At 69.4% G+C, this 167092-nt stretch carries 172 protein-coding genes, 2 pseudogenes and 2 riboswitches; of the genes and pseudogenes, 56 read left to right on the forward strand and 118 right to left on the reverse strand.

Annotated features, from left to right (window positions below; all coding sequences use genetic code 11):
* The 9 genes from Aple_RS15725 to Aple_RS15765 all read right to left on the reverse strand — a co-directional run.
* Positions 1-3553: GTPase (locus tag Aple_RS15725; protein ID WP_170321492.1), on the reverse strand; the 3553-nt coding region annotated here is incomplete at its 3' end.
* 582 nt (positions 3554-4135) lie between these two features.
* A complete protein-coding gene (locus Aple_RS15730; protein WP_170321493.1) occupies positions 4136-4702 on the reverse strand; it encodes a DDE-type integrase/transposase/recombinase in 567 nt (188 codons plus the stop codon).
* A complete protein-coding gene (locus Aple_RS56245; RefSeq protein ID WP_155345501.1) occupies positions 4668-4958 on the reverse strand; it encodes a helix-turn-helix domain-containing protein in 291 nt (96 codons plus the stop codon). Before Aple_RS56245 ends, Aple_RS15730 begins: the two co-directional genes overlap by 35 nt.
* 82 nt (positions 4959-5040) lie before the next feature.
* Positions 5041-5208 carry a hypothetical protein gene (locus tag Aple_RS15740; RefSeq protein ID WP_155345349.1) on the reverse strand — a complete coding sequence of 56 codons (168 nt, stop codon included), beginning with the start codon at positions 5206-5208 and terminating at the stop codon, positions 5041-5043.
* Positions 5209-5362: 154 nt separating this feature from the next.
* On the reverse strand, positions 5363-5542 hold the full coding sequence (locus Aple_RS15745; RefSeq protein WP_155345350.1) for a hypothetical protein: 180 nt from the start codon (positions 5540-5542) through the stop codon (positions 5363-5365).
* A gap of 497 nt (positions 5543-6039) precedes the next feature.
* Complete coding sequence (locus tag Aple_RS15750; protein ID WP_155345351.1) at positions 6040-6261, reverse strand: hypothetical protein; 222 nt, start codon at positions 6259-6261, stop codon at positions 6040-6042.
* A 292-nt stretch (positions 6262-6553) separates the two neighbouring features.
* Positions 6554-6739 carry a hypothetical protein gene (locus Aple_RS15755; protein ID WP_155345352.1) on the reverse strand — a complete coding sequence of 62 codons (186 nt, stop codon included), beginning with the start codon at positions 6737-6739 and terminating at the stop codon, positions 6554-6556.
* Positions 6740-6747: 8 nt separating this feature from the next.
* Positions 6748-7614, reverse strand: a complete 867-nt coding sequence (locus Aple_RS15760) for a GTPase family protein (RefSeq protein WP_155345353.1) — start codon at positions 7612-7614, stop codon at positions 6748-6750.
* Between the two features lie 731 nt (positions 7615-8345).
* Positions 8346-8954 (reverse strand): TetR/AcrR family transcriptional regulator, encoded by a 609-nt coding sequence (locus Aple_RS15765; protein WP_218038342.1) that lies wholly within the window; start codon positions 8952-8954, stop codon positions 8346-8348.
* Between the two features lie 99 nt (positions 8955-9053).
* Between Aple_RS15765 and Aple_RS15770 the strand changes: the two genes are divergently transcribed.
* The 7 genes from Aple_RS15770 (at position 9054) to Aple_RS15800 (ending at position 14342) form a co-directional block, all read left to right on the forward strand.
* Complete coding sequence (locus Aple_RS15770; RefSeq protein WP_155345354.1) at positions 9054-11255, forward strand: MMPL family transporter; 2202 nt, start codon at positions 9054-9056, stop codon at positions 11253-11255.
* 71 nt (positions 11256-11326) lie between these two features.
* Positions 11327-11839, forward strand: coding sequence for a methylated-DNA--[protein]-cysteine S-methyltransferase (locus Aple_RS15775; RefSeq protein WP_155345355.1), 513 nt, complete (start codon positions 11327-11329; stop codon positions 11837-11839).
* 29 nt (positions 11840-11868) lie between these two features.
* Positions 11869-12360, forward strand: coding sequence for an RNA polymerase sigma factor (locus Aple_RS15780; RefSeq protein ID WP_155345356.1), 492 nt, complete (start codon positions 11869-11871; stop codon positions 12358-12360).
* Positions 12357-12971 (forward strand): methylated-DNA--[protein]-cysteine S-methyltransferase, encoded by a 615-nt coding sequence (locus Aple_RS15785; RefSeq protein ID WP_155345357.1) that lies wholly within the window; start codon positions 12357-12359, stop codon positions 12969-12971. The genes Aple_RS15780 and Aple_RS15785 overlap by 4 nt, the downstream gene beginning before the upstream one ends.
* Positions 12968-13681 carry a 2OG-Fe(II) oxygenase gene (locus tag Aple_RS15790; protein ID WP_155345358.1) on the forward strand — a complete coding sequence of 238 codons (714 nt, stop codon included), beginning with the start codon at positions 12968-12970 and terminating at the stop codon, positions 13679-13681. The genes Aple_RS15785 and Aple_RS15790 overlap by 4 nt, the downstream gene beginning before the upstream one ends.
* 2 nt (positions 13682-13683) lie before the next feature.
* Positions 13684-13965, forward strand: coding sequence for an Ada metal-binding domain-containing protein (locus Aple_RS15795; protein ID WP_155345503.1), 282 nt, complete (start codon positions 13684-13686; stop codon positions 13963-13965).
* 107 nt (positions 13966-14072) lie between these two features.
* Positions 14073-14342 (forward strand): SHOCT domain-containing protein, encoded by a 270-nt coding sequence (locus Aple_RS15800; RefSeq protein ID WP_218038343.1) that lies wholly within the window; start codon positions 14073-14075, stop codon positions 14340-14342.
* 131 nt (positions 14343-14473) lie between these two features.
* Here Aple_RS15800 and Aple_RS15805 read toward each other — a convergent pair whose 3' ends face one another.
* The gene (locus tag Aple_RS15805; RefSeq protein WP_155345359.1) at positions 14474-15436 is read right to left on the reverse strand and encodes a C40 family peptidase; all 963 of its coding nucleotides are present in this window, start codon (positions 15434-15436) and stop codon (positions 14474-14476) included.
* 270 nt (positions 15437-15706) lie between these two features.
* Entirely contained in the window at positions 15707-18082 is a 2376-nt protein-coding gene (locus Aple_RS15810) for a heavy metal translocating P-type ATPase (RefSeq protein ID WP_246264502.1), read from the reverse strand.
* 165 nt (positions 18083-18247) lie between these two features.
* Between Aple_RS15810 and Aple_RS15815 the strand changes: the two genes are divergently transcribed.
* Both Aple_RS15815 and Aple_RS15820 read left to right on the forward strand, forming a co-directional pair.
* The gene (locus Aple_RS15815; protein ID WP_155345361.1) at positions 18248-18655 is read left to right on the forward strand and encodes a DUF6153 family protein; all 408 of its coding nucleotides are present in this window, start codon (positions 18248-18250) and stop codon (positions 18653-18655) included.
* An 86-nt stretch (positions 18656-18741) separates the two neighbouring features.
* On the forward strand, positions 18742-19365 hold the full coding sequence (locus Aple_RS15820) for a DUF305 domain-containing protein (protein ID WP_155345362.1): 624 nt from the start codon (positions 18742-18744) through the stop codon (positions 19363-19365).
* A gap of 52 nt (positions 19366-19417) precedes the next feature.
* Here the strand turns inward: Aple_RS15820 and Aple_RS15825 are convergent, their stop codons facing one another.
* The 3 genes from Aple_RS15825 to Aple_RS15835 form a co-directional block, all read right to left on the reverse strand.
* Complete coding sequence (locus Aple_RS15825; protein WP_155345363.1) at positions 19418-20371, reverse strand: M56 family metallopeptidase; 954 nt, start codon at positions 20369-20371, stop codon at positions 19418-19420.
* Positions 20368-20739 carry a BlaI/MecI/CopY family transcriptional regulator gene (locus Aple_RS15830; RefSeq protein ID WP_155345364.1) on the reverse strand — a complete coding sequence of 124 codons (372 nt, stop codon included), beginning with the start codon at positions 20737-20739 and terminating at the stop codon, positions 20368-20370. The genes Aple_RS15825 and Aple_RS15830 overlap by 4 nt, the downstream gene beginning before the upstream one ends.
* 69 nt (positions 20740-20808) lie before the next feature.
* The gene (locus tag Aple_RS15835; protein WP_155345365.1) at positions 20809-21054 is read right to left on the reverse strand and encodes a hypothetical protein; all 246 of its coding nucleotides are present in this window, start codon (positions 21052-21054) and stop codon (positions 20809-20811) included.
* Positions 21055-21711: 657 nt separating this feature from the next.
* Between Aple_RS15835 and Aple_RS15840 the strand changes: the two genes are divergently transcribed.
* A complete protein-coding gene (locus tag Aple_RS15840) occupies positions 21712-22899 on the forward strand; it encodes a VanW family protein (RefSeq protein WP_155345366.1) in 1188 nt (395 codons plus the stop codon).
* 72 nt (positions 22900-22971) lie between these two features.
* Here the strand turns inward: Aple_RS15840 and Aple_RS15845 are convergent, their stop codons facing one another.
* Positions 22972-23889, reverse strand: coding sequence for a helix-turn-helix transcriptional regulator (locus Aple_RS15845; RefSeq protein WP_218038344.1), 918 nt, complete (start codon positions 23887-23889; stop codon positions 22972-22974).
* A gap of 178 nt (positions 23890-24067) precedes the next feature.
* Between Aple_RS15845 and Aple_RS15850 the strand changes: the two genes are divergently transcribed.
* A complete protein-coding gene (locus Aple_RS15850; RefSeq protein ID WP_155345368.1) occupies positions 24068-25090 on the forward strand; it encodes a zinc-dependent alcohol dehydrogenase family protein in 1023 nt (340 codons plus the stop codon).
* A gap of 18 nt (positions 25091-25108) precedes the next feature.
* On the opposite strand, the gene Aple_RS15855 is transcribed toward Aple_RS15850, so the two are convergent.
* From Aple_RS15855 to Aple_RS15880, 6 genes are all read right to left on the reverse strand, one after another.
* A complete protein-coding gene (locus Aple_RS15855) occupies positions 25109-27154 on the reverse strand; it encodes a bifunctional aldolase/short-chain dehydrogenase (protein WP_155345369.1) in 2046 nt (681 codons plus the stop codon).
* A 2-nt stretch (positions 27155-27156) separates the two neighbouring features.
* On the reverse strand, positions 27157-28314 hold the full coding sequence (gene rhaI, locus Aple_RS15860; RefSeq protein ID WP_155345370.1) for an L-rhamnose isomerase: 1158 nt from the start codon (positions 28312-28314) through the stop codon (positions 27157-27159).
* A 75-nt stretch (positions 28315-28389) separates the two neighbouring features.
* On the reverse strand, positions 28390-29373 hold the full coding sequence (locus Aple_RS15865) for a substrate-binding domain-containing protein (protein ID WP_155345371.1): 984 nt from the start codon (positions 29371-29373) through the stop codon (positions 28390-28392).
* A gap of 24 nt (positions 29374-29397) precedes the next feature.
* Positions 29398-30459: an ABC transporter permease gene (locus Aple_RS15870; RefSeq protein WP_155345372.1), complete on the reverse strand. Its 1062-nt coding sequence runs from the start codon at positions 30457-30459 to the stop codon at positions 29398-29400.
* A complete protein-coding gene (locus tag Aple_RS15875) occupies positions 30456-31442 on the reverse strand; it encodes an ABC transporter permease (protein ID WP_155345373.1) in 987 nt (328 codons plus the stop codon). The genes Aple_RS15870 and Aple_RS15875 overlap by 4 nt, the downstream gene beginning before the upstream one ends.
* Positions 31439-32968 carry a sugar ABC transporter ATP-binding protein gene (locus Aple_RS15880; protein ID WP_170321494.1) on the reverse strand — a complete coding sequence of 510 codons (1530 nt, stop codon included), beginning with the start codon at positions 32966-32968 and terminating at the stop codon, positions 31439-31441. Before Aple_RS15880 ends, Aple_RS15875 begins: the two co-directional genes overlap by 4 nt.
* 178 nt (positions 32969-33146) lie before the next feature.
* On the opposite strand from Aple_RS15880, the gene Aple_RS15885 reads away from it, so the two are divergent.
* The 3 genes from Aple_RS15885 to Aple_RS15895 all read left to right on the forward strand — a co-directional run bounded on the left by Aple_RS15885 (position 33147) and on the right by Aple_RS15895 (position 39169).
* Positions 33147-34169, forward strand: a complete 1023-nt coding sequence (locus Aple_RS15885; RefSeq protein ID WP_155345375.1) for a LacI family DNA-binding transcriptional regulator — start codon at positions 33147-33149, stop codon at positions 34167-34169.
* Complete coding sequence (locus Aple_RS15890) at positions 34166-35599, forward strand: rhamnulokinase (RefSeq protein ID WP_155345376.1); 1434 nt, start codon at positions 34166-34168, stop codon at positions 35597-35599. The genes Aple_RS15885 and Aple_RS15890 overlap by 4 nt, the downstream gene beginning before the upstream one ends.
* Before the next feature lie 369 nt (positions 35600-35968).
* Positions 35969-39169 (forward strand): alpha-L-rhamnosidase, encoded by a 3201-nt coding sequence (locus tag Aple_RS15895; RefSeq protein WP_170321495.1) that lies wholly within the window; start codon positions 35969-35971, stop codon positions 39167-39169.
* Positions 39170-39233: 64 nt separating this feature from the next.
* On the opposite strand, the gene Aple_RS15900 is transcribed toward Aple_RS15895, so the two are convergent.
* The 8 genes from Aple_RS15900 to Aple_RS15935 form a co-directional block, all read right to left on the reverse strand.
* Positions 39234-40268, reverse strand: coding sequence for a LacI family DNA-binding transcriptional regulator (locus tag Aple_RS15900; protein WP_155345377.1), 1035 nt, complete (start codon positions 40266-40268; stop codon positions 39234-39236).
* Between the two features lie 60 nt (positions 40269-40328).
* Positions 40329-41099, reverse strand: a complete 771-nt coding sequence (locus Aple_RS15905) for an alpha/beta hydrolase family protein (RefSeq protein WP_218038346.1) — start codon at positions 41097-41099, stop codon at positions 40329-40331.
* The gene (locus Aple_RS15910) at positions 41099-43660 is read right to left on the reverse strand and encodes a family 78 glycoside hydrolase catalytic domain (RefSeq protein WP_155345379.1); all 2562 of its coding nucleotides are present in this window, start codon (positions 43658-43660) and stop codon (positions 41099-41101) included. The genes Aple_RS15905 and Aple_RS15910 overlap by 1 nt, the downstream gene beginning before the upstream one ends.
* Position 43661: 1 nt before the next feature.
* Complete coding sequence (locus Aple_RS15915; RefSeq protein ID WP_155345380.1) at positions 43662-44489, reverse strand: carbohydrate ABC transporter permease; 828 nt, start codon at positions 44487-44489, stop codon at positions 43662-43664.
* The gene (locus Aple_RS15920; RefSeq protein WP_218038347.1) at positions 44486-45409 is read right to left on the reverse strand and encodes a carbohydrate ABC transporter permease; all 924 of its coding nucleotides are present in this window, start codon (positions 45407-45409) and stop codon (positions 44486-44488) included. The genes Aple_RS15915 and Aple_RS15920 overlap by 4 nt, the downstream gene beginning before the upstream one ends.
* The gene (locus Aple_RS15925; RefSeq protein WP_155345381.1) at positions 45403-46710 is read right to left on the reverse strand and encodes an ABC transporter substrate-binding protein; all 1308 of its coding nucleotides are present in this window, start codon (positions 46708-46710) and stop codon (positions 45403-45405) included. The genes Aple_RS15920 and Aple_RS15925 overlap by 7 nt, the downstream gene beginning before the upstream one ends.
* Before the next feature lie 186 nt (positions 46711-46896).
* On the reverse strand, positions 46897-48087 hold the full coding sequence (locus Aple_RS15930) for an MFS transporter (RefSeq protein ID WP_155345382.1): 1191 nt from the start codon (positions 48085-48087) through the stop codon (positions 46897-46899).
* A gap of 64 nt (positions 48088-48151) precedes the next feature.
* Complete coding sequence (locus Aple_RS15935; protein WP_155345383.1) at positions 48152-48631, reverse strand: GNAT family N-acetyltransferase; 480 nt, start codon at positions 48629-48631, stop codon at positions 48152-48154.
* A gap of 26 nt (positions 48632-48657) precedes the next feature.
* Between Aple_RS15935 and Aple_RS15940 the strand changes: the two genes are divergently transcribed.
* The gene (locus Aple_RS15940; protein ID WP_155345384.1) at positions 48658-49179 is read left to right on the forward strand and encodes a CGNR zinc finger domain-containing protein; all 522 of its coding nucleotides are present in this window, start codon (positions 48658-48660) and stop codon (positions 49177-49179) included.
* 5 nt (positions 49180-49184) lie between these two features.
* Here Aple_RS15940 and Aple_RS56715 read toward each other — a convergent pair whose 3' ends face one another.
* The 4 genes from Aple_RS56715 to Aple_RS15955 form a co-directional block, all read right to left on the reverse strand.
* Positions 49185-49286 carry a four-helix bundle copper-binding protein gene (locus tag Aple_RS56715; RefSeq protein ID WP_486303365.1) on the reverse strand — a complete coding sequence of 34 codons (102 nt, stop codon included), beginning with the start codon at positions 49284-49286 and terminating at the stop codon, positions 49185-49187.
* Positions 49287-49290: 4 nt separating this feature from the next.
* Complete coding sequence (locus Aple_RS15945; RefSeq protein ID WP_155345385.1) at positions 49291-49485, reverse strand: ferredoxin; 195 nt, start codon at positions 49483-49485, stop codon at positions 49291-49293.
* 38 nt (positions 49486-49523) lie between these two features.
* Positions 49524-50729, reverse strand: a complete 1206-nt coding sequence (locus tag Aple_RS15950; RefSeq protein ID WP_155345386.1) for a cytochrome P450 — start codon at positions 50727-50729, stop codon at positions 49524-49526.
* 145 nt (positions 50730-50874) lie between these two features.
* Positions 50875-51840 carry a ketopantoate reductase family protein gene (locus Aple_RS15955; RefSeq protein WP_155345387.1) on the reverse strand — a complete coding sequence of 322 codons (966 nt, stop codon included), beginning with the start codon at positions 51838-51840 and terminating at the stop codon, positions 50875-50877.
* 90 nt (positions 51841-51930) lie between these two features.
* On the opposite strand from Aple_RS15955, the gene Aple_RS15960 reads away from it, so the two are divergent.
* Positions 51931-52536 carry a TetR/AcrR family transcriptional regulator gene (locus tag Aple_RS15960; protein ID WP_155345388.1) on the forward strand — a complete coding sequence of 202 codons (606 nt, stop codon included), beginning with the start codon at positions 51931-51933 and terminating at the stop codon, positions 52534-52536.
* Positions 52534-52741: riboswitch (cobalamin riboswitch) on the forward strand. It overlaps the preceding gene by 3 nt.
* 100 nt (positions 52742-52841) lie before the next feature.
* Positions 52842-54995: a 5-methyltetrahydropteroyltriglutamate--homocysteine S-methyltransferase gene (metE, locus tag Aple_RS15965; RefSeq protein ID WP_155345389.1), complete on the forward strand. Its 2154-nt coding sequence runs from the start codon at positions 52842-52844 to the stop codon at positions 54993-54995.
* A gap of 83 nt (positions 54996-55078) precedes the next feature.
* Here metE and Aple_RS15970 read toward each other — a convergent pair whose 3' ends face one another.
* Positions 55079-55780: a (2Fe-2S)-binding protein gene (locus tag Aple_RS15970; RefSeq protein WP_155345390.1), complete on the reverse strand. Its 702-nt coding sequence runs from the start codon at positions 55778-55780 to the stop codon at positions 55079-55081.
* Between the two features lie 40 nt (positions 55781-55820).
* Positions 55821-55995: riboswitch (cobalamin riboswitch) on the reverse strand.
* A gap of 230 nt (positions 55996-56225) precedes the next feature.
* Between Aple_RS15970 and Aple_RS15975 the strand changes: the two genes are divergently transcribed.
* A complete protein-coding gene (locus Aple_RS15975; protein WP_155345391.1) occupies positions 56226-57158 on the forward strand; it encodes a PQQ-binding-like beta-propeller repeat protein in 933 nt (310 codons plus the stop codon).
* Positions 57159-57295: 137 nt separating this feature from the next.
* On the opposite strand, the gene Aple_RS53250 is transcribed toward Aple_RS15975, so the two are convergent.
* On the reverse strand, positions 57296-57484 hold the full coding sequence (locus Aple_RS53250) for a hypothetical protein (RefSeq protein ID WP_218038348.1): 189 nt from the start codon (positions 57482-57484) through the stop codon (positions 57296-57298).
* A 363-nt stretch (positions 57485-57847) separates the two neighbouring features.
* On the opposite strand from Aple_RS53250, the gene Aple_RS15985 reads away from it, so the two are divergent.
* The 3 genes from Aple_RS15985 to Aple_RS15995 all read left to right on the forward strand — a co-directional run bounded on the left by Aple_RS15985 (position 57848) and on the right by Aple_RS15995 (position 62794).
* On the forward strand, positions 57848-58846 hold the full coding sequence (locus Aple_RS15985; RefSeq protein ID WP_155345392.1) for an SDR family oxidoreductase: 999 nt from the start codon (positions 57848-57850) through the stop codon (positions 58844-58846).
* A 101-nt stretch (positions 58847-58947) separates the two neighbouring features.
* Positions 58948-61899 carry an FAD-binding and (Fe-S)-binding domain-containing protein gene (locus tag Aple_RS15990; protein WP_155345393.1) on the forward strand — a complete coding sequence of 984 codons (2952 nt, stop codon included), beginning with the start codon at positions 58948-58950 and terminating at the stop codon, positions 61897-61899.
* Positions 61900-62056: 157 nt separating this feature from the next.
* Complete coding sequence (locus Aple_RS15995) at positions 62057-62794, forward strand: SDR family NAD(P)-dependent oxidoreductase (protein ID WP_155345394.1); 738 nt, start codon at positions 62057-62059, stop codon at positions 62792-62794.
* 1 nt (position 62795) lies between these two features.
* On the opposite strand, the gene hpnH is transcribed toward Aple_RS15995, so the two are convergent.
* The 7 genes from hpnH to Aple_RS16030 all read right to left on the reverse strand — a co-directional run bounded on the left by hpnH (position 62796) and on the right by Aple_RS16030 (position 70349).
* Positions 62796-63800, reverse strand: a complete 1005-nt coding sequence (gene hpnH / locus Aple_RS16000) for an adenosyl-hopene transferase HpnH (protein ID WP_155345395.1) — start codon at positions 63798-63800, stop codon at positions 62796-62798.
* Positions 63797-64417, reverse strand: a complete 621-nt coding sequence (locus tag Aple_RS16005) for a phosphorylase family protein (RefSeq protein ID WP_155345396.1) — start codon at positions 64415-64417, stop codon at positions 63797-63799. Before Aple_RS16005 ends, hpnH begins: the two co-directional genes overlap by 4 nt.
* A complete protein-coding gene (gene shc, locus Aple_RS16010; protein WP_155345397.1) occupies positions 64414-66357 on the reverse strand; it encodes a squalene--hopene cyclase in 1944 nt (647 codons plus the stop codon). Before shc ends, Aple_RS16005 begins: the two co-directional genes overlap by 4 nt.
* Positions 66354-67691 (reverse strand): hydroxysqualene dehydroxylase HpnE, encoded by a 1338-nt coding sequence (hpnE, locus tag Aple_RS16015; protein WP_246264504.1) that lies wholly within the window; start codon positions 67689-67691, stop codon positions 66354-66356. Before hpnE ends, shc begins: the two co-directional genes overlap by 4 nt.
* Positions 67688-68545: a presqualene diphosphate synthase HpnD gene (gene hpnD / locus Aple_RS54410; protein WP_246264505.1), complete on the reverse strand. Its 858-nt coding sequence runs from the start codon at positions 68543-68545 to the stop codon at positions 67688-67690. The genes hpnE and hpnD overlap by 4 nt, the downstream gene beginning before the upstream one ends.
* Positions 68542-69399, reverse strand: coding sequence for a squalene synthase HpnC (gene hpnC / locus Aple_RS16025; RefSeq protein ID WP_170321496.1), 858 nt, complete (start codon positions 69397-69399; stop codon positions 68542-68544). Before hpnC ends, hpnD begins: the two co-directional genes overlap by 4 nt.
* Before the next feature lie 170 nt (positions 69400-69569).
* On the reverse strand, positions 69570-70349 hold the full coding sequence (locus tag Aple_RS16030; protein WP_246264509.1) for a polysaccharide deacetylase family protein: 780 nt from the start codon (positions 70347-70349) through the stop codon (positions 69570-69572).
* Between Aple_RS16030 and Aple_RS16035 the strand changes: the two genes are divergently transcribed.
* Entirely contained in the window at positions 70343-71422 is a 1080-nt protein-coding gene (locus Aple_RS16035; RefSeq protein ID WP_246264511.1) for an MGDG synthase family glycosyltransferase, read from the forward strand. The two genes, Aple_RS16030 and Aple_RS16035, sit on opposite strands and share 7 nt — an antisense overlap.
* On the opposite strand, the gene Aple_RS16040 is transcribed toward Aple_RS16035, so the two are convergent.
* Complete coding sequence (locus tag Aple_RS16040) at positions 71355-72203, reverse strand: DMT family transporter (protein WP_246264517.1); 849 nt, start codon at positions 72201-72203, stop codon at positions 71355-71357. The genes Aple_RS16035 and Aple_RS16040 overlap by 68 nt on opposite strands.
* 248 nt (positions 72204-72451) lie before the next feature.
* On the opposite strand from Aple_RS16040, the gene Aple_RS16045 reads away from it, so the two are divergent.
* The gene (locus Aple_RS16045) at positions 72452-73636 is read left to right on the forward strand and encodes an FAD-dependent monooxygenase (protein WP_155345401.1); all 1185 of its coding nucleotides are present in this window, start codon (positions 72452-72454) and stop codon (positions 73634-73636) included.
* Positions 73633-74538 (forward strand): hydroxyquinol 1,2-dioxygenase, encoded by a 906-nt coding sequence (locus Aple_RS16050; protein ID WP_246264512.1) that lies wholly within the window; start codon positions 73633-73635, stop codon positions 74536-74538. The genes Aple_RS16045 and Aple_RS16050 overlap by 4 nt, the downstream gene beginning before the upstream one ends.
* Positions 74539-74585: 47 nt before the next feature.
* Here Aple_RS16050 and Aple_RS16055 read toward each other — a convergent pair whose 3' ends face one another.
* A complete protein-coding gene (locus Aple_RS16055) occupies positions 74586-75143 on the reverse strand; it encodes an NADPH-dependent FMN reductase (protein ID WP_155345402.1) in 558 nt (185 codons plus the stop codon).
* 162 nt (positions 75144-75305) lie between these two features.
* Here Aple_RS16055 and Aple_RS55535 point away from each other — a divergent pair, with 162 nt between their 5' ends.
* Entirely contained in the window at positions 75306-75683 is a 378-nt protein-coding gene (locus Aple_RS55535; RefSeq protein ID WP_281361564.1) for a winged helix-turn-helix transcriptional regulator, read from the forward strand.
* Positions 75684-75689: 6 nt separating this feature from the next.
* On the opposite strand, the gene Aple_RS16065 is transcribed toward Aple_RS55535, so the two are convergent.
* The 4 genes from Aple_RS16065 to Aple_RS16080 are packed head-to-tail and all read right to left on the reverse strand — an operon-like array spanning position 75690 to position 79264.
* On the reverse strand, positions 75690-76610 hold the full coding sequence (locus Aple_RS16065) for an NADP-dependent oxidoreductase (protein ID WP_155345403.1): 921 nt from the start codon (positions 76608-76610) through the stop codon (positions 75690-75692).
* A 19-nt stretch (positions 76611-76629) separates the two neighbouring features.
* Positions 76630-77619 carry an ABC transporter substrate-binding protein gene (locus Aple_RS16070; protein WP_155345404.1) on the reverse strand — a complete coding sequence of 330 codons (990 nt, stop codon included), beginning with the start codon at positions 77617-77619 and terminating at the stop codon, positions 76630-76632.
* 14 nt (positions 77620-77633) lie between these two features.
* On the reverse strand, positions 77634-78386 hold the full coding sequence (locus tag Aple_RS16075) for an amino acid ABC transporter ATP-binding protein (RefSeq protein ID WP_155345512.1): 753 nt from the start codon (positions 78384-78386) through the stop codon (positions 77634-77636).
* A 5-nt stretch (positions 78387-78391) separates the two neighbouring features.
* Positions 78392-79264, reverse strand: coding sequence for an amino acid ABC transporter permease (locus Aple_RS16080; RefSeq protein WP_155345405.1), 873 nt, complete (start codon positions 79262-79264; stop codon positions 78392-78394).
* Between the two features lie 369 nt (positions 79265-79633).
* On the opposite strand from Aple_RS16080, the gene Aple_RS16085 reads away from it, so the two are divergent.
* The 13 genes from Aple_RS16085 to hypE all read left to right on the forward strand — a co-directional run bounded on the left by Aple_RS16085 (position 79634) and on the right by hypE (position 89470).
* On the forward strand, positions 79634-80233 hold the full coding sequence (locus Aple_RS16085) for an RDD family protein (protein WP_170321497.1): 600 nt from the start codon (positions 79634-79636) through the stop codon (positions 80231-80233).
* Positions 80234-81043: 810 nt separating this feature from the next.
* Positions 81044-82003 carry a hypothetical protein gene (locus Aple_RS16090; protein ID WP_246264513.1) on the forward strand — a complete coding sequence of 320 codons (960 nt, stop codon included), beginning with the start codon at positions 81044-81046 and terminating at the stop codon, positions 82001-82003.
* A complete protein-coding gene (locus Aple_RS16095) occupies positions 82000-82521 on the forward strand; it encodes a hydrogenase maturation protease (RefSeq protein WP_155345407.1) in 522 nt (173 codons plus the stop codon). The genes Aple_RS16090 and Aple_RS16095 overlap by 4 nt, the downstream gene beginning before the upstream one ends.
* Positions 82514-82888, forward strand: a complete 375-nt coding sequence (locus tag Aple_RS16100) for a hydrogenase/urease maturation nickel metallochaperone HypA (protein ID WP_155345408.1) — start codon at positions 82514-82516, stop codon at positions 82886-82888. Before Aple_RS16095 ends, Aple_RS16100 begins: the two co-directional genes overlap by 8 nt.
* Positions 82888-83919, forward strand: a complete 1032-nt coding sequence (locus Aple_RS16105) for an NADH-quinone oxidoreductase subunit B family protein (protein WP_155345409.1) — start codon at positions 82888-82890, stop codon at positions 83917-83919. Before Aple_RS16100 ends, Aple_RS16105 begins: the two co-directional genes overlap by 1 nt.
* A gap of 27 nt (positions 83920-83946) precedes the next feature.
* Entirely contained in the window at positions 83947-85737 is a 1791-nt protein-coding gene (locus Aple_RS16110) for a nickel-dependent hydrogenase large subunit (protein ID WP_155345410.1), read from the forward strand.
* Positions 85730-86029, forward strand: coding sequence for a NifU-related iron-sulfur-binding protein (locus Aple_RS16115; protein ID WP_155345411.1), 300 nt, complete (start codon positions 85730-85732; stop codon positions 86027-86029). The genes Aple_RS16110 and Aple_RS16115 overlap by 8 nt, the downstream gene beginning before the upstream one ends.
* Positions 86026-86643, forward strand: a complete 618-nt coding sequence (locus Aple_RS16120) for a DUF5947 family protein (protein WP_155345412.1) — start codon at positions 86026-86028, stop codon at positions 86641-86643. Before Aple_RS16115 ends, Aple_RS16120 begins: the two co-directional genes overlap by 4 nt.
* Positions 86615-86824 (forward strand): hypothetical protein, encoded by a 210-nt coding sequence (locus Aple_RS16125; RefSeq protein ID WP_155345413.1) that lies wholly within the window; start codon positions 86615-86617, stop codon positions 86822-86824. Before Aple_RS16120 ends, Aple_RS16125 begins: the two co-directional genes overlap by 29 nt.
* 25 nt (positions 86825-86849) lie before the next feature.
* Entirely contained in the window at positions 86850-86960 is a 111-nt protein-coding gene (locus Aple_RS56250) for a DUF6893 family small protein (protein ID WP_373869588.1), read from the forward strand.
* Between the two features lie 20 nt (positions 86961-86980).
* Entirely contained in the window at positions 86981-87253 is a 273-nt protein-coding gene (locus Aple_RS16130; protein ID WP_155345414.1) for a HypC/HybG/HupF family hydrogenase formation chaperone, read from the forward strand.
* A gap of 28 nt (positions 87254-87281) precedes the next feature.
* A complete protein-coding gene (gene hypD / locus Aple_RS16135) occupies positions 87282-88409 on the forward strand; it encodes a hydrogenase formation protein HypD (protein WP_155345415.1) in 1128 nt (375 codons plus the stop codon).
* Complete coding sequence (gene hypE, locus Aple_RS16140) at positions 88406-89470, forward strand: hydrogenase expression/formation protein HypE (protein WP_155345416.1); 1065 nt, start codon at positions 88406-88408, stop codon at positions 89468-89470. The genes hypD and hypE overlap by 4 nt, the downstream gene beginning before the upstream one ends.
* Here the strand turns inward: hypE and hypF are convergent.
* The 6 genes from hypF to Aple_RS51995 form a co-directional block, all read right to left on the reverse strand.
* Positions 89438-91711, reverse strand: coding sequence for a carbamoyltransferase HypF (hypF, locus tag Aple_RS16145; RefSeq protein ID WP_174889833.1), 2274 nt, complete (start codon positions 91709-91711; stop codon positions 89438-89440). The genes hypE and hypF overlap by 33 nt on opposite strands.
* Positions 91708-92346 carry a D-sedoheptulose-7-phosphate isomerase gene (locus tag Aple_RS16150; protein ID WP_155345417.1) on the reverse strand — a complete coding sequence of 213 codons (639 nt, stop codon included), beginning with the start codon at positions 92344-92346 and terminating at the stop codon, positions 91708-91710. Before Aple_RS16150 ends, hypF begins: the two co-directional genes overlap by 4 nt.
* Positions 92339-92569, reverse strand: coding sequence for a HypC/HybG/HupF family hydrogenase formation chaperone (locus Aple_RS16155; RefSeq protein WP_155345418.1), 231 nt, complete (start codon positions 92567-92569; stop codon positions 92339-92341). The genes Aple_RS16150 and Aple_RS16155 overlap by 8 nt, the downstream gene beginning before the upstream one ends.
* On the reverse strand, positions 92566-93141 hold the full coding sequence (locus Aple_RS16160; RefSeq protein WP_155345419.1) for a D-sedoheptulose-7-phosphate isomerase: 576 nt from the start codon (positions 93139-93141) through the stop codon (positions 92566-92568). Before Aple_RS16160 ends, Aple_RS16155 begins: the two co-directional genes overlap by 4 nt.
* A gap of 14 nt (positions 93142-93155) precedes the next feature.
* Positions 93156-93521 carry a PadR family transcriptional regulator gene (locus Aple_RS16165; protein WP_155345420.1) on the reverse strand — a complete coding sequence of 122 codons (366 nt, stop codon included), beginning with the start codon at positions 93519-93521 and terminating at the stop codon, positions 93156-93158.
* A 237-nt stretch (positions 93522-93758) separates the two neighbouring features.
* The gene (locus Aple_RS51995) at positions 93759-94091 is read right to left on the reverse strand and encodes a hypothetical protein (protein WP_170321491.1); all 333 of its coding nucleotides are present in this window, start codon (positions 94089-94091) and stop codon (positions 93759-93761) included.
* Positions 94092-94330: 239 nt separating this feature from the next.
* Here Aple_RS51995 and Aple_RS52780 point away from each other — a divergent pair, with 239 nt between their 5' ends.
* From Aple_RS52780 to Aple_RS16180, 3 genes are all read left to right on the forward strand, one after another.
* Positions 94331-94555 (forward strand): hypothetical protein, encoded by a 225-nt coding sequence (locus Aple_RS52780; protein WP_174889834.1) that lies wholly within the window; start codon positions 94331-94333, stop codon positions 94553-94555.
* 165 nt (positions 94556-94720) lie between these two features.
* Positions 94721-94876, forward strand: coding sequence for a hypothetical protein (locus Aple_RS16175; protein WP_155345421.1), 156 nt, complete (start codon positions 94721-94723; stop codon positions 94874-94876).
* Positions 94877-94988: 112 nt separating this feature from the next.
* A complete protein-coding gene (locus Aple_RS16180; RefSeq protein WP_174889835.1) occupies positions 94989-95186 on the forward strand; it encodes a hypothetical protein in 198 nt (65 codons plus the stop codon).
* A 9-nt stretch (positions 95187-95195) separates the two neighbouring features.
* On the opposite strand, the gene Aple_RS16185 is transcribed toward Aple_RS16180, so the two are convergent.
* Genes Aple_RS16185 through Aple_RS16205 form a run of 5 tightly spaced genes read right to left on the reverse strand, consistent with a single transcriptional unit; the run spans position 95196 to position 100096 of the window.
* Complete coding sequence (locus Aple_RS16185; protein WP_155345422.1) at positions 95196-95810, reverse strand: ABC transporter ATP-binding protein; 615 nt, start codon at positions 95808-95810, stop codon at positions 95196-95198.
* A complete protein-coding gene (locus Aple_RS16190; RefSeq protein WP_155345423.1) occupies positions 95798-96601 on the reverse strand; it encodes an ATP-binding cassette domain-containing protein in 804 nt (267 codons plus the stop codon). Before Aple_RS16190 ends, Aple_RS16185 begins: the two co-directional genes overlap by 13 nt.
* Positions 96602-96608: 7 nt before the next feature.
* Positions 96609-97448 (reverse strand): ABC transporter permease, encoded by an 840-nt coding sequence (locus Aple_RS16195; protein WP_155345424.1) that lies wholly within the window; start codon positions 97446-97448, stop codon positions 96609-96611.
* Positions 97445-98413 carry an ABC transporter permease gene (locus Aple_RS16200; RefSeq protein ID WP_155345425.1) on the reverse strand — a complete coding sequence of 323 codons (969 nt, stop codon included), beginning with the start codon at positions 98411-98413 and terminating at the stop codon, positions 97445-97447. The genes Aple_RS16195 and Aple_RS16200 overlap by 4 nt, the downstream gene beginning before the upstream one ends.
* 12 nt (positions 98414-98425) lie before the next feature.
* Positions 98426-100096 carry an ABC transporter substrate-binding protein gene (locus tag Aple_RS16205; protein ID WP_155345426.1) on the reverse strand — a complete coding sequence of 557 codons (1671 nt, stop codon included), beginning with the start codon at positions 100094-100096 and terminating at the stop codon, positions 98426-98428.
* Positions 100097-100271: 175 nt separating this feature from the next.
* On the opposite strand from Aple_RS16205, the gene Aple_RS16210 reads away from it, so the two are divergent.
* On the forward strand, positions 100272-101024 hold the full coding sequence (locus tag Aple_RS16210) for an SDR family NAD(P)-dependent oxidoreductase (protein WP_155345427.1): 753 nt from the start codon (positions 100272-100274) through the stop codon (positions 101022-101024).
* A 43-nt stretch (positions 101025-101067) separates the two neighbouring features.
* Here Aple_RS16210 and cydC read toward each other — a convergent pair whose 3' ends face one another.
* The 13 genes from cydC to Aple_RS16275 form a co-directional block, all read right to left on the reverse strand.
* Entirely contained in the window at positions 101068-102867 is a 1800-nt protein-coding gene (gene cydC / locus Aple_RS16215; protein ID WP_155345428.1) for a thiol reductant ABC exporter subunit CydC, read from the reverse strand.
* Positions 102864-104585: a thiol reductant ABC exporter subunit CydD gene (gene cydD / locus Aple_RS16220; protein ID WP_155345429.1), complete on the reverse strand. Its 1722-nt coding sequence runs from the start codon at positions 104583-104585 to the stop codon at positions 102864-102866. Before cydD ends, cydC begins: the two co-directional genes overlap by 4 nt.
* A 35-nt stretch (positions 104586-104620) precedes the next feature.
* Complete coding sequence (locus Aple_RS16225) at positions 104621-105013, reverse strand: VOC family protein (protein WP_155345430.1); 393 nt, start codon at positions 105011-105013, stop codon at positions 104621-104623.
* Entirely contained in the window at positions 105010-105168 is a 159-nt protein-coding gene (locus Aple_RS16230; protein ID WP_155345431.1) for a ribbon-helix-helix domain-containing protein, read from the reverse strand. Before Aple_RS16230 ends, Aple_RS16225 begins: the two co-directional genes overlap by 4 nt.
* Positions 105169-105182: 14 nt before the next feature.
* Positions 105183-105878 (reverse strand): ATP-binding cassette domain-containing protein, encoded by a 696-nt coding sequence (locus tag Aple_RS16235; protein ID WP_155345432.1) that lies wholly within the window; start codon positions 105876-105878, stop codon positions 105183-105185.
* Positions 105871-106788, reverse strand: coding sequence for an ABC transporter ATP-binding protein (locus Aple_RS16240; protein ID WP_155345433.1), 918 nt, complete (start codon positions 106786-106788; stop codon positions 105871-105873). The genes Aple_RS16235 and Aple_RS16240 overlap by 8 nt, the downstream gene beginning before the upstream one ends.
* Positions 106785-107669 carry an ABC transporter permease gene (locus Aple_RS16245; protein WP_218038349.1) on the reverse strand — a complete coding sequence of 295 codons (885 nt, stop codon included), beginning with the start codon at positions 107667-107669 and terminating at the stop codon, positions 106785-106787. Before Aple_RS16245 ends, Aple_RS16240 begins: the two co-directional genes overlap by 4 nt.
* The gene (locus Aple_RS16250) at positions 107666-108607 is read right to left on the reverse strand and encodes an ABC transporter permease (protein ID WP_155345434.1); all 942 of its coding nucleotides are present in this window, start codon (positions 108605-108607) and stop codon (positions 107666-107668) included. Before Aple_RS16250 ends, Aple_RS16245 begins: the two co-directional genes overlap by 4 nt.
* Complete coding sequence (locus tag Aple_RS16255; protein ID WP_155345435.1) at positions 108604-110193, reverse strand: ABC transporter substrate-binding protein; 1590 nt, start codon at positions 110191-110193, stop codon at positions 108604-108606. The genes Aple_RS16250 and Aple_RS16255 overlap by 4 nt, the downstream gene beginning before the upstream one ends.
* Positions 110194-110267: 74 nt before the next feature.
* Positions 110268-111338, reverse strand: coding sequence for a hypothetical protein (locus tag Aple_RS16260; RefSeq protein ID WP_155345436.1), 1071 nt, complete (start codon positions 111336-111338; stop codon positions 110268-110270).
* A complete protein-coding gene (locus Aple_RS16265; RefSeq protein ID WP_155345437.1) occupies positions 111335-113509 on the reverse strand; it encodes a YcaO-like family protein in 2175 nt (724 codons plus the stop codon). The genes Aple_RS16260 and Aple_RS16265 overlap by 4 nt, the downstream gene beginning before the upstream one ends.
* A 393-nt stretch (positions 113510-113902) precedes the next feature.
* Entirely contained in the window at positions 113903-114574 is a 672-nt protein-coding gene (locus Aple_RS54420) for a response regulator transcription factor (protein ID WP_155345438.1), read from the reverse strand.
* Between the two features lie 100 nt (positions 114575-114674).
* Positions 114675-115247 carry a sigma-70 family RNA polymerase sigma factor gene (locus tag Aple_RS16275; protein WP_218038350.1) on the reverse strand — a complete coding sequence of 191 codons (573 nt, stop codon included), beginning with the start codon at positions 115245-115247 and terminating at the stop codon, positions 114675-114677.
* Positions 115248-115352: 105 nt separating this feature from the next.
* Between Aple_RS16275 and Aple_RS16280 the strand changes: the two genes are divergently transcribed.
* Entirely contained in the window at positions 115353-116030 is a 678-nt protein-coding gene (locus tag Aple_RS16280; RefSeq protein WP_155345440.1) for a zf-HC2 domain-containing protein, read from the forward strand.
* A gap of 257 nt (positions 116031-116287) precedes the next feature.
* On the opposite strand, the gene rpmF is transcribed toward Aple_RS16280, so the two are convergent.
* Both rpmF and Aple_RS16290 read right to left on the reverse strand, forming a co-directional pair.
* A complete protein-coding gene (gene rpmF / locus Aple_RS16285; RefSeq protein ID WP_170321498.1) occupies positions 116288-116446 on the reverse strand; it encodes a 50S ribosomal protein L32 in 159 nt (52 codons plus the stop codon).
* Positions 116447-116448: 2 nt separating this feature from the next.
* Positions 116449-116589 carry an uS14 family ribosomal protein gene (locus Aple_RS16290; RefSeq protein ID WP_218038362.1) on the reverse strand — a complete coding sequence of 47 codons (141 nt, stop codon included), beginning with the start codon at positions 116587-116589 and terminating at the stop codon, positions 116449-116451.
* On the opposite strand from Aple_RS16290, the pseudogene Aple_RS56030 reads away from it, so the two are divergent.
* Positions 116582-116760, forward strand: a pseudogene (locus Aple_RS56030) (30S ribosomal protein S14); the annotation flags it as partial. The gene Aple_RS16290 and the pseudogene Aple_RS56030 sit on opposite strands and share 8 nt — an antisense overlap.
* Before the next feature lie 100 nt (positions 116761-116860).
* Here the strand turns inward: Aple_RS56030 and rpmB are convergent.
* From rpmB to rpmG, 3 genes and pseudogenes are all read right to left on the reverse strand, one after another.
* Positions 116861-116983 (reverse strand): annotated as a pseudogene (gene rpmB, locus Aple_RS56630) (50S ribosomal protein L28); the annotation flags it as partial.
* A complete protein-coding gene (locus tag Aple_RS16305) occupies positions 116983-117228 on the reverse strand; it encodes a type B 50S ribosomal protein L31 (protein WP_155345442.1) in 246 nt (81 codons plus the stop codon). The gene Aple_RS16305 and the pseudogene rpmB, both read right to left, overlap by 1 nt.
* A complete protein-coding gene (rpmG, locus tag Aple_RS16310; RefSeq protein WP_062437287.1) occupies positions 117225-117389 on the reverse strand; it encodes a 50S ribosomal protein L33 in 165 nt (54 codons plus the stop codon). Before rpmG ends, Aple_RS16305 begins: the two co-directional genes overlap by 4 nt.
* 75 nt (positions 117390-117464) lie before the next feature.
* Here rpmG and Aple_RS16315 point away from each other — a divergent pair, with 75 nt between their 5' ends.
* Positions 117465-118601, forward strand: coding sequence for a CobW family GTP-binding protein (locus Aple_RS16315; RefSeq protein WP_155345443.1), 1137 nt, complete (start codon positions 117465-117467; stop codon positions 118599-118601).
* Between the two features lie 95 nt (positions 118602-118696).
* On the opposite strand, the gene Aple_RS16320 is transcribed toward Aple_RS16315, so the two are convergent.
* The 6 genes from Aple_RS16320 to Aple_RS16345 all read right to left on the reverse strand — a co-directional run bounded on the left by Aple_RS16320 (position 118697) and on the right by Aple_RS16345 (position 124031).
* Positions 118697-120004: a YibE/F family protein gene (locus Aple_RS16320; protein WP_155345444.1), complete on the reverse strand. Its 1308-nt coding sequence runs from the start codon at positions 120002-120004 to the stop codon at positions 118697-118699.
* A gap of 4 nt (positions 120005-120008) precedes the next feature.
* Entirely contained in the window at positions 120009-120191 is a 183-nt protein-coding gene (locus tag Aple_RS16325) for a hypothetical protein (RefSeq protein ID WP_155345445.1), read from the reverse strand.
* A gap of 173 nt (positions 120192-120364) precedes the next feature.
* Positions 120365-120982, reverse strand: coding sequence for a DUF1775 domain-containing protein (locus Aple_RS16330; RefSeq protein WP_155345446.1), 618 nt, complete (start codon positions 120980-120982; stop codon positions 120365-120367).
* Positions 120979-122646, reverse strand: coding sequence for a copper resistance CopC/CopD family protein (locus Aple_RS16335; RefSeq protein ID WP_218038351.1), 1668 nt, complete (start codon positions 122644-122646; stop codon positions 120979-120981). The genes Aple_RS16330 and Aple_RS16335 overlap by 4 nt, the downstream gene beginning before the upstream one ends.
* Positions 122647-122666: 20 nt before the next feature.
* Positions 122667-123428 (reverse strand): YcnI family copper-binding membrane protein, encoded by a 762-nt coding sequence (locus Aple_RS16340; RefSeq protein ID WP_155345448.1) that lies wholly within the window; start codon positions 123426-123428, stop codon positions 122667-122669.
* A gap of 81 nt (positions 123429-123509) precedes the next feature.
* Complete coding sequence (locus tag Aple_RS16345; protein ID WP_155345449.1) at positions 123510-124031, reverse strand: hypothetical protein; 522 nt, start codon at positions 124029-124031, stop codon at positions 123510-123512.
* Positions 124032-124296: 265 nt separating this feature from the next.
* Here Aple_RS16345 and Aple_RS16350 point away from each other — a divergent pair, with 265 nt between their 5' ends.
* The 7 genes from Aple_RS16350 (at position 124297) to Aple_RS16380 (ending at position 127217) form a co-directional block, all read left to right on the forward strand.
* A complete protein-coding gene (locus Aple_RS16350) occupies positions 124297-124578 on the forward strand; it encodes an Lsr2 family DNA-binding protein (protein WP_218038352.1) in 282 nt (93 codons plus the stop codon).
* A 50-nt stretch (positions 124579-124628) separates the two neighbouring features.
* The gene (locus Aple_RS16355) at positions 124629-124943 is read left to right on the forward strand and encodes a hypothetical protein (protein ID WP_174889836.1); all 315 of its coding nucleotides are present in this window, start codon (positions 124629-124631) and stop codon (positions 124941-124943) included.
* A gap of 4 nt (positions 124944-124947) precedes the next feature.
* Entirely contained in the window at positions 124948-125163 is a 216-nt protein-coding gene (locus Aple_RS16360) for a hypothetical protein (protein ID WP_246264515.1), read from the forward strand.
* 63 nt (positions 125164-125226) lie between these two features.
* Positions 125227-125472, forward strand: coding sequence for a hypothetical protein (locus tag Aple_RS16365; protein WP_155340566.1), 246 nt, complete (start codon positions 125227-125229; stop codon positions 125470-125472).
* A complete protein-coding gene (locus tag Aple_RS16370; protein ID WP_155345450.1) occupies positions 125469-125858 on the forward strand; it encodes a type II toxin-antitoxin system VapC family toxin in 390 nt (129 codons plus the stop codon). Before Aple_RS16365 ends, Aple_RS16370 begins: the two co-directional genes overlap by 4 nt.
* A gap of 146 nt (positions 125859-126004) precedes the next feature.
* Entirely contained in the window at positions 126005-126550 is a 546-nt protein-coding gene (locus Aple_RS52785; RefSeq protein WP_174889837.1) for a hypothetical protein, read from the forward strand.
* Between the two features lie 145 nt (positions 126551-126695).
* Positions 126696-127217 (forward strand): hypothetical protein, encoded by a 522-nt coding sequence (locus tag Aple_RS16380; RefSeq protein WP_155345451.1) that lies wholly within the window; start codon positions 126696-126698, stop codon positions 127215-127217.
* Between the two features lie 56 nt (positions 127218-127273).
* On the opposite strand, the gene Aple_RS16385 is transcribed toward Aple_RS16380, so the two are convergent.
* The 5 genes from Aple_RS16385 to Aple_RS16405 form a co-directional block, all read right to left on the reverse strand.
* The gene (locus Aple_RS16385; protein ID WP_155345452.1) at positions 127274-127465 is read right to left on the reverse strand and encodes a hypothetical protein; all 192 of its coding nucleotides are present in this window, start codon (positions 127463-127465) and stop codon (positions 127274-127276) included.
* 115 nt (positions 127466-127580) lie between these two features.
* Positions 127581-128054 carry a hypothetical protein gene (locus Aple_RS16390; protein WP_155345453.1) on the reverse strand — a complete coding sequence of 158 codons (474 nt, stop codon included), beginning with the start codon at positions 128052-128054 and terminating at the stop codon, positions 127581-127583.
* A gap of 138 nt (positions 128055-128192) precedes the next feature.
* Positions 128193-128801 carry a peptide chain release factor H gene (prfH, locus tag Aple_RS16395; protein WP_155345454.1) on the reverse strand — a complete coding sequence of 203 codons (609 nt, stop codon included), beginning with the start codon at positions 128799-128801 and terminating at the stop codon, positions 128193-128195.
* Positions 128798-129946, reverse strand: coding sequence for an RNA ligase RtcB family protein (locus Aple_RS16400; protein ID WP_155345518.1), 1149 nt, complete (start codon positions 129944-129946; stop codon positions 128798-128800). Before Aple_RS16400 ends, prfH begins: the two co-directional genes overlap by 4 nt.
* A 194-nt stretch (positions 129947-130140) precedes the next feature.
* Positions 130141-130314, reverse strand: a complete 174-nt coding sequence (locus Aple_RS16405; protein WP_155345455.1) for a hypothetical protein — start codon at positions 130312-130314, stop codon at positions 130141-130143.
* A gap of 172 nt (positions 130315-130486) precedes the next feature.
* On the opposite strand from Aple_RS16405, the gene Aple_RS16410 reads away from it, so the two are divergent.
* Positions 130487-130984, forward strand: a complete 498-nt coding sequence (locus Aple_RS16410; protein ID WP_155345456.1) for a DinB family protein — start codon at positions 130487-130489, stop codon at positions 130982-130984.
* A 90-nt stretch (positions 130985-131074) separates the two neighbouring features.
* On the opposite strand, the gene Aple_RS16415 is transcribed toward Aple_RS16410, so the two are convergent.
* The 21 genes from Aple_RS16415 to Aple_RS16515 all read right to left on the reverse strand — a co-directional run bounded on the left by Aple_RS16415 (position 131075) and on the right by Aple_RS16515 (position 155182).
* On the reverse strand, positions 131075-132502 hold the full coding sequence (locus Aple_RS16415) for a hypothetical protein (RefSeq protein ID WP_155345457.1): 1428 nt from the start codon (positions 132500-132502) through the stop codon (positions 131075-131077).
* Positions 132489-132989 (reverse strand): SigE family RNA polymerase sigma factor, encoded by a 501-nt coding sequence (locus tag Aple_RS16420; protein ID WP_155345458.1) that lies wholly within the window; start codon positions 132987-132989, stop codon positions 132489-132491. Before Aple_RS16420 ends, Aple_RS16415 begins: the two co-directional genes overlap by 14 nt.
* A 116-nt stretch (positions 132990-133105) precedes the next feature.
* On the reverse strand, positions 133106-134305 hold the full coding sequence (locus Aple_RS16425) for a metal-dependent hydrolase family protein (protein WP_155345459.1): 1200 nt from the start codon (positions 134303-134305) through the stop codon (positions 133106-133108).
* Positions 134302-136023, reverse strand: a complete 1722-nt coding sequence (locus Aple_RS16430; RefSeq protein ID WP_155345460.1) for a hydantoinase B/oxoprolinase family protein — start codon at positions 136021-136023, stop codon at positions 134302-134304. The genes Aple_RS16425 and Aple_RS16430 overlap by 4 nt, the downstream gene beginning before the upstream one ends.
* Positions 136020-138077, reverse strand: a complete 2058-nt coding sequence (locus Aple_RS16435; protein WP_155345461.1) for a hydantoinase/oxoprolinase family protein — start codon at positions 138075-138077, stop codon at positions 136020-136022. Before Aple_RS16435 ends, Aple_RS16430 begins: the two co-directional genes overlap by 4 nt.
* Positions 138078-138107: 30 nt before the next feature.
* On the reverse strand, positions 138108-138986 hold the full coding sequence (locus tag Aple_RS16440; RefSeq protein ID WP_218038354.1) for an LLM class flavin-dependent oxidoreductase: 879 nt from the start codon (positions 138984-138986) through the stop codon (positions 138108-138110).
* Positions 138987-139076: 90 nt separating this feature from the next.
* Positions 139077-139760 (reverse strand): GntR family transcriptional regulator, encoded by a 684-nt coding sequence (locus Aple_RS16445; protein WP_155345463.1) that lies wholly within the window; start codon positions 139758-139760, stop codon positions 139077-139079.
* 52 nt (positions 139761-139812) lie between these two features.
* On the reverse strand, positions 139813-140709 hold the full coding sequence (locus Aple_RS16450) for a dihydrodipicolinate synthase family protein (protein WP_155345464.1): 897 nt from the start codon (positions 140707-140709) through the stop codon (positions 139813-139815).
* Between the two features lie 53 nt (positions 140710-140762).
* The gene (locus tag Aple_RS16455; RefSeq protein WP_218038355.1) at positions 140763-141719 is read right to left on the reverse strand and encodes an ABC transporter permease; all 957 of its coding nucleotides are present in this window, start codon (positions 141717-141719) and stop codon (positions 140763-140765) included.
* Between the two features lie 5 nt (positions 141720-141724).
* On the reverse strand, positions 141725-143275 hold the full coding sequence (locus tag Aple_RS16460; RefSeq protein ID WP_170321499.1) for a sugar ABC transporter ATP-binding protein: 1551 nt from the start codon (positions 143273-143275) through the stop codon (positions 141725-141727).
* A 34-nt stretch (positions 143276-143309) separates the two neighbouring features.
* A complete protein-coding gene (locus Aple_RS16465; RefSeq protein ID WP_170321500.1) occupies positions 143310-144374 on the reverse strand; it encodes a sugar ABC transporter substrate-binding protein in 1065 nt (354 codons plus the stop codon).
* Positions 144375-144633: 259 nt separating this feature from the next.
* Positions 144634-145557 carry an SMP-30/gluconolactonase/LRE family protein gene (locus Aple_RS16470; protein WP_155345468.1) on the reverse strand — a complete coding sequence of 308 codons (924 nt, stop codon included), beginning with the start codon at positions 145555-145557 and terminating at the stop codon, positions 144634-144636.
* A gap of 61 nt (positions 145558-145618) precedes the next feature.
* Positions 145619-146431, reverse strand: a complete 813-nt coding sequence (locus tag Aple_RS16475; protein WP_155345469.1) for an N-acyl homoserine lactonase family protein — start codon at positions 146429-146431, stop codon at positions 145619-145621.
* A gap of 15 nt (positions 146432-146446) precedes the next feature.
* A complete protein-coding gene (locus Aple_RS16480) occupies positions 146447-147373 on the reverse strand; it encodes an SDR family NAD(P)-dependent oxidoreductase (RefSeq protein ID WP_308805507.1) in 927 nt (308 codons plus the stop codon).
* Positions 147301-148827 carry an AMP-binding protein gene (locus tag Aple_RS16485; RefSeq protein ID WP_155345471.1) on the reverse strand — a complete coding sequence of 509 codons (1527 nt, stop codon included), beginning with the start codon at positions 148825-148827 and terminating at the stop codon, positions 147301-147303. The genes Aple_RS16480 and Aple_RS16485 overlap by 73 nt, the downstream gene beginning before the upstream one ends.
* Positions 148820-149242 (reverse strand): Zn-ribbon domain-containing OB-fold protein, encoded by a 423-nt coding sequence (locus tag Aple_RS16490; RefSeq protein ID WP_170321502.1) that lies wholly within the window; start codon positions 149240-149242, stop codon positions 148820-148822. Before Aple_RS16490 ends, Aple_RS16485 begins: the two co-directional genes overlap by 8 nt.
* Before the next feature lie 10 nt (positions 149243-149252).
* The gene (locus tag Aple_RS16495) at positions 149253-150371 is read right to left on the reverse strand and encodes a thiolase C-terminal domain-containing protein (protein WP_218038356.1); all 1119 of its coding nucleotides are present in this window, start codon (positions 150369-150371) and stop codon (positions 149253-149255) included.
* A 165-nt stretch (positions 150372-150536) separates the two neighbouring features.
* Positions 150537-151238, reverse strand: coding sequence for an ATP-binding cassette domain-containing protein (locus Aple_RS16500; RefSeq protein WP_155345474.1), 702 nt, complete (start codon positions 151236-151238; stop codon positions 150537-150539).
* Positions 151235-152938 (reverse strand): branched-chain amino acid ABC transporter ATP-binding protein/permease, encoded by a 1704-nt coding sequence (locus tag Aple_RS16505; protein WP_155345475.1) that lies wholly within the window; start codon positions 152936-152938, stop codon positions 151235-151237. Before Aple_RS16505 ends, Aple_RS16500 begins: the two co-directional genes overlap by 4 nt.
* Positions 152935-153858 carry a branched-chain amino acid ABC transporter permease gene (locus Aple_RS16510; RefSeq protein ID WP_155345476.1) on the reverse strand — a complete coding sequence of 308 codons (924 nt, stop codon included), beginning with the start codon at positions 153856-153858 and terminating at the stop codon, positions 152935-152937. Before Aple_RS16510 ends, Aple_RS16505 begins: the two co-directional genes overlap by 4 nt.
* Before the next feature lie 4 nt (positions 153859-153862).
* Entirely contained in the window at positions 153863-155182 is a 1320-nt protein-coding gene (locus Aple_RS16515; RefSeq protein ID WP_155345477.1) for an ABC transporter substrate-binding protein, read from the reverse strand.
* 204 nt (positions 155183-155386) lie between these two features.
* Here Aple_RS16515 and Aple_RS16520 point away from each other — a divergent pair, with 204 nt between their 5' ends.
* Positions 155387-156385 carry a LacI family DNA-binding transcriptional regulator gene (locus tag Aple_RS16520; protein ID WP_170321503.1) on the forward strand — a complete coding sequence of 333 codons (999 nt, stop codon included), beginning with the start codon at positions 155387-155389 and terminating at the stop codon, positions 156383-156385.
* A 12-nt stretch (positions 156386-156397) separates the two neighbouring features.
* Here the strand turns inward: Aple_RS16520 and Aple_RS16525 are convergent, their stop codons facing one another.
* From Aple_RS16525 to Aple_RS16545, 5 genes are read right to left on the reverse strand one after another with little or no spacing between them, the layout of a single operon-like run.
* Positions 156398-156586, reverse strand: coding sequence for a ferredoxin (locus tag Aple_RS16525; protein WP_155345479.1), 189 nt, complete (start codon positions 156584-156586; stop codon positions 156398-156400).
* Positions 156579-157829, reverse strand: a complete 1251-nt coding sequence (locus Aple_RS16530) for a cytochrome P450 (protein ID WP_155345480.1) — start codon at positions 157827-157829, stop codon at positions 156579-156581. The genes Aple_RS16525 and Aple_RS16530 overlap by 8 nt, the downstream gene beginning before the upstream one ends.
* Before the next feature lie 36 nt (positions 157830-157865).
* The gene (locus Aple_RS16535) at positions 157866-159854 is read right to left on the reverse strand and encodes an alpha-ketoacid dehydrogenase subunit alpha/beta (protein WP_155345481.1); all 1989 of its coding nucleotides are present in this window, start codon (positions 159852-159854) and stop codon (positions 157866-157868) included.
* On the reverse strand, positions 159851-160774 hold the full coding sequence (locus Aple_RS16540) for an alpha/beta hydrolase (protein WP_155345482.1): 924 nt from the start codon (positions 160772-160774) through the stop codon (positions 159851-159853). Before Aple_RS16540 ends, Aple_RS16535 begins: the two co-directional genes overlap by 4 nt.
* Positions 160775-160781: 7 nt before the next feature.
* Positions 160782-162425, reverse strand: coding sequence for a class I adenylate-forming enzyme family protein (locus Aple_RS16545; protein ID WP_155345483.1), 1644 nt, complete (start codon positions 162423-162425; stop codon positions 160782-160784).
* 270 nt (positions 162426-162695) lie between these two features.
* Between Aple_RS16545 and Aple_RS16550 the strand changes: the two genes are divergently transcribed.
* The gene (locus Aple_RS16550) at positions 162696-163877 is read left to right on the forward strand and encodes an NAD(P)/FAD-dependent oxidoreductase (RefSeq protein ID WP_170321505.1); all 1182 of its coding nucleotides are present in this window, start codon (positions 162696-162698) and stop codon (positions 163875-163877) included.
* Between the two features lie 29 nt (positions 163878-163906).
* Here the strand turns inward: Aple_RS16550 and Aple_RS52995 are convergent, their stop codons facing one another.
* The 3 genes from Aple_RS52995 to Aple_RS16565 all read right to left on the reverse strand — a co-directional run bounded on the left by Aple_RS52995 (position 163907) and on the right by Aple_RS16565 (position 165841).
* On the reverse strand, positions 163907-164575 hold the full coding sequence (locus tag Aple_RS52995) for an FAD/NAD(P)-binding protein (protein WP_218038358.1): 669 nt from the start codon (positions 164573-164575) through the stop codon (positions 163907-163909).
* An 85-nt stretch (positions 164576-164660) separates the two neighbouring features.
* Positions 164661-165122 (reverse strand): molybdopterin-binding protein, encoded by a 462-nt coding sequence (locus tag Aple_RS16560; protein WP_155345485.1) that lies wholly within the window; start codon positions 165120-165122, stop codon positions 164661-164663.
* Positions 165123-165322: 200 nt separating this feature from the next.
* A complete protein-coding gene (locus tag Aple_RS16565) occupies positions 165323-165841 on the reverse strand; it encodes a PadR family transcriptional regulator (RefSeq protein ID WP_155345486.1) in 519 nt (172 codons plus the stop codon).
* Positions 165842-165938: 97 nt separating this feature from the next.
* Here Aple_RS16565 and Aple_RS16570 point away from each other — a divergent pair, with 97 nt between their 5' ends.
* Complete coding sequence (locus tag Aple_RS16570; RefSeq protein WP_155345487.1) at positions 165939-166175, forward strand: hypothetical protein; 237 nt, start codon at positions 165939-165941, stop codon at positions 166173-166175.
* 57 nt (positions 166176-166232) lie between these two features.
* On the opposite strand, the gene Aple_RS16575 is transcribed toward Aple_RS16570, so the two are convergent.
* On the reverse strand, positions 166233-167092 hold an 860-nt coding region (locus Aple_RS16575; protein WP_170321506.1), incomplete at its 5' end, for a hypothetical protein.

Genomic DNA, 167092 nt, shown 5'->3' on the forward strand with positions numbered 1-167092 from the left:
AGGTCGCGGCCTGCGCCGCGAGTGTCTTCGCTCGGTCCTCCAGACCCGCGAGCTCGGTGGCCCTTTCCTGGGCGCTTTTAGAGAGGTCACTGCGGAGCCGACGCAGGGCCTTCAGGGTCTCGTCTGTGTCCAGGACCTGCTGCGCCCAAGCGTCTCCGTGGGCGTGCAGTTTGTGGAGGGCCTTGCGACGCGCCTCGTCGTTCTGCGCCCCGGAACGCAACTCCTTGATCAGGAGGTGGGCCGAGATGACGCCGCCGATGACGGTCGCTGCGGGTCCCGCCATCCGGATGGCCTTAACCAGCTTTCCGCCGCCGCTAGCGAACTTGTTCAGCCGCGCGAGGGCGGCACCTGCCTTTCCGGTCCAATTGGCGGCGTGAGTGGCAGGATCGACGTCTCCCTTGCCGAACACTCGGGCGTCGGAGAATCCATCTAGGTCGGGAAAGTCCTCACGGGGGACGGGGACCTCGAAGCCGACCGTCATCTGGTGCACGCACAACTCCAGGAAGGCCTTCACCCGTGCCGCGGTCTCTTCACTCCATTCGCGAATGAGTTGGCGGAACTGGGGGTCGTCGCCTAAGTCCATAAGACGTTTGACCAGGGCGTTGCGTCGTTTCTCCGACTTCGTCGCGAGCGCCTCCGAGAGGATGTCGTCGATTATCCGGCCCACTCTTCGGCGCAGATCCTCTTTGCGTTCGTGGAGCAGCGCACTGGACTCGTAGACCAGCCGCGCAACGTTCCGGTGCGCCGAGCGGGCGATCTCCACCCGGATCGCCAGCTCGGATTCCTCACGCAGGAGCACGCTCAGACGCTCGCCGAGCAGGATCTGCCCCCCGGTCAGCACCGCGACCTCGGCATGGTCAGCCCTGAGTCGATCCTGTAAAGCGGACAGTCCCGCGCCGAACTCGTGCAGGCCGTCCCAGGACTGCGTTTCGAAGAGGCCGAAGGGCGCGGCCGCCAGGCACACGCCGTGCCCCAGGCCCGGGACATCGCGGCGGATCTGCTCAAGCTTGCGGGCGAGCAGCACCGCGAACCCGGACGGGTCGTACTGTGGGTCCGTGCCGAAGGAGTCGGCCCTGTTGACCACGAACAGGCAATGCCGTATCCGTCCGGGCACATTCTTGCCGGCATCGCCGTGCAGAACGCGGAGCAGGTCGGCGGGGTCGCAGGACACCAGCCCGGGGGTGAAGACCAGGACGATAAGCGAGCCGCCGGCGACCTCCATGATCGTCTCGCGGTCGGTTTCCGCGCCATTCGCCTGAAATCCCGGGGTGTCAACCGCCACCCAGCCGTCCGAGTGCCGATATTGGGTGACCTTCGCAGTCTCCGGCACCGGGCTGACGGCAACCTCCACGTCTTCGCCGAGGAGGCGCTTGATCAAGGATGATTTTCCGCTGTCGTAGTCGCCGCAGAACACGATCGTCGGCCCATCCCGCTTGGCAAGCCGATCCAGTTCCCGGACGAGCTCGCCGTCGCCGAGCGAGGCCCGCACCTCCGCTGTCCAGCGGCGCGCGGCACCGGTCGTGATGGGTTTGGGGAAATTCGACCGGAAGGCGCGCATCGCCTCTCGTACGTCCGGCCGGTTGTGAAGCCCTTGCCGCGGGATTTTGCCTCCCGCTCTCCTCCTTCGTGCGCCGAGCCACAGCCCGTCCCGGATGCCGTCGGGCGCGCAACCCTGGACGGACGCTGCCAGCAGCAGTTCCGGGTTGTGCTGGGCCGGGGGTGTCAGGCACAGGATGTCCGCGAGCAAGGTGTTCGCCGCTAGGTACCGGTTACGCAGCCCACGCTGCTCGATCGCCTCGGTCAGTGGCCCAGAGAGACCCTCCATCAGTACGGTCCGCCTGAGGCGAGTGAACTCTAACTCGAGTTGGTCCGCCAGTCGCGCGAACGTGGTGCGAACGGAGGCAGCCGCTTGGGCGAGAGCGTCCGCCAGCGCCCTCTCCCGCTGTTGCTCTGCTCGGCGGCGGCCCAAGATGCCGCCGCCCTCCAGGAGGATCCCGGCCGTCACCGCGAGAAACGCGACTCCGGCGGCACCCCAACCGAACGGGTTCCAGATGTTCGCGGCGACGAAACCCGCGAAGATCACCGCGCCGGAGGTGCCGATACTCAGGACCGAACTGCCGATCGCAGCGCGGAACAGCCACTTTCCCTTTCCTGCGTGGATCTTGACCTGCGGTGCCTTGATTTCCCGGAACTTGCGGTAGACGTCCCGGACGACAAGATCGAAATTGCGGTCCAGGAACAGGTGATAGTCCCGCAGTGCCTGTTCGGCCGCGTTCTCCATCGCATCGTGGGCGAAGACGTGCTCCTCAAAGGCGCCCTCGGGGGGCACCCTCTGGGCGGCAATCGCATCGTGGATGAAGTGCCTCGCTCGTACGTCCGCCTCGTGCTGCAGCCGACCCAACCGGCCGACCAGCAGATCCTGGCCGAACGCGACGGCCTGGGAAACGTGGGGGATGACGAAGGGCTCGCCGCGCAACTCCTCCAGAGCGGCGATCGCGCTGAGGAGCATTTTGTACGCAAAGGTGTCGGGGGCGGGCCTGCCTAAGATGTCGAGATTGTAGGCGATTCCCAGCTCGTGCGCCTCGGCCAGATGCTGCGCCTCCCTGGCGGCCGCCTTCAGTCGTGCGGATGCCTGACCGACGGCCGCTGTGACGAACCGGTGCACGGAACCGAGCCGCAGCCCGGCCCCGCCCTGGCGGATCACCTCGGTGAGAAGTGAATCCAGGGCCTTGATGTTCGACAGCTCTTCCAGTCCACCCATGCCGAACAAGTTCAGATAGATCGAGCGCAGTTCGGGCTGGGGTCCACGGTATTCAGGCTGGGGGTCAGGGCAGTCGCGCAGGGCACGGGCGAACACCGCGTTCAGGGCGTGTAACGCGATGATCGGGGTGCGGCCAAGGCCAATCCGAGCGAGTTCCTCACGGACGTGCCGGGCGTGCCCCGCGACCTGGGCATCAAGATTCGCAACTCCTGGTTCATCCCAACGCCAGCGCTGATTCTTGACGTTGAGGACGGCCACGGCGACCTTCTGGTATTCGCCGATCCATTTGGCAATCGTCTGGAACTCGGCGAACCGCTGGTTGGAGTCGTCGAAGCAGAGAACGACGACATCGGCTGAGGCAGCAGCACGACGTGCGGCGTCCATCTGGGTCCGGATGATGTCCGGATCGAGCCCGCCGAAGCCCGGCGTGTCGTAGACCCGGACCGCTCCCCATTCTCGGTGTGACACCTCCTTCGTGTGGTCGGAGTCTCCCTTCAGGGAGGCCGTGCCGCCGTCACCGTAGGTAAGGGCCTCAATCATGCAACTCTTACCGGCACCGGTCTTGCCGAACAGCACGATGTTGAACGTATGCATATCGGTGAGCCGCTCATCGTTGATGCGGCGCAACTCGCCGACGATCCCGTCGATGAGGGCCCCGAAGGGACCGCCGTCCTCGGCAAGCAGATCGAGACTGCTCATCAGGCGCTTCAACCGTTCGCTGAGCCGTTTCGTCTGGAGCGCGGTCTCACGCATCGCCTCCTGGCAGATCCGGTGGAACTCACTTTCGCTCACTTGCCACCCCCGTCGGCCACGAGATCGGCGGTCTCGACTTTCGCAGTGCATAGACTCGGCGGACCTGGGCGAATGAGGCGCTGAGTACGTTCGCCGCGATAACTGGAGTCGCCCAGGCCACATGACCGCAGGATTGCCTTGAATCCCTTTGAAGAGCGATGCGGATAGACGAACTGGAGGCGTGTGCCACGGCCGGTGCCCTCGCGAACCCTTCGGCCTCGGCACTTGGCCGTTCTATCTCGGTCTTTATCAGTGGGATCGGTGCGAACGCAAGTCACCCGAAGGTTCCGACCTCCAGCTACAAGGCGATCGCCAATATCCACGCATTCCAGTAAACATCGATGCTCCACTGACCGGTCCTTCGTCTCGAGAATCTGTATCAACGTGTTATATAAGGAGCATCTATGGCCGATCCATTCATTAGTTCACCGATCAACGGAGAGGATTGCCGGTACACCTTACTTTCCCGCCACTGTGCAGGCACCCTCCGGGCCACCGCATCTCCAGCGGGGTAAATCCAGTGTGTGGGTGACAAGACGCGCGATCATGACGAGCAGTCCAAGAGCGGAACGGTTGGACGAGTCATAGGTGGCGGCGCCGGTGAGGTTCCCCTGTAGCACGGACACCGTCGGTGAGGTCACTCGGTGATGTCTGACGGCCGGTAGAGGCCTTCAAACGTGGCGGGGCTTTGCATTCCGATACTGGAACGGCGTCGGTATGGATTATACCAGCACTCGATTCATTCAAAAATGGCATTGGCAAGTTATTCCCGAGTTTTCCAGGCCCGGGGTGTCGAGAAGTTCGAGCCGCATCGTTTCCCCAGAACGATTCCTTCATTGCATTGTCGAGCCAATCGCCTACCGTTCCCATCGACCCGAGCAGCCTGGCTTCGCGTAACCGCTTCCCGAATGCCCACGACGTGTATTGTGCCACGTAGTCGGAATGCAGAATTTCGGACTGCCGGCCCGGGTTTCGCCGAGTCACCGCCATCGTGAGCGCGCCGACCACGAGATTCGTATCCTGAATGGTAGGCCGCGAGTAAGCGTCCATGATGGCTGCGCAGTACACTTTCCCCTCGCTGCTGGGGTTTTCGGTGATGTCGGTCAGCCACAGTTCATCGGGACCGGCGACGTCGAACCGGCGCTGCACCAGGTCCTCCTCGGTGGCCTGATCGACCAGGCTGCGGCGGCCCTTGCGCCGGTAGACGCCCTGTATGCAGCCAGGCGCATGAGCTGCACGACGCGTTGCGGTTGATTCTTTCGCCCTTGCCCAGCGTCAATTCGGCGTGGACGTGCGGCGATCCGTAACTGCCTCGGGATTCGGCGTGGATCTCTCGGATCGTCTTCGTCAGCTCTTTGTTGCGCAGTTCCCGCGGCGTTCTGGACGGCCGAGCCAGTCGTAATATCCCGAGATCGAGACGTTAGGGACTCGGCAGGCCACCGAGACCGGGATGTTGTCGTCGGCGAGTTCACGGACCAGCGAGTAGATTATTTTGGGAGGACGTTCTCCCGGGCGAAGTAGGCGGCCGCCCGCTTGAGAATATCGTTCTCCATCTCCAGCTGCCTATTACGCCGCCGGAATTCGGCCAGTTCTTTCTTTTCGGTGCTGGTCAGCCACTCGCCGCCGATGTTGTCATCGGCGTCGGCCTGCCTCATCCAGTTCTGCAGGCAGGACCGGCTGATGCCCAGATCTTTGGCGAGTTGGAGGAGGGGTTGTCACTCTGGCGCGCCAGCTCGACCGCGCGCTGCCGGAACTCGGGAGGGTGTGGTACGGGCATGGGGACGTCCTTCCTGACGATCAAGGGTGACCTCAGGTCAAGTGTCCGGAGAACGGGGGGAACCACGAGAGCGCAACAGCAGTCATCACCTTCATTTCAAGGCTTTCTGCGGTGTCGGGCCGGTGGCCGGCCTCTTGGTGACCGCGAGCCATGACCTGTTGCGCGGTGCGGGGCACCGGCTCGGCGTCGTAGACCACGGCCAACTCGGCCATCCGCTTACGGCTGCTCTTCTCCCCGGGCGACAGGCGGGTGGCCAGCTTGCGCCGCGCCTTGGCAGCGGCTTTGGTGGTCGCCTCCGCAACGCCTCCGGGCGCATCACCACGCCTTTGCCGTCGCAGGACAGCACCAGCAGCCGGTCGTTTCCGACGTGTTCGGGGCGGCGCGTGCGGTAGAACGCCTCGATGTCGGCTGCCGCATGCCGGACCAGCGCCAGGAGTTGCCGCTTGCCCACTCGCTGCCCACAGGCCCGTTCAATTGCTGCCTGCGCCGCCTCGAAACTGCCGCGCACCGCCTCGATCGCGGCCATCTTCCGCAGCGCGTGGGAGTGTTTGCCCGCCCGGGAGATTCAACCTGGCGGCCAGCGGATGGGCGTTGGCCGCTCCTGGCGCCCGGTAGGCCATCCTCGTCACGCTTACCTGCCCGAACACGGTGGCCACCTGCCGCGTATGACCGCGCTCGACTCTATGGCGGCTCACCCCGTCCGCGCCGGTCACCGCCTCCCGCCGCTCCTCGGCGGCGCCCAGCTGATCGAGCCGGTCCTGCTGCACCTGCGCATCACCTCCCGCGGCCGCTCTACCAGGAAGCACTCCAGCTCATCCAGGGACCGCGGGCCGGTGGCCGGATCACGCAGATCCTCCAGCAGTTCCACGAACCGTCCCATCGACGGTTCGAACCCCGCCACGGCATGCTGCGGGACGCCGTACTCTTGCACCCGGGCTCCTTCCCAACTGCTCATCTTTCGCAACTCGCCAACCTACGGGAGGAGCCCACTTCCCGCGAGAAACAGACAGAAAGACCCGACCGGGCTGCAACCATCCGCACGGCTTAACGCCTGTGCCGCAGATGCCCTGGGGCCCGGCGTATCTGTTGCCTAATCTGGCCATGCCCGCCTTGATCAATCACATTGTTGCACGTCAGAGCGCTGTCGACCTCCCCGTGAAGGAACTGCACCCGACTCGATTCAACCCGTCTCCGTAGGCCGGGAGGTGGTCACCTTATCCGGATCAACCACTGAAAAAATCGCCGATCGCATCCATGACGTCTGACAGATGATCCTTTGCCCACTGCCAGGCGTTCGGCAGAGCGTTCTGGATGAAGTTCAGGACAAGGTCACCACCCATCTTCTCGAGTTGTTCGTTCGTGAAAGCCTCACGAAGTGCGCGGATGATTGCGTCCAGGCCGTCGGCCATGGATCCTCCTATCGGTGGTCAGACTTGCTCAGCATCTGTGCGAGTCGCCGAGTTGCCCGGAAGACGAGCTTCTGCTGTGTTTCAGCGGGAATGAAGTCGAGATGGCTGAAGTTCTTCAAGCCAGCATAAATCCATCTCCTATTTTCCGGACAGGCGTCCAGCAGGGCCTTGAATAGATGCTCAAGGCGATAACCATAACGCGAGGAATAATATAGAAGAGCGGGCTTCCTCCCAATGGCCGAGGCCAAGTGCTCTAGGCGATCTTGGCTGATGGCCTTTATGTTTGCCTCTTGCTCCCGGGAGGGGATGTTGTAGCCCGTATGCCAGTCCATGGGTTCGACAAGATCAACCTGGTTGATACCGAAGACGATTTTGTCATAAAATCTGCTCAGTTTCTGGAGATACATCTGATCGAGCGCTATCGCGCGATTGCGCGCTGACATCACCCAGAGCACCACGTCGCAGCGTGGCAGATTCTCCAGATATTGCTCGAGATAACGATCGTCCAGGGCGAGATCCTCTCCGAGGCCCGGTGCGTCGACTACGCGCAGCAGCACTCGTGTCGGAGCATTCGTCTGAGGGGCGACCGGCGACTCCCCGGGACCGCTGGATTTCTCTGACGAGTCGGCAGCCAGCGGGGCATTGAACCGCACCGACAGGTCGACGTCCTCGAACTCCTTTGTTCTCGCAACCGTGCCACTTGTGGCAAGGCTTGTTCTGAAAAGGGAGTTGATCGTGGAGGACTTACCAACACCTGATACTCCGACCACCCCGATGGTCGGGGGGCGTTCCGCTATTTCACGTTCCAACATCGCGAGGATCTCACGAAGAGGATCTTGTGGATCCTTCTCTTTCTCCGGCATCGCTTCACTCAAGGGTTCCACCAAATCATCGACGCAAAGGTCGTATTCTACGAGACTCTAAGCGAGGTGAATATTACACAAATACTCCGGAAGGAGGCCTAACCAAAACGGAATAGTCACCTTACCCGGACACCGGGCCACCGTCCTTTAGTTAAGGGCGGTATGTGATAAGGGCTAATCCGTCGGTCGGGTGAGCGTGAACCGCTGCTGACGGGCAGCGGGGCGTATGCCGTGCCGGAACTCGCGCACCGGCCCCCACCTGGTGTTTCACAAGACCCCTAGGCTGCTCTCCGGTACTCGTTTATCAACCCTCCGACGGCCTGTCGGCGCTGGATCGGAGCGGTCAGGTTGATCACCAAACCGGCTTCATTCATCGATGGCTTCTGGTCCAGGGCTTGAGGAGGCCGGGCCATGTTGTAGTCCTGCAGGTCGCGCGTGAGCGTTCGATGTAGATGTCGCTAATTGAGGATGAACATGCGGTCGAGGAACTCGCGGCGTAGAGTGCCAATGATCTTTTCGCAGTGTGCGTTCGCTTCGGGGCCCGCGATGCCCCTTGGGGCCTTCAGCCGTCGAGAGGCACGAGATGCGGACATAGTCTGGAATATGGCGTTAGCCTTCTCTGTTGGCCGAGGACGAGTTTGTGGAGTACGAGCATTTCGGGGATCCGGACGCCGAGCCGGATCAGGTGCGCCTTATGCCGACATCGGCATAAGGCTCACCCGGCCCGACAACTTCTGGGCTGGTCAGTGGCCGTCCAGTTGGGCGAGGTAGCCGTGTAGCGCCTTCTTCAGCTCGGTGGTCAGCGCGTCCCGCTCGGCGCCCTGGGCGGCCACGATGGGCGGCATCATGGCCGCGACGATGCGGACCGTCACCATGGCGGCGCGGTTCCGTTCGGCGGCGGGTAGTCGGGGGGATCGGGCTCCGATCACCGCGCCCACCCTGCCGGCCACGGCCTCCTGCAGCGGACGCGCCGCCCCGAGTGCGGGCATGTCCGTGTTCCCGAACAGGGCTTTGACGCCGGGGTTGGCCACGTTGAACGTGATCAGCGGATCCAGCACCCTGTCGATCAGTTCGTCCAACGTCAGGCCGGGGACCTGCGTCAGCTCGAACGCCGAAGAGTGCGCCGCGCGCATCTGCTCCACCAGCCGGACGGACAACGCCTCCGCGATCGCGTTCTTGTTCGGGAAGAACTGGTACAACGAACCGGGAGAGATGCCGGCTCGGGCGGCGATGGCGTTGGTGCTGGTCACCTCGTAACCGGACTCGGCGAACAGGGCGAGCGCCGCGTCCAGGATGTCGGCGATCCGCTGCCGCCCACGCGCCTGCCGCTTGACCGGACGCGCCTCAGTCACCCGTAGCTCCTTCACGACACGTTTGACGAATACGAGTGGCCGCTCGTATTGTCAAAATACGGGCGATCGCTCGTGTTTTCACCGTAGCAGAGGACTCGCATGTCTGTACTGCACCGGCTGGGTACGTACGTCGCCCGCCGTGACCGGATCACGCTCGTCACCGGATTGATCCTGACCCTGGTGTTCGCCGCCGTCGGAGCCGGCGCCATGGGCGTCCTGGTGCTCAGCCGCTGGGAGGCGCCGGGCACCGAGTCGGTCCAAGTCCAGGAGCTGCTGCGACGTGACTTCGACACCGGTAACTCGAACCTGATTCTGCTGGTCACCGCCCGTACCGGCACCGTAGACGATCCAGCGGTCCGCGCCGCCGGGGAGCAACTGTCCGGCGACCTGCGGAGTCGGCCGCTCGTCGGGGACGTGTGGTCGTACTGGTCGGAGGCCGGTGACCGGATGTTGCGCGGCTCGGACGGTCGGCAGGCGCTGGTCCTGGCTCACGTCGAGGGCGACGCCACGACCGCACGGCAGGAGATCAGGGAACGGCTGCTGCCAGCGTTCACGCGCACCTCAGATGTGATCGAGGTGGAGGTGGCCGGCGCGGAGGCGGTGTCCGCCCAGATCAGTCGGCAGGCGACGGCGGACTTCATCCGCGCGGAGATACTGATCATTCCGCTGATGGTCGTCCTGCTCCTCGCGCTGTACCGGCGGGTGCGGCTGGCCCTGCTCACCCTCGGCATCGGGCTGTTCGCCGTGTTCGGCACCCTCGCCGGGCTCCGGCTGCTGGCCGGCGTCACCGAGGTGTCGTCGTTCGCGGCCAACATCACGCTGGTCATGGGGGTCGGTCTCGGTGTCGACTACAGCCTGTTCGTCATCGCACGGTTCCGCGAGGAGCTGACCGCAGGCGCCCGGGTGCCGGACGCGGTGGCGACGACGGTCCGCACCGCAGGCCGTACCGTCGTATTCAGCGGGCTCACGGTCGCCGCCTCCCTGTCGGTGCTGCTCGTGTTCCCGTACTCGTTCCTCCGCTCATTCGCCTATGCCGGCGTGCTGGTCGTCGCGATGGCCGTGCTCGGCTCGCTCACCCTGCTGCCCGCGGCCCTCGCCGCGCTCGGCCCCAGGGCGCTCCGCCGGGGAGGAACGCCGGACGGTGGGCAGCGCTGGTATCGCTTCGGGGCCCGGGTGATGCGTCGGCCGGTGCTGTTCGCCACCGCCGGGCTCTTCCTCGTCGCGGTGCTCGCCTCGCCGGCGCTGGGGTTGCGGATCGGCCTGCCCGACGACCGGGTGCTGCCGCCGTCGGCGTCGACCCGGCAGGCATACGACGAGCTAAGGGCCAACTTCGCGCAGGAGGCGAACGACGCCATCCACATCGTCGCCCCCGCCGGCCGCCCGAACGACGCCGCCGCGTACGCCGGACGGCTGTCCCGCATCGATGGCATCGCCCAGGTCAACTCGGCCGCCGGTGTCTTCGCCGATGGTGCGCTGGTGCGCCCGGCGCCCCATCCGGAGCGGTTGACGCGCGCGGCGGGCACCCGCCTGGAGGCGATCCCGACCCGCGAGGTGCTCGCCAGCACCGAGGTCGCCGAGCTTGTCGAGCGGGTACGGGCCGAGCCGGCGCCGTTCGAGCGGGTGCTGGTCGGCGGCTACCCGGCAGAGCTGACCGACTTCCGGTCCACCCTGATGGAGCGGGTGCCGCTGGTCGCCGCGCTGATCCTGGTGATCACGTTCGTGCTGCTGTTCCTGATCTCGGGCAGCCTGCTCATCCCGGTGAAGGCGACCGTGCTCAACCTTCTCAGCCTCTCCGTCATGTTCGGCGCGCTGGTGTTCGTCTTCCAGAACGGAGCGTTCTCTTCGCTGCTCGGCTTCACCCCGATCGGCACCCTGGACCCCGCGTTTCCGATCCTGATGTTCTGCGTCGCGTACGGACTATCGATGGACTACGAGATCTTCATGCTTTCGCGGATCAAGGAACGGTACGAGGCCACCGGCGACAACACGCGCGCGGTCCTGGAAGGGCTGCAACGAAGCGCTCCCCTGATCACTTCCGCGGCCGTCATCCTGGCGGCGTCGTTCTCCCTCTACGCCACCGGCAGCGTGATGTACCTCCAGATGATCGGTATCGGTGTCGCGATCGCGATCGTCGTCGACGCGACCGTCATCCGCTCCGTCCTGGTACCCGCTTTCATGCGCCTCGCCGGGCGGGCCAACTGGTGGAGCCCCGGTCCGCTGCGCCGGCTTCACCGCCGGATGGACCCGCACGCTTCCATCCCTCCGTCCACCCGAACAGGCGGTCGCACCATGAGCGGGTGAAATCTCCGGTGGACATCTCACGTTCGGCAGGCGCCCAACGTCTACCAAGCAAAGAAGGAAAGGACAGGCAGATGGACACTCGACACACCGTGGTCGACAGCGACTTCGGACCGGTCACCATCGTCGCGAGGGATGAGGCCGTCACCGGGTTGTACTTCCGCCACCACATCCGCCGCCCGGCTCAAGACACGTTCGGTCCCGAAGTGCCCGTGTCGGCCGACCGGGTGCTGAATGAGGCGGCCCACCAGTTGATCGACTATCTCGCCGGCCGGCGGCACGGGTTCGACCTGCTCCTGGCAGCCGACGGCGACGAGTTCCAGCACACTGTCTGGAACGTCGTGAAGGACATCCCGTACGGCGAGACGACCACCTACGGGCGCATCGCCGAGCAACTCGGAGATCGCACGCTCGCGCAGAAGGTCGGGCAGGCCGTCGGCGCCAACCCGCTGTGCATCTTCGTGCCCTGCCATCGCGTGGTCGGTTCCAACGGCTCCCTGACCGGCTACGCCGGCGGGCTGAAGCGCAAGAGAGCGCTGCTGGAGCTCGAGGAACCGGCCCAGGTCAGCGCCGGACGCTTGTTCTGACCGAAAACACTCACCACCACGAGATGGACATGAAACAACCGTTCGAGAAGGTCGTCGCGCAGCACGGCGCAACCGTGCTGCGCGTCTGCCGCGTCGTCCTCGGCTCACGTGACGCGGACGACGCCTGGTCGGAGACCTTCCTCTCCGCGATGCGGGCCTACCCAGACCTCCCGGACACGGCGAACGTGGAAGCGTGGCTGGTGACGATCGCGCACCGCAAGGCAATCGACGTGCTGCGGGCCGCGAAGCGCACCCCGTTGCCGGTGGAGGAGATGCCGGAGACGCCGACGGGACTGGGCGTACCCGGTTCCGGAGACCCGGATCTCTGGGTCGCGGTGCGCGAGCTGCCGAGCAAGCAGCGCCAAGCGATCGCCTACCACTACGTGGCGGGGCTGGCCTACGCCGAGATCGCCCAGATCCTCGGTGGCACCGTCGACGCGGCACGAAGAGCCGCCGCAGACGGGATCAAGAACCTCAGAAAGAAATATCCGGGCGCGAACACGAAAGGAGCACCATCATGAACGACATCCGAAGCGATGACGATGTCACCGCCCTGCTGTCGGCGCCCGTGGACGCCGAAACCCTCCTCCGGCTGCACCGCCGCCTCGAGCGGGAAGCCGAGCGGGCCGGCCTCGTCGACGTCGCCTACACCACCGTCGACTCGCCCCTCGGGAAGCTGCTGCTCGCGGCCACCCCGAAAGGCCTGGTCCGGGTGGCGTACGCCAGCGAGGACCACGACCGCGTGCTGGACACCCTCGGTCAGAAGCTCAGCCCGCGTATCCTGCGCGCGCCGAAGCGCCTGGACGACGCCGCACGCGAGCTCGACGAGTACTTCGCCAAGCGCCGCCAGGTCTTCGACCTGAAGCTGGACCTGTCCCTGTCCCGCGGATTCCGCCAGCTGGTGCAGGCGCACCTGCCGGAGATCGGCTACGGGCAGACCCGCAGCTACCGCCAAGTCGCCGAACTCGTCGGCAACCCGAAGGCCGTCCGCGCGGTCGGCACCGCCTGCGCGACCAACCCCCTGCCCGTCGTCGTCCCCTGCCACCGCGTGCTGCGCACCGACGGCACCCTCGGCGGCTACATCGGCGGCCTGGAAGCCAAGACCGCCCTGCTGAACCTGGAGGCTGCATGACAGACCGTTGGCGCGAACGAGTCGAGTCCGGCGACTGGGATGCGATCACCACCGAGGTCAACGAGTACGGCGGCGCCCTGCTGCCGCAACTGCTGACTCCCGAGGAGGCCGCGCAGATCCGGAAGCTCTACGACCAGGAGGACCTGTTCCGCAGCACCGTCACCATGGGCCGCCACCGTTTCGGCGAAGGCGAGTACCGATACTTCAACACGCCGTACCCGGAGCCGATCGAGCGGCTCAAGCAGGCGCTGTACCCGCGGCTCCTGCCTATCGCCCGCGACTGGTGGACCAAGCTCGCCCGGCCCGCTCCCTGGCCTGACACGCTCGACGAGTGGCTGAAGATGTGCCACGACGCCGGACAGGCGAAGTCGACCGCGATTCTCCTCAAGTACGGCGAGAAGGACTGGAACGCCTTGCACCGCGACCTGTACGGGGACCTCGTGTTCCCCCTCCAGGTCGTCATCAACCTCAACGACCCCGGAGTCGACCACACCGGTGGAGAGTTCCTCCTGCTCGAACAGCGTCCGCGGGCCCAGTCCCGCGGCACCGCGACACTCCTGCCGCACGGACACGGCTACGTGTTCACCACACGCGACCGCCCGGTCCAATCCGCGCGCGGCTGGTCCGCCGCGCCGGTCCGACACGGCGTCTCCGTGATCCGGTCAGGCGAACGGCACACCCTCGCCCTCGTCTTCCACAACGCCGCGTGACCATGAAAGTCGAGCGCCGCTACACGCTGCTCGGCCCCGACCGGAAGCCGTACAGATCAGCGATCCCCGGCACGCTCGGGGGACATCGCGCGGCCAAGATCTATGGCCGCCTCGACTGCCCCGCCGCGCTCCGCGCCATCACCAGGGGCGGCTACGTGAACAACCGCGTGTTCTTCGCGGACGAAGATGCGGCGATCGCGGCCGGATTCCGTCCGTGCGGAACCTGTCTGCCCGAGAAGTACCAAGCGTGGAAGAACCTGAAGCAGGTGTCCTCGACGGGCTGATGGGGCCACTCGACCATGAACTCTGTCACGGGCCGATGACCGGATGGACCTTTGACCGGCGTGTCATGACCTAAGCCCCTGCTTGACCGGTCCGCATACGCCGGAGGATGAGGTTGGTGGAGGTGGTCACGATGATGTACGGCTACGGTGCCGGCATGTGGTGGATGCTCATGATGAGCGTCATCTGGCTCGTGCTCATCGGTGTGATCGTCTGGGCGGCCGTCCGACTCGCGCAGGGCTGGGGAGGCAAGGACCGAGGGCAGGAGCCGCCGGAGACACCGGAGGACATCCTGGCCCGGCGGTTCGCCCGTGGCGAGATCGACGAGACGGCCTATGAGGCGGCTCGGGAACGGCTCGCGGCCCGTCGATCACGATAAGCACACCGCTGGCGGCGATGACGCCGCAAGTCGCCGAAATTCGGCGTACCCCCGGGACCTTGGGGATGCGCGCCCAGGCATGCCGCTATGCGCTCCCTGACCTCGGTCGCGATCGACCGTGGCAGAGGCGGTCAGGGGCGGACCGCGCCGAGGAGCCGGCCCCACCAGTAGTCGTCCAGTGCGACCTCCTTCACGACGTCGCCGGTCTGCGGGGCGTGCACCATATTGCCCTCGCCGGCGTAGATGCCCATGTGGCCCAGACCTTTGCTGAACAGCAGGTCCCCCGGCCGCAGCTCAGCCAGGTTCAGTGGCACCCTGCGGGTGGCGCCCCAGCTCCACTGTTCGTAGGTGGTACGTGGGATGGTGACCCCCGCGGCGCGCCAGGCCGCCTGGGACAGCCCGGAGCAATCGTAGGAACCGGGTCCTTCGCCGCCCCACTGATAAGGCTTGCCGATCTGCGCGTAGGCGAACTGCAGGACGAGGCGGGCGTTGCCCGAGGCGGGGCCGGTATAAGGCTTTCCTGTGCTGTTGGGATCGCCGGCGCGGAAGGCTCCCAGCCGACGCAGCAGCTTGGTCTGTTCGTCGATCAGTCGCTGAGTCTTGGTCTTCTGCCGGGCCAGCTTGTCGCGGGCGGTGTCGGTCGCGGCCAGCGCGTCTTTGGCTTTGTCGCGTTGCTCGCGCAATGTCCTTGTGGCGCTGTCGAAGGTGCGCAGCGCCTCAGCTTGGCCGGTCGACAGCTGGGTGACGGTGCTGATGCCGCTGAGCAGGACACGGGGGTCTTCGGCCAAGAACAGCCCCGGGCCGGTCAGCCCACCGAATTGGTAGCTGCTCACTGCCATGGTCACCAGGTTGCCGCGCAGCGCCTCGACGGTTTCGTACTGACGGTTGTAGGCGGCATTCAGCTGGTCGTGGCGTTTCTTGGCCTCCTTCCATCGCACATTGGCCAGGTTGTACTCATCGACCACCTTGCCGGCCTGGTCGTTGAGTTTCTTGAGCTTTGCCTTGGCCTCGGCGATGGTCGGCTGGGGTTCGGCGGACGCGGAGGCCCGGGGCACGAGCAGTGCGGTGATCGCGAGCCCTGTCGCCGGAACCATCCGTACGAACCGCGTAGCTATGCCCGACATGACCACCGCGCAGGACCTCCCTGTTGCCCAATCCAGGGCGAAACTGTACAGAAAGGTACCCTGCTATTCACGGAGATCTACGTATTTGATCGACGTACCAGGCTCAAGGCAAGTCCAGTCAGAGGCTATGTCTGTCGTCTTCCGGAAGAAAATGCCTGCTCAGCACGGCGTAATGGCCCTTTTCGCGGGGTTCTAGTTCGGGTCATCCCTCCCCGACGCATCACTAAGATCCATAGTAGATCAGTGATCAGGAGCCGGAAGCCGCAACCGTTTGAGGGTGAGCGCGTTGACCGCGACGATGAAGCTGGACCCGGACATCGACAGGGCGGCGAGCTCTGGACGCAGCACCAGGCCGAAGGCGGGTTCGAAGACACCGGCCGCGATCGGCAGCGCGATCGCGTTGTAGCCGACCGCCCAGCCCAGGTTCTGCCGCATCTTGCGCAACGTGCCACGGCCGATGGCCAGCGCGGTCGGCACATCCAGCGGGTCGGAACGCATCAGCACCACGTCGGCGGTCTCGATCGCCACGTCCGTACCGGCGCCGATGGCGATGCCCAGGTCGGCCTGGGCCAGCGCCGGGGCGTCGTTCACCCCGTCGCCGACCATCGCGACCTTCCGCCCGCCGCGCTGCAGCTCGACGATCTTCGATGCCTTTTCGCCGGGCAGCACCTCGGCGATGACCGCGTCGATGCCCAGTTTTTCGGCGATCCGCCGGGCAGTCGCCTCGTTGTCCCCCGTCAACATGATCACCTCGACCCCCGCCGCATGCAGCGCGGCCACCGCCGCCGCCGAGGTTTCGCGGGGGGCGTCGGCGATCCCGATCAGGCCTGCCGGCCGGCCGTCCACGGCGACGATCACCGCGGTGCGCCCGCTCGCCGCGAGCTCGTCACGGCGAGCCGCCAGGAGGCCAAGGTCGATGCCCTCGGCTTCCATCAGCCTGCGATTGCCGACGACCACACGGCGACCGTCCACCTCAGCCGTCGCACCGTGCCCCGGGACGTTCACGAATTTCACGGCTTGGGAGGTGCCGCTCCCGCGTGCTTCAGCGTGCCGGACGATGGCTTCGGCCAGCGGATGCTCCGACTCCCGTTCGACGGCGGCCACCAGCCGCAGCAACTCGTCCTCATCGACGCCATCGGCGATCAGGTCGGTGACCTCGGGCTCACCCTTGGTCAGGGTGCCGGTCTTGTCCATGACCACGGCCTGGACGCGGGCCGAGGTCTCCAGCGCCATGGCGTTCTTGAACAACACGCCACGCTTGGCGCCCAGACCGGTGCCCACCATGATCGCAGTCGGAGTGGCGAGACCGAGCGCGTCCGGGCAGGTCACCACCACCACGGTGATCGCGAACAGCACCGCCGTACCGGCGGCCGCCCCGGCCAGCAGCCAGACCGCCAGCGTCAGCCCGCCGCCGGCCAGCGCCACGAACACCAGCCAGAACGCCGCCCGGTCGGCCAGCCGCTGCCCGGGCGCCTTGGAGTTCTGGGCCTGCTGCACCAGCCGCACGATCTGCGCCAGCGCGGTGTCGGCGCCGACCTTGGTGGCCCGTACGCGCAGGGTGCCGTTCTTGTTGATGGTCGCCCCGATGACGGCGGAGCCGACGGCCTTGTGCACCGGCAGGCTCTCACCGGTGACCATCGACTCGTCCACCTCGCTCTCGCCGTCCTCGACCACCCCGTCGACCGCGATTTTCGCGCCGGGCCTGACCAGCAGCAGGTCACCGGTCAGCACCTCGGCGGTAGGCACCTCGACGGGCTCGCCGTCGCGTATCACCAGGGCCCTGGGCGGGGCCAGGTCGAGCAGCGCGCGAATCGCGTCGTTGGCGCCGCCCCTGGCGCGCATCTCGAACCAGTGGCCGAGCAGCACGAAGGCGGCCAGCACGGTGGCCGCCTCGTAGAACACCTCGCCACCGCCGGTCAGGGTGATGTACACCGAGTACAGCCAGCCCGCCCCGATCGCCACCGCGACCAGCACCATCATGTCCAGTGTCCGGGCCCGCAGCGCCCGTACCGCGCCGTCGAAGAAGATCCACGAGGAGTAGAAGATCACCGGGAGGCTGAGCAGCAGCGCCCACACATCCTCGCGCAGCGCGAACGGCACCGGCACGTCCAGGCCGAACACCGTGCGACCGATCGGCGACCAGACCAGGATCGGGACCGAAAGCACAGCGGCGACCAGGAACCGGTTGCGCATGTCGGCGACCATCGCCTCCATCGACATCCCCGCGTGCCCGCCATGCCCCATCGCCGGTGCGGGTTCGTGCCCGACCTGGATGTCCTGCCCGCCGGCTGACGGCTCGTGTACGGCTGTCGCCGTAGGGCGGTGCCCCTCGCCTGGTGGGTCAGGTTCCAGCATCGGATCGCAGATGTGTGAGGGCACGGACTGGCCCGAGCAGTGATAGCCGCACTCCTCCACCCAGCGGCGCAGCTCTGCCAGGGAGGTGATCCGGGGATCGAACACCACGGTGGCCGTCTGCGCGACCGGGTTGACCTCCACCTCCCGTACTCCCGGCCGTCGGCCCAGCACCGCGCGCACCACGTTCTGTTCCGAGGCCCACTGCAGTCCGCTCACGTCGAGAATCGCGGTACTGCGGTCCTTCAACCTCCCGGTCGACACGACTTCCTCCGTCCACTGATGGAACCCGCCCCAGGCGAGAACTGATCTATTACTAGCGATAGTAGTCATGGGACCATGTGCTGAACGGCGGCGTGCGGTTAAGGCCGTGGCTCGGGGTCTTGGCTATCTTGAAGACCAACATCGGTTGCGGAGCGGAGATCGACGATGAACGGCTCGGCTGACGGGCGCCCGCCAGGGTTGCCGCGTTGGCTGCTGCTCGTCGCCCTCGTTCTCGGCATCACCGGGATGCACACGCTCGGACACCTCGCCTCCGGTCATGGCGCCGACGACATGTCCGGCGTCTCCAGGCACGGCGCGCTTGCGCAGCCGCAGTTCGTCCATTCCGCTGATCCCGGAACCGACATCTCATCGAAGAATGGTGAACCGCAGGGCCTCGACCCGGCTTCTGTCTGCCTGGCCGTACTGACCGGGCTGCTGGTCCTGTCGCTGGCCAGCTGGTCGCGGCTGGGATGGGCGCCGCTTACGGGCGGTTCAGGCGTGTCGTATTCCCGTGTCACCAGGCCGCCGCCGCAGAGAACGGCCCTGGCCGGCCTTTCGGTTCTGCGCATATAGGCCGTCCGCACCGGCGGGCGGCCTCCGAGGCGTGCCCCCACACGACAGGCCTACAGACGCTACGAACCGATAGAGGTCAATCAACCATGTTCAACAGTCGACCCTCCCTGCGCAGGGCCGCTCTCACTGTCGCCGCCGGGGCGGGTGCCGTCGTACTGCTGGCCGCATGCGGCGGGGACGACTCCGTGTCGGGGCAGGACATGACCGGCGGCACCCCGGCTGCCGCCGCGGCCGGCGCCCAGCCTGGTGCGTCCTTCAATGACGCGGACGTGATGTTCGCCCAGATGATGATTCCGCACCACCAGCAGGCCGTGGAGATGGCGGAGCTGGCCGAGACCCGGGCCGGCGACGCCGAGGTCAGGGACCTGGCCGCGAAGATCAAGGCCGCGCAGGACCCGGAGATCGTCATGCTGCGGGGCCGGCTGACCGCCTGGGGCGAGCCCGAGGCTCCGGAGGGCGGGCACAGCGGGCACAGTATGCCCGGGATGATGCCCGAGGACGACATGAAGAAGCTGGAGGCGTCCACGGGCGCCGAGTTCGACAGGCTGTTCTCCCAGCTGATGATCGTCCACCACAACGGTGCGATCGAGATGGCCAGGACCGAGCAGGCTCAGGGGGCCGACCCCGAGGCCAAGGCGCTGGCCCGAACCATCGGAACCGCCCAGCGAGCTGAGGTTGAGCGGATGCAAAAGATCATCGACCGGCTCTGATCCGTCGCGGCCGCCCGGGCGCCGATGACGCCCGGGCGGCCGTCGGCCGGCATCAGCGGTGAGCGAGTGTGTGACAGTGATGCGCGATGAGCGCGCTCACCCCGGGGAGAGCGGCGACCGTGGCGGGACCCGCCAGCAGCACGCCGACCGCGACGATGCCGGCGAACTTCTCCCGGCGGCACAGTGGCGCCGCCGGGTGGAGCATGCGACGCACCCGAGCCAGCGCGGTCTCACCCCCGGCGGCGAGCGCGCCGGCGGGCGCGCGACCGGTGGCCAGGCTCACCAGCGCGGCGGCGATGTGGAGGCGCGGGTGGTGCCGGGCCGCGACGTCGTCGGCGTGCAACTCGACCAGGCGGACGATCTCGCTCCTGGCCTTGGCGAACAGCGGTAGTCCCGGGAACGCGCGGGCCAGGCCGTCGACCAGGCCGAGCACCAGGTGGTGCCTTCCCCGCAGGTGTGCCCGCTCGTGGGCGAGCACCGCCGTCAGGTGTTCGGGACGCAAGGCCCGCAGCGCGGCGGTAGTGATCACCGTCTTGGCCTGACGGCCAGGTAGGCAGTAGACCAGCGGCTCACCGTACTCCAGCACGATCGCGTCCAGATCGTGGTCGTGGCGGCCGAGGATGACCAGCATCTCGGCATGCTGCCGGCGCTCGCGCCAGGCAGTGAACAGCACCTTTCCCACGCTGTAGGCGGCGCGGACCGCGACCAGGCCGCCGGTGGCGAGGACGAGCCAGGCCGCAAGGGGCATCGCCGCGGGATCGAACCCGTGGTCGAGCAGCATGAAGCAGGCTTCGACCACGCTGGCCAGCGCATGCCCGATGGTGTCGGAAGGCACGGCGGTGGCCACAGTCGCCAGGATCGCCGAGGCTATCGCGGACGTGCACCCGGCCAGCCACAGGATGATCGCCAGTCGCGGGGCGCGGTCGGTCCACCGCGCCCGCGCCAGCAGCCGCGGCAGCAGCGTTGTCGCGAGGACCGCATACGCGGCCAGGGTCAGGGCGATCATGAACGGTTTCCCCGCGGCGGGAACACCCCGAGCGCCGCCTCCAACGCCGCCGACTCCTCCGGGTTCAGCCGCTCAAGGAAGTGCACCAGCGTCGCGGCCTGGTTGTCGCTCCTGGCGAGTGCCTCGCGCATCTGCTGAGCGGTGAACGCCTCCTTGGTGATCACTATCTCGTAGATGTAGGCCTTGCCCTGCGGATACCGCTTGAGCAGGCCCTTCTTGTGGAGCTTGTCCATCACGGTCATGACCGTGGTGTAAGCGATCTCCCGATCACGCTGGAGATCCTTCACCACGTCTCGCACGGACGCGGGACGGCGGTAGGACCACATGCGATCCATGATCGTGGATTCCAGGTCCCCCAAAGCGCGCATCCCGCGACCGCCCTTCCCACCTGCGATTCGCCCAATGTTATCGGCGATCCCGGCCCTCAGGTCCAGCGCCTACGACACAGCCGCACGCTGCCGATGACGTTGGTCTTGCTGTCTGCGCCAGCCGTACCGGGTCAGGCCCTTCGGTTTGTACGTGGAGAGGATCGTGGTGATGAGCAGCACCACGAGGCCGCCCACCGAGTGGGGCAGCGTGCTGGGCAACTCGCGGGGGTCGGCGGCCGAGGACGCTGCCCGTGCGAGGCCGCTGATGGTCTGGGTCTCTGCCACTAAAACGGCGGCGACGACGAGGGCGAGCATAAGCTTGTCATCTACTACTCTCCATAGTCAGACCGGCTGGCTGTGCTGATAGAGTTCGCGACACCCTGCGATCAGGCATACAGCCCAAACCAGATGTTTTCCGCACGAACTCGCCCGATCGGCGTTCCCCCTCAGTACGGTGACTCATGATGGCCCTGCGACCGAGCCACAGCGCCACGCCCGTCGGCGCGCCTCGTCGCCGGATCAGGATTCCTCTCATCCTGGCCGGTGCTCTGGCGCTTGCCCTACTCGCCCTGGTGGCCGTCCCCGCCGTTGTCATGGCCGGCGAGATTCCCCGCAACACCTGGGCGGCGGGGATCGAAATCGGAGGCCTCGATCCCGGCAGGGCCCAGCGGAAACTGAATTCAGAACTGGCCGCCCGGGCGGTCCGTCCCATCACGGTACGAGCGGGTGGCACGACGGTGCGGCTGATGCCGCAGGAGGCCGGGCTGACGCTGGACATCCCGGCAACCGTCGCCAATGCCCAAGGGGGATCGCTGACCTCGATCCGGTCGCTGTTCGGGCGTCGCGACGTCTCGCTACGGATCAAGGTCGACGACGCCCGCCTCGGTCGCCGACGTCGCCGAGGCGGTCGACATACCCGCGAAACAGGGCGGCATCCGCTACGTCAGCACCACGCCGCGCGTCATCCAGCCCGTGAGCGGACGCGCCGTCGACCAGGCCGCCTCCGCGCGGGCACTCCAGGAGGCGTACCTGACCGGTGGCCGGACTGTGACGTTCCCCACGCGGGTCGTGCCGCCGCCGGTGTCGGCCGCCGAGGTTCGCCGCGTCGCCTCGTCGACCGCCAAGGCGGCCGTAGCCGACCCGGTCACGCTCACCAATGGGAGCCGCACCGCCGTGCTGACCGCGGACGTCCTCGCCTCCGGGCTGCGGTTCGTTCCCGACGGGCAGGGCGGACTGCGCCCCCGGTTCGACGCGCGCAAGGCGATCGACGGCATCGAGAGCAAGCTGGTCGACGGGGCGCAGGCGCCCAGGGACGCCTCGTTCAAGGTGTCCAAGGGCCGACCCGTGATCGTCCCGGCCCGGGCTGGCCAGGGCGTGGACACCGCCGCGTTGCAGACCGCCGTGGAGAGGGTCGTGGCCGAGGGCGGAAGCCGCACCATCCCGGTCTCGCTCACTCGGGCCCAGCCGCGGCTCACCACAGCGAAGGCAGGCGCGCTCGGCATCAAGGAGAAGGTCTCCTCCTTCACCACCTACCACCCCTGCTGCGCGCCGCGGGTCACCAACATCCACCGCATCGCCGATATCCTCGACGGCCGCCTGGTCATGCCCGGGGAGACGTTCTCGCTCAACGGCGTGGTCGGCAAACGGGACACCGCCAGGGGCTTCGTCGAGGCCCCCATGATCCTGAATGGCCGTTTCGTGAACGACGTGGGCGGCGGCATCTCCCAGTTCGCCACCACCATGTTCAACGCGGTGTTCTTCGGGGGGTTCCAGGATGTGCAGCACACGCCGCACATCTTCTACATCTCCCGTTACCCCGCCGGCCGGGAGTCCACGGTTTCCTTCCCCCAGCCGGACTTCCGCTGGCGTAACGATTCCCCGTACGGCGTGCTGGTCACCACCTCCTACACGGCGACCTCGGTCACGGTGGACTTCTGGAGTACCAAACGCTTCGAAGTCGAGTCGGAGAGTTCCCCGCGCTACGACGTACGCCCCATCCAGACTCTCACCGACTCCGGCCCCGACTGCATCCCCATGGAGGGCGTGCAGGGGTTCTCGATCGACGTCACTCGCATCTTCAAGAGGAACGGCAAGGAAATCCGCCGCCAGAAGTTCCACACCGTATACGCCCCCGAACCCCGGCTGACCTGCCAGAGCTGATAGGCCGCTCGGTCATTCGCGCCACTCCCGATCGGGTGCTCGGAGGCGTGCTCCAGCGCTCCGTTTGGCGCGTCAGCCGCGCCTGATGTGCGGAGGCTCTGTGTCCTGGGGGCGTCCGGTCTGGTGGTGGGGCCGGTTGTCGGTCTGGGCGAGGGTGGCGGCCCAGCTGGCGAGGAGGCGCAGGGCGTCGTGTGAGGGGGTGTCGGGGGCGGCGATGTAGACGGTCAGGTTCAGGCCTCGGTCGGCTTGCAGGTCGATCGACTCGTAGTCGAGGGTGAGGTCGCCGATCGCGGGGTGATGATAGCTCTTGGTGCCGGTGTGATGGAGACGGACGTTATGCCGGGCCCAGCGGACGCGGAAGTCGGCGCTGCGGGTGGATAGTTCGCCGATCAGGTCGGTGAGGTCTTTGTTGTAGGGGTCGCGGCCGGCTTCGCTGCGCAGGAGTGCGACGGTGATGTCAGCGGAGGTGTTCCAGTCCGGGAAGAAGTCAGGGCCGGCCGGGTCGAGGAACTGAAAGCGCGCGATGTTGGTGCCAGTACGCGGAGCCTGGGTTTGGAAGACCGGCCAGTACATGGCGTGGCCGAGGTGGTTGGTGGCCAGGATGTCCAGGCGGCCGTTACGGATGATCGCGGGCGCGTTGGTCATGGTGTCCAGCATGTGCTGCAGTCCGGGCCGGACCGTGCGGGTGGGGCGGTGGGTGCGGGGTCCGGTGCCGGCGGTGTGGGCCAGGTCGAACAGGTGGGCGCGTTCGGCGGCGTCGAGGTGGAGGGCTCGGGCGACGGCGTTGAGGACGTCGTCGGAAACACCGGTGATGTGGCCCTTTTCTAGACGGGTGTACCACTCGGTGCTCACGTCGGCGAGGACGGCGACTTCCTCGCGGCGCAGTCCGGGTACCCGGCGGCGTCCGCCGGAGGACAGCCCGACCTGATCGGGGGTGATCTTGGCCCGCCGGCTGGTGAGGAAATCGCGGATCTCGTCTCGGTGGTTCACCCCTTCACTGTATGGATCGGACGAGGTGCAAAGGGGGTGGAGGTTGTCCCCCCTATAAACCGGACCTCCCCCCGCGCGCGATAGAACCGGTTTCCTGGCGTGAGGAGGGACAGCATGCCGCCGTCGCCCGGCAGGGAACACCTCTGTCAGTACGCCATTCGCACTAAGGAGATCCACTATGCGTGGAGCAGTTCTGTACGCCCCAGGTGACATCCGCGTCGAGCACCGCCCGGACCCGGCGATCATCGAGCCGACCGACGCGATCATCCGCCTGTCGGCGACGTGCATCTGCGGCTCGGACCTGTGGCCCTACCGTGGTGTGGAAAAGCACGACGGCCCTGCTCCGATGGGGCATGAGTACGTCGGGGTGGTGGAGGAGGTCGGCGGCCAGGTCGCCACCATCAAGCCGGGCCAGTTCGTGGTCGGCTCGTTCTTCGCCTCCGACAACACCTGCGAGATCTGCCGGTCGGGCTACCAGAGCTCGTGCGTCCACCGCGTGCCCATGGGCGCGATCGGAACCCAGGCTCAGCTGGCGCGGGTTCCACTCGCCGACGGCACCCTGGTCGCCACCCCCGAGCCGCCGCGGGCTGATCTGGTCCCGAGCCTGCTGGCCGCCTCCGACGTGCTCGGCACCGGCTGGTTCGGCGCCGTGGCGGCCGCGGTCGGCCCCGGCAAGACCGTCGCCGTGGTCGGTGACGGCGCGGTCGGCCTGTGCGCGGTGCTGGCCGCCAAGCGGCTCGGGGCTGAGCGGATCATCGCGATGAGCCGTCACGCGCCGCGGCAGGAACTCGCCCGCGAGTTCGGCGCCACGGACATCGTCACCGAGCGGGGCGATGAGGGCGTGACCGCGATCAAGGATATGACGGGCGGGCTGGGCGCCCACAGCGTCATCGAGGCGGTCGGCACCCAGGAGTCGATGACGCAGGCCATCCGCTCCACCCGCCCCGGTGGCCACGTCGGCTACGTCGGGGTCGCCCATGGTGTCGAGTTGCCCGGCGATGAGCTGTTCTTCTCCCATGTGCACCTGCACGGCGGCCCGGCCCCGGTGCGCCAGTACCTGCCGGAGCTGATCGGGTTGATCTGGAACCGCGACATCGACCCGGGCAGGGTCTTCGACCTCACCCTTCCCCTGGACCAGTCGGCTGAGGGGTACAAGGCCATGGATGAGCGCCGTGCCATCAAGGTCCTCCTCTCCCCCTGACCGCGAACGCGGCCACCGTTATCGCAGGAATGCCGCCGCGACTCCGGCGTCGACCGGGATGTGCAGGCCGGTGGTGTGGGTGAGGTCGCCGCCGGTCAGGGCGTACACCGCGTTGGCGACGTGCTCGGGCAGCACTTCGCGCTTGAGGAGGGTGCGCTGGGCGTAGAACTCGCCGAGCTTGTCCTCCTGGACGCCGTACACGGCGGCCCGGTTGGCGCCCCAGCCGGAGGCGAAGATGCCCGAGCCGCGGACGACGCCGTCGGGGTTGATCCCGTTGACGCGGATGCCGTGGCCGCCGAGTTCGGCCGCCAGCAAGCGGACCTGGTGGGCTTGATCGGCCTTGGCGGCGCTGTAGGCGATGTTGTCAGGGCCTGCGAACAGGGAGTTCTTGGAGGAGATGTAGACGATGTCTCCGCCCATGTTCTGCTCGATCATGATGCGGGCCGTTTCCCGGGAGACCAGGAACGAGCCGCGGGCCATGACGTCGTGCTGCAGGTCCCAGTCGGCGGCCGTGGTCTCCAGGAGGGGTTTGGACAGAGACAGGCCGGCATTGTTGACGACCAGGTCGACACCGCCGAAGGCCAGGACGGCCGCGGCCAGTCCGGCGCGGATGTCGTCCTCGCTGGTGACGTCGGCGGCGACGGCGATCGCGACGTCGGAGGCGCGCAGCGCGTTCGCTCCGAGTTCGCCGGCGATCTTCTGGGCCGCCCCGAGGTCGCGGTCGGCGATGACGACGCAGGCGCCTTCGGCCGCCAGGCGCCGGGCCGTGGCCGCCCCGATCCCCGAGCCGCCCCCGGTGACGAACGCGACCCGGGCGGCCAGCGGCTTGGGCTTGGGCATCCGCTGGAGCTTGGCCTCCTCCAGGGACCAGTACTCGATGCGGAACTTCTCGGCCTCCGGGATCGGCGCGTAGGCCGACACCGACTCGGCGCCGCGCATCACGTTGATCGCGTTGACGTAGAACTCGCCCGCCACCCGGGCGGTCTGCTTGTCGGCCCCGAAGGAGAACATGCCCACGCCCGGCACCAGAACGATCGCCGGGTCGGCGCCCCGCATCGCGGGCGACCCTTCCACCGCGTTGCGCTCGTAGTAGGCGGCGTAGTCGGCGCGGTAGGCCGCGTGCAGGTCCCGCAGCCGGTCCTTCACCTGGTCGAGCGGGGCGTCGGCGGGCAGGTCCAGCACGAGCGGTGAGATCTTGGTGCGCAGGAAGTGGTCGGGGCACGAGGTGCCCAGAGCCGCCAGACGCGGGTGCTCGGCGCGCGAGAGGAAGTCCAGCACGACGTCGGTGCCGGTGTAGTGGCCGACCTGCGGCCTGTCGGTCGAGGCGAGCCCGCGGATCAGCGGGAACAGCGCCGCCGCCCGGGCCTGCCGCCCGGAGGCCGGCAGCGCCTCGTACCCTGGCAGGACCGGCCCGAATGGTTCGGTTTTGCCGTGCGCGGCGAGGTAGGACTCCGCCAGCCTGATGATCTCCAGGGAGTTCGCCTGGCATTCGGCGGAGGTCTCGCCCCAGGCCGTGATCCCGTGGCCACCCAGGATCACGCCGATCGCCTGCGGGTTCTCCGTCTTGATCGCCGCGATGTCCAGCCCCAGCTGGAATCCGGGACGCCGCCACGGCACCCACGCCACCCGATCGCCGAAGATCGCCCGGGTCAGCTCCGCACCGTCGGCGGCGGTCGCGATCGCGATCCCGCTGTCGGGATGGAGATGGTCCACATGCGCGGCCTCGACCAGTCCGTGCATCGCCGTGTCGATCGAGGGTGCCGCACCCCCCTTGCCGTGGGCGCAGAAGTCGAACGCCGCGACCATCTCGTCCTCGCGCTCGACTCCCGGATACACGTTGATCAAGGCGCGGAGCCGGTCAAGGCGGAGTACGGCAAGGCCGGACGCGGTCAGCGTCCCGAGGTCCCCGCCGGAACCCTTGACCCACATCAGGTCAACGGGTTCGCCGGTGACAGGATCGGTCTGGCTGCCTTTGGCGGAGGCGTTGCCCCCGGCGTAGTTGGTGTTGCGGGGGTCCGCACCCAGTTCGTGGCAGCGCTTCAGCAGGTCGTCGACAACGGTCATGGTCAGGCTCCCCATCCGGCCTGGGTGCCGCCGACCCGTTCGGCGACGATCTTCTCGAAGTAACCCGACGCCTTGTAGGCGGCGATCGGGTCGCCGTCCAGCCCTCGGCTCTCCCGCCAGCCGGCCAGCAGCGGGCGGACATCGGTGTTGTACGCGTCCATCAGTACGGCATTCGCACCCAGCACGTCACCCTCGGCCTGGGCGGCCTTCAACGCCGCGGCATCCACCAGCAGCGCCTTGGCGGTGGCCTCCTGCGCGTTCATCACCGAGCGGATCTGGCCCTGGATCTTGGGTTCGATGTTGTGGCACTGGTCCAGCATGAAGGCGACGCCGGTCGCCGGGTCCAGGCCCCCGCCGGAGACAACCTCGAACATGATGCGGAAGAGCTGGAACGGGTCGGCCGCGCCCACCATCAGGTCGTCGTCGGCGTAGAAACGCGAATTGAAGTCGAAGGCGCCCAGACGTCCGGCGCGCAACAGCAGGGCCACGATGAACTCGATGTTGGTGCCGGGCGCGTGGTGGCCGGTGTCGACGCAGACGACGGCCTTGGGGCCGAGGGCGACGCAGTGCAGGAACGAGGTGCCCCAGTCCGGCACGTCGGTGGTGTAGAAGGCCGGCTCGAACAGCTTGTATTCCAGCAGGAGCCGCTGATCGTCTCCCAGCCGGGCGTACACCTCGGTGAGGGCCTCGGAGAGGCGGTCCTGGCGGGCGCGGATGTCGTCCTGGCCGGGGTAGTTGGTGCCGTCGGAGAACCACAGCTTCAGGTCGCGGGAGCCGGTGAGGTCCATGATGTCGACACATTCCAGCAGGTGGTCGACGGCCTTGCGGCGGACCTTCGGGTCGGGGTTGGTGACCGAGCCGAGCATGTAGTCGTCGTCCTGGAAGACGTTGGCGTTGATCGCGCCGAGCCGTACTCCGTGGTCGACGGCGTGGTCGGCCAGGGCCGCGTAGTCGGGGACCCGGTCCCAGGGGATGTGCAGCGCGACCGTCGGGGCGGCGCCGGTGAACGCGTGCACCTGGGCGGCGTCGGCCACCTTCTCGAAGGGGTCGCGCGGCACGCCCCGCTGGGCGAACACCTTGAACCGGGTGCCCGAGTTGCCGTAGGCCCAGGAGGGCGTCTCGATGGCCAGGTCGTCCAGGCCGGTGGTGAAGTCGGTCATGCTCTCAGATCCCCGCATTCCAAAGCTCTCGATGGGTCCGGGCAGGGCGGCCCGCGCCGCCCTGCCCGGGTGTGACTAGCCGACGGAGCCGACGTTGGTCTTGTCGATGAGGGCCACCGGGTTGAAGACCTCCCGCTCGGCCGCGTTGGAGAACGCGATGGGCTGCTTGTTGAGCGCCTGCTCGCCGAGCGTGACGGTGAGGCCGCCCATCGCGGCCGGGTCCTGGGCGACGGTCGCCGACAGCAGGTCGGCCTTGATCGCGGTCAGGGCCTCGGGGTCGGCGTTGAAGCCCACGGTGACGATGTCGGTGACGGGGCTCTTGCCCGCGTCCTTGATGGCGTTGCCGGCGGCCACGCCCATCGGGTCGTTGCACGAGAAGACACCGGCGACGTCCGGGTTCTTGGACAGAATGTCCTTCATGACCTTGTAGCCCTCTTCGGCCTTGGAGTTGCCGGACAACTCCGCCACGACCTTGTAGCCGCGGGCCTCGATCTCGGCCTTGAAACCGGCGTTGCGGCGGGCGGCGTAGGTCGCCGACGGCTCACAGGTGATGGAGGCGACGTTCTTGCTCTTGCTGCCGTTGGCCTGGATCTGCTTGTCCATGAACTCCGCGGCGAGCTTGCCGCCGCCGGCGTTGTCGGAGATGACGATCGCGTCGTACGGCGTTCCGCCGCCGCCGATGTCGTTCACGATGACGGGCACGTTCTTCGCCTTGGCCTTGGCGATGATCGGGCCGAGCGCGGTGGGCTTGAACGGGCTGATGATGAGCAGGTCGACCCCTTGGTCGATGAGCGCCGAGGCGCCGGTGACCATCTCGTTCTCGTCGCTCTTCTCGTCGTGGAGCTTGATCTCCCAGCCCTTGGCCGCCACGGCGTCCTGGGTGCCCTTGGCCATCTTCTGGAAGAACTCGTACTGCATGTCGTACACGGAGAAGCCGACGGTGATCTTCTTGTCGGCGGGGGCCGCCGAGCTGACGGCCGCGGTCTCGCTGGAGTCGGAACAGCCCGCGAGGACCAGCGCGCCGAGCAGGGCGAGCGGAAGGATCTTGTTAGTGCGCATGCGAAATCTCCTGTGGGGGGTGGGTCAGGGCGCGCTCTGCGTCGCCTTGCGGGGAATCAGGCCGCCCAGGGCTCTGCGGAGAGAGCCGGGGGCGGCGAAGCGGGTGCGCAGACCGTCGACGGTGAGCGCGACGATGAGGACGCAGCCGAGCACGATGCGCTGGTAGGCGGACTCGACGCCACGGCTGACCAGGACCTCGTTGAGGATGCTCACGAGGAACACGGCGGAGAAGGTGCCGACGAGGGTGCCCTTGCCGCCCTTGAGCGCGGTGCCGCCGAGCACGACGGCGGCGATCACCTTGAGTTCGAAGCCGTCCTGGGCCGAGCCGTCGGCGGTCCAGACGCGGGTGATGTAGGTCAGCGCCGCGATGCCGACGGTGAGCCCGACCAGGCAGAACACGAACAGCCGGACGCGGGTGTCGGAGATCCCGCAAAAGCGCGCGGCCGAGGGAGAGGAACCGTAGGCGAGGGTACGGCGGCCAATCGCGGTCCGCCGTAGCAGAATCCAGCCGCCCGCGAACACCGCCACCATGATCAGGAACGGCAGCGGCAGGCCCGCGATGTTGAGGCTGCCCAGCTTCGCGAACGGGGAGCCGATCTGGTCATAGGGCAGGGTCTGCGGGCCGTCCTGGGTGAGCAGGTAGGCGATGCCGCGGAAGACGAACAGCGAGCCGAGCGTGGCGACGAAGGGCGGCACCCTCAGCCCCGTGATGAGCCCGGCGTTGACCAAGCCGCACAGCAGCCCGGTGGTGAGCGCGGCGGCGATCGCCGCCGCGGTGCCGCCGCCGTTGAAGGCCATCAGGGTGACGACGCTGGTGAGGGCGAGCTGGCCGCCGACCGACAGGTCGAAGGCGCCGCTGGCGATGGCGAAGGTCATGCCGACCGCGACGATGCCGACGTAGGCGCTCTCTCGCAGCACCGACTGGAGGTTGTCGACCTCCAGGAAGCCGGGGGCGATCGCCGGGGTGCACAGCAGCAGCACGATCAGGATCGCGGTGATGCCCCAGGTGTCCCACAACCGGCCGAGCGAGACCGTGGAGAACGGGGAAGACAGGGAGAACCGGGAGGCTGCGGAGGTTCTGGTCATGCGGCGCTCTCCTGAGCCCTCGCGGGAATCCGGTTCGGCGTCGCGGCGGGGTCGCGGCGGCGCAGCGCCAGTAGCGCGAGGGCGGCGATCAGCAGCAGGCCGACGCCGATGCGCTGGTAGGCCGGTGGGGTGTTGAGGAGGTTGAGGCCGTTGCGGATCGTCTCGATCATCACCGCGCCGAGCACAGTGCCGATGATCGAGGCCCGCCCGCCGAGCAGGGCGGTGCCGCCCAGGACCACCACGGTGATGGCGTCGAGTTCGAAGCCGAGCCCGAGCTGGCCGTTGCCTTTCTGGAGCTGGCTGGAGATCAGCAGTCCCCACAGGCCGCCGGACAGGCCGACCAGGACGTACACGCTGACGCGGATGCGGTCGACCGGCAGGCCGGACATCAGCGCGGCGTCCCGGTTGGAGCCGATCGCGCAGACCCAGCGGCCGAAGCGGGTGCGGTTGACGGCCCACCAGGCCAGCGCCGACGCCACGACGGCCAGCACGATCGGCATCGGCACGCCTAGCGGACGGCCGCCGACCAGGTACTTCAGCCCGGCCGAGCTGACGATCTGGTCGTGGCCGTCGGTGTAGGCCAGGGAGGCGCCGCGGACGATCACCATGGTGGCCAGCGTGGCGATGAACGGGGTCACCCCCAGCTTGGTGATCACCAGCCCGTTGGCCAGGCCGATCAGCGCGCCCACGCCCAGCGCCAGCAGCAGGGCGAGCGGGAGCGGCTGGCCGGCGATCATCGCGCTGCAGCAGACGACGCCGGACAGGGAGACGGTGGAGCCGATGGACAGGTCGAACTCACCCATCGCCAGGCAGAAGGTCATCGCCAGCCCGGGCAGGGCCAGGATCGCCGCGGCCACCAGGACGTTCTCCAGGTTGCCCAGGGTCAGGAAGGTGTCGGTGGAGATCGCCAGGAACACCGCCACCAGGATCAGCGGCGCCAGCAGCGGCACCTTCCTGATCGCGTCATTTATCGCGTCGGTCATCGGGCGCTCAGCTCCTCGGAGAAGATGCGGCGGCCGGTGGTCGCGCAGGCCACGACGTTCTCCTCGGTCCGGTCGACGCCGGCCAGGTGGGCCACGATCTCGCCGCCGGCCAGCACGTAGACGCGGTCGCTGACGCCGAGCAGTTCGGGCAGGTCGCTGGAGACCATGAGCACGGCCGCGCCGTCGGCGGTGAGCGCGTTGATCAGGCGGTGGATCTCGGCTTTGGCGCCGATGTCCACCCCGCGGGTGGGTTCGTTGAGCAGCAGCAGCCGTCCGCCGGGGGCCAGGGCCCGGCCGAGGAGGACCTTCTGCTGGTTGCCTCCCGAGAGGGTGCCGATGAGCTGGTCGGGACCGGTCGCCTTGACGGTCAGCCGCCGGTGGTAGTCGGCGTAGACGTCGTTCTCCTTGGCCGGGGCCAGGAGCTTCAGGCCGGTCCTGATCCGGTCCAGGATGGAGATCGTCAGGTTGTGGCGGATCGACAGGTCCGGCAGGTTCCCGGCGGCCTTGCGGTCCTCGTGCAGGAAGCCGATGCCCCGGGCCATGGCGTCGCCGGGGTGGCGCGGCCGGAAGGGCCGGCCGTCCAGCGTCATGGTGCCGGAGTCGATCGGGAGCGCTCCAAAGATCACCTGGGACAGCTCGGGCTGGCCGGCTCCGGCGATGCCGCCGATGCCGACGACCTCCCCGGCGCGTACGGTGAGCGAGACGTCCCGCAACCGGCGGCCCGCGTTGACGCCCGCCAGTTCCAGGACGGTCGCGCCCTCGCCGACCTGGTCGCGGTGGAACACCGACTCGACGTCCCGGCCGACCATGAGGCGGACCAGGCCGTCCGGGTCGGTGCCGGCGATGTCGCAGGTGCGGATGTGCCGGCCGTCGCGCAGCACCGTCACGCGGTCGGCCAGGGCGAAGACCTCGTCGAGCCGGTGGCTGACGTAGATCACGCTGCGCCCCTCCTCACGCAGCCGTTTGACGACGTCCAGGAGCTGGGCGACCTCGTCGGCCGACAGGGCGGCGGTCGGTTCGTCCATGACGATGATGCGGCCGTCCACCGACAGGGCCTTGCAGATCTCGACGAGTTGCTGCTCGGAGACCGTCAGGCTGCCGACGGGCGCGGTCGGGTCGACGGTCACGCCCAGCACGGCGAACAGCTCGCTGGTACGGCGGTTGATCTCGGCGTAGCGGATGCCGCGCGAGGCCGCCGAGTAGGGCTCCCGGCCGGAGAAGACGTTCTCGGCCACCGTCAGGTCGGGATAGAGGTTGAACTCCTGGTAGATGACCGCGATGCCGGCCGCCAGGGCGTCGGCGGGACGCCGGGGGCGGTATCGCTCGCCGGCCAGCCGTACCTCGCCGGAGCTGGGGCGATGGACTCCGCCCAGCACCTTCAGCAGCGTCGACTTACCGGCGCCGTTCTCTCCGACGAGGGCGTGGACCTCGCCGGGAAGGACGTCGAACCGCACCGAGTCCAGCGCGCGGACACCGGGGAACTCGACCGTGAGGTCGTCCACCTCGAGCAGCGCATGTTCCGTCACATGCTCTCCGTATGTTGCGAAAAAACGTTTTAACAAACTGCGTCTGGAGGACCGTAGATGTAACACGTTCAACCCGTCAAGACCGAGGCTGTGGCCAGACCCTGGGTCTTGACACGTTTTAACAAGCCCGCCAGAGTGTGGCGAGCGTTACCCTCCATCCAGCTCTGCGAGGTCCTTCATGCCACGGTCGGAAGCCGGCTCTCGTGACCGGACGGTCGGCATCAAGCAGGTCGCCCTGCACGCGGGGGTTTCAGCCGGGACCGTGTCCAACGTGCTGAACCGGCCGGAACGGGTCGCGGCCGAGACCCGGGCCCGGGTCGAGCAAGTGATCAAGGAGCTGGGCTTCGTCCGGAACGGGTCGGCCGCCAGCCTGCGTTTCGGGCACGGCCGGACCATCGGCCTGATGATGCTCGACCTGGGCAACCCGTTCTTCACCGAGATGGCCCGCGGCGTCGAGGACCTCATGAGCGAGCGGGAGTACGGCGTGATCCTCTGCGGCTCGGCCGGCCAGGAACTGCGGGAGGAGCGCAACATGCGCATGCTCGCCGAACAGCAGGTCCGCGGTGTCCTGGTCACCCCGGTGAACGACAACCGCGACAGCCTGGCGCTGCTGCGCGAGCGCGGCATCCCCACCGTCATGCTCGACCACGCCGCCACCCGCGCCGACCAGTGCTCGGTCACCGTCGACGACGTGACCGGCGGGCATCTGGCCGCGTCGCACCTGCTGGAGCGCGGTGCCCGCGACATCGTCTTCGTCGGCGGCCCGCTCACCACCCGGCAGAACGCCGACCGCAGAGCCGGTGCGCTGCGGGCGCTGCGGGAGGCGGGACACGGCACGCTGCGCGAGATGATCGTCGAGGAGATGACCTCCCGGGCCGGCGACGAGGCCGCCGAACACCTGCTCGCCGAGCTGCCCGACGCGATCTTCTGCGCCAACGACCTGCTCGCCATGGGGGTGCTGCGGTTGCTGCTCCAGCAGGGGGTACGGGTCCCCGGGCGGGTCCTGCTCATCGGCTACGACGACATCGAGTACGCCCGCGCCTCGGCGATCCCGCTGACCTCCATTCGGCAGCCGCCGTACAAGCTGGGACAGATCGCCGCCGAGCTGCTGCTCGACGAGTGCGACCACCCCGGCTCGCACGTCCATCAGCAGATCATGTTCCAGCCCGAACTGATCGTCCGGGAGTCCACGAGCCGATGACCGCCACGATCGCCGCCATCGATCTCGGCGCCTCCAGCGGCCGCGTCATCACCGCCGAGGTGGGCCGGGACCGGCTGGAGCTCACCGAGGTCCACCGGTTCCCCAACCGGCCGGTCCGCGTGAACGGCACCCTGCACTGGGACATCCTCGGCCTCCACCGCGAGGTCCTGGACGGGTTGCGGCGGGTGGAGGCGATCGGCCTGGACTCGGTGGGCATCGACTCCTGGGCCGTCGACTACGGCCTGCTCGACAAGGAGGGCCGGCTGCTCGGCAACCCGGTGCACTACCGCGACGGCCGCACCGCCGAGATGATCGGCCAGGTGCACGACCGGGTCTCCCCGGGCCGCCTCTACGAGATCAACGGCCTGCAGTTCCTGCCCTTCAACACGCTCTACCAGCTCGCCGCCGAGCCTTTCCTGGGGCAGGCCGAGACCCTCCTGCTCATCCCCGACCTGATCTCCTACTGGCTGACCGGGCAACGCGCCGCGGAACGCACCAACGCCTCGACCACCGGCCTGTACGACGTCCGCCGCGGCACCTGGTCAGAGGAGCTCATCGACGCCCTGGCGCTGCCACGCGGGATCTTCCCCGGCCTCCGTTCGCCCGGCGCGCGGGCGGGCCGGATCCTGCCGGCGGCCGGAGCCTTCCCCGGGACGCCCGTCACCACCGTGGCCTCGCACGACACCGCCTCGGCCGTCGCCGCCGTCCCGGCCGCGGGTCCCGACGTCGCCTACATCTCCTGCGGCACATGGTCGCTGGCCGGGGTGGAGCTCACCGCGCCGATCCTCAGCGAAGAGGGCCGCGCGGCCAACTTCACCAACGAGGCCGGCGTCGACGGGACCGTCCGCTACCTGCGCAACGTCATGGGCCTGTGGTTGTTGTCGGAGTCGCTGAGCACCTGGCGTCTCACCCAGGCCGATCTCGGCCCCCTCCTGGACCGCGCCGCGGCGCTGCCCGCCCTGCGCAGCGTGATCGACCCCAACGACCCGGTCTTCCTGCCGGCCGGTGACATCCCGTCCCGGGTCGCCGCCTACTGCGCCGGGACCGGCCAGCCTGTGCCGGGCAGCCCGCCCGAGGTGGTGCGCTGCGTCGTGGACAGCCTCGCCCTCGGCCATCGCAGTGCCGTCCTGCGGGCGATGGAGCTGTCCGGGCGCCGGGTGGAGGTCGTGCACGTGGTCGGAGGGGGCGCTCGCAACGCGCTCCTGTGCCAGGCCACCGCCGACGCCATCGGTCTTCCCGTCCTGGCGGGACCCGTCGAGGCGACCGCTCTGGGCAATATCGGCATCCAGGCCCGAGCGCTCGGCCTCATCCCCAGTCTTTCCGCCCTGCGAGCCCTCATCGCCGAGACCCAGCCTCTTCGCCACTACGAACCCACCGGATCCGCCACGGCCTGGACGGACGCCGCCACCCGCCTCAGCGCACTGACCTGAATTCGGCGGGCGAGAACGCCGCCCATTCGATTCTCCGATTACGGAGTCGAATGGGCGCTCGGCATGCCCGAATTACGCCGACAATTTGTTTCGAGAATTCACTCTTGACGACCCCCAATGAAACACATAGGTTAATTATGGCGGTCGTTAAAACGTTTTAATTAACACGAAAGGAACGATGGGCGCAGCGGCATGGGTCCGGGCGGCGCAGACCGCCCGGCCGATGGCGCCCATATCGGGGATCGACCCATCGAGAGCCGGAGCCATTCGGCCCGACTTTCACGATCTCGATCTCAGACGGAACATCTGAACGCTGGCGTTGAACGGCCGGAACCGATGTTTCCCGTACTGAAGATGAAAGGAGCAGAAATGCCAGTGAACAAACCTTCCCGACGCGCGTTAACCGCGATGGGATTGGTTCTCGCCATGGTCGTGCCGTTCACCGCGACCGAGGCCAACGCGGTCGCCCCGGGCAACGTCGAGGTCAAGCGCCTCGGCGTGGACGGGCGCTACGACACACCGCTGGGCCTCGACGACGTGTTGCCGGTCCTGAGCTGGCAGGCCGCCGAGACCGGCCGGGCCCGGTCCCACCCGTGCTACCGGCCCGGCGCGGTGATCGCCTGCCCGGCCGACAAGCAGACGGCGTACGAGGTGCAGGCGGCCGAGTCAGAGGCGAAACTGGCGGCCGGTGACCTGATCTGGACGACGGGCCGGGTGGCGAGCTCCGACCAGCGGGTGACCTTCGGCGGGGCGCTCCGGTCCCGGCAGACGGTCGTCTGGCGGGTCCGGGTCTGGGACGCCGACGAGCAGGAGTCCGCCTGGTCGGCCCCCGCGAAGTGGACGGTCGGCCTGCTGGAGCAGAGCGACTGGGGCCAGGCCCGCTGGATCGACTACCCGGACCGGACCGAGAACCAGGCGCTGCCCCTCTTCGCCCGCCAGTTCACGGTGCCGGGCACCAAGCAGATCGCCGACGCGCGGCTCTACCTGTCGGGTGTCGGCCTGCACCACACCGTGATCAACCGCAAGGAGCTGACCGACGAGGTCCTGGCTCCGGGGTACTCCAACTACCAGCTCTCCAGCGAGTACCGCACCTACGACATCAAGCACGCCCTGCGAGCCGGTGACAACACCATCGGCGTGGAGATCGGCAACGGCCCCGCCTACGTGCGCCGCAGTGTGACCAACCCGGCGGTCGGCCGGACCTCGCCGTACTCCTGGTGGCAGAGCCAGCCCAAGGGCAACGGGACGCTGGCCGCCGCCGTCGCGGCCGGGGCGAGCAACGTCAAGGTCGACAACGTCGCCAACTACCACGTCGGCGGCACGATCAACGTCGACACCGGCCAGGGCGGCGACCGCCTCGAATCCCGGGTGATCACCCAGATCGGCACCGCGAGCGCCGCCGGGACCGGCATCGGCTTCAACCCGCCGCTGTCGGCCGGCCACGCCGTCGGGGCCAAGGTCACCGGCTCGGGCAACAACATCGCGGCCAGCGACGCCTCCGCCGGCGCCGCCGTGACGCCCAGGCTGATCGGCCGCATCGAGATCGACTACACGGACGGCAGCTCCGACACCATCGTCACCGACCGGTCCTGGCGCACCGCCCTCGGCCCGCTGGTCACCGACGCCTGGTACTCCGGATCGGACTACGACGCCCGCCGCGAGCAGGTCGGCTGGGACAAGCCCGGCTCGAACCTGACCGAGACCGCCAGGCGCCGCGACGGCTCCCTCACCGGATGGGTCAGCGCGGGCATCGCCCCGCCGCCGAACCTCGCGACCAAGCTGGTGGCCAGGACCGCCGAGCCGATCAGGGAGCAGGAACGTTTCCGGCCGGTCTCGGTGACCAACCCCGCCCCCGGCACGTGGGTCTTCGACTTCGGCCAGAACATCGTGGGCTGGCCCAAGCTCAACCTCGGCCAGGTGCCCGCCGGGACGACGGTCCGCATGTCCCCCGCCGAGTCCCTGAACGCCGACGGCACCGTGAACCAGGCCTCCCTCATGGGCGGCGGTGGCGGCCGCGGCACCAACCTCTTCAACACCTACACCGCCTACGGCAGCGCGGACGGGGAGGTCTGGAACCCGCAGTTCAACTACTTCGGCATGCAGTGGGTGCAGGTCACCGGCCTGCCGGAGGGGTACACGCCGACCGCCGACCTCGTCACCGGCATCCGCCTGCAGGGCGACACCCCGGTCGCCGGCGCGTTCACCAGCTCCAGCGCGCGGGTCAACCGCATCCACACGATGGCGCGCTACTCCTTCGCCGGGAACATCATGTCGGTCTTCACCGACTGCCCCGGCCGCGAGAAGCTGTCCTACCCGGCCGACTACACCATGCCGATGGGCTCCATCCACCGCAACTTCGAGCTCGACGCCTTCTTCCGCACGACGATGCGGCACCTCGTCGAGGGCCAGTCCGTCGCCGACACCTCCATGGCCGGCAACGTGGCCCTGAAGACGCCGGTCTACGACTGGGGCTACACCGGCCAGTTCGGCGACGAGATCAACTGGGGCAACGCGATCGTCCTGGTCCCGGCCATGTTGTACGAGCTGTACGGCGACACCCGCACCATGACCCGGTACTACGACCAGATGGTGAAGTTCGTCGACTACATTCAGCGCCAGAAGGTCGGCACCGGCGCGGACGCGCACATCGTCAACGCCGCCCTGTCGGACTGGGTCTCCGCCGAGCCGACCTCCGGCCGGATCACCGGCACCTGGGGCTACTACATCATGATCACCAAGATGGCGGAGATGGCCCGGCTCACCGGCCACACCGCGGACGCCGCGGAGTACGGCCAGCTCGCCACCCAGATCAAGGACGCGTTCAACCGGGCGTTCTTCAACGACGCCCTCGGCCGCTACACCGCCAACGGCAACGCCGGCACGACCGGCGGCTCCCAGGCCGCCCAGGCGCTCGCGCTCGACGCCGGACTGGTCCCGGCCGACAAGCGGCAGGGCGTCCTGAACGCGCTCGTCGACCTCATCTACGCCTTCCACCCCAACGGCGACGGCCCGCACTTCAGCGGCGGCACCATCGGCATGGCCCCGACGGTCCGCGCGCTGATGGACGGCAACCGCGACGACGTGATCTGGGACGTGCTCCAGGAGGACGACCAGCCCAGCTACGGCTTCTTCATGGCCGCCACCCCGGCCAACCCGGGCGGCATGACGACCATCGGGGAGAACTGGAGCCGGGGCAGCTCCAAGAACCACATGATCCTCGCCCAGATCGAGGAGTGGTTCCACGCCGGCCTGGCCGGCATCCGGTCGGCGCCCGGCTCGATCGCCTACGACAAGCTGGTCATCCAGCCCAAGTCCGTGGGTGACCTGACCAGCGCCGAGAGCAGCTACTCGACCCCGCAGGGGGTCGTCAAGAGCGGCTGGACCAAGGAGGGCAGCCGGTTCAAGCTGAAGGTCACGGTTCCGCCGAACACCACGGCGGAGGTCCGGGTCCCCACGACCGGCCAGCAGACGGTCATCGCTCCGGCGCGGGCGAGCTTCGTCCGGGCTGAGGGCGGCTACTCCGTCTACTCGGTCCCGTCGGGCAAGGACTACGTCTTCGTCACGCAGTAAACGCCGAACATGGGTGCCACCCTTCCGCGCGGAAGGGTGGCACCCATGTTGTGTTCCTGAGAGGTCAGGCGGGTGGCGGAGCGGTGGAACGGCGGGTGATGAGTTTGGGCGCGACCGAGAAACGCGCGGCCGACACGCGCCCCTCGATGCGTTCCAGCAGCAGCCGGCCCGCCATCCGGCCCATCGCGAAGCCGTCCTGGTCGACGCTGGTCAGCGAGATGTTGGGCAGGGCGGCCAGCAGGGTGTTGTCGTATCCGGCGATCGAGATGTCCTGCGGGATCCGCAGGCCGGCCTCGTGAACCGCCGCGAGGGCGCCGATCGCGGCCTGGTCGGCTCCGGCGAAGATGGCGGTGGGGCGGGGCGAGCGGGCCAGCAGTTCGCGGGCGCCGTCGTAGCCGCCCTGCTCGGTGTAGAAGGTGGTGGCGATGGCGATCTCGCCGCCGAGGCCGTGCTCATGCATGATCCGTTTGTACGTCTCGGCTCTGATGATGTGCAGCAGGTCGGCGGGCTGGGCGATGCTGTTGTCCTGGTGGGTGATGTGGGCGATCCGGCGGTGACCGAGTTCGATCAGGTGCCTGACGACCAGTTCGGCGCCCGCCTCGTCGTCGTCGTACACCGAGTCGTAGGCGGCCGACCTTTCGTGACGGGCCAGCACCACGAACGGCCGTTCCTTCGCCACTTCCTCCATTCGATTCTTCGAGGCGAGCGGCGCCACATTGATGATGCCGTCCACCTGCCGGTCCAGTAACGCGTCGACGGCCTGCCTTTCGGCTTTTCTGGTGTCACCGCCCTGAACCATGATGGCCTGGTATCCGGTATTGTCCAGCTGCCCGGAAAGGCCGTCGAGAATATCGGCGAAGAACAGGTTGCGGATATGCGGAAGCACCAGGCCGATCGTGAAAGTGCGCCCGCGCATTCCCCGGGCGGCGGCCTGCGGCCGGTAACCCAGCTCCGCGATGGACGCCTGGATCCGGCTCTTGGTGACCGCGCTGACGCCGGTGGCGTTGCGTATCACTTTCGACACCGCGGTGGTGGACACCTGAGCGTGGCTGGCCACATCGGCGATCGTCACCCGCCGCCGAGGATTACGCGTGGCCATCGAACTCCTCCCGAGGATGTTCCGCTGATTGTAACGACGGTGATTTCCTTGGTCTCCAGTTCATCCGTCTGGGCAGTCCAGATGGGCGCGAAGGAACCGTAGGGTGGACTGGTGCAGCCGGTGGCGGTGGGGCACGGTGGACCAGCCGTGGTCGGCCTCGCCGATGATCACCAGCTCGGCGTTGCCGTCGTAGTGGTCGGTGTAGCGCCGGGCGTACTCGATGGGGGCGATGGTGTCGCGGTCGCCGTGGAGGATGAGCACCGGGCCGGTGTAGGCCGCGGACCGGTCGTAGACCTTGAGGTTGGCGATGTCCTCGACTAAGGCGGCGCTCATCTGGTGGCCGTCGGCGTCGAAGTAGCCCTTCCTGGCGAGTTCGCCGGCGATGTGGCGGCCCTTGAGCCGGCCGGAGCCGACCTCGAAGGGCGCGACGGCGGCCGGGGACCACAGGCACAGGGCCCGGATGCCCGGTTCCTCGGCGGCGGCGATCCCGGCGACCACCGCGCCCATGCTCATGCCGACCAGCGCGATCCGGCCGGGGTCGGCGAAGTCGAGTTCGCGCACGGCCCGCAGGACCGCCTGGGTCTCGGCGATCTCCCCGGTGATGGTGACGCCGGAGAAGTCGCCGTCGCTCTCGCCGTGGCCGGAGAGGTCGAAACGTACCGACCCGATGCCGTTCTCCGCCAGCAGCCTGGCCATCAGGACGAAGGAGCGGTTCTCCATGCGGTTGTTGGCGAAGCCGTGCACGAAGACCACCACGGGTCCTCGTTCGACCGGAGTGTGCAGGGCGGCGCGGAGGGTCAGACCGTCGTGGTGGAAGTCGTGGTAGCGCATCACACGTCCTGGTGGAAGAGATGCCGGCCGGAGCCGACCTCGATGGGATGGTCAGGGCCGGCCGGCAGGTGAACCGCCGCCGTGGTGTTGGGCGGCACGACGACCTCGATGGTCAGCCGCGCGCCGGTGCGCTCCCAGCTCACCTCGGCCCGCCCGTACGGGGTGTCGTGGCAGGCCCGGGCGTGGGTGAGGCCGCCGCCGGGGCGGGGGCGTACGGTCAGGCGGCGGTAGCCGGGCTCGGCCGGGGCCAGTCCCGCGATCACGCGGTGCATCCAGTCGGCCACCGCGCCCAGGGCGTAGTGGTTGAAGGACGTCATCTCGCCGGGGTTGATCGTGCCGTCGGGCAGCAGGCTGTCCCAGCGTTCCCAGATGGTGGTGGCGCCCATGGTGACGGCGTACAACCATGACGGGCACTCGGTCTGGAGCAGCAGCCGGTAGGCGTCCTCGAGCGCGCCCGCGTCGGTGAGAGCGTCGCAGATCAGCGGGGTGCCGACGAATCCGGTGCCGATGCGGTGGCCGTTGGCATGGACCAGCTCGGCCAGGCGCTCCCCCGCGTGTTCGCGCCGCCGGTCGCCCTGGAGCAGGCCGAACCGCAGGGCCAGGGCGTAGGCGGTCTGCGAGTCACCGGTGACCTTGCCCTCGGCGGTGGCGTAGGCGGTGTCGAACGCGGCGGCCGCCCGGTCGGCCAGCGCGTGGTACCGCGCCGCGTCGCCGGGGCGGCCGAGCAGCGCCGCGCTCTCGGCGACCAGCCGGGCCGAGTGGGCCAGGTAGGCGGTGGCGACCAGTCCCGGATCGGTTTGCGCCTCGAAGGGCCGCTCGGGCGGGGCGGTGGGGTCGAGCCAGTCGCCGAGTTGGGGGCCGGTGTCCCACAGGTGGGAGTCCCCGGCCAGAGCGGTGATCTGGTCCACCCACGCGGTCATGCTCGGGTACTGCGCGCGCAGTAACCCCAGGTCGCCGGTGCGCCGATGGATCGTCCACGGCACCACGACCGCGGCGTCTCCCCAGGCGGCGGTCGGCAGCACGTCGCGGAACGGTTCGAGTTCGATCCACGGCACGAAGACCGGCACCGTGCCGAGTTCGGTCTGCTCGGCGGCCAGGTCGGCCAGCCAGGAGGTGAGGGGTCCGGCGCAGTCGTACAGGAAGGACGCGGCGGGGGCGAAGACCTGGATGTCGCCGGTCCAGCCGAGTCGTTCGTCGCGCTGCGGGCAGTCGGTGGGCAGGTCGACGAAGTTGCCGCGCATGCTCCAGACGACGTTGTCGTGCAGGCGGTTCAGGCCGGGGTCTGAGGAGGTGAAGTCGCCGGTACGGCGCATGTCGGTGTGGCAGACGACCGCGACCACGTCATCGAGGTTCAGGGATCCGGGCCAGCCGTCGACCTGGGCGTATCGGAAGCCGTGCACGGTGAAGCGGGGCTCCCATTCCTCGGGTTCGCCGCCTTTGAGGGTGTACGTGTCGTGGGCGGCGGCGTGGCGGAGCGGGCGCAGCGCCAGGGAGCCGTCGTCGTCGAGGACCTCGGCGTGGCGGAGTGAGACGGTGTGCCCGGCCGGGCCCTGGACGCGGATGCGCAGGCGGCCGGCGATGTTCTGGCCGAAGTCGAGGATGGTCTCCCCCGTGGGGCCGGTCAGCGCGGCCGCCGGCGCGAGGGTCTCCACCCGGCGGACGGGCGGGCCGGTGGGGGCGACCAGGAGTGCCGGGTCGTGGGAGAGCAGGTCGGCCGGTGCCCAGGCGGAGTCGTCGAAGCCGGGGGCCGACCAGCCGTCCGGGAGCAGGCGGGCGTCGTGGGTCTCGCCGTCGTACAGGCTCGCCGCGGTGACGGGGCCGGGGGCGCAGCGCCAGGCGTCGTCGGTGACGAGGGTCTCGGCCGTGCCGTCGGCGTAGGCGATCTCCAGCTGGGCGATCAGGGCGAGGCGGTCGCCGTAGACGCCGGACCGGCCGCCGTGGAAGCCGATCCGGCCCCGGTACCAGCCGTCGGCCAGGGTCGCGCCGATCGTGTTGGCGCCTTCGCGCAGCAGGCCGGTGACGTCGTGGGTGCGGTAGCGGAGGCGGTGGTGATAGCTGGTCCAGCCGGGGGCCAGCACGTCCTCGTCCACGGTCCGGCCGTTGAGCTCGATCTCGTACAGGCCGTGGGCGGTGACGTACAGGCGGGCGGAGGAGATCGGTGCCCGCGCGGTGAAGTCCCGGCGAAGCAGCGGGGCACCGCCCAGCAGGTCCGCTGGCGGCGCGGTGGCGCCTGCCCGCCAATCGGCCGGATGGAGCAGCCCGGTCTCCACCCACGACCAGGGACTCCAGTCGCTCGCCGAGCCGTCCCGCCCGTGGACGCGCACCCGCACGCCGCGGCGTTCGCGCGACCGCAGCGGCTCGCCCGGCCAGGGCACCAGCACTGACTCGCCGGACTCCACCCGCAGCGTGGTCCCGTCGCCGGTCTCGATCTCATAGGCCTGTTGCAGCCACCCCCGCAGATCGGTGCGCACCACCCACGACAGCCGGGGCGCGGGCTCGCCGATGCCGAGGGGATCGCGATGATGTTCGAAGGTGACCGGGTCGACGTTCGGAGAGGTCATGTCATCCCTTGATGGCGCCGGCGGTCATGCCAGCCACGATCTTGCGGTTGAAGAAGACGAAGAGCAGCAGGGGCGGGATGGTGATCAGGACGATGTCCATGAACAGCAGGTTCCACTGGGTGCCGTACTGGCTCTGGAAGTTGTAGAGGGTGACCTGCACGGTCGCGTTGTCGTCGCCCGGCAGGAAGTAGAGCGGGTTCACGAAATCGTTGAAGATCGCGACTGAGCTGGTCAGGATCACGGTGATCGTCACCGGCCGCAGCAACGGGAAGATCACCTTGAAGAACAGCGTCAGCCCGCCGCAGCCGTCGATCATGGCCGCCTGGTCCAGCTCGCGCGGAATGGCCGCGATGAACGCCCGGAACAACAACACCGCGTAGGCCAGGCCGAACGCCACCTCGACCAGGATCAGCCCCGGCAGCGTCTTGAACAGCCCGATCGCCTGCAGCAGCCAGATCGTCGGCACGATCGCCGGTGGGATGATCAGCCCGGCGAGCACGAGGAAGTTGACCACCGCCCCGATCCGTCCGGCCCGGCGTTGCAGTACGAACGCGGCCATCGCCGCCGCGATCACGATGAGCGCGACGGAGGCGACGGTGAGGATCGTGCTGTTCACGTACGCCCGGAGCAGGACGTAGTCGCGGGCTTGGATGACCTCGGCGAAGTTCCGCACGATCGGCCAGTTCGCCGGCCAGGCGAAGTCGAGGTCCGCCGACTGGATGTCGTCCTTGACCGCCGTCAGCAGCATGAACGAGAACGGCACCAGGAAGATCACGGTGGCCAGGAGCAGCGCGAGGCCCTCGGCCCCCGCCCGCTTGAACGATCTCATAGGGCGACCTGCCGCTTGCCGAGGACGTAGTTGAGCGGGACCACCAGCGCGGTGACGATGAGGAACAGCAGCACGTTGCCGGCCGTGGACAGGCCGAAGAACCCGGCCTGGTACTGCTTGTAGATGATCGAGGCGATGACGTCGCTGGTGAAGCCGGGCCCGCCCCGGGTCATCGTCCAGATGAGATCGAAGGACCTCAGCCCGCCGATGAACGACAGGATGATCACCGAGTAGGTGGCGGGCCAGCTCAGCGGCAACGTGACGTGCCGGAACCTGTGCCATGCGGTGCCGCCGTCGACGGCCACCGCCTGGTAGTAGTCCGGCGGGATCGACAGGATGCCGGCGATGTAGATGACGGTGGCCAGCCCCACGCCCTTCCACACGTCCACCAGGGCGACCGACAACAACGCGGTGGTGGCGTCGCCCAGCCAGTCCGGCCCGTCGACCCCGACCACCGCCAGGGCCCGGTTGACCAGGCCGGTGTCCGGCCGGAGCAGGGCGCTGAAGGTGATGCCGACCGCGACCGTGGACACCAGCACGGGGAAGAACACCACCGACCGCAGGAATCCGCGCAAGCGCAGCCTGCTGGTGAGCAGCACGCCGAGGGCCATGCCGAGCACGACCTTCAGGCCGCTGGTGACCACCGCGTAGACGAGCGTGTTCTGGAAACCGATGCGCAGGTTCTGCTCGGCCAGGAAGTCGCGGAAGTTGTCCAGGCCGACGAAGGTGCTGTCGAACAGCGTCCAGCGGGTCAGCGCGAAATAGAACGCCATCACCGTCGGCACCAGGAAGATCAGCAGGTAGACGACGGCGGCGGGCAGATACAGCGCGTACGGATAGGCGGAGCGCTGCTTCGCCGGTGGCCGCGCGTGCCGGACCGCGCCGGGCCCCGTGCGGGGCCCGGCGTCCTTCGTCACCACCCCGCGAGGCCCAGCTGCTTGGCCTGCTTCTCCACGTCCTTGTCGTACTGGGCGGCCGCCTCGGCGGGCGGGGTCAGCCCGGAGCCGACGGCGACGGTGATCTGCTCCAGTGACGGGCCCTTGATCGGCGACAGGAACTCCAGCGCCGGGGCGGTCGCGCCCTGGTCGATGTACACCTGGAGGTCCTTGGCGACCTGGAGCGCGTCCTCCGGCAGCTTGGCGCCCTTCACCCGGTACGGACCCGAGGGCCGCACAGCGGCGGTGACCGCGTCGGCTCCGGCCGGGGAGGCGACGAAGGCCAGGAACTTCTTGGCCGCCTCCAGGTTCTCGGTGGTCTTGGCGATGTAGATCGCCGCGGGCTCCCAGACGGTCGCGCCGTTCTTGGCCGCGTCGTCGCCGGGGACGCCGAAGAAGCCGACGTCGGTGGCGGTCTGCGGATAGGTGGCCAGCAGCGGCGGCAGCAGCCCGCTCAGCATCGGGTAGTGCGCGCCGGTCCCCTCGACGAGCATCTTCAGGCCCTGGTCGAGGGTAGCCGAGCCGAAGCCCTTGTTGGCGTAGCCCTTGGCGTGGACGTCGGCCAGATGCTGGAAGCCGCCGAGCGCCGCCGGGGTGGTGGCGAACTTGGCTTTGCCCGCCGTGTAGTCGGCGGCGAAGGTGGGCGCCGCGGCCTGCACGTTGAAGTAGTCGGCCAGGACGAAGAGCTGCGAGGTCCAGGTGTCCTTGAACGTGGTGATCACCGGGGTGATGTCCGCGGCCTTGATCTTGTCGTTGTTGGCCAGGAACTCCGCCCACGTCTTGGGCACCTGAAGGCCGAGCTTCTCGTAGACCTTGCGGTTGTAGAGGATGCCGCCGCCGGTCAGCGTGGTCGCCGGCACGCCGAACACCTTGCCGCCCTGGCTGACGACCGGCAGGTAGTCCGGCTGCACGTTGGCCAGGACCGGGTCGCCGGTCAGGTCGACCATCGTCTGGGCCGGGTTGAGCGCCTGGAGCAGCGAACCGGAGTTGTACCAGAACACATCGCTCATCTCGCCGGTCGACAGGCGGGTCTTGATGATGTTGTCGCCCTCGCTGCCACCCGGCTGGTTCTCGATCTCGATCTTGATGTCCGGGTTGGCCTTCGTGAAGGCGTCGGCCAGCGCCTTCGAGGTGTCCACCGTGGACTGGTCACTACCCGTGAGGAAGGAGAGGGTGACGGAGCCGCCGGTGGCCTGTTCGCCGCCGCCGCCCGCACCGCAGGAGGTCAGGGCCGCTATCGCGAGAACGGCGACGGCCGTTCCGAGCGCGCGGGGTGAGGTTTTCATGGTGCCCCTCCGGGGTGGCATTGAATCGTTTTAATCGACTCCCCGATGCGGTTAACGTAGGCGTTACATGGAGGGGCGTCAAGGATCGATTAGGTAACGGTACCCAGAGATTCAGCAGCTCACAGCGCTGTGTATGGGCACTTTGGGGCATCGATACCTGCTGGCCGCGCATCCTTGAGCGGGAGCTTACAGCCCAGAATCTGCCGATCTGCGGCCCGCGACCATCAAGGTAACGACGGTCATCACAGTGAGAAGGCCCCAGGCCGGTACGAAGCTGTCGGTTAGGTCCTTGAGTAGGCCGAGGACGGGGGGCGCCAGGATGACGGCGATCTGGTTGACGGCCATGGCCAGGCCGAGGGCGAATCCCGTCCTGCCTGGTGGCGCTGATTCGGCCGCGTAGGCGACCCATGGGCCGTACCAGCCGATGCCGAAGAAGCCGAGCCAGATGAACAGGAGGCAGGCTGCCGCGGGCGATTGCCCTAGGGGAGTCATCAGCGCTGTCATGCCTATGGTCACCGCGACCATGCAGGTCAGGACGGAGCTGTAGCGCCCGGATCTGCGGCGATCGCTCCAGGCTGCCAGGCAGATGCGGCCGGCGACGCCTGCTCCTTGGGTCGCCACGTAGATGAGGGCTGCCGTATCTGCCTCGACAGACGTCGTCTCGTGGAGATACAGGACGGTCAGGACGGCTACGCCGCTGTGTACCGAGACCATGCTCGTTCCGGACAGGATGATCTTTATCATGGACGGTTCACGGAGCATTCGCAGCCGCGCGCCGGACCTGTCCTGAGGGGCGCTGTCCTGAGGAGGGCTTTGGGCGGGCGGGCGGCGGTAGACGCACATGAAGACGACGGCGCCCAGGAGTGCGACGAGTCCGCCGGCCAGGAGTGTCGCCCGCCAGCCGAAGGCAGCTGCGAGGGCGGGCAACACGGCCGCGGCGAGTACGCCGCCCAGCGGGAGACCCGCCTGACGGATGCCCATCGCCAGCCCGCGCTGGGACGCGTCGAACCAGGACGCCACCGACTTGCTGCCGCCGGGCTGAACGGTGCTGTATCCCGCACCGACGATCAGCAGGACAAGGAGCAGGGACGCGTATCCCGGCGCCATGCTTCCCGCGCCCAGGCTCACCGCGATGACGCAGGCGCCTATCCCGATGATCCAGCGTTCGTTGTAGCGGTCCAGCAGTTCTCCGGCGACCAGCAACCCGACCAAGGGGACCAGCTGGGACGCTGAGAGCAGCAGGCCCAGCTGAGCGGTGCTCAGGTTCAGGTCACGTTGCAGGTGGATGCCCATCGCTCCGATGCCCTGCACGAAGAAGCCGGAGGCGGCCTGGGTGAAGGTGGCGACGCCGAGGACGATCCACCGGTATCGCCACATGTGAGGTGTGGATTCACTGACGCGTTCGGACGGCGTCACGGTCGATTGCCGGATAGGGCTTCCGTTACGGGCGCCAGCACAGTGCGGGGTCAGGGTGGTCGAAGAAGCCCAGTTCCCGGTAGAGGGGCTCGCCCTCACGAGAGGCGTACAGGTCGACGCGGACGGCGTCACGTTCCTGGAACCAGCCGAGCAGGCCCCGCATGATCGCGCGGCTGTGGCCACGTCGTCGATACGAGGGGTCGGTGACCACGCCTATCACGTGGCCGATTCGGCCGTTCCGTGAGTGCGGTCCGGGGAACCACTGCTCGATGGTGCCGATGCCGCAGGCGGCTAGGCCGTTGTCGCCGTCCACGACCAGGATCCGCGCGTCGTCCCTCGTCAGTTTCTCCTTCAGGACCGCGGCGAGGGCGTTCCGCCAGTCGTCGCCCGCTGATGAGGGGTTGAAGAAGTCGCCGCCGAGGTCTTCGAACAGCAGCGCGCGCAGGCGTACGAGCTCTGCGACGTCGTCCTCGACCGCCTGCCGCACATCGGTGTGGTGTGTCATGCGGAACAGACTGGTGTAATGGTCTTATGCATCTCAACCTTTACAGTGAAGATGCCGTGAACCTGGCCGCGGCCCTGGCCAACCGGCGTCCGGCGACCGTCGAGGAGCTCGCGGACCGCTGCCGCGCCGCCGGGCTCGTGCTGGAGCGGCCGGTCACGCCGGAGGACCTGGACCGTACCCTCGCCGTACTGAAGGAGTGGGAGAAGGTCGTCGACGCCGCCGACGAGCGCGAGCGCGCCGAACTGCTCAACCGCATGCTGGCGGACTCCGCGGCGTATCCGCGGTTGACCGATCACGCGGGCAGCGGCTGGCATCTGCACTTCCGCGACGACGGGCAGTCGCTCGGCCCCGTGCTGTTCGCCCTGTTCTCCGTGGGCACCGCGATGCACCTGGTGGGCCGGGGCATGCACCGGCTCAGGCGGTGCGAGGTGACCGAGTGCACCACGATCTTCGCCGACACCTCCCGCACCGGTCGGCAGCGCTACTGCTCCCGGCAATGCGCCAACCGCGACGCCGTACGCCGCCACCGCGCGAGCCGCGCGGGTTAGTGTGCCTACCTGTGCAGGGCTTCGAGCATCCGCCGGCACATGTCGGCGCAGCGGCGCGTGGCCTCCGCGCACATCTGGCAGTGGGCATGGCGGGCGGCGTGCTGGATTGACTCACGCCTCCAGCGAGAGGGCCTGGCTGGGGCACACGCGTGCCGCTTCCCGGGCCTTCTCGATCAGTTCGCCCTCCGGCGTCTCATTCAGCACGATGATCGTGCCGTCGTCCTCGCTCTGGTCGAACAGCGCGGGCTCAGTGAGCGCACACTGTCCGGCACCGACGCACTTGCCGGTGTCCGCGATGATCCTCATGGCCCTCTCCTCCTAAGGTGGGGATGGCTGTTCGTCCTCTACCAGGTCACCGGAAGCCGGTACAGGCCATAGATGTTCGCGTCGTCCTTGAACGGCAGCTCGTCGACATCCACCGCCAGCTCCAGCGTGGGGACGCGGCGGAACAGCGTGTCGAACACGATCTGTAGCTCCATCCGGGCCAAGTTCTGGCCCAGGCACTGGTGCGGCCCGAAACCGAACGCAACGTGGTGGCGCGCGCCGCGTTCGATGTCGAGCTCGTCCGGGTTCTCGAACGCCCGCGGGTCTCGGTTGGCCGAATAACCGAGCGCCAGCACGCCTTCGCCGGCCTTGATGAGCTGCCCGCCGACCTGGATGTCCTCGACGCACAGCCGGGCCGTCGCCGCGTCGATGATCGTGAAGTACCGGAGCATCTCCTCGACCGCGTTGAGTGTTTTGCCGGGGTCGCCCTGGATCATCGCGAGCTGCTCCGGGTTGCGCAGGAACGCCACGGTCGACAGCGAGATCATGTTCGCCGTCGTCTCGTGGCCGGCCACGAGCAGCAGGAAGCCCATTCCGGTCAGTGCCGTCCGCCGGTAGGTGCCGTCCTCGCGCAGCTTGACGATCTGCCGCCCGAGCAGGTCGTCCGGCGGGTTTTCCTCCTTCTCCGCGATGAGGTCGGCCATGTAGCCCTGGATGGCCTCGGTGGCCGCCCACCGCTCCTCGGGCGGTGTCGACTGCCTGATCACCTTCACCGTGTGCTCCTGGAAGAACTCGTGGTCGGCGTAGGGCACACCCAGCATCTCGCAGATCACCAGCGACGGGACCGGCAGCGACAGCGAGTCCACCAGGTCACCGGGCTGCGGCCCGGCCAGCAGCGCGTCGACCTGCCCGTCGACGATCTCCTGGATCCGCGGCCGCAGCGCCTCCAACCGACGCACTGTGAACTCGCCGAGCACGGCCTTGCGCGCCGGCCGGTGCTTGGGCGCGTCCATCGCGATCAGGGTGCGCTCCTCGTCCGGCCGCCGGGACGCTGCCTCGCCCTTGACCAGCTGCGGGAAGTCCGGATGCTGCCGGTCGGCGCTGAACCGCCGGTCGTTCAACACCGTTCGCACGCCTTCGTGGCGGCTGACCACCCAGGCTTGCCCGCCGTCGGGCAGCCGAACCCGCGAGACCGGCTCTTCTTCGCGGATCTCTTCGTACGCCGGCGGCGGCGCGAACGGGCACGTACGGGCCATGGGGAACTCGTGATTCTCGACGGTAGTCATGACTTTTCCTTTCACGACGTCACGGACAGGCGAGAGACAGCGAAAATGAACGGCAGTTGGTCGACCGGCGCGACCGGGTTTGGCGCTGGGATGCGGCGGACCAAGGAACCGCAATGGACCACCGGGACCGACAACATCGGTGGATTCAGACCCGACCCGTCCCCTCACGGGCGAAGTTCGGTTCCGCCGCTTCCAATCGCGGTACCGAGATGCCCAACCGTCGTGCTTCGGCCAGGGTGTCCCGGCAGACCTCACGCGGCTCCTCGGCGTCGGGGTCGGAGTGCGCCGCAAAACTCACGCGCACGGGCGCGACATGAGCAGTCAGCCAGGCGAGCACGGGGGCCGTCAGCCAGGTGGGCGCCCGGAACAGCAGCACACCGCCCCGGTGACGTCGCAGGTCAAGGCCGCGCGCCTCGAGGAGCGGCAGCAGCTCACGGCCAGCCAGCAGCCCCTCGCGCAGGTCGCCCGTTGCCCCGGCCAGCTTGGACAGGGAACCCAGCCGCAGGCCCTGCGAGAACAGGCCGGCATCCGACACGAAATGGACCCACAGCCAGCCGCGGAAGTCGGGCCGCTCCTTGAGCCGGAGCCCGGCCTCGCGAAACGCCTGGCGCACGGCCCGCTCCCGGTCGGTCGGGGGCTGGCCGAGGGTGCCGAAGATGACCGACGGCAGCAGCATCCCACGGAGCACGCCATCCGCGCCGAAACCGCCACCGGCCTGGGGAAAGCCCCACGCGACCTGGTCGACAGGGAGTGCGCCGATCGCGGACAGCGGCTCGGTCCAGACGTTGCCGAAGACCAGCACCGTGGCCTGGCCGACACGCGGGGCCAGGAAGGCCGCCGCCTCCGTGAGGCGGTGGTGCGGCACGCTGAGCACGATCAGGTCGAAGTCGTGGTCCGGCTCCAGCGCCTCGCGGTAGCGCACCGGCCACTTCTCGACGACGCGCTGCCCCCACACCCGGCGCCGCATATCGATCAGGTCGAGGTCCACCGCGTCCCCGTACGTCGCCGCGCGGCCCGGGCGGACGTAGAACTCGACGTCATGCCCGGCCCGTTCCAGGATCCAGCCATAGACGGTGGCGATCACGCCTCGGCCGAACATCAGGATCTTCACGCTGCACCTCGTGGAGTACGATCGATTTGGAGGCCATCTCCACTTCTCAAAATATGGAGGTCATCTCCACTTGTCAACAGGGGGTAGCGCATGACCGCCGACAAGCCGCTGCGTGCCGACGCCCAGCGCAAGCGCGAGGCCCTGCTCGCCACGGCCCGGGAGGTCTTCGACGCCGGCGACTTCTTCGACCTGCGCTTCGATGACTTCGCTCACCTGGCCGGGGTGGGCACGGGCACGCTGTACCGCCATTTCCCCACCCGGGAGGCGCTGGCCGAGGCGGTCTACCACGGCGAGGTCGCCACGCTGTGCGACCTCGCCCGCCGGCTACAGGCCACGCTGCCCGCGGCAGAGGCGTTGGCGGCCTTCCTACGCGGCATGGTCGACCACATTCACGCCCATAAGGGCCTCGCCCGGACGCTGGCCATGCTCATGGCCGACCGCTCGGGTGTCCTCGCCGAGGGTGGCCGGGCGCTGGAGCAGGCGGTCACCGACCTGGTGGCCACCGCCGTACAGGAGGGCGCTGTCCGCGACGATGTAGGCGCCGGCACCGTCATGATGGCGCTGCACGGCATCGGTGCGGCCCATGACCGCCCCGATTGGCGGGCCGAGGCCGACGGTGTCATCACTCTCGTCCTGGACGGGCTGCGCCGCCCAAGCTCAACCGCCGCTGAGCACCCCGACTGGCGGTCCAGGTAGGCTGAGCGCGTGGTTGGTTCGCCCGGGCCCGTCAGGGTTCGGGCGTCGTAAGAGGGAACCCGGTGCGAATCCGGGACTGCCCCGCAGCGGTGAGTGGGAACGAAAGCCGTCACACAGCACTGGGAGCCATCCCGGGAAGCGACGGCCGGTAGGCGCGACACGCACGCCCACGAGTCCGAAGACCTGCCTGCCGCCCGCGCGCCACCCGGCGTGCGGAGATCCATGGCCTCGCGGGAGGGCCGAGGGTTCCCCTTGGGCTGCCGCGCGCCGTGGACCGCACATGGCATGACCGAGGGAAGGACGCCATGAGGGTCACCACGACCGTCGCGGGATACCCCCGCATCGGCCCGAACCGCGAACTGAAGCGGGCCGTCGAAGACCACTGGGCCGGCCGGGGCGATCTCGAGAAGACCGCCGCCGCACTCCGCCGCGACACCTTCCGGGAGATGAACGGGCTGGACGTGATCCCGTCCAACACCTTCTCCCGCTACGACCATGTCCTGGACACCATCGTCATGACCGGAGCCGTCCCCGGCAGGTTCCGGCACCTCCAGGATCCGTACTTCACCATGGCCAGAGGCGCCGACGGCATCGCGCCCCTGGAGATGACCAAGTGGTTCGACACCAACTACCACTATCTCGTCCCGGAATTCACGCCGGGCATGCGCCTCACCCTGGACTGGCGCAAACCCCTCGCCGAGTACCGCGAAGCCCGCGAACTGGGCCTGGAAACCCGTCCCGTCCTGCTCGGCCCGCTGTCGTTCCAGCTCCTCGGCAAGGGCGGCTGGGTGCTCGACGGCCTCATCGAGGTGTACGCCGAGCTCCTGGAACGACTGGCCGCCGCCGGAGTCACCGAGGTCCAGCTCGACGAACCGGTCCTGGCCGCCGACCGTACCGAACCGGAACTGGCCGCCCTCCACCGCGTCTACGAGCGGCTCGGCGACCTGAACAGCCGTCCCCGTCTCCTCGTGTCGACGTACTTCGGCGAGATCGGCCCGGCGCTCGGCATCCTGGCCGGAACCCGGGTGGAGGCGATCGGCCTGGACTTCGTGGCGGGCCCCGGCAACCTCGACGCCCTCGCCGCCGTCGGCGGTCTTCGCGAGAAAGCGCTGGTCGCCGGTGTGGTGGACGGTCGCAACGTGTGGCGGACCGATATGGCCAAGGCGATGTCGACGTGCGCGGTCCTGCTGGGCCTGTGTGACCGGCTGGTCGTCTCCACCTCGTGCTCGCTGCTCCACGTCCCGCTCGACCTGGACCTGGAGACCGGTCTCGCGCCAGAGGTACGCTCCCGGCTGGCCTTCGCCAGGCAGAAGGTCGCCGAGGTCATCGCCATCGGCCACGCGCTGAACGGCGGCCCGGTCCCCGCCGGAGCGGCCATCGCCCCGGCGCACCCGAGGGAGGTGTCCCCGGCCTCCGCGCGTACCCCCTTCGAACAACGGGCGAAGGCCCAGCTCGACCTGCCGCCACTGGCCACCACGACAATCGGCTCATTCCCGCAGACCGCCGAGATCCGGCAGGCCAGAGCCGCGCTCCGCGCCGGAACCCTGAGCCCGGAGGAGTACGAGGCGCGCATGCGCGCCGAGATCGACCGGGTGATCGCCCTCCAGGAGGACATCGGCCTGGACGTGCTCGTCCACGGCGAGCCCGAGCGCAACGACATGGTCCAGTATTTCGCCGAGCTGCTCGACGGCTACGCCGCCACCGAGCACGGCTGGGTCCAGAGCTACGGCTCCCGCTGCGTGCGCCCGCCCATCCTGTACGGCGACATCACCCGCCCCCAGCCGATGACCGTCCCCTGGGCCGCCTACGCCCAGTCGCGCACCCGCAAGCCGGTCAAGGGCATGCTCACCGGCCCTGTCACGATGCTGGCCTGGTCGTTCGTCCGCGACGACCAGCCCCTGGCCGCCACCGCCCGCCAGGTCGCCCGCGCCCTCCGCGAGGAGATCGCCGACCTGGAGGCGGCCGGAATCCGCGTCATCCAGGTCGACGAACCCGCCCTCCGCGAACTCCTGCCGCTACGGGACGACGCCAAGGCCGAGTATCTGACCTGGGCGGTGGACGCCTTCCGCCTGGCCACCGGCGGAGCCGCCGACGGCACCCAGATCCACACCCACATGTGCTACTCGGAGTTCGGCGAGATCATCGACGCCATCGCCGACCTGGACGCCGACGTGACCAGCGTCGAAGCGGCCCGGTCCCGCATGGAACTACTCGACGAGCTGCGCGCCGCCGGATACCACCGGGGCATCGGCCCGGGCGTGTGGGACATCCACTCACCACGCGTCCCGTCGGCCGAGGAGCTCACCACGGCGTTGCGCCGCGCGGTCTCGTCGGTCGATCCGGCCCTGCTCTGGGTCAACCCGGACTGCGGCCTGAAGACCAGGGCGTACCCGGAGACCGAGGCAAGCCTGCGCAACATGGTCACGGCCGCCCAGCGGGTCCGCGCCGAGATCGCCTAACCTGCGGAGTGCCCGGTGCGACGGCCCCGTCGCACCGGGCTGTCGCGATAGGTGTCGGTGCGCGCTCGGCACGATGATCCTTTTCACTCGTTCCTTCCACGAGGCCGGTGGCGCAGCACGCAGTCGCCGCACATGCCGCCGCCGGGCACCCGGTAGTAGAGGCAACAGTTGCGTCGGACGTAGAACGGCTGCGCGGCGAACGTCCCCTGACCGCGAAGGCGCCCGATGGCGAGGAGTCGGCGGCCCAATGTCAAGGCGGCAGCGGCGCGCTGCGGCCGGTACTGGGCCAGGACGCGCACGCTCCCGGCGAGCGCCGAGGCGGCGTTGCCCCACAGGATCGCCGGCGCGATCGAGACGACGCGGCCGACCGTGTCCGCGAGCGGTTCCAGGAAGCCCGCCACGACCTCCTGGTACATCAGGTCGGCACCGTCGCCGCGTACGGGCAGGAAGGACCATTCCTCCAGTCGCAACGGCAGGGGCCCGTGCGGCACCGGGCGCCAATGCACCCGCGACGGATCGAAGCCTCCGCCGACACCGTGCAGCACCAGGAGGCCGAGCGGTGGCGACAGAAACCGCGCCGCCAGCCCCTGGAACAGGATGGACGCCGCCACCCGGCGCTCCTCGACACCGAGCCGCTCAGCGACGTCCGCGACGCGGGCCGCGATCAGATCGGCATCCTGAATCAGCTCACCGGCGGGCCGCCACCCATCCCCCAGAGGTCCCACCTCGACGGCGAAGAACTCCCCCATCGCGGCCAGTTCGCGCACGCGCGGGGAAACAGGCACGACGCCCGTCCTCTCTCGGGGAGATCCGCCCCGGCTGGTGAGGAGGCGACCGCGTGAGTCTCCTGGCTCTCGGGTCAACGCTCGTCCCGGCCTTCCCACCCCGCGGGGGCAGTGGCTGGTTCGGGAGTCGCTCACCGATCACAGTGGCGGGACCGCGCCGGAATCACACCGGCTTCCTCGTTCCGCCGTCGCCTTTCGGGCATCGTCTCATACCTGCCTGTACGGGAACATATGTCGCATAGCGTACGACGATCAGAGCAACCTGGCTGGATGACGCGGCCCGCGCCTGGGACCGGCCCGCACCGGTACCGCGCCGACGTGCCGCGATCCTGAAGTATCGGGTCGCGCTCGGCAGTGGTGAGCGGCTTGATCTCCAGGCTCGGGATGAGCGGCGGTCCGTTAACTGACACCACGCCCCGACGGCCGCGAAGCCGCCCGCTCAGCGGTGACGCGGCTGAGCACGGAATGGGAGCCGCGCCGCGATGTCCGGGCGGTGGAGCAGTTGCGGGACGGCAGGATTCTGGCGGCGCTGGACGGAGTGGGGCTGGAATCCTGGCTTCCGTCAGGAGAGCGGGAGTGGTCGGTCGCGGATGAGGAGGGCGGACGCGAGATCGCGGTCGCCGGGACCCAGCAGACGGCCTGGGTCTCACTGGTCCGACCAGATCGGTACGGCCCTCCCCAGTCCGTTGTCCAGCTCTCCCTCTCCGACGGCGGACAACTGGACCACGTGACCCCATCCGTCCCCGTCTCGCTCGTACGCTCCGCGGACGGCCGCCCGCTACTCGCGCCCAGCGGTGACCTTAGTTCTCGCACCGCCTTCCCCGTCCGGTCCGGCAGCCGTCTCTACGTACGGACTGCCTGGGTGCAGGACGAGTTGGGGGCCACACCCAAAGATCCGTGGGTCGCGGCCGTCGAACTGTCCGCGCTTGACGCGGAACGGCCGGGCGAACCGGCCGAAGCCGAGGTCCAGCCACTGTTCCCGCACTCCTGGATCCCCGGTGAGATCCACTTCGGCGGCCCCGGAGTGGAGACAACGGACGGCGACCTGGTGCACGCCGGGACGGTGTACGACGGGCGTGGGCTTCAGCCTGGCGGGTCCTTCGTCGTACGCCGGTCGGCGGCGAACGGGACGCCACGATGGATCTTCCGGACCGACAGACCCGCCACAGCGCTGGACGCCGACTCCCACACAGCCTATGTCGCCTACGACGACGGCGAGATCGTCAGTCTTGATCTCCACGATGGCAGGGTACGCTCGCGCGGGCATTTGACTGTGGGCGCGGTGACCGTCTTCCCCACGGCTCTGACCGTCACCGGCCCCGGGCGCCTTCTGATTGGCACGAGCGACGGACGCATCCTCGACTGCTCAGCCGCTTAGAGGGCTCCAGCGAGGCCGAAGCGGGTGTCCAGGGCGTGCGCCGATTCCGTAGGCGTTCTGCACGGAGACCACGGGTGCGATGCGCCGCGCCTCCGCCAGATGTTCGGCCGTGGCGTTGGAGATTCCCAGATGCCGGATCAGCCCCGCGTCCCCAACTCCACCGCCCGCCGAAGCACCGCGATGGCCTGTCCCCGATCCCGCGGCACACCATTCCCGAACGCCTGCCCAACCTGCGTCAGCCGCATCGCGCCAAACCCCATGCGATTGACGGTCAGGTCCCCCAGCCGCCAGGTCCCGGAAGCCGTCGCACTCACCTCAGAGCTCATGACCATATTCTCCCAACAGTTCGCAAAGAGCCCTTCAGCGGATCAGGTAAGCCCGCGATGGGGTAAAGGTCTGCAAATCAGTCGTACTCTCGCGAATGGGCGAAGCGATTGGGCGGCGCAGGTCGGGGCGTACGCTGGCAAGGAAGCCCGCGATGGGCTGACGGGGTGGCCGCGCAGCCTGTACGGAATCGGGTTGCCGATAGGGGCATCTTCGTCCTGACGTGGCTGGGGCAGTCGGGGGCGGGGACGGCCGCCGCTCTCGATCTTCCTGCGGTCGCCGCAGTTCAAACCGGGGTGCGCCGCATGGGACGACCGGTGAGGGGAACTGAAGTCCGAACGCTCTCCCAGGAAAGAAGGGTGGAGATGGCGAAGACTGTGGTCATCACTGGGGCCAGTGCGGGGGTTGGCCGGGCGGTGGCGCGGATGTTCGGGCGGCGTGGGGATTCGGTGGCGCTGGTGGCGCGGGGAGAGGTGGGGCTGGAGGCGGCTGCCGAGGAGGTTCGTGGCCTGGGCGGGCGGGCGCTGGTGCTGCCGGTGGATGTGGCCGATTCGGAGCAGGTTGAGGCGGCGGCCGAGCGGGTGGAGGCGGAGCTGGGGCCGATCGATGTGTGGGTGAATGTGGCGTTCGCGACCGTGTTCGCGCCGGTTACCGAGATCAGCGCGGCCGAGTATCGGCGGGTCACCGAGGTGAGTTATCTGGGGTTCGTGCATGGGACCCAGGCTGCCCTGGCCAGGATGCTCCCGCGCGGGAGTGGTGCGATCGTGCAGGTGGGGTCGGCGCTGGCGTATCGGGCGATACCGCTGCAGTCGGCGTACTGCGCGGCCAAGCACGCCATCAAGGCGTTCACCGAGTCGCTGCGGTGTGAGCTGCTGCATCAGAACAGTGGGGTCCGGGTGACGATGGTGCAGCTGCCGGCGCTCAACACGCCGCAGTTCGACTGGGTGATGTCGCGGCTGCCGAACCGGCCGCAGCCGGTGCCGCCGATCTACCAGCCGGAGGTGGCCGCGCGGGCCATCGTGTTCGCGGCCGACCATCCCGAGCGCAAGCAGTTCTGGGTGGGGGCGATGACGGTCGCCGCCCTGCTGGCCGACCGTGTCGCCCCGGCGCTGGTGGATCGGTATCTGGCGGCCACCGGGTACGCGTCCCAGCAGACCGACGAGAAGCGCGACCCGTACGCGCCGGTGAACCTGTGGGAGCCGGTGGACGGCGAGGGAGGCCATGACTTCGGCGCGCACGGGCGTTTCGACGCGCGGGCGCACAGTGCGAGCCCGCAGGTGTGGCTGTCGCGGCATCGCCGGCTGGTGGCCGCGGTGGCGGGGCTGGCGGGGGTGACCTGGCTGGTGCGCACTGTCACACGTTGATGTGAAGTAACCGACTGGCGGCGGCCTGCCAAAATCGGCTTTGTCGGCTTTTTGGTCTAACACCCTTTTTGTCATGTTCTGTCGGGGGAAGGGTGGGCAGCATGGCCATGCTGTTCGAGCGACTGGAACGTGACCTGCGGGCGCGTGTGGCGGGCGAGGTCCGGTTCGACACCGCCAGCCGGGCGATGTACGCGACCGACGCGTCCAACTACCGGCAGGTCCCGATCGGCGTGGTCGTGCCCAGGTCGGTGGCGGACGCGGTGGCGGCCGTGACGGTCTGCCGGGAGCATGACGTGCCGTTGCTGTCGCGCGGCGGCGGCACCAGCCTGGCGGGGCAGTGCTGCAACGCCGCCGTGGTCATCGACTGGTCCAAATACTGCGACACCGTCGGCTCGGTCAACGAACAGGATCACACGGTCGTCGTGGAACCGGGCATCGTCCTCGACCAGCTCAACGCCCGTACCCGGGAGCACGGCCTGATCTTCGGCCCCAAACCCGCCACCCACACCCACTGCACGCTCGGCGGCATGCTCGGCAACGACTCGTGCGGCTCGACCGCCCAGGCGTACGGCAAGACCAGCGACAACGTCGCCGACCTGGAGGTTCTGACCTACGACGGCCGCCGCTTCTGGACCAGCCGGCCGCCGCCCGGCCTGGCCCGCGAGCTGAGCACCCTGACCGACCGCCACGCCGACGAGATCCGCCGCCGATTCCCTGACATTCCACGCCGCGTCTCCGGCTACGGCCTGGACGCGCTGCTGCCGGAGAACGGCTTCGACCTCACCCGAGCCCTGGTCGGATCGGAATCGACCCTGGTCACCATCTTGCGGGCCCGGCTCAAGCTGATCCCGGAACCGCCCGGCCGCTGCCTGGCCGTCATCCCGTTCCCGACCGTTTTCGACGCCGCCGACGCCGCCGCCGAGGTCGGCCGCTACCAGCCGATCGCGCTGGAGGGGATCGACGACCGCCTCGTCGATTTCGAACGGGTCAAACACCTCAACGAGGACTTCCTCCGGCTGCTCCCCGACGGCGGCGGCTGGCTGATCGTGCGATTCGGCGCCGAGTCGGATGAGGCCGCCGACGCCCAAGCCCGTCGGATGGCCGCCGAGTTGGGTCTCCAGGCCACCTTCTTCGACGACCGGCGGCAGGCCGAGGAGGTCTGGGCGATCCGCGAGTCGGGGCTCGGCGCGACCGCCTGGGTGCCGATGGCGCCGGACGCCTGGCCCGGCTGGGAGGACTCCGCCGTGCCGCCCGACCAGCTCGGGCCGTACTTGCGCGACCTGCGCGACCTGCAGCACGAGCACGGCTACACGGCCTCGCTCTACGGCCATTTCGGCCACGGATGCGTGCACACCCGCATCCCGTTCGACCTGACCTCCAAGGCGGGCCTGGACACCTACCGCTCCTTCGTCGAGCAGGCCGCCGACCTGGTGGTCTCCTACGGCGGCTCGCTGTCGGGCGAGCACGGCGACGGCCTGGCCCGGGGCGAACTGTGGCCGCGCATGTTCGGCCCGGACCTGATGGCCGCCTTCGCCGAGTTCAAGGCCCTGTTCGACCCGCGCGGCCGGATGAGCCCCGGCAGGCTCATCCCCGCCGACCGCCTGGACGACCATCTCCGCCTGGGTACGGACTACCGTCCGCCGGACCCGCCGACCGTCTTCGCCTACCCCCAGGACGAGAACTCCTTCGCCCGGACGGCGCTGCGCTGCGTCGGCGTCGGGGAATGCCGCCGGGAGGAGGGCGGGGTCATGTGCCCCAGCTACCGGGTGACCCGGGAGGAGAAGCACTCCACCCGGGGCCGGGCCCGGCTGCTGTTCGAGATGCTGCGCGGGGATGTCGTCACCGGCGGCTGGCGATCGCCGGAGGTGCGGGACGCGCTCGATCTGTGCCTGGCCTGCAAGGGCTGCAAGAGCGACTGCCCGGTCGAGGTGGACATGGCCACCTACAAGGCCGAGTTCCTGTCCCACCACTACCGGGGCCGTCTGCGTCCGATGGCGCACTATTCGATGGGCTGGCTCCCGATCTGGGCGCGGCTGGCGAGCCTGCTGCCCGGCCTCGCCAACCGGCTCGCGGCATCGCGGCCGCTCAAACGGCTGGCCGGAATCGCGGCGGAACGACCCGCGCCCGCGTTCGCGAAGGCCAGGTTCAGCGACTCGTACGCCCGCCGGGGCCCGGCCGGTGACGGGTACCGGGGCGAGGTCGTCCTGTGGCCCGACACCTTCACCGACAACTTCCACCCCGCCGTCGCCGTCGCCGCCGTGCGCGTGCTGGAACGCGCCGGTTTCACGGTACGGCTGCCGCGCGCGCCGCTCTGCTGCGGCCTCACCTGGATCTCCACCGGCCAGCTGCACACCGCGAAACGGGTGATCCAGCGCACGGTCCGCGTGCTGCGCGAGGAGATCAGAGCCGGGCTGCCCGTGGTCGCCCTGGAGCCGTCCTGCACGGCCGTGCTCCGCGCCGACGCCGCCGAGCTCTTCCCGCACGACCTGGACATGGCTCGGCTGCGCGCCCAGACCGTCACCCTCGCCGAGCTGCTGGACCGCCACGGTGTGCGGCCGCCGCGCCTGGACCGGCCGGTGCTCCTCCAGCCGCACTGCCACCAGCACGCCGTCCTCGGCGCCGACGCCGACGCCCGCCTGCTGCGCGCCGCCGGCGCCGAGCTGACCGTCCTGGACGCCGGATGTTGCGGCCTGGCGGGAAACTTCGGCTTCGAACGGGGGCACTTCGCGCTCTCCATGGCCTGCGCCGAGTACGCCCTGCTGCCCGCCCTGCGTCAGGCCCCCGATGAGGCGCTGATCCTGGCCGACGGGTTCAGCTGCCGTACCCAGATCGAGCACGCGGGCATCGGCCGCCAGGCCCTGCACCTGGCCGAAGCGCTGAAGGCCGCCTGGCGGGACGCGCTGCCCGCCGCTTTCCCGGAGCGGGCCGCCCGGCGCCCCGCCCCGGCACGGCGGGCGAAGACCCCAGCGGCTCGCGAGCTCCGCACCCAGGCGATGGAAGCCGGAGGCGCCTCCGCGAGGCCGCCGGAACGGGTCGGCGCGGGCCACCGGTGATGACTCCGATCGACCGGGTCGAGGCCGCCGGCACGCTCGACTCTTGAGCAGAGGCCGGCCCCACATCGTCGTACACGACGAGCCAAATGATCGGAAAGGGAGAGCGCGCGCCCGCTCCAGGGGTACAGAACCCCTGATAGCCGCAGAGGAGAGCGATATGAGGCTTGCCGGGGCCCGCGTTCTGATTACCGGCGCGTCTTCGGGAGTTGGGGCGGCGACCGCGCGGGTGATGGCCGAGGCCGGCGCGCGGCTGGTGCTGGCGGGGCGGGACAAGGCGCGGCTGGAGGCGGTTGCCGCCGAGACCGGTGGATGTGTCGTGGTCTCGGATGTCATGGACGGCGTGGATGAGCTCGCCGAACGGGCGGGTGCCGTCGATGTGCTGGTCAACAACGCGGGAGTGGGGTGGGCGGGGCCTCTGGCGGGGATGCCGCAGCAGCGGGCCGACGAGTTGGTGGCGGTCAACATGGCCGCGCCGATTCAGCTGACCCGGCTGTTGCTGCCGGGGATGGTGGCAAAGGGTGAGGGACACATCGTCTTCGTCGCGTCGATCGCCGGTGCGATCGGGGTGGGGAACGAGGCGGTGTACTCGGCGACCAAGGCGGGCTTGCTGGTCTTCGCCGAGGCGCTCCACCACGAACTCCGCGGGTCCCGGCGGGTCGGCGTGTCGACGGTGCTGCCCGGCGTGGTGGACACACCCTTCTTCGACCGGCGCGGCGCCGGGTACGAGCGGCGCTGGCCCCGGCCGATCCCACCCGAGCGGGTGGCCCGCGCGATCGTGACGGCCATCCGCCGGGGCCGGGCCGAATCGTACGTGCCGGCGTGGCTTCGCCTGCCGGCCCGACTGCGGGGGGCGGCACCCGGACCGTTCCGCAGGCTCGCGCGGCCGCTCGGGTAGGTCAGCCGCTGCGGGCCGCGCGCAGGGACTCCTTCAGGGAGGCGAGAGTGGCGAAGACGGCGGTGGGTTCGTAGCCGCAGTGGGCCATGCAGTTGGCGCAGCGCGGGTCGCGTCCCCGGCCGTAGGAGTCCCAGTCCGTCTCCTCGATCAGCTCCCGGTACGTGCGGGCGTAGCCGTCCGCCATCAGATAGCACGGGCGTTGCCAGCCGAACAGCGAATAGGACGGGATCGCCCATGCCGTACAGGGGAAGTCGACCTTGCCTTCGAGGAAGTCGAGGAAGAGCGGAGAGTGGTTGAAGCGCCAGCGGCGGCGGTTGCCGTCGGCGAAGGCCTTGCGGAACAGCTCGCGGATCTGCCGCACCCCGAGGAAGTGCTCCTGGTCGGGCGCCTTCTCGTAGGCGTACGCCGGGGAGATCATCATCTGGTCCACGGACAGCTCGTCGTTGAGGTAGTTGAGCACCTCGATGACCGTCTGCGGCGTGTCGGTGCTGAAGAACGTGGTGTTCGTGGTGACCCGGAAGCCGCGCCGCCGGCACTCGCGGATGGCGGCGACCGCCTCGTCGAACACGCCGTCCTTGCGTACCGACGCGTCGTGGCGTTCCCGGAGGCCGTCGATGTGCACCGTCCACGCGAAGTACCGGGACGGCACGAACTGGTCGAGCTTCTTCGGGATGAGCAGGGCGTTGGTGCACAGGTAGACGTACTTGCGGCGGGCGGTGAGCTCCCTGACGATGTCCGCGATCTGGGGGTGCATGAGCGGTTCCCCGCCCGCGATCGACACCATGGGGGCGCCGCTCTCCTCGACCGCGGCGACGGCCTGGTCCACGGGCATGCGCTGTTTCAGCACGTCGGCGGGATGCTGGATCTTGCCGCAGCCCGCGCAGGCGAGGTTGCAGGCGAACAGCGGCTCCAGCTCGACCAGCAGCGGGAACTTCGCCCGCCGCCGGAGCTTCTGGCGGAGGATGTAGCCACCGATGCTGAGACTCTGGCGGATCGGGATCGTCATGGTCGCACTTCCTTGTGAAGGGTGGAGCGGACGGCTCGGGCAGGCGGCGGACCGGTGTCCGCGGCCCACCGCAGCAGGGCCGGGCCGATCCGGTGCAGCGCCCGGCGGGCCAGGTTGACGCGGCACGGCATGGCCGGGCTGAACAGCGACGCCCGGGGCGTGTCGACGATGACGCGCACCGCCGCCAGCGGATGGCCGGACGCCGCCGCTGCGAGCGGGCCGGTCTCCATGTCGACCGCGTGCGCTCCGCCCGCCGCGAGGCGCCGGCGCTCGGCCCCCACCACCACGTGGCCGCTGGTCAGCAGTGTGCCGGTCCGTACGGGCAGGCCCGCCCGGGCCAGTTCGGCGGCGAGCCGGGCCGCCGACGGGCAGGGGACCACCCGCCCGGCGAACCGGACCTCGTCCGCGACGAACACCTCCCCCGGGCGGAGGCTCGCGTCGAGCGCTCCCCCGAACCCGACGACGGCCAGCGCGTCGTACGGCGGCAGGGTCGCCGCGGCACGCCCGGCCCGGCGCGGCCCCGGCCCGGTACGGAGCACCCGTACGTCTGGGGAAAGGCCGCGCCTGACCGCCCACGCCTCGATCCCGAGTGCGGCGCAGACCAGCAGACCGGTCATGACGGCTCCCCCGAGCGCAGGTAGCGGCCAAGGGCGCTGATCGGGAAGACGAGCCGGTAGAGGTGGTAGTTGATATAGAAATCGCGGGGGAAGCCGGTCCCGGTGAAGTGCGGCTCGTCCCAGGTGCCGTCCGGTCGCTGCCGCTCGACCAGCCACCGTACGCCCCCTTCGACCGCCGCCGAGCGTTCCCCGGCGGCGAGCAACGCCAGCAGCGCCCACGCCGTCTGTGACGGCGTCGACTCCCCGCGGCCGACCCAGGCGGGATCGGCGTAGGAACGCAGGTCCTCGCCCCAGCCGCCGTCGTCGTTCTGGTGGCGCTCCAGCCAGGCGACCGCCCGGCGCACACAACGCGCCTGCGGGCGTACCCCTGCCGCGACCAGGGCGGGGACCGCTGCGCCGGTGCCGTAGACGTGGTTGGCGCCCCACCGGCCGAACCACGAGCCGTCCGCCTCCTGCGCCTTCAGCAGCCAGAGGACCCCGCGCCGCAGGGCCGGGTCGCCGGCCGGCCGCTCGTGGGCCAGCGCCTCGACGACGTGGGCGGTCACGTCGGCCGACGGCGGGTCGATGACCGCGCCGAAGTCGCAGAACGGCAGCTTGGCGCAGAGCGCGCGGGTGTTGTCGGCGTCGAAGGCCGCGAAGCCGCCGTCCCGCGAGGCCATGCCGGCCATCCATCGCAGGGCGCGGTCGATCGCCGGGCGGGCGCCGGGGCGGTGGGTCCGGCGCAGCGCGAGGACCACCTCCGCGGTGTCGTCGGTGTCGGGGTAGATGTCGTTGTCGAACTCGAACGCCCAGCCGCCGGGCGGCAGCGAGGGCCGCCGGACCGACCAGTCCCCCGGGGTGGTGATCTCCTGGGTCAGCAGCCAGTCGGCGCCCTCGGCGACGGCCGGATGGTCGGCGGCGACTCCCGCGTCCAGGAGGGCGTTGACGGCGAGCGCGGTGTCCCACACGGGCGACTGGCAGGCCTCCACCCGGCGGCCCTGGTGGTCCCGGATGGTGAACCGGTCGAGCCCGGCGAGGCCCCGGGCCATGACGGGATGGTCGAGGCGGTACCCGGACAGGCGCAGCGCGATGAGCGAGTACACCCAGGGGGGCTGGATGCCGCCCCAGGATCCGTCGAGCTCCTGCCGGGCGGCGATCCAGTTCACGGCGCGGCGGAGGGCCACTTCTCGGGGTGCCTTCAGCGGCTGCCGTTCATAACGGTGCAGAACGCGGTCGAGGCGGGCGAACGCGACCTCCCAGCCTGTCCGGGCGTGCTGCCGCGCCGGGCGGCCGGTGCGCAGTTCGGCCAGGTCGAACGGGAGCGGGCAGACCGGCCGGTGCGCGCTCACCACGGTGAGCGGGACGATCGTCTGGCGGGCCCAGCACGCCCAGTCGTAGATGTTCAGCGGGAACCAGGACGGCAGGAACATCAGCTCGGGCGGGAGGACCGGCAGGTCCGCCCACGACCACTGCCCGAACATGGCGAGCCAGATCCGGGTGAAGACCCGCGTCGCCTCGATGCCGCCCGACCGGCGGACGAATTCCGCGGCGGCGCGCAGGTGCGCGGCCTCGGCCGGGTCGCCGGCGAGCCGGAGCGCGACGTAGGCCTCGACGGTGGTGGACAGGTCGCCGGGGCCGCCGTGGAAATTGGCCCAGGTCCCGTCGTCCCGCTGCTGGGCGCGGATCCAGCGGGCCGCCTCGGCCGTGTCACGTTCGGTCCTGATGCCGAGGAACTCCCGGAGCAGCAGGTCCTCGGCGTCCATGGTCACGTTGGTCTGCAGTTCGCCCTTCCACCACCCTTCGCCGGAGCGCAGGGCGATCAGGTGGTCGCACGCCCGGTCGAGGGCGCGCGCGGTGGCCATGTCAGTGACCCCGGGATCCAGCCGAGCGACCGTCTCACGCAGGACCGGCTCGACCAGCTCCCTGGCGGCCGCCGGCTGCGGCGGAACGGGCGGGGTCATGTCGCCGCCACCCCCTGCCGCAGGTAACGCCTGGCCAGCCGGGCCGCTTGGAGTCCGCTGCGCACGGCGCCCTCCATCGTGTCGGGCCAGCCCGTGTCGGTCCACGCGCCGGCGAGGTACAGCCAGGGCAGCCGGGTGGCCGCCGGCGGCCGGAGCGCGCCGCTGCCCGGCCCTTGCCGGAAGGTGGCGCGCCGTTCCCTGGTCACGAAGAAGTCGGTGAGCGCCGCCCGCCGCGCCGCCGGGAACAGCAGCTCGAGCGCGGGCGCGAACTCGTTGCGGATCTTCGCGACCGGCAGGTCGATCCACCGGTCCGCGGCCGACACCGACACCGCGAGGTACTGGCCCGTGCCGAGCCCCGCGACCCGGGTCTTGTCGAAGACCCACTGCACGGGCGAGCCCACGACGGCGGCGAACGGCAGGCCGGTCACCCGGCGGTCGTAGACGGCGTGCACGTTGACGATCGGGCTCGCGGACAGGCCGCTCCACCGGTCCCGATCGGGCGCCGCCTCGGCGGGGACGAGCCGCGCGGCCTGGTCGTGCGGGGTCGCCACGATGACGGCGTCCGCCGGGACGCGCACGCCGTCCACGACGATCGCCGGTCCCGGCCCGACCGCCGTGACCTTGGCCGACAGGCGGACCTCGCCGCCGCCGCGCCGGATGGCGGCCTGGGCGGCGGTGCCGTGCAGCTCGCCGAGGGGTGCGGCGGGCACGCCGATGTCGGCGGCGCCGGCGCGGCCGAGCAGGGCGGTCTTGAACACCATCGCCGCCGCCCCGAGCGCCACCTCCGTGCTGCCCGCGTTCAGCGCCGCCACCGTGAACAGGTCCCAGAGGGCCTGCCGGGCGGGGTCGCGCTGGCCGCAGGCGGTGAGCCAGCTCGCCAGGTCGATCCGGTCGAGCGCCCGGTCCGCCGGGTCGAGCCTGGCCAGCGCGAGCGAGGCGCGCACCGCGCGGAGCCGGTCCGCCGGTGGCAGCAGGGAGTAGGTCGCGAGGGCGGGCATCAGATGGAGCGGCCCGGGGAGGGCGGCGCGGCGCAGGCGTCCGGTCCGCCCGTCCGGGGTGAGGACCCGGATGTCGAACCGGTCCTGCAGGCGCACCCGGTCCGCCACCCCGATCCGGTCGAGCAGCCCCCGGTAGGCCGTGCAGCAGCGCAGGAACACGTGCTGGCCGTTGTCCACCGACAGCCCGCCGCGGTCGAAGGAGTGCGTGGCGCCTCCCAGCCGGGGCCGCGCCTCGTACAGGGTGACCGCGTGGCCCGCCCGTACCAGGGCCACGGCGGCGGAGATGCCCGCCAGCCCGCCGCCCACGATCGCGACCTTCGCCGGGGGGCCGTTCACCGGCTGAGTCCGGCCAGCGCGGAGGCCGCGACGTACGCCTTGCGCCACGAGGGCACCGACGACGTCGCGGCGAGCGCCCGCAGGGGGTGGGCGGCGATGCGTTCGAGCAGGGACCGGTAGATGCCGGCCATCGCCGCCGCGCATGCGGTGCTCCGCCGGTCGAGCATGGGCATCAGGCGCCTGCCCTGCTCGTACCACTCACGGGCCCGGCCGGCCTCGAACCGGATGAGCGCGGCCAGCCGCGGCGGCGGATCGGTGAACCTGCCGGAGACGTCCATCTCCAGCGTGCAGCCGAAGCGTTTCAGGTCCTCCGCCGGGAGGTAGATCCGTCCGGCGAGCCTGTCCTCGCGCACGTCACGCAGGATGTTGGTCAGCTGCAACGCCAGGCCCAGGGCGTCGGCCAGCGGCGCGGCCGCAGCCAGGTCGGCGGCGCCGAAGACGCCGAGGGAGAGCCGCCCGGTCGATCCGGCGACGCACCGGCAGTAGTCCAGCAGGTCGTCGAAGCTGTCGTAGGTCACGCCGCGCACGTCCGCGACGCACCCGTCGATGAGCTCGTCGAACGCGGTCAGCGGGATGGGAAAGCGCCGGGCCGCGTCGGCCAGGGCGACCAGGACGAGGTCGCCGTCGTCCGGCGCCGATCGGCGGAGCGAGGCGCGCGCCTGCTCCAAGCGTGCCAGCCGCTCGCCGACGGGTCCGTCACCGTCGCCGATGTCGTCGATGCGGCGGGCGAAGGCGTACACGGCGCTGAGCGCCCGGCGTTTGGGCGCGGGCAGCAGCCGGATCCCGTAGGAGAAGTTCCGTGCCCGGGAGCGGACGATCTGCTCGCAACACCGGTACGCGTGGGATGTTGTCACCGGAACCTCTTCCTGGTCATGACAAGAAGGCGCAGCCACCCGGCCAGCCACCGGCCGCGACGGGGCCGGACGGTCCGCCCGAGAACGTCGTAGCGGGCTCCTTCGAGCGCGGACAGGGCGGCCTGGCCGCCCGCGACGTAGCCCGCGACGGCCACCCTGGCCGGACCGGTGAGGGCGGCGGCGAGCGGACGCCCGCGGGCCAGCAGCGCCGCGGCCCGCTCCGCCTGGATCGCCACCACCCGGCGCACCCGCACCGGCGTGGTACGGCCCGCGAGATCGTCCTCGGCGCAGCCGAACCGGCGCAGATCCTGGCCGGGCAGGTACACCCGCCCGCGGGCGTAGTCCTCCCTGGCGTCCTGGCAGTGCTCGATGATCTGCAGCGCGGAGCACACCCCGTCCGCCAGGCGCAGCCGCTGGGGATCCGCCGCGCCGAACACGTGCAGCACGATGTGCCCGACGGGGTTCGCCGACAGCGCGCAGTAGCCGAGCAGGTCGTCGAAGGTGGCGTACCGGGTGACCGACTGGTCGCGCCGGTTGGCCGCCACGAGCCGATGGAACGGCTCGGCCGGGATCGCGCACGCCTCCACCGTCCGGCGGAGCAGCCGGGTGGGCGCCAGCCGAGGGTCCGACCCGGCGTAGAGACGATCCAGGTCCGATTCGACGGCGTCGAGCAGGCGCGACCGGTCCCCCGGCTCGGCCTCGTCGCCGATGTCGTCCAGGAACCGGACGAACACGTACACCGCCGAGAGGTGATCACGGTAGCCGCGCGGCAGCAACCGCAAAGCGACGGGGAAATTTTCTGACCTGGCCTTTGCCAGAATTCCCCGAATGCTATTCAGCTGCGACGACGACACAGACTCTGGATTTCCCGGAAAAGACCGGATAAACAGCGGCCTGCTCCTATTACGCCCACCTGATAGGGAATTTACAAATCACCACGCGACCAGCGGGAATACGAAACGCGCCACGTCAAGAATTGACGGTCCAGCTGTTTCGGGGCATGCCCGGGTGGAAAAAACGGTGATCATCGCAACAAGGAGGACCCGTGGCCTTTGTCAGGGGAACCCGCGACGCCGTGGTCCCGCAGCGGCCCGACCCGCAGCCCCATCGCGTGGCAGCGGTCCACCAGCCGGGGCAGGGCGCCGAGCGCCGAACGCCAGCGTTCACCGGCCCCGCTGAGATCGCAGTCGTGGAGCAGCAGGGTCGCGCCGCCCCGCAGGCCCGGCGTCAGCGTGGCCAGCACCGAGTCGGGGGTCGCCGAATCCGTCCAGTCCTTGCCCCAAGCCGTCCACAGCACCGGCCGCAGGGCCAGCCGCCGGACCGCGACCAGGGTCTCCCAGGAGAGCACGCCGTACGGCGGCCGGTACCAGACGGGACGCGCCCCGGTCACCGACTCGACGAGGGCGGCGGCCCTGCCGATCTCCGCGGCCACCCGGCCCGGCCGGGTGGTCAGGGCGTTGTCGTGCCGCCAGCCGTGCACGGCCACCTCGTGCCCCTCCGCGACGATGGCACGTCCAAGGTCCGGATGGCGTTCGAGCGCCGTACCGAGGACGAAGAAGGTGGCCCGGCAGCCGAGCCGCCGCAACTCCGCCAGGAAACGCGGAGTCGACCGCGGATCCGGGCCGTCGTCGAAGGTCAGCGCCACATGGCCGGGATCGCCGACCCCGCTGAGACCGGGCAGCCGGCGCCGTACGGAGGGCAGCCAGGTCGCGGCCGGGCCCGCGTGCAGCAGCCCCAGCCCGGCCACCGCCATCGGCAGGGCGAACCGGTTCACTCCGATCGCCGGGTGGAGGAGCGGTGACACGGCGGCTGCTGATCCTGAGCGCGAGCATGGGCGCCGGTCATGACCAGGTCGCCGCGGAACTCGCGCGGCGGCTCGGCGCGGAAGGCGCCGACGTCGAGATCATCGATGTCCTCCACCTGCTCCCGTTCCGGCTGGGCGTCGCGCTGCGCCGGAGCTACCACTGGATGATCAAACGCGCGCCATGGCTCTACGAGGTCATCTACCAGGTCTTCTTCCTGGCCAAACGGGCGCCGTCGGTGTCGCCGCTGACCGGCCTGATGGCGGCCCGGCTGAGCCGCGAGCTCGCCCGCCGCCCGCCCGTGGAGGTCGTGTCCACGTTTCATCTGGCCGCCCAGGTCGCGGGGCGGTTGCGGCGGCGCGGCCGGTTGCGGGCGCCGAGCACGGTGCTGATCACCGACTTCGCGGTGCACCGGCTCTGGCTGCATCCGGGCAACGATCGGGTGCTCACCCTCAATCCCGCCGCACGCGCGTCCATCGCCGCCGCCACGGGCCTGCCCGCCTTCACCTGCGCGCCCGTCGTGGCACCCGCGTTCCGCGATCGGACGGCGGAACCCGGAGACCGGCTCGTGCTGGTGTCCTCCGGGTCGTGGGGGGTGGGCCGGCTGGCGGAGACCGCGCGCGTGCTGGCCGGATCCGGGTACACGCCGGTCGTGCTGTGCGGGCGTGACGCCCGGCTGCGCCGTACCTTGGCCGGTTCGGGCGCCGGGGTGGTGCTCGGGTGGCGGGACGACATGCCCGGCCTGATGGCGGCGGCCTGCGCGCTGGTCGACAACGGCGCCGGGCTGACCTGCGTGGAAGCGTTCGCCGCAGGCCTGCCCGTGATCATCTACCGGCCCATCGCGGGCCACGGCCGCGACTGCGCCCTCGCGATGGCCCGCGCGGGCGTCGCCGGGTACGCGCGCGACGCCGCGGCCCTGCTCGACGCGCTGGACCGCCTGCGGGACGAGCGGCCCCGGGTCGCCCTGGCCTCCGCCCTGTTCGCGTCGGCGCCGGCCGAGGCCGTGCTCATCTCCGCGCCGGGTGGGCGGCCCGCGCCGGAGGCGACCGCGCGAGCAGAAAGCTGCCCCGAATGATCAGGACGACGCCCAGCACCTCGGGCAGGATCCACGCCCCCGCCCGGATGTCCTCGCCGAACATCAGCGCGCCGTAGAGCATGCCGGCCACCGGGTCGCTGATGGTCAGCGCCGGCTGGGAGGCCACCAAGGGACCGCTCTGCAAGGCGTTCTCCAGCAGGAACACGCTGAACAGGCCGGCCGCCACCATCGCGTACGGCGGCCAGGACCTGGCCAGCGCGGACGGGTCCTGGCTGAGGATGGACGTGCTCTGCTTGATGAAGGCGGCGGTGAAGGCGAAGCCCATACCGGCGGCCACCCCCAGCGCGGCCGGCCGGGCCAGGCCGGTGGCGAGCCGGCCCGCCAGCACGAGCCCGGCGATGGCGCATCCCGTCACGATGGTGGCCAGCGCCCATTCCGACGCGGTGGGGACCCGATCCCCGGGGGTGGGCGCGGCACTGACCAGCAGAACCGTGATCCCCAGCATCATCGTCCCCACCGCCAGCCATGATCGCCGATCGAGCGCCACGCCGAACGCCCGCGACAGGATGAGCACCGTGATCGGCAGTTCGATGGTGAGCACGGGCTGGACGATCGCCAGCGCTCCCGTGGCGAGCGCGGCCGCCTGGAGAACGAACGCCGCGATCATCGCGGCGATGCCGCCGAGCCAGATCCGGTCGCGGACCAGAGCCAGGATGAGGGCGAACCGGAAGGCCTTCCGCGCGGGCACGGCTCGCGCCGCGCGACGCTGCAACACCGACGCGACAGCATTACTGACCGCGGCGAGCAACGCCAGCATCACGGAGATCAATACCCCTCCCAGGACGGCGACCGTCTACCGGGGGGTGCTGAATTAGCGTTCCCCACCACCAGGGAAGATCACGTTTGGGACACCATCCAGATTGCGAACCGATACCGTCGGACAAGTCGGGCTGAAACAATTAGTCGTAGCCCGACTGTTCATAGGATGACGAAATGTACGCTCTTGCCCCGCTTGCCGATGCAGTATGACGTGGTCGGCGTTCACAACTGAAGCGGAGTGCGAGGCGGATGGCTGTGCAATCACCTGACATCGCGATTCTGGGCGGTGGCATCGGCGGGCTCGCAACCGCCGCGTTCCTTCATCGCGCGGGCCTCTCGAGCACCGTGTACGAGCAGGCGCCAGAACTGAAGGAGCTGGGCGCCGGCATCATGGTGGCCCCCAACGCGGCTCGGCTGATCCGGCGGCTGGGCGTCATCGACGTCTTCCTGCGGCAGGCCGTGCGGCTCGACGTCGGCTGGGAGTTCCGGCGGTGGCAGGACGGGAGCGTCTTGTCAGCCGAGAACCTCACCACCGAATGCTCTCGGCTGTACGGCGAGCAGACGTACACCGCGCACCGCGCCGACCTGCTCGACGTCATCAAGGCGGCCGTGCCCGAAGGGACGATCAAGCTGGGCAGGCGCGGTGTCAAGCTGGACGACGGCGATCGCCCCGCGCTGCTCTTCGAGGACGGCGAACGCATCGAGCCTGACGTCCTGATCGGGGCTGACGGCGTTCATTCCGTGGTACGGCAGTCGCTGGCCGATGCGACGCCCGCAAGGTACTCCGGCATGTGTGCTTTCCGCGCGCTGGTCCCAGCCGACCAGGCCCCGCCGTTCGCCCGGCGGCCCGCGCAGACGCTGTGGATCGGCCCGGCCCGCCACCTGGTGCACTATCCCGTCTTGGGCGGCAGGTTCGTGAACCTGGTGGCGTGCGCCCCAGCGGGCGACTACTCGGTCGAGTCGTGGACCGCGACCGCCACCGTCGAGGAGTTCCGCGCGGAGTTCGAAGGATGGGATCCCCGCCTGCGGGACCTGATCAGGGCCGCTGGGACCCCGGGGCGCTGGGCGCTCTTGGACAGGCCCCCGTTACGTCGCTGGAGTCGCGGAACCGTCACGCTCCTCGGCGACGCCGCCCACCCCATGTTCCCCTTCTTCGGCCAGGGTGCCGCGCAAGCCATCGAAGACGCCGCCGTGCTGGCCGCCTGCCTTGCCGAGGACGGGACAGATCCTGCCCGCGCCCTGAGACGCTACGAGGCGCTGCGCATGCCTCGAACGAACCGCCTGCAGGAGGTGAGCCATGGGCGTTCGCACATCAATCACTTACCGGACGGACCCGAGCAGGAAGCCCGCGACAAGTCTTTCGCCGACTCGGACCCCCTGGTGGCGAACGGCTGGATCTACGGGTACGACCCCGATGTCGCAATGAGCGCATGACAAGGAAGGCCACCGCGATGACCACCGTGCCCGCGCAGCAGCAGGACCGCGAGGAAAGGTTGACCGAGCTCGTGGTGCGCTCGTTCGACGCGTGCGCCAACCCGCGGCTCCAGCGGCTCATGGTCGGACTCGTACGCCACCTGCACGCCTACATCCGCGAGGTCCGGCTGACCGAAGCGGAGTGGGCCGAGGCGATCGACTTCCTCACCCGATGCGGCCACATCACCACCGACAAGCGGCAGGAGTTCATCCTGCTGTCCGACACTCTGGGCGCCTCGATGCAGACCATCGCGGTCAACAACGAGGCCTACGGCGAGGCTACCGAAGCGAGCGTCGTGGGCCCGTTCTTCGTCGAGGGCTCGCCGGAGGTCCCGCTCGGCGGGGACATCTCCAACGGCGCGGCCGGCGAGGCGTGCTGGGTGGAAGGATCGGTCCGGGACACCGAAGGCAGACCGCTGCCCGGTGTCCTCATCGAGGTGTGGGAGGCCGACGAGGACGGCCGCTACGACGTCCAGTACGACGATGACCGAACCGCCGCCCGCGCCCACCTCTACACCGACGACGACGGAAACTACCGGTTCTGGGGCATCACGCCGACGCCGTATCCGATCCCCCACGACGGGCCGGTCGGGACAATGCTCGAAACGGTGGGACGATCCCCGCTGCGGGCCTCCCATCTTCATTTCATGGTCGTCCACGAGGGCTACCGCACCCTGGTGACGCACATCTTCGTCCAAGGAGACCCGCTACTCGACTCCGACGCCGTCTTCGGCGTCAAGGAGTCACTCGTCCAGCACTTCCAGCAGCAGCCGGACGGCACGCCGACCCCCGATGGGCGAAAGGTGGACGGCACCTGGTCGGCGGTCCGCTTCGACATCGTCCTCGCCCCCGCCAGGACATAGCCCGGTGGGCGAACAGGGCGGCGGCCTGGTCGGCCGCCGCCCCGCCTTCACTTGCGCAGGGGCGCGAGCGCCTCGGACCAGGCGACAACCTGGTCGAACGTCACGGCCAGCGCGTCGACCTGGTGCGCGCCCGGCGTCAGCGTGGTGAAGTTCTCGAAGTCGGTGTAGAAGGACAGCGCCACCTGGGATCTCGTCGTCGCGAGTTGCACCTCGGCGGCGACGAGCCGCAGGTGCTCCACGGCCCGGACGCCACCCGCGACGCCGTAGCTGACGAATCCGGCCGCCTTGTTGTTCCACTCCGCGTAGAGATAGTCGATGGCGTTCTTCAACACGCCGGTGGTCGAGTGGTTGTACTCGGGCGTGACGAACACGAACCCGTCGAACCCGTCGATGACCTGCGACCAGGCCTTGGTGTGCTCGTTGTCGTAGCGACCGCCGGAGGCGGGCGCCGGCTCGTCGAGATGGGGCAGCGGGTGGTCGATGAGGTCGACGATCGCGAACTCCGCGTCGTCCCGCCCGGCCGCCTGGGCGAGCACCCAGTCGGCCACCGTCCTGCTGTACCGGCCCGGCCGCACGCTCCCCACGATGATGGCGATCCTCGTCACGTCTTGACTCCTCAGGGTCGATGTCTGATGTCCTTGAACGGCCCTGGCAAAATGACCGTCCCGACCCCCTGAGCAGCCGCAGGGAAAGGTTGATTCCCACTAAAGGACATGCACTATTTAGTGCGATACGCACCTCAAAGTGCATATCGGAAAAGGAGCGAAATGATGATCCCAGACATTGCGAACGTCCCATCGGCCTGCGAAGATGACCAACTCAAATCACTCCTACGCGGCCTGCTCACCACCATCGGCGACAAGTGGACCCTCGTGGTCATCGCCTCCCTCACCGCGGGCGAGCAACGTTTCACCACACTCCTGCGCACCGTCGACGGCATCTCCCACCGCATGCTCACCAAGACCCTCCGCGACCTCGAACACGACGGCCTGGTCACCCGCAACGTCCACGCCGAGGTCCCACCCCGCGTCGAGTACGCCCTGACCCCCCTAGGCCGCACCCTCCTCGAGCCGATCAACGCCCTCACCCACTGGGTCGACACCCACGGCCACACCGTCCTGGAGAACCGCGCCTCGACATCGTGACCTCGCTCACCCAAGCACCTCGATCACGACCTTGCCCCGGGCATGGCCCTCCTCCACCGCCCGCAACGCCCGGCCGGCCTCGGCCAGCGGGAAGGTTCGCGTCACGTACGGATCCAGCACGCCCTCGGCCACCAGCCACGCCACCGCGTCCAGCACCTCGCGGGTGCGCGCCCGCTCCACCCCCACGCCGCCGAGCGCCGTCACCGTCGCCCGGTCCGCCGCCGTGACCAGCTTGGCGCGGTCGTCGAGCACCTCGGCCACCTCCTCCAGGGCGGCGCCGCCGACCAGGTCGACGATCGCGTCGACGCCGTCGGGCGCGGCGGCGCGCACCCGGTCGGCCGTCCCGGGTCCCGGCTCCACGTGCGTGACTCCCAGCGAGGCCACGAAATCCTTCTTCTCGGCGCTCGCCGTGCCGAGCACGCGCAGACCGGCGTGGCGGGCGATCTGCGCGGCGGCCACGCCCACCCCGCCGCCCACGCCGGTGATCAGCAACGTCGCCCCGGGCAGCAGGCGCACCTGCTGGACGGCGTCGTACGCGGTGGCCGCCGCGACCGGCAGCGTGGCCGCGGCCGGGAACGAGACGCCGGACGGTTTGCGCGCGGTGAGGTCGACGGGGAGCAGGGTGTACTCGGCGTAGCCGCCGGTGATCGGGTTGCCGAAGACCGCGTCGCCCGGCGCGAAGTCCGTGACGTTCGGGCCGACCGCGGCCACCAGGCCGGAGACCTCGCTGCCGAAGACGGCGGGCAGCGCCTCCGGGGCAGCGCCCGGCGGGGCGTATCCGGTCCTCCGCTTCCAGTCGATCGGGTTGACTCCGGCGGCCCTGACCGCCACCAGTACCTGCCCCGGCCCCGGGACCGGCCGGGGCAGGTCGGCCAGGTCCTCGACCTCAGGGCCGCCGTGCTCGCGGTAGACGTACGCTCTCGCCATCGAATTTCCTCTTTCCTGTTCAGGCGCCCTGCCTGGGGAGACCAGGCGGGTTGATCTGGGACTGCGGGATCGCTTCGTTGCTCAGCCCCCAGCGAGCCAGCACCTCCGCGTACTTGCCGTTGCCGATAACCGTAGTGAGTGCCTCGTTGACCGGTTTGACCAGGCCGTTGTCCTTCTTGGTCATGGCGGCGATGAGACCCTGGAGGTCAGGTCCTGCGCCGGAGGCGGTGCCGACGATGCGGGAGCCGCCGCTGACCGCGATGTTGTAGGCGATGGCCGGGTTCGGGCCGAAGTAGGCCTGGATGCGGCCCGACTTCAGGGCCAGCAGCGCGTCGCCGTACTTGTGGTAGTACTGGATCTCCGCCGGCTTCAGGCCCGCCTGCTTGTTCTGCTCGTCCCAGTCGAGCAGGATCTTCTCCTGGTTGGTCCCGGAGTCCACCGAGACGCGCAGGCCCGCGATGTCGGCCGGCTTGCCGATCTCCTTGATCGGGCTGGAGTCGATCACCTGCCAGCCGAGCTGGTCGATCCGGTAGGTGGCGAAGTCGTAGGTGTCCTTGCGCTCCTCGGTGACGGTGACGTTGTTGAAGACGACCTCGTACTTGCCGGATTTGGTGCCCAGGAAGAGGTTCTCCCACGAGCTGTTCTCCGGCGCGATCTCCAGGCCGAGCACGTCCGCCACCAGCTGGGCGAGGTCGGTCTCCACCCCGATCAGGGTGGTGTCGTCGGTGGCCGGGAAGACCAGCGGCGGCGAGCCCTCCCCGCTGAAGCCGACCGTCAGCTTGCCGTCCTCGGCGATGGCGGCGGGCACCTGGGCGGCGATGGCGTGCACTTTCCCGGCCCGCACCCGGTTCTGGTCCGGGCCGATGTTGATCGTCTGGCCGCCCACCGCGGGCGCGGCGGAGCTGGGCGCGTCAGCGGGGGTGAGCGTGGGTTCCTCGCCGCAGGCAGCGGCGGCGAGCAGCAGCAGGAAGGCGGGTACGGCGGCGGCCCGCCGCAGGGTGAGGCGCATCGGGGTTCCCTTGGTCAGAGGACTTTGCTGAGGAAAGCGCGGGTGCGTTCGTGCCGGGGATGGTCGAGAACCTGGGACGGCGGGCCCTGTTCGACGATCAGGCCCTCGTCCATGAACACGACGGTGTCGGCCACCTCGCGCGCGAAGCCGATCTCGTGGGTGACCACGAGCATGGTCGTGCCGCTGCGGGCCAGGTCCTTCATCACCTCCAGGACCTCGCCGACGAGTTCCGGGTCGAGCGCGGAGGTGGGCTCGTCGAACAGCACCACCTTGGGCTCCAGGGCGAGCGCGCGGGCGATGGCCACCCGCTGCTGCTGGCCGCCGGAGAGCGTGCGCGGGTAGGCGTCGGCCTTCTCGGCCAGGCCGACGCGGTCGAGCAGCCGGTCGGCGAGCGCGTCCACCTCGGCGCGCGGGCGCCGCTGCGCCGACCGGGGCGCCTCCGCGACGTTCTCCCGTACGGTGAGGTGCGGGAACAGGTTGAAGTTCTGGAAGACGAAGCCGATCCTGGTGCGCTGCCGGAGGACCTCCCGCTCGGGCAGCTCGTGCAGCCGGTCGCCGGAGCGGCGGTAGCCGAGCAGTTCCCCGTCCACTTCGACCGTGCCGGTCTGGACCTTCTCCAGGTGGTTGATCGTGCGCAACAGGGTGGACTTGCCGGAACCCGACGGGCCGAGGATCACGGCCACCTCGCCTTGCCGTACGCGGAGGCTGACGCCGCGCAGCACCTCCAGGGAGCCGAAGCTCTTGCGCACGTCGGTCAGCTCCACCATGACGCTCACGAGCGCCCCCTGCCGTAGTAGCGCTCGATGTAGTACTGGCCGATGGACAGGACGGTGGTCAGGATCAGGTACCAGATGGCCGCCACCAGCAGCAGGGCCATCACCCGGCCGTTCCGGTTGTAGATCACCTGGACCTGGTAGAACAGCTCGGGCAGGGCCATGATGTAGACGACCGAGGTGCCCTTGACCAGGCCGATGATCTCGTTGCCCGCGTTCGGCACGATGGTCCGCATGGCCTGCGGCAGGATGATCCGCAGCAGCCGCCGCGCCCGGGGAATGCCGAGCGCCGCGGCGGCCTCGCGCTGGCCGGGGTCCACCGACAGCAGGCCACCCCGGACGATCTCGGCGGCGTACGCGGCCTGGTGCAGGGCGAGGCCGAGCGCGGCGGCGGCGAGCGGGCTGATCAGGTCCATGGTGCCGACGTCGAAGAAGCCGGGCCCGAACGGGACGCCGAAGGAGAGGCGCGGATAGAGCAGCGCCAGGTTGTACCAGAACAGCAGCTGAAGGATGAGCGGCACCGACCGGAACAGCCAGACGTAGCCCCAGGCGACCGAGGACAGCAGCCGGTTGGCCGACAGGCGCATGAGGGCGAGCACGGTCCCGAGCGCGAACCCGAGCACGATGCCAAGCGCGGTCAACTCCATGGTGAGCAACACCGACCGCACCACCGAGGGCGCGAACAGGTACGCCCCGACGACGTCCCACTCCCAGGCCGAATTGGTGACCAGGGCATTGACCACCATGGCCAGCAGCACGACCACGACAAGGGCGGCCACCCAGCGCAACGGCCGGCGAGTCGTGACGACCTTCGGCGCGCTGCCACCGTCCTGCTTCAGCGGCGCGGTCCGGGTTTCGGGAACCGCCATCATCCGGCCTGGCGGGGACGGCGCGGAAGCTCCACGAGCATCGGGATGCGGCCTTTCCAAGCTTCGATCACACCCACAACCTCAGCACCGCACTCAATTTCCGTCAAGTCCTACTGGTTTAATAGGTTTTCCAACGAGGAAGGAACATCATGACCAACCCCAGCGAGAACAGCCTGATCGACCCGGCCCAGGCGGCCCGCAAGCGCGCGGACGGCGCACTCTTCGTGGACGTACGCCGCCCCGAGGCCCGGGTGGAGAACGGCGTGCCGCCGCAGTCGCTTTCCCATGACGATCTTGGGAAGGGGTCGTCGGGATGGGGGACCTGGCGGGACCCATTTCCAGCGTCAGATTCCTTCCGGCACACTGGCCCGCATGACAACCGCCCCCCTTCCACTAGCGGCGAAGCCTCTCGCCGCCAGGCGTCATCGATTTGCCGCTTGGTTCATTGACGGCCTGGTCTGTATCCTCGCTACCGCGCCGTTGACACTGTCGTTCTACAAAGAAACGTCAGCCTCGGGAGAATCGATCTTCAGCAGTTTTGTCAACCCCTATGCGGGGAACCCCGAGTGGCGGATCGAAGTTGTCGCCACGGTCTTTCTCGGCATCTATTTCTGGCTATTGCACGCCCGATGGGGTCAGACGCTTGGGAAGCGGCTCTGCCGTCTGAAAGTCGTGTCGAGCACGACTGGAGAAGTACCCAACATACGCGATTCCGGACTTCGTGCCCTTGTCCATCCCGTCCTGACAGCGATCCCATATCTCGGAGCGGTGCTCTATCTCGCCGACGCGCTGTGGATGTTCGCAGACCCTAAAAGGCGATGCCTCCACGATGTGATCGCCAAGACCGTCGTGATCGATCTACGGGACCCCGATCGGAGGGCCTCCGGCCGGTCGAGCCTACTCGTCGGGCTGGGCATCCTGTTCGCCCTGTGCATAGCCCTGGTACTGGTCTCCACACTCCTCGCGCGCTGATCCGAAGATCGGACAGTTCCAGCCCAGGCGCGTGTAACCAGCAGCCCGTGGTCAAGAACGCTCGGCTTCCGGACGTTCTCTGGCCGCCCCGCGCAGCATCTCGGCCCTGCTCCAATCCCCAGGCCGGGTGCGGGCGCTTGGTTAAAGGCCGGGGTAAATCCTGATGGGGCTTCATGGAGCGAGAGGTCTCGGTGGAGCGGGGGAATCGCGTGTAGCGCGTGTATTTGCGGTGGAGGGGGTGGATCTACCAGGGCTAGCTGTGGCTGTCACCTAAGTGTGGATTCCACTTACCTGGGGTGTTGCGGGGTCGTTATATCAGGAAGGGCCGCGTACGTCTGGTCTATGTGACGGGGGCGCGTAAGCACAGCCGGAGGGGGGAGGGCGGTCGTGGTTGTGGAATGTATTGACGCGGTCCCTGGGTTTCTGGCGGCGCAGGCGGTTGCGGATGCGGTTTTGTATGAGGGTTATCTGTTGTATCCGTATCGGCGGTCTTCGGCGAAGAATCGGGTTCGATGGCAGTTCGGGGTGCTTCTTCCGGAGTCTTGGGCGCGGGAGAACGGGCTGGCCGATGTGGGGACGGGTGTGGCGGGGTCGGCTGAGTCGTGGTGGCAGCGGACTGAGTGTTTGGTCAGGGCGTCGGAGGATGCGGTTGTGCACTGCCGTGTTCGGTTTCTGCATTTGCGGTGCCGGGCGGTGGAGGAGCGTCTTTCTGATGGGACGCATCGGGTGGCCGATCGGGTTGAGGCCGGGGCTGGGACGGCGCTGAGTTTTGACGAGGCTGTTCCCCGCGAAGTTGACATTCAGGTGTCCGTGGGTGAGTTGCTCGCCGGGGAGAGGCGGTTCGACGTCCGGGTGCCGGGGGGCGAGGAGGTCGAAACGCTCACCGATGCGCGGGGGCGTCCGGTGGGGCGGGTGCGGCGGGAAGGGTGGCCGCTGCGAGGGTCCCTCATTCTGTCGATGGTCGCCTGCGATGCTCCGCTGTTCAGGTTGTGTGCGCGGGTTGAGAACACCGGTGACGAGCTTGCGCCGGGGTCGAGTCGGGATGAGGCGCTTCGGCGCTCGCTGATCGCCTCCCATGTGCTGCTGGCCGTGCCGGGAGGGTGTTTCGTTTCGCTGCTCGAGCCTCCTGACTGGGCGGAGGCGGCCGCTCGCGGCTGCTCGAACGTGCGTACCTTTCCGGTGCTGGTGGGGGGCGAGGAGGCGAGTGAGCTGGTGCTGTCCTCGCCGATCCTGCTGTACGACCACCCGCGGGTCGCGCCCGAGAGTCCAGGTGACCTGCATGACTCGGCCGAGATCGACGAGATCCTGTCGCTGCGGACGTTGACGCTGACCGACGCCGAGAAGCGGGAGGCGCGGGCAACCGACCAGCGTGCCGCGGCGATCCTCGACCGCGTCGAGGCGATGACGCCGGAGACGCTGTCGCGTCTGCACGGGGTCGCTCGGCCGGGCCGTGCGGGGGTTGCTTGGTGGAGTCCGGAGGCGGATGCCGCTGTCGCTCCGGAGAGCAACAGTGTTCTGGTCGGCGGGACGTTGGTGCGGCGCGGGAGCCGGGTGCGCCTTCGGCCGCGCCTGCGGGGAAGCGACCCGCAGGACATGTTCTTGGACGGGAAGGCGGCCAGGGTCGAGGCGGTAATGCTCGATGTGGATGGGGCGTACCACCTCGCGGTGACTCTGGAGGACGACCCGGGGGCCGAGCTGCATCAGTGGTACGGGCGTTTTCGCTACTTCTCGCCGGATGAGGCCGAGCCGCTGAATGGGGGCGGGGAATGAGCGGCCGAGTGCTTGTGGCGGGTATCGGGAACGTCTTCCTGGGAGATGACGGGTTCGGCGTCGAAGTCGTCAACCGGCTCGATGTCTCCGTTCTGCCGGAGACCGTCGATGTCGTCGACTACGGCATTCGGGGCGTTCATCTGGCGTATGAGCTGCTCGCCGGGCGCCACCACACGTTGATCATGGTGGACGCGGTTCCCGTCGAGGGTCCGCCGGGGACGGTGGCGGTTCTCGAGGTCGATGACGAGGACCCGCTGGGTCCCGTGCCGGTGAACGGGCACGGGATGCATCCCCAAGCCGTGCTCGATCTGCTGCGCGCGCTGGGCGGCGGAGTGCCGCGGGTGCTGATCGTGGGCTGCCGGCCCGCGGTGATCGATGAACTCATGGGCCTGTCCGAACCGGTCGCCGCCGCCGTCGACGGCGCGGCCGCGCTGGTGGCGGAGCTGGCCCGGCAGGAGGCGGCGGACCTCGCCGCCCCGGTGATCCGACAAGCGGACGCGGAGTGTGCCGATGCATGAGACGGGGTTGTGCGATGCGATCGTCCTGGCGGTCCTGCGCCGGGCCGAGGGCCGGCGGGTGACCGCGGTCCGCGTCCGGGTCGGCGGGCACGCCGGCGGGCACGAAGTCGATCCGGCCGTCATCGATCAGGGTTTCCGGGTCGCGGCAGCCGGAACGGCGGCGCAGGACGCCGACGTCGACGTCGTCATAGAACCGCTGTCGGTGCGCTGCCGGGACTGCGACAGCCACGGGCCGGCCCTGGACGCGCCCGCGCTGGTCGCCTGTCCCCGGTGTGGCGGCGTCGACATCGAGGTGACGGGCGGCACCGACGTCCAGCTGGAGGCGATCACTTTCGAGCCGCTTCCGACGGGCGGAGGTGTGTTGTGATGACCACTGGATTCGACGAGATGCACATCCTGTGGATCTCGGAGGGCATGAGCTGCGACGGTGACACCGTCTCGGTGACCGCCGCCTCGCAGCCCGCGATCGAGGACGTGGTCAACGGCCTGATCCCCGGCCTGCCCAAGGTGCACCTGCACAACAAGGTGCTCTCCCCCGCCCTCGGCGGCGAGGACTTCCTGGCCCCGTTCCGGGCCGCCGCGCGGGGCGACCTCGCGCCCTTCCTCTTCGTCATGGAAGGCTCCATCCCCAACGAGAAGATCAACGGGGACGGCTACTGGACGTCGTTCGGCAACGACCCGCTCACCGGCGAGCCGATGACCGTCAACACCTGGATCGAGATGCTGGCGCCCAGAGCCTGGGCGGTGGTGGCCATCGGAACCTGCGCCACGTACGGCGGCATCCACGCCATGGCCGGCAACCCGACCGGCTGCATGGGCCTGGCCGACTACCTGGGCTGGGATTTCCGCTCAGCCGGTGGACTGCCCATCGTCAACGTCCCCGGCTGCCCGGTCCAGCCGGACAACTTCATGGAAACCCTGACATGGGTGCTCTACCACGCGGCGGGCAGCGCGCCCCCGCCGCCGCTGGACGAGATGCTGCGCCCGCAGTGGCTGTTCGGCCGCACCGTCCACGAAGGCTGCGACCGGGGCTCCTACTACGAGCAGGGCGACTTCGCGAAGGACTACAACTCCCCCAAGTGCCAGGTGCAGATCGGCTGCTGGGGCCCGGTCGTCAACTGCAACGTGCCCAAACGCGGCTGGATCGGCGGGGTCGGCGGCTGCCCGAACGTGGGCGGCATCTGCATCGCCTGCACCATGCCGGGCTTCCCCGACAAGTTCATGCCCTTCATGGACATGCCGCCGGGCGCCAGCGTCTCCTCCATGTTGATCAAGCCGTACGGCGCCTTCGTCCGGCGGATGCGCGGCATCACCAACCACACGGCCAACCGAGAGCCCCGATGGCGGCACAACCGTGACGCGCTGACCAGCGGATTCAACCCCCGCTGGCGTCCTTAGACCCGCGGAGCAAGGAGGAGTACGAGCATGGTCATGGAGCAGACCGAAGGCGCCGAAGAGGTCGGCCGGCTGGTCGAGATGTCGTGGGACCCGATCACCCGCATCATCGGCAACCTCGGCATCTATACGAAGATCGACTTCGCCAACCAGCGGGTCGTGGAGTGTCACAGCACCTCCTCGCTGTTCCGTGGCTATTCGGTGTTCATGAAGGGCAAGGATCCACGGGACGCGGGGTTCATCACCAGCCGCATCTGCGGCATCTGCGGCGACAACCACACCACATGCTCGGTGTACGCCCAGAACATGGCGTACGGCATCAAGACTCCCAAGCTCGCCGAGTGGATCATCAATCTCGGCGAGGCCGCCGAGTACATGTTCGACCACACCCTCTTCCAGGACAATCTCGTCTTCGTCGACTTCTGCGAGGCGATGGTCAAGGGCACCAACCCCGGCCTGCTGAAGCGGGCGAAGACCACCGAGGCGCCGAACGCCGCCATCCACGGCAAGCGCACCATCGCGGAGATCATGGAGGCGTTCAACCCGTTCGAGGGGGACGTGTACAAGGAGGCGCTGCGCGTCAGCCGTACCACGCGGGAGATGTTCTGCCTCATGGAGGGCAGGCATGTGCACGCGTCGACGGTCTATCCGGGCGGGGTCGGGACGATGCCGAGCCCGACGTTGTTCACCGACTACCTGTCCCGGCTGATCGGCATCGTGGACTTCATCAAGAAGTCCGTGGCGCTGAACGACGACGTCTTCAACTTCTTCTACGAGGCCCTGCCCGGCTACGAGGAGGTCGGCAGGCGCCGGATCCTGCTGGGCTGCTGGGGGGCGTTCCAGGATCCCGAAGTGGTCGACTACCGCTATGCGACGATGAACGAGTGGGGCAAGGCGATGTTCGTCACCCCCGGCGTGGTCGTCGACGGCGAGCTGATCACGACCAACCTGGTGGACATCAACCTGGGCATCCGCATCCTGCTGGGCAGCTCGTTCTACGACGACTGGGTGGCCGAGGAGCCGTTCGTCACCCGGGATCCGCTCGGCAATCCGATCGACATCCGGCATCCCTGGAACCAGACCACCCTGCCCGCGCCGCAGAAGCGTGACTTCAAGGGCAACTACAGCTGGGTGATGAGCCCGCGCTGGCTGGATCCGCGCACCGGCGACCACCTGCCGCTGGACACCGGCGGCGGCCCGTTCGCCCGGCTGTACACCACGGCCCTCGCCGGCCTGGTGGACACGCCGTACGTCAAGGCGACCGGTTCGTCGGTGCGGATCTCGCTGCCGAAGGGGAACGAACTGCCGGAGACGACGCTGGAGTGGCGGATCCCGCAGTGGTCGAACGCCATCGAGCGCAACCGGGCCCGGGTGTACTTCGTGGCGTACGCCGCGGCGATGGCCGTGCACTTCATCGAGCAGGCCCTGGGGCGGGTGCGCGGCGGCGACATGAAGGTCTTCCAGGACTTCGAGGTGCCGGACGAGGCGATCGGCGCGGGTTTCCACGAGGCGGTGCGCGGGGTGCTCTCGCATCACATGGTGATCCAGAAGGGCAAGATCGCCAACTACCATCCGTACCCGCCGACCCCGTGGAACGCCAGTCCGCGTGACGAGTTCGGCACGCCGGGGCCGTACGAGGACGCCGTCCAGGGCATGCCGATCTTCGAGGAGAACGGGCCGGACGACTTCAAGGGCGTGGACATCATGCGCGCGGTCCGCAGCTTCGATCCGTGCCTGCCCTGCGGCGTGCACATGTACCTCGGCAAGGGGCGCACGCTGAAGAAGCTGCACTCCCCCATGTTCGGGGCCGGCCATGGCTGAGCGTCTCGACGACCGGACCGTCGCCGGACGGCTGGAGGTGCTGGAGGAGCTGCTCGCCGAGCTGGAGGCGTCGGGCGCGGAGACGGCGCTCGACGCGATCGCCCTGCTCGCCGAGGTGTACGGCGAGGCGCTCGCCCGGGTCATGCGGCACGCTCCCGAGCTCCATACGGACCTGGCGAAGGACGTGCTGCTGGCGCACCTGCTCGCGCTCCACGGGCTCGGGCAGCAGGAGGAGAAGGCGTTCATACCGGTGGACGCGCTGCTGCGAAGACCGGCGGGGAGCACGCCGTGAGCGTGCTCGAACGGGTGATCAACAGGACGGTGCGCCGCGAGCGGCAGGCGCCCGAGCCGTGCGAGCTGTGCGGCGCTCCGCTGTCCGGCGCGCACGCCCACCTGCTGGAGGACCGGCACGAGCGGCTGCTGTGCGCCTGCCGGGCGTGCGCGCTGCTGTTCGAACGCGGCGCGGCCGGTCTGGGCCGGTTCCGGCTGGTGCCGGACCGCCGGGTCCGGATCACCGGGCCGCCCCCTGCCGACCTCGGCATCCCCGTGGGCCTGGCGTTCTTCGTGCTCAAGGCCGACGGCGTCGTGGTGGCGCACTATCCGAGCCCGGTCGGCGCCACGCGCTGGGACCTGGACCCCGGCGCCTGGGAGCGCGTCACCGGCCGGTACGAGCCGCTGGGCTCGATGCGGCCGGGCGTGGAGGCGTTCCTGGTGGCCGTCGTCCGCGGCATGGACGAGCGGTGGCTGGTGCCCATCGACGACTGCCACCGGCTGGTGGCGCTGGTCCGGGGGGAGTGGAAGGGCATGTCCGGCGGCACGGAGCTCTGGACGCGGCTGGAACAGTTCTTCGCCGAACTCGCGAGAAAGGGAGGACGACATGGCGCGGATCCGGGTGGGCAAGCCTGACGTGGCGCCCGACACGACCTCGCACGTCAAGGGCGTGCGGGAGGGCAACCAGGGGCGCGCGCGCCGGCAGCAGGCGGGACACCACCGGGACGGCAGCGCGGACGCGCGCCGGTCGACGGGGGTCCGGCCCAAGAAGGAGAACCCGATCCTGCCGGTCATGCCGAACCTGCCCCCGGGCTGACCGATTGGAGAGGAGGTGAGGTGACATGCGGAACCGCAAGAAGATGCTGGCTCTGCTCGTCGGAGGCGCGCTCCTGGCGCTGTTCTGGCGGGAGCTGCCCGCGCTGAAGCGCTACATCAAGATCGAACGAATGTAATCGAAAGGGCGGCACGGCTGATGTGCCTGGGCATTCCCGGCGAGATCGTCGAAATCATCTCCGGACAGACCGAGCTGGCCATGGTCGACGTCGTGGGCGTCCGGCGGGCCATCAACACCGGCCTGCTGGGGGAAGGGGAAGTCCGCCCAGGCGACTGGGTGCTGGTCCACGTGGGCTTCGCGATGTCCAAGATCGACGAAGCGGAGGCGGCGGCCACGCTCGCTCTGCTCAGCGGTCTTGGACAGGCCTACACCGATGAGCTCGAAGCGCTCGCAGAGTCAGATATCACCTGAAGCCTGAAAAGCCGGAAAGGCTACCGACGTGCGTTTCATCGACGAATATCGCGATGCGGGCAAGGCCCGGAGCCTGGCATCGCAGATCCGGGACCTCTGCGAGCCGGGCCGTAAGTACACGTTCATGGAGGTGTGCGGGGGCCACACGCACACCATCTACAAGCACGGGCTGGAGGACTACCTGCCGGAGGCCGTGACCCTGGTGCACGGCCCCGGCTGCCCGGTGTGCGTGATCCCGATGGGACGTATCGACGACGCCATCGCGATCGCCCGCCGGCCGGGGGTGATCATGACGTCGTTCGGCGACATGATGCGGGTGCCCGGCGGCCAGGGGTCGTTCCTGGACGCCAAGGCCGCCGGTGCGGACATCCGCATGGTGTACTCGCCGCTGGACGCTCTGAAGATCGCTCGTACGAATCCGGATCGCACGGTCGTCTTCATGGCCATCGGGTTCGAGACGACGGCGCCGTCCACGGCGATGACCGTGCTGCGGGCGGCCGCCGAGGGGATCTCCAACTTCTCCGTCTTCTGTAACCACGTGACTGTCATTCCGGCGATCAAGGCCATTCTGGATTCGCCGGACCAGCGGCTGGACGGGTTCATCGGGCCCGGCCACGTGTCGACCGTGATCGGTTGCCGGCCGTACGAGTTCATCGCCGGGGAGTATGGGAAGCCGCTTGTGTGTGCCGGGTTCGAGCCTTTGGACGTCCTGCAGTCGATCCACATGTTGCTCCGGCAACTCGCCGAAGATCGGTCCGAGGTGGAGAACCAGTACACCCGGGTGGTGCGGTGGGAGGGCAACCGCAAGGCCCTTGAGGTGATCTCCCAGGTGATGGAGCTCCGGCCGTACTTCGAGTGGCGGGGGCTGGGGTTCATCTCGCACTCCGCGCTGCGGATGCGGGAGGAGTACGCGGCGCATGACGCCGAAGGGCTCTTCGAGGTGCCCGGCGTGCGGGTGGCCGATCCCCAGGCGTGCCAGTGCGGGGAGGTGCTCAAGGGTGTGCTGAAGCCGTGGGAGTGCAAAGTCTTCGGCACCGCCTGCACGCCCGAGACGCCGATCGGCACCTGCATGGTCTCCTCGGAGGGGGCCTGCGCCGCGTACTACAACTTCGGCCGGTTCACCCGTACGCGCCTCAAGGAGACGAGCCACCGATGACCGAGGAACAGGTCCTGGAGCGGATCGAGCGCGCCCGCCGCCGCAAGCCCAAGGTCAAGGAGGAGCGGATCACGCTCGCCCACGGCGCGGGCGGCAAGGCGACGCGGACCCTGATCGAGGCGGTCTTCGTCGAGGCCTTCCGCAATCCCGTCCTGGAGCCGCTGGCGGACGGCGCCGTGCTCGACGTCGACGGCGGGCGGCTGGTCTTCACCACGGACTCCTTCGTGGTGTCCCCGCTGTTCTTCCCCGGCGGCGACATCGGCGACCTCGCGGTCAACGGAACCGTCAACGATCTGGCGGTCTGCGGCGCCCGGCCGCTGTACCTGTCGGCCGGGTTCATCCTGGAGGAGGGCTTCCCCGTCGCCGACCTGCGCCGGATCACCGGCTCCATGGCGGCCGCGGCCGCGCGTGCCGGGGTCCAGGTGGTGACCGGGGACACCAAGGTGGTGCAGCGGGGCAGGGGCGACGGCTGCTACGTGACCACGTCCGGGGTCGGAGTGCTGGAGCGGGATATCACGCTGGGCGATTCGATGGTACGGCCCGGCGACGCGGTGATCGTGTCCGGGCCGATCGGCGAGCACGGCGTCACGATCATGATCGCCCGGGGGGAACTGGACATCGAGGCGGACCTCGCCTCGGACACCGCGCCTGTGCACGAGCTGGTCGCGGCCCTGCTCGACGCCGTACCGGTGCGCATGGTGCGCGACGCCACGCGCGGCGGGGTGGCCACGGTCCTCAATGAGGTCGCCCAGGCCGCGAAGGTCGCGGTGGTGGTCGACGAGCCGGCGGTGCCGGTGCGTCCTGTCGTGAACGGGGCCTGCGAGTTGCTCGGGCTGGATCCGTTGTACGTGGCGTGCGAGGGCAGGTTCGTCGCGGTCGTGGACGGTGATCACGCGGATGCGGCGGTGGCCACGATGCGCCGGCATCCGCTCGGCGAGGGTGCCGCGGTCGTGGGCGTGGTCGAGGCCGACCCGCCGGGACTCGTGCTGCTCAGGACCGCGTTCGGTGGCACGAGGATCGTCGACCTGCTAGTCGGGGATCCGCTGCCGCGCATCTGCTGAGCGGTCGCGTGCGGCGGCGACCACCGCCTGCCCTAGCGATATGCCGCCGTCCCCCGGCGGCACCCGGGAGTGGACCAGGACGCGCATGCCGTCCTGTTCCAGCCCGGACACCATACGCTCCAGCAGGACCATGTTCTGGAAGACGCCGCCGGACAGCGCGACCGTCCGGAGGCCGGTCCGTTCGCGCAACGCGCGCACGGCCAGGACGGTGGCGGCGGCCAGGCCGTTGTGAAAACGGGCGGCGACGCGTTCCACCGGGACTCCGGACAGCACGTCCTCGGCCGCGCCCCTGACCAGATCGCTGCCCATGATGACCAGGCCATCGCTCAGCCGTGCCGGGTAGGCGCCCGGCTCGGCGGGGTCCACCCGTGCTTCCAGTTCGGCCGCCGCCTGGCCTTCGTAGCTGACGACGTCGCGGACACCGGCGACCGCGGAGACGGCGTCGAACAGCCGCCCGGCACTGGACGTGAGTGGAGAGTTCACGCCGGTTCGCGCCAGAGCGACGGCCGCCGCCCACCGGTCCCTCCGGACGATCGGCAGTTCCGGCACGGCGTCGCCGTAGATCCGGTCGAGGTAGGCCGCGGCCATTCGCCACGGCTGGCGGATCGCCGCCGTGCCGCCGGGCATGGGCACCGGTTCCAGATGTCCGGCCCGGTGGAAGCCCGCGAGGTCGGCGATGAGCAGTTCGCCGCCCCACAGCGTGCCGTCCTCGCCGTAGCCGAGGCCGTCGAACGCGACACCGATCACCGGTCCGCCGTATCCGTTGTCGGCGAGGCAGGAGGCGATGTGGGCGTGATGGTGCTGGACTCCCACCAGGTCGATGTCGTGCCTGTCCAGCGCGTACTTGGTGGAGAGGTACTCCGGATGCAGGTCGTGGGCGAGCACGGCCGGGCGGACGCCGAAGAGGCGGCAGAAGTGGTCGATGCCGTCGGTGAACGAGCGCAGGGTCTCGTAGTTCTCCAGGTCGCCGATGTGGTGGGACGGGAACGCCTGGACCCCTTCGGCCACGCAGAAGGTGTTCTTCAGCTCGGCTCCGCAGGCCAGCACCGGGCGGGGGAACGGCCACGGCACGGTGACCGGAGCCGGCACATAGCCACGGGAACGGCGGATGGGCAGCTCCCTGCCGCGGAAGACCCGGACCAGCGAGTCGTCGGCGCGGACGTGGATGGGCCGGTCGTGCAGCAGGAAACCGTCGGCGACGGCCGACAACCGCCGCAGGGCGTCCCCGTCCTCGAAGACGACGGGCTCGTCGGAGAGATTGCCGCTGGTCAGCACGAACGGCCGGGCCAGCCGATCGGCGAGCAGGTGGTGCAGCGGCGTGTACGGCAACATCACCCCCAGGTCGCGGCTGCCGGGCGCCACCGCCTCGGCCACGGGGGCGTCCGCGCGCCGGGGGGCCAGCACGATGGGGCGGCGGACGCCGGTGAGCAGGCGTTCCGCCTCGGGTTCGAGGTGGACCAGCGCGCCGGCCGCGGTCAGGTCGGGCGCCATCACGGCGAAGGGCCGGTCCTCCCGGCGCTTGCGGGCGCGCAGCGCGGCCACGGCCCTGGCGTGGCCGGCGAGGACGCCGAGGTGGTAGCCGCCGAGTCCTTTGATCGCCAGGATGCGGCCCTGCCGCAGCCATGCCGCCGCCGTGGTGATCGGGTCGCCCGGTACCGGCAGGCCGTCCGCGCCGAGCATGCGCAGGGCCGGTCCGCAGGCCGGGCAGCAGACCGGCTGCGCGTGGAAGCGCCGATCGCGGGGATCGTGGTACTCGCGTTCGCAGGCGGCACAAAGGGCGAAGCCCGCCATCGTGGTCGTGTGGCGGTCGTAGGGAACGCCGGTCACGATGGTGAAGCGCGGTCCGCAGTTCGTGCAGTTGGTGAACGGGTGGCGGTAGCGGCGGCAGGCAGGGTCGGCCAGTTCGGCCAGGCAGTCGGCGCAGGTCGCCGTGTCCGGGGCGACCAGCGCCTGGCGGGCGGCACCGCCCTCGCTGCGGACGATGCGGAACCCCGCCTCCCCGATCGGCTCCGCCGCCTCGACGGTGACCCGCTCGACCATCGCCAGGGGTGGCGCCTGGTGCCGCAGGGCGGCCAGGAAGCCGTCCAGCGCCGCGCGCAGGCCCTCCGCCTCGATGAACACTCCACCGGAGTCGTTGCCGACGAAGCCCGCCACGCCGTACTCACCGGCCAGGCCGCACACGAAGGGGCGGAATCCCACCCCTTGCACCAGCCCCTGGACGCGGACTCGGATGCGTCTCATCGGTTTAGCTGGGTCAGTTCCCACAGCACGTGGTGCAGCGTGATCTGGGCCTCCTGGATCCGGTGCACCGACGTGGATGGCACGACGAACAGATGGTCGAGACCGTCCTGTGCCATCTTGCCGCCGTCGTAGCCGGCGAATCCGACCGTGATCATGCCGCGTCGGCGCGCCTCGTCCAGCGCGTTGAGCACGTTGGCCGAGCCGCCGCTGGTCGACAGCCCGACCGCGATGTCCCCCGGGCGGCCGAGCGCGGCCAGTTGCCGGGCGAAGACCAGGTCGAAGCCGACGTCGTTGGAGAGTGCCGTGAGCACGGCCACGTCCTGGGCGAGGGCGATCGCGCCGACCGGACGGCCCGGCGGCGCGGGATGGGCGAACGTGTGCGCGAGGTCCTGGGCGTCCGTGCTGCTGCCGCCGTTGCCGAAGGCGAACAGCCGCGCGCCCTGGTCGAACGCCGCGGCCATCGCCTTGGCGCAGGTGAGGAGTTGCTTCCCGTGCAGGGCGGGGAGCGACTGGCGCAGGGTGACGATCTCGGCGATCTTCTCCTGGGTGGAGGCGCGGACCTGCGAGAGGAGGTCGTCGCGGGTGACGGTGTCGGTGTACAGGAAGGGATAGAGGGTCTCGAGGGGCTCACTCATCGGGTTCTCCGCAGGTTCGCGTGCCGGCGACGGCGATGGCCTCCTTGGCGTGGACGAGCACGATGTCACCGGGCCGGGCGTCCACCAGGGCCACGCTGATCTCCTCCGGTCCGGAGTCGGTGTCGACCATGGCGAGGCCGTCGTCCAGCAGCTGGAGCACCCTTTGCGGTACCGCGACGTCCGAACAGGTGACGCAGACCTCGGGGCGGTCCGCGCCGGTCATCGGGCGGCCTCCGGTTGCTCGTAGAAGACGTGGGCCAGCTCCCAGAGGAGGTGATAAATCGTCATATGGACCTCCTTGACGACGAGCGGATCCCTGGAGCGCACGACCAGTTGGTGGTCCACGGCGAGAGGGGCTTCGTGCCCGCCGACGAGAGCGACCGTGAGCAGCCCGAGTTCCCGGGCGGTGTCCAGGCCGCGCAGCACGTTGGGGCAGTCGCCGAAGCCCATGGCGATGTCATCCGGGGAGGCCAGCAGCCGGAGCTGGCCAGCGAAGACGTCGTCGAGGCCCTCCGTTCCGGCGATTCCCGTCACGAGCGCGACGTCGTTGGTCAGCGAGACGGCGGGGAAAGCCCGCTTGCCGACGATGACGGGATGGGCGAACTCGACGGCGACATGCTGGGCGTCGGTCGCCGATCCTCCGTTGCCGAACACGATCAGCTTTCCGCCCCGCCGGAAGCGCAGCGCCATGTCCTGGCACGTACGCAGGATGCGATCCGCGTCCTCGGACAGGGCGCCGCCCGGACCGACCCGCCGTTCGAAGGCGGCCGACACCGCGGTCATGTCTGGGTGCATCTGTCTCTCCGCGATCATGGCGTTGCGAGGAAGGGCTGGTACTCGGATGTGGGCGTGATCCGCCGCCACCGGGTCAGGCAGGTCTCCAGGACGTGGCCGAGCCGGGTCAGCCGGGGCATCCAGGTCTCCAGCGCGGCCATCCCGGTCGCGGTGAGCTCGTAGCGCCGGCGGGCGGGGCCCGTCGCCGAGGCGACCCAGGTGGAGGCCAGCAGACCCTGGCGTTCGAGGTTGCGCAGCAGCCGGTAGATCTGGCCGGGCTCCATGTCGTCCAGGCCGAGCAGGGAGAGGCGTTCGATCAGGTCGTATCCGTGGCCGGGGCGTTCGCAGATCAGGAGCAGCAGGCAGGGGTGGAGGAGGCTGCGGGTCTCGCTACCGGGCATGGTGTCCTCCTCGCGGGAACCCGTCTGATTGGGACGGTAGTGCGGGAGTTGCCGTAGCCTGCGGCTCGCGCGCGGCAGTTGTGGGAGTCATCGCCGGGCGAAGGGGCAGAAATTGGTCCTCCTATCGGCTCCTGGTGATCGGTGCACGCCCGGGTTGCCCTGCCATTGCCCGCCTTGTACGTACAGCCCTTGGTTGATCTTAAGAACGATCAACCAAGGGCTGTCCCGTAGATCAAGTCAGCGGACGATGCCTTGACTGTCCTTGCCGTCGCCGTCCCAGTCGCCGATCACGGGCAGATCGCCAGCGTCGCCGTAGGCCACGAGGTGGGTGGTCTCGGTGGCCGTGGTGACCGGGCTGGTACGCATGTAGAAGCCGTTGCCCATGCGAACGCCCATGTTGTCCTTGCCGTCGCCGTCCCAGTCGCCCACGAACGGGACCGCGTTGGGGTCGCCGTACAAGAAGGTGTACTGAGCCTGACCGCTAGCAGGGTTGTTGCTGATGAAGAAGCGGCCCGCGCCCGGGTCATAAGCGCTGACAGTGTCCCTGCCGTCGCCGTCCCAGTCACCCACGAACGGAACCGCGTTGGGGTCGCCGTACAAGAAGGTGTACTGAGCCTGACCGCTAGCAGGGTTGTTGCTGATGAAGAAACGGCCCGCGGTGGGATCGTAGGTGCTGACAGGTACGCCGCGCGCTGGTCCATCGAATCCGCGATCTTGGACGCCAAGCAGGTTTCGGCGTCGGCCAGGCCCGCAACCGCACCGCCCGCGCCGTCCAGCGCACCGTCCCCTTCGGCCTGGCCGCCCAGACGTTGACGATCTGCTGGTATGCCCTGCACGGCCGGCACGAGCGCGACCTGGCCGCCCATCGGGATGCCCGCCCCTGGTATGCCAGCAAGACCACCGTCTCCATCGCCGACGCCCACGCCGCCCTGCGCCGCACCCTCATCGCCACCAAATATCGAGCAGGTCACCCTGACCAGCTAAAACCCCAGGAAATCCTGGCCGACCTACTGGCCTGGGAAGACGTCGCGTGACTCCCATTCAGAACAGCGAAAGTCGAGAATAGAACCGTCCGTAGTAGTTGATCTAAGGCGATCATAGGTTTCTGCAATTTTGAAATTCGCTGACCTGCGGCAACACGGCTCTTCGAGTGCAGAAACCCGTGATCTTGTTAGATCCAGCCCCGCAACTGGGGCCGGATGGTCCGCGAGAACGCGGTCGGCGTCACGCTGAATCCCTGGCCGGTGATCGCTCCGGCGGCCCTGGTCGTGCTGCTCGCGGTGGCCTTCTCCATCGTGATCGACCGGCTGGCCGCCCGTACCGGAACCGGACTGCCCGAGGTCGTGACGGTGTGAACTCCCCGATCGTCGTCGAAGGGCTGAGCGTGAGTTCCGCCACCGCGACCGTCCTCGACCGGGTCAGCCTGCGGATCGGCGCCCGCTGACCCAGGCCGCCGTACAGTTGGCGATGAGCGCCCTGGTCCGCGGCCGGACCGTCGTCGTCATCGCCCACCGCCTGTCGACCGTCATCGGCGCCGACCAGATCCTCGTCATGGACCACGGCCGCGTCGCCGAACGCGGCACCCACCTGGACCTGCTGCGCGCCGGCGGCCGATACGCGCGGATGTGGGCGGCCCAGACGCTACCGGAAGGAGCCCGGCGATGATCCGGCAGCTCATCGGCATGCTGAAATGGTCTCCACCGCGACCTGTTCGTCGCAGATCCGGTCGAGCAGGGCCGACTCGTGGCTGATGACGACCATGCCGAGGCCACGCTCACGGACGATCTCCAGCAGCCGATGCCAGATCGCCGCCTGCGTGATCGCGTCGAACATGGCCGTCATCTCGTCGGCGACGAGATACCGGGTGGCGGGGTGGAGAGCGCGCGCGATACAAAAGCGCTGGAGTTCGCCACCCGACAGTTCGCCGGGCCGGCGGTCGGACCACTCCGGCTTGATGCCGAGCCGGTCGAGCGTCTCCTGCGGCACCTCGTGCGACTCCCCGAGCACCGAGCGCATCCGCCACGTGCGGTTGACAGCGCGTTCCGGATGTTGGTGGATCAGCTGGACCGGACGGAAGGCGCGGCGGGGCAGTGGGGTCCCGTCGACCATGATCCCGCCGGACCGGGGCCGGATGTCACCGGCCAGGAGCGCGCCGAACGTGGACTTGCCGGTGCCGCTGGGCCCGGTGATCCCGACCACCGAGCCGGCCTCCACCCGGAAAGTGGCGTCGTGGAACAACGGCCGTCCACCGGGGTAGGCGAAGCCGAGCCGGTCGACTACGAGTGCCATTCCGTGCCTCCTGGAGAGAATTGGTTCTGTGGTAGCGCACGCCACAGGTCGCGCGCGAAGGGATGGCGCAGGTCGGCGCCGTCGCCGGTGAAGGCGTCGGCGGTTTCCAGGGTCACCAGGCGGCCCTGGTTCATCACCGCCACCCGCCGGGCCACCGACACGGCCGAGCGGATGTCATGGGTGATCAGCAGTACGGCGACCCCGCTCGCCGCGAGTTCGCGGAGATGGCGGAGCACCTCCTCGACGGCTTCGGTGTGCAGGCCCGGCGTCGGCTCGTCGGCGATGATCAGGCGGACGGTGTCCCGGACGCTGGTCGCGAACAGGACCCGTCTGAGCATTCCGCCGGACAGTTGGTGCGGGTAGTGTCTGGCCACGTGGTGCTGCAGGTCGTAGCGGGCGAACAGCCGGCGCCGCTCGCGCTCGGCGATCGCCGGGTCCAGGCCGATCCGCACCTGGGCGCCGACCGGCATCAGCGGATCGAGGCTCGTCACCAACTGCGGGATGTAGGAGATCTCCCGGCCGAGCACGCGCCCGCGCCGGGCCGGGGTCAGCCGCGATCCCCGGAACAGGATCTCGCCGCCGGTCCGCGCGTTGTGCGGCAGGATGCCGAGGATGGCCTGGGCGAGCAGGGTCTTTCCCGATCCGCTCGCGCCGAGGACCGCGAGGATCTCCCCCTCGGCGACGTCGAGGTCCAGACCGGAGATGCCGGGGACCGTCCGGGTGCGCAGGCCTTTCGCGTACTGGACGAAGCTGACGTCGAGGCCGGAGACGGCCAGGACCGGTTCACTCATCGGGGTCTCATCCATGGGACGTGGCGGGGTCGAGCACGGTCCGGACGCGGTCGCCCAGGCGGGCGATGGCGAGCACGACCAGCAGGAGCGTGAGGCCGGGGAAGACCGCGAGCCACCACATCCCGCTGGATATGTGCGGCATGCCCTCCGACAGCAGGATGCCGATCGCCGGCGTCTGCGGGGAGAACCCGAATCCGAGGAAGGTGAGCGCGGCCTCGTGCAGGATCACGTGCGGGAACATGAGGACGAACCCCACCAGGAGCTGCGGCAGGATCAGCGGCGTCACGTGCCGCCAGGCGATGAACAACGGGGACCTCCCGAGTCCGCGCGACACGAGCATGAACTCCGCGCTCCTGATCTGCCGCACATCGGCTCTGACCAGCAACGCCAGTGACATCCAGTGGGTGAGAGCGATGCCCAGGACGATGCCGGGGACGCCGCCGCCGACCACGAAGGCCAGAAGGATCATGAAGATGAGGTGCGGAATGCCGATGGACAGGTCGATGACCCAGGAGACCAGGCCGTCCACCCATCTGCCGAAGAGCGCGGCGCAGATGCCGAGCACCGCCGAGATCACCGTGCTGATGGCTGCGGTGAGCATGCCGATGGCCAGTGAGAGCGCGAGCCCGTGCGCTGTTCTGGTGAACATGTCCCGGCCGAGATGGTCGGTCCCGAACAGGTGCCCGAGGCCGGGGGGCGACAACGGCGGGCCGGCGTTGGGCCGGATCTGGGCCGGGTCCAGGAGGAGACCTCCGGCGACGACGCAGGCGACCACGACGACCACGACGGCGAGCGAGGCCAGCAGGTCCCGCCGTGCACGTGGCCGTCGATCGGCGGATGTGGTCATGTCCGCCTCCGGACTCTCGGGTCGAGCGCGGCGTTGACGATGTCGGCGATCATGTTCCCGGCGAAGACGAACACCGCGCTGATCAGCACGATGCCGAGCAGCAGCGGGACGTCCCCGCCGAGCGCGGCCTCGGTCAGGGTCGAGCCGAGACCCGGATAGGAGAACACCGTCTCGGCCAGCACCGAACCTCCGAAGAGTTCTGAGAAGTACGCGAACTGAAGGGTCACCGCCGGTGCCGCCGAGTTGCGGAAGCCGTGATGGCGGAGGATCTGACCGGGACTCTCGCCTCGGGCGCGGGCGAAGGCGACGTAGTCGCTGTTCAGGACGTCGGTCATCTTCTCGCGCGTGTGCATGGCGATGTTCGCCACCCCGACCGCCGACAGGGTCAGCGCCGGCAGCACGAAGTGATGGACGCGCTCGGCGAAGGTGACCTCCTGCGCCGGGACTCCGTACGGCCCGGCAAGCCCCACCGGGAACCAGCCGAGCCAGACGGAGAACACGACCAGGAAGACGATGCCGAGCCAGAACGTGGGGGTCGAGGAGAGCGTGTAGCTATACCAGGAGACCGCACGGTCTACCAACCGTCCGCAGTGGGTGGCGGCCAGCACCCCCAGCGCGTAACCGAGGAGCCCGGACAGCAGCCAGGCCGCTCCCATGAGCGCCAGCGACGCGCCGAAGCGGGTGGCGATGACGTCGGCCACGGGGACCTTGTAGAGCGTCGAGACGCCGAGGTCCCCCTGGAGGATCGAGCCGGCCCAGGCCAGGTACTGCTCGACGGGCGGACGGTCGAGGCCCCAGTGTTCCCGGAGCCCGGCGTACTGCTCGTCGGTGAGGCCTACGTCCGCGCCGACATAGGCCTGGATCGGGTCGATCGGCGAGTTGCGGACGAGGGTGAAGGCCAGCGCCGACACCCCCGCCAGCAGGGTCGCCAGCCGGAGCAGGCGTAGAACGATCAGTTTCGGCATGTCACCGGGTGATCAGCTCGTCCAGTGCCACTGGACGAGGGTGTTGAACAGCGCCCACTCGTGCCCGTGGCCCTGGATCGGCTGGTCGCCGAGGTTCAGCCCGTCACGCACGAAGTAGAGGTGGTCGAGCCGCAGGAGCCAGATGATCGGAGTGTCGCCGTTCTCACCGGCGAAGCCGGTCTGGCCGTCCCACTGGGCCTGCTTCCAGAACTCGTTCGCCTTGTCCTGGGTGGTCGCCGACAGCGCCTGGTCGAGGTAGCCGTCGACCGTGGTGTTGGTGTACTGCGGCATGTTGTTGTAGCCGGAGTCGATGACCTTCGACGAGTACATCTCGTAGATCTGGTGGGGGTGATGGCGCCCGCCGCCCCAGGTCACGGCGTTGGCCTTGCCGTCGAGGTAGATGCCGTCCCAGGTGCTGCCCTTGGTCGTGATGGTGATGCCGAGAGCGCGCGCCTGCTCGGCAACCGCCAGCGCGAGGTCGCTGCGGAGCTGGTCGTCCGACGGGTAGAGCAGGGTGAACTCGGCCTTGCGCCCGTCCTTCTCGACGGTGCCGTCGCCGTCCGAGTCGCTCCACCCCGCGTCGGCGAGCACGCGCTTGGCGTCCTCGGTCCGGCCGTCCTCGAACACGACCTGGTCGTTGAACCAGGGCAGGCCGTCGACGAGGCTGTAGGCGGGCCGGCCATGGCCCTGGAGCACGATCTGGGCGATCTGGTCACGATCGAGACCGATGTTCAACGCCTTCCTGATCGCCGGATCGGCGGTCACGTCGTTGCCCACGGAGACGTCGTTCGTCCGGATCTTGCCCTTGCCGCCGGCGGGCAGAGTGGGCAGGGTCAGCGCCCGGGAGTCGACGGTCTCGAAGCTCTGCAGGGTCATGCCGTCGATGCGCTGTCCGGCGAAGGCCGGCGGGGCGTAGGCGATGTCGACGGTCCCGGCGCGGGCGGCGGCGAGCGCCGCGTCCTCGCCCAGGACGAGGAAGGTGAGCTTGGTGAACTGCGGCCGCTGGCCGTACCAGTGCGGGTTGGCCTCCAGGATGAGCTGCTGGCCCACCTGGTAGTCGGCGACGACGTAGGGTCCGGAGCCGATCGGGTTGGCGGAGTAGTCCGTGCCGTAGTGCTTGGCCGGCAGGATCGGGATGTCCGAGAGCTGGCTGACAAAGGTCGAGCGCGGCTCCTTCAGATGGAAGTCGACGCGGGAGTCGTCACGAGCCTCCATCCGGTCCAGGAACGTCAGGTCGAACCGGGTGCCGTCCTTCTTCAGCGTGTCGTAGGTGAAGATGACGTCCTGCGCGGTGACCGGCTCGCCGTTGGACCAGCGCGCGTTGTCGCGCAGCGTGAAGCTCCAGGTCAGAGCGTCGTCGCTGACGGAGTAGTCAGACGCGAGGTCGCCCACGAAGTCGATGTTCTTGTCGACGGTGAGCAGGGAGCTGTGGATGAGCCGGATCTGCGCGGGCCGGGAACCCCAGCCCTTCAGCGGATCGAATTCGCCGCCGGCGACGTCACCGACCGCGATGACGAGTTCGGTGCCCCGGTTTCGCGGGTGATCCGGGGACGGTGCGCCGTCGTCGGCCTGCCCCCGCCAGGTGACCGCACCGGCGACGACCGCGACGACCGCGACGACGGCCATGGCGACCGGCCAGGCGCGGCGGGGCTTTCTGGGGGAGATTTTGTCATCTTGAGGCATGGAGCACCTCTGTTTCTGAAAGTTCTGAGAGGGGTGTTACGCATACGTACACGAACATAGTAATGGTATTCATTTTCATAGTTACCCGGCCCCCTGCGCTAGGGCTCCACGAACAACGCGGTGGCGGGCAACACCTGTTGAAGACGATCGTGAACCCGCCGCCTACGGTCGAGTGATGGACATGGACCGCCCCGCAGCGCTGGTGACCGGCGCGTCGGCCAGCATCGGCGCAGCCTTCGCCCGTGAGCTGGCCACTCGCGGCCACGACCTGGTGCTGGTGGCCCGCCGAGCCGAACCACTCCACGCGCTGGCCGCGGAGCTGAAGGACCGGCACGGCACGGCGACCGAGGTGCTGGCCGCCGACCTCACCGACCGCGCCCAGGCCACCGCCGTCGAAGAGCGGCTGGCCGATGCCGGCCGCCCCATCGACCTGCTGGTCAACAGCGCGGGCGCGCTGAGCACGGGGCTGTTCCCGAAACTGCCGATCGAGGACGAGGTACGCCAGGTCGAGCTCAACGCGATCGTGCCGATGCGGCTGACGCACAGCGTGCTGTCGGTGATGCTCGACCGGGGCAAGGGCTCGATCATCAACGTGTCGTCGATCGCGGGGGTGGCGCCGACCCCCTTCAGCGCCACCTACTGCGGCGGGTATTCGTTCCTGACCACCTTCAGCCAGTCCGTCGACCTGGAGGTGTGCAGGTACGGCGTGACGGTGACGGCGGTGCTGCCGGGCTTCACCGCGGCCGAGGCCGATCCCGCGCGCCGCATCCAGGCGGCCGATCGGGTGGTGCGCGAGGCGCTGGCGGCGAACGCGGCCGGGCGCGCGGTGTGCGTGCCCGGCCTGCGCAACAAGAGGGCGGCGGCCTTCGCCCGGCTGGCCCCGCGCCGACTGGTGCGTTTCGTGATGCGGGCGGCCCAGGACTCCTGACGCCCGCCGATCACGGCCGGGGCCGGACCGGCGGGCGACCACCTCACACCGGACGGCCGGTGATCTCGTCCTCGTCTGATCCGTCCACCATGCCGCCCACCTGGCGGGCCAGCAGCCGCACGTAGGCGCCGCCCTCGGCCACGAGTTCGTCGTGGGAGCCCGTCTCGGCGACCCGGCCGCGATCGAGCACCACGATGCGGTCGGCCGAGCGGATGGTGGACAGCCGGTGGGCGATCAGCAGCGTGGTGCGGCCCTGCCGGACCGCCCGTACCGCCGCCTGGAGCGCCTCCTCGTTCTCCGCGTCGAGGTTGGAGACCGCCTCGTCGAGGATGAGGATCGGGCAGTCGCGCAGGAGCGCGCGGGCGATCGCGATGCGCTGGCGCTGCCCGCCTGACAGCTGCGCGCCCCGCTCGCCGCAGACCGTGTCGTAGCCGTCCGGCAGTTGGTCGGCGAACTCGTCCACGCGCGCCTGCCGGGCCGCCTCGACGACCTCGTCGTCGGTGGCGTCGGGGCGGCCGAGCCGGATGTTCTCCTTCACCGATCGGTTGAACAAGTAGACGTCCTGCGGCACGATCGCCACCATCTCGCGGATGTACTGCTGGGGCAGCGTGCGCAGGTCGCGCCCGCCGATCGTGACCGCGCCCGCCCCGGCGTCCCAGAAACGCAGCAGCAGGTGGGCGCAGGTGGACTTGCCGGCCCCCGAGTGCCCGACGAGGGCGACGGTCTCGCCGGGCCGTACCTCGAAGCGGGCGCCGTCGAGAGCGGGCGCGGCGTCCGGGGAGTAGGAGAACCGCACGTCCCTGAACTCCACGTGGGCGGTCAGCGGCTGCTCGGGGGCGCGGGCGTCGCCGTCGTCGACGATGGGCCGCTGCCTGCTGACCGCGAAGATGCGCCGGGAGGCCGCCCGGATCTGCCCCAGCGCCCGTGCGGTGCCGGTTACCTCGATGACCGGCCCGAACGCCGACACCGCGAGGATCACCACGGCAGGCAGCAGCGGCAGAGGCACGTCACCCGAGGCGACCAGGACCGCGGCCACCACGAGCACGGACGTGAAGCCACCCGCGACCAGCCCGTCGGTGACCGCCTGCTCGACCCCCGACCGGCGGCCGTAGGCGAGCTGGCTGGCCTGGAGGGTGCGGGTGCGTTCCCGCAGCCGCCGCGCGTAGTCCTCGCCGCGCCCGAAAGTGACGAGTTCGCGCATGCCCTGCACGCCGTCGACGACCTCGGCGCCCAGCACGCCGAGTTCCTCGCGCAGCTTCCGGCCCTGCTCGTCGGCCACCCTGGCCAGCCACACCGGCACGGTGGCCAGCAGGATCAGGAAGACGGCGACCACCAGCGCGGGCAGCGGGTGGAAGACGGCCAGCACGGCCGTGGAGATGACCGCGACCAGCGCGGCCACGGCGTAGTCGATGATCGTGTGAGCGTAGAACCACTCGGTGGTCTCCACGTCGGCCATGACGGTGCCCGCCAGGTCGCCGCTACGGCGGCCCAGGAGGTAACCGGGGGCGCGTCGTTCCAGTCCGTCGAAGAGCCGTACCCGCATGATCGCCAGCAACCGGTAGGCCAGGTCGTGCGCCACCCACATCTGCCACCATCGGGCCAGCGCGGCGGCGACGACCAGTACGACGAGCATCCAGAACGTCGTCGAAAGCGAGCCTGCGCCGGAGCCGGTGATCGCCGTGCCGACCATCCAGGCGCCCACGGCGGCGGCCGCGACGCCCAGGCCGTGCGACAGCAGGCCGGACAGCAGGGTCAGCGCGGCCAGCACCGGGCGGCCGAACACCATGGGGATCAGGGCCAGGATCGGCCGGGCCGGTACGACGTCGGTGGTCTGCGCGCTCATGCCGTCACCTCCTGGGCGGCCACGAGCCGGGCGTAGTCGCCGTCGAGTCTCATCAGTTCGCGGTGGTCGCCGATCTCGCGGACCTCGCCGTCGCGCATGAGCACGATCCGGTCGGCCTCGCGGACGGTGGACAGCCGGTGCGCGACCACGAGCGTGGTGCGCCCGGCGGTGACGCGGGCCAGCGCGTCCTGGATGAGGGCCTCCCCGGCCGCGTCCACGCTGGAGGTGGCCTCGTCCAGCACCAGGATCGGAGCGTCCTTGAGCAGGGCGCGGGCGATCGCGATGCGCTGGCGCTGGCCGCCCGAGAGGGTCAGCCCGCGCTCGCTCACCGCGGTGGCGTAGCCGTCGGGCAGGCCGGCGATGAAGTCGTGAATGCTGGCAGCCTTCGCGGCCGCCACGACCTCCTCGTCGGTGGCGCCGGGGCGGCCGAGGCGGATGTTGTCGGCGACGGTGCCGGTGAACAGGTAGGTGTCCTGGGCGACCACGGCCACCATCGCGCGCAGGTCGGCGAGCGCCGCCTCGCGCACGTCAACGCCGCCGATGCGCACGCTCCCCTCGGTGACGTCGAAGTAGCGCAGCAGCAGCGCGACGAGCGTCGTCTTGCCCGCGCCCGACGGCCCGACCACGGCGACGGTCTCGCCCGGCTCGATGTCCAGCGTGAAGGCACGCACCGCCGGGTGCTCGCGGCCCGGGTAGCGGAAGGTGACGTTGTCGAAGCTGACCCGCGCGTCGCCCAGCGGCCTCGGCCGGTCGGGCTCGGTCACCAACTGGTCGGCCCGCAGCAGTTCGTCGATCTGCTTGCTGGAGGAGATGCCGCTGTATCCGGCATGCCAGTACTTGGACAGGTCGCCCAGCGGGCGGAAGCACTCGCGGGCGAGCACCAGCACGATCAGCAGGGTGAGCACGTCGACCGAGCCCGCCGCCAGCCGCATCGCCCCCACGCCGACCGCCAGGGCCGGCCCGGCCAGCAGGCCGAACGTGGTCACGCCGCTGTCGACCAGGGAGACCCCGAGCTGGCGCATCGTGGCCTTGCGCAACTCCTCGGCGCGCTGCGACAAGGTTACCCGCTCCCTGGCCGAGGCGTTGAAGGCCTTGAGCGTGGCCATGCCCTGCATCACGTCGAGGTAGTCGGAGCTGAGCCGGCCGTAGGCCTGCCAGTTCTCGTCGCCCTTGCGGGCCAGCGCCTTGTCCAGCAGGCGCGGCCCGAGCAGGATCAGCACGATGCAGACCGCGATCAGCGCGACCGAGATCGGATCGCGGGTGGCCAGGTAGACCAGGATGCCGACCGGGCCGATCAGGCACAACGCCACGGTCGGCAGATAGCGGCTGTAGTAGGCCTCCAGCGCCTCGACCCCGTCGACGAGCACCGTGCGGACGTCACCGCTGCGCTTCAGGGTCAGGTAGCCGGGCCCGAGGAGCAGCAGCTTGTCGTAGAGCCTGCCGCGGACGCGCTCCTTCACGGCCTGGGCCGTGCGCTGCGCCGCGACCTCGGCCAGCACGAGCAGCGCCAGCCTGACGGCCACCGCCACGGCCAGCCAGACCAGGAGCCAGACGCCGGACTCCAGGCCCTGGCCGGTGAGAAGGCGGGCGAGCACCTGGGCCACGAGCAGGCCCTGGGCGATGTGGGTCGCGGTCACGGCCAGGCCCAGCAGGATGTTGACGGTCAGGGGGAAGCGGATGTCGCCTGCCAGCGCCAGCAGGCGGCCATGCACCATCATGTCGGTCTCCGTCTCCGGCGCCGTGGCGCCAGGGCTCAGGTGTAGAGCTCCTCGTCGTGTTCGTTGATCTGGATCAGCAGCCCGTCGGGATCGGCGAAGACGACCGAGCGGCCGAACGCCTCGTCGGAGACGCCGCGCACGGGTTCGACGCCCGCCTCCCCCATCCGCTCGACTAGATCGTCCAGCGGCGCCGGGCTGACCAGGCAGAGCGTCACCCCGCCGGCGGGCACGGCGGTGTCGGGCTCGGCCGGCTCCGCGCCGGGCGGGCCCGGGTGGGCGGCGTGCAGGGCGATGAGCCCTCCCCCGGGGGCGGCGAGCTCGGCCCATTTCCCGCTACGCCCCTTGGCCCGGACGGTCAGCCCGAGCGTCTGGTAGAAGCCCAGCGACCGTTCCACGTCCGAGGCGTAGACCACGGGCATCACGATCATGACTGCTCGTCCTCCGTCTCTCCGAGCCTGCTCAGGTGGTCGAGCAGGGCCTGCTCCACCAGCGCCGACAGGGTGACCCCGTGGTCGATGGCGGCGTGTTTGACCGCCCTGATCAGTTCGGGCGGGAGGTAGACGTTGAACTGCTGGCGTTTCATAGCTTGCTAGCATACTAGCATCCGCCTGGTTCGAGGACACCCGCCTTCATCGGCCGCACCCGATCGCAGAGCACCCGCAGCATGTTCTCGTCGTGGCTGACCAGCACCAGCGCGGTGCCACCCGCCGCCACCTGCTTGAACAGGCGCAGGATCCCGGCCACGGTGGTGACGTCCAGCGCGCTGGTCGGCTCGTCGGCGACGACTGCGGCCGGCGCGGCCGCCAGCGCCCTGGCGATCGCCACCCGCTGGCACTGCCCGATCGACAGCTCCGACGGCGTCGCCTCCAGGTCGAGTCCGCTCAGGCCGACCGCCGCCAGCCGCTCACCGGCCAGCGCGCGCCGCTCGGCCCCGGACGCTCGCCGGATGATCGCCACCGGCTCGGTGACGCTGCGCCAGATCGGCCAGCGCACGTCCAGGCTGCTGAACGGGTTCTGGAAGATCGGCATCACATAGCCGGGACGGGGCGGGCGGCGGTGCCGCATGCCATATCGGCGCACCCAGGCGGGGGCGCCGCCCAGCAGCACCTCGCCGGTGTCGGGCGGCTCGATCGCGGCGAGCAGGCGCAGCAGCGTGGACTTGCCCGAGCCGGAGGCCCCGTAGATGCCGACGATCTCGCCCTCGCGCACAATCAGGTGGGCCTCGCGGAGCGCCGCGGTGGTGGCGTAGCGGCGGCTGACCCCGACGGCCTCGATGACCGGCTGCTCAGCCATGGCTCACCGCCCAGCAGGCGACGCCGTCGCGCATCGGCGGGACCTCGTCGGCGCAGCGCTCCCGCACGACGGGGCAGCGGGCCGCGAACGGGCACCCGGGGATCGTCTCCGTGGGAGCGGGGGGCCGGCCGGGCAGCGGCTCCGGCAGCCCCGCGCCCGGCCTCGGCACCGAGGCGACCAGCGCCGCCGTGTAGGGATGGCGGGGCGCGGCCAGCACCCCGGCCGCGTCGCCCACCTCCACCAGGCGCCCGCCGTACAGCACCCCGACCCGATCGGCGTGCTCGGCGATCAGAGCCAGGTCGTGGCTGATCAGGAGCAGGCTCGGGCTCGCCGCCCGCAGCGTGGTCAGCACCGAACCGGCCAGATCGGCGTCAAGCGCGCTGGTGGGCTCGTCGGCCACAACCAGTCTGGGCCGGTGAGCGACGGCCGCGGCGATGGTGGCCCGCTGGAGCATGCCGCCGCTCCACTGGTGGGGCCAGTCGCGTAACCGGACGGCCGCGTCGGGGATGCCCATCTCGGCCACCAGCCGGGCCACCGCCCCCGGCGGCGGGGTCCGGCGGTGCGCCCGCCACGCCTGCGCGACGTGGTGGCCCACCCGGCGCAGCGGGTCGAAGGCGGTGACCGGGTCTTGCGGCACGTACCCCACCTCGATCCCGCGCACGGCCCGCAGGGTGCGCTTCGGCGCGCCGACGAGCTCGACCCCGCCGACCCGGATCGAGCCCGCGCACCGGGCGTCCGGCGGCAGCAGCCCGAGCACCGCCCGGGCCAGCGACGTCTTCCCACAGCCCGACTCGCCCGCGAGCGCGAACGACTCGCCCGGCGCCACGCTCAGGTCGACCCCGCGCACGGCGCGGCCGCCGCCCGGATACCGCACGTCCAGCCCTGAGATGGTCAGCGCCGCCTCGCTCATCGCGCCCTCCGGGGGTCGGATACCTCCGCGGCGGCCTCGCCCAGCAGGATCGCGGCCAGGATGACCAGGACGATCGCCGCGGACGGGGCGAGCAGCAGCCACGGCGCCTGGGTCAGGTAGAGCCGGGAGTCGGACAGCATGACCCCCCACTCGGCGTCGGGCGGCTGCGCGCCAAGGCCGAGGAAGGACAGCCCGGTCACCGCCATGATCGTGTGCCCGACGTCGAGGGCGGCGACCACCATCACGTGGGTGGCCGCGCCCGGCAGCAGGTGCGCCACGGCGGCCCGCGGCCAGCCCGCCCCGGCCAGCCTCGCGGTGACCACGTCGGGCCGCTCGCGGCCCGACCGCACGTAGCTGCGCGCCAGCCGGGCGTACGGCGGCCAGGCCGTCGCCGCCAGCGCGATCACCAGGTTGCCGAAGCCCGGCCCGAGCGCGCCGAGCAGGGCCAGGGTCAGCACCACGCCGGGCACGGCGAGCGCCATGTCCACCGCCCGCATCGCGACCACGTCGATGAGCCCGCCGGCGACCCCGGCCAGGGTGCCCACGATCAGCCCGGCGGCGACGCTGATCACCAGCACCAGCGCGGTCGCCAGCAGGGAACGGCTGCCGCCGTCGAGCAGGCGGGCGAGCTGGTCGCGGCCGAACTGGTCGGTGCCGAGCCAGTGGGCCGCGCTCGGGCCGCTCAGCACGTTGTCGAAGTCGGCCACGTCCGGCGCGTACGGCACCAGCGCCGGCCCGGCCAGGATGCCAAGCGCCCCCAGCACCAGGATGACCAGCGCGGCGCGGGCGTCGCGGCGTTTCAGCAGCCGGGCGAGCACCCCCCGGGCGGGCGGGGCGGTCGGCTCGGCCGGGGCCAGGCCGCGTCCGGTCAGGATGGTCATCGGCCGCTCCCCTCACGCAGTCTGGGATCGATCAGCGCGGTCGCCACGTCGGCGAGCAGGCTGATCGTGACCCAGGCCAGGCTCATTACCAGTGCGAAGCCTTGCACGACCGGCAGGTCTCTGGCCGTGACGGCCAGCACGATCTCGCGGCCCAGCCCCGGCCAGGAGAACACGTTCTCCACCACCGCCGCGCCGCCCAGCAGGAAACCAACCGTCATCGCCAGCACGGTGACGAACGGCACCGACGCGTTGGGCAGGGCGTGCACCACCAGCGCCCTGGCCCGGGAGGTGCCCCGCGCCGCGGCGACGGTGACGTGCTCGGACCGCAGCCCCTCCAGCAGGCCGCCACGCAGCAGCCGAGACCAGCGGGCGATCGGATACAGCGCCAGCGCGGCGGCGGGCAGCCACACCTGCGACCAGCTGCCGTCGCTGACCACGCTCCCCGCGCCCAGACGTACGATCACGAACTCGATCAGCAGCAGCCCCGCCACGAACGACGGCAGCGCGGCCCCCAGCAGCGCGATGTAACGTCCGGCCGCGTCCGGCCAGCGCCCGGGAGCCGCCGCACCCGCCAGCGCGAGCGGCAGCGAGACCACCAGGGCGAGCAGGACGGTGGCGAGCGTCAGCCGCAGCGTCGCCGGGGCGCGTTCGGCGATGACCCGCGTCACCGGCAGGTTCAGCCGGGTCGATTGGCCGAGGTCGCCCCGGACGACGCCGCCGAGCCAGCGCACGTACTGCTCGGGCAGCGGGCGGTCCAGGCCCAGGTCGGCGCGGGCCCGGGCGAGCTGTTCCTCCGTCGGCGCGGAAACGTGCCGCGCCTGGAGGTAACGCACGGCGGGGTCGCCGGGGGCGAGCGGGAGCAGGCCCCAGACCACCACGCTGGCCAGCAGCGCGGTGATCAGGGCCTGTCCGGTCCGTCTCGCCAGAGAAGGGATCACTGGCGTACGCTGAGCGCCGCATCGATGAAGACGAACCCGGCGTCGGGGACGAAGTCCGCGAAGGGCGCGCTGACCACGGCGTCGACCGCCTTGAAGCCCAGCACCGCCGCGTAGGCCTTCTCGGAGATCAGGGTCTGCGCCTTGCCCAGATCCGCGCCGGCCTCCTCAAGCGTGGTCGACTGGAGGGTGCCGATCAGCCCGTCGAGCTCGGGGTCCTTGACCCCGCCGAAGTTGGCGCCGCCCTGGCTGCCCAGCCAGGCGGCCATCGAGTCGACCAGGTTGGGGCCGTCGAGCAGCACGAACAGGGTGGTGATCGTCCACTCCGCGGGCCAGGCCTTGGAGTCGTAGGCGTCGTCGACGCGTGCCATGGCGAGGTCGATGCCGAGCGGGCGCATCTGCTCGCGCAGGGCGATGCCGAACGCCTCCAGTTCGCTGTCGCCCGACTGGAAGAGGTAGGTCACGCGCAGCGGCTTGCCGTCCTTGGCCCGGATGCCGTCGGCGCCCGCCTGCCAGCCCGCCTGGTCCAGCAGCGCCGCGGCGGCCGCCGGGTCGGTGCGCTGGGTCGTGACAGCGAACGGCAGCGCCCCCGGCGCCACCGAGCCGGCCTGCGCGTAGACGCCGCCTCCGGCCACCACCGCGGGCAGCTTGGCGTAGTCGACGCCGAGCATGAACGCCTGCCGTACCGCGAGGTCGTCGAAGGGCGGGCGGGCCAGGTTGAACTGGGCGAAGACGCCGCGGTTGGCGACGGTCGCCCGCTTGTAGGTGAACGGCCCGCCCTGGGTGGCCGTCCGGGCGGTCTCGGCGGGCGGGGTGATCGCGATGTCGGCCTCACCGCTGCGCACCGCCGACACACGGGCGGTGGCGTCGGGCATGGCGAGCACCTTCACCCCCGTCAAGGCCGGCTTGGTCCCCCAGTAGCCGGGGAAGGCCTCGGCCGAGATCGACTGCTGGTCGACGGCGACCGGCTTGAAGGGGCCGGTGTAGATCCCGGCGGCGAGCAACTTGGCGTTGTCGTCGCCGGCCTGCTCGGCGGCGGCCACGTCGTAGATCATGTAGTAGCGCACCAGTGAGGCCAGGTCGCGCGGGACGGCCGCGCTGGGCTGCGGTGAGGTGAAGGTGACCTCCAGCGGGCCGGTCGCCTCGATCTCCGCCTTGGCGATGGAGTCGGTGCCGTACCCCTGGGTGACCCGCTTCTCCAGGGCCGCCACCACGGCCTTGGCGTCGACCGCCTTGCCGCTGTGGAAGGTGACCCCTTCGCGCAGCGTCACCCGCCAGGTCTTCGGGTCGGTCCGCTCGAAGGAGGAGGCCAGCCACGGCTCGATCGTGCCGTCGGGGCGGGCCCGCAGCAGGTGCTCGGCGACGCCGTAACTGGCCAGGGCGTAGTGCCAGAAGCCGTCGGGCTTCAGGCTCACGCCGGTCTCGGGCACCGCGATGCGCACCTCGGTGGGGGCGGGCGAACTCGTGGCCGAACCGGCGGCCGGACTGTCGGCCGGATCCGCGGCGCAGGCGGGCGCTGCTATCAGTAACGCGGCCAGCAGGGCGCGAGCCAGACGGCTGCGGCCCTGCGGCCGGGCGGGCTTGTTCATATACGTGCTCCTCGCCGATCGAAATGCCGGATCGATGAGGTAGTCGATGGTTACGCCGCCCAGGTTCCAGGCCCTTACGGTCGCCGTGTCAGCACATGGTGCGCGAGCCGGTCGGCCGCCGTCGGCAGCCCGTCCCAGCTCATCGGCAGGAGGGCTGGACCCTCTACACGAACCAGGTAACGCCGCAGCTCATCAGCAAGATGAGGGGCGCCCGCCGCGACCAGTTCGGCGGCCCGTTCGATGAGTTCGGGCTCCGGCCTGCCCAGGACCGGTGCCAGGGCCGCGCTCTGCCCCGGCCACCGGCAGACGTAGGGGTAGCTGCGGGCGGACAGCCGCTCCGTGGCCAGGACCGTGCTGATCGTGCAGCCCGGCTGGACGAACGGGGTGATCCGGGCCGCCGCGCATTCGTGCAGCGTGCTCATCCCGGCCGGGATGAGCACGTGCCGGGCCGACCGCAGAAGCGCGGCGTACTCGGCCGGGGGCACTGCGGCGCGCACCTCCACGGCCGGGTGGGCCCGCCACCGCGGCGGCACCAGGTCCACGAGATCCCTGCTGCCGCCCACGACCACCACGTGCGCCAGGCCCGCCTCCACGAGCACAGGCAGCGCGGTGAAGAGGAACGAGCGGGCGAACGCGCCGACGTGATCGGCGCCACCCGGCATGGCCATGCCGCCGAACGCGACCACGGCCAGGCCGGACCGGGGCTGCGCCGGCTCCGACCACAGTTCGTGGTCGATGAGCGGCGCGACCGGCTCACCGTGCCGGGGCCGCGCGAACCCGGCCTCCACCAGGTGGAAGCGCAGCCGCGCCGGATCGGGCAGCGCGGCCGGCCGGGCCAGCGGCCACATCCAGTCCAGTACGTCCACCACGCCGACCTCGTGCCCTTGCTCCACCGCCCAGGCGGCGAACTCGGGATTGGTGACCGAGACGACCAGCGAGCCGGGCGGCAACAGCCCGGCGCATCCCTGCGGCCACAGCGTGTCCGCGTCGTGCCAGGTGTAGGCCGGCCGCTCCCGTTGCAGGAAGCGGGCCGAGTCGCCGGTGGCCAGCACGTGCACGTCCTCCGCCGGGATCCGGGCGAGGGCGCGCAGTGCCGTGACGGCCGGCCCGAACCCGAGGTTGGGCACCTCGACGTAGATCGTCATGCGTGCGGCAGCGGGAAGTAGTTCAGCTTCTCCTCGGGCAGCGGCGCCTCCCGCCAGCCCAGGCTCACGGGGTGCTGCTGGATCCGGCCCCGGCCGAGGAAGGGGAAGGCGGCCGGGAAGTTCGGCACCAGACCGGGGATCAGCACCCGCACCACGCGCAGCCCCGCCTTGGCCACGTCCTGCGTGGTCAGCTCCACGTAGACGATCTCGTAGCCGCGCGACTCCACCAGCCGCCGGTAGGTCTCCAGCGACCGGTCTGGCAGGCTCGGGATCTCGTCCATGCGCCGGCTGACCGGCACGTCGAGCCACGGGCGCACCCGCTCGGCGGCGCGCGGGTCGAGGAAGACCTGCTGCTGGCACATCAGGTCGTTGACGTCGCGGAAGTCCGGGTCGTAGCTGTCGAGGTAGGCCCGGTCGCCCCGCCACGGCTTCAGCGGCGCGCTCACCCATCCCTCGGCGATGGCCGTATAGGTGAGCCCGCTGGGGTCGTCCAGGTCGCGGCTGCCGTCCTGCAGCGTCAGCGCCTCGGTCCAGGCCTTGCGCGCCGCCTCGACGGGGTCGGGGCGGGCGGCGAAGCCCACGTTGAGCAGGCCCTCGCGGCGGTTCTCCAGCACCCCGGCCATGACCGGGACGCCGAACTCGTTGTCCAGGTGGATGAGCCAGGCCCGCTGCCCCAGCTCGGTCGGCTTGCCCGCCCACAGCGCCGCCAGTTCCGGCCCTGGGTCGACGGCGGGCAGCGGGTGCGCGTTCATCCACCAGATCATGGTGATGTCCCGCTCGATGATCTCCTCGATGCCGGAGGCCAGCGCCCACTCCAGCGACGGGCCCGCGGCGATGCCCGGGTAGTAGAGGTAATTGGTCGGCGGGACCTGCGCGTAGTCGTCCATGTACCAGTTGACATAGACCGTGCTGGCCGGAACCCAGACGTCGCGGTCGTGGGTGAGCGAGCGCCCGCGCACCCAGTGCGTGCTCAGGTCCCGGTCGAACCGGACGAACGGGAAACCGGGCGAGTCGTATAGCCGGTCGGAGTAGAGCACCAACCGCTCCGGGTCGATCGCATGCTGGCCTCGGAGCTCGTCGTAGGACGCCTCCCGTACGTCGACCTTGTCGGTGACGCAGTTGCCGCAGTAGCGCTCCACGGCCTCGCCGATCGCCGACAGCCGGGCCCCCTCCGGGTCGCCGAACCTGCTGCCGCCGCACACGATGTTGTTGGCCCAGGTGTAGAGCCGGCGCATGTCGGCCACGTTGCTCTGCACGGTCACCAGGTCGTGCGGGATCGACTCGGAGTGCGGGAAGACGGGCAGGCCGGTGATCAGACCGGTGCGCTCGTCCACGAGCGCCTCCTGGTCGAACGGCTGGCCCGGATCGCGTAACGGCCGGTCGGGCAGCGGCAACAGCGGGTGCCGGACGCTCTCCAGCGTCAGCGGGTTGAGCTCCAGTTCGCCCCACGGCAGCCGGGCCGGGCCGCCGTCCAGCCAGCGGGCCACGTCCACCATGAAGCCAGCGATCATCCAGCGCAGCTCGCCGTCGTCCGGGAGGGCTGGATGGCCGTACTCCGCGGGGGCCATCAGCGCCGCCTCGACCTCTGGCTGTTCGGCGGCGGTGATCCTGCGGCCGAGCAGGTCACGGTAGTCGGGAGTGCTGCCAGGGTCGACGGCCGGGCCCGCCCAGCCGCGTCCCTGGTCCAGGTGGAACTGCGCCCACCGCACCCCGGCCGCCGCGCACAGGTCGTTGAGCCATTCGAGGAAGGCCACGTCGAGCCGGTCGCGCAGGGCCACGACCGCGACCGTGCCCGGCGCAGATCCGGCCAGCGCGGCGTCGAGGTCGCCGGGGGTGGCGACCGTGAGCGCGGCGTGAGCGGCCGCGAGCTCGACGAGTGCCGCGTCGCCGACGGCGAGCAGTCGCACGCCCGTCGTCGCGCCGCCCTCGTCGTCGCCCAGGCATCCGGTCTCACGCAGGTGGGCGAGCAGTTCGCCGTACGCCTGCGGGTCGGGGGTCTGGCGGGCTAAGTCGTCGTACGACCGGCTGCCGTCACAGCGGTCGAGCAGCTCCCGGATCGCCGGCAGCGGTGCCGCGATCTCGAAGACGGCCCCCGAGGGGGTGGTGACCAGGGTGGCCTCGTCACCGAGTGAACGGAGTTCGACACTGACCACGCGCGGCCCGGCTGCCATCGTTTCTCTCCTCCAGGATCTGGTGGGTCGCCCGAAAAAGAGAGCCGGAGACCGTACGGTGACGGCCTCCGGCCCCTGCCCGCTTACTTGCTCCAGGAGAAGGAGGGCGCGAGGCTCGTGTGGTGGTTGTGCGGGGCGAGGAGCTTGGCCACGCGCTTCTTGGCGATGTGCTTGATCATGGCGATTCCCTTCTTCGGATGGGATGACTGCACCCATTTCGGGCACGCGGCACAAGCTATGTCGGGCCGGAAGCGATGTCTTCCACCGTGCGCTGGCTTCACAGACGCGCTTTGTTGGGGTTTAACAGCGCGGTCACCACATTTGTGGAATCGCCGTCCCGGTTCTCGTCCTGTGTTGATGACGTCGTCCACGGCTGCTGAAAGGGACACGGGGTCACCGGCCCGGCAGTGCGGCGATCAGGCCGTGGCGATAAGCGAAGGCGACGGCCTGGGCGCGGCTGGTGACGCCGATCTTGGCTGACATGTGATGAATGTGGGAGCGCACGGTGGCCTTCGACAGCCGCAGCGCCGACGCGATCTCGCCGTCGTTCAGCCCTCTGGCCAGCATCGACAGCACCTCACGCTCCCGGCCGGTGAGCCGGGCGACCTCTTGCGGCACCTGCGCGGTGAGCGGTCCCGCCGTCATCGCCCAGTCGAGCAGCCGCCTGGTCATCGACGGCGTCAGGCATGCCTGACCGGCCGCCACCACCCGGACCGCCCGGCCCAGTTCCGAGGCGGTGGAGTCCTTGCCGACCACGCCACGCGCTCCCGCACGCAGCAGGTCCAGCAGCCTGCTCTCGTGCTCGGGCGCCGCCATCAGCAGCACCCGGGGCGACGCGTCGGGCCCGAGAGCGGTCAGCTTGTGCACCACCCCTGCCAGGTCGCCGTCGTCGTCGGAGACCCCGAGCAGCACGATGTCCGGTAGCACCTTCCTGGCGTGCCTGATCGCCTCAGCGGCGTCACCGGTCTCGCTGACGATCTGAATGTCGGGCTCTCCGGACAGGTAGGCGCGTACGCCCGCCAGCACCAGCGTCTGCCTGTCACAGGCCAGGATGCGGATTCCCACGCCGACTCTAGATCTCGCCGGACCGCGGCCGCCCTCGGGTGCTTTTCCTACGGCACGTTCCCATGCTCCACCCCCGTGTCCCCGATACCTCGGCAGCCACTCACCTCAGATGGTCGTCGCCCACACGCGCGGAGTTCCCTGCGGATTTCCGCCGATCGGCCTCCGACAGCGACGCCAGGAGGCTCTCACGGGCTCTGGCCACCCGCGACCTGATCGTCCCGACCGGGCAGCCGCACACCTGGGCGGCCTCTTCGTAGGACAGGCCGTGCACCTGGGTGAGCACGAACGCCTCGCGCTTGGCGTGCGGCAGCTCCGCGATCAGCATGCGGAGTTCGACCTCACCCGCCGGGTGGGTCACCGGTTCCTCATGGGCCGTATATGCCTGGAACTTCGCGTCCAGGCGGCGCAGGCGCGTTCTCTTCCTGATCGCGTCGGCCACCACCCGCCGGGCGATCGACAGCAGCCAGGTCCTGGCGCTGGCCTCGCCGCGATAGCGCCGCAACGCCACACAGACCCGGGCGTAGGTCTCCTGGGTGAGGTCATCGGCGCTGTCGACGTCGGCCAGGGTGGCGCAGAACCGCCACACCTCCGGCGATGAAGCGACGACGAACTCCCGGAACCGCTGTTCGTCGTCATACCTCGCCGCGAAGGCGAGGCGCGTCAGCTCATCCATTGGATTCACCTTCTGACGGCCGGAGATGATGGCGGGAAGCGACGTAGGCCGCCGGAACCGGGCGCGTCCCGAGGACGACTACCCGGAGAAAGAAGCGAGGGAGACATGAGATGCGCGCGGGCACGTGAGGCCATATCCGCATTGCTGGACGGCGCGGAGCCTGGCGTCGGCCTCCACCGGCTACGCATCCACCTCGACCGATGCCCGGTGTGCGTCGACTGGCTGAGCGGGGCCGCCGGTCTCGGCCGCGCGCTGCGCGCGATGCCGGCGGCGCCGGCACCCGATCTCACCGACCGGATCATGCGCGGCCTGACCGGACCACCACCCAAGCCGGCGTGGCCGCTCCGGCTGGCACGGACGCTGGCGGGCGCGATCGCGGTCTGCCAGATCGTGATCGGGTACGCGATGGTGGTGGCGCCCTCGCTGGTGCTCCACGAGGGTGGCGCGAGCCACGAGCTCAAGGAGATCGGCGCGTTCAACCTGGCGATCGGCGTCGGCTTCCTCACTGCCGCGCTCCGGCCCCGCTCGGTGTGGGGGGTGCTGCCCGCGGCCACCGCCGGCGCCATGATCCTCACCGGCACCGCCCTGTGGGACCTGGGGAACGCGCAGGTGGTCACGTTGCGCGAAGCGCACCACCTGTTCGTGGTCGCCGGCTGGATGGCGCTGCTCTGGCTGGCGGTGCTCATGCGGAACCCGCCGGACACCGGCCAGGCACGCGGGGGCGGCTTTCCCGCCACGTCCGGCGGGGGCGGCGCGGCCGCGTCACCGGGCGCGACTGCCTGACCACCCCGGCGTCAGAGGTTCGCACGCTGCGGGCACCTATCCATCGGCGGAAATGCTCTACCTGGCTTCCGTTCAGATGTATCACAATCATTTCCAAATGGATACGGTTATCATTCCTGACCATATTTCAGGAAAAGCGGTCCATATCCATGACCGCTGACTCGCCGGCCCGACAGGCACCGTCGGGGCTGACGCCCGGGGAAGCGCACCAGGGATGGGCCGGTCATCGACGTCCAGCCCATCCTGGCAGGAGCGTCTCAGAGAAGGCCGCGCCGGTAGGCGGCGATCAGGCGGCGGGGCACCAGAACTCGGCGTCCGTCGATCACGATGGGCACCAGGTCCGGGGCGACGGCCTTCCACTGGGCCCGGCGGTACCGGGTGTTGCTACGGGAGGTCCTGCGTTTGGGGACGGCCACGGCTACCAGCTCGCCTTCGTCACGCCGGGCAGTTCGCCCCGGTGGGCCATCTCGCGGAACCGGATCCGGGAGATGCCGAACTTGGTGAGGTGGCCGCGTGGGCGTCCGTCGACCGAGTCGAGGAGAGAAGGTCTGATGGCCAAGAAGAGCAAGATCGCCGCCAACGAACGCCGCAGGATCGTCGTCGCCCGGTACGCCACCCGCAGGGCCGAACTGAAGGAGGTCATCCGCACCGGCAGCCCCGATGAGAAGGCGGCGGCCTACGAGAACTGGGCCGGCAGCCCCGCGACGCCAGCGCCACCCGGGTGCGCAACCTCTGGCCCGGATGCGCGCCACCGCCGCCTCGACCCCGATCTTGTCCACGGTCTTGATCGCGCGAGTGCTGAGGGTGAGGCGGACGTGCCGGTTCTCGCTGGGGAGCCAGTAGCGGCGGTGCTGGATGTTGGGGTTCCACCGGCGGCGGGTGCGCCGGTGGGAGTGAGAGACGTTGTTGCCGAAGGCGGGCTTGACTCCGGTGAGCTGGCAGTGGGCCGACATCAGGTCCTCCCGTAGCGCTGGTTGAAGCGCTCGACCCGGCCGGCGGTGTCCAGCACCCGGCTCTTGCCGGTGTAGAACGGGTGACTCGCCGCGGAGACGTCGACGTCCACCACGGGATAGACGTTGCCGTCCGCCCACTCGATCGTCTTGTCGCTGGTCACCGTCGAGCGGGTCAGGAAGGCGAACCCGGCGCTCGGGTCACGGAAGACCACGGGGTGGTAGTCGGGGTGGACGCCCTTCTTCATCGTTCCTCCCGGAACTCGACGTGCCTGCGCACGATCGGGTCGTACTTGCTGAGAGTGAGCCGGTCGGGGTCGTTGCGGCGGTTCTTGCGGGTCACGTAGGTGTAGCCGGTTCCTGCGGTCGAGCGCAGCTTGATCACCGGGCGCAGTTCGTTTCTGGCCAAGGTCGGGTCCTTCCTTCGGGCGCGATCATGCAATGATAATGATAATTGTTTTCAATTGCTACTTGAGAAGATGCCATGGCCACCCCCGTCGTCCTGGTCGTCGGCCTGCACTCCACGGCCCGCTCCGCCACCGTCGACCACCTCCTGGCTGCCCACCCCGGCGCGGTGGCCGTCCACCACGACCTGCGTGTGGTCTCCTCAGGCCGGGTCGAGCGCACCGTACGCGACGCCTCCGGCGTGCTGGAGCGGGCCGAGGTACGGCTGGCGCACGGGTGCGTCTCCTGCACGGTCAGGGAGGATCTGGTGCCGGAGCTGATCCGGCGCGCCGCCGCCGCACCCCTGCTCGTCGTCGACCTCTGGGATTCGGTCGAACCGCGCACGGTGGCCGAGGCGCTCGACGCCGGGGAGGTACGCGCGGCCCTGCGTCTGACGTGCGTGGCGACTGCCCTGCACACCGAGCACCTGCCGATCGACATCGCCCGGGGCGAGCGCATGTCGGAGACGGGCCAGGGCGCGACCGGCGATCAGCGATACCTGGCCGAAGTGCTGGCCCGGCAGGTGGAGTACGCCACCGCCCTGATCCTGCACGGCGGCGACGAGGAAGACCACGACCTCTCACGTGCCCTGCTGAGCCATCTCGCGCCCGCCACCCCGGTTTTCGCCGCCGAGCCGCCCGACGTGACCGGCCCCGCCCTCTGCACCCGGATGCTGGCCGAACGCGTCGACCCCGCCACCGCCGTGCTCCCCTGCGACGCACGGGACGGCGAGGTCACCACCGTCGTCTGGCACCGGCTTCGCCCGCTGCACCCCGGCCGCCTCTACGAGGCCCTCGACGAACTGGTCACCCAGACGGTCCGGTCGCGTGGCCGGTTCTGGCTGGCCACGCGGCACGAGCGCCTGCTCGGCTGGGACGCCGTGGCGGGCGGGATGTCGGTCCAGGACGCCGGCCCGTGGCTGGCCGCGCTGCCCGAGGCGGCCTGGGACCTGGTCTCCCCCGCCCGCCGCGCGGCCGCCGCCCTCGACTGGACCAGCCACTTCGGTGACCGCGTTCAGCACCTGGTCTTCGTCGGGCCTGACCTGGACCGCGAACGTATCCACGGCCTGCTCGACTCCTGCCTGCTGACCCCGGACGAGACCGTGGCGGGCTCGTCCGCGTGGGCCCGTTACGAGGACCCCTTCGCGCCGCTGCTCGACCTGCAAGAGATCACATGAAAGACCCCGAAATAAGCCCTAACTTGTCCAAGCGCGGCGGTGGCCCAGCTTCGCATGCTGCGGGCACCTATCGATCGGTGTGACGCTTACCCGGACTAGTGGTTCTGCCAGAACGCGGATTCAGGCTCCCCCCCACCGTGATCCGAGCCCGAACGTCGGCGGCCGGTCACGGATGGCAGCGGCTCATCGCCGCGTCCGCCGATGGCTCGTGGCCTATGGGCCAGTACGGCAAGGGCGGTGGTGAGGGGGACGGCGGAGATCAGACCCAACGTGCCCACCACGCTGCGGACGATCTCCTGCGCCAGCACCGGATTGGTCAGCACCTCGCCCAGCGGTTCCCGGCCGACGCTGATGAGCAGCAGCAGCGGCAGGGACGCGCCCGCATAGGCCAGGATGATGGTGTTGATCACCGAGGCGATATGCGCGCGCCCGATGCGCGTGGCGGCGCGATACAACTCGCGGAAGCCGAAGCCCGGGTTGACGCGGGCGAGCTCGGCCACCGTGACCGACTGGGTGACGGTGACGTCGTCCAGCACGCCCAGGGCGCCGATCAGAATGCTGGCCATCAGCAGCCCTTGCGTGTTGATGCGGTAGCTCATGTCCAGGAAGAGCGAGCTGTCGTCGGTGATCCCGCTGAGCCGGGCGATCCCGATCGCGGCATACGACAGCCCACCGGTCAGGCTGAGGCTGCAGAGGGTGCCGACGATCGCCACCGAGGTGGTGACCGTGAAACCGTGGGTGAGGTAAAGGACCGCGAGCATGATCGCCGCGGATCCGGCGATGGCCACCAGCAGCGGTGGCTGACCGGCCAGGATCGCGGGGATCACGAACGTCAGCAGCAGCACGAAGGTGATGGCCAGGCCCACCAGTGCCGTGACGCCGCGCCACCGCCCGAACGCGATCACCGCGAGCGCGAAGGCCGCCCCGATCAGCAGCAGCGGTTCGGTGCGGTCGTAGTCAGAGACCCGGTACGGCGGCTCATCCAGGATGTTGTCCCCGGTCACCGGCGTGTAGATCAGCACGATGTCATCCCCGACGCCGAAGACCGGCGAGCCCGGGCCGCTGGGCAGTTGCGCGATAACGCGCTGCCCGGTCTGTTGTCCACTGGTCAGCCTGACCTGGGCATCGCCGCACGTCGCCGGATCAACTGGCGGCAGCCCGGCCGAGGGCACCCCCTCAAGCGGCGGTTCCTCCGGACAGGGACTCAGGGTGATACCGACGATCATCCCGGTCACCTTCTGGAGGGTGCTCCCCTCCGCGCTATCGGAGGCTGGTTGCCCGGGCCACATCCACAACACGGCTACCAGCGTGGCCACGGCCAGCGGCACGATCACGGCCAGGGTCGCCCACCGCGCCGCGTGTGAGGCGGGGGCGACCGGCCCGTGGGTGTGGTTGGCTCCCATGGCATCAGGCCTTCCTGCAGATAACGGGAGCCACCAGCGGCTGCTCACTCTCGCTGACCGTGCCCTGCATGCCGGCGCCACGTCGGTGCGGGCCGTGCCAGGGCAGCGGTACGTGCCGCAGGACGTGCTCGGCGTCGGCCCACTTGCCGTTACCGCTATCTCCCAGATCCAGCTGTGGCGAGATCACGGCCCGCGGGAAGTCGTTGTCGAGGCCATGGAGCGGCGCAGGGAGCTGCCCAGCGAGGATCGAGATGCCCTCCGTTTGGCTGCTGGTAGAAGCCCACGTGTCAGGGCGGACCATCAACAAAGTTACTCCCTGAACGGCCAGTGTGGTGACGGTTGCTGAGTTTCCCCAGGGGGTCAGGGGCGGCGGAGGCGCCAGCGGGTCAGGTGAGCGGTCAGGGCTGCCAGGGCGGTGAAGGCGCCCAGCGCCACGGCCACCTGGACGTCGTCGGCGCCGTCCGCGCCCACGGCCGGGGGCAGTGCCGGGCTGAGGCCCGGGTCCAGGACAGCGGCGGTGGCGATCAGCCGTGGTGCGGGCTCTTGGGACGCGTCGTCGGCGCCGATCCACTCGTACCCCTTGCCGCCGGCGCACCGCTGCGTGGCCGGGAAGAGCAGCGGCGCGCCGACCTTCCCCGACAGGCGCGCCCGCACGGTGAAGGACGCCTTGGTGCCGTCGGCGATCCCCGGGCCGGTCCACTCGACCGCGTTCCCCTTCACCGCGCTACGCCAACCGCCCGGCTGGCCGGCCGACAGCACCGAGGACCCGGCCGGAATCCGGACCACAAGTGCCTGGGTCGGCGCGCCGTCGCATCCGTGGTCGAAGGAGAAGGTGAGCGTGACCGACCCGTCCCCATTGGGCTGCGCGGACTCCAGCAGCACGTGAGCCAGCGCCGGGGCGGCCGGCAGCAGCACCAGCACGACCGCCGCCAGCGCCACCCCGGCGGCCCGGACCGCACGGGAGACACCGGATCTCACGGGATCACCACCTTCTGGGAGACAACCGGGCTCTCAAACTCCGACAGCCGCACGACCAGCGTCACCGTCCACGTCCCGTCCAGCGGGAAGTCGACCGTCGCCTCGTACGTGCCCTTGCCCGTCGTGGACAGCGGCTTCTTGAACGGCCCCAGCTCGTACGCGGGCAGCCGCACCGACAGCTCCGGCGTCTCATGCGGCACCAGCGGCACGCCCTGCCCGTCAACCAGGGACAGCTGGAGCGCGTTGACCCCCCTCTTACCGGGGCTGATCACCATGGTGGCCTTGCCATCGCCGATGGCCGCGATGAGCGTCTTGGGCCCAGCGGGGGACGGCGCAGCCGCCGCGGGCGCGGCGGTGAGCTCCTCGCGCGGCGTCTGCGAGACCAGCACGCCGGTGACGGCCACCACCACGGCCAGGCCCACCGCCTCGATCCCGACCGTGCGGCGCAGCGCGCCCAGGGTGGCCTCCCGGCGCGCGCCGGAGTGCATCGAGGGGACGAGCCGGTACCGGTTCCAGGCGGCGACGCCGACGACGGCGAGCACCAACACGAGCTTGACCAGGACGAGACGGCCGTACCCGGTCGTCCACAGACTGTCCACGCTGTCGGCGATCCGCCACCACAGCAGGACGGCACTCGCGCCGAGCCCGGCCACCAGCCACAGCGCCGCACCCGAGAAGCGACCGACCGCCGAGGCGACCTCGGCCACCTTGTGATGGCGGTCGGGGACGAACAGCAGGCATAACCCGAGCAGCCCGCCGAACCACAGCGCCGCGGTGGCCAGGTGCAGCAGGTCGGCGGCGAGCACCAGCCAGCCCGGCCCGTACACCCTGGTGTGGCCGACCACGGCGAGAGAGCCCAACGCCAGCGCCGCCCCGGCCGCCGCGACGACCGGCAGCTCGCGGCGCACCGCGACCAGGGCGATCACGGTACCGACGGCCAGCAGCGCCGCAGCGGCCGCGGGCGCCGCCGACAGAGCCGCGGGCCACAGCGAGGCGGAGAACAGGTCGCCGACGCCCGCGCCGTCCTGCCAGAGCTTGACCAGCGGGACCAGGGCCACGGCGCCGAACACCGCAGCCGCGGCCAGGGCGTCGCGGGTGCGCCGGACCCTCCGGGCGAACGCCGCGGACCTGCGCACGCTCGGCTCGGCGATGAACAGGCCGAAGGCGGTGAGGCCCGCGAACCCGAGCACTCCCCCGTACCGCAGCACCTCGGCGCCGATCCTGAGCACGTTCACCTCGCGGTCGGCGACCTGGTCGGGGACGGCGACGGAGCTGGCGCTCGGCTTGCCGACGGAGAAGCTGATCCCACCGCCGACCGGGTGGGTGTCGGCGGAGATGACCCGCCAGCTGACGATGTACGTGCCCTCGGCAAGGGTTGAGGCTGGGGTGTAGATGACGGTGTCGTTCACCGAGCGGATGTCGGCGGGGACGGGGCGGCCGGCCGAGTCGAGCAGCTGGTTCCCCTTGGGAGCGAGGCTGATCGCCTCGTTGAAGGTGGCCGTGATGGTGCGCGGCGCCTGGGCGAGGACCTGGCCGTCGGTGGGGTCGGTGCTCTTCAGCACGGCGTGGGCGTCGGCCGTGCCGGGCAGGAGGAGGACCAGGAGAGTGGCCAGGAGCAGGACGGCCGAGGTGGGCGCGGCCGACTTCCGCGCCCACCTAGTCATCCTGCGGCGGACCGGACGGGTCAAGAGGTCTTCCTGCCGCGGACCAGTGCGGTCACGCCCGTGGCCGCGCCGATCGCGCCCAGCACCAGACCGGCCCAGCCGACGACGCCGGGGTCGCCCGAGCTGGGGGACGCGGCCGAGTTGGCGGCCGCGCGCGAGGGGTCGATCGCCGGGGCGACCGACATCGCGGTCTCGGCCGGCGTGGGCGTGGCCGCGCCGTGCTCCGCCCCCTCGGCGGCGGTCAGCACGATGTACGGGGCGGGGTGCTCCGGCTCCTCCGCGCCGTCCGCGACGACCTCGGTCCAGGGCGTCTCGCCCTTCTCACACTTCTGGACCGCCGGGAAGACCAGCTTGGCGCCTTCCTTCTCCGGGAGCTTCAGCGACAGCTCGAACGTGTCGCGCAGGGCATCGGGCAGCGGGATCTTGGCGGTGTAGACGATCTGATCGACTCGCTCGGTGTACTGACCGCCGTGGCCGTCGTCGACCGGGGTGTCGAGCTTCTCCATCTTCTTCTCGACATCCCAGCCCTGGTTGACCGTCGGGGTGACCGCGATGATCTCCTCGGGCATCGAGATGGCGACCGAGGTGGTGGCCGACCCGTCGCAGCCGTGCGGGACGGAGAAGGTCAGCACGGTGTAGCTGCCGGCCGCGGTGGTGGAGGGGGTGACGGTGACGTGGGCCGACGCCGCGCCGGCGCCGAGCAGGACCAGCCCGAGGGCGGCGGTGCCGACGGCGGCGGTGCGGCCAGCGGCGCGCAGGGTGTTACGCAGGGCAGAACTCATGGGGGGTCTCCTCTAACAGATCATGACCGAACCGTTCGGTCCGGTTCGGGGGAAGCGGGGTTCTCTTATCCCCGTGGTGGTTCAGATCCGGGTGAGGAGGGGCGGGGCGCGCGTCCCGACCGGGCCGGCGCACAGCCGGGTCAGCGTGGGGACGGTGCGGGAGGCGATCGGGACCGGGCGCCGGACCGGCGGCGGAAGATCGCGGGCGTGGACCGTGCGGTACCGGACGTCGAGCAGGGAGAGCAGCCCCCACCACATCCGCTCGCCGTGCTCCAGCAGCAGCGCGGTGAGCACGGTGGCCGCGGCGTGTGTGAGGACCATCGGCGAAGAGGCGTCGCCGATGCCGTGATGGCCGGGATCGTGGTGGCCGGGCTCCGCCAGGTAGACGCTGAGGCCGTGGATGCCGAACTGGGCGGCGCCGAGCAGGGCCAGCAACTCCCACCGGGTGACCCTCCGGCCCGCCAGCACGTAGGCGACGCCCCAGGCCGCCAGGACCACGGGGACCAGGGCCAGCAGGGGCGGGGACGTCCCGTGGGCGCGGTGGGCCGCGACCGCGATCACGGTAGTGTTGAGTGCCACCAGGGCCGAGCGCAGGCCGCGCATCGTCCGCTTTGTGCACTTCATGGCCGCCTAGCAACCGCTCCGGCCGCCCTACCACCTGCGGCCGCCCGCCTGTTCTGTACGAGTTTGTTACCCGCGTTCCGCGTAATTCAGCGGCCTGGAGATGCGAGCTGGGCTGACACCGGTGAGGCCGCCCGCAGGGCGTTTCTCTAGTGGTCGCGCCCGTTAATTCGTCGGAAGTGGCGGGTTGAGCCAGGCTGCGGTGTCGTCGAGGTAGAGGCCGCACGCGCAGCACGTCCGGCCCGCCGTGGTCGCGGACGGGATCGCCGAGTTGCAGGTGGCCTTCCCGAACATGCCGATCGTGTTCGGCGAGACCCGGCAATTGGCCGAAGAGTGGACCTACCGATTCCTGGCCGCCACATACGCCGCCGCCGACCACTCTCCGCCCCGGCCCTCACCGGTTGACGTACGACCGGAGCCGTCGACCGCCGAGGTCCGCGCCTGGGCATGTGAGCGCGGCCTGGACGTGCCCGGCAAGAGACGTCTTCGTCCCGAAATCTGGGAGGCGTATCGGGCAGCGCATTTGTAGCGGGACAAGTCGGCCATGACGCGGCGGTCTGCTCGCTATCGTGGTCGCCCGTGGCCCCCGACATCCCCGATGACCGCCTGGATGAGCTGATCGCCGAGGCGACCCTCTACGCCTATGACGAGGAGGAGCAGCGGGCGGCGTTCGCCGCTGTGCTCCAGGACAACCTCCAGGTGCCGTTCGAGACGACCGTGCTGGGCGTCCGCGTCAGCGTAACCGGCGTGACGGACTCCCCAGGAACCGGCATCGCGGCCATCTGCCGCCATGGGAGGCACCGGCAGCTGGTCGGCATCCTGGACCTGCCCATGCCCGAGTCGCCCCCGGCCGGGGCCGACTGGATCGCCGCCTCCCGGCGCTGGGGTGGGTGAGCGCGTGGGCGGGTACCAGTACTACGAGTTCCTGGCGCTGGACCGGCCGCTGACCGACCGGCAGCAGGCCGAGGTGCGGGCGTTGTCGACCAGGGCGCGGATCACCGCCACCGGCTTCACCAACGACTATCAGTGGGGCGACTTCGGGGGCGACCCGAACAAGCTGATGGAGCGTTACTACGACGCCCATCTCTACTACGCCAACTGGGGATGCGAGTAAGCCTCGGCCACCAGCTACGCTGAAGGTGCAACACAGGCGCCGCGACGGAGGGAGTCGAGGACGGTGAGCGTGGACCTCGAACACGAGCCCATTCATGACCTCGCCCGCCGGGTTATCCGGTTGGCCGAGGAAACCCAGCACGCCGCTCAAGTGCTCGAACGCCGTCTGGATGCGCTGGAACGCCGCTCCGAAGCCGCCGGCAGAGCCGAACGCATCCTGAGCATCGCCGCCGGCATGCGAACCCATCTGGGTCAGGACCGGCTCTCTGTCGAAGACCTGTACGACCCGGACACCGGCCTTCCCGCGTGATCATCGATTCCAGCGCCATCATCGCTGTCATCAACGGTGAACCCGAGGCTACCCCATTCGCCCACGCCATCGCCGCCGCCGTGTGTCGCATCTCGGCTGTCAACTACGTCGAAGCGGCCATCGTGGCGGACAACCGCGGTGAGGCCATGCGCAACGCCTTCGACACACTCGTTGACGAGATGGGCCTCATCATCGAGCCGGTAACACCCAATCAGGCCAGGATTGCGCGCTGGGCGTACCAGACCTACGGCAAGGGCAATAACTCCAAGGCCAAGCTCAACATGGGCGACTGCTTCGCCTACGCTCTCGCCAAAGACCTCGACCAGCCCCTGCTCTTCAAAGGCGAGGACTTCCCACACACGGACATCGCCCCCGCGCAACCCTGACGGTCAACCAATCCCCTTCTCAAGGGTGATCACAGGGTTCCCTGCGGGAGCAGCCGATGGAATTGCTCGTGATAGCAGGCGGCGTTGAGAACTGCGACTTTTAATCCGTAGGTTCAGGGTTCGAATCCCTGGCGCCCCCACCACCTTTGACCTGGGCGTTCTCCCGCGCGGAGAAGGCAGCCCGCTACCTCGCCGAAACCGAGGTCGTGATCTGGACCCCCGGCCGCTCACGTGGACGTCCGCTGAGCTTCCCACCGCTCCCGGATTTCGCGGCCGTCCTAGATGATCCCGACGAACTGAACTCCGCGCTCGGCGTGGCTGTCGAGGCTCTCGCCCCCCGGGCCAATGTGGACGGCCCCAGCGCCAAGGCTCGCAAGGGAAAGGCGGTGCTGCGCCAGGCGTTGGAGCATTTCGCGCCTCAATCCCCGGTTGAGCCCCTTCCCCCACCCGCGCGCGCCGCCGCATCCTGGGAGGACGACCACCACACCACCCGCCTCGACCTGGCCCGCGCCCAGCCCGGCATCCCCCCGACGGTACGCGAAGCGCTCGTACGCCTGGCAATCTGCGAGGTAGCCGAAGCTGGCGCATTACACATGGTCACCACGATCGACATCCCAGAGCTCCACACCCTGGGCTTCCGCCCCACTCCCAACGGCGAACTCACCCTTGCGACCAGCTGCGCCGGACCCTGATCCGAGGCGCTTTCCCTCGAACCTCAATTTCGGGAACCACCAAGTTCCATCGTGTTCCATCAGGTCCGCATAGTGTCTCTCCATGTCACGCCCTCTGTGGTGAGGCGCCGTCGTCCGATTCGGCGCCCGTCACGAGGAGAACACCTTGAACACCATAGATCACCGGCCCCACGGCCGTACGAAGCGCCGCCTCCTGAAAACGCTCGCCATGACCACGGCCTCCGCCCTCGGCATCACCCTGATGGCCGCCCCCGCCTCAGCGGCACAACGATGCAACTACAAACCCGAATACAACGCCTGCCTGTCCCTCACCCCGACCGACTCCGGGCACTACCTGGTCCACATCGGCATCGACCTCCGCAAACTAACCCAGACCGAGGCCCAGGCCATCATCAAAGCCGCCCCCTATCGCAATCCCTTCCGCACCTGGCTGTACGCAGGCGACAAAGCCCAGGACGACATCATCACCGGCGTTTCCACCATCCGCGTATGGGCCTCGGAAACCGGCCTCAGCGCCGAATTCGAACGCGTCGTCACCAAGTCCAGCCTCAACGAGGACCCCTGGCCCGGCGAATTCGACGAGGTATACGGAAGCATCGACTACCGCGACCCCCGAACCGGATCCACCCGCACCTTCAATACTCCCGAAATCGCCGGCCTCTTCTAGTGCCAATACCGTGCAGTGAACGTTTTTCATCCTGCCCTACAGGGGGTCAGGAGCGGTCAGACCACCGTGACGGTGAATATGCTCAGCTGGTGGTTGGGCGCGGAGACGCGAAACTGGGCGGAGTCGTCGACCGTGGCGCCCGGTCCGACGGCCACCCTCACGGTCTGGGAGATGTTCCAGTTGGCCGGGGTGAAGGTCAGGGTCGCGCCCGACTGGATGGCCAGGTCGGGGTCGCCATTGAGTCGCACGGCCGTGACGGTGGTGTCGCTCGTCGGAGCCCGTGAGAGGCGGACGGAGAAGAGGGCGGTGCCGCCGGGGGCGACGCCCAGCCACGGCGAAGATCGCTATGACCGTGGCTCAGCGTCAGGCGGTTACACCGTGTTTCTGGAGGATCTTCTCCAACCGGCGCACCACCGGCCGCCAGGTGCTGGGCAGGGAGTAGCGGGCAATGCGGTGGCCTCGGTAGGCGAGTGTGTACTTGATGAAGTCAGCCCCCGGCGGCTCCGCCTCGGATCGGCCCAGCCGCAAGCGCTTCAGATCACCGCGCAGCCCTCGCATCTCACCATTGGTGAGACACATGGCCACAGCCCTGTCCGTACGATGACGCAACCGGGCGCATCCACTGGCGTACACGATCACGTGATTGTCAATACCCGCGAAACCGCCCTGCTCCCGGAGCTCTACCAGCACCTTCTTCTGTGCGCCTGCCGCCGACGCTGTCGGCGTTGTGAGCGCACAATGCACCAGTGCGAGCGCTATCAGAGCAGTGATTCGCAAGATCATCATATTCAGGACAACATACCAAATCGACCACCAGCCCACATGGGACCTGGTCATGCCGCTGATCGTGTGACTTCCCGAGATTAAGAGAGACCCTCGGGGACTGGCAGGTCCAGTGCTGCGAGGAAGCGGCGCGCGGATTCACATTGCCGCCGTCACTGCCTGCTCCTATGAGGCCGGGTCCTGCTTCGACATTTATGGACGTTCGATACGGGTCGGGTTTCCGCGTACGAGCTCATCGTGGATGCGCCAGCGGGCGGTGGTGACGGCGCGTTCTGCTGCCTCCTCACCGTGCTCGATGCGCTGTCGCAGCAGCTGCATGGCGATGCGGCGGTTGAGGCTGAGCTGCCGCTCGGAGTCGACCACGACGACGATCCCCGAGGGGCGGTGGGTCGCCCGTACCGCTGTGCTGACCTTGTTTCGATGCTGACCGCCGGGGCCGCCGGTGCGGCAGGCGACGATATCGACATCTGCTTCCGCGAACCTTGTGCGCGGGGTGTCGACCTGGCACGGCTGGGCGATGACATACCAGTTCTTTCGGCCGGTGCTGGTCCGGTAGGGGCTGGGGGCCTGCCAGCACAGCGTTCCGGTCCACGAGGCAGCGAACGGCTCCGCGCCGACTCCGGTGATCTGGACCAGGACGGATCGGTAGGTGCCGGGCCGGTCACCGGGAACGGTCTGGACCCGATGGGTCCGCAGATCCTGCCGGCTGGCGTCGGCTTCCAGGCGGCGCAGCAGCCGGGCCAGCGCCCAGGCACATTCTTGCGGGCCACGTCCTGCCGACAGAAGCAGGTGGACGATCATGGCCGGCCTCGCTTACGGCGGTGGCCCCGGCGGTCCCGTTGGGGCGTCGGCCCGATGTCAGGCGTCTTGTAGGTGACCAGGGGGACCGTGGTGGCCACGGGCGTGGCCAGCTCATGGTGGACGAGGTCGGCGATCACTTGCTCGATGCGCTTGTAGGCTGTCGGCGCCTCCTCGAAGAGCAGTTGGCGATCGCCGCACACCACCACCGAGCCCACCGGTGTGTGGCGCAACTCCTCGACCGTGTGCTTGGCCCGGCCCCGGCGCAGAGCGTCGGCACGCGACATCTTGCGGCCCGCGCCGTGCGCCACCGAATGGTTGGCGTCCGGCCCGGCGTGGGCGGCCACGAGGTAGGAACAGGTGCCTCGCGTGCCCGCGATGAGCACGTCGCGGCGGTCACCCGGCGCCGCCCCCTTGCGGTGCAGATAGACCCCGTCGCGGATCTCGACCAGGTTGTGGCACTGGTCGACAATCGGCTCGGTAGGCTCGGTCCCCAGGGCATGGGCGACCCGGGCGGCCAGCAACCGCCGGTTGAGTGATCCCCAGCGTACGGCGTCGTCATGCATCGCCAGATAGGCGCCGGGATCAGGAGCGGGGCCCGCACCGTGGACCGCGGTGTGCGCCCTCAGGATCCGCTCGCCCAGCCCTCGGGAACCGCTGTGGACGATGAGAACGTGATCGCCGGCGGCGAGCCCGAGACGACTCGCGTGACCCGGCTCGAAGACCGTCTCGATCCGCGCCAGCTCCACGAAGTGATTGCCTCGTCCGACCGTTCCGAGACCCTCGAGGTGACCGGCGGGAATATCGCCCTTCACAACGGCCCAGGCCGGGTTGCCGGCATCCTGCCCAGGGCTCAGCGCACGGTCGAGGTCGGGAAACCGGGCGGCAAGCTTCGCGGGTACGGCGCGCTTGAGCGTGATGGGGAACACGGCGATACCGCAGCCGATGTCGGAGCCCACCAGAAACGGATACAACACGGTCGACGCCATGGCGGCCCCGATCGGGGCGCCCTTGCCAGGGTGCAGGTCCGGCATGGCGGCAACGTGCGTCATGCCATCGAGAGCGGCCACCTGGTGGCACTGCACGAGGGCATCGGACTCGATCCAGCTTGCGGGGGAAGAGAACACAGAAATGGTGGCCGAACCCATGGCCGGCGTGGACAACGGCAGGGACTCCTGCCGAGAGTATTGCTGAGACAAAGACGTTTCTCCGCAGAAAGGATGTGGGCAGACGGCAGTACGGCACGGGTTGGCGCCGTGAGATCTCGCAGTGGCGGGTCGCTGTCCGTCAGAACGTCATGGAACACAGCGTTCCCTGAGCCCATGCGCGAGGCAAATGGTTTTCAGTCGTACCAGCCCTGAGGTTCCCCCGCAGCACGGACACCTTCGGTGAGTTCGTGACGGTGCCGGCCGACGCGGGCGCCGAGCTGCTGCGGATGGCTACTGCCGTTCACCTGGCCCGGTACACGGGCCTGACCCGGATGCACGTCGAGTCCGACGAAGCGACATCCGCTCATGCCGCTGACAATGCGCACTTGCCGAGTGGGGACCGCATACGACCGCCGTACCGCAGGCATCGCCAGCCCAGACGTGGCAGCGATCCACCGCGGAGCCAGAGGAACTCGAACGCGCTGGTCTGCCGATGTGCGTTAGTTGCTGTTGGGTGACCAGTCTTGGAATGCTTCGCAGATGTCCTCCCTCCCGGCCACGTCCGCCGAAGACGTCATCGATAAACCAGCCAAGGCCCAGTTCGAGATGTTTCTCGATGAGCACCGCAGCGCCCTCAATCGCTGCTTGGACGGGCTGACCGACGAGGAAGCGCGCCGGTCGTTGGTGCCCTCCCGAACCACGCTGCTGGGTCTGGTGAAGCACGCGACCTTCGTTGAGAAGGTCTGGTTCGACGAAGCCGTCACGCGCCGGTCGCGCGCCGAGATCGGTATCCCCGCGACACCAGACGAGTCGTTCATTCTCGATGACGGCGACACTATCGCCACCATCCAGCGGGCACACCGTGAAGCATGCGAAGCGTCACGCCGCGCGACGTCATCCCTCGGGCTGGACGACGTGATCCACGGCAACCGGCGCGGCCCGCTCCCGCTACGCTGGGTGTACCTCCACATGCTGCGCGAGCTCGCTCAGCACTGCGGGCACGCGGACATCCTGCGCGAGCAGCTTCTAAGCGAATAACGCGCCGACGTCCGCACATGCCGCTGAGCGCTGTGGTTGATGATCACAGTGAATCCCGCCCGGTCGCCCGCCGGTGCGGTACAAAACCACTCACTGGACGTCGTGGACAAGCGTGTCCATGTCGAGGGTCATGTACGCCGTCGAACTGGCGGCATCGACCACAGTCGTGATCGCGATGGCCAGGCCGGTCTCGGCGGTCCAGACGAACCGGCGGCCCTGCAGCAGCCTCGGCCCTCCGTTGACGCGCCTGGTCTCGCTCCAGGTGAGCAGAGTGCCAGCCACTCCCCCGACGGCGGCCTGCTGTTTCTCCGCGGTGGGAATGTCAGCCAGCCAGGGCTCGGGTTTCGCTCCCTGCCAATCCTGGGAGTACGGCCCTCGGTACACCGACATGGCCACGTAGGCGCCATCGCCTGGCCTGTCCCCCCAGTAGCGGGTGGTTCCCCGCCAGTCGGGGCCCAGTTCCCGCGTCTCATCACCCTTTCGGAGTTCCGGAGGGAGGGAAGGCGCCCTCATCCCGTCCACCGACTCCGAGAAAGTGGTGGAGATCAGCTCGATTCCCTCCGAGATCCGCTGCATGTCGCCGGCCGTGCTGCTCGACGCCCAGATCCGAATGCCCAGACCGGGCCGCACGACCCACAGCCGCATCAGACCCTTGTCCGGTCCGCGCTCCCCGCCGACGACCCGGCCTTCGGCGGCTGCCGTTCCCCTGACGGAGGTTCGGCGCAGGTCGACGAGCCGCTCGTTCGTCGGCCAGGCGACCCCTTGCAGCGTTTTCAGGTCCTTCGCGCGCAGGCCGTACACCACCTCCACCGTGATCTCGCCGGCTTCGTCGGACGACCAGCGCCGGGCAATGCCGTCGCTGAACGGCATGATCTCGTCCGAGGATCGCCAGCCGTCCGGCATGTACGTCACCCGTACCTCTCCGATGTCCCCCGTCCACCGGACGCGCAGCCCGCCGGCGATCCGGTCGAGGTCGTCCTTCAACGACGGGGATGTCGTGACCCGGAGCAGTACCCCGGGCCGCGGGACCCACAGCCTGTCGGTTCCGTCGGACGAGACGACGGGACCGTCCGCCTTCCTGGGTTCGACCGGGGACGGCATGGCGTTCAGTGCGAGGACGTCCATGGCGCTCTCCATCTGGCGACCGGTGCGGTACACACTGATCTCGGCCCACCGATCACCATCCGACCAGCGGAGCGCCTCACCGCGCAGGTCGGCCAGGGCGACCTCGGCCCGCTCCCACCTGACGAGCCCTTCCGGCAGATAGCGGATCTCAACGCCGTTGACCTCGGCGCGTACGTCCTCCACGACCATCTCGTCGCCTCGGGTGGCGACGAGGTAGGCCGGTCCGGCCCCCGCCGCCGCGACCAGCGCGATCGCCGCCGCCACCACCTTCGCCCGGGCCCTCCGCCGCCACTGCGAACCCCGTACGACCCGGTCCACCAGATCGGGCGAGATCCTCAGCTCGGCCGTCTCCTCCGCCATCGCCCTGCGCAGTTCGACCTCAAGCTCCGACATTGCTGGCCACCTCCTCGCCCAGCAGCGCGCGAAGCCGTACGAGCGCCTTGGCGGCCTGGCTCTTCACCGTGCCGACCGAGCAGCCGAGCAGCTTCGCGGTCTGCGCTTCCGACAGGTCTTCCCAGTAGCGGAGGACGACGACGGCCCGCTGGCGGGGCGGGAGCGCGCGCAGCCCGCTCATCAGCACCTGCCGCAGCTCGACGTCGTCCCTCGTGGTCGGCGTCTCAGGCGGGGAATGAGTGGGGATGATGCGGAGCAGCGCGCGGCGCCTGGCCCGGCTGATGGCGAGGTTCACGATGATCCGGCGTACGTAGGGCTCGGGGTCGGTGTCCTGGCGAAGCCGGTGCCAGCTCCGGCAGGCCCGCTCCAGCGCGCTCTGCAGCACGTCCTCCGCCTCCTGGGCGGAACCGCAGGTGAGATGCGCCGTACGCAGCAGGCTGGTGCCCCGAGCCGCGACAAACTCGGCGAACCCCGCCGGCGCGCTCACACGCTCCCATCCAGTCTCATGACCCTATGTACGCCTGACCGCCGGGGATGGTTGCCCGCGGATCCTCACTGTTTCGGTCACGGCCTGCCACGTGTTAAGACCGCGCGACCTGATGCCTACTGCGAGACGGTCCCGTTCTGGATGACGGTTCGTCGTTCGGGGCCCGCCCACAGGATCGACGGGTCGGTGAACGGGTCGCCGGCGAGGAGCAGGAGGTCGGCGGTGGCGCCCACCTCGACGCGGCCGAGATCGGGGCGGCCGATGATGTCGGCGTTGACGGAGGTCGCGGAGCGTAGCGTGGCCAGCGGGCCCTCGACTTCGACCTGGAGGCGGAGCCCGGTGAGTTGCTCGTCCTCGAGGACGCCCATCAGGTCGCTTCCGAAGCCGATCCGGACGCCTGCCGCGCGGGCGAGTTCGATCGCCCGCCGGCCGGCGTCCAGCACCTCGCGGTTCTTCGCCTGCGAGACGGGAGCGAGTCCCAGCTCCGCGCCGCGCCTGTCCATGGCGTCGTACGCCGCCAGCGTCGGCACGAGGAACGCGCCGTGCCCGGCCATCAGCGTGGCCGCGGGCGCGTCCAGCAGGTTGCCGTGTTCGATGGTGCGGACCCCGTTCTCGACGGCGTGGGCGATCGCCTCGGGCGAGTACGCGTGCGCGGCGACGTAGCTGCCGCGGCGGCCCGCCTCGTCGGTGACCGCGCGGATCTCCTCCGGCGAGTACTGCGGGACGCGGATCGGATCGGTGGGCGAGACCACCCCGCCGGAGGCCATGATCTTGATGGCGTGCGCGCCGCGCCGGAAGCGGTCCCGTACCGCGCGGCGGAGCGCGTCCACACCATCCACGATCTCCGCCATGTGGCTTCCGCACGAGCACAGGTTCTGGTCGCCGGGGCGGGGATCGCCGTGCCCGCCGGTCTGCGACAGCGCGGGGCCCGTGAACAGGTACCGCGGCGCGGCGATCAGGCCCCGGGCGATGGCCTTCGCCAGGCCGGGGTCTCCCCCGGCCACGTCGCGCACCGTGGTGAAGCCGCGGCCCAGGGCGGCCGCCAGCCGACCGGCCGCGGCCAGCGCGACGTAGCTGAGCGGGCTGGATTCGAGGGTGAGCAGATCCAGTTCGGTGCCGTAGGCGTGGAAGTGCGCGTCGATGAGGCCGGGGACGACCGTGCCGCCCCGGGCGTCGATCACCTCGCCGGCGGACCGCGCGCCGCCGCCGATCTCCACGATGGTTCCGCCCGAGACGTGGATCGGGCCCTCCGTCAGCTCGGCCGAGACGCCGTCGAAGACGGCGGCGTTGACGATGGTCAGGCTGCCCGCGGTCATGCCGCCGGCTCCCCGCCGCGCAGTCGCCGGGTGGCGGCGGCATCGACGTCGAAGTCGTCCGGGTCGACCACGACCCCGTAGTCGCGGGCGGCGGCCGCCGCCGACACGAACCCGTTGCGCACGTCGCGCGCGACCCGCTCCGGCTCGCGCTCGAACGGGTGGCCGAAGCCCCCGCCGCCGCCGGTGTTGTTGACCAGCACCTCGCCGGCCTCCAGGTGGTTGTAGCCGCCGCCCTGCACGACCTCGCGGCCGGTGCCCGGGTTGAGCACGATGTGGTTGTTCTCGCCGGGGCGTCCCCCGCCGATGGCCCAGGGCTTGGTCCTGGTCTTGTAGACCAGGCAGATGCCGGTGGACGGCGCGGTGAACCGGTAGGTCCGTCCCACCCCGACACCGCCCCGGAACCGCCCGGGTCCGCCGGTGTCCGGGCGGTAGCCGTACGACTCGATGAACATCGGTGACTTGGTCTCCAGGACCTCGACGGGGTTGTTGCGGCAGCCCGGCTCGGACAGGTGCATGATCCCGTCCTCGCCGTCGCCCGTCGCGTGCGCCCCGAAACCGACGGCCTCGTTGGTGGCCTCCAGCCACGTCTCGCCGTTGCGCGGGTTGATGCCGAGGCCCATCATCGAGCTGACGTCGCCACCGGAGCACGCGGGCACGCGGTCGGGCATGCCCTGCGCGAGCGCCTTCAACACGACCTCGCCGCCGAGCAGGCCGGTCCAGAGCGTGAAGGTGGGCATCGGCGGGACCGCGTGCATCACAGAGCCCGGCTCGGTGATCACTCGCATCGGCCGGAAGTTGCCGGCCACCACGGGCGTGTCGGGGGTGGTCAGCGCCTTGAAGATCAGGCTGCAGAACGCCTCGGTCTGGCCGACGGGCAGGTTGATCGGCCCTTTCACGTCGCGATCGCTGCCGGTCCAGTCGATGATCATCTCGTCGGCGGTGATGGTGACGGTCACCGCCATCTTGATCAGGCGGTCCAGGTCGACACCGTCGCTGTCGACGAAGTCGTGCGCCGTCCACGTGCCCTTGGGCAGCTTGGCCAGCGCGAGGCGGGCGAGCCGCTCACCGTGGTCGTTGATCGCGCCCATGGCGCGCTGCAGTGTTTCGGAGCCGTACTTGGCCGCGATCTCCTGGGTACGGCGGACGCCGGTGACGCAGGCGGACACCTGGGCCTGGATGTCCCCGATCGTGCGCTTGGGCATCCGGCTGTTGAACCGGATGACGTTGAAGACGTCGTCGTTCTGGACCCCGCCCCGGTAGAGCTTGCTGGCCGGGAAGAACAGCCCTTCCTGGTACATGTCCGTGGAGTCCAGGACGTATCCCGGATCCTTCTGCTTGAGGTCGAGCACATGGATCCGGCAGGAGGTGAAGCCGATGAGCTCCGCGCCGTGGTGCACCGGGGCGAAGACCAGCGGGTCGAGCGTGTGCGCCGACGACCAGTACGGGTAATTGAGGATGAGGACGTCGCCGGGTCGCATCCCGTCGCGGCCGAGGAACTCCACGGCCTTCTTGATCCCGTGGTCGTTCCCGCGGGTGAAGACCGCGATGCCGGGCGCGTCCGCGACCACGTCGCCGTTGGCGTCGTGAATGCCGATGCCGTAGTCGTGGATCTCGTACACGACCGTGTTGTACGCGGTCCGGCACAGGTTCCTGGCCATCTCCTCCGCGGCGGCGAGCAGGCCATGCCGGATGATCTCGGTGGTAATCGCGTCGCTCATCGGTTGATCTCCCCGGTCTCGTGGTTCACGGAAACAACCAGCTCGCCGTACGGCCCGACCCGCAGGGTGTCGCCGGCGTGCACGACCGTGGTCGCCGTGTGCTCCGCGATCACCGCGGGACCTTCGATGACGTCGCCGGCCAGCAGGGACTCACGGGTGTAGAGGTCGTAGCGGACCTCAGGACGGTCGTCTGACACGTACACCGCCCTGGTGCCCTCCGGGCTGAGGGCGCCGGCCGTTCGCTCCGCGATCAGCGGGAGCGCCGGCTTGTCCACCGAGCCCACCGCACGCAGCCGCAGCGTGGTGACCTCGATCGGGTCGTCCATGGTGTGGCCGTACTGCCGCTCGTGCAGCCGGGCGAAGCTCGCCTCGACGGCCTCGGCCATGTCGCCGGCCTCGGCGGGGAAGGACACGGTGACGGAGTGCTCCTGGCCGGCGTAGCGGACGTCGAGGCTGCGGACCAGCGTGCGGCTCTCCGCGCCGAATCCCTCCGCGGCCAGGAGAACCTCCGCCTCCCGCTCCATCTCGCGGTACGAGGCGTCCACCGCCGCGGGGTCGAGCCCGGCCAGCGGCGCCACCGAGGTGCGGGCGAAGTCGTACTGCACGTCGGCCATGAGCATCCCGAAGGCCGAGAAGGCGCCCTGGCCCGGCGGCACGATGACGGTGGGGATGCCCAGCTCGCGGGCCACGTCGACGGCGACGAGGCCGCCGCCCCCGCCGAAGGACAGCAGGGCGAAGTCCTTGGGGTCGCGCCCCAGCTCGACGGTGATGGCGCGGACGGCGCCGGTGATCTTGGTGTTGGAGATGCGGATGACGCCGCGGGCGAGGGCCCTGCTGTTCATGCCGAGCGCCGCGGCGACCGGCTGCAGCGCCTTCTCCGCCAGATCGGCGTCCAGGGTCAGCCTGCCGCCCAAGGGGGTCTCACTGCCCAGGTAGCCGATGGCCAGCGCCGCGTCGGTGAATGTGGGCACGGTGCCGCCCCTGCCGTAGGACGCGGGTCCCGGCGCGGCTCCGGCGCTCTGCGGCCCGACCTGCAGGCCGCCGGCCTCGTCCAGCCAGGCGATCGAGCCGCCGCCCGCCCCGATCGTGTGGATGTACAGCGACGGAGTGTTGATGGGCAGCTGCTCGAATTCGGCGCCCTGATACAGGACCGGCTCGCCATCGAGGATCAGGGACGCGTCGAGGCTGGTGCCGCCCATGTCGATGGTGATGAGGTTGGGCCGGCGCAGAATCCGCGACAGCGCGGCCGCTCCGATGACCCCGCCGGCGGGGCCGGAAAGGATCAGGCTGACCGGCTGCTCCCGGGCCGCGGCGGCGGTCATCGCGCCCCCGCCGGAACGCGTCATGAGGAAGCGCCCGTCGAATCCGCCCGCGGCGAGCTCTCCCTCCACCGCGAGCAGATACTGGCGGACGATGGGCTTCACGTAGGCGTCCAGGACCGCCGTGCTCGTGCGCTCGTACTCGCGGTACTCCCGCGACAGCTCGTGCGACAGCGTGACCGCCACGTGGGGCGCCACCTCGGCAAGGACCTCGCGCATCCGCAGCTCGTGTTCGGGGTTGGCGTACGCGTGCAGGAAGGCCACCGCCACCGACTGGTACCCGCGCTCCGCGATGAGGGCCGCCACGCGGCGGGCGTCGTCCAGGCCGAGCGGCGTGTGCACCGTGCCGTCGAACCGGCTCCGCTCGATGACCTCGTAGGTGTCGTAGCGTTCGAGCAGCGCCGCCGGCTTGCGGTAGGTGATGTCGTAGTTGGTGCGCCGGTCGGTGCGGCCGAGCAGGTAGACGTCGCGGAACCCCTTCGTGCCGATGACGGCCGTGCGCGCTCCGGTGCGCGTGAGGAGCGCGTTCAGCCCGAGGGTCGTGCCGTGGGTGAACATCCCGATTTCCGCCATGGACGCCCGTGCTACCGCGAAGGCGTTCATGACGCCCCGGGTCGGCGCGTCCGGCGTGGTGGGAACCTTGTCGAAACGCAGCTCGCCGGTGCCGGGGATCAGCTCGACCACGTCCGTGAACGTTCCTCCGACGTCGATCGCGAGCCTGCTCGTCTTGCTCATCGTGGTGCCAGCCTTCCTGTCTGAGAAATGTCACAGCCCGTGCGCGGCGAGCACCGGCCCGAGAACGCCCGCCGGCAGCCCGCGCCCGTCGTCGGCACGCGGCCAGTGCACGCTGACCTCGTCGAATCCCATCGCCGACAGGCGGCCGAGGAAGTCCGCGTACCTGGCGGCGCTCTCGAACGGCCACCTCACGTCCAGCGCGAGCTGGACTATGCGCCGCACGGATGTCGCCGCCCTGCCGGCGACCTCGAGTTCCCGGGTCAGCGCCGCGCTCTGGTCGCCGATGCCCCGGAACCAGGATTCCGGGTCGACCTGTCCCCCGTAGGGGCCGTAGGTGACCCACGCCTGGCCGAACCGCGCGGCCGATCGCAACGCCCGCGGACCGGCGGCGGCCACGGTCAGCGGCACGCGAGGACGCTGGACGCAGCCGGGGATCTGGTGGGCGTCGACGGCGCTGAAACGCTCCCCCCGCACAGTGGTCACCGGCTGGGTGAGCAGCTGGTCGAGCAGGCGGAGCCACTCGGCGAACCGCTCGGCGCGTTCGCGGCGGTCCCGCGGCGGGTCCCCGAGGACGAGCGCGTCCGGACCCTCGCTGCCCGCGCCGACGCCGATGTCGAGCCGGCCGCCGCTGATCCGGTCGAGCGTCATGATCTCCTTGGCGAAGGTGACCGGATGCCGGAAGTTCGGAGTCGCCACCTGGGTGCCCAGCCGCACGCGGCTGGTGGCGACCGCGGCCGCGGCCAGCAGCGGCACGCTGGCGTACCAGGGCCGTTCCCGCAGCGCCGGCCAGGTCAGGTGGTCGTAAGTCCATACCGTACGCAGTCCTGCGGCCTCGGCCTGCTGGACGTCGGCGATGAAGGCGACGGGTGGATCACGGTCCGGAAGGACGAGAGCCGAGAGGGCGAGCAACGGGCTTTCTCCATTCGATGGTGGCGAAGGGCGCGCCGACATGACGGCCCGTCGTCTCTGTTCGACCGGTCGCCGGAAGGTGGATACGAGCTAGGGGCGCCGGGGACGCTCTTCCCGGCCCGCCCAGCTGCCGCGCACGTGACCGATGTGGGCTTCGATCAACCGTTCGAGGCCATCGCGGTCGTCGGCCGCGATGAGGTCGAGCATCTGGATGTGCTCCAGCGCCGAGGCGTTCAGCTCGCCGGTCTCGGCGAGCCGGGTGAGCCCGAACAGCCGGGTCCGAGCCCGCAGCTCGCCGACCAGCGAGACCAGCTCCGCGTTGCCCGCCAGCGCGAGAAGTTCCAGGTGGAACCGGCGGTCGTCCTCGATGTAGGCGATCAGGTCTTTTTGCTGCGCGACGTCGACGATTCGCTGCGCCATCGGCCGCAGCCGGGCCAGGTCGTCGGCGGTCGCGACGCCGATCGCCCTCACCGTCGTGGGCACTTCGAGCAGCTGCCGTATCTCGGTGATGTCGTCGAGCTCCTGGTCGGACAGCTCGGTGGCCCGGAAGCCCCGGTTGCGCACCGTCTCGACGAGGCCCTCCTTGACCAGGTCGAGCATCGCCTCCCGGACCGGCGTGGCCGACACACCTAACTGCGCGGCCAGGGCGGGCGCGGAGTAGACCTCGCCGGGCCGCATCTGACCGGCGACGAGCGCCGCGCGCAGGGCATGCGCGACCTGGTCGCGCACGCTGCGCCGCACCGCCAGGATCGGCAGATCCAACGACTCCGCCATGACGCACCTTTCTCAAGCCGCACGGGATCTCCCCGGACCATGCTGACACGAGCTACCGGCACCCGGCGGCGACCGCCCGCTCCGTGGCTTCCCGCACGGCGCGCTCCTGCTCGCCGGTCAGCGGCGCGCGCGGAGGCCGGCACGGCCCGCCATAGCGCCCCACGATGTCCATCGACAGCTTGATCGCCTGCACGAACTCGACCTTCGAGTCCCAGCGCAGGAGCGGGTGCAGCAACCGGTACAGCGGAAGGGCCGTGGCCAGGTCGCCCGCGGCGGCCGCGTCGAACAGCTCCACGCAGGAGCGCGGCAGCGCGTTCGGGTATCCCGAGATCCAGCCCGGTGCCCCGGCGATGACCAGTTCCAGGGTGACGTCGTCGGAACCGGCGAGAACGTCCAGGTCCGGGGCGAGCTCGGCGATCTGGTAGATCCGCCGGACGTCGCCGGAGAACTCTTTGACACCTGCGATGAGGCCCTCGGCGTGCAGCCGGGCGAGCAGGGCCGGGGAGAGATCGACCTTGGTGTCGATGGGATTGTTGTAGGCGACCACCGGTACGCCGACCTTCGCGACCTCCCGGTAATGGTCGACGACGGCGCGCTCGTCGGCCCGGTAGGCGTTCGGAGGCAGGAGCATCACCGCCGGGCAGCCGGCCTCGGCCGCGTCCTCGGCCCACCGGCGCGCTTCCAGGGCGCCGTACGCGGCGATGCCGGGCATCACGGTGAAACCGTCAGGGGCGGCGTCGAGGGCCGCGCGCACGACCGAGCGGCGCTCGTCGTCGGTGAGGGTCTGGTACTCCCCCAGTGACCCGTTCGGGGTGACGCCGTGGCAGCCTTCGGCGGCGAGCCACCGGATGTGCTCGGCGTAACGCTCGAGATCGACGTCGAGCCGGTCGTCCATCGGCAGCGCCGTGGCCACCAGCACGCCGTGCCAGGGCTTCAGTCGCGCTTGCATGGTTGCTCCCATCATTGATTGCGAAATACCCGACCCGGGCGCGGTGCCCGTGGTCATCGGCCTCTCCTCGTCGCGCTCAACGCGACGGCGGCGAGGATGACGACACCGGTCGTCAGATCTTTGAAGAACGGGTTGGCGTTGAGGATGTCGAACCCGTTGTCGATGAGGGCCAGCAGGTACACGCCGCACACGGACCGCCAGATCGCGCCGATGCCGCCGTAGATGCTGGTGCCGCCGAGGATGACGGCGGCGATGGCCAGCAGTTGCAGGCCGGTTCCGGCCTGGGGCTGGCCGCTGCCGATGCGGGACACGCCGATGGCCGCGGCGATCCCGGCCGCCAGACCGCTGTAGAGGAACGTGTACAGCTTGACCCGGTCCACCCGGATACCGGAGAGTTCGGCCGCCTCGGGGTTGCCGCCGACCGACAGTACGTACCGGCCGAAGGTGGTGTAGTTAAGCAGAAACCCGGACACCAGCGCGAAGACGCCAAGGATGATCACGGCGTAGTAGACGGGACCGACGCCACCCCGGCCCAGCGCCGTGAACGAACCGTCGTCGACGCTGATCAGGAAGCCTCCGGTGATGAGCACGGCCAGGCCGCCGTAGACCAGGCTCGAGGCCAGCGTCGCCAGGAACGAGTGAATCTTGAGGCGGGTGATCGCGAGCCCGTTGATCAGACCGAGGATCGCCCCGACGACGGGCGCCGAGAGCAGGCCCAGCGCGGGGTTGCCCAGGCGAACCGCGACCCACGCCGCGACGACGGCGGCGACGCTGAAAATGGCGCCGGTCGACAGGTCGAAGCCGCCGCAGATGACGACCAGGGTGCCCGCGACGGCGATGATCGCCAGCGGTGCGTTCTGGTTGAGGATGTTGATCAGGTTGGTCAGGGTCAGAAACGACGAGGTCGACACGCTCAGCGTCACGAACAACGCGACGAGCAGGATCAGGACCGCGTACCGGCGGACAAAGGGCAGCACCTGGGCGGCCGACGACTCCGGCGTTGCGGACATGCTCTTCATTGGTCCTCCCCGTTGCCGGAAGGTGTGCTGGTCGTGGGGGTGTCGCCGACGCCGAACAGCCGCTGCAGCAGGACCTCCACCGAGGTCTCGGCGGCCGCCACCTCGCCGATGAGCGAGCCGTGCCGGACCAGGTAGACGCGGTGGCTCAGCCCGACCACCTCCTCGAGTTCGGAGGAGATGAGCAGGACTCCGGTGCCCGACGTGGCGATGTCGACGATGAGCTGGTAGATGCGGGCCTTGGCGCCGACGTCGACGCCGCGCGTGGGCTCGTCAAGGATCAGGAACTCCGGCCGGCCCAGCAACCACTTGGCGAAGAGGACCTTCTGCTGGTTGCCGCCCGAGTAGACGGAGATGTCGCCGTCGACCTGGCGCGGGCGCACCCCGAGCCGCTCGAAGAGCTCCTCGACCGCCGCCCGCTCGGCCCGACGCGCGAGCACCCCCATCCGGGAGAATCCGCCGAGGTGGGGCAGCGTCACGTTCTCGAACGCGGGCCGCGTCAGGACCAGGCCCTGCGCTCGCCGGTCTTCGGGGATCATCGCCATGCCCCGCGCGATGGAGGCCCTCGCCGAGGCGGCGCGGACCTCCTCGCCGCGGAAGGCGATCCGGCCCGAGTCGGCCGGCTCACAGCCGAACAGCACTCTGGCGATCTCGGTCCGGCCGCTGCCGACCAGACCGGCCAGGCCGACGATCTCGCCCGGTCTGACCGTCAGCGACACACCGCGTACAGCCTCGCCGCTGTAGACGTCGCGCATCTCGACCAGCGGCGCGCCACCGGGTTCCGGCGGCCGTTCGGGGAGCAGCATGTCGGCGGGCTCTCCGAGCATGGCCTCGACGAGACTCGCTTTCGTCTCCCGCGCGGTGTCCGCGGTGCGGATGACCCTGCCGTCGCGCATCACGGTCACCCGGTCGCAGTGCGCCAGCACGTCCTCCAGGAAGTGGGTGACATAGATGATCGTGGTGCCGCGCGACTTGAGCCAGCCGATGATGTCGTGCAGCCGGGTCGTCTCGTCGGCGGTGAGCGAGGACGTCGGCTCGTCCATCACGATGACGCGCGCGTCGCGGGCGAGCGCGCGCATGATCTCGACCTTCTGCTGGTCGGCGATCGACAGCCGGTCGACGGGCACGTCCGGCGGCAGTCCGAAGCGGCATACCCGCTCGAGCTCCTGGTAGCGCCGTTCCAGACCGGAGTGCAGCACGCCGAACGTGCGCCTCTCCCGTCCGAGAAAGACGTTCTGCGCGACGGTGAGGGCGGGCACCAGGCACAGCTCCTGGGCGATGAGGACGACGCCCGCGTCCTGGGCGCGCTTGATGTCCCAGCGCCGTACCCGATTGCCGAACACGTCCAGCTCACCCGTGTCCGGGTGGTACAGGCCGCCGATCATCTTGCCCAGGGTCGACTTGCCGGCGCCGTTCTCGCCGACCAGGCCGTGCACCTCGCCCCGGGCGAACGAGAGCGTGACCGCGCTCAGCGCCTGGGTGGACCCGAATCGCTTGGATAGATCGCGTACGGATACGGCTGGTTCTACGGACTGCTGCGCCGCGGCCACGCCTTCACCTCCTCTGGTCATCTCGCCGGCCGGGTCAGTCGGACCATTCGCCGGAGAAATCGGGGTACTGGTCGAGAATCTCCTTGGTGACGATGACCGGCACGGGTCCCAGCTTGTTGGCGTCGACGACCGGGGTCACCGGCTTGCCCCGCACCGCGTTCACCGCCTGATCCAGCGCGGCGCTACCCATGCTGACCGGGAAGTTCGCGAGGTCGGCGGCCCACTTGCCGGCCCGCACCTGCTTGATCGCCTCGGTGTTGCCGCCGGCGCCGGTGACGTACATCTTCGAGAGATCCAGCCCCGCGCTCTCCAGCGCGATCTGCGCGCCGGTGGTCTGCTGGTCGGCGTTCGAGAGCACGGCGTCGAGCTTCGGATTCGCCTGGAGGATGTTCTGCATCGCCTTCAGCGACGTGTCGCGGTCGTAGTTGCCCTGACCGGTCGCGACGACCTTGATGTTGCTGTGCTGGTCGAGGACCGACCGGTACGCCTTGTGCCGCAGGTTGTCGAACGGGAACTGCAGCTGGCCGATCAAGATCGCGACATTGCAGGGGTTCTTCCCCTCGCAGTACGCCGCCACGCCTTCGGCCTGCGCCTTGGCGTCGGTCTCGGCGTTCGAGGCGACGGTGGAGACGACGCCGGGCACCTGGGGGGTCATCTCGGTCAGGTCGGGTCCGATGGGGAACAGGACCGTCACGACCGGAATCTTCGCCTGGGCCGCGGCCGGAACCGCCGCCGCGATGCCGACGTTGTCGTTGGGCACGATGACGATGCCGTCGAACTTGCCCTGGCCTGACACGTTCTGCAACTGGTTGAACTGCGTCTGGCTGTCGAATTTGCCGTCGAAGATGGTCACCTCGACGTCGCCGAGCTTCTTCGCCTGCGCGACCGCGCCGTCATAGACGGCCTTGCTGAAGCCGTTCTGGCTGGACGCCGCCAGCAGCGCTATCCGTACCGGGCCGGTGTGCTTGGCCTGCTCCGCGGCACCCGAGCTCGCCGCCTGGGAACCGGTGACATCAGAGTTGCAGGCGGCCAGCGAGAGGCTGAGCGCAGCCGCCGCGAGAACCGCGAGACCAGTGCGGCGAAGTGGACTTTCTGGCACGGGCACCTCACAAGGTGGTGGCATGTCGACGACCTCGACGGATTCTTTCCTCGGTGCCCTCGACGGGGGTTGCAGTACAATGTCACACTGCAACTGTCCCGTCAACGACTCCGCCACGTCGCCTCCCAGGAGGAGCGGTACATGACCGACTCACCCCTCACCACCTGCGCCACCGGTGGTCCGCGCTCACCTCGCCACCGGCCACTCCCCACTCGAAGCGGCCACCCGACACCTCGTCGAGTACGGCGGCGAATAACGCCTAACCCCGGAACCGCCCCTGCGGCACTCCCGTGACGCCGAGTCCGCGCACGGCGAAGACGCTGCCCGCGAGCGGCCCGTCCTTCGGGTAGGGCACCGGGAGGTCCGGGTTGGCCATCGTGGTCACGAACAGGACATCGAGGTCGGCACCGCCGAAGGTCACGCTCGTCGGCTTCAGCACGGGTGTCTGGATCCGCCGGTCAAGCGTCCCGTCGGGTGCGTACCGCCGGATCTCGCCGCCGTAGACAGTGGCGCTCCACACATACCCCTCGGCGTCGACCGTTCCGCCGTCGGGCTGCCCCTGCCCCGTGACGCCCTTGTCGTCCACGTAGGAGGCGAAGACCCGCTGCCCGCTCAGCTCACCGGTCGCGGTGTCGTAGTCGAATGCGTAGATCTCGTCCGCCCAGCTGTCGGAGCAGTACATCGTCGCTCCGTCGGGGCTGAAGCACGGCCCGTTCGTGATGCCGATGTTCGAGTGGACCGTTTTCACCACCAGGTCCGGATCCAGCCGGTACAGCGAGCATCCGGTTTCGATCTTCCCGACGAGCCAGTTCGTGCTCGGATTGATCAAGGCATAGCTCATGGTTCCCGTGATGAAGCGACCCTGCCGGTCGACCTTGCCGTCGTTGAGCCTCGATGCCGTGGACGGTTCCGGATCGACGAGTTTGGTGAGCTCAGAGCTCTCGAAGTCGAAGGTGTAGATGCCGTCGTCCAGAGTCACCAGGGCTCCGCCGGCAACACGGAGGCTGATCGCGCCGACCATGCCCGGCATCTTCCACACCTGTATGTTCCCGCCGGCGCCGTCAGTGCGGTAGATGGCGCCCCCGGTGCTGTCCACCCAGTAGAGGCGCTGCTCGTCGACGTCCCAGATCGGGCTCTCGGCGAGCTCCGTGATGGGAGGAACGAACAAGTCAAAGGCCGTCATGATCACATCTCCTGTCGCTTGGTTGTACGAACCGCGGGCCGTGGCGGTTGCTTCGAGAAACTCAGTCGTAGAAGCGCTGCGAGCAGATTTTGGCGAATTCGTCCTTGTCGTGCCCGAAGACGATTCGCGCGTCGAAACGCTGCTCCAGGCTCTTGGTGAACCGCCAGCTGCGCCACCAGCCGGGGTGGTCCCGCATGATCCAGCCCTGCGGGATCGGTTCCTCGTAGTTCCGCCGGAGCGGGAACTGGTCGCTCGCGAAGATCCAGTGGCCGTGGTTCCGCAACTCCGCGCGCAGCACGAGGAGCCCATGGGCGTGGCCGGACATCTGGTAGAGGGTGATCCCTTGGAAGAGGTCCCACTTCGCACCGTGAATGGGGACCCAGTTGAACGTCGGGTCGATGTAGTGGGGAAGGTAGGGACCGAAGTCCTCACCCGTCGCCACGTTGTAGAAAGCGTTCTTGAGCTCGGTCTCGTGGACGAACACCGGCACGTTCGTACCCCGGAAGAACTCCAGGCCGCCGCCGTGATCCATGTGCAGGTGGCTGATCACGACCGCCTTGATGTCCGACAGCTCGAAGCCGGCCGCGTTCAGCGCGTTGTCGAGCCGGTGCTCCGGCTCGTAGAGCGACGGCGACGCCAGCTCGATCGACTCCTTCGGCCACAGTCCCTCGCGCTCGGGCGCGACGCCCGTGTCGAACAGGATCGGGCCTGCCTTCGGGTGCTCGATGACGTACGCACTCATGGACTGGGTGCACATCGCGGCCGCGTGCTCGGGATCACTCGGCATCGCGAGGCCACCCAAGTACAGTGGGAGCCCCACGTCATTGGTCAGCTCGCCGAGACTCAACGGGTAGACGCGAATACCACTGCTCATCAGATGTCCTTCTTTTCAGTCGCCGAGAACGTTGACGACGGACTTCGTCCCGGACGTTCCCATGTTGAGTCCCGAGATCTTCAGGTCGCCCGGGTTGTTTCCGAGGCGACGGGCGAGGTCGGTCCCGGCCGCCGAGATGCCGCCGTCCACGGCGACGCACGTGCCGGTGATCATCGCGGGCTCGGGGGCGGCGAGGAAGGCCACGGCCTCGGCGACGTGCTCGCTCGTCGTCGGTTCCTTGAGAGGCTGCAACTGGAGCGCACGGTCGACGTCACTCTGGTCTCGCCCCTTCATCCACATCGGCGTGATGACCGACCCCGGAGCGACCGCGTTCACGCGGATACGATGCTCTGCGAGCTCGGCGGCGGTGCTCCACGTCAGGTTCTGCACGGCCGCCTTGGCCGCCGAGTACGCCTGCGGACCGGTCCCGCCGTCCCAGGCGGCGATCGAGCACATGTTCACGATCGAGCCCCCGCCGCCCTGGGCCAGGAACTGGCGGGTGGCGTGCTTCGTGCCGAGGAACACTCCCCGTGCCAGAACGCCGAACGTGAAGTCCCAGTGAGCCACGTCGAGCTCGTGGATGGGGCCGAACGCGCCGGAGATCCCGGCGTTGTTCACCATGCAGTCCAGCCGGCCGAATCGCTCGACCGCGGTCTCCACGAGGCGGGCCACGTGGCTCTCCACGCTGACGTCGCAGCTGACTCCGACGACGTTCTCCTCGTCGGAGTCGCCGAACGCCTCATTCAGCGTGACGGCGTTGATGTCTCCCGCGACCACCTTCCATCCGTCCGCGACGAGTCGTCTCACGATCCCGAGGCCGATACCGCTCGCCCCTCCGGTGACGGCCGCGACCCTTGGTGTTGCCTGACTCACTGTTCTGCCTTTCGCGTGGCGGATCGGGATGTCGAGCCGGTGTCGACCGTGTCGGGCGAGATCCCCCACGAGCGCAACGTCTGGACCTGTACCTTCTGCGTCACCGTCCGGGGTAACCGCGGTAGCCCCCGGTAGTAACGAGGCACTGAGAAGTAGGGCAGCCGGTCCGCGCAGAACGCGCGGAGCGCGGGAGCGTCGAGCACTCCCCGCTTGAGCACTACCGCCGCCATGACCTCGTCTTCGCCGAGGTGGCTGGGCACCGCGTAAACGGCGACCTCCGCGACGTCAGGGTGCTGGATCAGGATGTATTCGACGTCGGCCGGCGCGATGTTCTCGCCCGCTCGGCGGATGACGTCCTTGACGCGGCCGACGAAGGCATAGAACCCGTCGCCGTCCCGAACGAGCACGTCGCCGGTCTGGAACCAGCCGTCGACCAGCGCGGCGCCGAAAGACGGCTGGTCATCCAGGTAGCCCAGGGGAAGCGTGCCCGCCCCTGCGGGCCGGACGAACAGCTGGCCGGCATCGCCGTCCTGGACCACCATGCCCGAGGGGTCGCGCAACTCGGCCTCCCATTCGTCGAACAGGGACCCGCAGGAGCCCAGCCTGCGCACGCCGGCGGGCAGCCCGGTGATCAGACCCACGTCGGTGAGGCCGTACATCTCAGTGGTACTCACCGCGAACCTGTCCTCGAACTCACGCGTGAGTTCAGCCGTGACGCCCGAGCGGCGAACCACGCGTAGCCCGTGCCGGCGCTCTTTGTCGCTGACCGGTGCTTGCACGAGAATCTGCGTGATGGTGCCCAGGGTGCTGGCCACCGTGGCCCGGTGCGCCACGATCTCGTCCCAGTACCTCGACGCGCTGAAGCGCTCGGCGACCACTATCGAGGCGCCAGACATGAGCGATCCGAAGAGGTCGCACATGAGCGCGGCCCCGTGCACGAGCGGCAGGCAGGTGTAGATGACATCTCCCGGCCCGTACGGCATGCACCGGACGGTCGCCGCGGCGAACTGCAGCGCGGACCGGTGGCTGTAGACGACCACCTTGGAGCGTCCGGACGTGGTCCCGGAGGTGAGCATGAGGACCGCGGCGTCGTCCGGTCTCGGCAACGCCCGGCCGGCGGACGCGGCCCCCGGTAGACGCCGCAGCTCGCTCATCGCGATCGTCGGAGTTCCCGCCAGTTCCGCGGGAATGCCGGCGTCCGAGCCGACGACGACCAGCTTCGGTTCCGCGACCTCCATGACCCGCGTGAGCATCGGTCCGCGATAGTCCACAGTGATCGGGAGCGGGATCGCTCCCGCGACCACGGCACCGAAGAAAACGTCGAGAAACTCCGCGGAGTTCGGCAGCATGACGGCGACGCGGTCGCCCGGGGCGACCCCGAGGTTCTCCAGCTGACCGGCAGTCGTCCTGGCCCTGGAAAGAACGTCCTGCCAGGGAATCGGTCCGCCGCCGACGAACGTGACGCTTCCAGGACCCGCCGCGGCGGACTCGAGCAGGGTGACCAGCGTGTTCACCTCAGACATCGGCGGTTCCCGACAGGACGAAGTCGATCCGTGCGTCCGCCGCGTTCCGGTGGTCGGCCACGACCTTCGCGGCAATCGCCACCTGGCCCTCCTCGGCGTCCAGGATGTTGGCGATGAGACGGATTCCCGGCGCGTCGTCGAGTTCGACGAGCGCGATGGCGTACGGCACCCGGTCGCGAAGATCCGGGGTGAATCCGTGGCGAGCCCAGGTGAAGGAGTAAATGACCCCGGCCCCGTTCGAACGCTGCCAGCGGACGGCAGAGTGCTGACACCCCGGACAAAATCCGGACGGAGGCTGGCGAAATCGGCCGCAGTTCGCGCACTGGCACGCGACGAGCGAACCGGCGAGCAATGCCTCCCAGAAGGGAAGCGTGTCCTTCGTCGGGTAGAGCCCGAGCTGAGCGAGTCGCTCCATCGTCTCCATGTCAGCGCACCGCCCGCAGGAGAGAACCGCTCACCGGCAGCGCGGCGGGGCCACCGGTCACCAACGCCACCTCCGCGCCGGCGACCTGGTTGGCGCCTTCGCCGCGAACCTGCCGCACGGCCTCGGTGACCAGGCTGAAGCCGATCAGATAGCCGTTCGACAGCTGGCCACCGTTGGGGTTCACGGGGATCGCGCCGTCCATCCGGATGTTCCCGTCCAGGACGAAGTCGTTCGACTCGCCGATCGCGCAGAATCCGTAGTCCTCCAATTGCAGGAGGACCATCGGTGCGAAGTGGTCGTAGATCATCGCCACATCGACGTCGGCCGGCTTGATGCCGGCGCTCTCATACATCCGCTTCGCGATCCCGCGATGACCCGACGAGGAGAAGATCTCGTCCGGCATGTTCAGCCACATGATCCCTTGCCCCCAGTCGCCTTCCCCGCCGTGAACCGACGCGAGCAGCTCGACGGGCGTCTTCTTGAGATCTCTCGCTCGCTCCAGCGACGTCACCAGGACGACACCCGCGCCCTCTGACTCGACACAGCAGTCGAAGAGGCAGATGGGGTCGCTGATCATCCGTGCGTTGAAGTAGTCCGCGCGGGTCATCGGCTTCGTCATCAACGAGCCCGGCGTCTTGCGCGCGTTGTCACGGAAGGTGATCGCGACCTCCGCGAACGCCTCCCTCGTCGTCCCGTACTTGTGCATGTGGCGCTGAGCGATCAGCCCGAACATCTGGGCCGGCGCCACGAGGTCGGCGGGTCTGAGGTAGTCGTCCTCGGGCGACGCGTGGTTGTACAGGGGGCCGCCCCCGACGCCGTCACGCGCGTAGGCGGCGCCGAACCGCGTGCCGATCTGCTGGAACGCCATCGGGCAGGCCACGACCGTGGCCATCCCCGACTGGATCGCCGCGACGGCGAGTCCCAATGAGCCGGCCGACCCCCCACCGGCACCGGACAGGGACGCGCAGAACGTGATCTCGCGGATGCCGAGGGTCTGGGCCAGCAGACCGGCGTCAACCCCGCCGCGGTAGAACGCGAAGCCGTCCACATCGGTGACGGCGATTCCCGCGTCGTCGCAGGCCGACATCAGCGCCTGGCACGTGAGGTCGATCTCGGTCAAGGGCGCTGACTGGCCTCTGGGCCAAATGGTGGTCTGGCCCACCCCGACGATGGCAATGCGTTGATCTGGCACTGAGAATCTCTCGCTTTCGCCTTTCCCGACCCTCTGGTTGAGGAGCCTAGGTTCCGGCCTCTTGGCATGTCAATCGATTGCATTCCGCAGCGGCTAAAACAGTTCCCACCACTGGGTGCGGTCGAGTCCGCTGAGTTCGTGGGCCGCGCCGCTGTGCACCGTCCGTCCGGCACGGAGCACGATCACCTCGTCAGCGACGCCGAGCGCTTTTGTCACGTTCTGCTCGACGAGGACCACTGCCAGGGATTCTTGGCTCGCGAGCCGGCGGACGGAGGCGAAGAGGTGGTCCTGAACGGCCGGCGCCAAGCCGAGTGACGGCTCGTCGAGGAGCAGCACCGAGGGCGCGCGCATGAGTGCCATTCCGATGCTGAGCATTCGCTGCTGGCCACCGCTGAAGAGACCAGCCCTGGTGTGGCGCCGGTGCGCGAGCACCGGGTAGTAGTCGAATGCTCGCGCCATCCGGTCCGGCGCGTCTCTCCGTGACCGAGCCGGCGTGGCGAGCAGAAGGTTCTCCTCGACGGTCAAGTCGGGGTAGACGAACCGCTCGGACGGTACGAACGTCGTGAAGCCCGACCGGAGAGCCGCGGTGGTGGACCCCGCCGCGCAGGTGACCTGGCCCGCCTGCGGCTTCATGAGACCGGCCATGGTCTTGAGAAGGGTCGTCTTGCCGGCGCCGTTGTGCCCCAGGACGGCGAGAACCCGGCCGCCCAGGGCCCTGATCGTCACCTCGTGCAGGACTCGCTTGCGTCCGTACCCGGCGCAGAGCTGGTCACAGGACAGGGGTGGGCCCGTCATGATGCCGCCCCGAAGTAACTGTCGACGAACTCCGGCCGGCCGAGCAGTTCCTCGACCGTGCCGGTAGCGGTCAGCGCTCCCGCCTCCATGAAGAAGACCTGCGTGGCCAGCCGGCTCACCACGTGGAGGCTGTGCTCGACGATGCAGATGGTGTGGCCGTCTTCCCGAAGCCGCTCAAGCAGATCCATGATCGTTTCCACCCATCTCCCGTCGACTCCGCTGAGCGGTTCGTCCAGCAGCAGCACCTCCGCTCCAGACGCGAGCGTGCGAGCCAGGGCGACCAGCTTCTGCTCCGCGAACGACAGGTCCCCGGTGGGGCGAAGATCGTCGGCGTCGACGCCGACGTACTCGAGCCAGTAACGCGCGGCCTCCCGGGACGACCTCTCCCCTCGCCGGGTGGCTCGCGGGCGCAGCAGGCCGCTGGTCAGATCAGAGCCCCGGCGGGCGGGAACGGCCACCGTCACGCTGTCAAGTGGCGACATCGTCGCGAACGACCGCACGTCCTGGAAGGAGCGGACGAGCCCCAGACGCGCGCGGTACGCCGGCGACTTCATGGTCACGTCCGTATCACCGATGAACACCCGGCCGCCTTCCACCGGAAGAAAGCCGGTCAGCGCGTTGAACAGCGTCGTCTTCCCCGCGCCGTTGGGGCCGACGAGCGCTGAGATCTGTTGCCGGGGCAACACGATCGTGACTCCGTCGAGTGCGGCCACCCCGCCGAAATGTTTGGTGAGGCCCTCGGCTCGTACCTCCAGGGCACGGGCGCGAGGGGCCGAGCGGCTCAGCCCCGAACCGGTGCCCGCGGCGGCGAAAACGTTCGACACGATGCGAGACCCAGGTCTGCGGCCGATCAGTCCGCCCGGACGCACCAGGATCATCCCGATGAGCAGGACAGCGAAGATGATCTGGCTGTAGATGCCGGCCCGGTCCGGAGGCATGCCGGCGAACTGAAGCGCGCGTGGCAGGACGGTTATCACGACGGCCCCCAAGCACGGGCCGGCCAGCGTTCCCGATCCGCCGACGATGACCATGATGATGATCAGGAGCGTCTGGTTGAAGCTCCACATCGCGGGCGAGGTCACCTGGTTGTAGTAGGCGCTGATCGCTCCGGCGAACCCGGCCAGGCCGGCCGCCAGCGCGAATACCTGCAGCCGGAGGAGCTGGACTGGCATGCCCAGGGCACTGGCCGCCGTAGGCTCGTCCCCCACGGCCCGCAGCCGGCGTCCATAGGGTGATCGCGTGAGATACCAGCAGACCGCGAGCACGCACCCGAACGCCAGGATCAGGTAGGGCAGCCAGTCGGACGGCCGCAGGAGGGTGCTACCGGCCACGGTCACCTGCTCGATGCCGAGGAGACCGTACGCGCCACCAAGGTCGGGGGCACTCGTCACGACCCCGGTGAACAGGGCTCCGGTACAGAGCGTGAGCAGGATGAGGAACTCGTCCGCGAGCCCGAGGGACGGGAGTCCGACCAGGAGACCGGAGACGAGCGCCAGGCCCGTGCCGATCGCGACACACGTCAGGAAGGGAAGCCCTTGGTGGATGGAGATCCACGTGGCCGCGTACGAACCCACCCCGGCGAACGCGGCGTGCGCCACTGAGATGTGGCGGGTGTAGCCGAGCAGGAGGTTGATCGACAGGGCGAGCACGCCCGCCAGGAGGCAGGCGTTGACCACGTCTATCTGGATCTGGGAGTTCATCCGGTTCCTCCTAGTCCGACAGCCGGGCGGCGCCTCGTCGCGCGGGCGACGAACCAACGGTTGGCCAGCGCCGCTCTGACGACCAGAAGCAGGAACAGCACCCCGAAGATCGCGACCTGGGTCTGGGCCGGGCTCATGAGGTTGAGCAGCATTCGCTCGATGACTCCGACCGCGAGCCCCGGGACGAGTGCGTGGTAGAAGGGACGCCCGAGCCCGGTGACGAAGGCGATCACGAAGCCGTAGAAGGCCGGAGTGAGACCCATGTCCGGCGTCGCGGACGTGCGGAGCGCGGCGAAGACGCCGAGGCCGCCGACGGCGGCGCACCCGAGCGCGAAGACGAGCACGTTCACGTGCCGTGGGTTCACCCCGTGGACCGCGGCCAATTCCCGGTTCGAGCGGACACCGCGGACCCGCAGGCCCGCACTCGTGGTCACGAGAAGGAGCTGGATCGCCAGGAGCGCGAGGAGGACGTAGGCGACCTGCCAGAGGTTGAGCTTCGTCATGGTCACGCCGAGGAGTGCGATCTGCTGGTCGCTGAACCCGCTCACCTTGCGGACACCGCCACCGCTGGAAAGCAGGAGGCGCAACGCGCCCTCAGCGATGGACATGAGCGCGAACGCGACGACAAAGATGTTAAGCAGCGCGCTCGCTGGGGCGGAACGTTCCACCCGGTCGTACAGGCCCGCCTCGATGAGCGCCCCGCTCACGCCTCCGACGACGACACCGGTGGCGACGGCCATCGGCCACGGCAGGACCAGTGACGCCGCCACCGCCGCGTACGCGCCCAGGAGATAGTTGACTCCGATGGCGAAGTGGAATCGGCCGGTCGTGCCGACGATGAGGATCAACGAGGCACCCAAGAGCGCATAGCCGAGGCCAGAGGCGGACCCCTCGATCAAGGCGCCGACGGTGTCGCGCATGATGTCAGCCGGCGAGCTGGAAGTCGGAACCCGATACGTCGAACGTGGCCACGGCGACCACCTTGCCGTCCTTCTGCGTGTAGATGCCGGACGGACGCTTGCTGACGGAGTGTGTGGACTTGTCGAAGGAGATCACGCCCGATTCGGCGCCGCTCCCCCCGTAGACGCTGGGGAAGACGGGGTTCGCCTCGAACGCGGCCAGAAGTTCCGACCCCTTGCCCGGGTCGCCCCCCTTCTCGTTGACCCGGCGCACGCATTCCCACAGCACCAGGGTGTCCTCGTAGAAGTTCGCGGACAGGCTCGTCGGGTCCGTCTTGTACGCGTCCTTGTACGCCTGGGTGAAGTAGGCGCCGAAATCGCTGGTCGCCGTCGTCCCGTCGAAGTAGTCGTAGCAGAAGTGGTAGTTCGTCAACGCGTCCGAGCCGGCCACCGTCTGGTAGGTCTTCGGCGTGAAGTTCGTCGTGCTGACGAAGATGACGTCCTTGCGGCCCGTCACCGCGTACTGCTTCAGGAACGCGGCGATGCTGACGTCGTCCAGGACCGAGACGACGACCGCGTTCGCCCCGGACGACTCGATCTCGCGTATCTGGGCGCTGTAGTCGCTGTTCGTCGGCGCCGACGACACATGCGCCGCGGCGCTGAAGCCCGCGGACGTGATCGCCTCGCGCGAGGAGTCCAGCAGCTCCGTCGTGGACGGGCCGAGGTCCCACGTCAGGTGACCGATGCTCTTGACCTGCGGGTGCGCCTGCTTGAACCACTGGAAGGCGCCCGGATAGATATCATTGGGGATGATGATGCGAGCGCCGTAGAAGTACAGCTTGGACTGCGCGAAGGTTCCCGTCCCCCCGGCCCCGTCGAGCGTCAGCATCTGATACTGCGCGATCCCTGGCACCTGTGCTCCGAGGTCGGCGATGTAGGAACAGAGCATCGCGGGCGTGCCCGTCAGACCTAGATCCTTGGTCGCGTCTATGCCGGCCTGGGGATCGCCACTCTTGTTGTCCTTGTACTGGGGACGCCACTCCAGGGCGCCGGCACCGGTCAACTGTGCCACGGCGAGTTCGACGCCGTTCTTCATCTCCGACGCGTAGGCCGAACCAGAGCCGGAAGACGGCAGCACGACGCCGAGGTCGAGCTGCGTCCCCTTGCCCGCGTACTCGTCGATGCGGAGAAATTCTCCGAGCTTGGACGAGGTATCTGCGGTCACCGCGCTACCGGAGCCACCGTCGCCGCAGGCCGCGAGAACCGCGGACCCGCCGACGACCAAGCCGCTCAGCTGCAGAAAGTGTCGCCTGTCGAGACCCCGAGAGTGTCGATTGATGGTCATGTGAAGGGTCCTTCCGGAGTGCTGCGTGGGTCTGCTCCACCGAGTGTCGAGAACCGTACGGCGACGAAACCGGAGATGTCAATCGATTGCATTGATTGATTGGTAGAGTGATACTCAGTGGCCGGAAGCGGCCCAGAGCCTCCGGGACGGTCCCTGAGCGAGTCGGGAGAAGCGCAGTAGATGGCCCAGTTCACAATGAAGCACTTGGCTGAGTCGCTCGGTCTGAACCCCGCGACCGTCTCGAGGGCTTTGGACCCCGACAAGTCGCACCTCGTGGCCGAAGCGACCCGCCTGCGTGTCATTCGCGCGGCCGAGGAGGTCGGCTACACGCCCGACCCGGCGGCCGCCAGCACGCGCCGCCGGCGTTCTTCGACCGTCGGAATCCTCGTTCCCGACCTGGCCAACGAGGCGATCGTCAATGTTCTCCGCGCGGTCGGCGACGTGCTGGAACGCAACGACCTGACGGCTCTCATCGCCGAGTCCGCGGACTCACCGGAGCGCAGCCGGAGGACCCTCGAAAGGTGCCGGGCACGACGCGTCGAGGCCATCATCTCCCTGGCGGCGACCGAAGCCGACGCGGAGCTCATGGCGAGTCTCGCTCGGACGATACCGACAGTCCTCGCGATCCGTACGCTCGATTCGGTCAAGCTCCCCACGGTGTGCTGTGACGATGTCCGCGGGGCGGCCCTCGTCGCCGACCACCTCGCCGACCTCGGGCACACCCGGCTGATCCAGTTGATGGGTCCCCCCGAGGCGGCCACCTTCCGCAACCGGGCGAGGGGCTTCGAGACCGCGGCCGGCCTGCGGGGGGTCATGTCGGCTCCGACGCTCTTCGCCGCCCACGCCACGGCGGCCGAGGGTCGCCGGCTGGGTGAGCAGCTCTTCTCCGGACCGCGCGACCAACTCCCCACCGCGGTCTTCGCCCACAACGACTCGATGGCCCTCGGCCTGGTCGAGGCGGCCAGGGTCGCGGGCCTCCGCGTCCCGCACGATTTGTCGGTTGTCGGCTACAACGACACCACCATGGCCCGGGACTTCTCGCTACCGCTCACGACCGTGCGGTACCCGGCGCAGGACGTCGGCACCCAGGCAGGCGTCCTCGCCGTATCGCTCATCCAGGGGGGCACGGCGCCGAAGAAGCCTTTCGTCTTCCCTCCGCAACTCGTGGTCCGCGAGTCCACCGCACGCCCCCGGTCCCGCTGACCCTTCAGGCCGCTAGCATTCGATTGCCGAGACCGGGCATTCGTCGATGGCCTGGCTCATCAGCGCCACGTCCGGCGATCCCTCAGGGTCTGCGTACCCCTGTCCGTCGACCAGGGAGAACACGTCGGGGGCAAGGCGAACGCAGTTGGCCGCCCCCACGCAGACGTCGCGGTCGACGACCGGTCGAACCACATCACCCATCCGAGAGCCCCTTCGATTTCAGGCCGGAGATCGTGACGTCGAGTCGTTCGAGGCCGCGTGTCAGCAGATTCGGCTGCCAGCTCAGGTCACCGGCGAGCGCCAGACCCTCCGTACGTCTCAGCAGGATGGGCAGCGCCAGCCGGGCCTCGAGACGCGCCAGCGGGGCGCCCAGGCAGTAGTGCGGACCAGACCCGAAGGACGTGTGGGCACCCGCGTTCGCGCGGGTGAGGTCGAGCACGTCGGGGTCGGCGAAGACCCCGGGATCACGGTTGGCCGCGGACTGGATCAGGAGGATGCGGTCCCCCTCCGGCACCCGCGTTCCAGCGACCTCCACATCCTCCAGCGCGACGCGAATGACGGTCTTCGCCGGGCTGTCGTAGCGCAGCAGCTCTTCGACGGCCATGCCGGCGTCCACGTCGCCAGACCTCAGCGCGTCGGCGGCCGAGGGGTTGGCGAGCAGGGCCACGACCGAATTGCAGATGAGGTTGGTCGTCGTCTCATGGCCGGCGAACAGGAGCAGGATGGCGTGGGCCACAATCTCCAGATGCGTGAGCTTGTCCTGCTTGCTGCCCGCTTCGATGAGATGCGAGATCAGGTCGTCGCGTGGGCTGACCTCCCGCTCGGCGATCAGGTCGGCGATATATGCCGACAGTTCGTCGGTCGCCCGGGCGGCCGACTCATGCCGGTCGGCTACGTCGCTGGCCGCGAACACCAGGGCTGAAAGTCCCTGGGACCATTGTTTGAACCGATCACGGTCCTCGACGGGAACGCCGAGCATTCCCGCGATGACCGTGGCGGGCAGCGGGAAGGCGAAGCGCTCCAGCAGGTCGAAGGGCTCGCCGACTGGGAAGGTGTCGACGAACTCGTCGGACAGCTCCACGACCAGGCTCGCCATGTCCTTGACCACACGCGGGCTGAACGCTCGCTGCACCAGCGACCGCAGGCGGCTGTGGTCGGCGCCCTCCTTGAGGCTCATCCATTCCTGGGCGACGCGATAGAAGGTCGCGGCTGCCTGGGCGCCGGGACTTTCACCGTGCTTGCGCAGGTAGGTCCCCACCCGATTCGCCGTGAGCCTGGGATCGCGGAGGAGCGCGGTCACGTCACCGTGCCGGGTCGCCACCCATGCCTTGTGCCGGGAGCTCCAGGTCAGACCTGGTCTGCGTCGGGTCTCGGCGAGGAACGAGTAGGGGTCCGCGATCGCCTCGGGTGCGAGGAGGTCGAGTGATTCCAATGCAGTATTCACATGCTCATCCCAATCGTGTGATGACGTACCGAAATATCACTTGTCGCGGCATATGTGAAGAATCTCATCGAGCAGGCCGTCGGCCGACGGGAGCCAGGCCCGCTCCAGCGGTGGCGAGTAGGGAACGGGGCTGAAACGCCCGGCCAGGCGGCGCGGCGGCGCGTCCAGGCTCCAGAAGCCGGACTCGGCGGCCTCGGCGAGGATCTCCGCGGAGATACCGAACTCGCGGACCGCTTCGCTGTACACGATGATGCGGGAGGTCTTGGCGAGAGAGGCGAGCACGGTCTCCCGGTCCCACGGGCTGATGGTCCGCAAATCGACGACCTCGACGGAGATGTCGTGGTCGCCGGCCCGCTCGGCTGCCTGCAGAGCCGTCCAGACGCCCTGCGACGCGCTCACCACCGTGACGTCGTCGCCCTGGCGGGCGATTCGCGCCTTCCCGAGTGGCACGCGGAAATCGGACTGAGGCTCGAACGCCTCCTTCTCGTACAGCAAGCGATTCTCGATGAACACCACCGGGTCAGGAGACGCGATGGCGGACCGCAGCAAGCCGTAGTGGTCCTCGGGAGAGGAGGGCATCACGACGACGAGACCAGGGATGTGGGCGAGAAGCGCCTCGAGGCTCTGCGAGTGCTGGGCGGCCGACGAGCGGCCCACGCCGTACTGCGTCCGCACCGTGAGTCCGACGCGAGCGGCGCCTCCCGTCATGAAGCGCAGCTTCGCCGCCTGGTTCAGCAACTGGTCCAGACACACACCCAGGAAGTCGAGATACATGAGCTCGACAACAGGGGACATTCCGTCCAGAGCAGCTCCGACGGCGGCACCGATGATGGCCGACTCCGAGATTGGAGTGTCGATCACACGATCCGGGAATTTCGCCGCGAGGTCACGGGTGAGGCCGAACACGTTGCCTCCCAGACCGACGTCGATGCCGGCGAGGAAGACGCCCGGGTCGTCATCGAGCGCATCCGCCATCGCCTTCTTCAGGAGGCGGCTCACCCGGGTGCGCGGTCCGCGCTCCGGCGCCGCGAAGACGGGCGAGTCCCGCTCCGGGTAGGTGGCCGCCAGCGGCGACACCATCCGGTCCGGCTCCGGCCAGGGAGCCGCCGAGGCGCGGGCGAGGCCGGCGTCGACGAACGTGCGCTCCTCCTGCTCCCACCGATCCACATCCGCGGCCGGCACGCCCCCTTCGACGAGGGCTTCTCGCGCCTGCTCGAGCGGATCCCTGAAGGAGGCGTCGAAAGCCTCGGATCGGTACCGCTGCGGGTCGCCCTCGTAGTGTCCTCGCCGGCGGAGCGTACGGGCGACCAGGAGGGCCGGACGGGAGGTGGACCGTACGACGCTCACCATCCGCATGGCGGCGTCGTGGACGGCGTCCACGTCGTTGCCGTCCACGACCTGGGCGGGCATGTCGTATGCCCGGGCCCGTTCCGCCACCGGCACCGGATGCTGGGCGCCGGTCGGCGAGAACTCGGAGTAGCCGTTGTCCTCGCAGACGAGCAGCAGGGGAACCGACAAGCAGGCCGCGAGGTTGGTCGCCTCGTGGAAGGCACCGGTGGCCACGGCTCCGTCGCCGAAGAAGGCCACCGCCACCCGCCGTTCACGCTTCAGCTTCATGGCGAGCGCTGCGCCGCCGGCGATGGGGATGCCCGCGCCGACGATCCCGTTGGCCCCGAAGATGCCGAGCCGGGGGTCGGCGATGTGCATGGAGCCACCCATTCCGCCGCAGGTGCCGGTGGCTCGTCCCATCAGCTCCGCGAACATCGCTTCGATGTCGGCGCCCTTGGCGATCGCGTGACCGTGACCACGGTGGGTGGACGTGATCACGTCCCGGCGCCGCAGCGCATGGCAGACTCCGACCGCGACGGCTTCCTGGCCCGTGGACAGGTGCACGAAACCAGGGATCTGCCCATCGCGATAGAGACGGGCCGCATGGTCCTCGAACACCCGGATCCTGACCATCGTCCGGAACCGGGCGACCGCGTCCGTCCGCGTCTCCGCCTCGCCCGTCACGATTGCGCTCATTTTCCGGCGGCGAGTTGCGTCACGAACCACTCGGTCGCGTGACCGGCGGCCACCTCGAGCTTGCCGCGGTCGCTGTAGAGCGTCATGTGCGTCGTGTGCGGCAAGATCTCCAGGCGCTTGGCGGGCGACGGGATCTCGTTGAAGGCATCGATCTCAAGATCCCAAAGCGTCAGGTCGTCCCCCTCCGCCGCGATCATGAGGACGGGGGTCTGCAGAAGGCGGCCGAGGAACGGGCCGACGTGGTATTCCATGAGCAGCGCCACGGACTCGACCGTGCTGCGGTTCTCGTACCCGGGCGCCTCACTGGCCTTGAGCGCGGCGAAGGTCTCGTAGGTCTCGGGGAACGGCCAGGCGGATATCTCCTCGTGCGGCACCGCGGAGGCGTGCGCTAGGTAAAGCTGCTTGCCGGACGAGCCGGCGCGCAGCCGCCGATCCTCCTCCACCAGGCTGAGCAGCTTGCGGAAGCCGACCGTGCCGTGGACCCGCCGCATGTTGCGGTAGCCGTCGATCACCGGAATCTGGCTGACGATCACCTTGATCCGGGGATCGATGGCAGCCAGGATCAGAACGTGACCGCCTGAGTACGAGATGCCCCAGACACCGAGACGGTCATTGTCCACGTCGGCGCGAGTCTCCACGTAGCTCAAGGCGCTCTGATAGTCGCGGATCTGCGCCCAAGGGTCGAGGTGCTGGCGGTTGCCGCCGTCGGAGACGCCAAGGTTCCGGTAGTCGAAGACGAGGGCGTTGATGCCTGCGGCCGCGAAACGCTCGGCGTAGTACGGCATGACGAGTTCCCGCACGTAGCACCAGCCACCAGCCAAGATGACCGTCGGCGCGGGGCCTTCTGCGCCCGATGCGGGATAGAACCAGCCGCGGATCGTCTCACCGCAACTGTCGAACTCGATGTCCTCGCGTGTCATGTCTCTCCTAGTGATGTGTCGCAATGCCTGGCCCGTGCCCCTCCGCCAAAGCTCGCAGCTCACGCCGCAGAACCTTTCCGGACGTGGTCTTGGGCAGGTCGTCCAGCAGCTGGATCACTCGCGGGTATTTGTACGCGGCCATTCGGGCGCGGCAGTGCTCGACAAGCTCTTCAGGTGCGGCCGGCACGCCCGGCTTAAGGCTCACGAAGGCCGCCACCGTCTCGCCGCGGTACGGGTCCGGAACGCCGATCACGGCGCACTCATGCACCGCCGGGTGCTCGTAGAGCACGTCCTCCACCTCGCGCGGCCACACCTTGAACCCCGACGCGATGATCATGTCCTTCAACCGGTCGACGACGAAGAGCCACCCGTTCTCGTCGATGAATCCCCCATCGCCGGTCCGCAGCCAACCCGCACGGATCGCTGCGGCCGACTCGACCGGCTTCGCCCAGTAGCCGTCCACGACGCCCGGTCCGGAGAGCTCGATCTCTCCCGGCTCGCCCGGGCCGAGAGCCAGCCCGGCCTTGTCCACGACCCTGGCGGAAACCCCGGTCACGGGAACGCCGACGCTGAGTGTCCCGGAGCCGGGGTCCACGGCCGGGCCGACCCCCGCCGGCACCAGATGACTCGAGGACGTGGTCTCGGTCAGCCCGTAGGTAGGTGTGATGGAGATGCCGAAACGCTCGCGGAAGGACTCGACCACCGCCCTGGGCACCGGCGCCCCGCCAGACACCACATGGCGCAGCGAACGGAGACTCTCCGGACGCACGGCCGGCGTCCTGAGGAACGACGTGAAGATGGTGATGGCTCCGACCGTGAAGGTGCATGACTGGTTCTCGCAGAGTTCCGCCATCACCTCCGGGTGGAACCGGTAACCGAGCACCAGGGGCATGGGGGTAACGAGACAAACGCCCACGTGCGCGATGAGTCCCGTGATGTGGCCGAGAGGCGAGACCGCCAGCACGGAGTCCGACTCACCCAGGTCGAACCAGTCCCGGAAGAGGCACGCCTGGTGGAACGCGCCGGCGTGAGTGACCCGCGCACCCTTCGGCGGACCGGTCGTTCCCGACGTGTACGGCAGAATGGCCAGGTCACCGGGGCGAACGCGAAACTCGTGCACGCGCGCGTCCACGGTGGCCGTCAACTCATCGAGACCGACCAATCGCGCGCGACCGGCGTACGGCTCGCTGACCGGGCCCGGCAGGCTCAGCCGCGGCTCACGCCGCTGGGCCAGTCCCCATCCTTCCGTCACGACGATGAGGTCCAGAGCGAGCCGGCTGAGCCCGGCGTCGGCGGTGGACGGATGGCAGATCAGTACGCGAGCCCCGCAGTCGTCGATGACAACGGCGAGCTCGCGGGCGGTGTACATCGGGTTCAACGGCACTACGACGGCGCCGAGCTTCCAGGTCGCGATCACCGAGGCGACGTACTCGGGGACGTTCTGCAGCATGATCGCTACGCGGTCGTCCTTCCGCACCCCACCGTCCTGGAGGCCCGACGCGATCGCGTCGGCCCACCGGTCCAGAGATCGCAGACTCACGTCCCGCCCGAAATAGTGGATCGCCGTGCGGTCTGGAGCCTCTTCGAGAGCAGCCGCGAAGCTCGAAGGTATGGTGCCAGACTCCGAGGCCACCATGTCCGAATCATGCATCAATGTCCTCGATTCAGGTGTCTTGACGCCCGAGGCAATGCCATGCTGGCACACGATTCAATCGTTTGCAAAGCTCTGTCTGGCGGATGTACTGTGCGGACCACCCGCCCGTGACGGCCGGTTGGACCGCCACTGACATTGAGGAGTTGTCATCCCAAGGGTGATCTACGTCCATTCGTCCCGCCTCGGCTGCCAACTGTTCATCGAACCCCCGCGAGACGGGGTCGAGATCGAAGTGCCACCCGCGCAATGAGCGCTCGACAGGCCCTGGTGATCGGGGCGGGTCAGGCTGGTCTCCATCTCGCCGAAAGCCTTCGTGCGTTCGGCTTCGAAGGATCCGTCCTGCTGGCCGGTGCCGAGAAGGGACTTCCCTACCAGCGGCCTCCGCTGTCCAAGGAATTCCTGCTCGCCGAGTCCGCGGCACCCACGGTTCTTCGATCGAAAGAGTTCCTGAAGAGCCGCGGGATCACATTGCTGGACGGCCATCACATCGTTTCGGTCCGAAGGGACGCAGGCGGCGGCGAGGCGCGGGACTCGACGGGAAGGGCATGGGCCTTCACCCATCTCGCGCTCGCGACAGGCGCCTCCAGCCGGGTGCTCGACCTGCCCGGCGCCGGCAGCCCGTCCGTCCGCTATCTCCGAGATCTGGCGCACGCGCGCCGGCTCAGGAACGCCGCGAGATCCCATCGGGTCCGGCGAATCGCCATCATCGGTGGCGGGTTCATTGGGCTCGAGCTGGCCGCGGCGATGACGGCGCTGGGTAAGAGTGTGACCGTTCTCGAGGTGGCGACGACGGTCCTGGCCCGCGCCGTCGACCAGCGCATCTCTCGGCACGTCGAGGGAGCGTTGCTCAACCGCGATGTCGACCTGCGGTGCGGTGTACAGCCGGTTGCCGTGCTCGACTCTCCCAGCGGGGCCACCGAGGTGCTGCTCGGCGATGGGACCACCGTGTCGGCTGATCTCGTCATCGCCGGGATCGGCGCGACTCCCCGGACCGAGATCGCCGAGTCGCTGGGCCTCGCCTGCGATCCTGGCATCGTGGTCGACGGCCGGAATCTCGCCAGCGACAATCGCACGGTTGCCGCGGGCGACTGTACGCAGCCCGAACGTTCGCTCTTCAATCCCTTGGGGATTCGCCTGGAGTCGGTCAACAACGCCGTCACGCAGGCTCGAATCGGAGCAGCGACCCTTGCCGGAGTGGAGCCTCCAACGCCGTCCGTGCCGTGGTTCTGGTCAGTTATCGGGGATATTCGGCTGCAGATGGCCGGTATGCCCCCTCCAGGGGCGACTGCGGATGTTCAGGGAGATCCGTCGTCTGGGAGTTTCTCAATCGTGTTCCACCGAGAGGCCACGCTCGTGGCCGTCCAATGCGTTAACGACCCGGCGCGTTTCGCGGCCGGCCGGAAAGCCATTCAGCGCGGAAGCGCAGTCCGCCCCGGACAGAAAGCATGAGGTCGGCGAGGCCGTCGTCCACAGGCTATTCAATGGCGTTCGATTCTCTCGATCAGGTACGCCGCCAAGGTTGCCGCCTGGGCGCGGATCTCCGGAATCGCGGTGGTCTCGTACAGTTTTCCGCGAAGCGTCGGTCCGAGCGTGACGATCCGCTCGTCCGGACGCCCGGCGGCGTCGAGCACCCGTCCGCGTCCGTCGGCGTCCAGGCCGAGGCCCAGCGGGCCGGGGCGGGCCAGGCCGTCGGCCAGGAGGCGGGAGAGCAGTCCCTCGCCGGGAACGGTGAAGGCCGGGCCTGTGGCGTTGACCAGCCAGGCGACTCGGAGATCGTGAGAGCTGCCGGCTGTGCTGACGCTGAGGGTTAGCCCCGCTGAGTCAGGCGTCGCCCCGTCTACGTGACCGCGGAGCACACGGAGTCGCCCGGCGGCGGCTCCGGCCGGGTTCAGCCCTTGCGACCGCGTCCACTTCACAAAGTGGTGGGGATCATGTTCTAACGCGCTCATTCTCTCCGCGCGGGTGTTCAGGAGGTGGTGCGGGTCGGGGGTGGAGTACGCCTGCCCGAGCCCATGCCGCCCATCCCGGTCGATCAGCACCACGTGCAGAGGGACGCCTCGCGCCCGCGCGCAGTGCAGCAAGTGCACGGCGGCCAGCGTGCCGCTGGCGCCGCCGCCCACGACCACGATGACATGACTGCGCGACACCACTTCAGATTAAGCGAGTTTACCTACTGGTTGTATGGGTATTTGATGAAGCACCGGCAAACGTTCCCATGCACCGCCGTACGAGCTAGACCCGTTGGCCGCGGGTCCACAGCATGTCGTCGGAGCAGATGCGGATCTCGGTGATGCCGCTGATCTGCCGGCCGCCGCACCGGTCGCCGGGCACCGCCAGGTGCGGCCCCCGCTCGCCCAGGACGGCACCGTCCATCGTGGTGCCGAGCACGGCCTCCACCCCCGCGAACTCCGGATCTATCTCACCCCACGACAACACGGCGTGGTGCCCGTCCCGGCCCAGGACCGAGACCAGGAACCGAAGCCGGTCCTTACGCTCCGCCGGATCGAAATCGGGCTCGGCCGCCTGGAGCACCTCCACCAGCAGCGGCCCCGTGAACCGATGCCGGCGTATCCCCGAGGTACGGCACACGAACGAGACTTCCACGTCATGCTGCGGCAGCGACCGAAGATCAGCGACGCTGATCGAACCACGCATCCGCACGTCCCCGTCCAGAAGCACTGCCCCAGCCAGCATTGGCGGCCTCCTCATCGACCGCAAAGGAGAATGCCCGCCTTGCCAGCTCTTTACTCGCAATAACCAATGAAAGACTAAAATAAGCTAGCAAATGCCAGCGCCGAACAGCCATAACCCTCGCATTCCGTAAAGGGTGCGCCTCTCCCGCGAAGCCGCGCCCACGAGCCCGCCGGTGCGTGCAGATCCCCTCGCAAGGGCGATCACCGGCTGACGGACTCCATCAGGCGCAGGGCCGCGACAGCGGTCTCATAGCGCCACGAGGCGACGGCCTGCTCCAGGCCATGGGCGGTGTCGCAGCGTTGTCGCAGGGCGGCGACGATGGGCCGGATCCGGTCCGCCTGCGCGTCGACCAGCGGCTGCGGGTCGCCGCCGGTGCGGTCGATCAGCGCGAGCTTGAGGAGGAACTCGGTGCGGACGTCGCGGATGTGGTCGACCGGGCGGACGAGCCAGTCGGCGGCGGCGGACCGGCCGGCGGCCGTCACGCTCAGCACACGGCGCTGTGGCCCGGCGTGTCCCGGCTCGGTGCCGACCGGTTCGGCGAGGCCGAGGTCCGTGAGCCGGTCGAGGGCCCGGTAGACCAGGGGCCGCGGCACCTGCCAGATCGTCCCGATGGGACCGGAGGCGGTGGTGAGCCGGGCGAGGGCGAAGCCGTGGGCGGGGCCTTCGGCGAGGAGCGCGAGCACGACCCACTCGGTGAGTGAGAGGGCGGGTGAGTCCACGACCCAAGAGTAGGGTGCCGCGGAGCGACTAGTAGTCTCATCATGACTAGCGGCTCGGAGGACGCTGGATCATGGTTCCTGGGAGGCATCCATCCTGATGACGCCTCGTCCGAACGCGATCTGCATCGGCGGGCCCTGCCATGGCCTGCTCGTCCGCATCGACCAGGATGTCGGCGTTCTCCGTATCGACCATGAGACGCTGCCGGACGCCCGATATCGGGTGACCGCCGACCGGGTTCACCACCCGTCCTCGTCGCAGCCGTTCGTCGTCCTGTCCTGGGCCGATGATCCCGCCGACGACGTCACCGATCAGCATGATCGACAGCCCGGTTGACGACGCAACACATCAGGCCGCGGCCCGGCCAAGAAGCGCCAACTCCTCCCGAGCGGATCACCGCCTCTTGGCCGCGGCGACGACGTAGTTGTCCCCAGTCGATGTGACGAGGAATGTCCATACTTCCGGGCCGGCGGTAAGCGTGCATTTCACGGCCGGGTACGTCCGGGGAACGCCGGGCGCGCAGTTCGCCGTGGCGGCGGCCAAGGCGGGCAGGCTGTTCGGTGCTTGCCGGAGGTATTCCCAGACGTCGTAGGCGTAGGTGGTCGAATCGGGGGCGGGGGCCAGCCCGCCGAGGAACGCGGAACCTTGGAGTAGATCGTCGTCAAGCGCCGCGTCCAGCAGCATTTCGACCGCGCGCGCTGCCTCTGCCGGGTTGTGCTGACTTTGCGCGGAGTCGGGAGCCGACGCGCTGGGAAGCGTCATTTCGGGGACGCGGTCGGCCGCGCAGTCGTCTCCCGCGAATGACGGGAGGGCGTCGGCGACTCCCCCGGTATAGGCGATCAGCCGGAATGTCTGGCTGTAGGTGTCGAAGGAGTAGACGAAGGACGCGGTTCGGTAGCCGTACCCGCCTTCGGGGTGGATGAGCGTCGTGAGCAGCAACCGACGACCGCCGTTGGAAACACAGCTGGTGTCGCGCAGCATACTGTTGCGCGGGATGACGAAGTCCCTGCCGGTGTTGTGCCCGTTTCCGTAGCGCGCGGCGCGCACGTTTCCGTCCTGGGTGGGCCCGATCAGCACGGCCCAGTCCGCGGTGCCGACGAAGATCTGCTCACTCGTCGAGCCACCCAGCTGCCAGGGCACCACGGTGGACGGGGAGGCCAATCGTGTGGCGGATCGATCCCAGACCCGGATGTGGCCGTCGGCGAGGTACGCGGTGGCGCCGAGCGCGTTGCCGGTGCTCCACAGCACCAGGC

The sequence above is a fragment of the Acrocarpospora pleiomorpha genome (assembly GCF_009687885.1).
GTDB classification, from domain to species: Bacteria; Actinomycetota; Actinomycetes; order Streptosporangiales; family Streptosporangiaceae; genus Acrocarpospora; species Acrocarpospora pleiomorpha.

What these genes read in the sequence shown, in the direction of transcription:
- Aple_RS56250 (WP_373869588.1), top strand. Translation starts at nt 86,850, where the DNA reads ATGCGGAACCGCAAGAAGATGCTGGCTCTGCTCGTCGGAGGCGCGCTC.
- Aple_RS15795 (WP_155345503.1), top strand. Translation starts at nt 13,684, where the DNA reads ATGAAAGTCGAGCGCCGCTACACGCTGCTCGGCCCCGACCGGAAGCCG.
- Aple_RS15870 (WP_155345372.1), bottom strand. Translation starts at nt 30,459, where the DNA reads ATGACCAGAACCTCCGCAGCCTCCCGGTTCTCCCTGTCTTCCCCGTTC.
- Aple_RS15815 (WP_155345361.1), top strand. Translation starts at nt 18,248, where the DNA reads ATGAACGGCTCGGCTGACGGGCGCCCGCCAGGGTTGCCGCGTTGGCTG.
- Aple_RS16390 (WP_155345453.1), bottom strand. Translation starts at nt 128,054, where the DNA reads ATGACCAGGTCCCATGTGGGCTGGTGGTCGATTTGGTATGTTGTCCTG.
- Aple_RS15875 (WP_155345373.1), bottom strand. Translation starts at nt 31,442, where the DNA reads ATGACCGACGCGATAAATGACGCGATCAGGAAGGTGCCGCTGCTGGCG.
- Aple_RS16080 (WP_155345405.1), bottom strand. Translation starts at nt 79,264, where the DNA reads ATGATGGCGGTTCCCGAAACCCGGACCGCGCCGCTGAAGCAGGACGGT.
- Aple_RS15960 (WP_155345388.1), top strand. Translation starts at nt 51,931, where the DNA reads ATGACCGCCGACAAGCCGCTGCGTGCCGACGCCCAGCGCAAGCGCGAG.
- Aple_RS16525 (WP_155345479.1), bottom strand. Translation starts at nt 156,586, where the DNA reads ATGGGTGATGTGGTTCGACCGGTCGTCGACCGCGACGTCTGCGTGGGG.
- Aple_RS16500 (WP_155345474.1), bottom strand. Translation starts at nt 151,238, where the DNA reads ATGACGGGCCCACCCCTGTCCTGTGACCAGCTCTGCGCCGGGTACGGA.
- Aple_RS16505 (WP_155345475.1), bottom strand. Translation starts at nt 152,938, where the DNA reads ATGAACTCCCAGATCCAGATAGACGTGGTCAACGCCTGCCTCCTGGCG.
- Aple_RS16435 (WP_155345461.1), bottom strand. Translation starts at nt 138,077, where the DNA reads ATGAGCAAGACGAGCAGGCTCGCGATCGACGTCGGAGGAACGTTCACG.
- Aple_RS15825 (WP_155345363.1), bottom strand. Translation starts at nt 20,371, where the DNA reads ATGATCGCCCTGACCCTGGCCGCGTATGCGGTCCTCGCGACAACGCTG.
- Aple_RS15915 (WP_155345380.1), bottom strand. Translation starts at nt 44,489, where the DNA reads ATGAGATCGTTCAAGCGGGCGGGGGCCGAGGGCCTCGCGCTGCTCCTG.
- Aple_RS16315 (WP_155345443.1), top strand. Translation starts at nt 117,465, where the DNA reads ATGGCCACCCCCGTCGTCCTGGTCGTCGGCCTGCACTCCACGGCCCGC.
- Aple_RS15925 (WP_155345381.1), bottom strand. Translation starts at nt 46,710, where the DNA reads ATGAAAACCTCACCCCGCGCGCTCGGAACGGCCGTCGCCGTTCTCGCG.
- Aple_RS15990 (WP_155345393.1), top strand. Translation starts at nt 58,948, where the DNA reads ATGGCCATGCTGTTCGAGCGACTGGAACGTGACCTGCGGGCGCGTGTG.
- Aple_RS15905 (WP_218038346.1), bottom strand. Translation starts at nt 41,099, where the DNA reads ATGCGCTACCACGACTTCCACCACGACGGTCTGACCCTCCGCGCCGCC.
- Aple_RS16425 (WP_155345459.1), bottom strand. Translation starts at nt 134,305, where the DNA reads ATGACCGCGGGCAGCCTGACCATCGTCAACGCCGCCGTCTTCGACGGC.
- Aple_RS15930 (WP_155345382.1), bottom strand. Translation starts at nt 48,087, where the DNA reads ATGTGGCGATACCGGTGGATCGTCCTCGGCGTCGCCACCTTCACCCAG.
- Aple_RS16235 (WP_155345432.1), bottom strand. Translation starts at nt 105,878, where the DNA reads ATGGCTGAGCAGCCGGTCATCGAGGCCGTCGGGGTCAGCCGCCGCTAC.
- Aple_RS16470 (WP_155345468.1), bottom strand. Translation starts at nt 145,557, where the DNA reads ATGACGGCCTTTGACTTGTTCGTTCCTCCCATCACGGAGCTCGCCGAG.
- Aple_RS16165 (WP_155345420.1), bottom strand. Translation starts at nt 93,521, where the DNA reads ATGCCCGGTAGCGAGACCCGCAGCCTCCTCCACCCCTGCCTGCTGCTC.
- cydC (WP_155345428.1), bottom strand. Translation starts at nt 102,867, where the DNA reads ATGAGCGCGCAGACCACCGACGTCGTACCGGCCCGGCCGATCCTGGCC.
- Aple_RS16475 (WP_155345469.1), bottom strand. Translation starts at nt 146,431, where the DNA reads ATGAGCAGTGGTATTCGCGTCTACCCGTTGAGTCTCGGCGAGCTGACC.
- Aple_RS55535 (WP_281361564.1), top strand. Translation starts at nt 75,306, where the DNA reads ATGATGATCCCAGACATTGCGAACGTCCCATCGGCCTGCGAAGATGAC.
- Aple_RS53250 (WP_218038348.1), bottom strand. Translation starts at nt 57,484, where the DNA reads ATGAGCTCTGAGGTGAGTGCGACGGCTTCCGGGACCTGGCGGCTGGGG.
- Aple_RS16545 (WP_155345483.1), bottom strand. Translation starts at nt 162,425, where the DNA reads ATGCATGATTCGGACATGGTGGCCTCGGAGTCTGGCACCATACCTTCG.
- Aple_RS16180 (WP_174889835.1), top strand. Translation starts at nt 94,989, where the DNA reads ATGAGCGCCCTGGTCCGCGGCCGGACCGTCGTCGTCATCGCCCACCGC.
- Aple_RS16430 (WP_155345460.1), bottom strand. Translation starts at nt 136,023, where the DNA reads ATGAGCGACGCGATTACCACCGAGATCATCCGGCATGGCCTGCTCGCC.
- hpnH (WP_155345395.1), bottom strand. Translation starts at nt 63,800, where the DNA reads ATGACGATCCCGATCCGCCAGAGTCTCAGCATCGGTGGCTACATCCTC.
- Aple_RS15785 (WP_155345357.1), top strand. Translation starts at nt 12,357, where the DNA reads ATGAACGACATCCGAAGCGATGACGATGTCACCGCCCTGCTGTCGGCG.
- Aple_RS16085 (WP_170321497.1), top strand. Translation starts at nt 79,634, where the DNA reads ATGACAACCGCCCCCCTTCCACTAGCGGCGAAGCCTCTCGCCGCCAGG.
- Aple_RS15865 (WP_155345371.1), bottom strand. Translation starts at nt 29,373, where the DNA reads ATGCGCACTAACAAGATCCTTCCGCTCGCCCTGCTCGGCGCGCTGGTC.
- Aple_RS16490 (WP_170321502.1), bottom strand. Translation starts at nt 149,242, where the DNA reads ATGGAGCGACTCGCTCAGCTCGGGCTCTACCCGACGAAGGACACGCTT.
- Aple_RS16410 (WP_155345456.1), top strand. Translation starts at nt 130,487, where the DNA reads ATGTCCTCCCTCCCGGCCACGTCCGCCGAAGACGTCATCGATAAACCA.
- Aple_RS16115 (WP_155345411.1), top strand. Translation starts at nt 85,730, where the DNA reads ATGGCTGAGCGTCTCGACGACCGGACCGTCGCCGGACGGCTGGAGGTG.
- Aple_RS16155 (WP_155345418.1), bottom strand. Translation starts at nt 92,569, where the DNA reads ATGACCGGCGCGGACCGCCCCGAGGTCTGCGTCACCTGTTCGGACGTC.
- Aple_RS16175 (WP_155345421.1), top strand. Translation starts at nt 94,721, where the DNA reads ATGGTCCGCGAGAACGCGGTCGGCGTCACGCTGAATCCCTGGCCGGTG.
- Aple_RS15885 (WP_155345375.1), top strand. Translation starts at nt 33,147, where the DNA reads ATGCCACGGTCGGAAGCCGGCTCTCGTGACCGGACGGTCGGCATCAAG.
- hypE (WP_155345416.1), top strand. Translation starts at nt 88,406, where the DNA reads ATGACCGAGGAACAGGTCCTGGAGCGGATCGAGCGCGCCCGCCGCCGC.
- Aple_RS15755 (WP_155345352.1), bottom strand. Translation starts at nt 6,739, where the DNA reads ATGGCCGACGGCCTGGACGCAATCATCCGCGCACTTCGTGAGGCTTTC.
- Aple_RS16255 (WP_155345435.1), bottom strand. Translation starts at nt 110,193, where the DNA reads ATGAACAAGCCCGCCCGGCCGCAGGGCCGCAGCCGTCTGGCTCGCGCC.
- Aple_RS15935 (WP_155345383.1), bottom strand. Translation starts at nt 48,631, where the DNA reads ATGACACACCACACCGATGTGCGGCAGGCGGTCGAGGACGACGTCGCA.
- Aple_RS16045 (WP_155345401.1), top strand. Translation starts at nt 72,452, where the DNA reads ATGGCTGTGCAATCACCTGACATCGCGATTCTGGGCGGTGGCATCGGC.
- Aple_RS16415 (WP_155345457.1), bottom strand. Translation starts at nt 132,502, where the DNA reads ATGTCGGAGCTTGAGGTCGAACTGCGCAGGGCGATGGCGGAGGAGACG.
- Aple_RS15745 (WP_155345350.1), bottom strand. Translation starts at nt 5,542, where the DNA reads ATGGCCGAGTTGGCCGTGGTCTACGACGCCGAGCCGGTGCCCCGCACC.
- Aple_RS15950 (WP_155345386.1), bottom strand. Translation starts at nt 50,729, where the DNA reads ATGACTACCGTCGAGAATCACGAGTTCCCCATGGCCCGTACGTGCCCG.
- Aple_RS16570 (WP_155345487.1), top strand. Translation starts at nt 165,939, where the DNA reads ATGACGCCTCGTCCGAACGCGATCTGCATCGGCGGGCCCTGCCATGGC.
- Aple_RS16280 (WP_155345440.1), top strand. Translation starts at nt 115,353, where the DNA reads ATGAGATGCGCGCGGGCACGTGAGGCCATATCCGCATTGCTGGACGGC.
- Aple_RS15805 (WP_155345359.1), bottom strand. Translation starts at nt 15,436, where the DNA reads ATGGTTCCGGCGACAGGGCTCGCGATCACCGCACTGCTCGTGCCCCGG.
- Aple_RS15850 (WP_155345368.1), top strand. Translation starts at nt 24,068, where the DNA reads ATGCGTGGAGCAGTTCTGTACGCCCCAGGTGACATCCGCGTCGAGCAC.
- Aple_RS16185 (WP_155345422.1), bottom strand. Translation starts at nt 95,810, where the DNA reads ATGGCACTCGTAGTCGACCGGCTCGGCTTCGCCTACCCCGGTGGACGG.
- Aple_RS16200 (WP_155345425.1), bottom strand. Translation starts at nt 98,413, where the DNA reads ATGCCGAAACTGATCGTTCTACGCCTGCTCCGGCTGGCGACCCTGCTG.
- Aple_RS16400 (WP_155345518.1), bottom strand. Translation starts at nt 129,946, where the DNA reads ATGGGTTCGGCCACCATTTCTGTGTTCTCTTCCCCCGCAAGCTGGATC.
- Aple_RS16070 (WP_155345404.1), bottom strand. Translation starts at nt 77,619, where the DNA reads ATGCGCCTCACCCTGCGGCGGGCCGCCGCCGTACCCGCCTTCCTGCTG.
- Aple_RS16110 (WP_155345410.1), top strand. Translation starts at nt 83,947, where the DNA reads ATGGTCATGGAGCAGACCGAAGGCGCCGAAGAGGTCGGCCGGCTGGTC.
- Aple_RS15790 (WP_155345358.1), top strand. Translation starts at nt 12,968, where the DNA reads ATGACAGACCGTTGGCGCGAACGAGTCGAGTCCGGCGACTGGGATGCG.
- Aple_RS16160 (WP_155345419.1), bottom strand. Translation starts at nt 93,141, where the DNA reads ATGCACCCAGACATGACCGCGGTGTCGGCCGCCTTCGAACGGCGGGTC.
- Aple_RS16245 (WP_218038349.1), bottom strand. Translation starts at nt 107,669, where the DNA reads ATGACCATCCTGACCGGACGCGGCCTGGCCCCGGCCGAGCCGACCGCC.
- Aple_RS15800 (WP_218038343.1), top strand. Translation starts at nt 14,073, where the DNA reads ATGAGGTTGGTGGAGGTGGTCACGATGATGTACGGCTACGGTGCCGGC.
- Aple_RS16405 (WP_155345455.1), bottom strand. Translation starts at nt 130,314, where the DNA reads ATGAGCGGATGTCGCTTCGTCGGACTCGACGTGCATCCGGGTCAGGCC.
- Aple_RS15770 (WP_155345354.1), top strand. Translation starts at nt 9,054, where the DNA reads ATGTCTGTACTGCACCGGCTGGGTACGTACGTCGCCCGCCGTGACCGG.
- Aple_RS16210 (WP_155345427.1), top strand. Translation starts at nt 100,272, where the DNA reads ATGGACATGGACCGCCCCGCAGCGCTGGTGACCGGCGCGTCGGCCAGC.
- Aple_RS16005 (WP_155345396.1), bottom strand. Translation starts at nt 64,417, where the DNA reads ATGACCGGTCTGCTGGTCTGCGCCGCACTCGGGATCGAGGCGTGGGCG.
- Aple_RS15995 (WP_155345394.1), top strand. Translation starts at nt 62,057, where the DNA reads ATGAGGCTTGCCGGGGCCCGCGTTCTGATTACCGGCGCGTCTTCGGGA.
- Aple_RS16100 (WP_155345408.1), top strand. Translation starts at nt 82,514, where the DNA reads ATGCATGAGACGGGGTTGTGCGATGCGATCGTCCTGGCGGTCCTGCGC.
- Aple_RS16485 (WP_155345471.1), bottom strand. Translation starts at nt 148,827, where the DNA reads ATGTCTGAGGTGAACACGCTGGTCACCCTGCTCGAGTCCGCCGCGGCG.
- Aple_RS15835 (WP_155345365.1), bottom strand. Translation starts at nt 21,054, where the DNA reads ATGCTCGCCCTCGTCGTCGCCGCCGTTTTAGTGGCAGAGACCCAGACC.
- Aple_RS16125 (WP_155345413.1), top strand. Translation starts at nt 86,615, where the DNA reads ATGGCGCGGATCCGGGTGGGCAAGCCTGACGTGGCGCCCGACACGACC.
- Aple_RS16260 (WP_155345436.1), bottom strand. Translation starts at nt 111,338, where the DNA reads ATGACGATCTACGTCGAGGTGCCCAACCTCGGGTTCGGGCCGGCCGTC.
- Aple_RS16510 (WP_155345476.1), bottom strand. Translation starts at nt 153,858, where the DNA reads ATGCGCGACACCGTCGGCGCCTTGATCGAGGGGTCCGCCTCTGGCCTC.
- Aple_RS16190 (WP_155345423.1), bottom strand. Translation starts at nt 96,601, where the DNA reads ATGAGTGAACCGGTCCTGGCCGTCTCCGGCCTCGACGTCAGCTTCGTC.
- Aple_RS16335 (WP_218038351.1), bottom strand. Translation starts at nt 122,646, where the DNA reads ATGACTAGGTGGGCGCGGAAGTCGGCCGCGCCCACCTCGGCCGTCCTG.
- Aple_RS15900 (WP_155345377.1), bottom strand. Translation starts at nt 40,268, where the DNA reads ATGGCCACGCGTAATCCTCGGCGGCGGGTGACGATCGCCGATGTGGCC.
- Aple_RS16195 (WP_155345424.1), bottom strand. Translation starts at nt 97,448, where the DNA reads ATGACCACATCCGCCGATCGACGGCCACGTGCACGGCGGGACCTGCTG.
- Aple_RS16265 (WP_155345437.1), bottom strand. Translation starts at nt 113,509, where the DNA reads ATGGCAGCCGGGCCGCGCGTGGTCAGTGTCGAACTCCGTTCACTCGGT.
- Aple_RS16065 (WP_155345403.1), bottom strand. Translation starts at nt 76,610, where the DNA reads ATGGCGAGAGCGTACGTCTACCGCGAGCACGGCGGCCCTGAGGTCGAG.
- Aple_RS15895 (WP_170321495.1), top strand. Translation starts at nt 35,969, where the DNA reads ATGCCAGTGAACAAACCTTCCCGACGCGCGTTAACCGCGATGGGATTG.
- Aple_RS15830 (WP_155345364.1), bottom strand. Translation starts at nt 20,739, where the DNA reads ATGCGCGCTTTGGGGGACCTGGAATCCACGATCATGGATCGCATGTGG.
- Aple_RS16230 (WP_155345431.1), bottom strand. Translation starts at nt 105,168, where the DNA reads ATGAAACGCCAGCAGTTCAACGTCTACCTCCCGCCCGAACTGATCAGG.
- Aple_RS16345 (WP_155345449.1), bottom strand. Translation starts at nt 124,031, where the DNA reads ATGCGCGGCCTGCGCTCGGCCCTGGTGGCACTCAACACTACCGTGATC.
- metE (WP_155345389.1), top strand. Translation starts at nt 52,842, where the DNA reads ATGAGGGTCACCACGACCGTCGCGGGATACCCCCGCATCGGCCCGAAC.
- Aple_RS15820 (WP_155345362.1), top strand. Translation starts at nt 18,742, where the DNA reads ATGTTCAACAGTCGACCCTCCCTGCGCAGGGCCGCTCTCACTGTCGCC.
- Aple_RS16535 (WP_155345481.1), bottom strand. Translation starts at nt 159,854, where the DNA reads ATGAGCGCAATCGTGACGGGCGAGGCGGAGACGCGGACGGACGCGGTC.
- Aple_RS16225 (WP_155345430.1), bottom strand. Translation starts at nt 105,013, where the DNA reads ATGATCGTGATGCCCGTGGTCTACGCCTCGGACGTGGAACGGTCGCTG.
- Aple_RS15985 (WP_155345392.1), top strand. Translation starts at nt 57,848, where the DNA reads ATGGCGAAGACTGTGGTCATCACTGGGGCCAGTGCGGGGGTTGGCCGG.
- Aple_RS16340 (WP_155345448.1), bottom strand. Translation starts at nt 123,428, where the DNA reads ATGAGTTCTGCCCTGCGTAACACCCTGCGCGCCGCTGGCCGCACCGCC.
- prfH (WP_155345454.1), bottom strand. Translation starts at nt 128,801, where the DNA reads ATGATCGTCCACCTGCTTCTGTCGGCAGGACGTGGCCCGCAAGAATGT.
- Aple_RS16075 (WP_155345512.1), bottom strand. Translation starts at nt 78,386, where the DNA reads ATGGTGGAGCTGACCGACGTGCGCAAGAGCTTCGGCTCCCTGGAGGTG.
- Aple_RS15945 (WP_155345385.1), bottom strand. Translation starts at nt 49,485, where the DNA reads ATGAGGATCATCGCGGACACCGGCAAGTGCGTCGGTGCCGGACAGTGT.
- Aple_RS16150 (WP_155345417.1), bottom strand. Translation starts at nt 92,346, where the DNA reads ATGAGTGAGCCCCTCGAGACCCTCTATCCCTTCCTGTACACCGACACC.
- Aple_RS16305 (WP_155345442.1), bottom strand. Translation starts at nt 117,228, where the DNA reads ATGAAGAAGGGCGTCCACCCCGACTACCACCCCGTGGTCTTCCGTGAC.
- Aple_RS16455 (WP_218038355.1), bottom strand. Translation starts at nt 141,719, where the DNA reads ATGTCCGCAACGCCGGAGTCGTCGGCCGCCCAGGTGCTGCCCTTTGTC.
- Aple_RS16515 (WP_155345477.1), bottom strand. Translation starts at nt 155,182, where the DNA reads ATGACCATCAATCGACACTCTCGGGGTCTCGACAGGCGACACTTTCTG.
- Aple_RS16240 (WP_155345433.1), bottom strand. Translation starts at nt 106,788, where the DNA reads ATGAGCGAGGCGGCGCTGACCATCTCAGGGCTGGACGTGCGGTATCCG.
- Aple_RS16205 (WP_155345426.1), bottom strand. Translation starts at nt 100,096, where the DNA reads ATGCCTCAAGATGACAAAATCTCCCCCAGAAAGCCCCGCCGCGCCTGG.
- rhaI (WP_155345370.1), bottom strand. Translation starts at nt 28,314, where the DNA reads ATGACCGACTTCACCACCGGCCTGGACGACCTGGCCATCGAGACGCCC.
- cydD (WP_155345429.1), bottom strand. Translation starts at nt 104,585, where the DNA reads ATGATGGTGCATGGCCGCCTGCTGGCGCTGGCAGGCGACATCCGCTTC.
- Aple_RS16450 (WP_155345464.1), bottom strand. Translation starts at nt 140,709, where the DNA reads ATGCAAGCGCGACTGAAGCCCTGGCACGGCGTGCTGGTGGCCACGGCG.
- Aple_RS15855 (WP_155345369.1), bottom strand. Translation starts at nt 27,154, where the DNA reads ATGACCGTTGTCGACGACCTGCTGAAGCGCTGCCACGAACTGGGTGCG.
- Aple_RS16445 (WP_155345463.1), bottom strand. Translation starts at nt 139,760, where the DNA reads ATGGCGGAGTCGTTGGATCTGCCGATCCTGGCGGTGCGGCGCAGCGTG.
- Aple_RS16560 (WP_155345485.1), bottom strand. Translation starts at nt 165,122, where the DNA reads ATGCTGGCTGGGGCAGTGCTTCTGGACGGGGACGTGCGGATGCGTGGT.
- Aple_RS15940 (WP_155345384.1), top strand. Translation starts at nt 48,658, where the DNA reads ATGCATCTCAACCTTTACAGTGAAGATGCCGTGAACCTGGCCGCGGCC.
- Aple_RS16275 (WP_218038350.1), bottom strand. Translation starts at nt 115,247, where the DNA reads ATGGATGAGCTGACGCGCCTCGCCTTCGCGGCGAGGTATGACGACGAA.
- Aple_RS16130 (WP_155345414.1), top strand. Translation starts at nt 86,981, where the DNA reads ATGTGCCTGGGCATTCCCGGCGAGATCGTCGAAATCATCTCCGGACAG.
- Aple_RS16050 (WP_246264512.1), top strand. Translation starts at nt 73,633, where the DNA reads ATGACAAGGAAGGCCACCGCGATGACCACCGTGCCCGCGCAGCAGCAG.
- Aple_RS15775 (WP_155345355.1), top strand. Translation starts at nt 11,327, where the DNA reads ATGGACACTCGACACACCGTGGTCGACAGCGACTTCGGACCGGTCACC.
- Aple_RS16320 (WP_155345444.1), bottom strand. Translation starts at nt 120,004, where the DNA reads ATGGGAGCCAACCACACCCACGGGCCGGTCGCCCCCGCCTCACACGCG.
- hypF (WP_174889833.1), bottom strand. Translation starts at nt 91,711, where the DNA reads ATGAGACGCATCCGAGTCCGCGTCCAGGGGCTGGTGCAAGGGGTGGGA.
- Aple_RS16540 (WP_155345482.1), bottom strand. Translation starts at nt 160,774, where the DNA reads ATGACACGCGAGGACATCGAGTTCGACAGTTGCGGTGAGACGATCCGC.
- Aple_RS16105 (WP_155345409.1), top strand. Translation starts at nt 82,888, where the DNA reads ATGACCACTGGATTCGACGAGATGCACATCCTGTGGATCTCGGAGGGC.
- shc (WP_155345397.1), bottom strand. Translation starts at nt 66,357, where the DNA reads ATGACCCCGCCCGTTCCGCCGCAGCCGGCGGCCGCCAGGGAGCTGGTC.
- Aple_RS15910 (WP_155345379.1), bottom strand. Translation starts at nt 43,660, where the DNA reads ATGACCTCTCCGAACGTCGACCCGGTCACCTTCGAACATCATCGCGAT.
- Aple_RS15890 (WP_155345376.1), top strand. Translation starts at nt 34,166, where the DNA reads ATGACCGCCACGATCGCCGCCATCGATCTCGGCGCCTCCAGCGGCCGC.
- Aple_RS15740 (WP_155345349.1), bottom strand. Translation starts at nt 5,208, where the DNA reads ATGAGGCAGGCCGACGCCGATGACAACATCGGCGGCGAGTGGCTGACC.
- Aple_RS16095 (WP_155345407.1), top strand. Translation starts at nt 82,000, where the DNA reads ATGAGCGGCCGAGTGCTTGTGGCGGGTATCGGGAACGTCTTCCTGGGA.
- Aple_RS15780 (WP_155345356.1), top strand. Translation starts at nt 11,869, where the DNA reads ATGAAACAACCGTTCGAGAAGGTCGTCGCGCAGCACGGCGCAACCGTG.